Annotated in this window: 211 protein-coding genes, 4 tRNA genes and 1 riboswitch (1 of these 216 cut by a window edge); of the genes, 132 read left to right on the top strand and 83 right to left on the bottom strand. The window is 72.5% G+C overall.

The window, feature by feature from the left end; translation table 11 throughout:
• The 3 genes in view from AB0A74_RS04430 to AB0A74_RS04420 are tightly spaced (at most 18 nt apart) and all read left to right on the top strand, a layout consistent with a single transcriptional unit that may run on beyond the window.
• Window positions 1–442: the 3' portion of a YbaB/EbfC family nucleoid-associated protein gene (locus AB0A74_RS04430; protein ID WP_358247464.1), read on the top strand. The gene continues 11 nt to the left of window position 1, outside the view; the window shows 442 of its 453 coding nt (coding positions 12–453); its start codon lies beyond the left edge, outside the window; the stop codon is at window positions 440–442.
• Between the two features lie 18 nt (window positions 443–460).
• A complete protein-coding gene (locus AB0A74_RS04425; protein WP_358247463.1) occupies window positions 461–769 on the top strand; it encodes a type VII secretion target in 309 nt (102 codons plus the stop codon).
• Complete coding sequence (locus AB0A74_RS04420) at window positions 766–2,385, top strand: WXG100 family type VII secretion target (protein WP_358247462.1); 1,620 nt, start codon at window positions 766–768, stop codon at window positions 2,383–2,385. The genes AB0A74_RS04425 and AB0A74_RS04420 overlap by 4 nt, the downstream gene beginning before the upstream one ends.
• A 66-nt stretch (window positions 2,386–2,451) precedes the next feature.
• Here the strand turns inward: AB0A74_RS04420 and AB0A74_RS04415 are convergent, their stop codons facing one another.
• Window positions 2,452–3,885 (bottom strand): glycerol-3-phosphate dehydrogenase/oxidase, encoded by a 1,434-nt coding sequence (locus tag AB0A74_RS04415; protein WP_358247461.1) that lies wholly within the window; start codon window positions 3,883–3,885, stop codon window positions 2,452–2,454.
• On the bottom strand, window positions 3,882–4,448 hold the full coding sequence (locus tag AB0A74_RS04410; protein ID WP_358247460.1) for a helix-turn-helix domain-containing protein: 567 nt from the start codon (window positions 4,446–4,448) through the stop codon (window positions 3,882–3,884). Before AB0A74_RS04410 ends, AB0A74_RS04415 begins: the two co-directional genes overlap by 4 nt.
• A 16-nt stretch (window positions 4,449–4,464) precedes the next feature.
• Here AB0A74_RS04410 and AB0A74_RS04405 point away from each other — a divergent pair, with 16 nt between their 5' ends.
• Together AB0A74_RS04405 and AB0A74_RS04400 are read left to right on the top strand one after the other, a co-directional pair.
• Window positions 4,465–6,081 carry an FAD-binding oxidoreductase gene (locus AB0A74_RS04405; RefSeq protein ID WP_358247459.1) on the top strand — a complete coding sequence of 539 codons (1,617 nt, stop codon included), beginning with the start codon at window positions 4,465–4,467 and terminating at the stop codon, window positions 6,079–6,081.
• Window positions 6,078–7,274, top strand: a complete 1,197-nt coding sequence (locus tag AB0A74_RS04400; protein WP_358247458.1) for an amidohydrolase — start codon at window positions 6,078–6,080, stop codon at window positions 7,272–7,274. Before AB0A74_RS04405 ends, AB0A74_RS04400 begins: the two co-directional genes overlap by 4 nt.
• 329 nt (window positions 7,275–7,603) lie before the next feature.
• Here the strand turns inward: AB0A74_RS04400 and AB0A74_RS04395 are convergent, their stop codons facing one another.
• Entirely contained in the window at window positions 7,604–8,617 is a 1,014-nt protein-coding gene (locus tag AB0A74_RS04395; protein WP_358247457.1) for an NADP-dependent oxidoreductase, read from the bottom strand.
• Window positions 8,618–8,655: 38 nt separating this feature from the next.
• Window positions 8,656–9,363 (bottom strand): GNAT family N-acetyltransferase, encoded by a 708-nt coding sequence (locus AB0A74_RS04390; protein WP_358247456.1) that lies wholly within the window; start codon window positions 9,361–9,363, stop codon window positions 8,656–8,658.
• Window positions 9,364–9,397: 34 nt separating this feature from the next.
• Between AB0A74_RS04390 and AB0A74_RS04385 the strand changes: the two genes are divergently transcribed.
• The 3 genes from AB0A74_RS04385 to AB0A74_RS04375 all read left to right on the top strand — a co-directional run bounded on the left by AB0A74_RS04385 (window position 9,398) and on the right by AB0A74_RS04375 (window position 10,997).
• Complete coding sequence (locus AB0A74_RS04385) at window positions 9,398–9,802, top strand: GNAT family N-acetyltransferase (protein WP_358247455.1); 405 nt, start codon at window positions 9,398–9,400, stop codon at window positions 9,800–9,802.
• Between the two features lie 66 nt (window positions 9,803–9,868).
• Entirely contained in the window at window positions 9,869–10,273 is a 405-nt protein-coding gene (locus AB0A74_RS04380) for a hypothetical protein (protein WP_358247454.1), read from the top strand.
• Window positions 10,266–10,997: a hypothetical protein gene (locus tag AB0A74_RS04375; RefSeq protein WP_358247453.1), complete on the top strand. Its 732-nt coding sequence runs from the start codon at window positions 10,266–10,268 to the stop codon at window positions 10,995–10,997. The genes AB0A74_RS04380 and AB0A74_RS04375 overlap by 8 nt, the downstream gene beginning before the upstream one ends.
• Here the strand turns inward: AB0A74_RS04375 and AB0A74_RS04370 are convergent.
• The 5 genes from AB0A74_RS04370 to AB0A74_RS04350 all read right to left on the bottom strand — a co-directional run bounded on the left by AB0A74_RS04370 (window position 10,994) and on the right by AB0A74_RS04350 (window position 15,739).
• Window positions 10,994–11,419 (bottom strand): hypothetical protein, encoded by a 426-nt coding sequence (locus tag AB0A74_RS04370; RefSeq protein ID WP_358247452.1) that lies wholly within the window; start codon window positions 11,417–11,419, stop codon window positions 10,994–10,996. The genes AB0A74_RS04375 and AB0A74_RS04370 overlap by 4 nt on opposite strands.
• On the bottom strand, window positions 11,416–14,181 hold the full coding sequence (locus AB0A74_RS04365) for an FtsK/SpoIIIE domain-containing protein (protein ID WP_358247451.1): 2,766 nt from the start codon (window positions 14,179–14,181) through the stop codon (window positions 11,416–11,418). Before AB0A74_RS04365 ends, AB0A74_RS04370 begins: the two co-directional genes overlap by 4 nt.
• Before the next feature lies 1 nt (window position 14,182).
• Window positions 14,183–14,434: a hypothetical protein gene (locus AB0A74_RS04360; protein ID WP_358247450.1), complete on the bottom strand. Its 252-nt coding sequence runs from the start codon at window positions 14,432–14,434 to the stop codon at window positions 14,183–14,185.
• Window positions 14,435–14,450: 16 nt separating this feature from the next.
• Window positions 14,451–14,711 carry a hypothetical protein gene (locus AB0A74_RS04355; RefSeq protein WP_343932775.1) on the bottom strand — a complete coding sequence of 87 codons (261 nt, stop codon included), beginning with the start codon at window positions 14,709–14,711 and terminating at the stop codon, window positions 14,451–14,453.
• Window positions 14,712–14,845: 134 nt separating this feature from the next.
• Entirely contained in the window at window positions 14,846–15,739 is an 894-nt protein-coding gene (locus tag AB0A74_RS04350; protein WP_358247449.1) for a hypothetical protein, read from the bottom strand.
• Between the two features lie 123 nt (window positions 15,740–15,862).
• Here AB0A74_RS04350 and AB0A74_RS04345 point away from each other — a divergent pair, with 123 nt between their 5' ends.
• Window positions 15,863–16,609, top strand: coding sequence for an SDR family NAD(P)-dependent oxidoreductase (locus AB0A74_RS04345; protein ID WP_358247448.1), 747 nt, complete (start codon window positions 15,863–15,865; stop codon window positions 16,607–16,609).
• Here AB0A74_RS04345 and AB0A74_RS04340 read toward each other — a convergent pair.
• The 4 genes from AB0A74_RS04340 to AB0A74_RS04325 form a co-directional block, all read right to left on the bottom strand.
• Window positions 16,597–17,382, bottom strand: coding sequence for an alpha/beta fold hydrolase (locus AB0A74_RS04340; protein WP_358247447.1), 786 nt, complete (start codon window positions 17,380–17,382; stop codon window positions 16,597–16,599). The two genes, AB0A74_RS04345 and AB0A74_RS04340, sit on opposite strands and share 13 nt — an antisense overlap.
• Window positions 17,383–17,964, bottom strand: coding sequence for a DUF4232 domain-containing protein (locus AB0A74_RS04335; RefSeq protein ID WP_358247446.1), 582 nt, complete (start codon window positions 17,962–17,964; stop codon window positions 17,383–17,385).
• Window positions 17,965–18,055: 91 nt separating this feature from the next.
• Window positions 18,056–19,117: a gamma-glutamylcyclotransferase gene (locus AB0A74_RS04330; RefSeq protein ID WP_358247445.1), complete on the bottom strand. Its 1,062-nt coding sequence runs from the start codon at window positions 19,115–19,117 to the stop codon at window positions 18,056–18,058.
• A 152-nt stretch (window positions 19,118–19,269) separates the two neighbouring features.
• The gene (locus AB0A74_RS04325) at window positions 19,270–19,644 is read right to left on the bottom strand and encodes a helix-turn-helix domain-containing protein (protein ID WP_358247444.1); all 375 of its coding nucleotides are present in this window, start codon (window positions 19,642–19,644) and stop codon (window positions 19,270–19,272) included.
• 95 nt (window positions 19,645–19,739) lie between these two features.
• Here AB0A74_RS04325 and AB0A74_RS04320 point away from each other — a divergent pair, with 95 nt between their 5' ends.
• A complete protein-coding gene (locus AB0A74_RS04320; RefSeq protein ID WP_358247443.1) occupies window positions 19,740–20,555 on the top strand; it encodes an NAD(P)H-binding protein in 816 nt (271 codons plus the stop codon).
• Here the strand turns inward: AB0A74_RS04320 and AB0A74_RS04315 are convergent.
• Window positions 20,552–21,541, bottom strand: a complete 990-nt coding sequence (locus AB0A74_RS04315; RefSeq protein WP_358247442.1) for a LysR family transcriptional regulator — start codon at window positions 21,539–21,541, stop codon at window positions 20,552–20,554. The two genes, AB0A74_RS04320 and AB0A74_RS04315, sit on opposite strands and share 4 nt — an antisense overlap.
• 319 nt (window positions 21,542–21,860) lie before the next feature.
• On the opposite strand from AB0A74_RS04315, the gene AB0A74_RS04310 reads away from it, so the two are divergent.
• Complete coding sequence (locus AB0A74_RS04310) at window positions 21,861–22,286, top strand: nitroreductase family deazaflavin-dependent oxidoreductase (protein WP_358247441.1); 426 nt, start codon at window positions 21,861–21,863, stop codon at window positions 22,284–22,286.
• Here AB0A74_RS04310 and AB0A74_RS04305 read toward each other — a convergent pair.
• On the bottom strand, window positions 22,283–23,098 hold the full coding sequence (locus AB0A74_RS04305) for a PhzF family phenazine biosynthesis isomerase (protein ID WP_358247440.1): 816 nt from the start codon (window positions 23,096–23,098) through the stop codon (window positions 22,283–22,285). The genes AB0A74_RS04310 and AB0A74_RS04305 overlap by 4 nt on opposite strands.
• Window positions 23,099–23,172: 74 nt before the next feature.
• Here AB0A74_RS04305 and AB0A74_RS04300 point away from each other — a divergent pair, with 74 nt between their 5' ends.
• Window positions 23,173–23,988 carry a LysR family transcriptional regulator gene (locus AB0A74_RS04300; protein WP_358247439.1) on the top strand — a complete coding sequence of 272 codons (816 nt, stop codon included), beginning with the start codon at window positions 23,173–23,175 and terminating at the stop codon, window positions 23,986–23,988.
• Window positions 23,989–24,344: 356 nt separating this feature from the next.
• Here AB0A74_RS04300 and AB0A74_RS04295 read toward each other — a convergent pair whose 3' ends face one another.
• From AB0A74_RS04295 to AB0A74_RS04285, 3 genes are all read right to left on the bottom strand, one after another.
• Window positions 24,345–25,712 carry a GTPase domain-containing protein gene (locus AB0A74_RS04295; RefSeq protein ID WP_358247438.1) on the bottom strand — a complete coding sequence of 456 codons (1,368 nt, stop codon included), beginning with the start codon at window positions 25,710–25,712 and terminating at the stop codon, window positions 24,345–24,347.
• Window positions 25,709–27,508: a dynamin family protein gene (locus AB0A74_RS04290; protein ID WP_358247437.1), complete on the bottom strand. Its 1,800-nt coding sequence runs from the start codon at window positions 27,506–27,508 to the stop codon at window positions 25,709–25,711. The genes AB0A74_RS04295 and AB0A74_RS04290 overlap by 4 nt, the downstream gene beginning before the upstream one ends.
• Before the next feature lie 108 nt (window positions 27,509–27,616).
• Window positions 27,617–28,549: an IniB N-terminal domain-containing protein gene (locus AB0A74_RS04285; protein ID WP_358247436.1), complete on the bottom strand. Its 933-nt coding sequence runs from the start codon at window positions 28,547–28,549 to the stop codon at window positions 27,617–27,619.
• 230 nt (window positions 28,550–28,779) lie between these two features.
• Between AB0A74_RS04285 and AB0A74_RS04280 the strand changes: the two genes are divergently transcribed.
• On the top strand, window positions 28,780–30,060 hold the full coding sequence (locus AB0A74_RS04280; protein WP_358247435.1) for an Hsp70 family protein: 1,281 nt from the start codon (window positions 28,780–28,782) through the stop codon (window positions 30,058–30,060).
• A gap of 8 nt (window positions 30,061–30,068) precedes the next feature.
• Window positions 30,069–32,441, top strand: coding sequence for a LuxR C-terminal-related transcriptional regulator (locus tag AB0A74_RS04275; protein WP_358247434.1), 2,373 nt, complete (start codon window positions 30,069–30,071; stop codon window positions 32,439–32,441).
• 90 nt (window positions 32,442–32,531) lie between these two features.
• Here the strand turns inward: AB0A74_RS04275 and AB0A74_RS04270 are convergent, their stop codons facing one another.
• Window positions 32,532–33,473, bottom strand: coding sequence for a VOC family protein (locus AB0A74_RS04270; protein WP_358247433.1), 942 nt, complete (start codon window positions 33,471–33,473; stop codon window positions 32,532–32,534).
• 371 nt (window positions 33,474–33,844) lie between these two features.
• Entirely contained in the window at window positions 33,845–34,354 is a 510-nt protein-coding gene (locus AB0A74_RS04265) for a sigma-70 family RNA polymerase sigma factor (RefSeq protein ID WP_358247432.1), read from the bottom strand.
• 82 nt (window positions 34,355–34,436) lie between these two features.
• Here AB0A74_RS04265 and AB0A74_RS04260 point away from each other — a divergent pair, with 82 nt between their 5' ends.
• Both AB0A74_RS04260 and AB0A74_RS04255 read left to right on the top strand, forming a co-directional pair.
• Entirely contained in the window at window positions 34,437–35,024 is a 588-nt protein-coding gene (locus AB0A74_RS04260; RefSeq protein ID WP_358247431.1) for a TetR/AcrR family transcriptional regulator, read from the top strand.
• Window positions 35,025–35,113: 89 nt separating this feature from the next.
• The gene (locus tag AB0A74_RS04255) at window positions 35,114–36,538 is read left to right on the top strand and encodes a carboxylesterase family protein (RefSeq protein WP_358247430.1); all 1,425 of its coding nucleotides are present in this window, start codon (window positions 35,114–35,116) and stop codon (window positions 36,536–36,538) included.
• Between the two features lie 50 nt (window positions 36,539–36,588).
• Here AB0A74_RS04255 and AB0A74_RS04250 read toward each other — a convergent pair whose 3' ends face one another.
• Complete coding sequence (locus AB0A74_RS04250; RefSeq protein WP_358247429.1) at window positions 36,589–37,080, bottom strand: DUF2165 domain-containing protein; 492 nt, start codon at window positions 37,078–37,080, stop codon at window positions 36,589–36,591.
• Between the two features lie 218 nt (window positions 37,081–37,298).
• The gene (locus AB0A74_RS04245; RefSeq protein ID WP_358247428.1) at window positions 37,299–41,342 is read right to left on the bottom strand and encodes an AAA family ATPase; all 4,044 of its coding nucleotides are present in this window, start codon (window positions 41,340–41,342) and stop codon (window positions 37,299–37,301) included.
• Window positions 41,343–41,642: 300 nt separating this feature from the next.
• On the opposite strand from AB0A74_RS04245, the gene AB0A74_RS04240 reads away from it, so the two are divergent.
• The 3 genes from AB0A74_RS04240 to AB0A74_RS04230 all read left to right on the top strand — a co-directional run bounded on the left by AB0A74_RS04240 (window position 41,643) and on the right by AB0A74_RS04230 (window position 43,887).
• The gene (locus tag AB0A74_RS04240) at window positions 41,643–41,828 is read left to right on the top strand and encodes a hypothetical protein (RefSeq protein ID WP_358247427.1); all 186 of its coding nucleotides are present in this window, start codon (window positions 41,643–41,645) and stop codon (window positions 41,826–41,828) included.
• Between the two features lie 99 nt (window positions 41,829–41,927).
• Window positions 41,928–43,385 (top strand): AlkA N-terminal domain-containing protein, encoded by a 1,458-nt coding sequence (locus AB0A74_RS04235; protein WP_358247524.1) that lies wholly within the window; start codon window positions 41,928–41,930, stop codon window positions 43,383–43,385.
• A gap of 10 nt (window positions 43,386–43,395) precedes the next feature.
• On the top strand, window positions 43,396–43,887 hold the full coding sequence (locus AB0A74_RS04230) for a methylated-DNA--[protein]-cysteine S-methyltransferase (RefSeq protein WP_358247426.1): 492 nt from the start codon (window positions 43,396–43,398) through the stop codon (window positions 43,885–43,887).
• On the opposite strand, the gene AB0A74_RS04225 is transcribed toward AB0A74_RS04230, so the two are convergent.
• On the bottom strand, window positions 43,836–44,564 hold the full coding sequence (locus AB0A74_RS04225; protein WP_358247425.1) for a DUF2306 domain-containing protein: 729 nt from the start codon (window positions 44,562–44,564) through the stop codon (window positions 43,836–43,838). The two genes, AB0A74_RS04230 and AB0A74_RS04225, sit on opposite strands and share 52 nt — an antisense overlap.
• Window positions 44,565–44,693: 129 nt before the next feature.
• Here AB0A74_RS04225 and AB0A74_RS04220 point away from each other — a divergent pair, with 129 nt between their 5' ends.
• Genes AB0A74_RS04220 through AB0A74_RS04205 form a run of 4 tightly spaced genes read left to right on the top strand, consistent with a single transcriptional unit; the run spans window position 44,694 to window position 47,417 of the window.
• On the top strand, window positions 44,694–45,281 hold the full coding sequence (locus tag AB0A74_RS04220; protein ID WP_358247424.1) for a helix-turn-helix domain-containing protein: 588 nt from the start codon (window positions 44,694–44,696) through the stop codon (window positions 45,279–45,281).
• On the top strand, window positions 45,281–45,988 hold the full coding sequence (locus AB0A74_RS04215) for an SRPBCC domain-containing protein (RefSeq protein WP_358247423.1): 708 nt from the start codon (window positions 45,281–45,283) through the stop codon (window positions 45,986–45,988). The genes AB0A74_RS04220 and AB0A74_RS04215 overlap by 1 nt, the downstream gene beginning before the upstream one ends.
• Window positions 45,985–46,611, top strand: a complete 627-nt coding sequence (locus tag AB0A74_RS04210; protein ID WP_358247422.1) for a DUF998 domain-containing protein — start codon at window positions 45,985–45,987, stop codon at window positions 46,609–46,611. The genes AB0A74_RS04215 and AB0A74_RS04210 overlap by 4 nt, the downstream gene beginning before the upstream one ends.
• Before the next feature lie 11 nt (window positions 46,612–46,622).
• Window positions 46,623–47,417, top strand: a complete 795-nt coding sequence (locus AB0A74_RS04205; protein WP_358247421.1) for an alpha/beta hydrolase — start codon at window positions 46,623–46,625, stop codon at window positions 47,415–47,417.
• 64 nt (window positions 47,418–47,481) lie between these two features.
• Here the strand turns inward: AB0A74_RS04205 and AB0A74_RS04200 are convergent, their stop codons facing one another.
• Window positions 47,482–48,315, bottom strand: a complete 834-nt coding sequence (locus AB0A74_RS04200; protein ID WP_358247420.1) for an SAM-dependent methyltransferase — start codon at window positions 48,313–48,315, stop codon at window positions 47,482–47,484.
• Window positions 48,316–48,538: 223 nt separating this feature from the next.
• Between AB0A74_RS04200 and AB0A74_RS04195 the strand changes: the two genes are divergently transcribed.
• The 3 genes from AB0A74_RS04195 to AB0A74_RS04185 all read left to right on the top strand — a co-directional run bounded on the left by AB0A74_RS04195 (window position 48,539) and on the right by AB0A74_RS04185 (window position 50,081).
• Window positions 48,539–49,423, top strand: coding sequence for a helix-turn-helix transcriptional regulator (locus AB0A74_RS04195; RefSeq protein WP_358247419.1), 885 nt, complete (start codon window positions 48,539–48,541; stop codon window positions 49,421–49,423).
• Window positions 49,424–49,558: 135 nt separating this feature from the next.
• Entirely contained in the window at window positions 49,559–49,798 is a 240-nt protein-coding gene (locus AB0A74_RS04190; RefSeq protein WP_337723708.1) for a DUF397 domain-containing protein, read from the top strand.
• Window positions 49,782–50,081, top strand: a complete 300-nt coding sequence (locus AB0A74_RS04185; protein ID WP_358247418.1) for a hypothetical protein — start codon at window positions 49,782–49,784, stop codon at window positions 50,079–50,081. Before AB0A74_RS04190 ends, AB0A74_RS04185 begins: the two co-directional genes overlap by 17 nt.
• Before the next feature lie 196 nt (window positions 50,082–50,277).
• Here the strand turns inward: AB0A74_RS04185 and AB0A74_RS04180 are convergent, their stop codons facing one another.
• Window positions 50,278–50,877 (bottom strand): TetR/AcrR family transcriptional regulator C-terminal domain-containing protein, encoded by a 600-nt coding sequence (locus AB0A74_RS04180; protein WP_358247417.1) that lies wholly within the window; start codon window positions 50,875–50,877, stop codon window positions 50,278–50,280.
• A 74-nt stretch (window positions 50,878–50,951) separates the two neighbouring features.
• Here AB0A74_RS04180 and AB0A74_RS04175 point away from each other — a divergent pair, with 74 nt between their 5' ends.
• On the top strand, window positions 50,952–51,482 hold the full coding sequence (locus tag AB0A74_RS04175; protein WP_358247416.1) for a peroxiredoxin-like family protein: 531 nt from the start codon (window positions 50,952–50,954) through the stop codon (window positions 51,480–51,482).
• Window positions 51,483–51,562: 80 nt separating this feature from the next.
• Here AB0A74_RS04175 and AB0A74_RS04170 read toward each other — a convergent pair whose 3' ends face one another.
• On the bottom strand, window positions 51,563–51,940 hold the full coding sequence (locus tag AB0A74_RS04170) for a hypothetical protein (RefSeq protein ID WP_358247415.1): 378 nt from the start codon (window positions 51,938–51,940) through the stop codon (window positions 51,563–51,565).
• A gap of 339 nt (window positions 51,941–52,279) precedes the next feature.
• Window positions 52,280–54,523, bottom strand: a complete 2,244-nt coding sequence (locus AB0A74_RS04165; protein WP_358247414.1) for a PQQ-dependent sugar dehydrogenase — start codon at window positions 54,521–54,523, stop codon at window positions 52,280–52,282.
• A gap of 229 nt (window positions 54,524–54,752) precedes the next feature.
• Between AB0A74_RS04165 and AB0A74_RS04160 the strand changes: the two genes are divergently transcribed.
• The 5 genes from AB0A74_RS04160 (at window position 54,753) to AB0A74_RS04140 (ending at window position 61,387) form a co-directional block, all read left to right on the top strand.
• Entirely contained in the window at window positions 54,753–55,661 is a 909-nt protein-coding gene (locus AB0A74_RS04160; protein WP_358247413.1) for a helix-turn-helix domain-containing protein, read from the top strand.
• Window positions 55,662–55,783: 122 nt separating this feature from the next.
• Window positions 55,784–56,647 (top strand): carbohydrate-binding protein, encoded by an 864-nt coding sequence (locus tag AB0A74_RS04155; protein ID WP_358247523.1) that lies wholly within the window; start codon window positions 55,784–55,786, stop codon window positions 56,645–56,647.
• Window positions 56,648–56,823: 176 nt separating this feature from the next.
• Window positions 56,824–57,279: a hypothetical protein gene (locus AB0A74_RS04150; protein WP_358247412.1), complete on the top strand. Its 456-nt coding sequence runs from the start codon at window positions 56,824–56,826 to the stop codon at window positions 57,277–57,279.
• A gap of 24 nt (window positions 57,280–57,303) precedes the next feature.
• On the top strand, window positions 57,304–60,204 hold the full coding sequence (locus AB0A74_RS04145) for a BTAD domain-containing putative transcriptional regulator (RefSeq protein WP_358247411.1): 2,901 nt from the start codon (window positions 57,304–57,306) through the stop codon (window positions 60,202–60,204).
• Window positions 60,205–60,235: 31 nt separating this feature from the next.
• Complete coding sequence (locus AB0A74_RS04140; RefSeq protein ID WP_358247410.1) at window positions 60,236–61,387, top strand: FAD-dependent monooxygenase; 1,152 nt, start codon at window positions 60,236–60,238, stop codon at window positions 61,385–61,387.
• A gap of 12 nt (window positions 61,388–61,399) precedes the next feature.
• Here AB0A74_RS04140 and AB0A74_RS04135 read toward each other — a convergent pair whose 3' ends face one another.
• The 19 genes from AB0A74_RS04135 to AB0A74_RS04045 form a co-directional block, all read right to left on the bottom strand.
• The gene (locus AB0A74_RS04135; RefSeq protein WP_358247409.1) at window positions 61,400–61,621 is read right to left on the bottom strand and encodes a hypothetical protein; all 222 of its coding nucleotides are present in this window, start codon (window positions 61,619–61,621) and stop codon (window positions 61,400–61,402) included.
• Window positions 61,622–61,650: 29 nt separating this feature from the next.
• Window positions 61,651–64,020 carry a caspase family protein gene (locus tag AB0A74_RS04130; RefSeq protein ID WP_358247408.1) on the bottom strand — a complete coding sequence of 790 codons (2,370 nt, stop codon included), beginning with the start codon at window positions 64,018–64,020 and terminating at the stop codon, window positions 61,651–61,653.
• 19 nt (window positions 64,021–64,039) lie between these two features.
• Window positions 64,040–67,054, bottom strand: coding sequence for an AAA family ATPase (locus tag AB0A74_RS04125; protein WP_358247407.1), 3,015 nt, complete (start codon window positions 67,052–67,054; stop codon window positions 64,040–64,042).
• A gap of 1 nt (window position 67,055) precedes the next feature.
• A complete protein-coding gene (locus AB0A74_RS04120; protein ID WP_358247406.1) occupies window positions 67,056–68,462 on the bottom strand; it encodes a hypothetical protein in 1,407 nt (468 codons plus the stop codon).
• A 25-nt stretch (window positions 68,463–68,487) separates the two neighbouring features.
• Window positions 68,488–71,268, bottom strand: a complete 2,781-nt coding sequence (locus AB0A74_RS04115) for a CHAT domain-containing protein (protein ID WP_358247405.1) — start codon at window positions 71,266–71,268, stop codon at window positions 68,488–68,490.
• Window positions 71,269–71,314: 46 nt separating this feature from the next.
• Window positions 71,315–72,187 carry a hypothetical protein gene (locus AB0A74_RS04110; protein WP_358247404.1) on the bottom strand — a complete coding sequence of 291 codons (873 nt, stop codon included), beginning with the start codon at window positions 72,185–72,187 and terminating at the stop codon, window positions 71,315–71,317.
• A 125-nt stretch (window positions 72,188–72,312) separates the two neighbouring features.
• Window positions 72,313–72,975: a 4Fe-4S single cluster domain-containing protein gene (locus AB0A74_RS04105; protein ID WP_358247403.1), complete on the bottom strand. Its 663-nt coding sequence runs from the start codon at window positions 72,973–72,975 to the stop codon at window positions 72,313–72,315.
• The gene (locus AB0A74_RS04100) at window positions 72,972–74,093 is read right to left on the bottom strand and encodes a hypothetical protein (RefSeq protein WP_358247402.1); all 1,122 of its coding nucleotides are present in this window, start codon (window positions 74,091–74,093) and stop codon (window positions 72,972–72,974) included. The genes AB0A74_RS04105 and AB0A74_RS04100 overlap by 4 nt, the downstream gene beginning before the upstream one ends.
• Window positions 74,090–74,653 carry an FHA domain-containing protein gene (locus AB0A74_RS04095; RefSeq protein ID WP_358247401.1) on the bottom strand — a complete coding sequence of 188 codons (564 nt, stop codon included), beginning with the start codon at window positions 74,651–74,653 and terminating at the stop codon, window positions 74,090–74,092. The genes AB0A74_RS04100 and AB0A74_RS04095 overlap by 4 nt, the downstream gene beginning before the upstream one ends.
• Window positions 74,650–76,677, bottom strand: coding sequence for an AAA family ATPase (locus tag AB0A74_RS04090; RefSeq protein ID WP_358247400.1), 2,028 nt, complete (start codon window positions 76,675–76,677; stop codon window positions 74,650–74,652). Before AB0A74_RS04090 ends, AB0A74_RS04095 begins: the two co-directional genes overlap by 4 nt.
• A complete protein-coding gene (locus AB0A74_RS04085) occupies window positions 76,674–77,972 on the bottom strand; it encodes a hypothetical protein (RefSeq protein WP_358247399.1) in 1,299 nt (432 codons plus the stop codon). The genes AB0A74_RS04090 and AB0A74_RS04085 overlap by 4 nt, the downstream gene beginning before the upstream one ends.
• A gap of 121 nt (window positions 77,973–78,093) precedes the next feature.
• Window positions 78,094–80,298 carry a serine/threonine-protein kinase gene (locus AB0A74_RS04080; protein ID WP_358247398.1) on the bottom strand — a complete coding sequence of 735 codons (2,205 nt, stop codon included), beginning with the start codon at window positions 80,296–80,298 and terminating at the stop codon, window positions 78,094–78,096.
• A gap of 13 nt (window positions 80,299–80,311) precedes the next feature.
• Window positions 80,312–81,484, bottom strand: a complete 1,173-nt coding sequence (locus AB0A74_RS04075) for an OmpA family protein (protein WP_358247397.1) — start codon at window positions 81,482–81,484, stop codon at window positions 80,312–80,314.
• Window positions 81,481–82,275 carry a hypothetical protein gene (locus AB0A74_RS04070; protein ID WP_358247396.1) on the bottom strand — a complete coding sequence of 265 codons (795 nt, stop codon included), beginning with the start codon at window positions 82,273–82,275 and terminating at the stop codon, window positions 81,481–81,483. The genes AB0A74_RS04075 and AB0A74_RS04070 overlap by 4 nt, the downstream gene beginning before the upstream one ends.
• Complete coding sequence (locus AB0A74_RS04065) at window positions 82,272–82,709, bottom strand: hypothetical protein (protein WP_358247395.1); 438 nt, start codon at window positions 82,707–82,709, stop codon at window positions 82,272–82,274. Before AB0A74_RS04065 ends, AB0A74_RS04070 begins: the two co-directional genes overlap by 4 nt.
• Window positions 82,706–83,551, bottom strand: a complete 846-nt coding sequence (locus AB0A74_RS04060; RefSeq protein WP_358247394.1) for a hypothetical protein — start codon at window positions 83,549–83,551, stop codon at window positions 82,706–82,708. Before AB0A74_RS04060 ends, AB0A74_RS04065 begins: the two co-directional genes overlap by 4 nt.
• Window positions 83,548–84,372 (bottom strand): hypothetical protein, encoded by an 825-nt coding sequence (locus AB0A74_RS04055; RefSeq protein WP_358247393.1) that lies wholly within the window; start codon window positions 84,370–84,372, stop codon window positions 83,548–83,550. Before AB0A74_RS04055 ends, AB0A74_RS04060 begins: the two co-directional genes overlap by 4 nt.
• Window positions 84,373–84,423: 51 nt before the next feature.
• On the bottom strand, window positions 84,424–87,906 hold the full coding sequence (locus AB0A74_RS04050) for a CHAT domain-containing protein (protein WP_358247392.1): 3,483 nt from the start codon (window positions 87,904–87,906) through the stop codon (window positions 84,424–84,426).
• Complete coding sequence (locus AB0A74_RS04045) at window positions 87,899–88,891, bottom strand: hypothetical protein (protein WP_358247391.1); 993 nt, start codon at window positions 88,889–88,891, stop codon at window positions 87,899–87,901. The genes AB0A74_RS04050 and AB0A74_RS04045 overlap by 8 nt, the downstream gene beginning before the upstream one ends.
• 84 nt (window positions 88,892–88,975) lie before the next feature.
• On the opposite strand from AB0A74_RS04045, the gene AB0A74_RS04040 reads away from it, so the two are divergent.
• Entirely contained in the window at window positions 88,976–90,988 is a 2,013-nt protein-coding gene (locus tag AB0A74_RS04040) for a hypothetical protein (protein WP_358247390.1), read from the top strand.
• 335 nt (window positions 90,989–91,323) lie between these two features.
• On the top strand, window positions 91,324–91,920 hold the full coding sequence (locus AB0A74_RS04035; protein WP_358247389.1) for a hypothetical protein: 597 nt from the start codon (window positions 91,324–91,326) through the stop codon (window positions 91,918–91,920).
• A gap of 25 nt (window positions 91,921–91,945) precedes the next feature.
• Here the strand turns inward: AB0A74_RS04035 and AB0A74_RS04030 are convergent, their stop codons facing one another.
• A complete protein-coding gene (locus AB0A74_RS04030) occupies window positions 91,946–92,611 on the bottom strand; it encodes a DUF4097 family beta strand repeat-containing protein (RefSeq protein ID WP_358247388.1) in 666 nt (221 codons plus the stop codon).
• A gap of 239 nt (window positions 92,612–92,850) precedes the next feature.
• Between AB0A74_RS04030 and AB0A74_RS04025 the strand changes: the two genes are divergently transcribed.
• The 3 genes from AB0A74_RS04025 (at window position 92,851) to AB0A74_RS04015 (ending at window position 96,646) form a co-directional block, all read left to right on the top strand.
• Window positions 92,851–93,609, top strand: a complete 759-nt coding sequence (locus AB0A74_RS04025; RefSeq protein ID WP_358247387.1) for a helix-turn-helix domain-containing protein — start codon at window positions 92,851–92,853, stop codon at window positions 93,607–93,609.
• A gap of 1,044 nt (window positions 93,610–94,653) precedes the next feature.
• On the top strand, window positions 94,654–96,075 hold the full coding sequence (locus AB0A74_RS04020) for a PIN domain-containing protein (protein WP_358247386.1): 1,422 nt from the start codon (window positions 94,654–94,656) through the stop codon (window positions 96,073–96,075).
• Window positions 96,059–96,646 (top strand): HD domain-containing protein, encoded by a 588-nt coding sequence (locus AB0A74_RS04015; RefSeq protein ID WP_358247385.1) that lies wholly within the window; start codon window positions 96,059–96,061, stop codon window positions 96,644–96,646. Before AB0A74_RS04020 ends, AB0A74_RS04015 begins: the two co-directional genes overlap by 17 nt.
• On the opposite strand, the gene AB0A74_RS04010 is transcribed toward AB0A74_RS04015, so the two are convergent.
• A complete protein-coding gene (locus AB0A74_RS04010) occupies window positions 96,639–97,109 on the bottom strand; it encodes an NUDIX domain-containing protein (RefSeq protein WP_358247384.1) in 471 nt (156 codons plus the stop codon). The genes AB0A74_RS04015 and AB0A74_RS04010 overlap by 8 nt on opposite strands.
• Window positions 97,110–97,121: 12 nt before the next feature.
• Window positions 97,122–97,865, bottom strand: a complete 744-nt coding sequence (locus tag AB0A74_RS04005) for a DUF5919 domain-containing protein (protein ID WP_358247383.1) — start codon at window positions 97,863–97,865, stop codon at window positions 97,122–97,124.
• Window positions 97,866–98,027: 162 nt separating this feature from the next.
• Between AB0A74_RS04005 and AB0A74_RS04000 the strand changes: the two genes are divergently transcribed.
• The 8 genes from AB0A74_RS04000 (at window position 98,028) to AB0A74_RS03965 (ending at window position 104,143) form a co-directional block, all read left to right on the top strand.
• Window positions 98,028–98,480 carry a hypothetical protein gene (locus tag AB0A74_RS04000; protein ID WP_358247382.1) on the top strand — a complete coding sequence of 151 codons (453 nt, stop codon included), beginning with the start codon at window positions 98,028–98,030 and terminating at the stop codon, window positions 98,478–98,480.
• Between the two features lie 16 nt (window positions 98,481–98,496).
• A complete protein-coding gene (locus AB0A74_RS03995; RefSeq protein ID WP_358247381.1) occupies window positions 98,497–98,688 on the top strand; it encodes a hypothetical protein in 192 nt (63 codons plus the stop codon).
• Complete coding sequence (locus tag AB0A74_RS03990; protein WP_358247380.1) at window positions 98,685–98,951, top strand: hypothetical protein; 267 nt, start codon at window positions 98,685–98,687, stop codon at window positions 98,949–98,951. The genes AB0A74_RS03995 and AB0A74_RS03990 overlap by 4 nt, the downstream gene beginning before the upstream one ends.
• Entirely contained in the window at window positions 98,929–99,177 is a 249-nt protein-coding gene (locus AB0A74_RS03985) for an AMED_5909 family protein (RefSeq protein WP_358247379.1), read from the top strand. Before AB0A74_RS03990 ends, AB0A74_RS03985 begins: the two co-directional genes overlap by 23 nt.
• A gap of 377 nt (window positions 99,178–99,554) precedes the next feature.
• Window positions 99,555–100,958, top strand: coding sequence for an FtsK/SpoIIIE domain-containing protein (locus tag AB0A74_RS03980; RefSeq protein ID WP_358247522.1), 1,404 nt, complete (start codon window positions 99,555–99,557; stop codon window positions 100,956–100,958).
• Window positions 100,955–102,559 (top strand): replication initiator, encoded by a 1,605-nt coding sequence (locus AB0A74_RS03975; RefSeq protein ID WP_358247378.1) that lies wholly within the window; start codon window positions 100,955–100,957, stop codon window positions 102,557–102,559. Before AB0A74_RS03980 ends, AB0A74_RS03975 begins: the two co-directional genes overlap by 4 nt.
• Window positions 102,560–102,572: 13 nt before the next feature.
• Window positions 102,573–102,779: a helix-turn-helix domain-containing protein gene (locus tag AB0A74_RS03970; protein WP_358247377.1), complete on the top strand. Its 207-nt coding sequence runs from the start codon at window positions 102,573–102,575 to the stop codon at window positions 102,777–102,779.
• On the top strand, window positions 102,776–104,143 hold the full coding sequence (locus AB0A74_RS03965; protein ID WP_358247376.1) for an integrase: 1,368 nt from the start codon (window positions 102,776–102,778) through the stop codon (window positions 104,141–104,143). Before AB0A74_RS03970 ends, AB0A74_RS03965 begins: the two co-directional genes overlap by 4 nt.
• A gap of 189 nt (window positions 104,144–104,332) precedes the next feature.
• On the opposite strand, the gene AB0A74_RS03960 is transcribed toward AB0A74_RS03965, so the two are convergent.
• Window positions 104,333–104,405: transfer RNA gene (locus AB0A74_RS03960), tRNA-Arg, on the bottom strand.
• 212 nt (window positions 104,406–104,617) lie between these two features.
• On the opposite strand from AB0A74_RS03960, the gene AB0A74_RS03955 reads away from it, so the two are divergent.
• Window positions 104,618–105,517, top strand: a complete 900-nt coding sequence (locus tag AB0A74_RS03955; RefSeq protein ID WP_358247375.1) for a hypothetical protein — start codon at window positions 104,618–104,620, stop codon at window positions 105,515–105,517.
• A 19-nt stretch (window positions 105,518–105,536) separates the two neighbouring features.
• Window positions 105,537–106,283 carry an FkbM family methyltransferase gene (locus AB0A74_RS03950; RefSeq protein WP_358247374.1) on the top strand — a complete coding sequence of 249 codons (747 nt, stop codon included), beginning with the start codon at window positions 105,537–105,539 and terminating at the stop codon, window positions 106,281–106,283.
• A 54-nt stretch (window positions 106,284–106,337) separates the two neighbouring features.
• Here the strand turns inward: AB0A74_RS03950 and AB0A74_RS03945 are convergent, their stop codons facing one another.
• On the bottom strand, window positions 106,338–109,517 hold the full coding sequence (locus AB0A74_RS03945) for a penicillin acylase family protein (RefSeq protein ID WP_358247373.1): 3,180 nt from the start codon (window positions 109,515–109,517) through the stop codon (window positions 106,338–106,340).
• Between the two features lie 149 nt (window positions 109,518–109,666).
• Here AB0A74_RS03945 and AB0A74_RS03940 point away from each other — a divergent pair, with 149 nt between their 5' ends.
• Window positions 109,667–110,287 (top strand): peptidoglycan recognition family protein, encoded by a 621-nt coding sequence (locus AB0A74_RS03940; protein ID WP_358247372.1) that lies wholly within the window; start codon window positions 109,667–109,669, stop codon window positions 110,285–110,287.
• Window positions 110,288–110,428: 141 nt separating this feature from the next.
• Window positions 110,429–111,076 carry a response regulator transcription factor gene (locus tag AB0A74_RS03935; protein ID WP_309114946.1) on the top strand — a complete coding sequence of 216 codons (648 nt, stop codon included), beginning with the start codon at window positions 110,429–110,431 and terminating at the stop codon, window positions 111,074–111,076.
• Window positions 111,077–111,161: 85 nt separating this feature from the next.
• Here the strand turns inward: AB0A74_RS03935 and AB0A74_RS03930 are convergent, their stop codons facing one another.
• A complete protein-coding gene (locus AB0A74_RS03930; RefSeq protein WP_358247371.1) occupies window positions 111,162–112,622 on the bottom strand; it encodes a GGDEF domain-containing protein in 1,461 nt (486 codons plus the stop codon).
• A gap of 100 nt (window positions 112,623–112,722) precedes the next feature.
• Window positions 112,723–113,355: a 5,6-dimethylbenzimidazole synthase gene (gene bluB, locus AB0A74_RS03925; RefSeq protein WP_358247370.1), complete on the bottom strand. Its 633-nt coding sequence runs from the start codon at window positions 113,353–113,355 to the stop codon at window positions 112,723–112,725.
• A 406-nt stretch (window positions 113,356–113,761) separates the two neighbouring features.
• On the opposite strand from bluB, the gene AB0A74_RS03920 reads away from it, so the two are divergent.
• Complete coding sequence (locus AB0A74_RS03920) at window positions 113,762–114,085, top strand: hypothetical protein (RefSeq protein WP_343932693.1); 324 nt, start codon at window positions 113,762–113,764, stop codon at window positions 114,083–114,085.
• Here the strand turns inward: AB0A74_RS03920 and rpsR are convergent.
• From rpsR to rpmB, 4 genes are read right to left on the bottom strand one after another with little or no spacing between them, the layout of a single operon-like run.
• Window positions 114,033–114,266 (bottom strand): 30S ribosomal protein S18, encoded by a 234-nt coding sequence (gene rpsR, locus AB0A74_RS03915; protein WP_309114942.1) that lies wholly within the window; start codon window positions 114,264–114,266, stop codon window positions 114,033–114,035. The genes AB0A74_RS03920 and rpsR overlap by 53 nt on opposite strands.
• 12 nt (window positions 114,267–114,278) lie before the next feature.
• Window positions 114,279–114,575, bottom strand: a complete 297-nt coding sequence (gene rpsN, locus AB0A74_RS03910) for a 30S ribosomal protein S14 (protein ID WP_358247369.1) — start codon at window positions 114,573–114,575, stop codon at window positions 114,279–114,281.
• Window positions 114,575–114,742 carry a 50S ribosomal protein L33 gene (gene rpmG, locus AB0A74_RS03905; protein WP_033439124.1) on the bottom strand — a complete coding sequence of 56 codons (168 nt, stop codon included), beginning with the start codon at window positions 114,740–114,742 and terminating at the stop codon, window positions 114,575–114,577. Before rpmG ends, rpsN begins: the two co-directional genes overlap by 1 nt.
• The gene (rpmB, locus tag AB0A74_RS03900) at window positions 114,742–114,981 is read right to left on the bottom strand and encodes a 50S ribosomal protein L28 (protein ID WP_343932690.1); all 240 of its coding nucleotides are present in this window, start codon (window positions 114,979–114,981) and stop codon (window positions 114,742–114,744) included. The genes rpmG and rpmB overlap by 1 nt, the downstream gene beginning before the upstream one ends.
• 49 nt (window positions 114,982–115,030) lie before the next feature.
• On the opposite strand from rpmB, the gene AB0A74_RS03895 reads away from it, so the two are divergent.
• From AB0A74_RS03895 to rpmF, 3 genes are read left to right on the top strand one after another with little or no spacing between them, the layout of a single operon-like run.
• A complete protein-coding gene (locus AB0A74_RS03895) occupies window positions 115,031–116,005 on the top strand; it encodes a GTP-binding protein (protein ID WP_358247367.1) in 975 nt (324 codons plus the stop codon).
• A complete protein-coding gene (locus tag AB0A74_RS03890) occupies window positions 116,002–116,253 on the top strand; it encodes a type B 50S ribosomal protein L31 (protein WP_343932688.1) in 252 nt (83 codons plus the stop codon). The genes AB0A74_RS03895 and AB0A74_RS03890 overlap by 4 nt, the downstream gene beginning before the upstream one ends.
• Window positions 116,253–116,414: a 50S ribosomal protein L32 gene (gene rpmF / locus AB0A74_RS03885; RefSeq protein WP_121223277.1), complete on the top strand. Its 162-nt coding sequence runs from the start codon at window positions 116,253–116,255 to the stop codon at window positions 116,412–116,414. The genes AB0A74_RS03890 and rpmF overlap by 1 nt, the downstream gene beginning before the upstream one ends.
• Here rpmF and AB0A74_RS03880 read toward each other — a convergent pair.
• Entirely contained in the window at window positions 116,393–117,058 is a 666-nt protein-coding gene (locus tag AB0A74_RS03880; RefSeq protein ID WP_358247366.1) for a histidine phosphatase family protein, read from the bottom strand. The genes rpmF and AB0A74_RS03880 overlap by 22 nt on opposite strands.
• Window positions 117,059–117,113: 55 nt before the next feature.
• Here AB0A74_RS03880 and AB0A74_RS03875 point away from each other — a divergent pair, with 55 nt between their 5' ends.
• From AB0A74_RS03875 to AB0A74_RS03850, 6 genes are all read left to right on the top strand, one after another.
• Window positions 117,114–117,434 carry an EthD family reductase gene (locus AB0A74_RS03875; RefSeq protein WP_358247365.1) on the top strand — a complete coding sequence of 107 codons (321 nt, stop codon included), beginning with the start codon at window positions 117,114–117,116 and terminating at the stop codon, window positions 117,432–117,434.
• Window positions 117,431–118,255, top strand: a complete 825-nt coding sequence (locus AB0A74_RS03870) for a 3-hydroxyacyl-CoA dehydrogenase family protein (RefSeq protein ID WP_358247364.1) — start codon at window positions 117,431–117,433, stop codon at window positions 118,253–118,255. Before AB0A74_RS03875 ends, AB0A74_RS03870 begins: the two co-directional genes overlap by 4 nt.
• Window positions 118,256–118,265: 10 nt before the next feature.
• A complete protein-coding gene (locus AB0A74_RS03865; RefSeq protein WP_358247363.1) occupies window positions 118,266–119,405 on the top strand; it encodes a GNAT family N-acetyltransferase in 1,140 nt (379 codons plus the stop codon).
• Between the two features lie 47 nt (window positions 119,406–119,452).
• Complete coding sequence (locus tag AB0A74_RS03860; protein WP_358247362.1) at window positions 119,453–120,064, top strand: trimeric intracellular cation channel family protein; 612 nt, start codon at window positions 119,453–119,455, stop codon at window positions 120,062–120,064.
• Between the two features lie 180 nt (window positions 120,065–120,244).
• Window positions 120,245–120,934, top strand: a complete 690-nt coding sequence (locus tag AB0A74_RS03855; RefSeq protein WP_358247361.1) for a response regulator transcription factor — start codon at window positions 120,245–120,247, stop codon at window positions 120,932–120,934.
• Window positions 120,931–122,310 carry a HAMP domain-containing sensor histidine kinase gene (locus AB0A74_RS03850; protein WP_358247360.1) on the top strand — a complete coding sequence of 460 codons (1,380 nt, stop codon included), beginning with the start codon at window positions 120,931–120,933 and terminating at the stop codon, window positions 122,308–122,310. Before AB0A74_RS03855 ends, AB0A74_RS03850 begins: the two co-directional genes overlap by 4 nt.
• Here the strand turns inward: AB0A74_RS03850 and AB0A74_RS03845 are convergent.
• Window positions 122,282–123,274: a WYL domain-containing protein gene (locus tag AB0A74_RS03845; protein WP_358247359.1), complete on the bottom strand. Its 993-nt coding sequence runs from the start codon at window positions 123,272–123,274 to the stop codon at window positions 122,282–122,284. The genes AB0A74_RS03850 and AB0A74_RS03845 overlap by 29 nt on opposite strands.
• A 90-nt stretch (window positions 123,275–123,364) precedes the next feature.
• Between AB0A74_RS03845 and AB0A74_RS03840 the strand changes: the two genes are divergently transcribed.
• Complete coding sequence (locus tag AB0A74_RS03840) at window positions 123,365–123,760, top strand: RidA family protein (protein ID WP_358247521.1); 396 nt, start codon at window positions 123,365–123,367, stop codon at window positions 123,758–123,760.
• Window positions 123,761–123,794: 34 nt separating this feature from the next.
• On the opposite strand, the gene AB0A74_RS03835 is transcribed toward AB0A74_RS03840, so the two are convergent.
• The 4 genes from AB0A74_RS03835 to AB0A74_RS03820 are packed head-to-tail and all read right to left on the bottom strand — an operon-like array spanning window position 123,795 to window position 128,255.
• On the bottom strand, window positions 123,795–125,120 hold the full coding sequence (locus AB0A74_RS03835; RefSeq protein WP_358247358.1) for a glycoside hydrolase family 36 protein: 1,326 nt from the start codon (window positions 125,118–125,120) through the stop codon (window positions 123,795–123,797).
• Window positions 125,121–125,122: 2 nt separating this feature from the next.
• On the bottom strand, window positions 125,123–125,980 hold the full coding sequence (locus AB0A74_RS03830; RefSeq protein ID WP_358247357.1) for a carbohydrate ABC transporter permease: 858 nt from the start codon (window positions 125,978–125,980) through the stop codon (window positions 125,123–125,125).
• The gene (locus AB0A74_RS03825; RefSeq protein WP_358247356.1) at window positions 125,977–126,954 is read right to left on the bottom strand and encodes a sugar ABC transporter permease; all 978 of its coding nucleotides are present in this window, start codon (window positions 126,952–126,954) and stop codon (window positions 125,977–125,979) included. The genes AB0A74_RS03830 and AB0A74_RS03825 overlap by 4 nt, the downstream gene beginning before the upstream one ends.
• Window positions 126,955–126,959: 5 nt before the next feature.
• On the bottom strand, window positions 126,960–128,255 hold the full coding sequence (locus AB0A74_RS03820) for an ABC transporter substrate-binding protein (RefSeq protein ID WP_358247355.1): 1,296 nt from the start codon (window positions 128,253–128,255) through the stop codon (window positions 126,960–126,962).
• Window positions 128,256–128,506: 251 nt separating this feature from the next.
• Between AB0A74_RS03820 and AB0A74_RS03815 the strand changes: the two genes are divergently transcribed.
• From AB0A74_RS03815 to AB0A74_RS03780, 8 genes are all read left to right on the top strand, one after another.
• On the top strand, window positions 128,507–130,501 hold the full coding sequence (locus AB0A74_RS03815) for a beta-galactosidase (RefSeq protein WP_358247354.1): 1,995 nt from the start codon (window positions 128,507–128,509) through the stop codon (window positions 130,499–130,501).
• 1 nt (window position 130,502) lies between these two features.
• Complete coding sequence (locus AB0A74_RS03810) at window positions 130,503–131,303, top strand: DeoR/GlpR family DNA-binding transcription regulator (RefSeq protein WP_343932673.1); 801 nt, start codon at window positions 130,503–130,505, stop codon at window positions 131,301–131,303.
• Entirely contained in the window at window positions 131,300–132,379 is a 1,080-nt protein-coding gene (gene galT, locus AB0A74_RS03805) for a galactose-1-phosphate uridylyltransferase (protein WP_358247353.1), read from the top strand. The genes AB0A74_RS03810 and galT overlap by 4 nt, the downstream gene beginning before the upstream one ends.
• 499 nt (window positions 132,380–132,878) lie before the next feature.
• Window positions 132,879–134,096 (top strand): trypsin-like peptidase domain-containing protein, encoded by a 1,218-nt coding sequence (locus tag AB0A74_RS03800; RefSeq protein ID WP_358247520.1) that lies wholly within the window; start codon window positions 132,879–132,881, stop codon window positions 134,094–134,096.
• A gap of 479 nt (window positions 134,097–134,575) precedes the next feature.
• Window positions 134,576–135,268, top strand: a complete 693-nt coding sequence (locus tag AB0A74_RS03795) for a response regulator transcription factor (RefSeq protein ID WP_358247352.1) — start codon at window positions 134,576–134,578, stop codon at window positions 135,266–135,268.
• Complete coding sequence (locus AB0A74_RS03790) at window positions 135,269–136,270, top strand: HAMP domain-containing sensor histidine kinase (RefSeq protein ID WP_358247351.1); 1,002 nt, start codon at window positions 135,269–135,271, stop codon at window positions 136,268–136,270.
• A 49-nt stretch (window positions 136,271–136,319) separates the two neighbouring features.
• Window positions 136,320–136,820 carry a molybdenum cofactor biosynthesis protein B gene (locus tag AB0A74_RS03785; RefSeq protein ID WP_121223263.1) on the top strand — a complete coding sequence of 167 codons (501 nt, stop codon included), beginning with the start codon at window positions 136,320–136,322 and terminating at the stop codon, window positions 136,818–136,820.
• Entirely contained in the window at window positions 136,817–137,029 is a 213-nt protein-coding gene (locus AB0A74_RS03780) for a hypothetical protein (RefSeq protein ID WP_358247527.1), read from the top strand. Before AB0A74_RS03785 ends, AB0A74_RS03780 begins: the two co-directional genes overlap by 4 nt.
• Before the next feature lie 270 nt (window positions 137,030–137,299).
• Here the strand turns inward: AB0A74_RS03780 and mscL are convergent, their stop codons facing one another.
• The 6 genes from mscL to AB0A74_RS03750 form a co-directional block, all read right to left on the bottom strand.
• Complete coding sequence (mscL, locus tag AB0A74_RS03775; RefSeq protein WP_358247350.1) at window positions 137,300–137,701, bottom strand: large-conductance mechanosensitive channel protein MscL; 402 nt, start codon at window positions 137,699–137,701, stop codon at window positions 137,300–137,302.
• Between the two features lie 97 nt (window positions 137,702–137,798).
• Entirely contained in the window at window positions 137,799–138,980 is a 1,182-nt protein-coding gene (locus AB0A74_RS03770) for an RNA polymerase subunit sigma-70 (RefSeq protein WP_358247349.1), read from the bottom strand.
• Window positions 138,981–138,982: 2 nt separating this feature from the next.
• Window positions 138,983–139,402, bottom strand: a complete 420-nt coding sequence (locus AB0A74_RS03765; RefSeq protein WP_358247348.1) for a VOC family protein — start codon at window positions 139,400–139,402, stop codon at window positions 138,983–138,985.
• Between the two features lie 108 nt (window positions 139,403–139,510).
• Window positions 139,511–140,014, bottom strand: a complete 504-nt coding sequence (locus tag AB0A74_RS03760; protein ID WP_358247347.1) for an SAF domain-containing protein — start codon at window positions 140,012–140,014, stop codon at window positions 139,511–139,513.
• A 163-nt stretch (window positions 140,015–140,177) separates the two neighbouring features.
• Window positions 140,178–140,456 (bottom strand): FmdB family zinc ribbon protein, encoded by a 279-nt coding sequence (locus tag AB0A74_RS03755; RefSeq protein WP_358247346.1) that lies wholly within the window; start codon window positions 140,454–140,456, stop codon window positions 140,178–140,180.
• A gap of 102 nt (window positions 140,457–140,558) precedes the next feature.
• The gene (locus AB0A74_RS03750) at window positions 140,559–141,122 is read right to left on the bottom strand and encodes a 5-formyltetrahydrofolate cyclo-ligase (protein WP_358247345.1); all 564 of its coding nucleotides are present in this window, start codon (window positions 141,120–141,122) and stop codon (window positions 140,559–140,561) included.
• 38 nt (window positions 141,123–141,160) lie between these two features.
• Here AB0A74_RS03750 and AB0A74_RS03745 point away from each other — a divergent pair, with 38 nt between their 5' ends.
• The 9 genes from AB0A74_RS03745 to AB0A74_RS03705 all read left to right on the top strand — a co-directional run bounded on the left by AB0A74_RS03745 (window position 141,161) and on the right by AB0A74_RS03705 (window position 152,292).
• Window positions 141,161–142,042 carry a UTP--glucose-1-phosphate uridylyltransferase gene (locus tag AB0A74_RS03745; protein WP_358247344.1) on the top strand — a complete coding sequence of 294 codons (882 nt, stop codon included), beginning with the start codon at window positions 141,161–141,163 and terminating at the stop codon, window positions 142,040–142,042.
• A 14-nt stretch (window positions 142,043–142,056) separates the two neighbouring features.
• A complete protein-coding gene (gene glp, locus AB0A74_RS03740; RefSeq protein ID WP_358247343.1) occupies window positions 142,057–143,280 on the top strand; it encodes a gephyrin-like molybdotransferase Glp in 1,224 nt (407 codons plus the stop codon).
• Window positions 143,281–143,294: 14 nt separating this feature from the next.
• A complete protein-coding gene (locus AB0A74_RS03735; RefSeq protein WP_358247342.1) occupies window positions 143,295–143,957 on the top strand; it encodes a GNAT family protein in 663 nt (220 codons plus the stop codon).
• Between the two features lie 152 nt (window positions 143,958–144,109).
• Entirely contained in the window at window positions 144,110–144,775 is a 666-nt protein-coding gene (gene glpR / locus AB0A74_RS03730) for a gephyrin-like molybdotransferase receptor GlpR (protein ID WP_358247341.1), read from the top strand.
• Window positions 144,776–144,847: 72 nt separating this feature from the next.
• Window positions 144,848–144,920, top strand: a tRNA-Ala gene (locus tag AB0A74_RS03725).
• Between the two features lie 158 nt (window positions 144,921–145,078).
• Window positions 145,079–146,992, top strand: coding sequence for a hypothetical protein (locus AB0A74_RS03720; RefSeq protein WP_358247340.1), 1,914 nt, complete (start codon window positions 145,079–145,081; stop codon window positions 146,990–146,992).
• Between the two features lie 54 nt (window positions 146,993–147,046).
• A complete protein-coding gene (locus AB0A74_RS03715) occupies window positions 147,047–147,853 on the top strand; it encodes a PIG-L family deacetylase (RefSeq protein WP_358247339.1) in 807 nt (268 codons plus the stop codon).
• A 22-nt stretch (window positions 147,854–147,875) separates the two neighbouring features.
• On the top strand, window positions 147,876–150,845 hold the full coding sequence (locus AB0A74_RS03710) for a UvrD-helicase domain-containing protein (protein ID WP_358247338.1): 2,970 nt from the start codon (window positions 147,876–147,878) through the stop codon (window positions 150,843–150,845).
• 142 nt (window positions 150,846–150,987) lie between these two features.
• Entirely contained in the window at window positions 150,988–152,292 is a 1,305-nt protein-coding gene (locus AB0A74_RS03705) for a carbohydrate-binding protein (RefSeq protein ID WP_358247337.1), read from the top strand.
• Between the two features lie 185 nt (window positions 152,293–152,477).
• On the opposite strand, the gene AB0A74_RS03700 is transcribed toward AB0A74_RS03705, so the two are convergent.
• Window positions 152,478–153,185 (bottom strand): SDR family oxidoreductase, encoded by a 708-nt coding sequence (locus tag AB0A74_RS03700; RefSeq protein ID WP_358247336.1) that lies wholly within the window; start codon window positions 153,183–153,185, stop codon window positions 152,478–152,480.
• A 64-nt stretch (window positions 153,186–153,249) separates the two neighbouring features.
• Between AB0A74_RS03700 and AB0A74_RS03695 the strand changes: the two genes are divergently transcribed.
• Entirely contained in the window at window positions 153,250–153,810 is a 561-nt protein-coding gene (locus tag AB0A74_RS03695) for a TetR/AcrR family transcriptional regulator (protein ID WP_358247335.1), read from the top strand.
• A gap of 16 nt (window positions 153,811–153,826) precedes the next feature.
• Window positions 153,827–155,773 carry a protein kinase gene (locus tag AB0A74_RS03690; RefSeq protein ID WP_358247334.1) on the top strand — a complete coding sequence of 649 codons (1,947 nt, stop codon included), beginning with the start codon at window positions 153,827–153,829 and terminating at the stop codon, window positions 155,771–155,773.
• On the opposite strand, the gene AB0A74_RS03685 is transcribed toward AB0A74_RS03690, so the two are convergent.
• Both AB0A74_RS03685 and AB0A74_RS03680 read right to left on the bottom strand, forming a co-directional pair.
• Entirely contained in the window at window positions 155,706–156,842 is a 1,137-nt protein-coding gene (locus tag AB0A74_RS03685; RefSeq protein ID WP_358247333.1) for an amino acid permease, read from the bottom strand. The genes AB0A74_RS03690 and AB0A74_RS03685 overlap by 68 nt on opposite strands.
• Window positions 156,839–157,231 carry a DUF2000 domain-containing protein gene (locus AB0A74_RS03680; RefSeq protein WP_358247332.1) on the bottom strand — a complete coding sequence of 131 codons (393 nt, stop codon included), beginning with the start codon at window positions 157,229–157,231 and terminating at the stop codon, window positions 156,839–156,841. The genes AB0A74_RS03685 and AB0A74_RS03680 overlap by 4 nt, the downstream gene beginning before the upstream one ends.
• Before the next feature lie 110 nt (window positions 157,232–157,341).
• Between AB0A74_RS03680 and AB0A74_RS03675 the strand changes: the two genes are divergently transcribed.
• Both AB0A74_RS03675 and AB0A74_RS03670 read left to right on the top strand, forming a co-directional pair.
• Window positions 157,342–157,800 (top strand): Lrp/AsnC family transcriptional regulator, encoded by a 459-nt coding sequence (locus tag AB0A74_RS03675; protein ID WP_358247331.1) that lies wholly within the window; start codon window positions 157,342–157,344, stop codon window positions 157,798–157,800.
• 49 nt (window positions 157,801–157,849) lie between these two features.
• A complete protein-coding gene (locus AB0A74_RS03670; protein ID WP_358247330.1) occupies window positions 157,850–159,301 on the top strand; it encodes a hypothetical protein in 1,452 nt (483 codons plus the stop codon).
• Window positions 159,302–159,347: 46 nt separating this feature from the next.
• Here the strand turns inward: AB0A74_RS03670 and AB0A74_RS03665 are convergent, their stop codons facing one another.
• Window positions 159,348–160,919, bottom strand: coding sequence for a phospholipid carrier-dependent glycosyltransferase (locus AB0A74_RS03665; protein WP_358247329.1), 1,572 nt, complete (start codon window positions 160,917–160,919; stop codon window positions 159,348–159,350).
• Between the two features lie 24 nt (window positions 160,920–160,943).
• Here AB0A74_RS03665 and rsmI point away from each other — a divergent pair, with 24 nt between their 5' ends.
• The 8 genes from rsmI (at window position 160,944) to AB0A74_RS03625 (ending at window position 170,501) form a co-directional block, all read left to right on the top strand.
• Window positions 160,944–161,789 (top strand): 16S rRNA (cytidine(1402)-2'-O)-methyltransferase, encoded by an 846-nt coding sequence (gene rsmI / locus AB0A74_RS03660; RefSeq protein WP_358247328.1) that lies wholly within the window; start codon window positions 160,944–160,946, stop codon window positions 161,787–161,789.
• Window positions 161,790–161,934: 145 nt separating this feature from the next.
• Window positions 161,935–163,728, top strand: coding sequence for a methionine--tRNA ligase (metG, locus tag AB0A74_RS03655; protein ID WP_358247327.1), 1,794 nt, complete (start codon window positions 161,935–161,937; stop codon window positions 163,726–163,728).
• Window positions 163,725–164,564 carry a TatD family hydrolase gene (locus tag AB0A74_RS03650; RefSeq protein ID WP_358247326.1) on the top strand — a complete coding sequence of 280 codons (840 nt, stop codon included), beginning with the start codon at window positions 163,725–163,727 and terminating at the stop codon, window positions 164,562–164,564. The genes metG and AB0A74_RS03650 overlap by 4 nt, the downstream gene beginning before the upstream one ends.
• Before the next feature lie 278 nt (window positions 164,565–164,842).
• The gene (locus AB0A74_RS03645) at window positions 164,843–166,270 is read left to right on the top strand and encodes a transglycosylase family protein (RefSeq protein WP_358247325.1); all 1,428 of its coding nucleotides are present in this window, start codon (window positions 164,843–164,845) and stop codon (window positions 166,268–166,270) included.
• A gap of 9 nt (window positions 166,271–166,279) precedes the next feature.
• Window positions 166,280–167,158 (top strand): 16S rRNA (adenine(1518)-N(6)/adenine(1519)-N(6))-dimethyltransferase RsmA, encoded by an 879-nt coding sequence (gene rsmA / locus AB0A74_RS03640; protein WP_358247324.1) that lies wholly within the window; start codon window positions 166,280–166,282, stop codon window positions 167,156–167,158.
• An 86-nt stretch (window positions 167,159–167,244) separates the two neighbouring features.
• A riboswitch (SAM riboswitch) is annotated at window positions 167,245–167,335 on the top strand.
• Window positions 167,336–167,548: 213 nt separating this feature from the next.
• On the top strand, window positions 167,549–168,559 hold the full coding sequence (locus tag AB0A74_RS03635; protein WP_358247323.1) for an ATP-binding cassette domain-containing protein: 1,011 nt from the start codon (window positions 167,549–167,551) through the stop codon (window positions 168,557–168,559).
• Window positions 168,556–169,242, top strand: a complete 687-nt coding sequence (locus AB0A74_RS03630) for a methionine ABC transporter permease (RefSeq protein WP_358247322.1) — start codon at window positions 168,556–168,558, stop codon at window positions 169,240–169,242. The genes AB0A74_RS03635 and AB0A74_RS03630 overlap by 4 nt, the downstream gene beginning before the upstream one ends.
• A 443-nt stretch (window positions 169,243–169,685) precedes the next feature.
• A complete protein-coding gene (locus tag AB0A74_RS03625; protein WP_358247321.1) occupies window positions 169,686–170,501 on the top strand; it encodes a MetQ/NlpA family ABC transporter substrate-binding protein in 816 nt (271 codons plus the stop codon).
• Here the strand turns inward: AB0A74_RS03625 and AB0A74_RS03620 are convergent.
• A complete protein-coding gene (locus AB0A74_RS03620) occupies window positions 170,464–171,243 on the bottom strand; it encodes a DUF4184 family protein (RefSeq protein ID WP_358247320.1) in 780 nt (259 codons plus the stop codon). The two genes, AB0A74_RS03625 and AB0A74_RS03620, sit on opposite strands and share 38 nt — an antisense overlap.
• A 37-nt stretch (window positions 171,244–171,280) precedes the next feature.
• On the opposite strand from AB0A74_RS03620, the gene AB0A74_RS03615 reads away from it, so the two are divergent.
• Window positions 171,281–172,246 (top strand): 4-(cytidine 5'-diphospho)-2-C-methyl-D-erythritol kinase, encoded by a 966-nt coding sequence (locus AB0A74_RS03615; protein WP_358247319.1) that lies wholly within the window; start codon window positions 171,281–171,283, stop codon window positions 172,244–172,246.
• Between the two features lie 19 nt (window positions 172,247–172,265).
• Entirely contained in the window at window positions 172,266–174,032 is a 1,767-nt protein-coding gene (locus AB0A74_RS03610) for an ABC-F family ATP-binding cassette domain-containing protein (RefSeq protein WP_358247318.1), read from the top strand.
• A gap of 2 nt (window positions 174,033–174,034) precedes the next feature.
• Here AB0A74_RS03610 and AB0A74_RS03605 read toward each other — a convergent pair whose 3' ends face one another.
• The 3 genes from AB0A74_RS03605 to AB0A74_RS03595 form a co-directional block, all read right to left on the bottom strand.
• Window positions 174,035–174,799 carry a CPBP family intramembrane glutamic endopeptidase gene (locus AB0A74_RS03605; RefSeq protein WP_358247317.1) on the bottom strand — a complete coding sequence of 255 codons (765 nt, stop codon included), beginning with the start codon at window positions 174,797–174,799 and terminating at the stop codon, window positions 174,035–174,037.
• An 80-nt stretch (window positions 174,800–174,879) separates the two neighbouring features.
• The gene (locus tag AB0A74_RS03600) at window positions 174,880–175,476 is read right to left on the bottom strand and encodes a TetR/AcrR family transcriptional regulator (protein ID WP_121223234.1); all 597 of its coding nucleotides are present in this window, start codon (window positions 175,474–175,476) and stop codon (window positions 174,880–174,882) included.
• Window positions 175,477–175,580: 104 nt separating this feature from the next.
• Window positions 175,581–176,540, bottom strand: a complete 960-nt coding sequence (locus AB0A74_RS03595) for an acyl-CoA desaturase (RefSeq protein WP_358247316.1) — start codon at window positions 176,538–176,540, stop codon at window positions 175,581–175,583.
• A gap of 165 nt (window positions 176,541–176,705) precedes the next feature.
• On the opposite strand from AB0A74_RS03595, the gene AB0A74_RS03590 reads away from it, so the two are divergent.
• The 8 genes from AB0A74_RS03590 to pth all read left to right on the top strand — a co-directional run bounded on the left by AB0A74_RS03590 (window position 176,706) and on the right by pth (window position 184,669).
• Window positions 176,706–177,854 (top strand): alpha/beta fold hydrolase, encoded by a 1,149-nt coding sequence (locus tag AB0A74_RS03590; RefSeq protein ID WP_358247315.1) that lies wholly within the window; start codon window positions 176,706–176,708, stop codon window positions 177,852–177,854.
• 125 nt (window positions 177,855–177,979) lie between these two features.
• Window positions 177,980–178,050: transfer RNA gene (locus AB0A74_RS03585), tRNA-Gln, on the top strand.
• 96 nt (window positions 178,051–178,146) lie between these two features.
• Entirely contained in the window at window positions 178,147–179,793 is a 1,647-nt protein-coding gene (locus AB0A74_RS03580; RefSeq protein ID WP_358247314.1) for a GGDEF domain-containing protein, read from the top strand.
• Window positions 179,794–180,184: 391 nt separating this feature from the next.
• Window positions 180,185–181,666 (top strand): bifunctional UDP-N-acetylglucosamine diphosphorylase/glucosamine-1-phosphate N-acetyltransferase GlmU, encoded by a 1,482-nt coding sequence (gene glmU, locus AB0A74_RS03575; protein WP_358247313.1) that lies wholly within the window; start codon window positions 180,185–180,187, stop codon window positions 181,664–181,666.
• A 14-nt stretch (window positions 181,667–181,680) separates the two neighbouring features.
• A complete protein-coding gene (locus AB0A74_RS03570; RefSeq protein ID WP_358247519.1) occupies window positions 181,681–182,652 on the top strand; it encodes a ribose-phosphate diphosphokinase in 972 nt (323 codons plus the stop codon).
• A gap of 278 nt (window positions 182,653–182,930) precedes the next feature.
• Window positions 182,931–183,536 (top strand): 50S ribosomal protein L25/general stress protein Ctc, encoded by a 606-nt coding sequence (locus tag AB0A74_RS03565; RefSeq protein ID WP_358247312.1) that lies wholly within the window; start codon window positions 182,931–182,933, stop codon window positions 183,534–183,536.
• 58 nt (window positions 183,537–183,594) lie between these two features.
• Entirely contained in the window at window positions 183,595–184,110 is a 516-nt protein-coding gene (locus tag AB0A74_RS03560; protein WP_358247311.1) for a DivIVA domain-containing protein, read from the top strand.
• A complete protein-coding gene (pth, locus tag AB0A74_RS03555) occupies window positions 184,100–184,669 on the top strand; it encodes an aminoacyl-tRNA hydrolase (RefSeq protein ID WP_358247310.1) in 570 nt (189 codons plus the stop codon). Before AB0A74_RS03560 ends, pth begins: the two co-directional genes overlap by 11 nt.
• 186 nt (window positions 184,670–184,855) lie before the next feature.
• On the opposite strand, the gene AB0A74_RS03550 is transcribed toward pth, so the two are convergent.
• Window positions 184,856–186,496 carry a fatty acyl-AMP ligase gene (locus AB0A74_RS03550; protein ID WP_358247309.1) on the bottom strand — a complete coding sequence of 547 codons (1,641 nt, stop codon included), beginning with the start codon at window positions 186,494–186,496 and terminating at the stop codon, window positions 184,856–184,858.
• 108 nt (window positions 186,497–186,604) lie between these two features.
• Here AB0A74_RS03550 and AB0A74_RS03545 point away from each other — a divergent pair, with 108 nt between their 5' ends.
• From AB0A74_RS03545 to AB0A74_RS03535, 3 genes are all read left to right on the top strand, one after another.
• Entirely contained in the window at window positions 186,605–187,822 is a 1,218-nt protein-coding gene (locus tag AB0A74_RS03545; protein ID WP_358247308.1) for a DivIVA domain-containing protein, read from the top strand.
• Between the two features lie 67 nt (window positions 187,823–187,889).
• Window positions 187,890–188,303: an SRPBCC family protein gene (locus tag AB0A74_RS03540; protein WP_358247307.1), complete on the top strand. Its 414-nt coding sequence runs from the start codon at window positions 187,890–187,892 to the stop codon at window positions 188,301–188,303.
• Entirely contained in the window at window positions 188,300–188,755 is a 456-nt protein-coding gene (locus AB0A74_RS03535; protein ID WP_358247306.1) for a MarR family winged helix-turn-helix transcriptional regulator, read from the top strand. Before AB0A74_RS03540 ends, AB0A74_RS03535 begins: the two co-directional genes overlap by 4 nt.
• Here AB0A74_RS03535 and AB0A74_RS03530 read toward each other — a convergent pair.
• Window positions 188,736–189,830 (bottom strand): PQQ-dependent sugar dehydrogenase, encoded by a 1,095-nt coding sequence (locus AB0A74_RS03530; RefSeq protein ID WP_358247305.1) that lies wholly within the window; start codon window positions 189,828–189,830, stop codon window positions 188,736–188,738. The two genes, AB0A74_RS03535 and AB0A74_RS03530, sit on opposite strands and share 20 nt — an antisense overlap.
• Before the next feature lie 35 nt (window positions 189,831–189,865).
• A complete protein-coding gene (locus AB0A74_RS03525) occupies window positions 189,866–190,384 on the bottom strand; it encodes a DUF4291 domain-containing protein (protein WP_358247304.1) in 519 nt (172 codons plus the stop codon).
• 191 nt (window positions 190,385–190,575) lie between these two features.
• Here AB0A74_RS03525 and mfd point away from each other — a divergent pair, with 191 nt between their 5' ends.
• From mfd to AB0A74_RS03495, 6 genes are all read left to right on the top strand, one after another.
• A complete protein-coding gene (gene mfd, locus AB0A74_RS03520) occupies window positions 190,576–194,139 on the top strand; it encodes a transcription-repair coupling factor (protein WP_358247303.1) in 3,564 nt (1,187 codons plus the stop codon).
• Window positions 194,140–194,152: 13 nt separating this feature from the next.
• Window positions 194,153–195,085 (top strand): SurA N-terminal domain-containing protein, encoded by a 933-nt coding sequence (locus AB0A74_RS03515; protein WP_358247302.1) that lies wholly within the window; start codon window positions 194,153–194,155, stop codon window positions 195,083–195,085.
• A complete protein-coding gene (locus tag AB0A74_RS03510) occupies window positions 195,082–196,002 on the top strand; it encodes a MazG family protein (protein WP_358247301.1) in 921 nt (306 codons plus the stop codon). Before AB0A74_RS03515 ends, AB0A74_RS03510 begins: the two co-directional genes overlap by 4 nt.
• Window positions 196,003–196,145: 143 nt before the next feature.
• Entirely contained in the window at window positions 196,146–199,322 is a 3,177-nt protein-coding gene (locus AB0A74_RS03505; protein WP_358247300.1) for a PDZ domain-containing protein, read from the top strand.
• Window positions 199,323–199,422: 100 nt separating this feature from the next.
• The gene (locus AB0A74_RS03500; protein WP_358247299.1) at window positions 199,423–200,004 is read left to right on the top strand and encodes a hypothetical protein; all 582 of its coding nucleotides are present in this window, start codon (window positions 199,423–199,425) and stop codon (window positions 200,002–200,004) included.
• 57 nt (window positions 200,005–200,061) lie between these two features.
• The gene (locus tag AB0A74_RS03495; protein ID WP_358247298.1) at window positions 200,062–200,907 is read left to right on the top strand and encodes a lytic murein transglycosylase; all 846 of its coding nucleotides are present in this window, start codon (window positions 200,062–200,064) and stop codon (window positions 200,905–200,907) included.
• 179 nt (window positions 200,908–201,086) lie between these two features.
• Here AB0A74_RS03495 and AB0A74_RS03490 read toward each other — a convergent pair whose 3' ends face one another.
• Both AB0A74_RS03490 and AB0A74_RS03485 read right to left on the bottom strand, forming a co-directional pair.
• A complete protein-coding gene (locus AB0A74_RS03490) occupies window positions 201,087–201,464 on the bottom strand; it encodes a tetratricopeptide repeat protein (protein ID WP_358247297.1) in 378 nt (125 codons plus the stop codon).
• Between the two features lie 65 nt (window positions 201,465–201,529).
• Window positions 201,530–202,234: an alpha/beta hydrolase gene (locus AB0A74_RS03485; protein WP_358247296.1), complete on the bottom strand. Its 705-nt coding sequence runs from the start codon at window positions 202,232–202,234 to the stop codon at window positions 201,530–201,532.
• Between the two features lie 14 nt (window positions 202,235–202,248).
• On the opposite strand from AB0A74_RS03485, the gene AB0A74_RS03480 reads away from it, so the two are divergent.
• The 11 genes from AB0A74_RS03480 (at window position 202,249) to AB0A74_RS03430 (ending at window position 214,268) form a co-directional block, all read left to right on the top strand.
• Window positions 202,249–203,517 (top strand): cytochrome P450, encoded by a 1,269-nt coding sequence (locus AB0A74_RS03480; RefSeq protein WP_358247295.1) that lies wholly within the window; start codon window positions 202,249–202,251, stop codon window positions 203,515–203,517.
• A 9-nt stretch (window positions 203,518–203,526) separates the two neighbouring features.
• Window positions 203,527–204,813: a phosphopyruvate hydratase gene (eno, locus tag AB0A74_RS03475; RefSeq protein ID WP_343932619.1), complete on the top strand. Its 1,287-nt coding sequence runs from the start codon at window positions 203,527–203,529 to the stop codon at window positions 204,811–204,813.
• Window positions 204,813–205,541: a septum formation initiator family protein gene (locus tag AB0A74_RS03470; RefSeq protein WP_358247294.1), complete on the top strand. Its 729-nt coding sequence runs from the start codon at window positions 204,813–204,815 to the stop codon at window positions 205,539–205,541. Before eno ends, AB0A74_RS03470 begins: the two co-directional genes overlap by 1 nt.
• Window positions 205,538–206,029: a DUF501 domain-containing protein gene (locus AB0A74_RS03465; protein WP_358247293.1), complete on the top strand. Its 492-nt coding sequence runs from the start codon at window positions 205,538–205,540 to the stop codon at window positions 206,027–206,029. The genes AB0A74_RS03470 and AB0A74_RS03465 overlap by 4 nt, the downstream gene beginning before the upstream one ends.
• Before the next feature lie 112 nt (window positions 206,030–206,141).
• Window positions 206,142–207,521: a lytic murein transglycosylase gene (locus AB0A74_RS03460; RefSeq protein ID WP_358247292.1), complete on the top strand. Its 1,380-nt coding sequence runs from the start codon at window positions 206,142–206,144 to the stop codon at window positions 207,519–207,521.
• A 68-nt stretch (window positions 207,522–207,589) separates the two neighbouring features.
• Window positions 207,590–208,540, top strand: coding sequence for a Ppx/GppA phosphatase family protein (locus AB0A74_RS03455; RefSeq protein WP_358247291.1), 951 nt, complete (start codon window positions 207,590–207,592; stop codon window positions 208,538–208,540).
• 256 nt (window positions 208,541–208,796) lie between these two features.
• Window positions 208,797–210,380 (top strand): ABC transporter substrate-binding protein, encoded by a 1,584-nt coding sequence (locus tag AB0A74_RS03450; protein ID WP_358247290.1) that lies wholly within the window; start codon window positions 208,797–208,799, stop codon window positions 210,378–210,380.
• Between the two features lie 97 nt (window positions 210,381–210,477).
• Window positions 210,478–211,401, top strand: a complete 924-nt coding sequence (locus AB0A74_RS03445) for an ABC transporter permease (RefSeq protein WP_358247289.1) — start codon at window positions 210,478–210,480, stop codon at window positions 211,399–211,401.
• The gene (locus AB0A74_RS03440) at window positions 211,394–212,293 is read left to right on the top strand and encodes an ABC transporter permease (protein WP_358247288.1); all 900 of its coding nucleotides are present in this window, start codon (window positions 211,394–211,396) and stop codon (window positions 212,291–212,293) included. Before AB0A74_RS03445 ends, AB0A74_RS03440 begins: the two co-directional genes overlap by 8 nt.
• A 9-nt stretch (window positions 212,294–212,302) precedes the next feature.
• Window positions 212,303–213,283: an ABC transporter ATP-binding protein gene (locus AB0A74_RS03435; protein WP_358247287.1), complete on the top strand. Its 981-nt coding sequence runs from the start codon at window positions 212,303–212,305 to the stop codon at window positions 213,281–213,283.
• Window positions 213,276–214,268 carry a dipeptide ABC transporter ATP-binding protein gene (locus AB0A74_RS03430; protein WP_358247286.1) on the top strand — a complete coding sequence of 331 codons (993 nt, stop codon included), beginning with the start codon at window positions 213,276–213,278 and terminating at the stop codon, window positions 214,266–214,268. The genes AB0A74_RS03435 and AB0A74_RS03430 overlap by 8 nt, the downstream gene beginning before the upstream one ends.
• Window positions 214,269–214,556: 288 nt before the next feature.
• Here the strand turns inward: AB0A74_RS03430 and AB0A74_RS03425 are convergent, their stop codons facing one another.
• Window positions 214,557–216,047 carry a peptidase S10 gene (locus AB0A74_RS03425; RefSeq protein ID WP_358247285.1) on the bottom strand — a complete coding sequence of 497 codons (1,491 nt, stop codon included), beginning with the start codon at window positions 216,045–216,047 and terminating at the stop codon, window positions 214,557–214,559.
• Window positions 216,048–216,077: 30 nt separating this feature from the next.
• Between AB0A74_RS03425 and AB0A74_RS03420 the strand changes: the two genes are divergently transcribed.
• The 13 genes from AB0A74_RS03420 (at window position 216,078) to AB0A74_RS03360 (ending at window position 226,927) form a co-directional block, all read left to right on the top strand.
• Window positions 216,078–216,791 (top strand): uracil-DNA glycosylase, encoded by a 714-nt coding sequence (locus AB0A74_RS03420; protein WP_358247284.1) that lies wholly within the window; start codon window positions 216,078–216,080, stop codon window positions 216,789–216,791.
• A gap of 51 nt (window positions 216,792–216,842) precedes the next feature.
• Window positions 216,843–217,943 (top strand): type IV toxin-antitoxin system AbiEi family antitoxin, encoded by a 1,101-nt coding sequence (locus tag AB0A74_RS03415; RefSeq protein WP_358247283.1) that lies wholly within the window; start codon window positions 216,843–216,845, stop codon window positions 217,941–217,943.
• Window positions 217,940–218,779, top strand: a complete 840-nt coding sequence (locus AB0A74_RS03410) for a hypothetical protein (protein ID WP_358247282.1) — start codon at window positions 217,940–217,942, stop codon at window positions 218,777–218,779. The genes AB0A74_RS03415 and AB0A74_RS03410 overlap by 4 nt, the downstream gene beginning before the upstream one ends.
• A 40-nt stretch (window positions 218,780–218,819) precedes the next feature.
• Window positions 218,820–219,485 carry a DUF4129 domain-containing protein gene (locus AB0A74_RS03405; RefSeq protein ID WP_358247281.1) on the top strand — a complete coding sequence of 222 codons (666 nt, stop codon included), beginning with the start codon at window positions 218,820–218,822 and terminating at the stop codon, window positions 219,483–219,485.
• Complete coding sequence (locus AB0A74_RS03400) at window positions 219,482–219,991, top strand: hypothetical protein (protein ID WP_358247280.1); 510 nt, start codon at window positions 219,482–219,484, stop codon at window positions 219,989–219,991. The genes AB0A74_RS03405 and AB0A74_RS03400 overlap by 4 nt, the downstream gene beginning before the upstream one ends.
• Entirely contained in the window at window positions 219,988–220,947 is a 960-nt protein-coding gene (locus AB0A74_RS03395; RefSeq protein ID WP_358247279.1) for a MoxR family ATPase, read from the top strand. The genes AB0A74_RS03400 and AB0A74_RS03395 overlap by 4 nt, the downstream gene beginning before the upstream one ends.
• Window positions 220,944–222,266 carry a DUF58 domain-containing protein gene (locus AB0A74_RS03390; protein ID WP_358247278.1) on the top strand — a complete coding sequence of 441 codons (1,323 nt, stop codon included), beginning with the start codon at window positions 220,944–220,946 and terminating at the stop codon, window positions 222,264–222,266. Before AB0A74_RS03395 ends, AB0A74_RS03390 begins: the two co-directional genes overlap by 4 nt.
• The gene (locus tag AB0A74_RS03385; protein WP_358247277.1) at window positions 222,263–222,778 is read left to right on the top strand and encodes a hypothetical protein; all 516 of its coding nucleotides are present in this window, start codon (window positions 222,263–222,265) and stop codon (window positions 222,776–222,778) included. Before AB0A74_RS03390 ends, AB0A74_RS03385 begins: the two co-directional genes overlap by 4 nt.
• A gap of 182 nt (window positions 222,779–222,960) precedes the next feature.
• Window positions 222,961–224,286: an NAD(P)/FAD-dependent oxidoreductase gene (locus AB0A74_RS03380; protein WP_358247276.1), complete on the top strand. Its 1,326-nt coding sequence runs from the start codon at window positions 222,961–222,963 to the stop codon at window positions 224,284–224,286.
• A 185-nt stretch (window positions 224,287–224,471) separates the two neighbouring features.
• The gene (locus tag AB0A74_RS03375; RefSeq protein WP_015098199.1) at window positions 224,472–224,594 is read left to right on the top strand and encodes a hypothetical protein; all 123 of its coding nucleotides are present in this window, start codon (window positions 224,472–224,474) and stop codon (window positions 224,592–224,594) included.
• A gap of 60 nt (window positions 224,595–224,654) precedes the next feature.
• Complete coding sequence (locus tag AB0A74_RS03370; RefSeq protein WP_358247275.1) at window positions 224,655–225,716, top strand: hypothetical protein; 1,062 nt, start codon at window positions 224,655–224,657, stop codon at window positions 225,714–225,716.
• A complete protein-coding gene (locus AB0A74_RS03365) occupies window positions 225,697–226,767 on the top strand; it encodes a SagB family peptide dehydrogenase (RefSeq protein WP_358247274.1) in 1,071 nt (356 codons plus the stop codon). The genes AB0A74_RS03370 and AB0A74_RS03365 overlap by 20 nt, the downstream gene beginning before the upstream one ends.
• 87 nt (window positions 226,768–226,854) lie before the next feature.
• A tRNA-Leu gene (locus AB0A74_RS03360) sits at window positions 226,855–226,927 on the top strand.
• Window positions 226,928–227,338: the final 411 nt, after the last annotated feature.

Genomic DNA, 227,338 nt, shown 5'->3' with positions numbered 1-227,338 from the left:
CGAGCCGGACCAGTGGCTCGCGCAGTACGGGCAGAAGATCGAGCAGGCCAAGCAGAACGCCGAGCAGGCCAAGGCGCAGCTCGGTGACGTCGGCGGCAGCGCGACCTCCCCGGACGGCCTGGTCACGGTCAGCGTCAACGCCTCCGGCGCGCTGACCAACCTGATCCTGCGCCCCGGCCTGCGCGGCGAGGACCCGGAGCGCATCTCGGGCGCGATCATGACCGCCGTCGCCCAGGCGCAGCGCAACGCCGCCGGCCAGGTCGTGCAGATCATGACCGAGTTCGTCGGCGACAGCCCGGCGCTCGACTTCGTCAAGGCGAACATGCCCAACGGCTATTCGGGTGACGGCACGGACGAGGCGGAACCGGAGTCCGAGCTGGAGCGTCGAGACACCAGGCCCGATGACGAGTACTTCACCAACCCACCCGACGTGATGGCCTGAGCCAGGGGGTAGAGGACCATGTTCGTGTCGTTCCAGGTGAGCCCGGAGGACATCCGGGCCCACGCCGGCACGGTCGACCAGCTCGCACAGCGGATGCTCGCGGCCACCAAGAGCGCCGACCCGTCGCTGTCGACCGACGCCTTCGGCGTCTTCGGTTCGTTCCTGGCCTCCTTCCTGCTCCAGTCGGCGGGCCAGTCGCAGGACATCTTCGGCCAGGCCACCGAGACGATCGTCGACATGTGCCAGGGCCTGCGCGAGGTCGCCGACCTCTACGAGAACGTCGACCTCGACAACGCCTTCGGGTTCAACGGAAAGGCACGCGGATGAGCACCCAGGCAGCGACGACGCAGGGCCGCGACCCGTCCCACCTGATCGGCGACGTGCAGGGCACCGTCGCGGCGGTCGAGCGCGGCGACTGGGTGCAGGCCGGGCTGGGCATGGCCAACACCGCGATGAGCATCGTCGGCATGGCCTCCAACCCGCTGTCGGGCTTCCTGTCCGCGGGCTTCAGCTGGGCCATCCAGCACGTGGACTTCCTGCGCGAGCCGTTCGACGCGCTGCTGGGCAACCCGCAGGCGATCCAGAAGATGGCCGGCGACTGGGCGTCCGCGGCCAAGCAGATCGAGGGCATCGTCGCCGACTACCGGCGCACGGCCGTCGAGGAGACCCGCGGCTGGCAGGGCCGCTCGGCCGACGGCTACCGCGCGGCGGCCAAGAAGCACGCCTCCGGCCTGGAGACGCTGAGCAAGGCCGCGCACGGCATCTCCAACGCCGCCAAGGGCGCGGGCGAGCTGGTGGCGCAGGTCCGCAAGACCATCATGGACCTGATCAGCAAAGCCGTGTCGGACATGGTCATGAAGATCATCCAGTGGCTGTCGGTGTCCTGGCTGACCTTCGGCGCGTCCATCGCGGCGGCGATCGCGGACATCATCCAGATGGCGTGCAACTACGCCAAGAAGCTCGCCGACTTCCTGCAGAAGCTCGGCAACTCGCTCAAGAAGCTGATCGACCTGATCAAGCAGGTCGTGCAGATCATCAACACCGCCAAGCAGATCCTGCAGGCGATCACCGCGATGACCCACTCCAACAAGGGTGGCGGCGCGGGCGGCGGTGCGGGCTCGCGCCCGTCCTCGGGCGGCCTGGGGCTGACCGAGGACCAGCTCAACGAGATGGACCGCGGCGCCAACGACCGCTACACCTCCGGCAGCGGTGGCGGCGGCACCCACACCAGCGGCGCGGTCGGCGGTGGCGGCCCGCAGGTGAGCCGGCCGCCGACGCTGGGCGGCGGCCCGGCCGACGGCGGCTGGGGCGGTGGCTCCGGCGGTTCCGGCGGCTACACCCCGGGCGGGAACGGCACGGTCAGCAGGCCCCCGCAGGTCGGTGGCGGCGGCAGCGGCGGCGCGAACTCCGGCGGCCACTGGGAGCCGGGCCGGTGGGTCCCGGCGGCGTCGGGCCCGCGGGTCACGCCGCCCGCGGTGCCCCACGGGGGCCCGGTGCGGGACACGACCTACGCGACCAACACCTCGACGCCTTACGTGCCTTCGGCTCGGCCGTTCTCGACGCCCGACCTGCCCACCTCCTCCGGTGGTGGCGGTGGTGGCGGCGGCTTCGGCGGTGGTGGTGGCGGCATCCCCGGTGGCTTCGGCGGCGGCGGCATGGGCGCTTCCGGTGGCGGCGGCGCCGGTCAGACGCTGCAGGCCGGCGGCGCTTCCGGTGTCCTGCCCCAGGGTTCGCCCGCGGCGGGCGGCGCCGGCGCGATGGGCGGCGCGCCCGGTGGCGGCAAGGGCGGCATGGGCGGCGGCATGATGGGCGGCATGATGCCCCCGATGGCGCCGCAGGGCGGCCAGGGCGACGGCAAGGACCACCAGCGCAAGGTGCGCCTGGAGGGCGAGCCGCTGATCGACGAGCCGCCGAAGGCCGCGAAGCCGATCATCGGCGAATGACCGGCTGACCCCGGTCACTCGGACCGGAAGGGGGACCTCCTGGGCGGGAGGTCCCCCTTCCGCTTGTCACGACAGGGCGGCGAGTTCCTCGGCGACCTCCCGCCGCACGACGGGTTCCCGTCGCGCGCGGTCGGCCGGCACGAGCCCGGCGCGGGTGCGGCGGTCCAGCACGTCGTCCGCGTCCAGCGCGCCCTCGTGGCGCACCGCCCAGGCGACTTCGCCGACCTCGGCGACCTCCCGGGCCTCCGCGCCGTACCGGGCCACCAGGTGCGCCGGGCCGTCCGCCCGGCCCGCGCCGACCAGCGGCAGCGACTTCGTGCGGCACGGGGCGGTGGTCAGGCCGGTCGCGGTCACCGCGTCCGCCGCCATCCGCCGGTACGTGGTGAGCTTGCCGCCGACCACCGTGGTGATGCCGTCGGCGGTCAGCACCGCGTGCCGGCGGGACAGGTCCGCGCTGGGGCCGCCGCCGGTGTCCAGCAAGGGCCGCAGACCGGCGAACGCGCCCAGCACGTCGGCCCTGGTGAGCGTCCGCCGCAGGACCGACGACGCCATGCCGAGCAGGAAGTCCACATCGGACTCCGGAACGGTCGGCACGTCCGGCACGGGCCCGTCCACCGGTTCGTCGGTCAGGCCCACGTAGACGCGGCCGTCCTGCTGGGGCAGGACCAGGCCGAAGCGGTTGCGGGTGCCGGGGACCGGCACGGTCAGGGCGGTCCGCGTGAGGCCGACGGTGTCGGCGGCCAGGACCAGGTGCGAACCGCGTGACGGGCGCAGCTCGACGTCCACCAGGTTGCCCGCCCACACACCGGTCGCGTTGACGATCGCCCTCGCGCGGATGGTCAGCGCCTCGCCGGTCAGGGTGTCCGTGACGTGCGCGGTTCCGGTGTCCAGGCGGGTGACCTTGGCCTTGGTGATGACGCGTGCGCCGTGGCCGGCGGCCGTGCGGGCCAGGGCGACCACCAGGCGGGCGTCGTCCACCAGTTGGCCGTCGTAGGCGAGCAGGCCGCCGCGCAGGCCGACCGGGTCTAGGCCCGGCACCAGCGCCAGCGCCTCCGCGGCGGGGACGTGCCTCGGGCGGGGGAGGACCCGGCTGGGAGTGCGGGCCAGGCGGCGCAGGACGTCGCCCGCCTGGAGGCCGGCCATGACCACCGGGTCGGTGGACTTGCCGTGCAGGGGGACCAGTTGCGGCAGCGGGCGGACCAGGTGGGGCGCGGTGCGGGTCATGAGGACGCCCCGCTCCACCGCGCTCTCGTAGGCCAGGCCGACCTCGCCCTGGGCCAGGTAGCGCAGGCCGCCGTGCACGAGCTTGCTGGACCACCGGGAGGTGCCGAACGCCAGGTCGTGGGCCTCGACCAGGCACACGTCGAGGCCGCGGGACGCGGCGTCCAGGGCGACGCCGGCACCGGTGACGCCACCGCCGACCACGAGCAGGTCCACGGTCTTCTCGGCCACCTCGGTGAGGTCGCGGCGGCGGCGGGCGGCGTTGAGCGAGGTGTTCACGACAGGGCCGCGTTCAGGAAGGTGGCCAGTTCGGCCAGCAGGGCGTCGAAGTCCAGGTCGGTGGTGGCCGGGCGGACCGACAGCACCATCGACTGGGTGGTGAGCAGCACCAGGCGGGCCTGGGCGTGCGGGTCGCCGGGGCGGATCGAGCCGTCGGCGTGGCCGGCCTCGACCTCGCCGAGCAGGAACGCCTCGATCAAGCGTTGCGTGCTGCCCAGGCGCTGCACGAGGTAGGGCAGCATCAGCTCGGCGTCCAGGTCCAGGACGCGGCGCATCAGCGGGTCGGCGGCCAGCAGGCGGATGCCCGCGATGGCCCGGCCGACCAGGCGCTCCCGCGCGGTGCCGCCCGGGTCCTCGATGCGCGCCAGCAGGGCGGTGAACTCCCTGGTCATCAGGGCGCGCACCAGCGTGCGGACGTCCGGGAACCGGCGGTAGAGGGTCATCCGGCTCACGCCGGCGCGCTTGGCGATGTCCGTCAGCGTGGTGCGGCGGACACCGACCTCGACCACGCAGTCGCGGGCCGCGTCGAGGAGTGCGTCATCACTGTGACGTTGGGACGTCATGTGTCACACTGTAGCGGTGACCGAGCGCATCGACCACACCCTCCGGGGCAGGTGGACCCCCTCGACGGCCGAGCTGCCGCCGCACGCACTCAAGCTGCTCCGGCAGCGCACGGGACTCGGCGACGTGCGGACCCCCGCCCGCGCGCCCGAGGTGCCCGGGTCCACCCTCGCGGCGGACGCCCGGGCGGCGCTGGACGCCGTCGTCGGGCCCGGCTTCGTGCGGGTCGATCGCGACTCCCGGCTGGGCCGCGCCGGCGGCCTGTCCTACCTGGACCTCCTGCGGCAGCGCGGGGACGGCGACCTGGCCGTGCCCGACGCCGTGGTGCTGCCCGCGACCCCGGAGCAGGTGACCGAGGTGCTGCGCGTGTGCGCCGAGCACGACGTGGCCGTGGTGCCGTTCGGCGGCGGCACGTCCGTGGTCGGCGGCGTGGCGGCGGTGCGCGGGGACAAGGCGTCGGTGATCGCGTTGGACCTGGTGCGCCTGGACAAGCTCGTGTCCGTGGACCCGGTGTCGCGCATCGCGGTGCTCCAGGCCGGCCTGCCCGCGCCCGAGGCCGAACGCCTGCTCGCGCCGCACGGCTTCACCATCGGGCACGTGCCGCAGTCCTACGAGCGGGCCACCATCGGCGGGTTCGCCGCGACCCGGTCCGCCGGGCAGGCGTCGTCGGGTTACGGCCGGTTCGAGGACATGGTCGAGGGCGTGCGGCTGGCCACGCCGGTCGGGGAGTGGCGGCTGGGCGCGGCGCCCGCGTCGGCCGCCGGACCCGACCTCAAGCAGCTCGTGATCGGCAGCGAGGGCGCGTTCGGCGTGCTCACCGAGGTGTCCGTGCGGGTCCGGCCGCGGCCGGTGGTCGAGCGCTACGAGGGTTTCGTGGTGGACGGCTGGGAGCGCGGCGCGTCGGCGGTGCGACGGCTCGCGCAGCGCCGGGTGCTCGCCGACGTGACCCGGCTGTCCGATGTGGACGAGACCGAGGTGTCGCTGTCGCTGGCCGGCGGCTGGAAGACCGCGGCGTTGAAGGGCTACCTGCGCGGGCGCGGGCTCAAGGAGCCGTGCCTGCTGGTCCTGGGCTGGCACGGGGCGTCCGAGGCGGAGGTCAAGCGGCGTCGCCGGGAGACGGTGCGCGGGCTGCGGGCGGTGTCGCTGGGCAAGCTGCTCGGCGAGGCGTGGCGGCACGGCCGGTTCAACGGGCCGCGCCAACGCGACGCGTTGATGGAGGTCGGGGTGTGCGTCGAGACGTTGGAGACGGCGACGCACTGGTCCCGGGTCTCGCAGTTGCGGGAGTCGGTGCGCGAGGCGCTGCGGGACGCGTTGGGCGAGTGCATCGTGATGTGCCACATCTCGCACGCCTACGAGACCGGCGCGTCCCTGTACTTCACCGTCCTCGCCGCGCGGGACGCCGACGACCCGGTCGGGCAGTGGCAGGTGGCCAAGGCCGCGGCGGGCGAGGCGATCAGCGGCGTCGGCACGATCAGCCACCACCACGCGGTGGGCACCGACCACGCCCCGTACCTGGAGGCGGAGATCGGGGCGCTGGGCGTGGCGGTGCTGGCGTCCGTCAAGCGGACACTGGATCCCACGGGCGTGCTCAACCCTGGCAAGCTCATCCCCGGCGGGATAGTTTCGGGTGGGTGACCGGTGACCTGCTGATCCGTTCCGTGCGGCCGTGGCCCAACAGCCTTGACGTGCCCGCGGTCGACGTTCTCTGCTCAAGTGGACTGATCGAGGCGTTCGGGCCGGGGCTGGCCGCCCCGCCGGGCGTGCCCGAGGTGGACGGTGGCGGCGGCGTCCTGCTGCCCGCCTTCACCGACGCCCACGCCCACCTCGACTCCACGCGCCTCGGCCTGCCGTTCCGCCCGCACAGCGCGGGCGGCGGCCTGGCCGACCTGATCGAGAACGACCGCCGGAACTGGCGCACCGCCGAGCGGTCGGTGTCCGAACGGGCCACCCACACCCTGGGCCGGACCATCGCCGGCGGCGCGACGGTGGTGCGCAGCCACGCCCAGGTGGACGTCGACTCGGGGTTGGCCAAGCTGGAGGGCGTCCTGGCGGCTCGGGAGGCGCACGCTTCACGGGCTTTCGTGGAGGTGGTGGCGTTTCCGCAGTGCGGCATCCTGCGGGAGAAGGGCACCGCGGAGTTGCTGGACGCGGCGTTGCGGGCGGGTGCCGACCTGGTCGGCGGCTTGGACCCGGCGGGGTACGACCGTGATCCGGTGAAGCACCTGGACGTCGTGTTCGGGTTGGCGGAGAAGCACCAGCGGGGGGTGGACGTGCACCTGCACGACGCCGGGTCGTTGGGCGCGTTCCAGATCGAGTTGATCTGCGAGCGGGTGGCGGCGTTGGACATGCGCGGGAAGGTGACGATCAGCCACGCTTTTGCGCTGTCCACTGTGGATGGTGAGCGGCAGCGCGAGTTGGTGGACCTGTTGGCGGAGCATGACGTTGCGGTGACGACCGTGGCTCCGGGTGTGCGCGATCCCCTGCCGTTGCGGCAGTTGCGGTGGTCGGGCGTGCGGGTGGGGTTGGGTCAGGACGGCATCCGCGACTACTGGTCCCCCTATGGCAACGGCGACATGCTCGACCGGACGTGGCAACTGGCTTACCGCAACGGGTTCCGGCCTGATGCTTTGATCGAGATGTGCGTGGACATCGCCACTCGGGGTGGGGCGGCGGTCGTGGGTCGGACGTTGGGGTTGGTGGAGGGTGCGCCGGCTGATCTTGTCGTGGTGCCTGGGGATACGGTTACGGCGGCGGTTATGGATCGTGCGCCGCGGACTCTTGTGGTGCATGCGGGGCGGGTTGTGGCGGCGGAAGGTCAGCTCGTCTGAGCTCCTGCCTTGGTGATCGCGCTTCGCGCTTTCAAGATCAAAAGCGGCGCTCGCCGCGCGGCAGGCCCCCGGAGGGGAAGGGCGTCGGTCTCCCTCCGCACGGCCTGCCGGAGGCAACCACAGATCGCCGGGGTCGTTCAAAAAACTTTCGCTCGTTCCTCGCGAAACTTTTTCAGGCCGACCCCGGCGATCTGTGGTTGGGCTGCGCCCAGGCCGTACGGAGGGAGACCGAGGCCCTTCCCGTGGGCTTGCAGCGCGGCGAAAAGCGGTTCGCGCTGCGCGCGGGAGTGGTGCGGGGGTGGGAGTGGTGCGGGGGTGTGGTCCGGGGGTTAGAAGGTGACTAGGGCCTTGCCTAGGTTTTCGCCGCGCAGCATGCCCAGGAAAGCTTCCGGGGCCTTTGCCACGCCGCCCTCGGTGATGGTTTCGTCGTACTTCAGTTCACCCGACGCCACCCAGCCGCCGACCTCGCGCACGAACTGCTCGCGCAGGTGCGCGTGGTCCGCCACCAGGTAGCCGCGCAGCGTCAGCCGCTTCCCCACCGCCAGGAACAGGTTGCGCGGGCCCGGCTGGGGCTCGGTGTCGTTGTAGACCGAGATCGCCCCGCACAGCGCGGCCCGGCCGTAGAGGTTGAACGCGTCCAGCGCCGCCTCCAGGTGGTCACCGCCGACGTTGTCGAAGTACACGTCGATGCCGTCCGGCGCGGCCTTGGCCAGTTGTTCGCGGATCGGGCCGTTGCGGTAGTTGAAGGCCGCGTCGAAGCCCAGTTCCTCGACCAGGTACTCCACCTTCGCGTCGGTGCCGGCGCTGCCGACGACCCGGCTCGCGCCCTTCAGGCGGGCGATCTGGCCGGCCACCTGGCCGACCGCCCCGGCCGCGCCGGACACGAAGACGACGTCGCCCTCCTTGAACGCCGCGACGTCCACCAGGCCCGCGTACGCCGTCATGCCCGGCATCCCCAGCACACCCAGGTACGCCCCGAGCGGAGCGGCGGTCGGGTCCACCTTGGTGGCGTGCGCGGCGTCCAGCAGGGCGTACTCGCGCCACCCCAGGCCGTGCAGCACGGTGTCGCCCACCGCGAAGCCCTCGGCGTTGGAGGCGACGACCTCGCCGACCGCGCCGCCGTCCAGCGGTTTGCCCAGCTCGAACGGCGGGACGTAGCTCTTGGCGTCGTTCATCCGACCCCGCATGTACGGGTCCACACTCATCACGGCGTTGCGGACCAGGAGTTGGCCGTCGCCGGGGGTGGGGACCTCCACCTCGGCCAGTTCGAAGTTCTCCGGCGTCGGGAAGCCCTTCGGGCGGGACGCCAAGCGGATCTCCTGCGCGGTGCTGGGCACGATCATGACCGGTGCAACCGCGGGGGGACGCCCGCGTGTTCCCGTCAGGCCGGGTCTTTGAGCGCCGTCACTGCCCGGTAGGTGAAGCCCAGGCGGTGGTAGACCCTGATCGCGGGCGCGTTGGCGGCGTCCACCATCAGGGCGCACTCGCCGTGGTCGGCCAGCAGGGTGCCCGCGACGAACGCGCAGATCCGCGTGGACAGGCCCAGGCCCCGGTGGTCGGGGTGGGTGGCCACGCCCGCGAGGAAGCCGATGCCCGGCGCGGACCACGCGTCCGCCGCCACCGCGACCAGCGTCGCGCCGTCGTGGATGCCCGCCCACCGGCGCGGTCCGGGCTCGTGCGGCCACACGTACGAGTTCGGGCTGGCCTTGCGCAGCAGCGCCTCGACGTCGTCCCACTCGTCCTCGCGCAGCCAGCGGACGCCGCCGGGCGGGGCGAGCGTGCCGGTGCGTTCCATCCAGCCGAAGGTGGCCTTCGCCGGGAACCGGGGCAGCGCGGCGGCGGTCTCCGCGGTCACCAGGGCGGCCCGGCCGGGGCGGTGGTGGGCGTCGAGGAGGGCCGCGACGTCGTCGGCGGGGCCGGCGAGCACGAGCCGGTCGTGCCGGTTCAGGCCGGGGGCGTGGACGGCCACCGCGCCACCGTGCGCCCAGGCCGCACCGCCGCGGCCGGGGAGCAGGCCCTGGGCGGCCCACCGGACGAGCGGGTCCGGGTTCGCCGCCGCGACCTCGTCCGGGGTGTGCAAAACACGCATGACCGCATCATGGTCGAGCACTACCCTCGCCCGCATGCAGATCCGGCGGGTGACCTCCCACGACGACGTGATGGCCGCCGCACACCTCTTCGACGACCCGCCAAAGGCCGACGCGACCAGGGCGTTCCTGGCGGACGACCGCCACCACCTGCTCATCGCGTACGTGGGCGACGAGCCCGCGGGCTTCGTGTCCGGCGTGGAGACCACCCACCCGGACAAGGGCACCGAGATGTTCCTGTACGAGCTGGGCGTGGACGAGGACTTCCAGCGCCGGGGCATCGGCACGGCCCTGGTCGAGGCGCTGTTGGCACTGGCGAGGCAACGCGGCTGCTACGGCGCGTTCACCGCCACCGAACCCGACAACACCGCGGCCCTGGCCACCTACGCCCGCACCCGCGCCGACACCGCGGCCACGGTGTCGCTGAGCTGGACCTTCTAGCAAGTCCCGGTTGACCGCTCGACCCGCGCCTGCGACCGTCGTCCGTCAGACGTCTTGGTGGTGGGCATGGGTCCGTGGGCTTGGGCGGCGGTGGCGTTGGTGGCGTCGTGCTTCGCCGTGCCCGTGTACCTCGGCGCGCCCTACCTGCCCACCCTGAGCCGCCACCGCGAAGAGCTGCTCGACCGCTCGGGGGTCAAGCGCGGCCAGACCGTCGTCGAACCGGGGTGCGGTGACGGCCGGTTCCTGCGCGCCGCGGCGGCGCGGGGCGTCCGCGGCATCGGTTACGAGGTCAACCCCGTGTTGTGGGCGGTGTCCAAAGTCGTGCTGTGGTCCCGGCGGGACCTCGTGTCGGTCCGGTTCGGCGACTACCGCCGCCACCCGTTGCCCGTGCCCGACCGGACGGCGTGCCGCAGCCTCCCGTACGCCCACCTCTACTGCTTCGGCGCCGAGCGGGGGCACGGACATGCGTGAGCGACTGCGGCGGCTGCTCAGGGGGCTGTTGATCGGCTCGGTCATCGGCGGGTTGGTGTGGGTGACGGGCGGCGACAACTTCGTCTCCGGGTTCGTGGCCGGCCTGTTCGTGGAGGAGTTCATGCAACTCTCGACGTGGTTGCAGGAAGGGCTGGTCGGGTTCGCCGCCCGGTGGCGTGCGGCGGACGCCCAGGTGGTCCGGGCGCGCGAGGAGGCGTGGGAGAAGGAGATCGAGAACTACCCCGGGCGGGTCACGAAGCTCGTCGCGGCCATGTTCATCGTCCTGCCCACCGTGGCCGCCTCGGTGGTCGACGTGCTCGTGACGATGACCCGGAAGCCGGTCGGGTGGATGGCCGGCCGGGTGCGGAGCGCCCGGGTCGTGGCGCGTCGGGTGGTCACCGCGGTGCTGGGGCTGTTGCCGCTCGGATTGCTGCTCGGGTTGCTCGTCGCCGTGTGGGTCTTCGCCGTGCGGGTGTCCGAGGGCGTCGCGGAGCGGTTCGGCGACGGCGACGGCGCGCTGCTGCCGTTCCTGACCACCCTGTCGTTCGTGGTGGCCGCGGTGTCGGTGCTGATGCTGGTGGTGGGCGGGCTGCGGTACGTGGTGTCCGCCGGCGACCAGGGCAGCGTCACCAGCGCCAAGAACACGATCCTCTACGCCGTGCTCGGCATCACGGCGGCGGTGTTCGCGTTCTTCGCGCTGGAGGTGGTGGCGGTCCTGGCCTAGGAGCCCTTGCGGAACAGCGTGCGCTTCTGGAGGGAGTCCTCCAGGCGTTGGTGGGCCAGTTCCATCATGCCGTTGTAGTGCTCCTGCGGGCGCGGGGGGACGGACTCGTCCGGGTTGGGCAGGGGCTTCATGGTCAGCCAGCGCTCGTCCCACAGCGCGTCCAGCGCCGCCTCCCACAGCAGGGTCACGCCGACGCGGGTCAGCATCTCCTGCTCCACGGCCTCCGCCATGCGGTCCTGGGACGCCACGAGCCGGTCCAGCGCCTCCTTCACCCGCTGGTGGTCCACCTCGCGCATGCGCTGCACCGACTCGTCCGCCAGCGCCACGATCTCCCTGTACCGCTCGACCGCGGAGACCGCCTCCACCTCCGGCACGACGTCCCCACTGCGTTGCGCGGGCACGACAGAGGCGTGGCTGATCATGATTCCTCCCCGGTGTCGAACGGAATGACCACCTGCGGTCGGGAGTGCTCGAAGCGGTCGAAGAACAGGCAGCGGTGCGGTCGCGGGGACCACGACATGACCTGCTCCGGACCGAACGAGATCAACTCCTTGCCCTGCACGTCGAACGCGAGCCACGCGCCGATGTCGTCGTACTGGCCCGGCGGCAGGCTGTTCTTCAGCCGCTGCACGCCCCGCCACCACCCGAGCAGGTGGGTGCGGTTCTCCGGGCCGTGCTTGAGCACGGTGCGCAGACTGTCCACTCCGGACGTTCGAGTGGTGGGATCCTTGTTCTCCAGCAGGGTGTGCGCGGCGTCCACCGCGTACACCACCAGGTAGTGGGGCGGCAGCGGCGCACCGGTCTCGCCGGTCACCGACGCCGTGAGGCGGGCCGCGGTCGAGTCCAGCAGCGCCCGGATGCCCTCCAGGCCGAACAGGTCGGCCGAGTGGCCCGCGTTCTGCAGCTGCTTGCACAGCTTCTCCGCGTACGGCCACGCGTCCTCGGCCAGGCACGCCAGGCTGAACTGCGCCTCGCCGGGCTCCCGCTGGCGGGCCAACGACAGCGCCGCGCCGCCGAGCACGCCCGCCGCGTCCTCGGGCAGCGAGCCGATGACCGCGATGTTGCGCCCGGGGGTGCGCGGGAACCGCACCTTCGCCGCACTGCCCGCCACGTCGATCACCTGGCCGAGCAGCACGGTCGGGTTCGCGTCGCCGGTGCGCAGCGACTGGAAGTCCGGCAGCGACTGCAACGCGGGCACCTTGCTGCCGTCGAACAGGATCGGCTCGTCCAGCTCCGGCGGGCGGCGGCGGTGCAGTTCGGCCTGCAGCACGTCGAACGTGCCCTTGCTCGTGGTGTCCGGGATGCGCGCGATCTCGTTGCCGGGCCGGACCCCGGACTCGTGGTTGACCACGGCGTGCCAGCGCGGCAGCTCCACGGCGGCGTCGTTGGCGGGCTCGGCCAGCACCCGGCGCGCCTTGGGCAGCGCGATCCGCACGGTGAACTGCTCGAAGATCGCCGACTTGCCCCAGAACCCCTCGATGCCGGACACGTCCTGGCTGGACAGCACCAGGTGGATGCCCTGCGACCGGCCGCGCCGCGCGACGTCCTCCAGCAGCTGGGTGGCTTGCGCGGTGACGTTGTCGCGCTCGCCGAACAGGTACTGGAACTCGTCGATCACCGCGACGATCCGCGGCCACCGGCCCTCCGGGTCCTCCTCGCGCAGCTGCTCCAGCTTGGTGACCTCGTGCTGCTTGGCCGCGTCGGCCCGCCTGCGCATCTCGTCGGCCAGGAACTTCAGCAGCGCCACGCCGAACTCGCGGTCGGTGTTGACGTTCACGCCGACCAGCCGCGCGTGCGGCAGCCACGTCGGGTCCTTGCGGCCCGGCGCGAACTGCGCGAACGACACGCCCTCCTTGAAGTCCAGGAGGTACAGCTCCAGCTCGTCCGGGTGGTAGCGGGCGGCGAGGCTGCCGAGCATCGCGTAGAGGAAGTTGGTCTTGCCCGACCCGCTCGGCCCGCCGATCAGGGCGTGCGGCGAGGTGTCGCCCAGCGCCACGTGCACCGGCTCGCCCTCGTGGTAGCCGACCGGGGCGACCACCCCGGACGCGGAGCTCTCCTGCCAGAACCGCTCGGGCAGCAGGTCCTGGAACGTGCTCAGCCGCATCCGGCGCTCTTCGCGCTTGTCCGCGATGGCCGCGCACGCGCGGGGCACGGCGGTGCGGGAGCACGGCGGGTCCAGCGTGACCACGACGTTCTTGCCGGTCATCGTGCAGGTGGCGGTCTGGTCGGGGTGGATGGTCACGGTCTCGATCGGCGAGTTCACCGTCACCGGGATGTCCACGATGATCAGCTGCACGCCGCACGCCAACCCGTTGCGCGCCACCCGTTGCAGCTGTTGCTGGTGCTCCTCCTTGAGCACCTGGCGGTTGCCGAACAGCACGGCCACCCGCCACGGCTCGGTGCGCCGCCCGCCGACCGACCGCACCGACTGGTGGCCCTCGACCAGCACGCCGGTGTGCACGCGGCGGATGTGGTCGGACAGCTCGTCCAGCAGCTCCTGCGGGCGGGCCGGGTCGTGCACGGTGAGCAGGCCCGCGCGGGTCAGCGGGTACAGGCCGGGCAGCGAGCCGGTGAGCTGGTTGACGTCCCACACGTGGATGTGCACCAGGCCCGGCTGGAAGTGGCTGACCAGGCGCAGCAACAGGTTCTCCACCAGCGCGTCCGCCGCGGACCGGCTGTCCGGCGTGGAGGCCACGTGCAGGTGCGAGTGGTCCAGCAGCGGCACCGCCACCGGGAACGACCGCGGTTCGGGCGCGCCGCGCACCACGCCGGTGCCGATGCGCCACAGCTCGGGCACGCCCTCGCTGCCGTCGGCCGTGCCGGGCGTGCCCAGCCAGGACTCCGGCGGCCACGACGCCGGTCCGGGCGCGACCGCGTTGACCAGCGCGGTCAACTGGTCGGGCCCGCGCTCGGACCACTCCCGGAACGCGTTCACCCGGTCGATCAGCGCCTGCGCCAGTTGCTGCTCGAAGGCCTTGTTCTCCAACGCCTTCGCCAGCACCGGGTCGGCCAGCGCGCGGTCGACGCCCTCGCCGCGCAGCATCACCTCGAACATGTCCCGGGCGCGCTCGTCCACCAGTTGCCGCAGCTCGCGCGAGGCGTTGCCCAGCGCGGCGGCGACCGCGTCCCGGAACTCCTCGAAGGAGCCCTCGACCTTCCGCCGCCGCTCGTCGCGCCTGCTCACGTCACAGCTCCACGGCCAGGCGCTGGACCAGGTCCAGGCTGCGGACGATGAGGTCCAGCTCGTCGGCGAACTTCTCCCGCGCCTTGGCGAACCCGGCGGGCACCAGCGGTTCCGGGTGGTTCGCGCCCGCCTCGGTGAGGATGTCCATCGCCTCGTCCAACGCGCTCTGCGCCTCGCGGACACTGCGATAGGCGTCACGCAGCAGCTCGCAGCTCTGTTCGAGCGCGAGCCGCACCTCGGCGACCGACGTCACGTCACGGCCCGCACGCTCAGAGCCGGGAGTTGATGTTCTCGGCCTGCGAGATGCCGGCGGCCAGGAACTTCTGCAGGTCGGTGACGCCGCTGACGACCTCCGCGAACTGGCTGTTGGCCTGCTCGACGTCGGCCTGGGCGCTGCCCTGGGTGGCGGTGCTCAGCAGTGCCTGCGCGTCCTCGGCCAGGTCGGCGGCCTGTTGCAGGGCTTGGGCGCTCTGCCCCGCCTTGTCGACGGCCTGGGCGATCGCGGCGCGGACCTCTTCGATGCTGGCCATGTCGGTCCCGACCCCTCCCACAACGCTGGAGTTCCTATAGTTGAAAGTAGTACCGAAAGTTTCACGATTCACAAGCAAGATCGGCTGACCGGGTGGCATCGGAAACCCACTCGATCGGATTAGCGTTGTTGATCTCAGTCGGGCGCCGTCCACACGAATGCCGAGGCCGGTGTCGCGGACAGTTCCATCGCCGTGATCCCACTGCTCGGGACGGGTGCCGCTGACCAGCGCGTTACCGCCGACTCGCCCGACCACTCCACGGGCGTCCACCCCGTTCGGCCCAGCGACGAGACCGCGTCCAGTAGCGCGACCGTGGGCGAATCGACACTCGACCCGAGATCGACGTGCACGCTGAGTACGTGCCCATGTGGAGCCACTCGGGTGATCTTGCCACTCCGCACGACCCGACTCGCTACCGCCCGCGCCTGCCATTCGGCCCCGGCCGACCGGTCGGCGGCGACATCGACCCGCAACAGCAGCCGGGTACCCCCGCCAACCGGCGGTTCAACATCGGCAACCGGCGCATCGACCCCGTTTTTCGCGGTTTCGGCGGTTCTCGCGGATTGCTCGGTTTCCGCTTGCCCGGGTTCTGGTCGCCCGGGTTCGGGTTGCTCCGGTTCTGGTTGCTCCGGTTCTGGGCGGCGTTGCGGGTCCCCGCCGGCCCAGGCCTCGATCAGCAGCCGTTCCGCGCCCGGCACGAGCCCGTCGAGCAGGGGCTGGTCCTCCAGCACGGTCCACGCGGTGGGCGGCTCGCACGCGACGCGCGGCGTGGGGAAGTCGTCCCCGAGCGAGCGCACGAACGTCCGCACCGCCCGGGCGAGCGCGCCGGCGACGTTCTGCGTGGCCCGCTCGCCGCTGACCAGCGACACCGTCACCGACCAGCACCCGGGCTCCTCGTCGGAGCAGTCCCCGGCGCCGACGACCCGCCCGCCGACCCGCCGCAGCAGCCCGGCGCAGGCGGTCCGCGCCTGCCGCTCGTCATCGGCCGCGACCACCACGGTGATCAGCAGCTCCAGGTCTTCGCCCACCATCGCAGCACGAATTGTCCACGAACCGCGCGGACGCCCGCACGCCGCCCGTTCGGCCGCACCCACCGAAGTGCCGATGGCCGAACTTGACCTGGAGCGCGCTCCAGCCGATTTGCTATGGGCATGACGAACAACCTTCAGGGCAAGGTCGCGTTGGTGACGGGGGCGTCCTCCGGGATCGGCGAGGCGACGGCGGTCGCGCTCGGGCGGGCCGGGGCGTCCGTGGTCATCGCCGCGCGGCGGGTGGAGCGGTTGGCCGCGGTGGAGGCGCGGTTGGCCGAGGAGGGGGTCAAGGTGCTGGCCCTGGAGCTGGACGTGACCGACGAGGCCGCCTGCCGGGCCGCCGTCGAGCGGGCCGTCGAGGTGTTCGGCGGCCTGGACGTGCTGGTCAACAACGCCGGCGTCATGCTGCTCGGCAACGTCCTGGGCGCGGACACCGAGGACTGGCGGCGGATGGTGTCGACAAATCTCCTCGGCGTCATGTACCTCACCCACGCCGCCCTGCCGCACCTGGTCGAGCGCCGGGGATCGATCGTCCAGATCTCCTCGACCGCCGGCCGGGGCGCGCGCCCGACCGCCGCCGTCTACGCGGCCACCAAGTTCGGCCTCAACGCGTTCAGCGAGTCGCTGCGCCAGGAGGTCGCCGGGGACGGCGTCCGCGTCGTCGTGGTCGAGCCGGGCGTGGTGGAGACCGAGCTGCGCGAGCACATCACCGACGCGAACGCCAAGAACGCGCTGGAGGACCGGATCACCGGCATGCGCCAGCTCCAGGCCGACGACATCGCCGCAGCCGTCCGCTACGCCGTCACCCAGCCCGAGCACGTGTCGGTGAACGAGATCCTGGTGCGCCCCACCGATCAGCTCTGGTGAAGCACCCGCTGGACGAACGCGACCACGTCGTCCAGCACCTCGTCGCGGTTGGTCTCGTTGAACAGCTCGTGCCGGGCTCCGGGGTAGATGCGCTCCTCGAACAGCAGGCCCCGCACGCGGTCGGTGCCGGTGCGGGTGTCGGCCAGGGGCACCAGCTCGTCGTCGTCGCCGTGCAGCCACAGCGTCGGCAGGTGCTCCAGGGTGGGGCCGTAGTTCACCTCGTCCAGCCCGCGTTCCACGGCCTCCAGCGTGGCCCGCTTGAACGGACCGTGCCAGACCAGGGGGTCGGCGGCGTACTGCTTGCCGACCTCCGGGTCGCGCGACAGCAGGTCCGGGTCCACCGGCGTGTCCGGGACCTCGGGCAGGGACAGCACGTCCACGCCCTGCCAGGTGCCCAGCAGCGGCGCGGACAACACCAAGGCGGCCAACGGGTTCGCCTGCGCGTACCGGGTCGCGACGAGACCGCCCAGGCCGTGTCCGATCAGGACGGTCGGCAGGTCGGACGCGGCCGAGCTGACCGCCGCGCCCACGTCGGCCACCAGCCCGTCGAAGTCGGTGACCAGCACCGGCTCGCCCTCGGACCCGCCGTGCCCGACGTGGTCGGCGGCGACGACCAGCGCGCCCGCGGCGACGAGTCTGTCGGCCACGTGCCCGTACCGCCCGCCGTGCTCGCCGTGGCCGTGCACCAGCACGGCGAGCCACGAGGCGTCGAGGTTGGGCCAGGTCCGGACCGCGAGCTCCCCGGCGTGGCCGGGGACGTTGGACTCGATCACCTATGCAGCGTAGAACGCGCTGATCTCGATCTTCCCACCGCCGCACACCGGCCCCAGGCCCCACGCCACGCTCATCGGCTGCGTCTCGTCGGGCGGGATGGCGGCGGCAGCGGACGCCTCGGGCTGGCACGGCTTGTCCACCGGTTCGTCACCGGAGGGCACGACGTTCCAGTGCAGGTTGGCCGCGGCGCTCGCGCCGGGGCGCAACGCCACCGGTGACGGCCCGGGGTCCTGCGTGCGCTGGAGGTCGGTGGGCACCGGCCGGCCGCTCGCGTCCTGGAGTTGGAAGCCGCTGTAGCCGTTGAGCGTGCACACCGCCTGGCCGGTGTTGGTGACGACGAACCTGCCGTACCGGTTGCCCGCGCCCGCGTCGGTCGGCTCCACCTTGCCGCTCAGCGTCGCGGCGGAGCACCGGGCGACCGCGGGGGTGGCCGCGGTCGTCGGGGACGTCGGCGGGACGGGCGCGGCGGAGCTGGTCGAGGACGGGGTGAGGGGCAGGGACTGCTGGTCGGCCGCCTGCTGCGGGCTGCCGCACGCGGCCAGCGCCACCAGGGCGCCGCAGCCCACGAGGAGTCGCCTCATGTCCACCTCCTGGTCGTGGTCCTACCAGGAGGACGTACCCGGCCGCCGGACGGTTGGGTGCGGTGGGGAAAGATTCACCGGATCGGGCGCATCACGGACGGTTCTCGACCCAGCCGTGCGGCAGGACCGGCATGCCGTCCACGGCGGAGGTCCACAGGTAGGTCCAGCACACCCGGCCGTCGGGCATGGTGACCCGGACGCGGCGGTACTCGTCGCCCTCGTACTCGTCCAGCACCGGCAGCGCGTCCTCGGGGTTCTCCAGGCGCAGCAGGTGCCCCGGGACGCCGGGGCCGTCGCCCGGTCGCAGCGCCGGGTAGCCCGCGCCGGTGTCGTGCAGGCTGCCGGGCAGCCGCGCGGGCTCGGGGTCGCCGGTCACGAACGGCTCCACCAGGCGCCACGCGCTCATGCCGGGCTGGAGGGTGCCGTAGACGAACAGCCGGTCCGGCCAGTCGTCCGGGCTGGGGTCGCCGTGCACCGGGGTCACGTCGAGGCCGTCGCCGTCCGCCGGCCGTCCGCCCATGGTCCACGCCCTCCGCTGGTCCACGTCCGCGCAGCGCACCGGACGCCCGTTGACGAGCAGCGGCATCCGCCGCTTGCCGGCGCCGGTGTAGGCGAGCACGGAGTCCACCACGGCGCCGTCGAACAGGGTGACGCGCCCGGTGTGCACGCGCACCAGCCGGTAGCGCAGGCCCCGGCCCTCGCAGCGGTCCAGCACGCGCAGCTGGTCGGCGGTGGCGAGCCACACCGCGTGCTCCTCCTCGACGCCGGGCGCGGCGGCCAGGGTCGCGGGGCGCTGCCCGTCGCGGGCGCGCAGCCCGGCCGCCCACACGGCGGCGAACCCCTCGCAGCGGGCTCGGAGCACGACCGCCGGGCCGGTCAGTCCGAGTTCTTCGCGCAGCCACGTCACCTTCGCCGGGTTGGCGTTGGAGCCGTAGGCCAGCACCGGCATCCGGCCCGCCAACGGCGGTTCGCCGTGGTCGGCGAGCCACTCGTCGAGGTCCCGGCCGTCCGGCGCGACCCGCCAGCCGGAGTCGGCGCCGGGGTCCGGTGTGACCGGCCACCCCGCGCCGTCGACGTGCACGAAACAGTGTCCCGGCCGAGCGCCCGGGTAGGGCTCGGCCGGGTGGCTATCGTCCGTGAAGGGCTGCGTCATGACCCCATTCTGGCAAAGCTCACATGGAATTCACGTCGTGTTGGGTTTTCGCTGGCAGAAAACACCCGATGTATCACGGCCGTTCGAGTGAATCTGCTGGCGTTCTCTGTCGTACTTGTCGCGATTCAGATCCGAGGTCTGAACGTGATCGGTCACACGTTCTCGGCGCGTCGGGCGTCGTAGGCGTCCTGCGCGGCCAAGAGGTGCGGCAAGTTGTCCTCGATCCACGTGAACAGACCCCTGATCCGTTCCGCCGCTTGAGTACCCAGCGGGGTGAGCGAGTAGTCGACGTGCGGTGGGATGACCGGGTGAACCTCCCGGTGCACCAGCCCGTCGCGCTCCAGCGCCTGGAGGGTCTGGGCGAGCATCTTCTCGCTCACGCCCGCGACCTCGCGGCGCAGTTCGCTGAACCGCTTGGTCCCGTCGAGCAGCTTGCCCATCACGAGGCTTCCCCACTGCCCGGTCGCGTGGTTCGCGATCACCCGCGAGGGGCAGTTGCGGTCATACACGTCACCTTCGATCGCCACTCCAGTGACTCTACCTGCACGCTTCCTGTCTGGTAAGTACCCCACTTGAAGGTGGGTACTTACGAATAGTTAGCGTCACTCCTAGCGTTGCCGGCATGACCACGTTGATCACCGGCGCGACCGGCCACCTCGGTTCCCTGATCGTCCAGCACGCCCTCGACCGGCTCCCCGCGGCCGACCTGGCCGTGTCCGTCCGCAACCCCGACCGGGCCGACCTGCCCGTGGAGGTCCGCCACGGCGACTTCGCCCGCCCGGACACCCTGGCGTCGGCGTTCGCGGGCGTGGACAAGCTGTTGGTGGTCTCCGCCGACGGCCCGGACGAGGTCCGCATCGGCCTGCACCGCAACGCCGTGGCGGCGGCGGTGGACGCGGGCGTGCGGCACATCGTCTACACGTCGGTCACCGACGCCGACACGTCCCCGCTCGGCCTGGCGAAGGTGCACAAGGCGACCGAGGACCTGATCCGCGGGACCGGGCTGACCTTCACCTTCCTGCGCAACGGCATGTACCACGAGAACTACACCGGCACGCTCGGCCACGGCCCCGTCGTCACGGCGGCCGGCGACGGGCGCATCGCCAGCGCGTCGCGCGACGACCTCGCCCTGGCGGCGGCCGTCGTGCTGGCCACCGAGGGCCACGAGAACGCCGTGTACGAGCTGACCGGGCCGCGCGCCTGGAGCTTCGACGAGCTGGCCGCCCTCGCCGGCACCGTCCACCAGCGGGTGAGCCAGGCGGAGCGGGTCGCTGGCCTGGAGGGCTTCGGGTTGCCGCCGTTCGTGGCCGAACTGCTGGCCGACATCGAGGTCGGCATCGCCGCGGGCGCGCTGGCCGAGGTCCGCCCGGACCTGGAGAAGCTGATCGGGCGGGCGGCCACGCCCGTCGAGGACGCGGTGCGCGCGGCGCTTTCCTAGTCGCCCGCCACGAGCAGGGCCGCATCGATCTCGGCGTGCGCCCCGGGGTTCTCCTCCCACCACTTCGCGTAGACGGGGTTGCGGGGCAGCACGGCCTTGTAGGCACGGGCGGCGCAGGCGAAGACGTCGTGCGCCCGCCCCGCCGCCGGCCCTTCGCGCCGGGTGGCCAGCATCAGGTCCACCATCAGGGGCGCGCCCTTCAGCGGCCGGATCACGATGCCGTCGCCGCTGCGGCTCTGCGGCAGCGCGAAGGACACCGCGCCGTTGGCGACCAGGCCCCTGGCCGTGGACGCCTCGTTGACGTGGTGGGTGAGCCGGGGCGTGAAACCCGCCTCCGCGCACGCGTTGAACATCTGGAGCCGGTTGCCGACCAGCTCGTCCGGCGGCGTCACCCAGTCCCGGTCGGCCAACTGGCCCAGCTCCACCTCGTCCTGCTGGGCCAACGGGTCCCACTCGGGCAGGGCGACGAACTGGGGTTCGCTGATCAGCCGCCGGATCTCCAGGCCGCGCAGCTCCCGCCGTTCCATGCCCTCGAAGCGGTCCAGCACGCCCAGGTGCACCTGGCCGGAGACGAGCAGCTCCAACAGGTCCGAACCGCCCGGCATGATCTCGGTGCGGACTTCCGAGCACGGGATCGTCCGGCGCAGCTCCTCCACGAAGTGGCCGAAGAAGAGCGTGGGCACGCCGCCTGCGATGAGCGGTCCGGGCGTCCGGTCGCGGGTCCGCTCCTTGGCCAGGCTGACCAGCTGCTCGACCTCGTCCAGCACCAGCCGCGCCGTGCCCACGACCTGTTTGCCCAGGTCCGTGGGCGCGCTGCCGCCCGGTGTGCGGTCGAAGAGCCGACCGCCCACGATGCGTTCCACGGTCCTCAGTTGGGCGCTCATCGCCGGCTGGGTCAGGCCCAGTCTGGTCGCGGCCTTGGTGAGGCTGCCTTCTTCGGCGATCGCGCAGACCGCGCGGAGGTGGCGCAGCTCAAGCTCGGGCATAACGCTCTTCTATCCCCCTTTTGTATGAGCCGCCACCCCTCACTGCCGCCATAGTTGGCGAAGTCCCCGTGAAGTGGAGAGGAAGACATGCGTCGCGCCAGCCAGATCTACTAGGAACAGACGCGAGGAAGCTGTGGCCCTCCCGTCCCGACGAGCGATCCGGACCCCGTTTACGCGGGCGGCGGTCCGGGGGACGCCCGGGAGCCGGTGAGTGGCCGAGGGGGTGCGAGGCGGACGTCCCCACCCCGTTGCGGGCCGCCGGTCGTGACTGCGGAGTAGCGACCGGCGGCCTCGCCGCGTTCTGGGTAGCGTCCCGGGCATGGCAGTAGTGGACAGCCCCGTCGGCTGGGTGAACAAGCACATCCGCGAATACGTCGAATCCGGTGGCGAGAAGGGCCACGAGTGGCGGCCGGGGGTCTACACCCTCCTGCTGACCACGACCGGCCGGAAGTCCGGTCAGCCCCGGCGCACCGCCCTGATCTACCAGCCCTACGGCGACTCCTACGTGGTGGTGGCGTCCTACGGCGGCTCGCCGGACCACCCCGCTTGGTACAAGAACCTGGTCGCGGAACCGACCGTGCGGGTGCGCGTGGGCGACGAGGAGTTCACGGCGACGGCCCGCACGTCCACCGGGGACGAGCGGGCCGAGCTGTGGGCGCTGATGAACGAGGTGTGGCCGGACTACGAGTCCTACCAGCGCAAGACCGACCGCGAGATCCCGGTCGTGGTCCTGGACCGCGCCTAGATCCGCACGGCCGCGCCGGTGACCCGCACCCGCGCGTCGTCGGGCCGGACGTCCACGGTCAGCTCGCTGGGCCGGCCCATGTCCACGCCCTGGTGGATGGTGATCGTGCGCGGCGCGGTCACCATCCCCAGCGTGCGCAGGTAGCCGCCGAACGCGAGCGCCGCCGCGCCCGTGGCCGGGTCCTCCACGACCCCGCCGACCGGGAACGGGTCACGGGCGTCGAACACGTCGTCCTCGCGCTGGAAGACCAGTTGCGCGGTGAGGGCGTCGTTGGCGCGCAGGAGGTCGGCGAGGGCGTCGAAGTCGTAGTCGAGGTCCTTGAGCCGGGCGCGGGTCCCGGCCGCCAGCACCAGGTGGCGTCCGCCGGCGAACGCCCAGTGCGCCGGGTAGCGCGGGTCGAGGTCGGCGGGCGACCACCGCAGGGCCGCCAGCGCCGCGGCGACGTCCTCCTCGGGCGCCGGCGCGGAGGACGTCGGGACGCTGGTGAGGGTCGCGACGCCGTTGCCCGCCTCGATCTCCACCAGCCCGGCCGGGGTGTGGAACCGCAGCGTGCCGGTGGTGCCGAGCGCGACCGCCGTGGCGACCGTGGCGTGCCCGCAGAACGGGACCTCGACCAGCGGGCTGAAGTAGCGGACGTCGAACTCGCCCGCCTCGGCGCGCGGGACGGCGAAGGCGGTCTCCGAGTACCCGACCTCGGCGGCGATCGCGAGCATCGCGTCGGCGGACAGCCCGGTAGCGTCGAGGACGACACCCGCGGGGTTCCCGCCGGCCGGGTCGGTGGTGAAGGCGCTGTAGCGGAGCACGTCGGTCATGACACCAGGGTGCGGCACAGCGGCCATCGAATCCAACGATTCTCACCGATGAGGCCAATCGGTATTGTCGATACATGGACACCCGCCTCCTCCGCACCCTCCTGGTGCTGGCCCGCACCGGCAGCTTCACCGCCACCGCGGCGGAGCTGCACCTGGTGCAGTCCACGGTGACCAGCCAGGTGAAGGCGCTGGAACGGCACCTGGGCGCCCGCCTGTTCGACCGACTCCCGAGCGGCGCCCGCCTGACCGAAGCCGGCCGCAGGGCGGTGGAGCACGCGCGAGAGGTCCTGGTGGCGGAACAACGCCTGCGCGACGCCGTCCGGGGGAGCAGCGAGGTCGAAGGCGATGTGCGGATCGGTGCCCCGGAATCGGTCTGCGCGTACCGCCTGCCACAACGGATAGCCGACGTGGCACTGCGCTGGCCGGGCATCACCGTCCACCTGGCCCCGGTGGGCACCCGCGCCGCCATCGCCGGCGTCCGCACCGGAGCCCTGGACCTGGCCCTGGTGTTGGAGGAAGCGGTCACCGCGCCGGGCTTGAAGGTCAACGCCATCGGCGTGGAACCCATCGAACTGGTGGCCGCACCCGGCGTCCCGGTGGACGAGCGCTACTTCCTGCTGGAGGAAGGCTGCTCCTACACGGACCGCTTCGTGCGCGAACTGGCCGCGACGCCGAACATCACCAGGTTCGGCAGCATCGAAGCCGTGCGCTCGTGCGTGATGGCCGGCCTGGGCTGGTCCGTCCTGCCGCGCGTGGCGGTGGCGGAACAACTCGACGCCGGCACCCTGCACCGAGTCCGAGAACTCCCGGACACCACGCTGTACCTGGTCACCGACCCACGCCGAACCCCGTCAGCCGCCGTCCGCACCGTCGCCGACGCCCTCGCCTGACCCCTACCTGTGATACCCCTCTGAGACGATGGACATCGGGGGCCGGCGGCCGCGCCGCCCTTCGCAACCCGGCCCGACAACCACGCCCAGCCCGTCCCAAATCCGAGGCACTCGGGCGGAAATGTCATACCTCCCTGGGACAATGGAAACCGGGGGCCGGAGGCCGCGCCCAGCACCGCCGACCCGATCGGCCGCCACGCCAAGCGCAGCCAGACTGAGCCCGTCCCGGCCTAGCAGCGCCCGACCAACTCGGCCCGACCAACTCGGCCCGACCAGCCCGCCAGCTCAACCAGCTCGGCCGGCCTGGCTCGAACCGCCGGGGTCCGCCGCGAGCCTCGCCCGGCCGGCGCTCGGCCTCAACCCAGCCCGGCCAGCATGCCCTCGCAGCTGCGCACCACCACGGCCGCCGCCCGCCGCTGCCCGTTGTCCAGCGCGGGGCTCGCCGCCTGCTCGCGCCACCGCCCCAACGTGTCCAGCACGGCGTGCCGCAGCTCCACCTCGCTCGGCTCGTACTCCATCCCCAGCCGCGCCACCGGCGACGTGCCCAGCGCGCCGACCAGCCGCGCCGCCTCGTCGGCCAACCCGGGCAGCTTCACCCGCCCGCCCTGCAACGCCGCCAGCAGCCGCAGTTCCCGGAAGTCGTGCGCCGACGCCAGGACCCGTTCCACCGCCACCGCCAACCCGGCCGCACCGGGCCGCGGCTCGTTGCGCAGCACCACGTCCAGCCCCAGCAAGGCCGACCGCGCCTTCAGCACCTCCGCGCGCTCGCCGAAGTACAGCCCGATCGACTCCCGCAGTTCGCCCAACCCGCTGCGCTGCACCAGCTGCCCGGTCAGTTTCACCTGCGTGTCGAACCCCTGCCGGATCAACGTGGTGGTCAGCCGCACCCCGAAGATCCCGAACCGCTCCACCAACCCGCGCCGCACCGCCGGGTCCAGCCGCACCGGGAAGTCCGCGCCCACGAACCGGTCCGCGGACAGCAGGTAGTCCTCCAACTCCGTGCGCGCCAACGACGCCAGCGTCGCCAGCGCCGCGAACTCCTCCGCCCGCAACGTCCGCGCCGCCACCGCCAGCAGCCCGGCCACCGCGACCACGTTCTGGCACAACGGCCGGACCTGCGCCTCCCGCCGGTACCGCCGCGCGATCTGCTTGGCCGACGACAGCGCGTCGATCCGCCCGCCGCCGATCTCGTCCGCCCGCGCCAGCACCAGCACCGTGTTCACCGGCGCCGACCGCGCCACCGGGTGGTCGTGCGCCGTCTGGAGGTAGCGCAGGTCCGTGCTGTGCATGTGCCTGGTCAGGAACAGCACCGCGTCGGCCTCGCCGTACACCTGCTCGACCGGCGCGTCACCGGGCGTGTCGATCAGCGTCAGGTCCCGCAGCGACCGCGACGGCCACTCCACGGTCACCCGGTCCACGTCGGGCACGTCGATGAACGCCCGCCCGTCCCGCCGCACCACGGGCACCTCGTGCGGACCCACCGTCGCCCGCGCCTGCGCGCCGTCGCGGTACCAGGTGAACGTCCCGGTCGGCACGAACTCCTCGCCGATCACCGCGTTGACCACGGTGGACTTGCCCGTCCGCGGCGCGCCCGCGACCGCCACCCGCACCGGCTCGCCGAACCGCGCCTGGTGCCCGCGCAGCCACGCGACCGCGCGCGGGCTGTCCCGGTACACCGCGAGCGCGTCCTCCAGCAGCGCCCACACCTCGTCGACGAGCGTCACGCGCTGATCCCCAACGGCGGCGTGTGCCCGCCCGCCAGCGCCTGCACCCGTTGGTACAGCTGCACGAGCCGGTCCAGCTCGTGGCGCGCCTCGCGGACCCGGCGCTCGCGTTCGGTGGTGTCGTCCTGCACGGCCCGCCGCGCCCCGCGCGCCGACTCCAGCAGCGTCTCCTGCAACTCCTCGGCCAACGTGCTGAAGTGGTTGCGCAGGCTGCGCTGGATGTGCCGGGCCGCGTCGCGGAAGTCCTTGCTGAACTTGATGAAGAAGTCGTCCACGTGCCGCTGCGCCGCCACCTTCGCCGCGGCCTGCCGCCGCTTCAGCCGCTGGTCGGATTCGTCCAGGATGGACTTCCCGCCGAACAACGCGCCCGCGCCCAACGAGATCGCGTTGATCAGCGGCATCCCGGCCAGGCTGGTGACCAGGCCGAACATCAGCACGCCGCCGTAGGAGCCGCGCAGGCCGGTGAACAGCTTCTGCGCGACGGTGAACCGCTCGATGGTCGGTTTGTCCATCTTGGACACCCGGTCCAGCACGTCGGCCGGGAAGATCGACTCGGGCAGCAGGTCGTCGCGCCGCACGGGGAAGCTGCGGGCGACCTTCTCCGCCACCCACTCGGCGCGGTCCATCAACCAGGTGAAGTTCTGCGTCGCGGCCTCGGTGAGGTTGTCCTCCAGCCACCGCTCGAACTCCTCCCAGCCCAGCGCCGGGTCGGCGGTCTCGAACGTCTTGTCCACCTCGCGCAGGATCCGCCGGGTCCGTTCGCGCAGGTCGTACTCGATGTCGGAGACCAGGTCGGCCATCTCGTCGGACAGCACGGTCTGCCAGCGCGCGGACCGGCGGCGCAGCTCGTCGATGCGGCGCTGCGCCTCGTTCAACGCCGCGATGGTGTGCTGCGTGCTCTTGGATCCGTCGTTGGTCAGCTCCTCGCGCACCGGTGCGACGAGCTGCTTGATCGCGCCCGCCGCGACGACCGCGACGGACCGGCGGGCCAGCACGTCGGCGGCGGCGACGATGTCGCGCTGCACGCATTCCAGCAGCTCCGGGAACCCGGACTCGGCGTTGAGCGCCTTGTCGCCGGTCTTCGCCGCGCGCAGCCGCAGGGCCGCCGACACCGGGATCAGCTTGGCCGCCACGCCCGCGCGCGCCAGGTGGGTGCGGTTGCGCTCCAGCACGCGACGCCACTGCGCGGCGATGTCGATCTTGGTGAGGACCACGGTGACGTTCGGGCAGGACGCCACGACCTGGCGCAGCAGCTCCAGCTCGGACGCGGTCAGCTCGGCTGTGGCGTCGGACACCATCAGCACGGCGTCGGCTTGGAGGAGCGCGGTGAACGTGCTCGCGGTGTGCGCGGGGCGCAGGTCGCCCACCCCCGGTGTGTCGATGAGCACAAGCCCCGACGTGAGCAGGGCGCGGGGGATGCCGACCTCGGCGCGCAGCAGTTCGCCGGTGTGCCCGGCGCTGACCTGGCTGGCGAGCTGGTCGATGGGCACCGGGATGCGTTCGGTGGGGGTGTTCGCGATCGTTCTGACCAGGGCCGCGTTGGGGGTTTCGGCGTGGTGGACGAACGTCGGCACGGTCGTGGTCACGTCGTCGCCGACCGCGCACACCGGGGCGTTGACCAGGGCGTTCACCAGTTGGCTCTTGCCCTGCTTGGGTTCGCCCAGGACGAGCACCCGCAGCTTCGGGTCGAGCTGGCGGGCGCGCTTCTCGCGGAGCCGTTCGGCCAGGTCCGGCCGGTTGTGGGCGGCGCAGGACCGGATCGTGTCGTCGAGCACGTCGAGCCAGGGTGCGGACATCACCCGGAAGAGTGTGCCGTGTTCACCCGGTGAGGTGAAAGAGAGGGCCGGCCCTGTCCACTGGACAGAACCGGCCCCCGGGGTAGTGGATCAGTCTTGACCAGCGACTCAGAACAGCGCGTCGCTGATGTCGCCGCCGCCGATCAGCGGGACGTCGTTCAGACCGACACCCAGCAGCGGCGCGTTGACGGCGCCGACGTGGTTGACGGTGCTGGCGAGGCCGGCGGTGCCGATGAGGCCGTCCGCGGTGTCCTCGACGGTGTCGACCACGCGCTCCGGCGAGGCGTCGCCGTGGGCCAGGCCCGACACGCCGTCGACGTTGAGGGCCTTGGTCAGGTCGCCGGCGTCGAGGTTGCCGACGTTCGTGGTCACGTTGCCGGCGACCTTGCCGGCGAAGCCACCGAAGCTGTCGACGACGCCGTGCAGCGTGTCGACCGCGCCGAACGCGGGGCTGGTCAGGCCTTCCGCGGCCGGCAGCGCACCGGTGACTCCGCCGGCGGTGGCGAGGGCGCCGTCCAGGGAGCCGGTCGCCAGGTCGGTGACCCCACCCGCGGTGGCGAGCGTGCCGTCCAGGGTGCCGGTCACGTCACCCACCGCGGAGAAGTCGCCGGACAGGGACGCGTCGAGCGAGCCCGCCACGTCGCCCACCGGGCCCCAGCCGGAGATGCCGCCGAAGACCTCCAGGCCACTGGCGTCGGCGCTCAGCGCGCCCGCCGCCGCCAGGTTCACGTCGGACGAGCCGGACACGCCCGAGAGGGCCACCTGCTGGGCCACGGCCTGCAGCTGGCCGATGGCGCCCAGGGCGTCCGTCGCGTCCAGCGGCAGCTCGTTGAGCAGCGCGCCGTCGAGAGCGGGCAGGCTCCCGGCGGGCACGTAGTCGAGGACCAGCGGGAGGACCTCCTGCACGTCCAGAGCGCTGATGTCGCTCAGGCCCGCGGCGGCCAGGGCACCCTCGGCGTCGGCCTGGAAGTCGGCCAGCGCGGTCGGGTTGCTCAGCAGGTCGAGGACGAAGTCGTGCAGCGTGTTGGGGCTGGTGCCCATGATCGGATTCTCCTGGCTAGATAGGTCGCGGGGAGGCGTGGACCGGCAGGGGTGGGTCCCGCCATGCCGATCAAGGTATTGACCGGGGGATTCGGAGCCATCGGGGATTACTCCCAGTAGATGCCGCAACCACGATGGGGTGGTTCTCGTTCACTCCCTAGGGGATTAGGGGATGCGCTTGTGACCCGTTGGTAGCCCGTGTACGAACCGTCCAGCGCTACCCCGACCAGGTGAAAGAGGAGGCTGGTGAGTTGCCGTACGTCCTCGGGGTCGACGTGGGCACCACCCGCACCGCCGCCGCCCTGTGCCGCCTCGGCGGCGCCGGACGGGCCGAGCCGGAGGTCGTCGGCCTGGGCGGACCGGGCGGTGGCGTGGCGTCGTCCCTGCAGCTCACGGCCGACGGGACGTTCGCGGTGGGCGAGCCCGGCGACCCCCGGTGGACCGCCACCGGCTTCGCCGCGCGGGTCGGCGACGGCGTGCCGGTCGTCCTGGGCGACGAGCCGTTCACGGCCGAGGAGCTGACCGCGCTCATGGTCAGCTGGGTGGCCGGCCAGGTCGCCGCCCGGGAGGGCGAACGGGCGGAACGGATCGTGCTCAGTCACCCGGTCGGGTGGGGTGTGCACCACAAAGGGCTGATGCACCAGGCCCTGCGGGTCATGGGCCTGGACAACGTGACCCTGCTCGCGGAACCGCTCGCCGCCGCGGCCGGTCACTCGTTCGCGCGCGGCCCGGTCGGGGTGTTCAGCCTGGGCAGCCACGCGTTCGGCGCCGCCGTGGTCCGCCCGTTCGAGGTCGTGGCCTGGGCCGAGAGCCCCGACCAGGACGCCGGCGCGGACTTCGACGACCTCGTCTTCGGGCACGTCCGCACCGAGCTGGGCCGGGCGTTCACCGAGCTGGACCCGCAGGACCCGCGCACCCGCGGCCTCTACGGGCGGCTCCGGCGCGACTGCGAGGCCGCCAAGCGCGTGCTGTCCGGCACGTTCGAGACCGCCATCCCCGTGCACCTGCCGTCCGGACGAGTGGACGTGCCGCTCAGCCGGGCGAAGTTCGACGAGCTGATCCGGTCGTCGGTCGAGCAGGCCGTGTCGGTGTTCGAGCGGGTCGTCCGGGGCACGCCGCTGGAGGCCACCGTGCTGGTCGGCGGCAGCACCCGCATCCCCCTGATCTCGTCCCTGCTCCCCGGACGAGTGGTCTTCGAGGCCGCTCCCGAGACGACCGCCGTCAAGGGCGCCGCGCTCGCCGGGCGGCACATGCTGCTCGGACCCGACGACAACGAACCCATCGAGACGTCCGTGCTGGTCCGGGACGACGACCCGCTGCTGCGCTTCCCCGTGGGCGACATGGACGTCCCCGACACCGACTTCACGGCTCCGCCGCCGCGCCCGCCGATCGACATCACCCCGCTGGACCTGCCCGAACGGCGCTCCGTGAAGCGCGTCGTGCGGGGGCTCGCGGTGACCGGGGGACGACGCCGTTCCCGCGACGCACAACACTCAGAGGACGGCCGTTGAGCCTGCGCATGACTACCGAACGACCGGTGTTGGACGCGGACGCCCGCAGCGTGCTGGACGGGATCGCCGCGGCGCCCGAGGCGGTGCTGCGGCTCGGTGTCCTCGCGCCCGGCGGGTACGGCAAGACCACCGTGCTGCGGGAGATCGAGCGCGCCTACCGGGACGCCGGCGTCGACGCCACGATCGTGGACGACGCCCACCTGTTGGGTGACAGCGAGCTGTTGTCGTTGCGTTCTCTGGTGGAGCAAGGGGACACGCGGATCGTCGTCGCATACCGGCCGTGGCCCCGGTCGCGCGCTTTGGCGGCGTTGGCGGAGTCGTTGGGACGTGTGCGCGCGCCTTTGATGCCGTCAGCGTTCACCCGCGAGCAGGTGAAGGCTGTGCTGCCCGCATCGAGCCGCGCCTTGGTGGACTTCGTGCACCACCAGACGGGTGGCGTGCCGCGCTTCGTGGCACGACTGGCCGGTCTGAACGCGCCGGAGATCACCGCGGAGGTGGTTGCGTCCTTCAGGGCCGACCTCGACTGGCTGGACGCGGACGTGCAGAAGTTCCTGCTCGCCGCCGAAGCCGGTGCCGCGCTGCGGTTGGACCTGCTCAGCGCGTTGCTGGGCAAGGACGTGGACGCGGTCGGCGAGGTGATCGAGGCCGGCCGCGCCACCGGGCTGCTCGCGCCGGACGGGACGTTGCTGCCGGTCGCCCGCGCGGCCGTGGCGGCGCTGAGCCGCACCGACCGGCGGATCGCCGTGCGGCAGAAGCTGGCCGAGCTGCAACTGCGGTCCGGCGGACCCGTGCTCGACCTGGTCAAACCCCTGCTGGGCACCGGGGTCGGCGGTCCGGCCGTGGAAGCGGCGTTCCAGGCGGCGGCCCGCGAGGCGCTGCCCACCGACCCGGCGTTGTCCGCGCGGCTGCTGGCGGCCGTCGGGACGCCGTCCGCCGAGGTCGCGGTGCGGCAGGCGGCGGCGTCGGCGATGGCCGGCGACCTGGACGCGGCGCTGCGGCTGGCCGACCGGGTGATCTCCGGCGGCGACCAGGGGCACCGGGGCGCGGCGGCCGAGGTGGCCGCGATCGCCCTGGCGCACCGGGGGCAGTTGGCGCGCAGCACCGAGCTGCACCGGTGGTCGCCCAGCGCCACGTCCACCGCGTTCGCCGTGGTCGGGCAGGTGGGCACGGGTCGGCTGCCGTCCGGGGCGCTGCCGGTCGCGCCACCGACCATGCTCGACGGTGGTGCTTCCCTGATGGCGCAGGGTGTTGTCGAGTCGGTCACCGGGAGCGCGACGGCGGCACTGTCCACTTTGGTGCGCGCGGCGGCGTTGCTGGAACCCGCTGGGCGGGCCGTGCTGCTGCCGGACACGCCCGCCGCGCTGGCCGCGTTGGTGGCGATGCAGAGCGGTGAGCTGTCGGTCGCGGAGTCCGTCCTGGAACGCGCGGTGGCGACGTCCCTCGGCGGTGTGCTGATGGACGTGCGGCACCGGTTGCTGCGGGCGTGGATCGCGATGGTGCAGGGGAACCTGGCGCAGGCCAGGGAGGCGTTGGTGCTCCTGCGCAAGGTCGGGCGTCCGTTGGAGCCGCGCGACTGGATCTTCGCCGTGGCGCTGGAGATCGGCGTGGCGCGGCGCAACAGCGACCTGGCGGCGTTGAAGCGGACGTGGGACCAGGCGTGCGAGGCCGTGCTGCGACACCCCGTGGACCTCTACACGTTCCTGCCGCTGGGCGAGTTCGCCGCAGCGGCGGCCCGGCTGCGCGACCAGCACCGCTTGGCGCCGCACCTGACCGCGGCACGGACTCTGTTGCGGCAGTTGGGAGATCCGCCGCTGTGGGCCGTTCCGCTGCACTGGGCGGGGTTGCACGCGGCGATCATCGCGGAGGAGACGTCGGTGGCCGAGGAGCACGCCGCCGCGTTGGCGTCCTTCCGCGACCGGAGCCGTTACGGGGCTTTGGTTTCCGCCGCCGCCGAGAGCTGGCTGGACGTGCTGGCGGGCAAGGTCGATCCGGACCAGGCGGAGTCGGCCGCGCGCGGGTTGCACGCGGCGGGGCAGTGGTGGGACGCGGCGCGGCTGGCCGGTCAGGCGGCGATAAGGACGTCCGACCGGCAGGCGATGGTGCGGTTGCTGGACTGCGCGCGGTTGTTGCAGGGGCGGCCTGTCGGCGCGGCGCGCAAGCCCGCCGAGCCGGTGGCCGAGGCCGTGGACGCGGGCAAGCTCAGCGACCGGGAGCGCGAGGTCGCCGAGCTGGTGGTCGGCGGGTTGACGTACAAGCAGGTCGGGGACCGGCTGTTCATCTCGGCGAAGACCGTCGAACACCACATGGCCCGCATGCGGCAGCGGTTGGGCTGCACGAGCCGGGCGGAGCTGCTGGACCAGCTCCGCCAGATCCTCGGCTAGCCCGAATCACTCGAAAGTGATCTTGCCATGTTCGAACACCTGTTCGAACATGGACCCATGACTCGATCACTGCCTTCGCCGCTCGCTTCCTCACTGTTGCCACAGCCAGAACTCGATCCCCTGGTCATCCGTGCATTCGGCGGCCAGTCCGTAGGGCTGCGCCTCGGGCTCGCGCGTGGTGCCACCGTGCTCGCGCACCCGTTCCAGCGCGGCTTCCAGGTCGTCCACGGCGTACATGAGCTTCCACCCGGTCCACCCCTGGCCGCCCCAGAGCCCCGACATCGGCAGCCCCGCGCCCTCGATCCCCCAGCCGCGCTCGACGCGTCCGGGCGGGAAGGTCCACCCGAGCACGGCCCCGTAGAACCGCTTGGCGGCTTCGTCGTCGGGCACCACCAACGTGTGGTAGCCGACGTGCCCGTGGGGCAGCCTCTCCCCACCGCTCGGGGTCTGGCCGCCCTGCGCGCCACCGCTCTGCGTGCCACCGCCCTGTGCGTCACCGCTCGGCCCTGCCCCGGCCCGGGCAGCCACCATCCACCGGTACCCGAAGGGGTCGAGGATGGTCCCGCTGTACCCGTGCCCGGTGTCGGCGGCCGGCCGCAACACCTCGGCACCCCGTTCCCGGGCGCGCTCGACCACGCCGTCCACGTCGTCCACCCGCACCTGGTGCATCGGACGCACCCCCGTGTGGGAGGGTGCGATGTGGTGGTACTCGGGCGATTCGTCGGCCAGCATCAACACCGAGCCGCCGATGGCGATCTCGGCGTGCCCGACCGACCCGTCCGGCATCACGATCGGCTCACCCCGCCGCTCCGCGCCGAACACGTCGACGTAGAACTCGATCGCGGCCCGGGAGTCCCGGAACGCGAGGTAGGGCGTCACAGCGGAGTACTCGGTCCGCACCGCTTCGGTCGTGCTCATGTCCTCTCCCAACAGAACCATTCGTTCCAGCCGCTCACGCAGGCGCTCCGCGAACCCGGCGTCCGGCTCGACGGGCCGCTGCGGCAGGTAGAGGGCGTCGAACGGATCACTCATCACAACCCCCGACCAACCACCCGAACCCGACCCCGACACCCACCGACTGCCCACGGCGCGAACTGGCCGCCGACTTCGCGCGCTGCCGGCCGTTCGCCGACCCCTCACGCCGGCCGGCTGCCGCTCGACCACGCTGCCCACCGGTCGCCGAGTCTCCGCGCTGCCGGCCACTCGCCGACTCCCCACGCCGGCCGGCTGCCGCTCGGCCACGCCGCCCACCGGTCGCGGAGTTCCCGCACCGCCCGCCGCTCGCCGATCCCCCACGCCGGCCGGCCACCGCTCGGCCACGCCGCCCGCCGGTCGTGGAGTTCCCGCACCGCCCGCCGGCCACCGCCGTCCACACCGCGCCGGCCGCCTGGCCGGGCCGCAACTCACTCATGGCGGCCCCCCGGGTAGGCCCGGCGGAACGCGGCCCGAGCGCGCACCAGCAGCGCCTCGGTCGCGTGGACGGTGCGCCCGATCAGCTCGGCCACCTCGGGGACGGGCAGGCCGTCGACGTACCGCAGCGTCAACACGCACCGGTGCGTCCGGCTCAACCCGGCCAGGGTGTCGCGGGCCTGGATGGCGTCTATGTGCTCGTCCCACGGGTCCTCGACGTCCGGCTCGGTGTGCGCGAGGCGCAGTCCGCGCTCCTCGCGCTCCCGTCGCCGCCAGTGGTCGACCAGCTTGTGCCGGGCGATCCCGATGAGCCAAGCCGGGCTCACCGGGCCACCGGTGCGTGCCGACTGCACCGCCGCCAGGAACGTCTCCGACGTCAGCTCCTCCGCCTGCGCCCTGTTGCCGCACCGCGCCAGCAGGTACCCGTACACCTGCGGCAGCGCTGCGTCGTAGACGTCCAGCAGCGCGAACGCCGGGTCCGGACGGGCTTGCGGATCGCTCACACCCCCATCGTCGGTCGGGAGGCCGGAACTCCGACGGGGTGTGTCGGGTGAACTTCTTGCTCGTCCGTGCTAACTTTTGCTCGTGCGAGCAAAATCGGTGACGGAGCAGGCGAGGCGGGCGCAGATCGTCGGTGCGGCGATCGAGACGGTCGCCGAGCTGGGCTACGCGGCCACGTCGTTCAAGCAGATCGCGACGCGCGCCGGTCTGAGCAGCACCGGGCTGATCTCGTACCACTTCAAGGGCAAGCAGGAGTTGGTCGACGAGGTCTACGCCGAGGTACTGCGGCGGTACGCGGACTTCGTCATGGGCTTCCTGGACCGCTCGGACACGGTCGCCGGCGAGCTGCGGGCGTTCCTCGTGGCGAACCTGCGTTTCATGCGGGCCCACCGGTCGCACACGGTCGCGTTGATGCAGGTCCGACCGCACGTCTCGGTACGGGGCCGGGACGAGGACCACCGGCGCATGGCCGACCTGCTGCGGGAGGGGCAGCGGGCCGGGGAGTTCCGGGAGTTCGACGCGGACACGATGGCGATCTTCGTCCTGGCCCTGCGCAACGGGGTGCTGGCCAGGGCGGCCGAGGACGAGGCGCTGGACCTCGACCTCTGCGAGCGCGAACTGCTCACGCTGGTGGAACGCGCGACCACACAGGCGCACCAGCCCTCGGGTTGAGCTGCGCGAGACACGTTGGGGGAGACATGCGTCGGGGGACGTTGGCACTGACCGCGGTATTACTACTGGCCGCATGCGGGGGGAGCACCGTGCAACGACAGGACACAGCCACCACGGACGCGGGCGACGTACGGGGCGTGGTCAAGTCCGACCACGTCCTGTTCCAGGGCATCCCGTACGCCGCGCCGCCGAAGGGCGACCTCCGCTGGAGCGCGCCCGCACCCGTCGCCCGGTGGAACGGCGTGCGCGACGCGACCAAGCCGGGCAACCCGTGCCCGCAGGTCGGGTCGTCCTACTCGGACACCAGGTCCACCGACGAGGACTGCCTGTTCCTCAACGTCGCCACACCGACCGGCGGGGTGGAGTCGAAGCCGGTCGTGGTGTGGATCCACGGCGACGGCGCCGTGGGTGCGGGCCACCTCTACGACGGGTCGCGGCTGGCCGTGCGCGGCGACGTCGTCGTGGTGACGATCAACTACCGGATGGGCGTGTTCGGCGGCTTCGGGCTGCCCGGCCTGGCCGGCTCCGGCACCTTCGGCCTCCAGGACCAGCGGGCCGCGCTGGACTGGGTGCGCCGCAACGCGCGGGCGTTCGGCGGTGACCCGGGGAACGTCACGGTTTTCGGCGTGTCCTACGGCGCGACAGCGGTGGCGGCGCACCTGGTGTCGCCCGAGTCGCACGGCCTGTTCGACAAGGCGATCATGCACAGCGGGTTCGCGCTGATGGACCTGCCCGCCGAGGCCTGGTACCCCGGCTTGGACGCCCTGCCGTGGTTGGGCTGGCGCGACCGACGCGAGGTGGAGGCCCTGGGTCAGGCCACCGCCGCCGAACTGGGCTGCGCCGACCTGGCCTGCCTGCGCTCACTGCCGGCCGAGAGGCTCCTGGACCACCCGCACGTGATGAACATCTTCCAACCGATGGGCGTGGACGACCTGCCACCGGACCTCCTGGCCCGGGGCGAGTTCGCCCGCGTGCCGGTCCTCTCCGGCTCCACCAAGGACGAGCACCGAGGCATCGTGGACCTCTTCCGCGGCGAAGTCTCCGCGGAGGACTACACGACCCTGCTGACCAAGTCCTTCGGCGACCACGCCCGAGCCGTCGAGGCCGAGTACCCGCTGTCCGCCTTCGCGAGTCCGACCGAAGCCTGGTCCCGGGTCCTGACCGACCGCGTGTGGGCAAGGGCGACATGGCGCCAGAACCGCCTGCTGTCGGCCCACACCCGCACCTACGCCTTCGAGTTCGCCGACCCGACCGCGACCCCGCACGGCGCGACGCACCACTCGGACATCGACTACCTGTTCCCGAGCACGACGCCGAACGCGCTGGCGGACGACATGATCCGCTACTGGACCACCTTCGCCCGCACCGGAGACCCGAACACCGAAGGCCTGCCCACCTGGCCCGAGTTCGGCAACAACAACCACGTCCAGTCCCTGGCCCCCGACAACATCGGCCCCACGGACTTCGCGACAACCCACCGCCTCCCCTTCTGGGAAACGACCGCCACCCGCTGACGGCCGGTTCGGGGGCCGCCGCCACCCCGGCGGCGACCCCCGACCACCGGTCAGTCCTTTGTGGACGAATGAAGCAGGATCAACCCGACCGCCGCGACGACGAAGTTCTGGAACGCCGCCGTCAACCCGTTCCAGTCCTTCGACTGCCACATCAGGAACCACTCGCCCCCGATGACGATGAACCCACCGCCGAACAGCAACACCTGCATGACCCACCCGAGCGACGACAGCCGCCGAGCCGCGACCGTCCGCCGCCGCAACCAGGCCACGAACCCGGCCAACAGGACCACCGCGGTGACGGCCTCCCAGAGGATGATCAGGACGTAGGCGATGGTGACGACGGTCTGGTTGGTGATCGCGCGGTACATCGTGTTCGGCGATTGGAAGGTCGTGTCCATCGCGAACACGTGCTCGACGAACGCGCGGTTGGTGCCGTAGTCGGTGACGTTCCCCAAGACCACGAGACCCATGTAGACACCGGTGATCGCAACAAGCACCGCGACCGCCGCCTGCGGGCTCCCCACCCGACCAAGTAGACGCATGCTTCGCAACCTAGTGACAACCACTGCGAAGTCCATGCCAATGCTTGTCACAACCTACGGCCAACCCCGCACCCACACCCACACCGCCGCCGCCGCACCGCTGCTGCTGCTGCCCGCCGCCCGCCCGCCCGCCGGCGCCGCCGCCCGCCCGCTGGCTGCCGCCCGCTGGCCGCTGTCGTCTGCCGTCGCCCCGCCGTCCACCGCACCCGGCGTCGTGGTCAGGTGCAGGGGGGTTGGTAGTCGAGTTGCGGGAGGTGTTTGCGCCATTGGTCTTCTGGGAGGACGCCCTTTGTCTTCGCGCAGATCCGGTTGATCGCGTCGTTCGGCTCCAGGTCCCACACGCGGACCGTGGTGTCCAGGCTCGTCGAGGCTATGTAGTTGCCCCGTGGTGCGAAGCGGACGTCGTGCAGGCCGGCGTCGTGGCCGGTCAGGGACTGGCCGATCGGGGTGGGCAGGAGTCGGTCCGTCACGTTCCAGAGCTTGATGGTCCGGTCGTCGCCGCCGGCCGCCAGGGTCTTGCCGTCGGGGCTGAAGGTCACCGCCACCACCGCCTCCACGTGGCCGGTCAGGGGGTCGCCCAGCGGTTTGGCCTTGGCGGGGGTGGTCAGGTCCCACAGGCGGATGGTCTTGTCGTCGCTGGCGGTCGCCAGGGTCTTGCCGTCGGGGCTCAGGGCACCGGCGCGGATCGCGCCGGTGTGGCTGGTCATGGGTTGGCCCAGGGGCTGGGCGGCGCCGGGATCGGAGACGTTCCACAGGCGGACGGTCTGGTCGGCGCTCACCGTCACCAGCGTCTTCCCGTCCGGGGTGAAGGCTGCCCAGTGGACGTAGCCGATGTGGCCGACCAACGGCTTGCCCGCCTGGCGGGGGTTCTTGGGGTCGCTGACGTCCCAGAGCTGGACCGACTCGTCGTCCGACCCGGTGACCAGCACCTTTCCGTCCGGGCGGAAGGCCACCGGGGCCGTGTAGCGGGTGTTGAGGGTCATCGGCGCGGCCAGCGGGGTGATCGTGCGGGGGTCGGTCAGGTCCCACAGGCGGACGGCCTTGTCGCTCACCGACGCCAAGGTCGTGCCGTCGTCGCTCAGGGCCAGGCCCCACACGCCCGCCTCGTCGGGGGTGGTCGTGGACACGGCGCTGCGGGGGGCCTGCGGGTCGGTCAGGTCCCACACCCGGATGGTGCGGTCGCGGCTGCCGGTGACCATGCGCTTGCCGTCCGGGGTGAAGACCGGGCCCACCGTCCGGGACGCGTGGCCCACCAGCACGGTCCGGGGCAGGGACCACAGGCGGACGGCGCTGTCCTGGCTGCCCGTGGCGAGCGTGTAGCCGTCGGGGCTGAACGCGACCGCGTACACCGTGCCGTTCCGACCGGTCAGGGGGTGCCCCACGGCCAACGGGTGGGCGGGGTCGGTGACGTTCCACAGGCGGGCGGTGCCGTCGGCCGACCCGGACGCCAGGACACGCCCGTCCCGGTGCCACGCCACGGACCAGACCGGGCCGGTGTGGTCGGTCACCGGGCGGCCCAGGGCGAGCGGTGACGACGGGGTGGTCACGTCCCAGAGGCGGATGGTCTTGTCGTCGCTGCCGGTCGCGAGGGTGCGGCCGTCGGGGGAGAACGCCAGGGAGCGGACGATGCCGTCGTAGCCGGTCAGCGGGGAGCCGATCGGCGTGGGGGCGTCGCGGTCGGAGACGTCCCAGAGCACCACCGTGCGGTCGTCGCCGCCGGCGGCCAGCAGCTTCCCGTCGGGGGAGAACGCCACCGAGCGGACCTGGCCGGTGTGGTGGCCCAACGGCTCGCCCAGGCGTCGCGGCGCGGCCGGGTCGGTGACGTCCCACAGGCGGGCGGTGTGGTCTTCGTTGGCCGTGACCAGGGTGCGGCTGTCGGGGGAGAACGCGACCAGGTAGACCGTGCCGTTGTCGCCGTCCAAGGGCTGGCCCAGGGCACGCGGGCGGCTGGTGTCGGTGACGTCCCACAGGCGCACGGTGCCGTCGTCGCTGGCGGTGGCGAGGGTCTTGCCGTCGGGGCTGAACACCGCCGAGCTGACCCAGCTCTTGTGCGCGCGCAGCGGTGTCCCGAGGGGCTTCGGGTTGTCGCGGTCGCGCAGGTCCCACAGGCGGACCGTGTTGTCGTAGGACGCGGTGGCCAGGGTGTTGCCGTCGCGCGAGAACGACGTCAGGTACACCGCGCCCTGGTGCCCGGCGAGCTGCGTGGCCAGCGGCAACCCCTGGGTGGACAGGACGCGGGTGTAGACCTCGCGGTCCTCCGGCCGCATCCGGTGGGCGACCAGGTCCAACTGGGCCGACAGCGACGGGTCGGTCTCCAGCAGCCGGTCCGCCTCGGCCACGACCTGGCGGAACACGGCGTCGTCGCGCTGCCGCACGGCCAGCACGGCGGCGGTGATCGCGATGATCGCCAGCACGACGACCACCGACACCGCGCTGCGCCTGCCCCACAGGGCACGCCTGCGGTACTGCGTCGACACGGCCAGGAAGTCCTGCGCCACCCCGGTCAGCCCACCGGGGCCGGCGGCGTCGGCCCAGTGCCGCGCGGTCTCCAGCCGGGCGCCCCGGTAGAGCAGGGACGCGTCGCGGTCCTGGTGCGCCCAGCTCGCCGCGTCCTCCTCCAGCCGCTGGCGCAGCAGCTGGCCCTCGCGGTCCTGGTCGATCCAGCTGCGCAGCCGGGGCCACGCCTGGAGCAGCGCTTCGTGGGTGATCTCGACGGAACCGGCGTCCAGGGTGACCAGGCGAGCCCGGGCCAGGACTTCCAGGGCCTCCTCGCCGGCGGCGCGGTTCGGGGCCTGCTCGACCAGCTCGTGCCGGGTGGACCGGCGTCGGGTGTCCTGCGTGTCCTCGCCGACCCGGACCAGGCGCAGCAGCAGCGGACGGGCCGCCGCCTGCGCTTCCGGCGCGAGGTCGGCCCAGGCCCGTTCGGCGGTCGCCGCGACCGCGCCCTGGATGCCGCCCGCCGCCCGGTAGCCGGAGATCGTCAGCTTGCCCGCCGTGCGGCGCTGCCACGTCGCCAGCAGGGCGTGCGAGAGCAGCGGCAACGCCCCCGCGTCGTACGCGCCCTGCGACGCCCGCCCCGGCGCGCGCCCGCTGCGCACGCCCAGGTCGCGCAGCATCAGCTCGATCAGGCCCGGTTCGAGCTGGAGCCCGGCGGCCTTGGCCGGCCGGGACACCGCTTCGCGCAGCTCGGCGGAGGTCATCGGCCCCAGCACCATCTGCCGGTCCTGCAGCGCGTCGGCCAGCTCCGGGTAGGCCAGGCAGCGGCCGTAGAAATCGGCCCGCACGCCCAGCACGACCAGCGCGGGCGCGTCGCCGCCGGGGATCGCCGGCGTGCACGCCGCGTGCAGCGCCTGCACGAACAGCTGCACCAGCCCCTCGTCGGGGCACAGCGTGAAGGCCTCCTCGAACTGGTCCACCACGACGACCACCCGGTCACCGCCGTGGTTGGCCGCGTGGGCAGCGAACGCGTCCCGGATGCGCCCCGCGAACCGCAGCACCCCGATCATCGACTGGCCGACGAACGTCTCCGCCGGGTGCTCCGGCAGGTCCGCCGCGACCGCCGGGTCGAGGACGTCGGCGAGTTCCGGGACGTGCCCGACGAGTTCTTTCACCGGGTCGGCGCCGGGCGTCAGGACGATCGACGGCCATTTCTCCGAACCGGGCACCGCCAACGCGCCGTCACGAATGGACGGAATCACGCCCGCGCGCACCAACGACGATTTGCCGGCACCCGAGGCGCCGACCAACATGACAATTCCTCCGGTGTCCACCGCGGCACCCAATCGCGATACCAGGGCGGCGGTGCTGCGTTCCCGGCCGAAAAACCACGAAGAATCCTCGGGTTGGAATGCCGCGAGTCCGCGGTAAGGGCACACGCCGATCTCGTCGGAGCTCGGCGGGTCCTCGTCCTCGGGCGACGCGGCGGGGCTCGCCAGCGCCTCCTCCCACAGCGCGCGCCACGCCTCCAGGTCGTACAGGCCCGGCACCGTCGGCTTCGGCCGGGCCTTGCGCGCCTCGCCGATGAGCACTTCGAGCACTACCGAGAGTGCCGGGAACCGGGCGGGCACGTTGCGCCCGCGCCGCCAGTCGCTGACCCGCTGCGCGGTGGCCCGGACGGGGCGACCCCGGTCGTCGGTGCGCCGGGCGCGGCTGACCGACTCGGTCACCCGCTTCAGGGGTGGGTCGCCCGCCGCGGCGTAGAGCAGCGCGAACCGCTCCGCGAAAACGGCACGGGGACCCGCCCCCTGACCAGAACCAGCCATCCGCGGCGGACCTCCTCGTCGGGTTGCGCGAGTTCCGGACCGGAAAACCGGCTGAGAGCGCGTGAACAGGTCGTTTGTGGACCGGTGCGACACCGGGCAGTCCACCCTAACGACTTGCGCTGCCAAGCTGCGGCGTGACGTTGTCGCTGACGTCGCCAGGTTGTGCGAAGGGACCGGTCGAAGTGGTTTCGCAGGCAACTAACGCGAGTGGCAGAACGTTCGTCGCTGAGGAGTCCTGGGGGTCTTCTCAGCGGGGTGCACAGAACCGGCCGGGCCGGTGGAACGGCGCGGCGACCTGCCATGCCGACCGGGACTGAGCCGCGGAGGACCGGCCCCGCGCCGGTCACCGACCGTGACGACCGGGGTCGCCCCGGCGAGTCACGGGTGTGCCCGATCCTCCGGACCGTGCTCGACGCGCACGACCGGGAGCGGGCCGAGGTGAACCTGGTCGCGCTGGCCAGGCTCGCGGCTCCCCTGCACGCCTGAGGCCGGCGGTCGCACAACGGCGTGCGGCGGCGGCCAGGCGTTGTCTTCATGTCGCTTTTCCGCCAGCCATCGGCCTGGCGTTGACCGATGCTGGATGCCGTGCACCAAGACGCCGAACGTTGTGTTCGAGCCGTGCAGTCCAAGGACGCGCGGTTCGACGGGTGGTTCTTCACCGCGGTGCTCACCACGCGGATCTATTGCCGGCCGAGTTGTCCGGTGGTGCCGCCGAAGGTCGAGAACATGCGGTTCTACCCGAGCGCGGCGGCGGCCCAACAAGCGGGATTCCGCGCGTGCAAGAGGTGCCGTCCGGACGCGAGTCCGGGGTCGCCGCTGTGGAACCACCGCGCGGACTCCGTCGCCAAGGCCATGCGCCTGATCGCCGACGGCGTGGTGGACCGCGAGGGCGTCCCCGGACTGGCCGCGCGGCTCGGGTACAGCGTCCGGCAGGTGGAGCGGCAGCTGCTCGCCGAGCTCGGCGCGGGACCGCTCGCGCTGGCCCGGGCGCAGCGCGCGCAGACCGCCCGCCTGCTGATCGAGACGACCGGGCTGCCGATGGCGGACGTGGCGCTGGCCGCCGGGTTCGCCAGCGTCCGGGCGTTCAACGAGACCGTGCGCGCGGTGTTCGCCATGTCGCCCACCGACCTGCGGATGCGGCGGTCCGCGCCGTCCGCCGCGCCCGGGACGCTGTCGTTGCGGCTGCCGTTCCGCGCGCCGCTGTGCCCGGACAACCTGTTCGGGCACCTGGCCGCCACCGCCGTGCCGGGGGTGGAGGAGTGGCGCGACGGCGCTTACCGGCGGACCATGCGCACCCCGCACGGGCACGCGGTCGTGTCGCTGCGGCCCGAACCGGACCACGTGGCGTGCCAGTTGGCGCTGACCGACCTGCGGGACCTGTCGCTCGCGATCGCCCGGTGCCGCCGCATGCTCGACCTCGACGCCGACCCGGTCGCCGTCGACGAGCTGCTGGGCGGCGACCCGGTGCTCCAGCCGCTGGTCGCCAAGGACCCGGGCCGGCGGGTGCCGGGGACCGTGGACGCCGCCGAGTTCGCGGTGCGCGCGGTGCTGGGCCAACAGGTCTCCACCGCCGCCGCCCGCACGCACGCCGCGCGGGTGGTGGCCGCCGCGGGCACCCCGGTCGAGGACCACGGCCTGACCCACCTGTTCCCGACGCCCGAGCAGCTCGCCGAGCTGGACCCGGCCGTGCTGGCCATGCCGCAGGCGCGCAAGACCGCGTTCGCCGCGCTGGTGCGGGCGCTGGCGTCCGGCGCGCTGGACCTGGGCGTCGGCGCGGACTGGGCGAAGGCGCGCGCGGACCTGCTGGCCCTGCCGGGGTTCGGCCCGTGGACCGTCGAGGTCATCGCGATGCGGGCGCTGGGCGACCCGGACGCGTTCATCCCGGGCGACCTGGGCGTGCGGCTGGCCGCGCGGCACCTCGGGCTGCCCGACACCCCCGGCGCGCTGGTCGAGCGCGCACGAGCGTGGCGCCCCTGGCGGGCCTACGCCGTCCAACACCTCTGGGCGACCGGTGACCACGAGGTCAACCGGCTGCCCGCGTGAAAGGACCCCCATGACCCACACCACGGTCGACAGCCCCGTCGGCCCGTTGACGCTCGTGGCCACGGACGGCGTGCTGTCCGGGCTCTACATGACCGACCAGCGGTACCGGCCCGAAGACGAGTCGTTCGGGCCGGTGGACGCCGCGCCGTTCGCGGACGTGGTCGCGCAGCTGGAGGAGTACTTCGCGGGCACGCGCACGACGTTCGAGCTGGAGCTGGACCTGCTGGGGACGCCGTTCCAGCGGACCGTGTGGCGGGCGCTGTGCTCGATCCCGTACGGGGAGACGGTGTCCTACGGCGAGCTGGCCGCCGCGGTGGGGCGGCCGACCGCGGCGCGGGCCGTCGGCATGGCCAACGGCCGCAACCCGGTCGGGATCATCGTGCCGTGCCACCGGGTGGTCGGCTCGACCGGCGACCTGACCGGGTACGGCGGCGGCATCGACCGCAAGCGTCAGCTGCTGGCGTTCGAGACCACGACCCTGGCCTCCTCCACCGGCCGCTGAACGCGGCGCTGCTTGCGCGTCACGTCGCGCTCCAGCCACCACTCGACGAACAGGAAGGGCAGCACCCAGCCCATCCACGCGGAGATGGCGGAGGTCGCCTGCATCAGGGCGACCTCGCTGCCGCCGAACGCCGTGTCCTTGAACGACGGCAGGATGATGATCATCGCGACCGCCCACAGCCGGTTGGTGATGATGGAGAACGTCAGGGTGGCGCTGCGCAGCATCCACCGCCGGTGCTCGACGTAGCGCTTCTGGCGGGCCCGCCGGTAGGCGGTGATGGTGAAGCCGAGCCACAGCGTGCCCATGAGGACGTTGCCCAGCGCGTTGACCGGCCCGAACGGGCTCACCGCGCCGATCACGACCGCCAGCACCCCGCCGGGCAGGACGCCCGCGAAGACGTAGGCCCGGCCGGCGTACCGGTGCCACTTCGGGTGGCGCTGCCGGAACCACGGCCAGATCTGCAGGACGGCGGTCAGGATCGCGATGCTCGCGAGGACCACGTGCCCGACGAGGGCCGGGTAGTACCAGTCGTAGCCCGGGTCGGGCACGCGCGACCGGGCGCGGTCGCCGGTGAGGTAGGGCGGCAGCGAGAACGCGACGAACAGCAGGACCAGGAACCCGAGCGGCACCACCCACGGCCGCCGCCACCACGTCTTCTTCCCCTGTGTGTGCACCATGAGCCCGACTCTGGCCGCGGACGCTGACGAGCCGCGCACCGAACGCTGACGAGCGGCGGACGACCCGGGTCAGCCACCGACAACTCAAGTTGTCTTGACAACTGCGCTTGTCGGTGCGAAGGTTCTCCCATGCTTGAAGTGGCGGTGATCGAGGACCCGGCTACGGCCGAGGTGACGTTGGACCCGGTGCGGGTGCGACTGCTGGCCGAGCTGGTCGAGCCCGGCTCGGCGACCACGCTGGCGGCCAAGGTGGGGCTGCCCCGGCAGAAGGTCAACTACCACCTGCGCACGCTCGAACAGCACGGCCTGGTCGAGCTGGCCGAGGAGCGCCGCAAGGGCAACATGACCGAGCGGGTGATGCGGGCGACCGCCGCCTCCTACGTGATCTCCCCGGTCGCGCTCGCCGCCGTGCAGCCCGACCCCGAGCGGTCGCCGGACCGGTTGTCCGCGCGGTGGCTGCTGGCGGTCGCGGCGCGGCTGGTCAAGGACGTCGGGAAACTCCTCACCGGCGCGACCCAGGCCGGCAAGAAGGTCGCCACGTTCGCCATCGACGGCGAGGTCCGGTTCGCCTCCGCGCGGGACCGCGCGGCCTTCGCCGAGGAGCTCGCGACCGCCGTCGCCGGCCTGGTCGCCAAGTACCACGACGAGACGGCCGAGGGCGGGCGCCCGCACCGCGTCGTCGTCGCCGTCCACCCCAGCATCCCCAGGGAGTCCTGATGGGCCACGCGTTCGAAGAGGTCAACGAGGTCGAGCTGGCCGGTGTCACGCCGGACCAGGTGTGGGACGCCATCGCGACCGGTCCGGGCATCGACTCGTGGTTCATGGGCCGCAACGAGGTCGAGCCGGGCGCGGCGATCCGCGGCGCGTTCGGCGGCTACGAGCCGGCGCACCCGATCACCGGCTGGGAGCCCGGCAAGCACCTCGCCTACGGCGGCGAACCCGCGCCCGACGGCCGCAAGCTCGCCTACGAGTTCCTGATCGAGGGCCGCGACCACGGCAGCACCGTGCTGCGCATGGTGGTCAGCGGCTTCCTGCCCGGCGACGACTGGCACGACGAGTTCGAGGCGATGACCGCCGGCGGCGCGATGTTCTGGCGCACCCTGGTCGAGTACCTCACGCACTTCGCGGGCCGGACCGCCAGGCCGGTCACCGTGTGGGGCCCCGAGGTCCGCGACTGGCCGGCGCTGTGGGCCCGCCTGCACGCCGAGCTCGGCGGCGCGCGCCCCGGCGACGAGGTGGACGTGGACGGCACGCGGGGCGTCGTCTACTTCGCCAACGCCCAGACCATCGGCATCCGCACGCCGGACGCGATCTACCGCTTCTTCCAGGGCATCACCGGCCACCTGATCGCCATGCACCACGTCTTCGCCGACGACCACCGCGACGAGCGCGCGTGGTCCGCCTGGATGGGAACCCTGGCATGACCACGCTCACCAAGACCCACGACACCACGAAGCTCCTGCTCGGCTGCGGCGCGATCGCCGGACCGCTCTACCTGGTCACGGGTTTCGCGCAGGCCTTCACGCGAGAGGGCTTCGACCTGACCAGGCACCCCATGAGCTTCCTCTCGCTCGGCGAGGGCGGCTGGGTGCAGATCGCCAACTTCGTCCTCAGTGGACTGTTGTTCCTCGCTTTCGCCTTCGGTGTCGGGCGAGCGCTCAAGGGGCAGCGCGCCGGGACGTGGGGTCCGATCCTGTTCGGGATCTTCGCCGTCGGCATGATCGGCGGTGGTGTGTTCGTGGCCGACCCGGCGTTCGGGTACCCGGCCGGTGCGCCCGCCGGCCAGCCGGAAACCCTGTCCTGGCACGGGGTCCTGCACGGCGTGGCCTTCTTCGCGGCCTTCCCGGCGCTGATCGCGTCGTGCTTCGTCTTCGCCCGCAGTTTCACCGGCTCCTGGTCGTGGCTGTGCATCGCGGCCGGTGTGGTGTCGATCGCGCCCTTGGCGTTCATGGGCACCGAATACGCGACCGCCGTCCTGTACGTGGTCGCCGTCGTCAGTTGGTTGTGGGTGTCCGCGGTCGCCCTCAAGCTCCGCGCAGAGATCTGAAGGTGAAGGAAATGGGTTGCGTCACGTCTCAGGACGGCACTCGCATCGCTTACAGCACAACGGGTTCCGGCCCGGCGCTGATCATTGTGGACGGCGCGCTGTGCCACCGCGCGTTCGGCCCTGCCACCCAGCTCGCCCAGGCCCTGGCGCCGCACTTCACCGTCTACACCTACGACCGCCGCGGGCGGGGCGAGAGCGGGAACACCGCGCCCTACGACGTGGCCCGCGAGGTCGAGGACATCGCGGCGCTGGTCGAACAGGCCGGCGGGAAGGCGCACCTGTTCGGCATGTCGTCCGGCGGCACGCTCGTCGCCGAGGCCGTGCACCGGGGTGTTCCCGTCGCGCGGTACGCGATCTACGAGTCCCCGATGGTGGTGGACGGCACGCACGCCCCGATGCCCGCCGACCTGCCGGACCGGGTGCGGCGCGCGGTGGCGGAGGACCGGCGGTCCGACGCGGTGAAGATGTTCATGGACTACGTGGGCACGCCGAAGGTCGTCACGACGATCATGCGCGTCACGCCGCCGTGGAAGAAGCTCAAGGCCGTCGCCCACACCCTGCCGCACGACTTCGCGCTGGTGGGCGAGCTCCAGCGCGGCGAGAAGCCGCCGGCCGACCGGTGGTCCGGCGCGCAGGCCCCCGGCCTGGTCATCGCGGGCGGCAAGAGCCCCGAGTACATGCGCAACTCCCAGGCGGTGCTCGCCGAGACCCTGCCCGCCGCCGAGCTGACCGTGCTCCCCGGGCAGACCCACATGGTCAAGGCGAAGGTCACCGCACCGGTGCTGGTGGACTTCTTCGGCCGCTGAAGGCGAAGGGAGCGCCGTGTCGCACGCAGCGACACGGCGCTTTCGAGCCCCCTCTGACGTGCTTCTACGACTTGCGGGCCACCGCGCCCGCGATGCAGTACGACACCGCGTCCAGCTCCTTCAAACGCGGGCCGTCCGGCCACCAGTCGGCGCAGATCACCAGACCCGGGTCCACCAGCTCCAGGCCGTTGAACATGCCGAGCAGCTCGTCGCGGGTGGCGAAGCGGCCGGAACCCATGGGGGAGTGCAGGAACGTCTCCTCCATGCGGCGGGCGATCGCCGAGTGCTCCTCGGTCTGCGGGTCCAGGAAGTGGCTGATCGCCACGTACGAACCGGTCGGCAGCGCCTCGATGTACTCGGCCATGATCTCGGCCGGCGTGGGCGACTCGCCGTTGTAGTGGTGCAGGGTGCCCAGCTGGAACAGGGCCAGGGGCTGGTCGAAGTCGATGTGGCGGCGCACGACCTCGTCGTTGAGGATCTCCTGCGGCTTGAAGATGTTCGCCGCGGAGAAGTGGGTCTGGTCGTTCTCCTCCAGCAGCGCCCGGCCGTGGGCCAGCACCACCGGGTCGTTGTCCACGTACACGACCCGGGCGTCGGGTTGGATCCGTTGCGCCACTTGGTGTGTGTTCTCCGCGGTGGGCAGGCCGGAGCCGCAGTCGAGGAACTGCGTGACGCCGGTCTGGCTCGCGATGAACCGGGTGACCCGGATCAGGAACGAGCGGTTGTCCACGGCCAGCGTCTTCGCCTCGGGGGCCACGCGCTCGACCCGGCGCAACACTTCCCGGTCGATCTCGTAGTTGTCCTTGCCGTCGAGGAAGGCGTCGTAGACCCTGGCGATGCTGGCCTTGCTGGTGTCGATGTAGGTGGGGATGGCGGTGTCCGAAGACGTGCCCGGCATTGGTGACCTCGCATGAGTGGTTCGAGGGGGCGGCGGTTGTGCACCGCGTCACAGTCCGACGAGCGTAGAAGTATGCGCCCTTTGCGGGAGTGAGCGGTGTGCGGCGGACGGGGGAAGATCGTGGGTGTACGTTCGGTGACGATGCGAGTTGACCCCTGTCGGACGCAACCGCTGTTCGGGTGGCGGGGGTTCGCACGACAGGGCGCGGTCGGGAGGATCAGGTATGCGCACCGGTGACTCCGAGAACTCGGCGGCCGAGCGGGAGAGCGGTCCCACCGCCCTGCGGATCGTGCTCGGCTCGCAGCTGCGGCGGCTGCGCGAGGCCGCCGAGATCACGCGGGCCGACGCGGGCTACGCGATCCGCGGCTCCGAGTCGAAGATCAGCCGGATGGAGCTGGGCCGGGTCGGGCTGAAGGAGCGCGACGTCGCCGACCTGCTGACCATGTACGGGATGACCGACGAGGACGCGCGGGACAAGTTCCTCGCGATGGTCCGCCGGTCCAACGAGCCCGGCTGGTGGCACCGCTACAACGACCTGATGCCCGACTGGTTCCAGGACTACGTGGGCCTGGAGGAGGCGGCGACCCGCATCCTGACCTACGAGACGCACTTCGTCCCGGGCCTGCTGCAGACCGAGGCCTACGCGATGGCGATCGCCAGCAACGGCCGTCCCGACCTGGCCGGACCCGAGGTCAGACGGCGGGTCGCCCTGCGCATGCAGCGGCAGAAGATCATGTTCCGGCCGAGCGCGCCGCGGCTGTGGGCGATCATCGACGAATCCGTGTTGCATCGCCCGATCGGAGGCCGCGATGTCCTGCTCGCTCAGATCGAGCATTTGCTCTCCGTGACCAAGGACTCGCCCATCACTCTTCAGATTGTTCCCTTTCCGTTGAGCGGTTACGCAGCGGAAGGACCATTCACGATGCTCCGTTTCGGTGAGCCGGATCTGCCGGACATCGTCTACCTCGAACACCTCTCCGGTGCCCTCTACCTGGACAAACAGGAAGAACTGGAGCTCTACAGCCGTCGTTTCGACCGCCTGACGGTGGACGCGGAGACGCCGGACCGAAGCCGACAGATGCTCATGAAGTTCCGAGCGGCCCTGTAGCGACTCCTCCGTCCGGGCGAGATTCGGCCTCTGCATCTGCACGTGCATTTACCCGTGCTTCACGCAGTGCTACGGTCCGTGCACAGTCAAATGCACGTGCAGATGCACTCCGTCGTCGTTGGGTAGGTGGTGTCGATGGCCGGCAAGGCTCACAACGGCATGTCCGCTGCGGCTTTGCGGGACGTGACCTGGCGGAAGAGCGCACGCAGCGGCCAGTACGGCAACTGCGTCGAAGTAGCGGTGCTGGACGGCGGCGACGTCGCGGTCCGCAACTCCCGGTTCCCGGACGGTCCCGCGTTGGTCTACACCAGGGCGGAGATGGCGGCCTTCGTGGCCGGTGCCAGGGACGGGGAGTTCGATGACCTCGTCGACTGACGCGCGCACCACGCTCCAACTGCGTCAGCTCATCGCGCGCGGGTTCCAGTTCCTGCACCCGCGCGACGCGCGCGGTGAGCTGGCCGCCGTGGTCGGTGTCCGCGCGCACGACGCCGTCATCGACGTCGTCCGGTTGCACACGGAGGACGACGCGGTGGCCATGCGGATGCCGGCGGACGAGGTGAACGTCCTGGCGCCGTCCCGGTTCTCCTGGCGCAGGCGCGGTCCGGCGACGAGCGTGCTGGAGGAGCTGCTCGAACTGCCCGACGACCGCATCGCCTGAGGTCAAGCTCCCCGTTCGCGCCGAACGGGACAGGGGCGGGCACGTGGCCCCTCCACGACGAACCTGACCTGGAGACGCAGCGGGAACCGGCTCCGCGCCCTTGTCGGTTCCGTGACGCTCGAAGCGGAACTCCGTGTTCGTCACGGTCTGACGCGGAGGTCGGCGCCCACTCGGCCTCCGCGTCAACCTGAACGCCTCAGCGGGACGCCAGTCCCCGCAACACGACCTCCAGCCCGCGCGCGAACCCGTCGTCCACTTCGGACGCCGCCCGCGCGGTCTCGGCCAGCAGCGGGAACTCCGACTTCCCGGCCAGCGCGGCGGTCCCCGGCCCGGACAGCGGCCCCAGGTGCTCCAGTTGCACCGCGCCGATGAGGTAGCCGAGCAGGCACCGCAGGGCCACCACCCGCCGCGGCCCTTCGAACCCGTTGGCGGCCAACACCCCCAGCACCGACTCCGACCACCGGCTGAGCGCGGGCGAGCGGTGCCGGTGGGTCATCGTCAGGACGACCGCGTTCGGGTGCGCTGCGACCGCCTGCCGCACGCGTCCCACCAACGCGGTGATCTGGTCGAGCCACGGCGCTTCCGGCGGCTCGACGTCCACTGTGGACAGGATGAGGTCGACGACGAGCGCTTCCAGCTCGGTCTTCTCCCGCACGTACCGGTAGAGGGACATCGTGCCCATGCCCAGCTCCTGCGCGACCGCGCGCATGGACAGGGCGGGCAGCCCGTCGCGGTCCACCACGGCGAGCGCGGCGGCGGCGAGGGCTTCCGGGGTGAGCGACTTCGGTCGTGGCATGGCGCTTGACAGCGTACGGCATACGCTCATAACGTCGTAGGCGTACACCACACGCTTATCCGAGGGGGACGACCGTGATCACGACCCGCGAGTGGGAGGCCGTGCTGGGCGGCCCGGTCCGGGTGCCCGACCCGAACCGCCTGGTGCACCTGCAGTTCCGCCGGTTCGCCGGCTGTCCCGTGTGCAACCTGCACCTGCGGACGATCGTCACCCGGCACGACGAGATCGAGGCCCGCGGCATCGCCGAGGTGGTCGTCTTCCACTCGCCCGCGGACGAGCTCCGGCGGCACGTGGCGGACTTCCCGTTCGCGGTGGTCGCCGACCCGGACAAGCGCCTCTACGTGGAGTTCGGCGTGGAGGCGGCCCCGCGGTCCGTGCTGGACCCGCGGGCGTGGGGCGCGATCGTCCGCGGGCTCGTCCGCGACCTGGGGCCCTTCCTGCGCGGCCGGCGACCGCTGCCCACGGGGTCGGGCGGGCGGTTGGGGCTGCCCGCCGACTTCCTCATCGCGCCGGACGGCCGGGTCGTCGCGGAGAAGCGGGGTGTCCACGCGTACGACCAGTGGACGGTGGACGAACTGCTCGTCGCCGCGGACCGGTTCGCCTAGGCGGGTTGTCCACAGGCTTGTCCACACCTGTGGATCGGTCGAACACGCGTTCGAACGGCCCGGCGCCCCGGGCCGGTCGGTCAGGCGCTGACCTTCAGGCTGTAGCCCGCGAAGCCCGACTGGCAGTAGTAGGAGTCCCACACCCCGCCGGACGTGCCGTTGTCGCCGGCGAACTTGCAGTTCGCGAGCGTGTCGAAGGTGTTGATGTAGACGTCGCTGAACGAGCCGCCGGTCGCGTCCACCAGCACGCTGTAGCCGGCCACCCCGTTGCGGCACTCGTAGCCCGAGAAGACGCCGCCGGCCACGCCGTTGTCCCCGCTGAACGTGCAGTGCGCGTTCGTCCCCGTGTAGAGGTACACCGAGCTGCTCGGGGCCGCCTGGGCCGCACCCGCGGTGAGCGCGAGAGCGGCCGCGGCACCGGCCGCCGCCGTGGTGAGAACGCGCGCGAAATTCTTCATGTCGATTGCTCCAGAATGTCGGATTCGACTACCCCCGGTGCCATGTCCCGGCACCTCGACCGACGTTAACAGCCGATTACTAAATGCGCTCTCAGCATTTTTCTCGACTGTGAAAACCTCACTTCGGTAGCAGGTCAGGGCTGGTGCAACCCGGCTGGTGGGGCCCGTTGGCGCGATGCGGTGGTGAGCTGGGACACACCGGTCGGTAACAGAATTGGGCGGGTCTCGGTGGAGTATTCGGAAACGGCGTTCGACCGCATCTCCTACAGCTGCTCGCAGTACCGCTCACCCGCGACCGCGAGGGCCGCGGGTGAGGGTCCTTCGCTTTCTCGAAGCGTCCTACAACCACACCCGGAACCGGGCGTGGAGCGTCGTCGGCGACGCGGGCGCGGTGGTGTTGTGCGTCCGCGCGCCGCCGTCCGACCAGCTCCACCACCGGTAGACCAGGTGCAGCTCGCCCAGGATCTGCGGCGAGGGCGCGCTGATCGAGTTGACCGACCCGACGATCACCGTGCGGGTGAACGGCGTCCGCTGGGTCCGGCTGCCGACCGTCAGCTCCGCGTTCGACGGCGTCGAGGTGAAGCTCAGCACCACCGTGACCGGGTCGAGCCGGACCTTCCGGGCGGCCGACCGGCCGGCGGAGTCGGTCGCGGTCAGGGTCAGCTCCAGGTGCGACGGGTACTCGTGGTCGGGCGCGACGAACGCGCCGGACGCCCCGGTGGTCTCCTGCACCACGTGCTCGTGGCACGTGCCGGCGGTCGCGCAGTGCTGGATGCTCAGCTTCCACCGCAGGCTCCCGCCGGACAGGGTCCCGTCCTGCGGGTCGGTGGCGCGGCCGGCGAAGGCGACCGTGTCGCCGACGGCCCACCGGAGCAGCGAGGTCGGCGCGTCGATGGTCGGCACGGGGTCCTGGCCGTCGACGGTCACGGTGACCGCGGCGGTGGCGGACGCCCCGGCGGGGTCGGTGACCCTGAGCCCCACGACGGTGGTCCCGTGGAAGACGTGCGTCGGCGCGGCGGCGGTCGAGTCGTCGTACGCGCCGTCGCCGTCGAGGTCCCACGCGTGGGTCAGCGGGTCGCCGTCCGGGTCGCTGGACGCGCGCCCGTCGAGCTGGACCGACAGCGGCGCGAGCCCGCTGGACGGAGTGGCGCGGGCGACCGCGGCGGGCGCGCGGTTCCCGCCGGACGGGTGGCTCACCCGGCGCACCTGGCCCGCGCCCAGCGCCACGTAGAACAGGTCGCCGCCGGGGCCGGTCAGCAATTGCACCGGCACGTCCACGCCGGTCACGAAGGGCACGACCTTCGCCGGGTCGGGGACGCCGTTCGTCGTCTTCATCGCCCACACGCAGCCGCGCGAGCTGTCGGCGAAGAACAGCGCCCCGTCGTACTCGGCGGGGTAGTTCCCGTCGCCCTCGAAGGCGATGCCGCCGATGGACGACCCGCCGGTCGGGCACCGGTCGCCCGGCACGACCTCCGCCGAGTGGTGGTAGGCGTGGTGCGGTGGGGTGTGGCCGCCGCCGGCGTAGAGCGACTCGCACAGCGCCAGGTCGGCGCTGTCGTAACCGGGTTGCCGCGCGGCGCCCTCGAAGCACGGCCAGCCGAAGTTCTCCACGACCGGGTCGTCGGGGTCGGCGATGCGGTTGACCTCCTCCCAGTCGCCCCAGCCGACGTCGCCGACCCAGATCTCCTCGGTGCCGGGCCGGAAGGCGAAGCGGAACTGGTTGCGCAGGCCGTGCGCGATGGTCCGGCGCGCGTTGGCGTCGGGGTGGGCGGCCAGGGGGTTGCCGGGCAGGGCCGCGCCGGTGTCGGGGTCGACGCGGACGATCGCGCCGGAGAGGGTCACCGGTTCGCCGGCGGGCCGGCGCGGGGACTGCGAGCGCAGCGCGCCGCCGCGCGCGGTCGGCGCCGTGAGGTCGGCGCCGGCCGGGCCGGGCGGGTCGGCGCACGGGTTGCCGACCTGGCCGTGGTCGGCGAAGGAGAAGCTCGCGCCGTCACCGCCGCCGACGTAGAGCGCGCCGTCCGGGCCGAACGCGACGGTGCCGATCGAGTGGCTCGGGTACTGCTGGCACCAGTCGGTGAGCAGCGGTTCTTCGGCGACGGAGACGCCGGAGGGGCCCTTGGTCAGACGGGAGACGCGGCCGGTGACTACGCAGCCGCGCTCCATCGGGCCGGGCGGGGTCGGGCAGGCGTCGCCCCAGCGCGGCGCGGCGCCACCGGGTTCGGCGTCGTGGGTGTAGGCCACGTAGACGTACGGGCGGGCCGGGTACGCGGGGTCCACGGCCAGGCCGAGCAGGCCCCGGTCCCAGAAGTCCTGGGTCTGCGCGCGGAGGTCGGCGAAGACGGTGGCGGTCGGGTCGGCGAGCGAGTCGAACACCTTGACCAGGCCGCTCTTCTCGGCGACGAACACGGTGCCGTCGGGGGCGAACGCGGCGGCGGTCGGGGCGGTGAGGCCGCCGATCGCGAGGGTGTCGGTGAAGCCGTCGGGCACGGCGGCGCGGGCGGGTGGCCCGACGGCGACCAGGCAGGCGGCGCCGAGGGTCGGGACGAGGGCGGCGGCGGTGCGTCTGAGGCGGAGTGCGGACATGGGCGGCGGACCCTTCGTAACTCGTACGAGTGAGGCTCGGAAGGGTCACACGTCCCATGATCGACCACTTGGAGTTGGGCGCGTGTCGCCCGTTCACCCGGTCGGTCACCCTCGTTCGGAGCAGTTCCGCAGGGTCGCCGGCCGTGTCATGGTGAACGGTGATTGGTCTGGACCTTCGTCCCTCCCTGTCACCGGGGCCGGGTCCACCCCCTGCGAGAGGAATCGCCACATGCGCGGCACGACCGTGTTACCCGGGACGCCCTGCCAGGTCCAGAACGGCGGTGAGCTGCCCATGCACCGGCTGGAGGTGCCGGTGCTCAACGCCCTGCCGTTCGCCATCGGCACGTTCGACGCCATCGGCCCGATGTCGCGGGCGACGTTCCCGCACCGCCACACCTTCCACGAGATCGTCTACGTCACCGGCGGCACCGGGACGCACGTGGTGGACCTGGCGCGGTGGGAGCTCCGGCCGCCCCACCTGTGCGTCATCGCCCCCGGCCAGGTGCACCACTGGGACGCCCGGGACCTGTCCGGCCACGTCGTCCTGTTCACCGACGACTTCCTGCTCGACCACCCCGGCGACCGCGAGTTGCTGCGCCGGCTGTCCGAACGCCCCTGGCTGACCCTCGACGGGCCCACCCACGCCCGGATGGGCCGGCTGATCGCCGAGATGGACGAGGAGTACCGGGCCGGCGCGCGCGGCGTCGAGTCCGTGCTGCGGGCGTTGCTGCACGTCCTGGTGGTGCGGGGGGCCCGGCTGCCGCAGACCGCGTCCGCCGTGCCGCCCGCCCGGCCCGGCGCCGTCGCCGAGGAGTTCGCCCGCCTCGCCGCGCGGCCCGACCTCGGGCTGTGGTCGGTGAGCGCCTACGCCGAGCGGATCGGCGTCACCCCCGGCTACCTGACCGAGGCGGTCAAGGCCGCGACCGGCCGCACGCCCTCGCAACTGGTGCGCGAGGCCCGCGCCGGCGAGGCCAAGCGGCTGCTCGCCCGGACGGACCTGACCGTGCGGCAGATCGCCGGACGCGTCGGGTTCGGCGACCCGGCCTACTTCTGCCGCTTCTTCCGGCGCGAGACCGGCGTGAGCCCGGGCGACTTCCGCCGGCGCGGCGACGTCCGGGCGGTGCGGCGTTCACAGTGATGGCCGCCCGCGAGATACACCACGACCAACAGGTCCAGTCCATCGTCGCCCACCACCGCGCCTCCATAGGTTCGAGATGAATTCCCGAGCCATCCCCACGAGGAGCAGGCATGGACACGCCTATGGACGGCGACCGCCCCACCGAGGGCGCCCTCCAGGACGAGACCGGATCCCGCCACGTCAGCCGCCGACCCGTGCTGCGCGCGGCCATCGCCGCGGGCGTCGCGGTGCCCGCCGCGCTGATGGGCGTGCCCGCGCTGGCCCGCACCGTCCCGAGCACCGGCGGCACGCTGGAGCTGACCCCGGAGTGCGACGACGGCGACGACCCGACCCCGCCGCAGACCGAGGGCCCGTACTTCAAGCCCAACTCGCCGCGCCGCACGTCGCTGGTCGACGCCGGCACCGTCGGCACGCGCCTGACCGTCAGCGGGTACGTCTTCGGCCTGGCGTGCGTCCCGATCGCCAACGCCCTGCTGGACTTCTGGCAGTGCGACAACAACGGCGTCTACGACAACACGGGCTTCCGCTTCCGCGGCCACCAGTTCACCGGCCCGGACGGCAAGTTCACGTTGCAGACCATCGTCCCGGGCCTGTACCCGGGGCGCACGCGGCACATCCACGTGAAGGTGCAGAACCCCGGCGGTCGGATCCTGACCACGCAGCTCTACTTCCCGAACGAGCCGCGCAACAACACGGACACGATCTTCGACCCGCGCCTGCTGATGACGGTGCGCAACGTCGGCACCGGCCGCGAGGGCCTGTACGACTTCGTGCTCAACGTGCCGCAGAACCCGACCACCTCGCCCACGGGCCCGACGACGACCACCACCACCCAGCCGGGCGGCACGACGTGGACGGTCGGCACCACGTACACGACGGGGGCGCGCGTCACCTACGGCGGGACGGGCTACGTGTGCCTGCAAACCCACACCGCCCAACCGGGCTGGGAACCACCGACCACGCCCGCCCTCTGGCGCGCCGGCTGAGTCCCCGAGAATTGCGGACGAGCCCGGGCCGAAGGCCCCTGGACACCCCAGGGGCCTTCGGTGTATCCGCAGATCCTCCATAATGGACTGTTCGGGTGCCGATCGCCTTGACCCGTAACGGATGCTCCTTTTCTCCGATGCTCAGCGCATACGTCAGTCGGAGTGCAGGAGTCGTCATGGTGGAGAGAGCATTAGGCCGGTACCGCGTTGCCACGGGCGTGTTCGGCGTCCTGTTGTTGGTCACCACGGCGTGCGGCGCGAGCGCCAAGCCCGGCGCGCCCGACCTGGTGACCGCCACGACCACGCCGACCACCACGTCGACCACGACGAGCACCACGACCACCACGACGACGACCACCACGACCACGACCACGACAGTCGCGCCGCCCCCGCCGCCCGCACCCCAGCCGCAGGTCACGCAGCCGCCGGCGCCCAAGCCGACCACCCAGGCCCCGCCGCCTCCCGCGCAGGGGTGCGACCCGAACTACAGCGGCTGCGTGCCCATCGCGAGCGACGTGGACTGCGCCGGCGGCAGCGGCAACGGTCCCGCCTACGTGCGCGGACCGGTCCGGGTCATCGGTGACGACATCTACGACCTCGACCGCGACGGTGACGGCATCGCGTGCGAGTGACACCCCGGTGGGCAGAATCGGCGCATGCGGTTCGGGATCCTGGGGCCACTGGAAGTGTGGACGGACGCCGGTGAGGTGGTCGTGGTCGGTGGGCCGAAGACTCGGGCCCTGCTGACCGCGCTCCTGCTCGACGTCGGACGCGTGGTGGACTTCCCCGGCGAGAGCGCCAACGCCGTGCAGGCCCGGGTGTCGCGGTTGCGGCGCGGGCTGCCGGACGGGCTGATCGGGTTCACCGGTGGCGGGTACCGGATCGTGGTCGAGCCCGACGACGTGGACGTGCACCGGTTCGAGCGGCTCGCCGCGGCAGGGCGGCGGTTGCTCGGGGCCGGTGCGCCGGAGCGGGCCGCGGGGGTGTTGCGGGAGGCGCTCGGGTTGTGGCGCGGGCCGGCGTTGGTGGACCTGCCGGGCGCGCGGGCGTGGGTCGCGCGGCTGGAGGAGGCCCGGCTCGCCGCGACCGAGGACCTCGTCGAGGCCGAACTGGCGACCTCGGGCACGTCGGTCGGGCGGCTGCGCGAGCTGGTGGACGCGCACCCGTTCCGCGAGCGGTCGCGGGGCCAGCTCATGCGGGCCCTGCACGACGACGGGCGCACCGCCGACGCCCTGGCCGAGTTCGACCGCGCCCGCCGGCTGCTGCGCGACGAACTGGGCGTGGACCCGTCCGACGAGCTGTCCGCCGTGCACCTGGCGCTGCTGCGCGCCGAACGGCCGCCCCGCCGCGGGCTCGCCGCCCAGCTCACCCGGATCGTCGGCCGGGACGACGAGCTGGCGCGGCTGGCCGTCCCCGCCCGCCTCGCCACCGTCACCGGTCCCGGCGGCATCGGCAAGACGCGGCTCGCCGTCGAGGCGGCCGGGCGGTGGGCGCGGGACGTGTGCTTCGTCGACCTGTCGCCCCTGACCGACGGCACGCGGGTGCCGCACGCGGTCCTCGGCGCGCTCGGCGTGCGGGAGCCCGGGTTCGCCCGGACCGACCCGGTGGACCGGCTGCTCGCCGAGCTGCGCGACCAGGACACCGTGCTGCTGCTGGACAACTGCGAGCAGGTGCTGGACGCCGTCGCCGACCTGGTCCGGCGGCTGCTCGCGGCGTGCCCCCGGCTGGCCGTGCTGGCCACCAGCCGCGAGCCGCTCGGGTTGACCGGTGAGCTGCTGGTGCCGCTGGAGCCGTTGCCCGAGGGACCGGCGGTGGCGTTGTTCGCCGAGCGGGCCGCCGCCGTGCGGCCGGGGTTCGCGGCCGGGCCGGAGGTCGCGCGGGTGTGCCGGCTGCTGGACGGGCTGCCGCTGGCGATCGAGCTGGCGGCGGTGCGGCTGCGCCAGTTCGACGTCGCGGAGCTGGCCGCCCAGCTGGCGAACCGGGAGCACTTCCGGCTGCTGTCGCGGGGCGACCGGACGGCGGCGGAGCGGCACCGGACGCTGCGCGCGGTCGTCGACTGGAGCTGGCACCTGCTGCGCCCGGACGAGCAGGCCCTGGCGCGGCGGTTCGCCGTGTTCACCGGTGGCGCGACGGCGGACGCGGTGGCGGCGGTGTGCGGGTCGGCCGACGCCCTGGCCGACCTGGTGGACCGGTCGCTGCTGCGGGTCCGGGCCGGCCGCTACCGGATGCTCGACACGATCCTGTTGTATTGCGGGGAACAACTGACCGAGTCGCACGAAGAACCGGAGCTGCGGCACGCGCACGCCCTCCACTTCCTCGACCTGGTCCAGCGGGCCGACCCGGACCTGCGGCGCGCGGGGCAGCTGGACCGGCTGGCCGAGCTGTCCGCCGAGCACGACAACCTGGTGGCCGCCCTGCGCTGGTCCGCCCGCCACGACCGGCCGACGGCGATGCGCCTGGTGACCGCGGCGGCGGCGTACTGGTGGCTGAGCGGGCGGCGCGACGAGGTCGCCGAGGTCGCGGCGACGCTGCTGGACGACGTCCCGGACGGGCTGGAGGAGGAGTACGTCAGCTGCGTGGCGCACGCCGGCTCCCAGGCGACCGAGGAGCACCGCGCGCGGGCGACCGAGGTGCTGCGCTCCCTCGACCGGCCGTTGCGGCACCCGTTCGGCGCGGCGGTGTGGGCGATGACCCGCGGCCCCGGCCCGCGCCTGCCCACGCTGCTGCTGCACGACGACCCGTGGAACACCGCCCTGGAACGGTTGGGCGAGGCGCTGGTCGAGCTGCTCGACGGGCGCCCGGCGGCCGGCGAGCGGTCCCTGGCCGACGTGCTGGCGCGCTTCCGGCGGCTGGGCGAGCGCTGGGGCGCCGCGCAGGCGTTGGACTGGCTGGCGTTCGCGGCCGGCCGGCGGGGCGAGTGGGCGCGGGCGCACGAGCTGTGGCGGGAGGCGTTGGAGCTGCTGGCCGCGTTGGGCGCGCGGCTGGAGTCCGCGGACGTGCTCGGCCGGCGCGCCGAGTGCCTGGTGCGGCAGGGGGAGTGGGCGGCGGCCGAGGCCGACTACCGGCGGGCGGCGGAGCTGAGCGCCCGGCCGGACGCGCCGGCGGTGGACCTCGGGCTGGCCCGGCTGGCACGGCTGCGGGGCGACGTCGCCGAGGCTCGTCGCCTGGTGGACCGGGCCGTGGCGGCGGTGGCCGCGGGTGACCCGGCGGCGGTGCTGCTGCGCTCCGACATCACCACGGAGGCCGCGCGGCTGGCCGAGCCGGACGAAGCGCCGCGGCTGCACCGGAAGGCGTTGGACAGCGTCACCGCGAGCGGGGTCGCCGACGCCGTCGAAGGACTGGCCGGCGCGGTGGACGACGGCGAGCGGGCGGCGTTCCTGCTGGGCACGGCGGTCGCGCTGCGCGGTGTGGCGGTGGTCGGGGACCCGGACGTGGCGCGGGCCGTCGAACGGGCGCGCGCCGCCGTCGGGCCGGACGCCTTCGCCGAGGCGTACGCGCGGGGCGCGGGGCAGTCCCGGGAGCAGGCGCTGACGGCGCTGTCAGCGGACCGGCGGTGACCTGTCAGCGCCCGCCAGCACGCTGACCACCATGAAGAACGTGCTCATCTCCGGCGCCGGCATCGCGGGCCCAGCCCTCGCCCACTGGCTCGCCCTGGCCGGCTGCGCCGTCACCGTCGTGGAACGCGCCCCCGCGCCCCGACCCGGCGGCCAAGCCGTCGACTTCAAGGGCGCGACCCACCTCAAGGTGTTGTCCCGCATGGGAATCCTCGACGACGTCCGCCGCCGCCAGACCGGCGGGACCGACCAGACGATCATCGACGCCGAGGGTCGCGCCCTGGCCACGATCCCCCGCGAGTTCACCGGCGGCACGGTCGAGATCCTCCGCGGCGACCTGGCCGCCCTGCTGCACGGCCACACCGCCGACCGCGCCGAGTACGTCTTCGGCGACACCGCCACGTCCCTGACCCAGACCGACGACGGCGTCCACGTGACGTTCCGCCACGCCGCCCCGCGCACGTTCGACCTGGTGGTGGGCGCGGACGGCATCCACTCGACGGTCCGGCGACTGGCCTTCGGGCCGGAGGCGGAGTTCGTCGACTTCCTCGGCCACCACTACGCCCTGGCCGACATCGACCTGGACACCGAGCCGGTGATGTTCAACGAACCCGGCCGCATGGTGGCGGTCGGCGGCCCGAAGTCCCCGGCGTTCTTCGTGTTCGCCTCGCCTGAACTCGACTTCGACCGCTACGACGTCGAGCAGCAACGGCGGATCGTCGCCGACGCCTACCGGGGCGGCGGCTGGCGCGTCCCCGAGCTGGTCGAACGCCTGCCGCACGCCCGGAACCTGTACCTGGACAGCATCAGCCGCGTCCACGTGCCGACGTACTCGACCGGTCGCGTGGTGCTGCTCGGCGACTCGGCGTGCGGCAACACGTTGGGCGGCTTCGGCAGCGGCCTGGCCGTGGTCGGCGCGTACGTGCTGGCGGGCGAGCTGGTCGCGGCGCGCGGCGACCACACGCGGGCGTTCGCGCGGTACGAGTCCCTCATGCGGGGTTACGCGAAGGTGGCGGCGAAGGCCAACGCGGGACCGTTCCTGGCCCCGCCCACGCGTCGGCGGATCGCCCTGCGCAACGCGGTGTTCCGGTCGCGGGTGCTGGTGAAGCTGCTGCTGAAGTCCACGGACTGGTTCGCCACGGACATCGACCTGCCGGACTACGCCTTCACCGGCACCCGCTCGTGACCGGGCGGCGGGTCAGCCGGAGATCTCGGTGGGACGGGCGCCGGAGTCGTCGTCCACCACCGCGGTCAGGGCCAGTTTGCCGTTGAAGAACACGGTCACCGGGCGGCCCTCGGCCAGCAACGGCAGCCGGACCACGGTCCCGTCCGTCATCGCCTGCTCGATGTCGGACACCACCCGGGCCGCGTCGGCGTCGGCCAGCCCCCACGACTGGTCGCCGATGATCACTCGCTTCATCCCGCTCTCCCCTTTCACTCCCGGACCCTCTACCCCACCCTGGCGGACGGCTCGACCACCGCGCAGCGGAATGAGAAGTCCTGTGCCCGGACGGAGGAATCGCCCGCGGTGCGGCTCAGTCCGAAGTGCTCCGCCGCGGTCAGCGTCGTCCGGTACAGGCCGATGGCCTCGCCCAGCTCCCGGCGCAGGACCGCGTCGGCGGTGTCGACGAGGTCGGCGACACCGCCCCGCCACCGCAACCGGTCCGCCAGGTCGAGGCTCCCGGCCGGGGACACCCAGACCGCGATGTCCAAGGCGGACCGGGCGGTGCCCTTGAAGGCGCAGGCCGACAACGGCAGGCGTTCGCCGTCCTTGATGTCGGTGAACGTCTCGGTGTGCACGTGGAACCGGCCGTCGGTGACGACCAGGGCGTCCAGGCGCACGGCGGACCGGCGGAAGCGGCGGTTGTGGTGGACCACCAGGTCCGACAGGCGCACCGACACCTCCGACGACCGGGCGGACCTGGTCCACGGCGGCGTCGCCGGGCGGTCGTCCACCTGGAACACGGCCGTCTCCGGCGCGGGCGCGGGCGTCGGGACCAGGTCGAAGTCGATGGTGTGCACGGCGAAGCGCACCGGGCGGGCGGCCTCCGGCGCGGTCTCCCGCACGCCCGCCGTGCCGAGCTGCCCGAGGTGGCGCTCCAAGCGGGACAGACCGCCGCCGCGCACCCCCGACTGCTCCAGCACCCCGGTGTCCGTGGGTTCGGCGCTGACCAGCACCACGATGGTCTCCGGCCGGGGCTCCCCGGCGGGCACCGACGGCGGCCAGCTCACCGCGAGACCCGCCAGCGCGCCGGTGTAGTCGTTGCCGCCGAACGTGTACGACCGGCCCGCGTCCAGCCGCACCCCGCTGGGCGCGGACGGGTTGAGCACCGAGATCTTCTGGGACACCCCGATGTCCAGCAGCGACACGTACACGGTCTGGGCGCCCTCGTTGCGCACCTCCACGCAGATCGACTCGCCGGAGTGCACCACCGCGCCGGACCGGGGCAGCGGCACCGCCTCCCCGTCCACCACCCGGGCGAACCCGATGGACACCGGTGTCGGCAGCGCCAGCCACGGCTCCTCGGTCAGGCACCGCAACGCCCTCGCCTGCGCCACCCGCTTGAGGTTGGCCACCACGGCGTCCACGCCCTGCGGGACGTGCAGGGGCCCGAACGCGTCGTGGACCACCAGGCCGCCCGCCTCCGCCTCGACCCGGACCTCCGCGTCCTCGACCGCCCGCACGATCGGGACCGGCTCCACCAAGCGCGCCACCGCGGACAGGCGCGGGTCGGCACCGGCGATCCGCACCGGCAGCGCGGGCAGCGCGGCGCGCACCAGGTGCGCCCGAGCGCCCAACGGCACCGCCTTGCCGCTGGACAGCACGCCGTACGCGGCCTGGGCGTCGATCTTCTCCACCAGCACGTCGCCGAGCTTGCGGTCGTCGTCGGCCTCGGGGGAGTCGTCGGGCATCACCACGAACTCGTCCCCGGGCCGCACCCCGAACAGCGGCGCGCCCGCGATCCGGACCCGGTCGCGCACCGGGCTCACCGGGAACGTGGCCACCGGGTCGGCCTCGGCGGTGTCGAACACGACCCGGCGCGCCGGGCCCTCGGCCTCCGGCCGCTGCGCGGGCCACGCGGCGAGGACCCGCTGCCGCACCCGGTCCACGACGGTCGCCCACGACACCGCCAGGCCGCTGTCCCGCAGCTCGGCCAGCGACCGGGTGAGCGCGTCGGTGAGGTAGCCCATCCGCACGCCGTCGGCGTTGGCCGCCTCGCCGGCCAGCTGCTCCGGGCCGCACGCCGCGATCCGCACGGCGTGCGGGTTGCCGGTCGGCTCCCACAGGTCCACCGGGAGGCCCTCGCGGCGCAACGTGTCCAGGTGCGCGCGGATGAGCCTGGCAGGGACCGGGCGGGACCGGGCCTTCACGACCGGGTCGCGGTCGCGGGACATGTGGGAGGCGTGGCAGCAGTCCAGCACCACGGTGACGTTGCGGGTCCGCTCGGTCAGCCGCGCCAGCAGCACGGACAGCTCCACCGCGGTGATGCCGCGGAAGTCCTCCTCGGTGGAGGCGGCGAAGTCCGTGGGCTCGATCAGCTGGAGCACGCGGTGGCCGGGCGTGCCCCAGCCGCGGTCCGGGTCGGGGGAGTAGGCGCCGTGGCCGCTGTAGTAGACGACCACCGCGTCGTCCGGGCGGGCCTGGGCGATGAGCCGCTCGTAGGCGTCCAGGATGCCCGCGCGGCTCGCGTTCTCCCGTTCGCACCGGGTGCTCTGGAAGCCCCAGGGGGCCAGGGCGTCCGCCATCGCGGCGACGTCGTTGGCGACGCCGGTCAGGCCACCGGTCTGCGCGCCGATGAGCAGGGCCTTGCGGGCCATGGGGTCCTCCAGGGTTGAGCTAGCGGAGCAGTCCGGCGTCGCGCGCCTTCGCCAGGGCGGAGACCTTGTTGTCCACGCCGAGCTTGCGGTAGGCGTTGGACAGGTGGGTGCCGACGGTCTCCTTGGTGATCGACAGCCGGGTCCCGATCTGCCGGTTGGTGAGGCCGCCCGCGAGTTCGCGCAGGACCTCCAGTTCCCGCGTGGTGAGGTGGAACGGGACCCCGTCGCGGGGCTCGACGCGGCGGGACAGCCGGTGCGAGCGGGCGAGCCGGGTGACGGCGTCCAGCAGCGGCGCGGCGCCCAGCCGTTCGGCGATGCCGGCGGCCTCCGCGGCGGCGGCCGACGCGGCCTCGCGGTCACCGTCGCGGGCGGCGGCGGCCGCCAGCCGGGACAACGCGTAGGCCACCGGGTAGGGCCGGTCGAGGGCCCGCCACGCCCGCGCGACGGCGTCCCACTCGGCGGCGGTGTCGGCGCCGGCGGCCCGGTGGTGCTCGGCGTCGCCCTGCGCGGCCAGCACGGCGGACTCGGCGTCGTCCGCGCCGCGACCCGCCGCCCGCGCCCACTCGACCAGGTCGGGGGCCGGGGTGGCGTGGTCGGCGGCGACCCGCAGGCCGAACGCGCACAGTTGCAGCACCAGCAGGTGGTCCTCGGCGTCGGCGATGGCCTTCACGCCGTGCCGCACGGTGTCCAGCGCGGCCTCCGGGTCGCCGCGGTGGGCGGCGAGCTCGGCCAGGCACCGGTAGAGCGGGCTGAGGAAGCGCGGCTGCGCGCTGGGCTGGGTGCGGACGCTCTCCAGCAGGTGCTCGGCGTCGTCCAGGCGGCCGGTGGCCAGGTCGATCTCGGCCTTGGTGAGCCGCTGGAACGTGGTCTCGCGCGCCGGGTAGTACCGCAGCACCTCGGTGATCAGCACGTCCGCCTCGGCCCACCGGCCCAGCAGGAACAGCGTGGCGCAGGCGTTGTTGGCCAGCAGCCCGGCCTGCCGCGCGCCCAGCAGGCCCAGTTCGCGGCTCTTGTCCAGGCCCCGCTGGAAGACCTCGACGGCCTCGGCGACCCGGCCCGCGCGCTCCAGGCACACGCCCAGGTTGCCGTAGGCGCGCAGCATGTCCTCCAGGTGGTCCACCTCGGTGGCCACGCGCAGCGCCTCGCGCAGGTCGGCGATGCCCTCGGCGTGCTTGCCGAGCAGGGTGAGGGCCAGGCCGGAGCTGTTGCGGGCCCGGCCGATCTCGGCGGTCGCGCCGGCGGCCCGCGCCTCGTCCTCGGCCGCGCGGGCCAGGGCGAGCGCCCCGGTGTAGTCGCCGCGCTTGATGCCCACCGTGGACAGGGCGGCGCTCGCGCGGGCGCCGGCGGCGCTGGGCGGCACGGTGTCGAGCAGCGCGCGGGCGGCGCGGTAGGCGGCCACGGCGTCGTCGTCGAACCCGGCCTCCCACCGGTAGCTGCCCAGCCGTTCGTGCAGCTCGCCCAGCAGCGCGGGGTCGGCGGTCCCGGCGCGGGCCACGGCCTCCTCCGCCCACGCCACGGCCTGGCGGAGGTGCCCGGCCCAGCGGGCGGCGTCGGCGGCGGCGGTCAGCACCCGGACCCGCGCCGCGTCGTCGGTCCCGGGCACGCGCGACCACAGGTCCAGGGCGGACCGGTACTGGACCTCCGCCTCCGGGAACGCCCGCACCCGCACCGCGAGGTCGCCCGCCCCGATCGCCGCCCACAGCGCCTCGGGCACCCGGTCCGCCGCGGTCCAGTGGTGGGCCAGCTCGGGCAGCACGTGCGGGTTGCCGTCGACCTCCTCGGCCAGCGCCTCGGCGAGCACCGCGTGCAGCCGCCGCCGTTCGCGCGGCCGGACCGTCTCGTAGGCGGTCTCGCGCAGCAGCGCGTGCTGGAAGCTGTAGGACTCGTCCACCCGGTCCTCGACCAGCACCCGGTGGGCCAGGCACTCGGTGAGCGCGGCGTCCAGCGCGGGCTCGGCCAGCCCGGCGACGCGGGCCAGCAGCGCGTCGGACACCCGCCGCCCGGCCACCGCCGCGACCCGCACGACGGTCGCCGCGTCGGGGCCGAGCTGGGCGAGGCGGGCGAGCATGAGGTCGCCGATCGAGTCGGGGACGCGCGGGTCGGGCCCGGCGGCGACGAGCTGCTCGGTGAAGTACGGGTTGCCCTCGGACAGCGCGAAGTACCGGTCGGCGCGCTCGGGGCTGACGTCGGCGCCGGTCAGCGCGGCGACGAACGCGCGCAGCTCGCGGGTGGTGAAGGGGGCGAGGCTGATCCGGTGCGTGCGGCGGGTGAACTCGGGTTCGGCGAGGCGGGCGCGCAGCGGGTGGCCGAGCCGCAGCCCGGACCGGTAGCTGCACAGCAGCATCAGCCGCTGGTCGGTCGCGGTGAGGGCGAGGTAGGCGATGAGGTCGAGGGTCGCGGTGTCGGCCCAGTGCACGTCCTCGAAGACCAGCACGAGCGGCTGGTGCTCCCCGATGTGGTCCAACAACCGCGACACCGCGCCGAACACGCGGGTCTGCGCGCCGAGAGCGGGCGGGCCTTGGGTGAGCGGGGCGTGGTGGGGCAGGGCGTGGGCGGGCGTGGCGTGGGCGGGCGTGGCGTGGGCGGGCGGGGCGTGGTGGGGCGTGGCGTGGGCGGGAGTGGCGTGGTGGGGCGTGGCGTGGTGGGGCGCGGCGTGGGGTGGCGGCGTGGGGTGAGGGGGCGGCGTGGTGTGGGTCGGGGTGCCGGTGAAGTCCGCGATGAGGCCGGACAGCTCCGCCCACGCCGGGCCCGCCAGCCGGCGGGCCTCCGCCTCGCCGTGCTGCCGCACCAGCCGCCGCAACGCCTCGATCAGCGGCCCGTACGGGATCGCCCCGCCGGCCAGCTCCAGGCACCCGCCGGACAGCACCTCCGCGCCCGCCGCCCGCGCCGCCGCCGAGAACTCCGCCACCAGCCGGGTCTTGCCGACCCCGGCCTCGCCGTCCAGCACGACCACCGCCGGCCGGTGCTCGGCGACCTGCGCCAGGAGCCCGGTCAGCACCGCCATCTCGGTGTCGCGCCCGATGAACGACGCCATGTCACGACCGGGCCGCGGCCTTGAGCGGGCCCGGCCACGGGTAGTCCGCCGACAGCCGCTCGACCGCCCGCCCGGCCTCCGCCACCGCCCACGCCGCCCGGCACACGCACCGCAGCGCGTGCAGGTCCGCCCACTGGTCCGGGTCGGTCACCCCACCGCCGGCCAGCACCGCGTCGAACCGCCCCGCGAACCCCGCCGCCACCGCGTCCAGCACTCCGCCCAACGGCTCGTCCACGGCGAGGAACGCGCCCAACGACCGCAGCACCACCGGCAGCGCGGGGTGGTCCACCGGCGACCTGCGGGCGGCGGTCAGCAACGCGTCCGCGCCGGCCCGCCGGTCGTCGCCGCCGGGGTCCAGCCGGTGCCGCAGGTGCAGCGTGACGGCCACCAGGAACCAGTCCACCACGTCGGCGTCCTCGTCCTCGTCCACCACCGTCCCCGCCATCGCGACGGCCTCGTCCACCACGGCCACCGCCGGCGGGTCCGCGACCAGCAACCGCGCCGCCGACTCCCACACCGGCTCGGCCAACCCCAGCCGCTTGCGCAGCGACCCGCGCAGGTCCACCGGCTCGGGCTCCGGCTCGACCGGCACCGCCGTCGCCGGCGCGTCGTCCACCTCGCCGTGCACGACCGCCACCGGGTGGTCCATCGGGTCCATGTTGACCAGTTGGCCCGCGTTGGCGAAGTTGAACACGTCGGTGAACTTGAACGGCCCGTAGCCCGGCTTCTCCCCGGACGCGTACCGCTGCTGCATCTCCTGCAGCTTCGCCATGGCGGCCATCATGTTCTGGAAGTTGAACCCGCCCGGCGACCCGCCCAGGATCGCCCGCACGGCCTCGCTCATCTCCAGCGACATCTGCGCCATGTCGCGGAAGTCGTCGCTGATGAACGGCCCGTCCACGACCGCCCGGAAGCACTCGACCGCGCGGTCCACCTCGGGGACCTCGCTCTGGTTGGCCGTGGCGGTCAACATGCTGATCGTCGACTGGCCCAGCGCGACCCGGGACATGGCCCGCGTCAGGTACTGCTGGCCCAGCATCATCCGCGCGCCGGCCGCGGAGGCGGGCGGGACGCGGTCGGACTCCAGCGCCGCGGACAGGTGCTCGATCGACGCGGAGAGGTCCTTGTCGTCGGTCATGTAGGTGTTGCGGGCGCTGAGCGCGAAACCCAGCAACAGCACCACGTTCACCCGCAACGGGTCGCTCTCGCCGACGTGGCGCAGCACCTCCTCGAACGCGTCGACCGCGCCGTTGAGGTCGGCCAGGGCGGTCGGCGCGGACGGGCCCAGCTGCGAGAACCGCTGCAGCAGCGCCTGTCCCAGGCGGCTGAGCGGCTCGACGCGCGCGGTCCCGGTCAGGCCACCCGCTTCGGCGCGCAGCCGCGCGATGACGTCGTCCACCGAGGACATCCGGTCTCCCCCTCCCGACAGGTCTTCACTGACCACCATGCACGAACCCGGCCCACGCGACGACGTGCGCGTGGTCGTGGCCCGCGGTCACCGACCGCAGCCGCTCGGGCATCCCCGGCGGCGGCTCCCGGTCGGGCCGCAGCATCCACATCTGCGCCGCGCGCAACGCCTCCCACGGCGCCATCCGGTCCTGGCGCAGGTGGTGGTGGAACACGTACATCAGCGCCGAGGTCGCCTTGTCCGGGATGGCCCAGTGCGTGGACAGCACGGTCCGCACCCCGCCCGCGAGGAACGCGGTGCCCAGGCTGTAGGCCTCGTCGTAGCCGTGGATGGACCGGCCCGTGTGGCAGGCGGCCATGACCACCAGGCCGATGCGGCGCTCCGGCACGGCCCGCAGCACGCGCACGATCTCGTCGGTGCCCAGCTCGCCGGGCGTGCCACCGGGCTCGTCGGGCGCGAGCAGCAGCGCGGCGGTCACCTTGCCGTCCTTGGTGGTGTAGGAGCCGTGGCAGGCCAGGTGCAGCGTGCCGCCCGCGTGCGGCGCGGTGTCGGCGAGCCACTCCCGGACCTCCGCGGCGGTGCCCCGGCCGGACGGGCTGGTCGAGCCGTCCGGCCGCCGCCCGACGTACCGCGCGCTGCGGTAGAACGCCTGCCGCACCGCGTGGGCCTCCTCGCGGGCGGCGTGCAGGGGGACGGCCGCGCCCTCGGTGTCCGGGTCGCCCACGACCAGGCCGGTCGAGCCGGGCTTCACCGGCCGCCGGGCGGCGTTGTCGCAGAACAGCCGGGCGGAGACGGCCTGCGAGAACGCGGCCAGCTCCACGGCGTACGTGCCGTCGGGCCGCCGCGCGGCCTGCCAGGGGACGCGCGCGAGGTCGCCCATCGGGATCAGCACGATCCGCGGCACCCGCCCGGCGGCGGTCCGCGCGAAGTACCGCTCCAGCAACGGCCCCATCGCCGCGCGCCACGCCCACCCGCACAACGCGTCGACGCTGTCGCCGAACGACGGCCCGCCCTCGGCCGCGATCTCCCGCGCGAGCCCCTCGACGGTCCCGGGCTCGGTCTCGGTCCCGGTCTCCAGGGTCGGCATCGAGCGGTTCGGTTCGCCCGCGCGGGACCGGTGGGCCAGGGCCGTCAGGTAGCGCTCGATGTCCGCGTCGCCCTCGACCACCAGGTGCTGCAACGCCATGTACGCCGGCGGCCCCTCGCGCGGCGCGATCACCGCCGCCCCGGGCGCGATGCCGCTGCCCGGCACCAGGTACACCAGCGCGTCCGCCCCGGAGTCCGCCAGCGCGCGCCGGATGTCGGCCAGGCTGGGCGGGTCGAGCAGGTTGCGGGTGGCGCCGGCGTCCACCAGCGCGGCCACCACCTCGCGCCGCAACCCCTCGGAGTCCCGGCCCTCGTGCGCCCACCGGTTCGCCAGGTCGGCCCGACCCGCCGCGACCAGCTTCTCGCGCACGTCCCGCAGCTCCACCTCGGCGAACAGCATCAGGCCGCGGCAGGTGTCCAACGCGCGCAGGGCGTCGGCGATGTTGTTGGCGCGCAGACAGGTCCGGGCCAGCTCGACCGCGTCGTGCACGGCGTCCTTGATGGCCAGCCGGGCGTCCGCCGGGTCGGGCTCCAACAGCGCCCGCCACGCGTAGCTGCGTTGCGCCGCCAGCCCGAACTCGCCCGACGCCGCCAGGTCGCCCAGCCGCTGCCGGATGTTCGCGAGCAACCCGTTGGCCATCGACCACTGCCGGTGCCGCGGCCCGCCGAACAGCTCCAGCGCCCGGGTCAGGAGCTCCTCGGCCTCGTCCAGCCCGTCGGTGGTGCCCGCGACCTCCGACCGCCGGTACAGCGCCACGGCCAGCCCCGTCAGCGCGAACTCGTACTGCGCGTGGTCGCGGCCCATCGCCAGCGCCGCGCGGTACTGGTCCACGGCCGCGTCCACGCGGGCCAGGTCGGTCTCCTCGCCGCCCCGCATCAGCGCGGACGCCGCGAGCAGCCGGGCCTTGACCCGCTCGGCGAGCGGGGCGTCGTCGTCGGCCAGCGACCGCGCGATGTCGTCGGCGGTGGCCACCGGGTCGTCGCCGGCGGGCGCCTGGCCCCGCAACGACGACATCAGCACGTCCAGCTCGGCGGACGTCTGCGCGAGCACCTCGTGGATCCCGGTGTCGGCGGGCAGGTCGGCGCCGACGCGCTGCATCTCGCGGAACGCCGCCATGACCTCGTCCAGGTCGCCGGACTGCTGGGCCGTCATGGCCCGTTGGGCGACCTCCATGAACGAGCGCATGCCGCGCACGCCCGGGTCGTCGCCGAGCTTGTCGAACTGGGGCCCCAGCGAGTCGAGCATCTGCGCCATGGCCCGCGCGTCGCCCTCGTGCCCGGCGGCCACCGTGCCGATGACCCGCTTGGCCGACTCCACCAGCAACTTGACCCTGGGCACGTCCCACATGGCCTCGGCCAGCTCGGCGAGTTCCCGTTCGGCGGCGGGCAGGTCGATCGGTGTGCCGTGGACGGCGGAGTGCATGTAGTGCTGGGCACGGACAGACGCGCGCACCTGCGGCCACACCACCAGCGTCGCCGGCACGTGCTCCACCAGTTCCAGGAGGTCGTTGAGGTGACCGCCCACCTGAGCCGGGGCCGCGCCGCCGCCCTTGGTGAGCGCGAGGAGCGCGGTGACCGCGAGCCGGCTGCGTTCCGGGTGGTCCGCGGGCAGCGTCGCCAGGTCGGCGACCAGCGTCACCACCTCCGCCGGCCCGACGCCGCCGGCCGCCGCCCGGTCCACGGTCGCCCGGCACCGCGCGAGGACGTCCTCGATCCCCATCCAGCCCCTCCTCGTCACGCCGTCCCGCCCCTTTCTGACGGACGGCTCAGCCGCGGGTTCCCAGCACCGCGAGGACCCGTTCGACGGCGGGCCCGGACGGCGCCGCGTCGGGGCCGAAGACCGCGGTCACCACGTCCACCACCGCGCGCCGCGGGTTCTCGCCGCGGGCGAGGCGGTCCTCGATGGAGTCCACGGCGAGCCCCGCCAACTCCACCAGCAGCCCGTCGGTCTCCGCGACCACCGGCAGGGGGACCTCGCCGGGCGGCAACGGCAGCGCGGCGTGCGGCTTGCGCCCCAGCGGACGCTCCACGTAGGCCTCGAACCAGGCCGGCCGGGCGCGCATCGCGCCCAGCACGGTGTCCAGGTCGCGCAGCACCGCCCGGTGCTCGGCCTCCCACCCGTCGCCGGCCGCGCGGCGCTCCGCCCAGCGCTCGGTGGGCCACACCCGCGGCCCGGCGGCCGCGTCGTTGCCGACGAACTCCAGCACCTCCACGGCCAACGCGGTCAGCGCCGGGTCCTCGCCCAGCCGGGCGGCCAGCCACCGGGGCACCCGGGGCCGCTGCAACGCGCCGCGCTCGCCCCGCCGGCGGCGGTAGCCGTTGACGGTCGCGAGCGTGAGCCGCCGGCTCACCCAGCCCTCCAGGTTGTGGACGGGGACGCGGGCGTTGCGGAACACGTCCTCGATCACCGCGTCCATGTCGTCGTGGAACCGGTCCAGGCAGGCGTCCTCCAGCCGGGACACCGCGACCGCGCACGACCGGTGGCCGCGGTTGAGCTCCAGCCGGCGGGTCAACTGGTGGAACACCACCGGCTGCACGACCTCGTAGGTGGCGGCCCGCAGCCGCCGCCGCGCCTCCCCGGTCACGGTGCCCGCAAAAGCGGCCAACTCGCCGCTGCGGGCCATTTCCCGAACGTCCATCGCGCCACCCCCGTGCACATCGGAATTGGATGTGCCCGAAGCTATGAGCGCGCATGGGATAAAGCCTATGAACCGACTCGGATCTCATTGGTAGTAACTAGGAAAAATGACCTGAACCGGCCGTCTCAACCGCTTTGACCCGGTGATCTCAACCGCCAGGTGGCACTCTCGACCGGCAGCCCGCTCGCCCGCAACCCGCGCTCCAACGCGGCCAAACCGCCTTGTCGGGGCGTCCCGATCAGCCAGATCCCGCTGCCGTCGGCCCGCACCTGGATCGGCGCGCGCTCGGGCTCGTGGTCCACGTGTTCCGCGTACCGGCGGCGGCCCAGGTCCGTCAGCGGGACCATCCGCTGGTTCGCCGACCCGCGCCAGATCAACGCCGTCGGCCGGGTGATGTCGAAACGCCCGGTCACCAGCACGTCGGCGAATTCGACCGCGTTCCGGCGCCGCTCGTCGAGTTCCGATTCCTCGTACCCGGTGTAGACGAGGATGTCCGCGGCGCCGCGTTCGGCGTGCACCCCGGCGAGGAACTCGCGCAGGGCGTCGGGCTGTTGCAGCGGTTCCCCGCCGCTCACCGTCAGGCCGTCCGCGCCCCGCCCGGCCGCCTCCCGCCACAGCGCGACCAGGTCCGCGACCGGGACGTCCACGCCACCGCCCGGACTCCACGTGTCCTGCGACATGCACCCCTTGCACGCCAGCGAACACCCCTGCACCCACACGCCCAGCCGCGTCCCCGGACCCAACGCCGTGACGGGGAAGTGCGTCCGGCTGACCCGCAGCACGCTCACGGCGCACCCGCCGGGCGCAGGCCGCGCCGGTGCTGCACGGCGTCGGTGAAGGCCGGGTCCCCGACCGCCTGCGCCAACGCCGCGAAGTACGCCTCCTCCGCCGCCGCGTACGCCGCCCGCACGGCCTGGACCAGCGCCTCCGGCCCTCCGTCCTCGACGTGCTCGGGGTTGAGCCGGTCCACCAGCGCCCGCCGCGCGGCCTCCGCCCGGTCGCGCCGCCGCCGGTGCCGGGCGTAGGCCTCCTGGAACGGGTGCCGCCGGGACAGGCCGAGCATGAACGCCATCGCCCCGGCCACCACCAGCCCGCCGACGAACATCAGCACCAACGTGGTGGACGTGAGGTTCAGCGGCGCCAACCGCTCCCGGTTCAGCTCCAGCACGCCACCGCACAGCACGCCCAGCACCCCCACCACCAACGCCCAGAACACGCCGGTCACCAGCACGACGGCGGTCAGCCGCCGCTCGGTGCCGGTGGCCTGCCGCGCCCGCACCAGCAGCGCGGCGACGTGCGGCGCGGCCACCAGGAACACCGCCATCGACCCGCACACCGCCCAGATCGCGCCGGTCTCCACGCGGCCCGCCAGGAAGTGCCGGAACACCAGGTAGTGCACCGGGACCTGCGCGACCACCAGCCCGAGCAGGACCACCAGCCGCCACACCGGGGGCAGCGCGACGGTCTCGCCCTCCCACACCGGGTCGTCGTCGGCGACGTCCTCCGCCGGGGTCTCGCCGGCGCTCACCCGCCGGGCGGCGTCGGCGGCGAGCCGGTCCATCTGGGACCGCGCGGCCACCATCAACCGGTTCGCCTCGTCGGCCCGCGCCCGCAGGTGCGACGTCCGCTCGCGGGCCAGGGCGTGCCGCTCCAGCGCCGAGTGCACGGCCGCGTCGCACAGCCGCCGCAGGCCCTTCACGTACTCGGGGTCGAACGCCTCCGACGGCCCGTCGTCGGGACCGCCGAACGACCAGCCGTCCCGGACGTGCCGCCGCGCGTCGGCGGCGCCCTGGGCCTCGGCCTGGGCGATCAGCAGGGCGGCGGGCGTGCGGGGTTCCACGACCGGCCGGGGGAGTTCCGGGTCGACCGGCGTGCGGGCCCGCAGCCACGTGGACAGGACGCTCACCGCGGTCCTCCCGTCGTGCGGTCGTACAGGGTGACCGCGCCCTCGGCGTGCCGCGCCAGCCGGACGGTGTCGCCGGACAACAGCGTCCGGCCGACCGACTCGGGCAGTTCGACGCCGTTGAGGAACGTCCCGTTGGGCGTGGGCAGCGGCTCGATCCACGCCCGCCCGTCGGGGTCCACGCCGACCACGGCGTGCCGGCGCGACACGTTGGGGAACCCGCGGAACGCCCGCCCGTGCGGGCCGAGCCGCCCCAGCTCGGCGCGCTCGCCCGGGTCCAGCTCCACCTCGCCGTCGCGGAACCGGACGTGCAGCGCGGGCGGGGTCAGCGCGCGGCGGCAGTCCGGGCGCAGGCACGACCGGTTGTCCGGGTGCGGCGAGGGCGTCCCGCAGTGCCAGCACGCGTCCAGCGACCACGGCTCGCGCGGCTCGGCCCCGGCCGGGGCCGCGACGACCGGCTCGGGCTCGTCCGCGACCACCACCAGCGGCCGGATGTGCACCCGGCACAGCGTTTCCGCGTCCTCGAACACCTCGTCCGGGTCGACCGGGCACCGCTTGGTCACGGCGCACCGACCCGGGCGGACAGCTCCGGTCCCCGGTCCCCGGTGCGCAGCCCGGTGACCTCGACCCGCGCGCCGGGCTGGACGTCCTGGTCGAACAGCACCCGCGCCAGCGGGTTGACCAGGTTGCTCTCCAGCAGGTTGCCGATGCCGCGGCCCCCGTTCTCCGGGTCGGCGGTGCACGCGGCGGCCAGCTGCGCGCGGGCGGCGTCGGTGAACTCCAGCCGCAGCCCCAGTTCCGAGTGGACGCGGGCGGCGATGTTGTCCAGCTGCGCGGCGAAGATCCCGGCGGCGGTCTCCGGGCCGATGAAGTCGAACACCACGATGTTGTCGCCGAACCGGTTGAGCAGCTCGGGCCGGGCCAGCCTGGTGGTGAAGTGGTCGCGGATGGCCGCCTTGACCGTCGCCTCCAGCCGCGCGTACGGCATGCCGGGGTCCACGATCCGCCGCCGCGCGCCGGTCTCCGGGTCGGTGACGATGATGCCCAGGTTGGACGTGAAGATCAGGACGCACTCGGAGAAGTGCGTGGTGACGCCCTGCCCGTCGGTGAGCCGGCCGTCCTCCAGGATCTGCAGGAACTTGTCCAGCACCAGCGGGTGCGCCTTCTCGATCTCGTCGAACAGCACCACCTGGAACGGCCGGCGGCGCACCGCGCCGGTCAGCTCGCCGCCCGCCTCGAACCCGACGTACCCGGGCGGCGCGCCGATGAGCCGGTCGGCGGCCTGCTCGGCGGCGAACTCGCTCATGTCGAACCGCAGGTAGGCCCCGGCGTCGCCGAACAGCACCTCGGCGACCTGCTTGGCCAGTTCGGTCTTGCCGACGCCGGTGGGCCCGGCGAAGAACAGCACGCCACGCGGCCGGGACCCGGGCGTGCTCGCCTGCGCGCCGGACAGGCCCAGCGCGGCGCGCTTGAGGATGTCCAGGGTCTTGGCCACCGCCCGCTCCTGGCCCTTGATCCGGGTGGCGATCACGGCCTCGCCCTTGGTGATCTGCGCCCGGACGCTGCCGCGCCGCCACAGGTTGTCGTCCACGCCGAGCTTGTAGACGCGGGTGGCGTCGGCGATCCGGTCCAGGCCCAGCCCGCGGTCGCGGGCCAGGCGGGCGATGCGCAGCATGGACTCCAGGGTCAGGCCGTCGGTGCGGTTGGCGAACTCCTCGGCCGGGTCCACCCGGGTCGGCCCGTCCACCGCGGCCGGCGGGAAGACGGGGACCAGGAGCCGGGCCATGTCCAGCCGGTTGTCCAGGGTGGGCAGGCCGACGGCGACCGTGCGCACCGGCTCGACGCCCGCGGTGAGCCAGGCGGGCAGGTCGCGTTCGCCCTCGACCAGCCAGAGCACCGGGTTGTGCAGCTCCGCCGGGCGGTCGCCGTCGAACGACAGCGGCTGGGCGGTGAGGGCGAGCTTCTGGCAGTACAGGAAGAAGCCCAGCTCGTTCGGGTCGAGCTGGCCGGGCACGCGGGTCAGCCGCGAGGCGTGGTCGACGACCACGGCGACCCGGGCGGCGGGCCTGGTGGCCGGGGGCCGGCGCGCCCAGGCCCCCTCGCCCTCCGGCTGGTGCGCGCCGCCGCTTTCCGCCGCCGGCCGGAACGTGCGGGAGCCGTCGCTCTCCGCCGGCCGGTGCGTGCGCGAGCCGTCGCTCTCCGCCGGCGGCTGCTCGGGCACGCCGACCGCCTTGGCGAGGTGGACGCGCAGGCGGTCCAGCGACGGCCGCCGCCCGACCACGCCGCCGCCCAGGACCCGTTCGACGGCCTGGCGCGCGGCGGGTTCGTCGGGGAACACGCCGACGCCGTCCACCTGGTCGTAGGTGATCAGCGCCTCGAACCCCAAGGGGCGCAACGCCCGCCACAGCAGGGGCAGCAGCGTGACGATCTCCGGGTGCCCGCCGGGCGGGGTCACCAGGAACTGGTCGCGCAGGTTGCCGTGCAGGACGTACTGGGCGTGCACGGCGAGCGTCCCGGCGACCTCGTTGACGAACGCGGGGAACTCGGGCAGGAAGCGGCCGGAGCGCGGGGCGGTGTCCCGGGTCATCGCCGCTCCCGCCGCTGGGCGGTCGTGGCCGTGCCGGACCGGTCGTCGGCCGCCGCGCGGACCTCCGGCGCGGCCGTGCGGTCCACCGCGGCCCGGGCCTCGGGCATCAGCGCGGCCACGGCCGCCAGGTCGTCGGCGAAGGTGTCGCAGCGCTCCAGGTCGGTGATCCGGGCGTCGTCGCCGCCGGCGGCGACCTCGCGGACGACCCGACCGTGGACGGTGGCGTGCGCGTCCACCCACACGTCGGCGGTGTGCTCGCCGGACCAGTCCGCGCGGGCCAGCCGCAGGCCGCCCGCGTCGAAGGTGTCCTCGACCCGGTAGCCCAGGTCGGTGAGGTGGTGCTTGACCAGTTCGCACACGAAGAACCGCTGGGCGGTCTCCTCGGCCCACTCCAGCAGCCGCGCGGCCTCGGCGCGCAGCCGCGCGGTCAGGTCGTGCGTCCCGGCGACGACCGCGCGCAACCGGTCGGCGGTCTCGGCGAGGTCGGGCGGCGGCTGGGCGCCGGCCAACGCCTCGGTCAGCGGGCCGTCCTCCAGCACCTGCACCCAGCTCGCGGCCAGCCGGCGGCGGGCGGCGCGCGGGTTGATCTCGGCGGTGATCCGGCGGCGCAGCGCGGCCAGGTAGACGTGCTTCTCCTCGGGGTGCGCGGTGACCAGGGCGGCGGCGGTCAGCGCGGCGGTCCGTTCGTCGGTGGTCGCGTCCGGGTCGAGCAGGGCCAGGACCCGTTCCACCTCGCCGGGGGAGACCGGTTCGGGTGCGGCGGCGACGGCCGTGGCGTACCGGCGGCGCACCGCTTCGCGGTGGCTCGCGAGCGCGTCGGCCATCGTCGTGTCCACTGTGGACTTGCCGATCGCGAGCGCGGGCGCGGGGACCTGCGCGTCCAGCGCTTCCTGGGCGCGGGCCAGGTCCACTTGGGCCTGGCGGACCCAGCGGGCCAGCTCGGCGGGGTCGCGACCGGCGGTCAGCGTGAGCGGGGCGGGGACGGCGACGGTCGCGCCGGCGGTCGCGGCCCGGTCGCGCAGCAGGCGGATGCGGGCGTTGACGGCCACGACGTCGGCGGCGGCCACCTCCCAGCGGCGGGCGTCGGCCGCCGCGGCCTCCAGCCCCGCGACCTCCGCCTCCAGCCGCGCGCCGTGCTCGCCGAGGGCGCGCACCGACCCCTCGATGGCGGCGTTGGCGGCCCGCGCCAGCAGCACGGCCCCCGCGCCCACCGCCACCGCGCCGGCCACCACGACCGCCCCCGCCGCCACGACGGGCAACGCGACCGGCGCGAGGACGATCCCACCTGAACTCATCGCTTCCTCCCTCGCCGACTACTGACGGACCAACCCGCGCCCGCCCGGGCGCGCCTTCGCCCGAGCCGCACCCCGGCACCGAGCCGCACCCCGGTGCCGAGCCGCACCCCGGCACCGCGGCTCACCCCGGCACCGCGGCGATCTCGCGCTCCCGCCGGTCCTGCGCCCGCCACGCCAGGTGCCGCCCGACCGCCCACGCCACCGTCACCGCCGCCACCGCGCACGGCACCACCACCGGGGACACCACGGTCACCACGCCCAGCCCCACCAGGCACGCCAACACCACCGGCACCGCGACCCGCCGCGCGAGCAGGTTCCGCGCCACCCGCCCCAGCACGATCGCCCCGGCGCCCGGCAACGAGTACGCCGGGTGGAACCGGCCGCCCGCGGACCACGCCAGCAGCGACTCCGCCGTCAGCACCACCGCCAACGCCGCCACCACCGCGAACCACGCGTCGAACACCTGCGCGTCGGTCGCCACCCCGGCCGCGTCGCTCAGCCCGACCAGCGCGAACAACGCCACCGCGACCACCGCCACGCCGGTCACCGCGTACCCGAGCGCCTGCGGCCGGTTCTGCCGCCGCGACCACTCCCGCTGCCGCTCGGTGCGCCGCAGCCACGCCTCGTGCGCCCGGCGGGCCCGCTCCTCGGCCTCGACCCGCGCCGCCTCCCGCGTCGCGTGCGGGACGAGCGCGAACGCGAGCCACTGGTACTCGGTGCGCGCCACCAGGTCGGAGAACCAGGGCAGTCGCAGCGCCCGGTCCTGCTCGTCCAACGTCCGGCGCAGCTCCAACCGGTGCGCGCCGGTCGCGGTGGCGGCCAACAACGCCAACGACAGCGCGTGAGCCCGGTCCTGGCGCAAGATCCGCTGCGCCTCCTCGCGCGCGCCCGGGTCCGGCAACGACGCCGCCAACGTCCGCAGCCGGCCCTCCTCGCGGCGCCACCGCTCCCGCACGCCGGTCAACCCGTCGCCGCCGCCCGCGCCCGAGCCCGGCCGCCCGGTGGCCAGCAGCGGCAGCAGGTCCGCCCGCCACAGGTCGGTCACCACCTCGCCCGCCGCGCCCACGCCCCGCACGCCCTCGTCGGCCAGCTCGGGCAGCCGCGCCGGGGTGATGTTCCAGCCCCGGTACCACGGCGGGTGGGCCGGGTCGACGGCGCGCAACTCGTGCAGCAGCTTGACGTCCCGGGTCTCCCGGCGGCTCGCCCGCCGGCGCGGCGGCAACCCCGGGAACCGCTCCAGCCACCGGTGCAGCCGGCGCAGCGGCCCGGGGTCCTCGTCGAACAGCCACGCCCGCGCGGCGCCCCAGTTCTCGGTCATGGTGGCGGCCAGCAGGTCCCGCGCCCGGTACTCCGCGCCCAGGAACACGTACGGCTCGGTGGCCTCCTCCTCGCCCACCGCGGGCAGCGCCGCGACCGGCGGCGACCCGCCGCGCAGCCACTCGCCGACCTGCTCGGCGCCCCACCGGTCCTCCGGCGCCATCGCCAGCAGGCCCGAGCACAGCAGCCGCACCCGCTCGTCCGGCACGTCCACCCGGATCGGCCGGGTGCCGATGCGCGACCGCAGCAGCGGCACGTCGTCGATGCCCTCGAACAGCCGTCGCCCGGTCGCCAGTTCCAGCACGGTGACGCCCAGGGACCACCAGTCGAACGCGGGCAGGACCCGCCCGCCGCTGATGAACTCCGGCGGCACGTACGGCACGGTGCCGACCTCGTTGGTCGCCGTGAACGCCTCGCCGTCGGGCAGGTGGCGGCTGATGCCCAGGTCGGCGATCACCACCTCCAACGGGCCCAGCGCGCGGACCAGCAGGTTGGCGGGCTTGACGTCCCGGTGCACCACGCCCGCCCGGTGCAGCGCGTCGAGGCCCTCGGCGAGCTGCCGCACCACCTCGACCAGCACCGCGCCGTCCACACCGGACGGTTGCCGCCGCCGCCACTCGGCCAGCGTGCCGCCGGCGAGGTGCTCCATGACCTCGTACCAGCGGCCCTCCTCCTCGCCGACCTCGTGCACCGCCACGACGTGCCGGCTCGGGCGGGCGTGCACCAGCAGGTCCACGACCCGGTCGTCCAGCCGCCAGCCGGGCCGGTGCGCCTTGAGCACCACCTGCTCGTCGGTGTCGCGGACCCGGACCAGGTAGACGTCGCCCTGCCGCCCGGACCCGGTGAGGTCACGCACCACCTCGAACCGCTCGGCCAACCGGGCGGGCAGCACGCGCGCCCACCCGGTGCCGATGGGCGTGCGGCCCGGGTCGAGGACGGTGTCGGGCTCGTCGTCGTGCCGCACCCGGCCGGGGTCGAGCGCGGTGGGCAGGTCGGCGGGCGCGGTCACGCGGCGGTCCGGGTCACCGCGGGCAGCTCAGCTCGACCACGACCGACCGGTTGCGCGCCGCCGCCGCCGGGATCAGCACGCCGTCCGGCCCGAGGTCGTTCTCGTGGTACGGCCCGGAGTTGCCGTCGCCGCGGGTCGCGATCCGGTCGGCCGGCACGCCCAGCCGCACCAGGATCGACTTCACCGCCTCGGCCCGCCGCGTGGACAGCTCGACGTGGCCCGCCGCCGGTCCGCCGCCCGCGGTGTTGCCGACCAGCGTCACCCGCTGCGCCCCGCCCGCGACCACCCCGGCCAGCGCCTGGAGGGTCCGGTCGGCGGCGGCCGGGTCGCGCAGGTCGGCCGTGTCCGGCACGAACCCGACCGACCCGCTGTCCTCCAGCTTGGTCGTGCCGCACGGGACGGGCTTGGGCTCCTCGGGCAACGCCACCACGGTCACCGGCACGGTGGTCGGGAACGCGTCGCGACGCGACGCGACGGCCAGTCCGTCCGCGCACGCCGCGCCGGCCTTCTTCACCACCGCCTCCCACAGCCTGCCGACCCGTCCGCGCAGGTCCTCGTTCAGCGCGGGCTGCGGGTCGGCCGTGCCGCCGAGGCCGACCAGCAGCACCGACCGCCCGGTCAGCGCGGGCAGCAGCCGCTGCGCGGCGAGGAAGTCGGCCACCTCGCCGGGGTTGGCGCCCCACATGCCCGCTTCGCGGAACGACACCGCGCCGGCCGTGGCCAGCCCGGAGTCCACCAGGACCAGCGTCCCGCCCTCCGGCGTCACCCGCGCCGCCTCGGACAGCGCGCCCAGCACGTCGGCCTCCGCCTGCTTGGGCTCCAGCTGCTCGACGAAGGTCTTGACCCGGCCGACCAGCTCCGCGACCTGCTTCTCGCGCTGGGTCTCGTTCTTGCCGGTGATCCGGACGTCCGCGGCGAGCGCCACCGTGGGCTGCCCGTCCACCCGCACGACCTGGACCTTGCGGTCGTTGCGGGCGGCCGTCCGCACCAGGCCCTCCACCTCGCCGGGCAGCGTCGGCCGCGGGCTGCCCATGCGCGCGCCGACGACGAGCGTCAACGCCTGCCCGCCGTCGGCCGGGCAGCCGCCGTCGGGCAGCCTCGGGGCGGGCGTCTCGGTGGCCGAGCACGCGGCGAGCGCGGCCAGGGTCAGGCACCCGGCCAGCGCACGGGTGAGGCGGTGGGTCATCGCGGGTCCTCTCCCCGGTCGGGCGCCGGGAGCTGCGGCGGTCCGGCCTTCTCCAGCAGGGCGAACCTGGTCTCGTCCTTCAACTTCTCGACCGCCGCGCGGCAGCGCGCCTCCAGCGCGGCCCAATCGGCCTCCCGTTTCCGCCGGGCGCGCTCGACGGCCTCGGCCAGCTCGGTGGCCGCGGTCAGCCGGGACTCGATCCGGGCCTGCTTGGCGGCGGCCTTGGACCGCCGCGACAACGCCCGCGCGTACTGGCGGGCGGCCGGGTTGTGCCGCAGGTACCCGGCGACGCCGGACACCAGCCCGGTGGCGACGTACAGGCTGAGGAACAACATCGCGGACAGGTGCCGCTCCTGCGCGTCGGCGTCCACGTCCGCGACGGACTCCCGGCCGTCGATCACGATCGGGATCGAGGAGGCGACGTCCGCGCCCGCGTAGTTCCACCGGAACACGAACGCCGCCAGGCCCAGCGCCACCCAGCCCACCAGGCACAGCGACGCGGTCGTGCGCGCGCCCACCACGTGCCGGGTCGCGACGGCCTGCCGGGCCTGCTGGCCGACCGTGTGGGACAGGGCCAGGCACACCACGGTGAACCCGACGACCATGACCCAGAGGAACACTTCCTCCTCGTCCACGGCCGCCATCAGCACCTGGTGGAAGGTCACGACGTCCACGCCGGCGGCGGCGAGCAGGACGAAGTAGTACAGCCCGGCGGTCCACGGCGGGCCGACGATCTGCGACGGGTCGCCGTGGATGACCGGCCGGCGCCGGACCACGCCCGGTGTCGTCATCGGTCCCCCTTCCTGCGCCGGAGGCGGGGTTCGGGTTGGTAGTAGGGGGAATCCGGGTCGCTGACCCGCTCCAGCGCGTGCGACACCGCGCCCTCCAGGTCGTCCAGCACACCGGACTGGTCGTCGTGGTGGACCTGGTAGAGCGCGCGCACCTCGGCGACGCGGGCGGCGAGCAGGTCGAGTTCGGTGGCCACGGTCTCGTGGTGCACCCCGACCTTCGCCAGCCAGTCCGCGAGGTGGCTGTCCACGTAGGACTCCAGGAGGCGGCCGGCCTGCCAGGCGGTGGCGGGGGTGACCCGGGCGAGCATCTCGTCCAGCCGGGTGCGCACGGGGGTGAGGTCCAGCTCGGGTTCGGGGGCGCCGCGCAGCCGCGGCAGGCGGGCGCGGACCTTGCGCAGGGCGAGGGACGCCCGCAGCATGTGCAGCGACTTCATGCGGTGTCCTCGGTGCGCTCGGTGTCGGTGTGCCGGGTGTGCTGGGTGCGGGCGTGCGTGGCCGGTCGGCTGCGGGGGTGGTCGCGGCTGGGCAGCCGCTCCAGGCGCTGGGCGACGCGGTGCAGGTCCACCGGGCCGCGCCCCAGCTCGGCGGGGTCGCCGTCGGGCGGGTCGGTCACCCAGGAGGGCAGGGCCTGCGCGGCGAACCGCAGCATCGGCGCGAGGTGCGTGCCCTCGGGGTGCACCAGGACGACGTTCTCCCAGTAGGTCGTGACCCGGACGGCGCAGCGCGCGCCCTCCCGCCGGGCGAGGTCGCGGGTGCGGACGAACTCGGTCCGGATCTGCTCCTTGACCGCGGCGATCCGGCTGGTGACGGCGTTGACGGCGGCGAACTGGGCGGCCTCGTCGCCGCGGGCCGCCGCGATGCGCCGGTTGCGCATGTCGTCGCGCCGGCTCAGGAGGACGGCCCGGTTCTCCGGCAGCAGCTCGGCGTGGTTGCGGGGCCGCAGCTCGGCTTCGTCCAGCTCGGCCTCGGCGGCGGCGAGGGCGGCGGTGCCGCGGTCCAGCCCGACGACGGCCGCGTCCAGCTCCTCGCGCAACCGGGCCAGCGCGGCGCGGTCCGCGGCGGTGCGGGCCTCGAACCGGAGCTTCTCCTGCTCCATGCGGCCGACGGACTGCCAGATCAGGTTCTCCGGGTGCTGCGCGGTGACCATGCCGCCGCCGGCGGTCGCCTCGACGAGGTCCCCGAACGCCGGCTGCCGCCGCCGCCCGTCCCGCCGCCCCCGCCACCGGTCCACGAACCGCTCCCGCCGCCGGTAGGGCAGCTCTTCGACGTCGCTCACGCCCCCTCCTCCCCGCCGGCCGGCGCCACGCGGCCGGTGCCGTCGGCCGGTGTCGCGCGGTCGGTGATCACCCGGGGGACGCCGCGGTGGGCCGCGACCGCCGCCCGGTGCCGCAGCGCGAGCCGGGCCAGCGCGTTCACCTGCGCCCTCAGGTCCGGCGCGTCGGCCTGCCCCGGCACGCCGTCCTCCGGCACCGGCAGCTCCACCCGCGTCAGCGCCCGCAGCGCGGCGAGCGCGTCCCCCTGCTCACCGGCGGCCCGGACCTGTCCCTCGGCGCGGTCGAACGCCACGCGCAATCGCTCCCGGCACTCCCGCTCCGCGTCGTCGCCGAGCCGGTCGGCCTGCGCGAGCACGAGCCGGGCCCGCCCGATCCGCCGCTCGGCCGTCCGCCGCGCCCGCGCGCACAGGTCGGCGGGCTCGGGGTGGTCGGCGACGCGCGGCGCCCGGCCGGGCACCCGCCACGCGCTGTCGTCCACCGGTTCGTCCTTGCGCCCCAACGCGTGCGGCGCGGTGACGGCCTCGGCCGACACGAGCAGCGCCGCGTCCTCCGGCCGGTTGGCCAGCCGGTCCACGTCCGCGCCCGGCGTCCGCCCGAGCACCGCCGCGCCCTCGTCCTGGCGCAGCAGCACGTCCACGACGTCCCGGGCGAGCCGGCACAACCGGGTGGGCCGGTCGCCCAGCGCGCACATGCGGGCCACGGCGTCGCGCACCAGCGCCGCGTGCGCCCGCCTGCGCCGGGCCGCGACCGGCCAGGTCCACGCGGTGACCACCAGCGCGGCGGCCAGCGCCCCCGCGAGCGCCCACAGCACGTTCCCCACCACGCCCGTACTTGACGGACGGCCGGTGCTTCCTGTCCACAATGGACTCACATGTCACCGCCCGAAGTGGGCGAGCGCGGCCCAGTTGTCGATGTCGGCCGGGTCGGTCGGGACCAGGTCCCACAGGTGCGCGGGCAGGTGCGTCCGGTCGAACCGCGGGTCCAGCACGCGCAGTTGCGCGGCCCGCAGGGCGGTGCCGGGGGAGCCGTGCCAGTGCTGGTGGACCAGGTGCACGAGGTGGGCGGTCGGCGCGGGCCACCGGGTGGCCAGCACGGACCGGGCCCCGAGCGTCAGGAACACCGACGGCAGCGTCCGGGCGTCGTCGTGGGACCCGTCGGTGGCCGTGTGGCCGGCCAGGGTGACCAGGTCGGCGTCGACCGGTTCGGTGAGCGGCAGCGGCGCGCCGTCGTGCAGGGTGACGCGGGACCGGTGCGGCGCCTCGACGTCCGACACCGCGCGGCACCCCAGGTGCAGCACGGAGAGCCCGTCGGCCAGTGCCGCGCGGACCTCCGCCGGCGTGCCCGCGCCGTCGTCGGACACCCGCCACGGCCGGGGCGGCTGCCCGTGCCCGCCGAGGAACCGGCCGTCCGGGTGGAACGTGTCCCGCAGTCCTTCCGCGACCACCGCGGCCGGCGCGTCGTCCCGGTTCGGGTTGCCGACGAACACCGTCCCCGAGCCGGCGGGCCGTGCGGCGGCCAACGCCAGCACCCGGCCGGACGGCGCCAAGGACACGTCCACGTCCTCGACGAGGTACCGCCGCCGCCCGTCGACCTCGCGCCACGCGGCCACCCACGGCACCAACCCCAGCGGTCCCACCGGCACGAGCACCAGCCGCTCCGCGCCGGCCGCCTCGACCAGTTCCGCGCCGGCGGCCCGCCACGCCCACGCGCAGACGTCGGTCAGCGAGGCCCGCCAGGCCCGCACGGTCGTCGGCGTGGGGTTGGCGTACCGGGCGTCGCGGGTGGCCGCGAACCGGGCGAGCGGACCGGTCGTCAACTCCGGCAGCGCGACCACCCGGACCGGCCCGTCCACCGGCACCACCACCGCCACCCCGCGGTGCGCCGCGCACTCCGGCACCAGGTACACGAGCACACCCGCAGCCGCCGCCCGCAACGCCGCCCGCACGTCGTCCGGCCCGGTGACGACCGCGTCGTCCCGCCCGCCACCGGCCGCCAGGGCCAGCGCCCGCCGCCCTTCGAGCACCCGCACCAGGTCGTCGGGCGCGTCGTCGTCCAGGCACCAGGCGGTCAGGTGCTCCGCGACCACCGCCGACCCGTCCGCCCCCGGCTCGGAACCCGCGCCGCCCGCCGAACCCGCGCCGTCCGTGCCGAACCGCTCGGCGACCCGTCCGGCCTCGGCGACCAGGGCTTCCGCCGCCGTCCGCCGGCTCGCCGCCCGGTCGCCCTCCCGGTCGCGCAACCGCAGCCGTGACCCCAGGTCGGCCGCCGCGCCCAGCCCGCCCTCGTCGCGCCAGGCCGCCTCCAGCTCGGCGATCGAGGCGTCCAGCGCGGCCGGATCGGTCGGCACCACGGCGGACAGCCGCGCCTTGGTCATCCCGCGCACCATCTGCGCCGCGAACTCCATGACCGCGTTCGGTCGCACCCCCGCGGCGGCCCGTTCGACGGCTTCGTACGCCCACAGCGCCTGCCGCGGGTCGCCGGCGTCCAGCGCCGCGCGCCAGTCGGTGGCCGTCCCGAACAGCCGGGCGACCTCGCCGTCCTCGGTGTCGCCGAGCCGGGGCAGCGACGCGTCGGCGAAGCCCTGCGGCCCGGCGACGCGGGTCAGCGTCCGCAGGATCTGCTCCATCGTGTCCCGCTGCTCCGACGGCGGCAGCGCGTCGACCTGCCACACCAGCGCGGTGAGGTCGCCGACCAGCTCCCGCGGGTCCCGGCCGGCCGCGACCCGCTCGTAGGTCCGGCGCAGGTACGCGGTCATCGCCTGCTCCGCCGCGGCCTCGGGCGTCGGCGGGTCGGCCGGGTCCGACTTCGGCAGCATCGTGTCCACCAGGCTGTCGAAGTCGCCCGCGAGTCCGCCGGACCCGCCGATGAACGCGTGCCGCATCATGCCGATCAGGCTCGACAACGCCTCCACGACCCCGTGGTCCGCCGCCGGGACCGCCGCCTTGACCTCGTCCAGCAGGTCGATCTGCGCCTCGACGGCCGCCCGCAGCGCGTCGGTGTCGCCGACCGGCAGGAACTCGGCCATCCACTGCGTCCGCACCACGACCGTCCGCAACGCCAGCCGCGCGCGGGCTCGCGGGCTCACGTCGGCGGGCGCGGCGCGCACGGCGGTCTCGGCGTCGGCGAGCATGGCGCGGACGTCGTCGCGTTGCAGCACCGCGCCGATGCCGAACTCGCGGGCCGCGAGCTCGACGGCTTCCAGCCGCCGGGTCCGGACGTCCAGCACGTCGTCGGTGTCCGGTTCGGGGTGCGCCAGGGCGCGCGTGCACCAGTCGATGGCGTCCCACAGGTGGTGCTTACCGTCCAGCGGCACCAGGAACTCGTGCGCCTCGGCGATGGCGCCGGCGACCGTCCAGTCCTCGGGCACGCTGCCCAGCACGTCGATGCCGGCCTTGATGTCGTCGGCGTCGCCCGTGACGCCGCCGCGGTAGCACAGCAGGAAGCCGTAGTCGCGGGCGTGCCGGTCCTCCAGGCCGACGTCGGCGTCCACGGCGGTGTACTCGGCGATGGCCTCGTCGCGGTCGGCGTCGTCCTTGTCCTCGGTGTTCCAGTAGCGGGCGGACTTCAGCGCGGCGACGGCGACCCGCGCCCACGGCGATCGGTCCGGGTCGTCGGCGACCAGCGTCCGCGCCTCGACGGCCGCCGTCAGCGCCTCCTCCAGCGCGTCGAGCGACCGGGTCAGCAGGAAGCGCTCCTCGTGCACGGCGATGAGCGACTCCAGCGCGTCCACGCGCTCCACGACGTCCTCGACCCCGGGCAGCGCGGCGGCCATCCCGGTCACCACGTGGTCGAGGTCGGCGGGGTCGAGGGTGCGCACGTAGGCCCAGCGGTGGGCGTGCGCGCGTTCGAGCAGGAAGTGCACGCGGTCGGTGTCGCCGGGGTCCAGCGCGTCCAGGACGTCGGTCAGCCGGCGGACCTCCTCGGGGGACAGGTCGTCCTCGCGCGCGGCGGCGGCCAGCCGGGTCGCGGTCAGCGCGGCGGTCTCGGTGGCGGCCCACCCGGCCAGGTCGCCGGTCGCGGTCGTCGCGGCGGCGGTCAGGTGGACCAGGGCCGCGTCCAGCCGGGCGGTCGAGTCGGTCTCCTCGGCCAGGAAGCTCAGCGCGTCGCCGGCGCGGTAGTGCCAGTGCGGGGCCTCGGGGTGGTCGGGGAGGCGGTCGAGGGCGAACTCCAGCAGCAGCACGCCCAGCTCGGCGGCCTCGGGCGTGGCGCCGCCCTCGGTGAACCGGTCGAGGTGGGCGCACCCGGTCGAGCCGGCCTCGGCGGGGTCCACGCGGTCGGCGTGCACCTCGATCGCGCCGGCCAGGTACAGCGCGCGCTCGTGCGGCGCCTCGTCCGCCGCGGGGTCCCGGTCAGCCACGACGGCCTCCGGCGACGACGACCTCGCGGGCCCGGGACAGCACGTCGTCCAGGCGGTCCGGGTCGGCCAGCAGGGCGGCGGCCCGCTCCGGCGGCAGCAGCCCCCGGTCGGCCAGGACGCGCACGGCGGTCCGGACGGTGCGGGGCTGGTCGGCGGGCGCGACGGCCGCGACCCGGCCCACGACGGTGGCGACCACGGCCGCGTCGGGGTCCGGCTCGGCGTCGGTGACCGCGTCGAACGCGCGGGCCGCGTCCGGGTCGGCGACGGCGGCCCAGGCGGCGTCGTCGGACAGGCTGCGGGCGGCGGCGTCCGGCCGGCGGCCCAGCGGCCGTTCGATGTACGCGTCGTACCAGGTCACGTACTCGGGGGCGGTCCGGGTGCCGACGTTGACCCGGGTCCCGGCGCTGCACACCTGCTTGACGGTGCGCAGGATGTTCGGCATGCGTTCGAGGTAGTACGGCACCGGCTCGCCGAACTCGGCGGCACAGCGCTCGGCGAGCCTGCGCAGGAGGTACCCGTGGCCGGGCAGGGGCGCGGAGTACCCCGCCTCGTCGGCCAGGTGGCCGAGCACGGCGCGGTGCTCCTCGTCGGGTAAGGCGCGGCCGAAGCGGTTGCGCCGGACCTGCTTGGGCTTGACCTGCGCACCGCGGTCCGCCCGGTAGGCGCGGAACACGTCGATGACCCGCTTGCGGACGTGCGCGCGGACGGCTCCCGCCGGGTTGGTGCGGTCCGTCCCGTGCTCCGTCAGGAACACCGAGACGATGTGCAGGACGTCGGCCACCAGGTCGCGGCAGACGCAGTCGCCGGACAGCACGAACCCGGACGCCGGCGCGGCGTGCCCGAACCGCAGGCCGGGCATGGCGAGCCCGAGGTCGCAGTGGGCGACCAGGTGGCTGCGGTGGAGGGCGGCCCTGGACCCGCGCAGCTCGGCCAGGGCGGCGGTGACGACTTCGGGCGAGAGGGGTGAGGTCTGCCGCAGACTCATAGGTAGTTTTCTACTCTTACATAAGATCTTATGTGAGTGGGATATGGAACCGTGATGTAGTCGGCACTGGAGTTGGAGGGACGGATGGCGTTGCTGCCCGCGGTCGTGCCCCTGGTGGTCGAGAAGCGGTCGGAGCTGGTGCCCGCGCGGCTGGCCCGGAAGGTGGCCCCGCTGTTCGGCGTGCCGTCCGAGCAGAACCCGTTCCGGCCGCTGACCTGGGTCTGCGACTTCACCACGATCACCGCGTCGGAGATCGCCCGCGGCGCGCCGCTGCCCACCCGGGCGGCCCAGGCCGAGCTGCGCGAGCGGGAGCACGACGGCGAGTGGGTCGTGCACGACCGGGCGGTGGTGCCGACGTCGGGCCGGGCGCTGCCCAACGAGATCGTCCCGGCGACGGTCAACCGGTTCGGGCCGGACACCAAGGCGGCCGTCGTGCTGACCGCGACCAACGTCCTGCTCGCGCCGGTCACCGAGGCCATCACGACCGCCCTGCCGCTGCTGCGCGCGGGCGACGGCGGCGAGCTGCCGACCGTGCAGTGGATCGCGGCGTGGGCGGCCACCGCCGTGGAGGTCTACCGGTCGCAGCCGGCCCTGGTGGTCGCGGCGATCAAGGCGCGGGCGATCCAGCGGGAGTCGCTCAGCGCGCCGCTGTTCCCGTGGGCCGACCGCCTGGCGTCCCGGCCGAAGGCGCGCTGCGAGATCGGCGCCGTGCCGCCCGGGACCGGCGATCCGGTGACCCGGCCGCGCGACCTGGACTTCCTCGACGGCGTCGCGGTGGCCCGGCTGAACGCGACCGGCGCCCTGCCCTCCGCCGAGGGTCGCGAGAGCGCGGGCGGCGCGGGTGTCGGCGACCGGTTGGTGGAGCTGCTGATCAGCCTCATGGTGGACATGGGCGCGCCGGACAGCGCCGGGTACGTGTGGGTGAGCGAGCGCGAGCCGGGCCAGGCGGTGGTCGAGGCGATGGTGCCGTCGTCCGGCCTGGTGCGGGAGCTGGTCGAGACGTGGGCGCACGGACCGGGCCTGCTGGCGCGGGCCGACGAGTTCGCCGACGCCCTGGCCGACGCGATGGCCCGTCCGGTCCGCCTGCCCTCGCCCGCTCACGTGGCCGTGCTGCCCGTCCTGGCGCGAAGAGCGGTCGTGTTGGCGGCCATGGGGATCGTGCGGCAGATGGGTCTGCTCGCGCCGTCGTCGTGGGTCACCGGACCGGAGTTCGCCGCCCTGCTCGACGAGGTGGAGGGGCTCCTGTCGACGGTCGATCCCGAGGACCCGCTGGTCCCGGAGACCCGCTTGCGCCTGGCCGTCCAGCGGGCGGGGGTGCGGCGGCACGCCGGCACCGCCGACGAGTCCACCGCGACCGCGCTCCGGGAAGCGGCCGACGCGTGCCTGGCGTCCGGGGCGCTCGACCGCGGCACCCTCGCCGACGTGCTGGCGGTGACGTGCATGGAGCTGAACATGTTGCGCGCCTTCACCTCCGCCGAGCCGACCGACCCGTTGCGCCGGTACTGGGCGGCGTTCGCGGAGGCCATCGAGGTGGACCTGTTCGCCCCGGACGCGGACCACAGCGCCATCAGCTTCCCGCTGCACAACTACGCCGCCTTCCTGGGCGGCAACAAGGATTCCGAGCCGGACCTGCGGGCGGCGCTGCACCTGTTCACCCACTCGGTGATCCCGGGGCGGACGCGGTTGTTCAACCGGGACCGCGACTTCCGGCCGTTGGCGCGCAGCCTGTACCTGGCCGCGGACGCCGCCGCCGCGTTGGCGCGGTTGGTGCCGGCCGAGGCGGAGGAGTGGGCCGGGCAGGCGTTCTCGTGGGTCCGGCAGGTCATGGCCGACCCGCGCTTCACCCCCGGCCGCCTGCACCCCCGCCTGGACGACTGCCTGTTCGCCCTGCGGGCCGCCCCCGTGCTCCTGCTGGCGGTGGAGACCGGCGTGGCGCCCGACCGCGAGCCGGTGCTCTCGCACGCCGACGAGCTGATCCGCCTGGTGGAACGCTGGCTGAAGGAGACCACCGACGGCAGGGAGTCGGCGTACCACCCCGCGGTCGCCACCCTGAGATCCCGCCTGACCACCCTGCTCACCCCCTCACCCGGTACCTGACGGACCCGCTCGCTCCACTTCCGGGCCGCCATACCGGGGTGGAGGTGATCGGCGATGAACGGTGGCGGCAACGGCGACGACAGCAAGTGACGGCCCCGACTCCGGCGGGCGTGGGTTCCCCGCGCCCGCCGGACGGTCCGCCGGCACTGCTCCGGTCCGACCATGTCCGGTGGATCGGATGCCGGGACGACGACGTTTCACCGACCCCACAAATGGAGCAAGTGCACCTTGCTCACTTATCCGGTTTTCTCCGCCGCAATCCTGCGGAATGCGGGATCGAATGTGCTCGTGCGGTGGTCCGGCCGGCAGGATTCGCCGACATGGTCGCGGTAGAGGTGAGCGAGTCTTCCATCCGGGCCCTGGCCGACCCGGCGTCGTTCGAGGCGGGCGTGGGGTTGGTCGAGGGGGTCGAGCACCTGGCCGTGGAGGGCACGGCCGTGCGGGCGACCGTGGGGGACGCCCGGATCGACCTGGCGGTGACCCGTTCCGGCTTGACCGGCCGGTGCACCTGCCCAGGGGGAGCCGCGGCCACCTTCTGCGCCCACCGCGTGGCCACCGCCCTGCGCTGGCTCCGGGAGTCGGCCCCCGAACCGCCGCCGGACCCGTTGCGCACTTACCTCTTGGCGCAGGACAAGAACTGGCTGGTGGACCAGTTGATGGCCGCGATGAGCACCGAGGGCCTCCGCGACCGGCTGCGGCGCGCCGTCGAGGCGGACCCGGAAGAGGCCTACTTCGCCCACATCCACCACACGCTGGACGACGTGGAGGACCTGATCGACAGCGGTTTCGCGGAAACCGCGCTCGCCCTGTCCGAGTACGCCGTGGACCTCCTGGAGAACTCGACCGACCACGTGGACGACCCGGAGGACGAGCTGTCCGAGGCGGTCGCCCACGCGGAGGAGGTCTGGCAGGCCGCACGTTCCGCCCACTGAACCGGCGACAACGCCGGCCGGGGGGTCACAGGCTGCGCGCGGTGATGTCGCCGTACGAGGTGGTCGCGCGGATGGTCAACGCCGCCGCGCCGCCGCTGTTGGTGAGGGCGTTGTGGATGCGGCCGTAGGAGGTGCCGGCGTCCAGGGCGGCGGAGACCCCGGCGGCGGCGTCCACCGTCACGTCGCCGGCCCGGGTGGTGAGGTCGAGCGTGCCGCGGACGGCCTCGGTGATCCGGATGTCGCCCTTGCCGGTGCTGATCTCGGCCGGACCGGTGAGGCGGCCGACGGTGACGTCACCGGCGTGCGTGGCGAGCCGGAGGCCGGCGGCTTCGTCCAGCTTGACCGACCCGTGCGAGCCTTCGAAGGCGACCTCCCCGAGCCGCCCGACACCGCGGACGTCGGCACTGGCGGCCTTGGCCTCGACCCGGGAGCCCGCGGGCAGCTGGACGGTGACCTCGATGTACCCGGAGGCCCCGAAGAGCTGGTTCTTGGCCTCGGCGGTGATCCGGAGGACGCCGTCGCCGTACTCGACGACGGTCTGCTCGGCGACCTTGACGTCACGGCTCTTGGCGGGGTCGGCCGGCCGGACCTCGACGGTGGTGTCGTCCCGGTCGGCGGCGATGAACCGGACCTGACCGGCGGGGATGTCGAGGAGGGCGGAGATGGGGGCGGGGGTGGCGAAGGTCTGCATCGTTCTCACTCCTGGCGTTTCGACCGGCTGTTTCTGACACCGCAAACGCTACGTTGCGTTCGCACCTCCCAACAACACCACCTTTGCGTTCTATCGCTATTTTCGCAGCTCAGCGGCTTAGAATCATTGCAACAATCCTGCCATCGAACGCAACACGCATCGCCTCAACGTTGCAATGAGTGGCGAACGAACGCTATGGTGGGGTAGTCAGAGGACACTCGTGAGGCCCGGAGGCTCGGATGCCAGGAGGACGGCTCACCCAACGGGAGCGCCAGCAGATCGCGCTGGGCTTGGCCGACGGCTTGGCCTACGCGGAGATCGCGCGCGGCCTCGACCGTCCGACCTCGACCATCACCCGAGAGGTGATGCGCAACGGCGGCCCCACCGCCTACCGCGCGGACCTGGCCCACCACGCCACGGAACGCCGAGCCCGCCGCCGCAAGCAGGCGTCCCCGAGGGGTCCGCGCCAGGTGCCCCTGGAGCACGGCCGCGACCCGGAGGCGATGCGCGAGTACGAGGACCTGTTCACCACGGTCCTGATCCAGACCGGCACGCCGAAGATGATGGCCAGGGTCATGACCTGCCTCTACATGACCGACGCCGGCAGCCTGACCGCCGCGGACCTGGTGCAGCGCCTGCAGGTCAGCCCGGCGTCCATCTCCAAGGCCATCGCCTTCCTGGAAGAGCAAGGCTTGGTGAGGAGAGAACGCGACGACCGCCGCCGAGAACGCTACGTGGTGGACGACGACGTCTGGTACCAATCCATGATCGCCAGCGCCCAAGCCACAACGCGCCTGGCGGAAACAGCCCGCCAAGGCGTCAACGTCCTGGGCCACACCACCCCAGCCGGCACGCGCCTGCAAAACATCGCCCGCTTCGTGGACTTCGTCTCGGAAAGCATCACGAGGGCCGCGGAACAAGCCAGAGCCATCCTCCACACCACCCCACCCACCACAGAGGACCAATCCCCACCCCCCGCCACTCCCGAGAAGGCGTAACCACCGCCGTGTCCGACTGCGGAATCGAGGGATACCGCCCAGCTTGGGGCAACGGCCTCGCTGACGCCCTGACGTCCTGATGCACGCGGCACGCATGCGTGCCCTGATCGCTCGGCGGCTCACCGACACGTGGCTGGTCTGGGACTTGGAAGATGACGAGTGGTGGGCTGACTGCCCGGTCCTGCTCGACTTCGAAGGCGAGCAGATCGAATCAACCACCAGAAGCTCGACGACCTCTCGATCACCTGGAACTCGGCAGACCCCGCCAAGCCGGTCATCTGGCCCACATCCGACAACTTCCAACTCGCCTGGCGGAACACCGCTCGTCGCGACCGCCTGTGCGTGTTCAACGCGCTCGATGAGAACGGTCTGGCGGTCGGTGCCCTGAGGCACGAGTGGAAGCCCATCTCGCTCACCACATGAGGCTGCTGGCTGTTTCGCAGTGGTTCCGCGAAGGGGGCAGACTCCGGCCGACGAGGACTGACGGAAAAGATCAAGCCCCGAGCGCGTTTCCGCTGCTCAGGGCTTGATTCACCCGGCGAAAGGTGAGTGCCCCCGGCAGGATTCGAACCTGCGACACACGGTTTAGGAAGGCCCGTGGCGCACACGGTGTCCCGTACCTTGTGACCAGCGCAGACCATCCTTCAGCCGTCACCGCTCCGCACTGTCAGTCCGCGAGGAGTCCGCAGTCCGCGCCAGGCCGCTTCCGGCGACCTCAGCCCGGCCGGCTGACATGATCCGTTGGCAAGGCGGCGAAGCCGTCGCGGCAGCCGATCGCCGTGCCCAGCCCACGCTAGCCGGGTAACCGCGCGATCGTCCCGACCGGTTGACCTCCGAGCCGCTTCGGCATCCAGCTCGCCACCCTCACGCGCCGCCTCCGGACCACGTGCACCGACTCCGCGCACGGCCGACGGGCGGAGCGAAGCGGGAGCCCGGCGTGCCGTGATGCGGGGAGTCGGTGCCAACGTGAGGGACCGCCCAGCCGCGCGCTGCCACAGGCGGCGCGCCTTGATTCCGTAGAGCCAGATTCGGCAGAATCCGTCCATGAGAGACGCGTTCTACGGGCACTATCCACTGAGCGAGGGAGAGCTTGGTCAACTCTGGCTCAACGCGACGATTGTCCTCGACACCAACGCCTTGTTGAATCTATACCGCTATTCACCCAAGGCTCGTATGGAGTTTCTGGAGGCGTTGACAAATGTAGCCGATCGTTTATGGCTACCACATCAAGTAGGCATGGAGTTCCACGCGAATCGAGTTGCGAGGATTTCGGAGCAACTAGCGGTAGATGATGCCATTTTGGCTGCACTCGACGACGTGGAGAAGGTTGCTAAAGGTAAGCTAGGCCAGTTCAATAAGAACGCTTTTGTAACGATAGACGATCTGGTTGATCGCATAGTCCACGCTGTCGAGCGCGGTCGTGAACACATCCGAGGTGCGAAAGCTGAGCGTAGCGACTCCTACGGCATAACGCTTCGGTCAGACCCAATCCTCGATCAATTGGCGACTATTTTTCAGAGCAATGTCGGCGAAGGGTATGCGTCATCCGAGATGGCGGAGATAAGGAAGGTTTGCGATCAGCGATACGCCCTTGATGTTCCTCCCGGGTACAAAGATCGCGCGAAGGAAGGTGACCGCAAGTATGGAGACTACCTAATCTGGCGGCAAATGCTTGACTATGCCAAAACGAGTGGCAACGGAATTGTGTTCGTGACGGACGACAATAAGGAGGACTGGTGGTGGATAGTCAAGGGGGACACTGTGGGCCGACAGATACTCGGACCGCGTCCGGAGTTGCGTGAGGAGTTCCGAATTGCAACTGGCCAACTGTTCTACATGTATTCGCCGGAGGAGTTTCTGAAGAACATTTACTCAATAACGAAGACTGACGTTTCTACTGACGTGGTTGCAGAGGTTGGGCAGGCTAGTCGCGACGCTGAAGAATCCATGGAAGGTGCTGCCTCGAGTGAGGAAGATTTTTACGAAATCGCGCAAATTGAGTCACTGAGGACTGTAGTCCGAGACGAGATCAGAAATGCCTCGCGTCGAATCGATGAGTTGTCGGCGATGATTGATCTACCTAAGCGTAAGAGGCTCGACGCCGCTAGGTTGGCGGAGGAGCTTGACTCGACTTCTGTCATGAGGTCTGCGCTGGCAGCGCAGCTCCGGAATTCTCGTGAACGGCTGCATAAGCATGGAGCGGGCGGCGGGAAGGCCGCTGAGGATCTTGCCGAGATGCGACGTATCGAGAGGGTCCTGCACTCGGTCGAGCAGCGCCGATCTGAGTTGCTAGAAGGCGCTCGATCGACGACTATGGAAGTGGAGAGCCTAGATGGCATGTCGTTTGAGTCGGTTCGGCACGATCTCGAGTCTGAGCGCCAACGACTCGCAAGTCTAGATCGAGATTACGTGGCTCTTGACCGTGCTCTTGATAAGGCGAGGAGGCGTCTTGGCCAAATGGAATGACGAGACGTCATTTTTCAAGGCCTCGGGTAATCCCTTTGGCCTGGTTGACGCTGTATTGCTTGACCAGCCGGATCGACGTGCTCATACCTCAGGTGTCGCTCGACGCGCCAAGGTCTTCGGTCGCATTTGCTCAGAATTGGACAGGGTGGAGTTGTATCAGGCTGCAGTGTTGCATGACGTTGGATACGGTGTTGCAGTCAAGGATACCGGTATGCATGCGATCGATGGCGCGCGCTTCCTGAAGAAGGCTGGCTTTTCGTCGCGAGTTTGCGCGCTAGTTGCCCATCACTCGTTCGCAGCGCTTGAGGCTGAGCTTCGAGGTCTGTCTGAGGAACTTGGTGAATGGAGCGACGAGCGAACGTCGGTCAGGGACGCATTGTGGTGGGCGGACATGACTACAGGGCCAAGCGGCGAAGCTATGGAAGTGCACGACCGGATGCGGGAGATTGAAAATAGGTATGGAAGTGGCAGCCTAATTGCAAATTTCATAAGGGAGGCTGGGCCTGAGTTGATCGGTGCTGTCGAGCGGACTGAAGCGCTATTAGTCGCCGCCAATCTCAAGGTCACGTGAAGTAAGGTTCGGTTCGCTCGCTCAAGCCATGTTCGATGCGGAGGCGGATCGAAGGATGGATGTCAAGCGTCGGTAGGTGGACGGCTTCTATCCACTGGACTTCTTTGGACTCGTTGCTTGTGCGCAGCTCGCCCCCGATGGGTTGAGCGCGGAAGCAGATAGAGAACTCCTGGCGGACCTCGCCGTCGTCGTAGGCGATGACGTGGTTGGGGTTGGAGTAGAGGCCGACCAGACCGGTAACTTGCACGTGGATGCCGGTTTCTTCCTCGACCTCGCGGACGACTGCTTGGGTGAGGGTTTCGCCTACGTCTTGGCCGCCGCCGGGGATGGCGTACTTGTCGTTGTCGGTGCGGCGGATCATGAGGAGGCGGCCGGTGGGGTCCTGGACGATGGCGCTCACAGCTACCCGGATGCTGTTGGGCTTCGGAGCGTTCGGGTCGTTGAGGTAGTCGGTCCGGCTCATGGTTCGACCTTGTCAGAAGGTGGCGCGCTTCGCCCCGGCCCAGACGGTCTCCAGGCTCTCGGAGTACGTCTCGAACAGGTCGCCGGCGGACAAGCGGCGCAGGTGGAGCGCTGGGGCGTGAGCACCGGGGAAGCCGTAGACGTGGGTGTTGACGATCATCTCGTCGTCGAAGCGGAACACCGAGTTGTAGAGGGTCGTCTTGTGTAGGCGGACCTCGATGCCGGGGACGTCGGCCAGCGGGCGGACGAACGCCAGGGCGTTGCGGATGCGGGCGGCGACGGTTCCCTTGCCTAGCTGCTCCTCCTCGCTGCGGCGGGCTGCCTCGCGGGCGGTTGGGTCGCCGAAGAGGAGGCGGACGCGGGTGCCGTTCTCGGCCTTGGTGCGTAGCTCCTTGGCGAAGGTCGGGCGTTCGACCAGGAACAGGGCCGCTAGGGACAGGACCTCGATGTGCTCGGTGGCGTCGTTGAGGAGGCGGTCCCAGAGGTCCGCGGGGATGTTGTTGCGGTGGGGGTAGACCTTGACGACCTCGGATTCGGCGATCTCGGCCTTGCGTTCGGTGGCGACGGCGTCGGGCCAGAGGTAGTTCTCGGTCTCGCGGACCATCGACGCGATGGTGTGGCGGTGGCGCGGGTAGGGGATGCGGCCCTTGGTGATCCATCGCTCGACGGTCTTGGGGTCCACGCCGGTTGCGCGGGCGACGTGGTCTAGGTCCAGCCCGTTGCGGAGGAGGGCTTCGCGGAGGCGTTCGTTGGCCATGTGGACCCCTGTGTGGAGACGAGTAGGGACGTCTTCAAGGTAGCGCAGACGTCCTTAGAAGTCCTGCTATGCGGTGCTTGCGTCCCGCTGATTTGCGGAGAGTGGTCGTTGTCGAGATGCCGGCAGACGGTCCGGCCGACGCCGTTGAAGAGGAGTACGACGGTGGCGATCACGGGTGGGAGCAGGCTCCCCACGACGCATGACTTCGTCTTCCCGCGTGGTGCGCTGGTGATGGGTGTTGAGCCGGTGCTGAAGTTCCAGTCCGCCGAGGAGCGGGCGAAGGGGTTGCCGCTTCAGCAGGAGACGGACAAGGAGACCGGGCTGTTGGTGTGGTCGGTCCTCGTGATCGACCAGGCTGCGGAGCGCAAGGCCGATGCGGTGGTGACGGTCAAGATCGCTGCACCTCACCAGCCGGTTCCGCCCGAGGCGATTCCGGGGACGGACGTGCGGCCGGTGGTGTTCGAAGGGCTGACGGTGACGCCCTGGATCGACGACAAGGCGCGCCGGGGCAGCCACGGGGGTGAGCGGCACCGGTGCCGGGCCAAGCTCGGGTACAGCCTGCGGGCGTCGAGCATGAAGCCGGTCGTTGCCAAGAGCACGTCCAAGGCCGCGTGACCGCGTGGTGGCGGACATGGTGCGGCTGCACGTGACGGCTGACCTGCCGATTCGGCCGGTACCGCTGAAGTACGCGGACCGGGTGGAGATCCGCTTCGGTAAGGCGTTCCCGGCCGTGCTGGTCATCGACTTGGCGGCCTTGGGGCGGTTGCGGCTCGCGTTGGACCAGGCGGCGGCTGCGCTGGCTGAGGGTGGTGACCAGGGATGAGCGTGAACATGGTCGCTACGCCGGGGCACGCGGCGGCGGCTTGCCTGGTGATGGCGAACGGGCTGCCGACGCTAGGGGTCTACCTCGACCCGGTGAACCTGACGGTGCAGGTTCCGCCGTTCCCCGGTGGGCGAGAAGCCCTGGCGCGGTTCTGCCGGGAGCTGTCCCGCGAGGCGTGGAAGGTGGCCGATCGGTTGGAGTTGGCTGGTGGGCGTCACGCGCTGGCGGAGGGGGCGGGTGATGGCACAGCGGAAGAAGCCTGACGCCTGGGAGGTGGCACGGGCGGCGCGGACGCTGAAGGAAGCGCATGAGGCGTTGGGGAAGCTGATGCCTAACCCAGACGCGGCGCTGTCGCGGTGGCGGGTCTTCTACCTGCGGTCGGCGGAGGTCTATCGGCAGGTTGCCGAGATCGACCGGGGGCACCACCACGAGGCGTTGTACTGGGCAAAGCGTGAGCGTGAGAAAGGGGAAGCGCTCGCGGCTGAGTGACGTCCTCTAGTCCTGTTTAGACAGGGCGCGTGATCTTGCTAGGTCACGTGGCAATGCCGCACGTCTTGTTGCGGCGCAATGATTTCGTGAGGCGCAGGAGCGGACACCGGCTACCAACCTTGCCGCTCCTGCGTTGTCCACGCCGACTCGGAGTGAACAGCGATGACGGTAAAGCATGGGCGCAAGCGTGCGCCAGAGTGGGTCACCCGGACGCGCTGTGCGAAGTGCAAGAGGTTCGCGCGGTTGCTGGTGGGGCAGACGGAGTGCAACCGCTGTTGCGGGGCGCTGGAGCTGGACTTCGGCGGCGTCCGATGAACGGCGGGAAGTGGGTTGATCCGGCTCCGTTCGAGGGTGTTCGGCCTCGGGTGCCGTGGTGGATGTTGTTGCCGGGCAGGGTGAAGTGGCTCGCAGGTGTCCTGGCGCTGGTGTGGCTGGCCGTTGTGTTGGTCGTGCGCCTGGTGCTCGCTGTCGTCCGGTATCCGGTGGCCACGTTGGTGCCGGGAGTGGCGGCCTGGTGCTGGTTGCGGTTCGGGCTCTCGCCGCTGGTGCTGGCGTTGTTGTCGTTGGTCTGTGCCTTGACGGTCTGGTACGGGCTGGCGCGGGAGTCGTTCTTGCGGCACTGCTGGTACCGGCTGCTAACGGAGTGGCGGCGGGCGACGGTGTACGTGCCTCGGTGGCGCACGGTGGTGCGGCTGGCTGAGCTGTCCAAGGAGGGCCGGGGTCGTGAGCACCGCCCCCGGTTGCGGCGGGTGCGGTCGGAGGGCTGGCGGGACCGGGTTCGAGTGCGGATGATTCCGGCCCAGTCGCCGGAAGCGTGGGAGCTGCGGCGCGAGGGGTTGGCGCACTCGTTCGGTGCTCGGTCGTGTCGGGTGCGGGTGCTGCGTCCGAGGGTCGTTGAGTTGGACTTCGTGCACCGTGACCCGCTGCTGCGGCCGTTGACGGTCCCGGCCTTGGTGGACTCGGCGGAGGTGGACCTGCGGCGGGTGACGGTCGGCCGGACGGAGAACGGCAAGCCCTGGCGGCTGCGGTTGCTCGGGTCGCAGGTGCTCGTGGTCGGTGTGCCGGGTGCGGGTAAGGGGTCGGTGTTGTGGTCGCTGGTGTGGCAGCTCGCGCCGGCGGTTCGGGCGGGCCTGGTGCGCCTGGTGGGCATCGACCCGAAGGGCGGGATGGAGCTGGGCCAGTGCCCGGACGCTTTCGACCGGGTCGTCTACGACAACGGCCCGGAGGCGGTGGCGCTGCTGGAGGAGATCGCCGCTGAGGTCAAGGAGCGGGCCACGCGGTACCGGGGCATCCGGCGGCTGTGGGCTCGGTCCACGGGTGAGCCGTTCACGGTGCTGGTGGTGGACGAGCTGGCGGACCTGATCGCCTACCAGCCCGACAAGCAGCTCCGGGAGCGGGCGGCGCGAGCTATCCAGACGATCACCTCCCAGGGCCGCGCACCGGGGTACGCGGTCGTGGGCCTGGTGCAGGACCCGCGCAAGGAGGTCGTGAGCTTCCGGCACCTGTTCACCACGCGGGTGGCGCTGCGGTTGGACGAGCCGCAACAGGTGGACATGGTCCTCGGGGACGGTGTTCGGCAGCGCGGGGCGGCGGCGCACGAGATCAGCGAGAACACGCCTGGCGTGGCGTGGGTGAAGGTGGATGGGCAGCGGGAGCCGGATCGGGCTCGGGCCTTCCACGTCACGGACGCGGACTTGGTCGAGCTGGGTGTTTTCCTCGCCCCGGCCACCGTGCACGAATTCCCGACTCGGCCGGACGGCGCGGGGGAGGCGGCGGCATGAGCGAGTACCTGACTCGTGCCGACCGGATGAAGCAGCCGGCGGCGCTGGATGTGGCTCGGGCGGTGGCTGAGGAGCACGGCGTGTGTGTCCGGCCGTTGGCCAAGGAGCGCGTTGACCTGGACACCGGGCGGGTGGACATCGTGCCCGTGGCGTGTGGCTCGACCGTGGCCAGCGTGTGTCCCACGTGTGCGGAGAAGAACCGGCGGCTGCGGATGGCGCAGTGCCGGGAGGGCTGGCACCTGACGGAGGAGCCGGACTTCACGTCGGATGCTCCGAGCGAGGATCAGCGGGCGTTGGCGGCTTACCGGGCGGACTTGGTCAAGGCGTACCGCCAGGCCGTTGAGGAGGAGGACGAGGTCGGGGCGGAGGAGGTTCGGGAGGAGGTCGCCGGGGTTGATGCTGAGCTGCGGCTGATGGGAGTCCGCGGGAAGCTTCCGGCGCTGGATGCTCGGCCTCGGGCTGTTCGGAAGCGGTCTACTCGGCGGCGGCAGGATGCGCCGAACCTGCCTCGGCGGCCGGTGCAGAAGCGCACGGTCGGGCGGGTGTTCGGGGGCAAGTACCAGCCCTCGACCTTCCTCACGCTGACGCTCGACAGCTACGGCAAGGTGCGCAGTGACGGCACGCCGGTTGACCCGAAGACCTACGACTACCGGCGGGCGGCTCGGGACGCGGTGCACTTCGCCGCGCTGCTGGACCGGTTCGTGCAGAACCTGCGGCGGTGTGTCGGGTGGGATGTGCAGTATTTCTCCACCGTTGAACCCCAGCGTCGGCTGGCGCCGCACTGGCACGCGGCGATCCGAGGGTCCATCTCACGGGCGGAGCTGCGGGCGGTCGCTGAGGCCACGTACCACCAGGTGTGGTGGCCCAGCCATGACGAGATGAAGTACGGCGGTGACCGGCTGCCGGTGTGGGATGCGCGGGTCAAGGGGTTCGTGGACCCGACCACGCGGGAGGCATTGCCTACCTGGGAGCAGGCGTTGGACCAGGTGGACGCGCCCGCGCACGTTGCGCGGTTCGGGGTGCAGGTGCACTCCAAGGGCATCCTCGGCGGGACGGAAGAGGCTGGCCGGCACATCGGGTATCTGACGAAGTACCTGACCAAGAGCATCGGCGAGTGCTTCGACGCCCAGACGGCCCGCCAGGAGGAGCACGCCGAGAGGCTGTGTGCGGAACTGGCTGTCACGCCCTGCTCGCCGCAGTGCCCGGTGTGGCTGCTCTACGGGGTCCAGCCGCGTGGGGCTCGGGTCTCGATGGAGCCGGGGAAGTGCAAGGGCAAGGCGCACAAGCGGTCCACGCTCGGCGTCGCGGGGCGGCGGGTGTTGGTGTCGCGGAAGTGGTCGGGCAAGTCGCTCGCGGACCACAAGCACGACCGCAAGGAATTCGTTCGGCAACTGCTCGCCGACGTGGGGATCACCGGCGACGACCAGCCCAAGAGGGTCGTCTGGAACAACGTGCAGCCCGGTGACCCGAACGTGCCCCCAAGGCCACACCTGCTGTTGCGGGCGGTCGCGGAGAGGCGTCGATGGAAGGCCGAATACACGGCGGCACTGCTCGCCTCGGCCAGTCCTCCAAACCATTCGGCAACTCCGCAAGCTGCGTAAATAGGGGGATGGGATGAACGGCAAGGGGCGTGAGCTGGGGCAGCTGATGACCGTTCCGGAGATGTTGGAGGCCCTGGGCGGGGTCTCGCGGGACACGTTCTACAAGTGGCGGCAGACGGGGAAGGGGCCGCGCTGCTTCTCGCTTCCGAACGGGGAGCTGCGGTGCCGGCGGGTGGACTTCGTGGTCTGGCTGGAGTCGTTGTACGGGGCGGCGGCATGAGTACCACGTTCAAGGTCAAGTTCTGGGAGATCAAGAAGCGGGCTGGGCGTAAGCGGCCGTGGGCGGTCCGGTGGCTGACGGACAAGAAGGAGCACTCGGAGTGGTACGCCAACAAGCCGTTGGCCACTGGGCGACTGTCCGAGCTGATGCAGGCGGTCCGGGATGGTCAGCCGTTCGATGTGGAGACAGGGCTTCCCGTCTCGGAGCTTCGACGGCGAAACTCGTTGTCGTTCCTGGAGTTCTCACAGTCCTACATGGATCTGAAGTGGCCAGACGCTGCCGCTACGACTCGAGGTAGCACCGTGGAAGCGCTGGCGACTGCGGCTGCTGCGTTCGTCAAGGACGGCGTCGGGCGTCCTGCGGTCACCGAGCTGCGGGGCGTGCTGTCGCGGAACCTGCTGCCTCCGACGACTCGTGATCTTGAGCTGTCGGGGGAGGAGCGGGAGGTCGTTGACTGGCTCGTGCGGAACTCGCGGCCGTTGTTCGAGGTGACGGACGCTGTCCTGCTGCGGGGACTGCTGGATGCACTGGCAGCCAAGTTGGACGGGAAGGCCGCTGCGGCCACGGTCTACCAGCGGAAACGGGCAGTGCTGTTCAACCTGCTGTCCTACGCGGTCGAGCGCGAGTTGATCCCGGACAACCCGCTGACCAGGGTGAAGCGGAAGGCCGCGAAGGTGGTCGAGCAGGTTGACCCGCGAGTGGTGGCCAACCCCGGTCAGGTGGCTCGGCTGCTGACGGCGGTGACCTACGTCGGGCGGCGGAACCTCGATCGTGGTGCGCACCTGGCGGCGTTCTTCGCCACCGGCTACTACGCGGCTGCTCGGCCCGCTGAGGGCCTGGCGCTCCGAGAGGATGACTGCGCCCTGCCGGAGGAGGGGCGGGGCCTCCTGATGCTCGGTGAATCGCGGCCGGCGGCTGGGAAGCGGTGGACGGACTCCGGAGAGGTTCACGACCGGCGTGGGCTGAAGCACCGGGGGAGGAAGGAGGTGCGGCCGGTTCCGATCCCACCGGTTCTCGTCCGCATCCTGCGTGATCACCTCGACCGGTATGGGGTCGGGCCGGACGGGCGGCTGTTCCGGTCACTGGGTGGCGGGGTGGTGTCGTCGTCCACCTACTACCGGGTGTGGGAGGAGGCCCGTCAGTACGCGCTGACGCCTACTCAGGTGGCGTCTCCGCTGGCAGCACGGCCGTACGACCTGAGGCACGCCGCAGTGTCGCTCTGGCTGAACGGAGGCGTCCCGGCTACCGAAGTCGCGGAGCGTGCCGGTCACTCGGTGGACGTGCTCCTGAAGGTCTACGCGAAGTGCATCGATGGGCAGCGGGAGACCGTGAACAAGACCATCGAAGGTCTGTTCGAAGCGTGACGCGCGACTCAGGCGGAAGGCCCTCGGGGACCACCTCGGGGGCCTTCGCCGTGTTCAAGATCAGTCCGTGGTGAGTCCGTGGACGGCGGCAAACAGGGGCAGATTCCCGCTGACGGCGACTGACGGAAAAGATCAAGCCCCAAGCGCGTTGCCGCTGCTCAGGGCTTGATTCACCCGGCGAAAGGTGAGTGCCCCCGGCAGGATTCGAACCTGCGACACACGGTTTAGGAAACCGATGCTCTATCCCCTGAGCTACGAGGGCGCACGGGGCAGCGTACCGGGTCGTCACCACCGGGGTCGGAGGTGGGGCGTCACCCGGGTGGACACGTGGGTCGGGTGAGTGTGCACCGCGGGTGACCGGGGCCGAAGGGGTGTGGTGGGCTGTTGGGGGGAAGTGGGGGTGGGTGGCTTCTCCTTCCGGGGTTGGTCGGGTAGTCAGGGGGCGGTTGTGGTGGCTCGTGGGAGTGGACGCTGATGAGTGGTAGACCTTGGCCCGACTTCCGGCCCGGGCCCCTCGGGGCCGTGGGGGCCTGGTGGCGGCGGCGGCAGGAGCGGCGGGGGGAGGACTTCACGTTCGTCCCGCCTTCCTCCTCGCACCAGCACGTCTTCGAGACGCCGTTGCCCAGTGCCGTCTACGGGTTGGACTTCCGGGCGAAGTTCACCGTGCACTGGCGCCTCGACCTGACCACCGGGGCCCGGCACAACTCGCCGCGCAGCGCCGCGATCAACGACATCGTCAAGCGCGCCCGGCAGATCACCGAGCGCGCCATGCTGGTGCACCACGCCCCCCTCCAGTTCCAGCTCGGGGACGAACTCGCCGCCGAACGGCAGGTCGAGGGCACGCACGTCTGGGCCCGCGCCGAAGGCGTCGAGCTGACCGTGGACGAAGGCGACCTCGAATCCGCGCGCAAGCACATCGAGCTGCTGCGCTCGACCACGGTCCGCCAAGCCGAGCGGGACGCCGAACGGGCCGAGATCCGGTACCTGCGTGACGAAGTCCTCACCGACCTGTCCACCGCGACCATCTGGTGGCTGCACCGCAACGGCTACCAGGTCGAGCAGGCCGTCGCCCTCTCGCAGCACCTCGGCGAACTGGTCCGGATCGCCGCCCAACGCCGCGACCAGCACTGGGCCGACACCCTCGTCACCAGCTTCGAGACCGCCCTGCCCCGCCTGTCCGACGGCCACCGCACCGAGCTCAAGCAGCACCTCGCCAAGGCCCTGGGCATCTACGGCGGCACGACGGTCGCCGAGGAGTTCGCCGAGCAGGTCGGGCTGCCCCACCACAACACCCCCGAACTGCCCCACCACGACGCCCCCGAACTGCCCCACCACGGCCTGACCCAGAACAACGGGGCCAAACCGCTGCCCTGATTTCTCTACTGTGGTTCCCGTGAACCACAACCTGACCGAGGCGCGCGGCGCGGCGGTGGCGGGCGCGTTGCGCGTGCTCGCCCGTGTCACGCCGTTCGTCGAGCCCGAGCTGATCGGCCTGCGCGACATCGTCAAGCCCGGCGACACGTGCCTCGACATCGGCGCCGCCCTGGGCCTCTACACGGTGTCGCTGTCCCGCCTCGTCGGTCCACAAGGGACAGTCCACAGCGTCGAGCCGCTGGTCTTCGCGCACCCCGCGCTGTCGTACCTGCTGCGCCCGCGCGAGGGCCGCAACATCGTCCGGCACTCGGTGGCGCTGGGCACCCGCGAGGGCAAGGACGTGATGAGCGTCCCGGTGCGCCACGGCCTCCCCGTCACCGGTCGGTCGTTCCTCACCGCGGGCGCGGACGGGCTCGGGTCCAACGCCGAGTTCGCCGAGCACCTGGAGGTCGTCGTCCGCACCGACACCCTCGACCGGTTCGTCGCGGCCAACGGCATTGACCGGCTGGATTTCGTCAAGGCCGACGTGGAAGGCGCCGAACTGCGCGTCCTGCAAGGCGGGACCGAGACCATCGAGAAGTTTCGACCAAAACTTCTCCTGGAGATCGAAGAACGGCACGTGGAACGGTTCGGATACCGCGCGGAGGATGTCGCGGACTGGCTCGCGGAACGCGGCTACCGCATGCGCACCTGGCAGCGCGGCGCCTGGCGACAGGTCCACCGCATCCGCCCTGACCTGCGAAATTACCTGTTCACGGCCCAGTGAAAGGCGGAAGACCCCGGTCCCTGGGGGTGGACCGGGGTCTTCCTGCGGACCGGTCTACGTGCCGTAGACCTCAAGTTCGTACAGTGAGTATCCGTAACCCGTGGCGCGTTGGATACCGGTCATTCGTACGAATCGTGCGGCAGTTGGAGTGAACGACACCACGTCCTGTCCACCGTTTCCCGCACTTGTCGTGAATACCTCGCGCCAGTTGGTGCCATCGGGTGACACGTCGATTCGGTACGACCTGGCGTGCGCCGCCTCCCAGGACAGCACGACCCGCCCGACCACGCGCGAGGAACCCAGGTCCACCCGCAGCCACTGGTCGTCGCTCCAGTCGCTGGCCCACCGCGTGTCCGGCTTGCCGTCGACGGCGTGCGCCGGCGGCGAGTGGTACCAGCCGCGCTCGTAGCTGCTCGCCGCCGCCGAGGACCCCGCGGCCAGGTTGGTCACCGCCGCGCCCCGCCGCGCGGGGAACTGCACGACCTGCTGGTACGTCGGCCGGTTCTGCCAGTGGATCTTGTCGTGGGTGATGCCGCCCATCGCCCGGTGGATGATGGTGTCGGCGCACCACTGGTCGCCCGCCGCGCAGTCGCCGTCCGCGGGGTACACCGCGGCCGCCGGCACCGCCACGGCCTGCGCCAACGAGTCCAGCAGCACCTCCCGGCACGTCGCCAGGACCCCGCCGCCGCAGTACTTCGCGCCCAGCGGACCGGCCACGCCGTCACCCAGCACCGCCCGCAGGTCCTTGTCCACGTAGCTCCACCAGCCGTACTGGAACGCCGAACCCTTGTGCGGCGCGGCCCCGTGCTTGTCCGACGGCGGCTCGTCCACCGAGATCGCCCGGGTGAGCTGCGCGTAGAGCGGTTCACCGAGCCCCGGCTGGAACTCCGCCTTCACCAGCAACGGCCACCACGCGTCCAGGATGCGGATCGCCTCGGCGTGCGCGTAGGTCTTGCTGCCGCGCGCGGTCTCCTTGCGCAGCGACCCGGACCGCTGCCAGTCCCGGAGTTTCGTCACGGCGGACGCCAGCGCCGGGTCGGTGATCGCGGCGGTGTCGAGGACCCGCAGGACGTCCGGCAGCACCTGCTCGGCCCGCAGGTCCGCCACGCCCGCCTCGGCCATCGCCCGGGTCAACGACGTCCGCGTCACCTTGCGCCCGCTCGACAGCAGCGCCTTCACCCGGTCGTCGAGCAGGTCGCCGCGGTGCACGGACCCGTTGCCGTAGCCCGAAGCCGAGTAGTCCAGCGCCTGCTTGTTGTTCCACGAGATGTAGTAGTCCTGGTTGACCGAGTTCGGGTGCTGCGCGAACGGCGTGTAGGCGGCCGTGTTGCGGTCGGGGTCCCAGCCCTCCCACTCGTTGGCCTGCACCGCGTGCACCGGCAGGTGCGGGTCCACGTGGGCCTTGCGCACCGGGTTCGCGCCGGAGTTGAAGTACGCCGTGTCCCGCGCGTCCACGTAGAACCAGTTGAACGCGTACCCGATGTGCTCGGCGGCGCGCTGGAAGTCCTGCGCCGACCGCACCGCGCCCGGGTCGTTGAACTCCTGGAACCCGATGATCGAGTCCACCTCGTGCAGGTACGTCGAGCGCAGCGACGTGTACGCCACGTGCTTGCCGCCGACCTGCGCCCGGCTCTGCACCAGCCCGTACTTCGTGCGGTACATGACCAGCGTGTACGAGCCCGCCGGCGTCGGGTCGGCGACCGTGGACTTCCACGAGTTCTTGCGCTCGATGCGCTCCATGGGCAGGCACTCCGCCCGGAACCGGTAGTGCAGCGACGCCGCCGACGCCGGCCGCCCGTCGGGTTCGCACAGCTCCACGGCGTAGGTGTCGGTGATGTCCTGGCCCGCCGAAGTCGCGCTCCACGAGTAGTCGATGCCGCGCCCGAGCTGCACGTACATGCTCACGCCCGCGAACGACACACCCCGCGCCCGCAGGCCCGGCCCGTTCAGCTCCTGCAGCATCAGCAACTGCGGCGCGAAGTACCCGGTCTGCGGCCCCCACACGGCGATCGGGTTGCCGGTGTCGGTGTGCGCGCCGGACACCGCCAGGGCGTTGGACATGCCCTGCTTCCTGCTCAACAGGTCCTTGGGCAGCACGCCGTCCTTGAAGATGCCCCGCACGGCCTGCAACTCGGCCGGGACCTCCACAGTGGACTGCGCGGAAACGGCCTGGTCGTACACCATCCGCTCCGGCGTCACGACCCCGCCGTCCGGCAGCGCCACGCCCTGCGGTGCGGAAGGCGTTGTGGCGTAGGGGAACCGCTGCCCGTCGTGCAGGGTCAGCACCGACTCCGGGTCGTTCTGCTCGCGGAACGACCGCCAGACCCGGTCGCCCGCGGCCGCGCCGTAACGGTTCTGCGCGGCCAGCTTGACCAGGGCGTTCTGCACCTCGCCACCCCCGCCCGCGCCGAACAGGCCGCCCACCACGGCCGCGATGGCGACCAGGTCGGTCGGCTGGAACGGTCGGATGTCGTTCCAGTTGGTGATGGCGTCGGCGTGCCCGGTCAGGACGTACTCGCCCGGGAAGTACCGGCCGTTGACCGACGCCGTGATGTAGGCGTTGATGCCGGCCACGTAGTCCTTGACGTCCTGCAACGCCTGCTGCCCGCGCGGACCCCGCGCCGCCACCTGGTCGATCTGCCGCTGGAGGTCGGCCTCGGTGTACGGGATCTGGTTGAAGAAGCTCTGCTCCAGCGCCCGGTTGCCCTCGGCGCCGCCGGCGAACCCGGTCAGCTGCCCGCGCCCGAGGTGGCGGAACAGGTCCATCAGCCACAGCCGGTCCTGCGCGGCGGCGTAGCCCGCGCCGAACTCCGTGCCGGACCGGGTGGTGCCGTAGATGTGCGGCATCCCGATGCGCTTGTCGCGGATGATCGTGACGTCCGCGCGCGGCTTGATCGTGCTCGCGACCTGGTCGGCCGGCACGCCGAAGGAGGCGTCGTTGAAGAAGGTGGCGAGCTGGTCGTTGGTCAGGCCGGCGTAGCCGGAGACCAGCGCGTCGTACTTTCCGAGCTGGTCGGCGGAGTGCGCGGGCCGGGTGCCCAGCGCCTTGTGGGCCAGGATCTCGGCGAGGGTGGCGTTGCCGTTCTGGCCGGGCGGTAAGACGTCGTGGCACTGGCCCAGGCAGTAGTCGTCCGGGGCGAACGCGGTGGTGCGAGGCGAGGCCTCGGCGGCGGGGACGGTGACGGCCGTGGCGAGGAGTGCGACCACGGCCAGGGATCGGGCGGCTCTCCGCATGGCGCGAAGCTCCTTCCAGGCAGGGTTCGTGTGACGCACGTTACTCACAAGTAAAGATTCGCGAAAGTGCTTCGCGTTTACCCGTCACTCCATCGAACGGGTGTCGGTCGTTGCCAAGAAGTCCCGACAATGGGAAAACGTTCCACGTGATGCGTCGACGAACCCTGCTCGCCGGCGTCGTCGGCGCCGGCTTCCTGACCGCCACCCCGGCGCACGCGACGCCCGTCCTGCCCATCCGGAGTTGCGCCGACTGGTCGGCCCGGCCACCCGCCGCCGCGCCGACCGTGCTCGCCCAGCGCCCGGTCCGCATCCTCGTCCACCACACCGCCACCGAGAACACCCCCGACGTCAGCCAGGAGCACGCCTACGCCCACGCCCGGTGGATCCAGGACCTGCACATGGACACCAACGGCTGGATCGACTCGGGGCAGCACTTCACCAACAGCCGCGGCGGTTTCCTGATGGAGGGCAGGCACGGCAGCCTGGCCGCGCTGCGGTCCGGCGACCGCGTCGTCGTCGGCGCGCACTGCCCCGGCCAGAACAGCGCGGCCATCGGCATCGAGAACGAGGGCAATTACATGGCGGTCGAGCCGCCGGTCCTGCTGTGGGACTCGCTGGTCTCGTTCTGCGTCCACACGTGTGAGCAGTACGCCATCCCGCCCAGTGAGATCTTCGGCCACCGCGACTACCGCGACACGCTCTGCCCGGGCGACAAGCTCTACGCCCTCCTGCCACGTCTGCGCCAGGAAGTTGCGCGCGTTCTCGGCTGATCTCCGGTATTTCCTGGCAACTGTGAACAGGCTGTTCCGAGGGTCATCCGTGGTGAGATAACGGTGAATTAACGTCAGCTTGCGTGTTCGTGCGCGAGGCTGAGCGAGTACGAACACGAAACGCCAACGCGGGGAGGCGTCGTGATCAAGGTGATGCTGGCCGATGACGAAGACCTCGTCCGGTCCGGCCTTCGCATGATCCTCAACAGCGCAGGCGACATCGAGGTCGTGGCTGAGTGCGACGACGGGCACCTGGTGGCCGACCTGGCCCGCCAGCACCGCCCGCACGTCGTGCTGCTCGACATCCGGATGCGGTCCTCGGACGGCCTGACCGCCCTGCGGCGGTTGCGCTCGATCCCGGACGCGCCCCGGATCGCCATGCTGACCACGTTCGACGTGGACGAGTACGTGTCCGAGGCGCTGCGGTTGGGCGCGTCGGGCTTCCTGCTCAAGGACACCGAACCCGAGCAACTGGTCCGCGCGGTCCGCGACCTGGCCTCGGGCGGCGCGGTCCTGGACCCCGGCGTGGCGGCCAGGGTCCTGGCGGCGGTGGCCGACGGTGAACGGGCCGCCGAGCCCGCGCGCCGCCTGCTCGCGTCGCTGTCGGAGCGGGAGCGCGAGGTGCTCGTCCTGATCGGGCAGGGCATGTCCAACGCGGAGATCGGCGGGACGCTGCACCTGTCCGAGGCGACCGTGAAGGGGTACGTGTCCTCGGTCCTGGGCAAGATCGGCGCGGTGAACCGGGTGCAGGCCGCTCTGGTCGCGTTCCGGGGCGGGCTGATCGCCTAGCGCTCCTCGAAGAGCCGGTGTTTCTCCGCGGTGTGGGGCCGCGGGGGAGTACCGGCTTTTTGCCGCCGTCGCGCGCCTGCCGACGTCAGGTGCCGCCGACGATCTCGGCGACGCTGGGTTCCACCTCGACCCGGTTGCGCCCGTGGCGCTTGGCCCGGTAGAGCGCCATGTCGGCGGCGGCGAAGAGCTGGTCCAGCTTGGCCGGCCCGGCGGCGACGCCGATGCTGACCGTCGGGCGGCGGGTCGTGCCCAGGACCATCGTCCAGTCGTGGCAGTCCACGGCCGCCCGGATCCGCTCGGCCACCACCGGTCCCACGTCGCGGGCGTTGCTGTCCGTGTCGCCCAGCAGCACCACGAACTCGTCGCCGGCCCACCGGGCGACCAGGTCGTCCGCCCGGCACTCGCGCCTGAGGAGCTGGGCGATCTCCCGGAGGGCCGCGTCCCCGGCGGCGTGGCCGGCGTCGTCGTTCACGCCCTTGAACCAGTCCACGTCGACCAGCACCAGCCAGGGCACCCGGCCCCGGGCGGCGGTCGATTCGAGCAGGCCCGCCGCGGCGCGCTCCAGGCCGAGGCGGTTGGCGAGCCCGGTCAGGGGGTCGCGGGCCGCCGCTTCCTGGGCCGCCACGGCCAGCCGTTGCGCCTGCACCGCCACGCGCCGCTGCTCCAGCGCCTGGGCGAGGCCTTCCTGCAACGTCTCCGTCGCGGTCTTGCTCGCCGCGACCGAGCAGCGCAGGGCCGCGGCCTCGCCCACGTGGTCGTTCATCTGCGCGCAGATGTCGGCCAGGTCCAGGGAGAACCTGAGCAGCAGGGACGCGTCGTTGATCGCCTCGGCCGCCGCCACCGCCCGGCTGGCCAGGGTGCGGGCCTCGACCAGGTCGTCCTGGTCGCGGCGCACGACCGCGAGGACCCAGTTGGCCACCGCCTGGGACCAGCGGTCGCCCGCCTCGGTGGCTTGGCGCAGGGTCTCCCGGGCCGCCTGCTCGGCCTCGAACAGCTCGCCGACGCCGGCCAGCGACCGGCTGTAGGCCCCGAGGAGGGCGCGGCGCATCTGCTCGTCGGTGGTCAGCTCCAGGCCTTCGCGCAGGTGCTCGCGGGCCTCGGCGAAGATCGCCGGGGCGCGGTCGGGCGGGGAGGAGATGGCGCGGAAGTTCAGCGTGCCGCCCAGGCCCTGGAGGCAGTGGCCGAGCACCTCGGGGACCTCCGCCCGGCGCGCCACCTGCACGGACAGCCGCAGCATGTCCACCGCCGCCCGCCGGTTGCCGATGCCCTCCAGCAGGTAGGCCAGGGCGTGCATGGCCTGCGCGGCGGCGGGGTTGTCGGCGTTCTCGCCGTCCAGGTCGGTCCAGCCCTCGGCGGCCAGCTCCAGGGCCAGCGGGATGCGGCCCAGCCGCCACGCCAGCTTCGCCCGGTTGACCAGCACGGCCGAGCGCGTCCACCGGTCGGCGCCCGGCGGGATGCGGCTGACGACCTGGTCGAACAGCGTGTTGGCCTCCGGCAGGCGGCCAGCGTTCAACAACGCCTTGACCTCAAGGTCCAGCTGTGGCACCGCTACCAGCGGATCTCGCTGCTCCACCCGTGTCGACACTCCATTCCGGCTCGGTGGGCGGGTACGCGGGACCGCCCACCAGCGGTACGGCTTAGACAGGCTACCGGGACGGACGCCGTGTGTACCGCTCCTGGTGCAGGACGTCGTCCAGCGGCAGCCGGTTCCGCCACCCGTGGCGCTCCAGGTCGGGGGTGTCGGGCAGGCACGCGACCGGGCCGACGCACAGCCACGCGACCGGGCGGACGGTGGCCGGGATGTCCAGCAGGCGGCGCAGCTCGTCCTCGCGGTAGAAGCTCACCCAGCCCACGCCCAGCCCCTCGGCGGTCGCGGCGAGCCACAGGTTCTGGATGGCCAGGCACACCGAGTACAGCCCGGCGTCGGCGATGGCGTGCCGGCCCAGGACGGCGGGCGACCCGCGCTCGGGGTCGTAGGTGACGACGATGCCGAGGGTGGACTCCATGATCCCCTCGACCTTGATCCGCGCGAACGTCTCGGCCCGCTCGCCGTCGAGTTCGGTGGCGAACACGCTGCGCTCGGCCTGGACGTGGTCGCGGAACGCCCGCCGCGTGTCCCGGTCGCGCACGACGATGAAGTCCCACGGCTGCGACAGGCCCACGCTCGGCGCCGCGTGGGCGGCCGTGAGCACCCGGCGCAGCACGTCGTCCGGGATGGGGGCGCCGGTGAACTCGCCCCTGGTGTCCCGGCGGCGGTGCAGTACGTCGTAGAAGCTCATTCGGAGGATCGTGCCTCACGCGATCAGGCGAACCGCACGTTGAGGCGGTGGCGTGCGTCTCACGTGCGTGCCGACGCGGGGTTCGCTGCCGAGCGGCTGCTCGGCCGGCTGTCGTACCCGCGTGCGAAAATGGTGTCGGGGGCCGGAGGCCGCACCCCCACAAAACGTCCGCCGCCGCCGAGCCGCCGCCGCCGAGCCGCCGCCGCCGAGCCGCCGCCTGCCAATCGCCGCCGACGCCGCCTACCGCCGACCCCGCCACCACCGCCGGCTGGACCGCGCAGCCCCGGCCCCGGCCCCGCACCCTGCCGGTTCGCCCCACTCGGTCGGCGGAACCTGTCCACGCGATCAGGTGAACTCCGCCGTCGTGCGGTGGCGGGTGTCTCCATCGCGCGTTGAATGGCGGGTCATGCCGAGGATCGGAAGCGCACCCGGGTCCGCGCTGGGCTTCGCCGGCGGTGTCGTCGCGACCGTCGTCGCGGGCAACTGGCCGCTGCCGGCGCTGGTCGCGCTGGTGGCCGTGGTGGTGGCGGTGTCGTTGGTGACCACGCCGTTGGGCGCGGCGTTGACCGCCCTCCAGTGCTGGGGCCTGTACGGGAGCTTCGTCGTCGGCGCCGAGGGGCACTTCGCGCCCGACTGGCCCGCGTTGGCGGTGCTGGCGGCGGCCGGCACCGCCTCGCTCAGCGGCCTTGCGAGGGGTAGGGCAGCAGTGCCATCTCCCGCGCGTTCTTGATCGCCGTCGCGACCTGGCGCTGTTGCTGCGGCGTCAACCCGGTCACGCGGCGCGAGCGGATCTTGCCGCGGTCGGAGATGAACTTGCGCAGCAGCGCGACGTCCTTCCAGTCGACGGTGGTCACGCCCTCCTTGCGCAGGAGGTTGACCCGCTTCTTGGGCGTGCGTTCGGTCCTGGGCACGTGCGTCCTCCCCTACCAGCTCGACTTGGTGACACCCGGTAGCTCACCTTTGTGCGCCATCTCCCGCAACCGGAGGCGGGACAGCCCGAACGCCCGGAAGTAGGCGCGCGGCCGGCCGTCCACGGTGTCGCGGTTGCGCAGCCGGGTCGGGCTGGCGTCGCGGGGCAGGCGTTGGAGCGCGAGCTGCGCCTCGGCGCGCCGCGCGGGGTCGGTGCGCACGACCTCCTTGAGCTGCGCCCGCCGCTCGGCGTGCCGGGCGACGACCTCGCGGCGCTGCCGGTCGCGGGCGATCTTGGACTTCTTCGCCATCAGCGCTCCTCCTTGAAGTCGACGTGCCGGCGCACCACCGGGTCGAACTTGCGCAGCACCAGCCGGTCCGGGTCGTTGCGGCGGTTCTTGCGGGTGACGTAGGTGTAGCCGGTGCCGGCGGTGGAGCGGAGCTTGATGATGGGCCGGACGTCGGTGCTCTTGGCCATCAGACCTTCTCCCCCCGGGCGCGCAGCTCGGCCACCACGGACTCGATGCCGCGCCGGTCGACGGTCTTGATCCCCTTCGCCGACAGCGTCAGCACGACGAACCGGTTCTCGCTGGGCAGGAAGTACCGGCGGCGCTGGGTGTTGGGCAGCCAGCGGCGGTTCGTGCGCCGGTGCGAGTGGGAGACCTGCTTGCCGTAACCGGGTTTGCGCCCGGTCAACTGGCAGTGGCGGTGGGACACGCGGCACCTCTCTTTGAAACGACAACGGTTTTCATCTACTGTAGCGCAAATGGAAACCGTTGTCGTTCTGGTGGCCGGCGGGCACGGCGTGGCCACGTCCCTGTGGTGCGCCTCGCCGGGCGCCGTGCTCGTCCGGTACGACCTGGCGGGCCTGCGCTCGGGCGTCGTGCGGCGGTGGGTGGACGGGTCGCTGGAAGTCCTGGAGCTGGAGCACGGCTGCGTGTCCTGCACCCTGCGCCACGACCTGCTGCCGCTGCTGGACGCGCTGGGCGGGCACGTGGTCGTGGACCTCGACCCCGCGCTGGAACCGGAGGCGGTCTGCCTGGCGCTGGCCGACCGCCCGGTGCGGGTGGCGGCCGTGGTGACGGCGGTGGACGCGGCGACCTGGTTGGCGGAGGCGACCGGGGACGAGGAGCTGGTGTCCGACGTGCCGGGCGACGAGCGGACGTTGGCGCAGGTCGTGGTGGGCCGGACCGAGTTCGCGGACGTGCTGGTCGTGGTCGGCGAGCCGGACCCCGCGCTGGACGCGGTGCTGGACCGGCTCTCGCCCGGCGTGCCGCGGGTGTCCCTCGCGGACCTGCCCGCCGCCGTGGCCGGGTTGCGGCGGGTGCCCCGGTTCGACCAGGTCACGGGGTCCCTGCTGCGCGGCGCGCCGCTGGACCCGGCCGGGGACGTCGGGGTCGTGCACTTCGTGGCGTCACGGCCGTTCCACCCGATGCGGCTGCACATCGCGCTGGACGTGCTGCTGGACGGCGTCGTGCGCGGTCGGGGCCGGTTGTGGCTGGTGAGCCAGCCGGACGCGCTGCTGTGGCTGGAGTCCGCGGGTGGCGGCCTGCACATGGGCGAGATCGGGCGGCGGACCGGTGGCGTGCAGGAGATCGTCGCCATCACGTGGAAGGCGGCCGAGTTCGAGATCGTGTCGGCCCTGCGCGAGGCGCTGGTGACCGACGAGGAGTGGGCGTTGGCGGACGAACTGGACTTCGTGGACCCGTTCGCCGAGCACGAGATGGAGGAGCTGCAGTGAAGAAGGGCATCCACCCGGACTACCACCCCGTGGTGTTCCAGGACTCGGGCACGGGCAAGGCGTTCCTGACCCGTTCGACGGCCACGTCGTCGCGGACGGTGGAGTGGGAGGACGGCCGCACGTACCCGTTGATCGTCGTGGACGTGACGTCGGACTCGCACCCGTTCTGGACGGGCTCGCAGCGGGTCGTGGACACGGCGGGGCGCGTGGAGAAGTTCAACCGGCGGTACGGGAAGAGGGCGCGCTGATGGCGGTTCCGAAGCGGAAGACCTCGCGGAGCAACACCCGGCACCGGCGTGCCCAGTGGAAGGCGGCGGCGCCCGACCTCGTGCCGGTGAAGACGCTCGACGGGCGGGAGTTGCTGGTGCCCCGGCGACTGGTCGCGGCCTACCGGCGCGGACTCCTCTGACCCCGGAGCTGGGTCTCACCGTCCGGGGAGTCGCGCCACTGCGCGAAGGCGCGGTCCAGGGTCCACCCGCCGTCGTGGGTCAGGACCCGGTGTTCGCAGGTCTCCAGGTTGGACAGGGATTCGAACAGCTCGACGCTCCAGCCGAACAGCCGCCGGCACAGGAGCCGGATCGTCAGGCCGTGCGAGACGATCAGGGCCGTGTCAGGGTGGTCCGGGTGGGCCATGCGCGCCTCCAGGTCCACCAGGAACGCGGCCAGCCGGTCGTCCACGTCCGCGCCGGACTCGCCGTTGGGCAGGCGGAAGAAGAAGTGGCCGAAGGCGTGGCGCTGGTGCTTCAAGACCTCCTGTTGCACGGGGTCCTGGAGGTTGCCCCAGTCCTGTTCGCGCAGGCGGGGTTCGGCGACCACGCGTTCGGCCTGCTCGCCGAGGGCCAGGCCGCGCAGGGTGGCCCGGGTGCGGACGTACGGGCTGACGTAGACGGCCACTGGCGCGCCGGCCAGCAGTTCCTTGATCCTGGGACCGGCCTCCACCGCCTCCCGCTCGCCCCGCGGGGTGAGCGGGAGGGCGTGGTCGGGTATACGGCAGTACGCCAGTTCGTCGACGTTGCCCAGGCTCTGCCCATGGCGCAGCAGGATGATCCGCACCCCGCCATCGTGCCGGTGTTACAGTCCGGCGGCGAAACCGGACGGAAGGTGTCACATGATCAAGTACATCGCGCTGTACCGGAAACCCTCGGACCCCGAGTCCTTCGACGAGGCCTACTTCGCCTCCCACCTGCCGCTGGTGCGCAAGACTCCCGGCCTGCTCAAGGCCGAGGTCGCCAAGGTCGGCCGCGTGTTCGTGCCCGGCTTCCTCGGCGAGCGGGAGCCGCACCTGGTGGCCGAGATGTACTTCGCGTCCGAGCAGGACATGAAGGCCGCGTTCAAGTCGCCCGAGTGGCAGGCCTCCGGGGCCAACCTGACCGAGATCGGCGGGATGGAACTGGTCGCCATGTTCGCGGCGGAGGTCGTCGAAGCATGATCGCGGTGGTGATCGGTGGCGGCACGATGGGCGCGGGGATCGCGCACCTGCTGCTCGCGGGCGGGCACGAGGTGGTGCTCGCCGAGTCGTCCGCGGACCGGGTGGTGACCGCGCGGTCGGCCGTCGCGGCGTCGCTGGCCAAGGCGGCCGACCGGGGCAAGCTGGCGACCTCGCCCGACGAGCTGCTCAAGAACCTGACCGTGGTCGAGCAGTTGGCCGCCGTGCCGGCCGACCTGGTCGTGGAGGCCGTGCCCGAGGACGTCGAGCTGAAGCGGCGCGTGCTGGGCATCGCCGCAAACGCTTGCCCCGACGCGGTCCTGGCCTCCAACACGTCCTCGCTGTCCATCACGGCGCTCGCGCAGGGCCTGCCCGCCGAACGCGTGATCGGCATGCACTTCTTCAACCCGGTGCCCGTGCAGCAACTCGTGGAACTGGTCGTGCACGACGCCGTCGCGCCCTCGACCGTCGAAAGCGCCCGCAAGTGGGCCGAGGAGCTGGGCAAGACGGTCATCGAGGTCCGCGACGCGCCCGGTTTCGCCACCTCGCGCCTCGGCGTGGCCGTCGGCATGGAAGCCATCCGCATGCTGGAGGAGGGCGTCGCCAGCGCGGAGGACATCGACACCGGCATGCGCCTGGGCTACGGCTGGCCGATGGGTCCGCTCAAGCTCACCGACCTGGTCGGGCTGGACGTCCGCCTGGCCATCGCCGAGCACCTGGCCGCCGAGCTGGGACCGCGCTTCGAGCCCCCGGCGCTGCTGCGCGAGAAGGTCGCGCGCGGCGAGCTGGGTCGCAAGACCGGGCAGGGCTTCTTCACCTGGTAAGCAGGACGGTGTGCTGATCCGAGAGCTCACCGGGGCCGACGCCGACGAGGTCCGCCGACTGCGCAAGGTCGCCTTCGGCGCCACGTCCGAGGAGGACCCGGTCCGCCCCGGCCGGCGCGGGCTGCTGGCCGAGGTGGACGGCCGGCCCGCGGCGGTGCTCACGATCACCGGGTTCCACCAGTTCTTCGGCGGCGCGCCGGTGCCCATGGGCGGCATCGGCGGCGTCGCCGTCGACCCGTCGGCGCGCGGCCGGGGCGTGGCGAGCGGACTGCTCGACCGGACCCTGGCCGACCTGCGCGAGCACGGGCAGCCGCTGTCCGTCCTGTACGCGACGGTGCCCGCGCTGTACCGGTCGCGCGGCTGGGAGCGGGCGGGTGTGTTCGAGTGGATCGACTTCCCGATCGACCGCCTGCCCACCGGCCCGGCGGCGGCGACCCGGCCCGCGACCGAGGCCGACCTGGACGCGCTGCACGCCTGCTACGTCGATCTGGCGTCCACGGTGAACGGCCTGGTGGACCGCTCGAAGCCGGGCGTGGACGTGGCCGACGTGCTCACCCTCGACGTGGTCACGGTGGTGCCCGGCCACGACGGCGAGGTGCGCGGCTTCCTCACCGCCGAGCGCAACCGCGAGGGCCTGCGCGTGTTCGACCTGGTCGGCCGGGACCGCGACACCCAGCTCGGGCTGCTGCGCGCGCTGGGGAGCTGGGCGGGCCTGCTGGACCAGGTGTCCCTGCGGGTGACCGACCCGGCCGTCCCGGGCCTGCTCACCAACCAGGCCATCCGGTACACGGTGACCACCTCGGCGTGGCTGCTGCGGGTCGTGGACCTGCCCGCCGCCGTCGCCGCCCGGGGCTGGCCCGCCGCGGCGGCGTTGCGGGACGCGGCCGTGGACCTGGAGGTCGTGGACGACCACGCGCCCTGGCACGCCGGCCGGCAGCGGCTCGTGGTGGAGGACGGCGCGGTCCGGGTCGAGCCGGGCGGCGCCGGCGCGGTGCGGCTGCACGCCCGCGCGCTGGGGCCGTGGTTCAGCGGCATGCAGGACACCCACGCCCTGCGCCGCGCCGGCCTGCTCGACGGCGGCGGCGACGCGGCCCTGCTGGACCGCCTGGCCGGCGCGCCCGGCGTGCCCCGGCTCGCCGACTTCTTCTAGGAGCCTCCGATGTGACCGGACGCGGGGGTGTCGCCTAGCCTCCACCGGTGCTGACCGCGCTGGAGCTGATCGGGATCGCCGCGTTCGCCGCCTCGGGCGCGCTGGCCGCGGTGCGGTCCCGGTTGGACGTGTTCGGGGTCATCGTGCTCGCCCTGACCACCGCGTTGGGCGGCGGGACCATCCGGGACGTGCTGCTGGACGTCACCCCGCCCACCGCCCTGGTGACGTGGCCGTACCTGGCGGTCGCGGGCGGCACGGGACTCGTCGTGTTCCTGTTTCACCCGACGGTGGCGAAACTTCGCCGATCCGTGTTGGTGCTGGACGCCGTGGGCCTGGGCTTGTTCGTCACTTCGGGCACCTCGACGGCCCTCGCGTTGGGCGCTCCTCCCTACGCCGCGTGCCTGGTCGGGATGACCACGGGCATCGGCGGGGGCGCTCTGCGGGACGTGTTGCTGCGCGAGATCCCCCTGGTCCTGCGCCGCGAGATCTACGCCGTGGCCGCCCTGGCCGGCGCGGTGATCGTCGCGCTGGGTGACTACGCGGGCCTCCCGGCGGAGGCAGTGACGATCACCGGATCGGTGGTCATCATGGGGTTGCGCATACTGGCTCTCTGGCGCGGGTGGAACGCCCCGACCGCGCCAAAACTTGACGGTGTTTGATGGCCGCGCCTTCGGCACGGCGGTCAAGTCGCCTGGCGGCCGGTCGTCCGCGGCTGATCCCGTGCCGATCGGAAGAGCGCTGATCGGCACGGGGTCAACCCCGGACGACCGGCGCGACTTGACGGTTAGCTCACATGCCCTTCTCAGGCCGCTCTCAGGACGAGAGGCAAAACTGATCCCATGCGCATCCTCGTTGTCGACGACGACCGGGCCGTGCGTGAGTCGCTCCGCCGCTCACTGCAGTTCAACGGCTACCAGGTGGACCTGGCCGGTGACGGTCAGCAGGCCCTGGAAGCGGTCGTCGCGCAGCGTCCCGATGCGATGGTCCTGGACGTCATGATGCCCAGGCTGGACGGGCTGGAGGTGTGCCGCCGGCTGCGCAGCACCGGTGACGACCTGCCGATCCTCGTCCTCACCGCGCGCGACGCCGTGTCCGACCGGGTGTCCGGCCTCGACGCCGGCGCCGACGACTACCTGCCCAAACCGTTCGCGCTCGAAGAGCTGCTCGCCCGGCTGCGGGCGCTGTTGCGCCGGGCCGCCGCCGACGCCGCCGAACCCGCGGGCACCGTGCTCAGGTTCGGCGACCTCGAACTGGACCCCAACACGCGCGACGTGCGGCGCGGGGACCGGCCGATCAGCCTCACCCGCACCGAGTTCGCCCTCCTGGAGCTGTTCCTCGCCCACCCCAAGCAGGTGCTGACCCGCGGCCGCATCCTGGAGGACGTCTGGGGCTACGACTTCCCCACCTCCGGCAACGCCCTGGAGGTCTACGTCGGCTACCTGCGCCGCAAGACCGAGGCGGACGGCGAGCCCCGCCTCCTGCACACCGTGCGCGGCGTCGGGTACGTGCTGCGGGAGACCCCTCCGTGATCGGTACCGCCAACGGGCGGTTCCAGCGGGTGTCGCTGCGCGCCCGGGTGACCCTGCTGGCGGCGTTCTGCGTGGCGGGCGTGGTGGCCGTGGTGTCGCTGGGCGCGTACATGACCGTCAGCACGAACCTCGACGAGCAGCTGGACGACAACCTGCGCCAACGCGCCCGCGCCGCCGTCACCGCGCCCCGCGTCAACACCGACGTCACCGAGCTGCCCGGCGCGTTCCTCGCGGCGGGCGACGTGCGCATCGGCCTGCTCGGCGTGGACGGCCGCATGCTCTACCCGACCGGCACCATCGCGCCGCCGACCAGCTCCGGCGACCTGGAGGTGGCCAAGGGCACCCGGCTGGAGAACATGTGGGACGACCACCGGACCGGGTTCCGGGTCATCTCCGTGCCCTACGAGGACGGCCGGGCGATGGTGATCGCCCAGTCGATGGCCCCGCTCAACCAGACCCTGGGCAAGCTGTCCGTGGTCCTGTTCGTGATCAGCGGCATCGGCGTGCTCGTGGCGGCGGCGGCCGGCACCGCCGTGGCCCGCACCGGCCTGCGCCCGGTGCAACGCCTGACCGAGGCCACCGAGCGCGTCGCGATGACCGGTGACCTGCGGCCGATCCCGGTGACCGGCGACGACGAGCTGGCCCGCCTCACCCAGCGGTTCAACGCGATGCTGGCCGCGGTGGCGGACTCGCAGGAGCGCCAGCGCCGGCTCGTCGCCGACGCCGGTCACGAGCTGCGCACCCCGCTGACGTCCATGCGCACCAACCTGGAACTGCTGCTGGCCTCCGAACGCCCGGACGCCCCCACCCTCTCCGACCAGGACAAGACCGAGATCCACGCCGACGTCCGCGCCCAGCTCGACGAGCTGACCACCCTCATCGGCGACCTGGTCGAACTGGCCCGCGAGGACGCCCCGCAGGTGGTCCACGAGCCGGTGGACCTGGTGGAGGTTGTGGAGCGCGCCCTGGACCGGGCCCGCCGCCGCGCCGCCTCGGACGTCCACTTCGACGTGCGTCTCCAACCGTGGACGCTCCTGGGCGACTCCAGCGCGCTGGAACGGGCCGTGCTCAACCTCCTGGACAACGCGGTGAAGTTCAGCCCGTCCGGCGGGGTCGTGCGGCTGGAGCTGCGGCAGGTGGGCGACGGCAGCGTGGCGCTGGAGGTGGCCGACTCGGGCCCGGGCATCGCGGACGCCGACCTGCCGCACGTCTTCGAGCGCTTCTACCGCTCGTCGGAGGCCCGCACCCTGCCCGGGTCGGGCCTGGGCCTGGCGATCGTGAAGCAGGCGGCCGAACGGCACGGCGGCGCGGCCTACGCGGGCCGGGCCCCCGAGGGCGGCGCGCTGTTCACCCTGAGACTGCCCGGTCGCCCGTGACGGCGTAGCGGGCGACGATCGCGGCGGCGCGGTCGTGCAGGTAGGCGCGCAACCACTGCGGTTCCAGGGCCTCGGCCTGACCGGAGAGCTGCCACAGCGCCCACTGGGCGTGCCGCCGGTCCTGGAAGGTCACCTCCACCCGCAGCCGGCCGTCCGCCTCGACCTGTTCGGAGAGCACGGCCAACGCGGTGCCCACCAGGTCCTCCCGCCGGGCCGGGTCGAGCCGCACCAGCACGGCGACCTGGTCACCGCCGGTCCGGAACCGCGTGCCGCGCTCCCGCCACGCCCGGTCGAGGTCCACCCGCTCGGGCCGGCGCGCCGGTTCGGGCAGCTCCTCGGCGGCCGACACCCGGGACAGCCGGTAGGTGCGGTCCGCGCCGTCCCGCGTGGCCAGCAGGTAGCCCTGGTCCCGCACGGTGACCAGGCCGATCGGGTCCACCGTGCGCCACCGCGGCGCGTCGCCCGCCGCCGCGTACCGGATGCGCAGCCGGTTCCCGGCCAGCACCGCACGCCGGACCTGCGCCACCACCGCGTCCGGCACCTCGTCGGCGACCACGCGGCGGGACAGCAGGTCGGTCTCGGGGTCGATCAACAGCCGCTCGGCCACGCCGGCGGCGGTGTCCCGGTGGCTCTCGGGCAGCGCGTCGACCACCTTGAGCACGGCCGACGCCAGCGCCGAGCCGAGCCCGAACACCTGCGCGCCCCGGCGGGACCCGGCGACCAGCAGGGCGAGCGCCTCGTCGTGGTTGAGCCCGGTGAGCCGCGTCTGGAACCCCGGCAGCAACGCGAACCCGCCGTTGCGCCCGCGCTCGGCGTACACCGGGACGCCCGCGGCGGACAGCGCCTCGATGTCGCGCAGCACGGTCCGGGTGGACACCTCCAGCTCCCGGGCCAGCGTCGTCGCGGACAGCCGGCCGCGCTGGCGCAGCAGCAGCACCAGCGACACCAGGCGGTCCGCACGCACGGGAAAACCCTAACCAATACCCGACACAGGGTGTCGTGATTCGTTGCGAGGCTTGGCGCAGTCGATGAACCGAATGGAGATGTCGTGGCAGTGCAGCGAACGGCGGTCAACCCGTGGGACTGGTCGGTGGCGATGGGGTTCAACCAGGGCGAGGTCGTCACCGGCCAGACCCGCACCCTGTACTGCTCCGGGCAGACCGCGATGAACGCCGAGGGGAAGCCCGAGCACGCCGGTGACCTGGCGGCGCAGCTCGCGCTGAGCCTGGACAACCTGGAGGCGGTGCTCGCCGAGGCGGGCATGTCCCTGGCGAACCTGGTCCGGCTCAACGTCTACACCACCGACGTGGACCTGCTCTTCCAGCACTACGGCGTGCTGGCGGCCCGCTTGGGCGCGGCGCGGGTGGCCCCGACCACCACGATGCTCGGCGTGACGCGGCTGGCGGTCCCCGACCTGGTGGTCGAACTGGAGGGGACCGCCGTCGCGTGACGGGCCCGGGGAGCGGGTCCCGCCCGCTCCCCGGCTAGCTCTCCACGAACCGCTCGGGCACCGGCTCGGCCAACACCCGCCGGGTCGTGTCGAGCCCCCAGGCGTCCAGGCGGTCCAGCCCGTCCGACGACCCGCGCAGCCCGCCGTACGCCGACACGTGCCCGGCCCACTCCTCCCGCCGCTCGACCTCGGGCCGCGCGATCAGGCAGTCCGGGTCGTTGACCCAGAACCGCCCGTGCTGGAACGCCCGCGACACCCCGTTGAGCACCGCGCCGCGCTGCGACGGCTGGGCGACGTCGCCGTTGCCCGGCTCGTACTCGGGCGCGATGTCCGGGCTGACCCGCATCGCGTCCACCAACCCGATCGACGGCAACTGCGGCGCGCCGCACCCAAGCAGGTACGCGTCCCCGATGGCCGACCGGACCAGCTCGACACCGCGCCGGTAGGCCTCGATCGGCGACACGTCCTCGTGCCGGCGACCCGGCAGCGCGGCGGCGTACAGGAAGTCGATCTTGTGGAACGAGACGCCCCACGACCGGAACGCCGTGAACACCTCCCGCAGGTGCTCGATCGCCCCGGGATGCGTGGTGTCCAACGCGTACAACGGCTGGTTCCAGTTCCGCCCGGCCGACACGAACGACCCGTCACCCGCCCGCACCAGCCACTCCGGGTGCTCCGCGAAGAGCCGCGACCGCCGCCCGACCAGGAACGGCGCGGTCCAGATCCCGGCCCGCCGCCCGGTCCCGGTGATCCGCTCGAAGACGGCGGGAACATCGGCGAACCGCCCGGACGGCGCCAGCCAGTCGCCGATCTCCGCCTGGTACCCGTCGTCCACCTGCACCACGTCCACCGGCAGGTCCAGCGCGTCCAGCAACGCCAGGTTCCGGTCCACGTCGGACTCCGTCACCTCGGTGAAGTACTGGTACCACGAGCACCAGATCGTCGGCGCGGGCCGCGGAGCGCCCAACCCCAACGCCTTGACCACGTCGTCGGCCCACCGCGCGAACGCCCGCGGCACCGACGCGGCCTCCACCCGCACCTCCACCGGCCCGTCCGCGTACACGACCACGCGCTGGTCCACGTAGGTGGCCTTGATCGACGGCACCGCCTCGGTGGGCGACGCGGCGGCCACCACGGTCACCGGAGCGCCGTCGCCCGGGTCCACCGCCAGCAGCCCCTCGCCCCAGAACCCGGCCGGGAACGACTCGGCCCGGTAGTTGCCGATGCGGTGCTCCGGCGCGACCCAGCGGTGCGGCGCCTGGGTCAGGGAGTACCCGGTGGACGGGGACCACGACTGCCACCCCTGCTCGTGCACCCGCGCGCACCGGGGGTCCACCGGGATCTCGGCGACGATCCTCATGCCTACCCCTTCGTCGATCCGAGCGTGAGACCACCGATGAACTGCCGTTGCAGCACGAAGAACACCACCAGCGTCGGCAGGGCGACCAGCAGCGACCCGGCCGCCACCAGGTTGTTGTCGGTGAAGAACGTGCCCTTGAGGTTCTGCAGCGCCGAGGTGATGGGCATCTTGTCGCCGGTCTGGATCAGCACCAGCGCCCACAGGAAGTCGTTGTAGATCCAGGTGAACTCCAGCGTCGCCAACGCGGCCAGCGCGGGCCGGCACAGCGGCAGGACGACCTGCCAGTACTGCCGGAACACCCCGGCGCCGTCCACGCGGGCCGCCTCGCCCAGCTCGTGCGGGATCGTCTTCATGTAGTTGCTCAGCACGAACACGCAGAACCCGGACTGGAACGCCACGTGGATCAGCACCAGCCCGACCTGCGAGTCCAGCAGCAGCCCGGAGTCCGAGAGCCACTCCGGCACCTCGACCAGCAGGTACAGCCGGTACAGCGGGGTCACGACCACCTGTTGCGGCAACAGGTTGCCCGCCGTGAACAGCATCAGCAGCGCGATGTTGAACCTGAAGCTGAACCGCGAGACCCCGTACGCCACCATCGAGCTGAGCAGCAGCACGAACACCAGCGCGGGCACGGTGATCAGCAGCGTGTTGAGGTAGTAGTGCGGCAGGTCGGCCTGGGTCCAGGCGTCGCCGAAGTTGTCCAGCGTCAGGCTTTCCGCCCACGAGAAGTACCCGTTGCGGTTCGTGTCGTCGTAGGTGCGCAGCGACGCGTACAGCGCCCACAACAGCGGGGCGAGCGTCACCAGGCAGGTCAGCGCGAGGAAGACGTGCAGGGCCACCCGGCCGGGTCGGATCGTCACGCCCGCTCCTCCTTCCGGAACACCTGGAACAGGTAGGTGACGATGAACCCGAGCGAGATCAGCAGCAGGACCACCGCGAGCGCGGACCCCCACCCGATCCGGCTGGACTCGCCGATGATGTTGTCGGTCACCAGCACGGACAGCAGCTCCAACCCGTTGCGGCCCTTGTTGACCACGTAGACGATGTCGAACGCGCGCAGCGCCTCGATCACCGTCACCACCAGCACCACGATGTTCACCGGCTTGAGCACCGGGAACGTGACGCGGGTGAAGGTCTGGAACGCGTTCGCGCCGTCCAGCGCGGCGGCCTCCTTCAACGCCGGGTCCACCGACTTCAGCCCGGCCAGGTACAGCAGCATGATGTACCCGGTGTGCCGCCAGGCCGCGGCCACCAGCACCGCGTACAGGTTGATGTCCGGGTCGCCCAGCCAGTTGGTCGGGTTGTCGTCGGCGGTGCCCAGCAGGTTGTTCAGCAGTCCCTGCTCGGGCTGGTAGACGAGCTGCCAGATGAACCCGACCAGCGCCAGCGACAGCACCATCGGCAGGTACAGCGCGCTCTGGTAGAGCCGTCCGAAGCGGAGTTCCCGGTCCAGCAGCACCGCGAGGAACAGACCCGCGACGGTCGGCAGCACGAGCAGGAACGCCAACCAGATCAGGTTGTGCCGCAACGCGGGCCAGAACCGCGGGTACCGGGTGAAGATGTCGACGTAGTTCTGGAAGCCGATCCACTGGATGTCCTCGAACCCGCCGATGCCGTCCCACGAGCTGAACGACAGCGCGACGGACCCGAGCGCCGGCACCCACACGAACAGGACGTGCACCAGCGAGGGGATGCCGAGCATGAGTCCGAGGGCGAGCTTGTCCCCGGGCGGCAGCGCGGTCGCGCGCCTGGTCCGGCGGTGCGGCGGGGGAGAGGTCGCCGCCGCGCCGCCGGGGTCTGTGTGGTCGGGAGCCTGGTCCTGCACCGCGGTCACGCCGTTCACCCCGTGAAGATCGTCTTCGCCTGGTCGGCCATGCCCTTGAGGATCGAGTCGATGTCGTTCGGGTTCTGGATGAACGAGTTCAGCCCGTTGGTGGCCGCGTCGCTGGCGAAGCGCGGGTCGGTGTCGCGGTCGAGGAACTGCGTGATGTGCTTGGCTTCCTCGATGACCTGCGCGGCCTTCTTCTGCAGCGCGTTGTAGCCGGCCGTGTCGGCGTTGCCCGACGTGGCGATCGAGGTCGGGTCGGACTTGAGGTAGGCCAGCTGCGCGGCGGGCGAGGCCAGGTACTCCAGGAGCTTCTTCGCGCCGGCCTCGTTGGCGGGCTTGCGGGCCATCATGTACCCGTCGATGGGCGCCTCGACGGTGTCCCGGCCGTGGGCGGGGTTGATCTCGGGGAACGGGAAGAAGTCGAGGTCGTCGAGGTCGGGGCCCTTGAACTGCTGGGCGACGAACGAGCCGAGCAGGAACATGCCGGCCTTGCCCTGCCCGAGCGCCTGCGCGGCCTCCTGCCACTCGCGGCCCAGGGCGTTCTCCTGGTGGAACGGCAGCAGCCGCTTCCAGGTGTCGAACACCTCCTTGACCTTCGGGCTCTGCCAGTCCTCCTTGCCGGCCATGAGATCGACGTGGAACCGGTAGCCGTTGATGCGGAAGTTGAGCTGGTCGAACGTGCCCATGCCGGGCCAGCCCTGCTTCTGCGCGAACGCGATGGGCACGAGGCCCTCGGACTTCATCTTCGTGGCCAGCGCGACCATCTGGTCCAGCGTCCCGGGCACCTCGTACCCGCGCTGCTGCCAGACGCTCTTGCGGTAGAAGATGCCCCACGGGTACTGGGTGAACGGGATCAGGTACTGCTTGCCGTCCGACCCGGTGGAGGCCTCCTTCAGCGCGCCGGCGTAGCCGCCGCCGACCTTGCCCCACACGTCGGACAGGTCGCCGGTGAGGCCCTTGCCGGCGAAGAACCGCATCCGGTAGCCGGCGAACCACGCGAGCACGTCGTCCGGGCGGCCCTGCAGGTAGTTGTTGATCTGCTCCTGGTACTGCTCGTGCTGCTTGGTGTTGATGGCGACCTTGAGACCGGACTCCTTCTCGAAGCCCTGGAGCGCGGCGGTGATGGCGTCCTTCGGGACCTGGTCGGAGAGGTTGTTGCCGAACGACACGGTGTCGGTCGCGCCGCCGCCGTCCGAGCCGCCGCACGCGGCCAGGCCCGGGACGGCGGCGAGGCCCGCGCCCGCGATGAGCGCCTTCAGGAGGGCCCGGCGGCCCATGAGCGGGTGGGGGGTCTCAAACCTTGCCATCTTCGCTCCTTCGGGTGACACACGCCTACACGACCGAACACACGATTCAACAAAGTTGCGCACAATGTGGTCTGCGGCACACCGCCTGTCAAGCCCCGTTACAGAGCCGTTAACCCGCCTGTGCTGCGGATAGTCACGCTGAGCAGGGCGAAACGGCCAACCCGGTGATCGTCTACCGCCGAACAGACCTAAACGATCGCTTCTGTTCGCTTGTGTTGACGTTGTCGTGGTCCGTCGGTCAGGCTTGCCGCATGACCGATTGGCCGGTGGGGATGCCGGGGCTCGCCTGGGGCGCGGACTACAACCCCGAGCAGTGGCCCGAGCACGTGTGGGCCGAGGACGTGCGCCTCATGCGCGAGGCGGGCGTGAACCTGGTCAGCGTCGGCATCTTCTCGTGGGCGCTGCTGGAGCCCGCGGACGGCCGCTACGAGTTCGCCTGGCTGGACCGGGTGCTGGACCTGCTGCACGACGGCGGCGTCCGGGTGGACCTGGCGACCGCCACCGCGTCCCCGCCGCCGTGGCTGACCACCGCGCACCCGGAGATGCTGCCCGAACGCGCCGACGGCGTCCGGCTCTCCCACGGCTCGCGCCAGGAGTACTGCCCCAGCTCACCGGTGTACCGGCGCAAGGCCGTGGCGCTGGCCCGCGCCCTGGCCGAGCGCTACCGCGACCACCCGGCGCTCGCGGCGTGGCACGTCGGCAACGAGTACGGCTGCCACGTGTCCCGCTGCTACTGCGACCGCTGCGCGACCGCGTTCCGCGAGTGGCTCAAGGCCCGGCACGGTTCTTTGGACGCGCTCAACGAGGCGTGGGCGACGGCGTTCTGGAGCCAGCACCACACCGACTGGGACCAGGTCGTGCCCCCGCGCGCCACGCCGACCTACGGCAACCCCGGCCACCTGCTGGACTTCGACCGGTTCTCCTCCGACGCCCTGCTGGAGCTGTTCAAAGCCGAGCGGGACGTGCTGCGCGAGGTGACCCCGGGCGTGCCCGTCACCACGAACTTCATGGTCGGCTGGACGTTCTCCGCGCTGGACTACTGGGCGTGGGCGCGCGAGGTCGACTTCGTCTCCAACGACCACTACACCGCCGCCGAGGACGCCGAGCGGCACGTCGAGCTGGCGTTCGCCGCGGACCTGACCCGCGGGCTCGCGGCCGGGCGGCCATGGCTGCTGATGGAGCACTCGACGTCCGCGGTGAACTGGCAGCCGCGCAACATCGCCAAGCAGCCCGGTGAGCTGCGCCGCAACTCCTTCGCCCACCTGGCCCGCGGCGCGGACGGCACGCTGTTCTTCCAGTGGCGGCAGTCCCGCGCCGGCGCGGAACGCTACCACTCGGCGATGGTCCCGCACGCCGGCGCCGAGACCAAGGTGTTCCGCGAGGTGTGCCGGGTCGGCTCGGAGTACCAGGAGATCCGCGAGCTGATCGGGTCCACTGTGGACGCGCAGGTCGCGTTCGTCCACGACTGGCAGTCGCAGTGGGCCGTGGAGCAGCCGGCGCATCCGAACTCGGACTTCTCCTACCACGGGAACGCCCTCGCGCTGTACCGGGCGTTCTGGCGGGCCGGTGTGACGGTGGACTTCCTGCCGCCTGACGGCGACTTCTCGGGGTACCCCCTGGTCGTGGTGCCCGCGCTGTACGCCCTGGACTCCGCCGAGCCGTTCGAGCGGTACGTCGAGAACGGCGGCCGGCTGCTGGTCACCTACCTGTCCGGCATCACCGACACCCGCGGCCACGTCCACCTGGGCGGCTACCCGGGCGCGTTCCGGGAGCTGCTGGGCGTGCGCACCGAGGAGTTCTTCCCGCTGGGCCGGGGCGAGACGGCGACCCTGGACGACGGCGGCCCGGTGGCGCTGTGGACCGAGCTGCTGCACCTGGACGGCGCCAAGGCGGTCGCCTCCTACGCGGACGGGCCCCTGCCCGGCGTGCCCGCCGTGACCCGCGCCGAGCGCGGCGACGGCGCGGCCTGGTACCTGGCCTGCGGGCTGTCCGGGGAGGGCCTGGCCAAGCTGGTGGACGCCGTGCTGTTCGACGCCGGCGTGCCGCGCGGTCCGGAGGGCGTCGAGGTGGTGCGTCGCCGGGGTGCGCGCGCCGGTTCGCCCGTATCGTGGCTGGTCGCGATCAACCACGGGGGCGGCGACGTCGAGCTGCCCGCGGCGGGGGTGGAGCTGCTGTCCGGCACGCGCGTGACCGGCTCGCTCACCGTGCCCGCCGGAGGAGTGGTTGTCCTCAGGGAAGAGGTGTGACGTGCTGGCGCGGCAACGACAAGCGGTGATCCTGGAAGAGGTCAAGCGGACCGGCGCGGTGCGGGTGAGCGACCTCGTGGTGCGGCTGGGCGTCTCGGACATGACGGTCCGCCGCGACCTGGACGTGCTGGCCGCGCGCGGACTGGTGGAGAAGGTCTACGGCGGGGCGACCTCCGTGGTCGGGCGCAGCACCGACGAGCCCGGGTTCGAGGCCAAGTCGGTGCGGCAGCTGCCGGAGAAGGAGGCGATCGCCGCCGAGGCCGCGACCCTGGTCCGCCCCGGCACCGCGATCGGCCTGTCCGCGGGCACCACCACGTGGACGCTGGCCCGGTTCCTGGACGACATCCCGGACCTGACCGTGGTCACCAACTCCATCCGGGTCGCCGACGTGCTCCAGCAGAGCGGGCGCACCGACCGGACCGTCGTGCTGACCGGCGGCGTGCGGACCCCGTCGGACGCGCTGGTCGGCCCGGTCGCCGTGCAGGCGCTGCGGTCCCTGCACCTGGACGTGGTGTTCCTCGGCGTGCACGGCATGGCCGAGCGGTCCGGGTTCACCACCCCGAACCTCAACGAGAGCGAGACCGACCGCGCCCTGGTGGACGCGGCCGGCCGGGTCGTGGTGGTGGCCGACCACACCAAGTGGGGCACGGTCGGCATCTCCACCATCGCCGCGCTGGACGAGGCGGACGTGCTGGTGACCGACGAAGGACTGCCCGAGGCCGCGCGGGGCGTGCTCGGCGAGCAGGTGGGTGAGCTGGTCCTGGCGCACGTGCCGGGACGGGGAGAGGAAGAGTTCGCGTGAAGCGCACGGCGGGGAAACTTGCCGATGGTCGGGAGATCATCTACTTCGACGACAGCCCGGACGCGCCGCCGCGCGTGGCGGTGGACACCCGGGACCTCCCGCGGACGCGACCGCTGTCCGAGGTGCGTCGCGATCCCCTGACCGGCGAGTGGGTGGCGATGGCCGCCCACCGCCAGACCCGGACCTACAAGCCACCCGCCGACCTGTGCCCGTTGTGCCCCTCGACGCCGGACATGCCGACCGAGGTCCCCGAGGCCGACTACGACGTGGTCGTGTTCGAGAACCGGTTCCCGTCCTTCGCGCCGGACGTGCCCGCCCTTCCGTCCACTGTGGACGGCATGCCGATGGTGGCCCGGGCCGCCGGGCGCGGCCGGTGCGAGGTGGTGTGCTTCACCTCCGACCACACGACGTCGTTCGGCTCGCTGCCGGTGTCGCGGGTGCGCACCGTGGTGGACGCGTGGGCCGACCGCACGACCGCGTTGAACGCGGTTCCGGGGGTCGAGCAGGTCTTCCCGTTCGAGAACCGCGGCGAGGAGATCGGCGTCACCCTGCACCACCCGCACGGCCAGATCTACGGCTACCCGTTCGTGACCCCCAGGACCGAGCGCATGCTGGCCGTCGCCGCCGACCACCTGTCCGCCCACGGCACCCACCTGATGGGTGACGTGCTGGCCGCCGAACGCGCCGCCGGCACCCGGGTCGTGGGGTCGTCCGAACACTGGACGGCCTACGTGCCCGCCGCCGCCCGCTGGCCGGTCGAGGTGCACGTCGTGCCCCACCGCCGGGTCCCCGACCTGCCGGCGTTGACCGCCGCGGAACGCGACGACTTCGCGCACCTCTACCTGTCGGTGCTGCACCAGCTGGACGCCCTCTACCAGCGGCCCCTGCCCTACATCGCGGCGTGGCACCAGGCCCCGGCGCGCGTCGGCCGCGACCTGGCGTGGCTGCACCTGGAGGTCTTCTCCGTGCTGCGCACCGCCGACAAGCTGAAGTACCTGGCCGGCAGCGAGTCCGGCATGGGCGTCTGGGTGAACGACGCGACGCCGGAGCAGATCGCCGAGCGCCTGCGCGGGTGAAGTTCCGCCCTGAGGACTCACAACTGATGCCCAGGTCCGTTTAAGGCTCCTCTCAGGCGCACACCCCAGAGTGGTGGGCATGACCGAGAACGAGCCGCAGCAGCCGCGGAGCCCGTGGGCTTCCAGCGGCCCCGGTCGTGAAGACGCCGGTGACCGGCAGCAGGGTGCCGGGACGCCGGAGGACGGCGGCCCCGGAGCTGGGCAGGGCAGCTCCGTGCCGTCGAGCGAGACCGGTGCGGGCGGTGCTGTGCAGGGCAGCACCGCCGCGCCGGACCACGGCGGTGCGGGCGCTGTGCAGGGCAGCGCCACGCCGTCGGACACCGGTGACGCGGGTGCTTCGCAGGGGAGCACCCCGCCACCGCCCACCGGTGCCGCGGGTGCCCCTTTCGGGAGCACCCCGCCATCGGACGCCGGAACGCCGAGCGCCTCTTACGAGCGCGCCGCGTCCCCGGTTCCCGGGTTCCCGGTCATCGGGGGCCCGCTCGGCTCGCCGGGCGCTGTGCAGGGCAGCGCCGGGCAGCCGTCCACCGGCTGGGGGAGTGCCCAGCCGGGAGCACCCGGCGGGCCAGGCGTTCAGCAGGGGACGCCTGGTCAGCCGGGGCCCTACTACGCACCGCCCGGAGCCGTCGTCACCCAGGCGCCGCCACCGCGGAACCGGGGCCGCGGGAAGGTGGTCGCCGGTGTCACCGCGCTGGTCCTCGCCGTCGGGGGCGTGGCCGGCGGGGTCGGCGGCTACATCGGCTACCAGGCGGCGGACAGCTCCGGACCGGTGACCAACGCGCTGAACGCCCCGCCGCCCGCGCAGCAGACCGGCAGCGCACCCGCCGGTTCGATCGAGCAGGTGGCGCAGAAGGTGCTGCCGACGGTCGTGCAGGTGCAGGTCAGCGGCGGCGCCGGTTCGGGGATCGTGGTCAGCTCGGACGGCTTGGTGTTGACCAACAACCACGTGGTCGAGTCGGCGGCCGCCGGCGGGGCCATCCGGGTCCAGTTCCAGGACGGCAAGCGGGCGGCGGCCAAGATCGTCGGCCGGGACCCGACGTCCGACCTGGCGGTGCTGAAGGCGGACGGCGTGTCCGGCCTGCCGACCGCCGAACTGGGCAGCTCGGGCGACCTGCGCATCGGCCAGGACGTGGTCGCGGTCGGTTCGCCGTTCGACCTGAACGGCACGGTGACGTCGGGCATCGTCAGCTCCCTGAACCGCCCGGTGCGGGCCGGTGGCGAAGACGGCAGCCAGGCCACGGTGCTCAACGCCATCCAGACGGACGCGGCCATCAACCCGGGCAACTCCGGCGGCCCGCTGGTCGACATGCAGGGCCGGGTCGTGGGCGTGAACTCCGCGATCTACTCGCCCAACCGGCAGGGTTCGCAGGCGGGTTCGGTCGGCATCGGCTTCGCGATCCCGATCGACCAGGCCAAGCGGACGGCCAAGGAGCTGAGCGAGACCGGCAAGGCCACCCAGACGGTGCTGGGCGTGCAGGTGACCGACAACCAGGAGGGCGGCGCCCTGGTCCGCGAGGTCACGGCGGGCGGCGCGGCCGAGCAGGCGGGCCTGAAGCCGGGCGACGTGATCACCCGCCTGGGAGACCGCCCCATCGACTCGTCGGACGCCCTGGTCGCAGCGGTCCGCTCCCGCGCCCCGGGCGAGAAGGTGCAGCTCACGGTGGGCAGCCGAACCGTCGAGGTGACGCTGGGCAGCCAACCGGTGGAAACCAGGTAACGCCTGGTCCGAAGACTCCGGCTCACGTGCCCCGAGCCGGACGAAGGCCGCATACCGGCAGGTTCCCCTCACCTGCCGGGATGCGGTCTTTCAGCGTGTCCGGGGAATCACCCGATCGGGGACATACAGGATTCGAGCCGTTCGGCGCTCTCGCGCGTCCCGTAAACAAGGAGCGCGGGACAACGGCAGGCCCCCAGGCCCAGGCGGACCCCCGTGCGGAGGCCGGGCTGGGTGCGGTGGCCGGCCGAGCCGGGCTGGCTGGGCGCGGCGGTCGGGCGGGATGCGGCGGTCGGGCGGGGTGCGGCGGTCGGGCGGGGTGCGGCGGTCGGGCGGGGTGCGGCGGTCGGGCGGGGTGCGGCGGGTGGGGTGGCCGGCTGTGCGGGTCGGTCGGCCTGCGGCGTGCGGCGGGTGTCTTACGGGGCGGTGACGGTGTTCGTCGTGGCGGGGCTGCCGGGGTGGGCGGGTCGTACCTTGTGGGGGTGGGTGAGGTTGGGCGGGTTCTGGTTGTCGATGACGACGTGACCGTGCGGGATGTCGTTCGGCGGTACCTTGAGTTGGCCGGGCACCAGGTCGAGTTGGTCGGCGACGGCGAGCAGGCGTTGCGGCGGATCGCCGAGCGGGAGCCCGATCTCGTCGTGCTCGACCTGATGTTGCCCGGGATCGACGGGCTTGAGGTGTGCCGGCGGCTTCGCGGGCGCAGTGCGGTTCCGGTGGTCATGTTGACCGCGTTGGGGCAGGAGGAGGACCGCATCGCCGGGCTCACGCTCGGCGCGGACGACTACGTGACCAAGCCGTTCAGCCCTCGCGAACTGGCGTTGCGGGTGACCTCGGTGCTGCGGCGGTCGCGGGTGGCGGCGAGTGTGCCGCCGTCGGTGCTGGTCGACGGGGACCTGCGGGTGGACGTCGGCGCGCACACCGCGTGGCGGGACGGTGTCGAGTTGGCGTTGACCACGCGCGAGTTCGACCTGCTCGTGTTCTTCCTGACCCACCCCGGCACGGCGTTCTCGCGCGCCGAGCTGCTGGCGCGCGTGTGGGGGTGGGAGTTCGGCGACCAGTCCACCGTGACCGTCCACGTGCGACGGCTGCGCGAGAAGGTCGAAACCGACGCGGCCCGGCCGGTGCGCATCGCCACCGTGTGGGGCGTCGGGTACCGGTGGGACAGGAGCGCCTGAATGCTCGTCGAGATCTCGCACATCCTCCCCTACGCGGTGCTGTTCTCGTTGCCGCTGGCGGTGTTGGGGGCGCTGCTGTTGCGGCGGTTCGTGCGCGGGTCGTTGACCGCGGCCCTGACGGTGCTGGCGATCGTGCCGGTGGTCGCGACGATCGGCGGCGTCCTCGCGGTCTCCGGGTTCATGTTCACGTCCATGCTGGTCACGACCGTGCTGGTGTGCGTGCTGGTGGCGCTGGTGACGGTGCCGGCGGCGGTGGTGCTGGGGCGGTCCGTCGCGCGGCGCAGCGTGTGGGAGCGGGAGGCGCGGGCTCGGGAGCGGGCGGCGGAGGCGTCGCGGCGCGAGTTGGTCGCGTGGATCAGCCACGACCTGCGCACGCCGTTGGCCGGCATCCGGGCGATGGCGGAGGCGTTGGCGGACGGCGTCGTGACGCAGCCCGCCGAGGTCGCCGACTACGCGGGGCGGATCTCCGCCGAGGCGCGGCAGCTGTCCGGGATGGTGGACGACCTGTTCGAGCTGTCCCGGATCACCGCGGGCGCGCTGCGGTTGACGTTGTCCGAAGTGCCCTTGGCGGACGTGGTGAGCGACGTCGTGGCGGCGGAACGGGCCGTCGCGGCGCGCAAGGGCGTGGAGCTGCGGGCGGACGCCGTGACCTGGCCGGTCGTGCTCGGCTCGGACCCCGAGCTGGCGCGAGTGGTGCGCAACCTGCTGGCCAACGCGATCCGCCACACCCCGCCGGACGGGACGGTCGCCGTCCAGGTGGACGTCGAGGGTTCGGAGGCGTTGCTGCGCGTGGACGACGCGTGCGGCGGCATCCCGGAGGCGGACCTGCCGCGGGTGTTCGAGGTGGCGTTCCGCGGCACGCCCAGCCGCCAGCCGGTGGGCGGCGGGTTGGGCCTGGCCATCGCGCGCGGCCTGGTCGAGGCGCACCGGGGCACCATCGACGCCCGCAACCACGGCGCGGGCTGCCGGTTCGAAGTCCGCCTGCCGTTGCGCACCGCGTGACGCCGTGTCCGCGGAACCGCTTCGCCCGTCACTGGGTACGGTGATCCGCATGGAACGCAGCGCTCAGCGCCTGGGACGTGCCCTGGTCGTGATCGTGGACGACCGGGTAGCGCACGGTGAGCACGAGGACAGCACGGGGCCGCTGGTCACCGAGCTGCTGGAGGAAGCGGGATTCATCGTCGACGGCACCGTCGCGGTGGAGGGCGAGGTCGTGGGCATCCGCGCCGCGCTGAACACGGCCGTCATCGGTGGCGTCGACCTGGTCGTCACCGTGGGCGGCACCGGCGTGTCGCCGCGCGACGTCACACCCGACGCGACGCAGGGCGTGCTGGACCGGCCGATCGCGGGCATCGCGGAGGCCCTGCGGGCGTCCGGCCTGGCGGCGGGCGCGGTGGACGCGGGCATCTCGCGCGGCCTGGTGGGGATCTCGGGCAGCACCCTGGTCGTGAACCTGGCGGGTTCGCGGTCGGCGGTGCGCGACGGCATGGCGACCCTGTCGGCCCTGGTGCCGTACGTGATCGAGCAGCTTTCGGGTCTGGACGAGGCGTGACCGAGCCGGCCGACGACGCACCCGCCCCGGCGGCGGAGGCAGGAGCGGAAGCAGCCTCGGCTGCGACTGCGGCTGCCGCCGAGGCGGCGCGTCGTCGCCGGCTGGCGGAGGTCTTCGGCGACGTGCTGCCGGAGTCCCCCGACGAACCGACCCCCGCCGCCCGCGACGAGCAGTGGTACCGGGAGAACCGCCCACCGCACCACGAGTAGGCCGCGGAACCGGCCGCCTGCCCGCGCCGCCACTCGGCCGGGTTGCCGCGTGTGGCGGGCGGTGCCGCTGGTGGTGGCCCGGCTGCCGGGTTGGCGCGGCGGTGCCGCGGGGCCCGGTTGGCGCGGCGGTGCCGCTTGGCGGCTGCCGGGATGGCGCGGCGGTGCCGCTCGGCGGCTGCCGGGGTGGTGCAGCGGTGCCGCTCGGCGGGTTTCGGGGGCCGAGCGGCGGCTGGGTGGTGCCTCTCGGGTGCGCGGTGGGGGCGGCTCCCGTCAGTTCTGGTTCTGGCGTTGCTGTGCGGCCAGGAGGTCGCGGATCTCCTTCAGGAGTTCCACGTCCGTCGGCTCCGACGGGCCCGGCTCCTCGCCGCGCTTGCGGCGTTCCTTCAGCTTGTTCATCGGCATCACGAAGATGAAGTAGACGACCGCCGCCACGATCACGAAGTTGATCGCCGCGGTGATGATCGCGCCGAAGTCGATGATCGTCTTGTCGCTGCTGCCGAGCTGGACCGCCAGGCCGTTGACGTTGTTGCCGCCGAACAGCGCGACGATCGGGTTGATCAGGTTGTTCGTGAACGCCGTGACGATCGCGCCGAACGCCGCGCCGATGACGACGGCGACCGCGAGGTCGACCACGTTGCCGCGCATGAGGAAGTCTTTGAAGCCTTTGATCACGACCGGCTCCTCCATTCGGGGGGACACTTGGGGGCTAGCGGAGGGTAACCGGTTGCCCTCCTCCCCGTGACGCAGCGGGTACGTGTGTCGGACGGTGTCAGTCGGTGGGGGTGAGGGTCGGGGGCAGGCCGAGCAGGTCGAACAGGGCCGTGCCGAAGGTCGTGATCTCGGCGATGCGGTCGCCCTCGACGCGCAGGACGTCGAGCTTGAACGCGCGGAACAGGGTGTCGCCCGGGCGGCGCAGGTAGCTCGCCGCCGCCGGCATGCGGTTCGTGCTCGTCGGGAGCAGTCGCCAGTCACCCTCGCGGTCCGGGCCCAGGGCCCGTTCGAGCAGGGGCGCGATGGCGGCCAGGCCGTCGAAGCACAGCGGCAGCGGCGGCATGGTGACGCGCAGGTCCTCCGCCGCGATCGCCACCGCGGCGACGGCGTCGCAGCGTTCGTGCGCGTCGATGAACCGTTCGAGCAGCTCCCGTTCCGCCGGCCCCGGCTCGTGCGCCGACCAGTCGTTGCGGTGCGACGGCAGGTGCTGCCGCATCGTGGCGCGGGCGCGCTGGAGGGCGCTGTTGGTCGCGGCGACGCTCAGGTCCAGCAGGTCGGCGGTTTCCTTCGCCGACATGTCGAGCACCTCCTTGGCCAGCAGCGCGGCCCGTTGGCGCGGCGGCAGCACCTGGAGCGCGGCGAGGAAGGCCAGCTCGACCGTCTCCCTCGCCACCGCCACCACGTCCGGCTCGTCGTGCGCGGGGGCGAGCAGGGTGTCCGGGTACGGGGTCAGCCAGCTCACCTCCTGTTGGGCCGTCACCGGTCGGCGCGCCTTGGACCGGATCGCGTCGAGGCACGTCGTCGTCGCGATCCGGTACAGCCACGCCCGCACGTTGCCGCCGTCGAACGTGTCCCGGCCCTTCCACGCCCGCAGCAGCGTCTCCTGCACCGCGTCCTCGGCCTCGTCGTAGGAGGCGAGCATGCGGTAGCAGTGGACGTGCAGCTCCCGGCGGTGTCGCCGAAACGCCTCGTCGAGGTCGAGGTCGGGGTCGGGGTCGGCGGTGGGGTCGGCCGCTGGGGAGGAGCGGCCGGCCGGGTTGGGGTCGGGTGCCGGTGCCGGGTGTGGGCCGGCAGCCGGGGTGGGACCGGCGGCGGCCGGGGTGGGTGTCGGGTGTGGGCCGGTGGCCGGGGTGGGACCGGTCGCCTGGGGTGGGTCGGGGGCGAGGCCGGCGGCCGGGGTGGGATCGGCGGCGGCCGGGGTGGGTGTCGGGTCCGGGGTGGGGCTGGGGTGGGTGGGCATGGTCAGCGGACGGGCTTGGCGACCTGTTGGACGGCCCACGAGTTGCCGTCCGGGTCCTCGAAGAAGATGAAGCTGTTGTAGTCCGCCGACTGCGGGTCCGGGCCCGGTGTCATCGCCCCGTTCTCGAAGTGCTGGACGCCCGAGTGCTTGACCCCGGCCGCGTCCAACTGTGTCGCGGCGGCCTCGATGTCGGTGACCACCAGGTGGTTGCCCTTCAGCGAGCCCGGCTCCATGCCGCCGCCCAGGCCCTTGCCGAACACGATCGAGCAGCCCGACCCCGGCGGTGTCACCTGGACGACCCGGAACGCGTCGCCCGCGCTGTGGTCGGTGTCGACGGTGAAGCCCAGCTTCCCGGCGTAGAACTCCTTCGCCCGGTCCACGTCGGTCACGGGGACGATGACGACTTCCAGCTTCCAGTCCACGGTGCGCTCCTCCAGTCGGTGCGTGTGTTCTACATGCTGTGGAACGTCGGCACGCCCGAACACTCATCGGTCCGGCGATGAACTTTTCGGGCAGGGTGTCGGCGCAGGTCAGCGCAGGGTGAGGGCCACCGGTTGGGCCAGCGACTCGGACGCCACCCGGGTCGCCGCCGCCCGGTCGAGGTTCAGCACGGCCACCTCGCCGTCGCGCACCGCCACCACCGACGCCGACTCCGCCAGCACCCGGTCCTGGGCCACCACGTCGACCCGCGCCCCGGTTGTCAGCAGGCCGGCCACCGCCGGGTCGCCCAGCCGCACGGCCACCGACGCCGTGTCCGGGTTCGCCGCCGACAGCCGCAGGTCGGTCAGCGGCTCGCCGGCCCGCGCCGGCGACACCAGCGCCCGCCCGACGGCGCGCTCCACCGACACCGCTCCCCCTGGGGACAACTCTGGGGGTATTCGGTGGACAACCACATCACCGGGGGTCAACGGCACCCCCGCCGCCAGGTCGCGGGCCGCCACCGCGACCTCCACCCCGGCCGGGGTGGGCCACCCCGCCACACCGACCGCCACCAGCAGGAACAGGGCCGCCAAGATCTTCCGCGTCAGGTTCATGGGTTCGACGGTAGGGAAGGTTCAGGGGGCGGAAAAGCACGAACCCCCGAGCTGTGGACAACTCGGGGGCTGTGGACAACTTGGGGATACCGCGGACCGCCGAACCGGGCCGCGGCGAGGGAACGAGCGGACTTACGACGCCGCGGCGGAGGAACGAGCGGGCTTACGAAGCTGCGGCGGCCGGTGCCGAGGAGGACGACGAGGCCGCCGGCTTCGACTCGCTCTTCGACGACGAGTCGGAAGAGGAGGAAGAGGACGGGGAAGACGTCCGGTTGTCGGTCCGGTAGAAGCCGCTGCCCTTGAACACGACGCCCACGGCGCCGTAGAGCTTGCGCAGCTTGCCCTTGCACTCCGGGCACTCGGTCAGCGCCGAGTCGGAGAAGGACTGCACCGCTTCGAACCGGTGGTCGCACTCGGTGCATGCGTACTGGTAGGTCGGCACTGGTCGCCCCTCCACGGGTCCTGGTTGGCACTCAGACCGCCAGAGTGCCAACAACGATGATGCGCCGGCCGGCATATCCCGCGCAAACATCACAGGTCAACGTCACAGGGGCAGCTTGACCAAGCCCGCCGGCGTCAGCACCGCGTCCATCAGCACGTCGTGCGGCTCGGCGGGCAGCGAGGGCACGAACTCCGACTCCCGCACGACCGCCACCTTCGGCCCCCGGGCCAGCGGCAACGACCGGTCGTAGTGCCCGCCGCCGCGCCCCAGCCGGACCCCGCGGTGGTCCACCGCCAACGCCGGGACCAGCACCAACGCCGCCGACCCGAGCGCCGAAGGCCCCAACACCGCCCCGGCGGGCTCCCGCAGCCCGTACGGGCCGGGCCGCAACGCCCCGTCGTACTCCGCCCAGTCCAACGGCGCCGCCCCCACCACGACCGGCAGCAGCACCCGGTACCCCGCGTCCCGCAGCACGTCGAGCATCTCGACGGACCCCGGCTCGCCCCCCACCGCCAGGTACGCGCACACCGTCTGACCGGGCAACACGCCAAAAGCCTCCACAGCGGACAAGACGACCGACGTCAACGGCGCGGCCCCGGCCACCCGCCGCGCCGCCAGCAGCCGTGTGCGCTCCGTCGTCTTCCGGTTACGTTCATCGGACGTCATCGTGAACACCCCTGACCACGCCGTTACGCTCGCTGTCCATGAGCGCCTTCCAGACAGCAATCGTGCCCGCGGCGGGACTGGGCACGCGCTTCCTCCCCACCACCAAGGCGGTGCCCAAGGAGTTGCTGCCGGTCGTCGACACCCCCGGGATCGAACTGGTCGCCACCGAGGCGGCGCAAGCGGGGGCGACCAAGCTCGTGATCGTGACCTCACCCGGCAAGGACGCGGTGGCCGAGTACTTCCGGCCGCAGCCCGAGCTGGAGCAGACGCTCGAAGAACGCGGCAAGACCGACCTGGTCGAGAAGGTCCGGCGGGTGTCGAACCTGATCAAGGTCGAGACCGCGATCCAGGACAAGGCCCTGGGCCTCGGCCACGCCGTCGGCTGCGCCGAGGGCAACCTGACCGGCGAGGACGAGGCCGTCGCCGTCCTCCTGCCCGACGACCTCGTGCTGCCCACGGGCGTGCTCAGCCGCATGGCCGAGGCGCGCGAGCGGTTCGGCGGCAGCGTGCTGTGCGCGTTCGACATCCCCAAGGACCAGATCTCCGCGTACGGCGTGTTCGACGTCCGCGACACCGGCGACGACGACGTCAAGCGGGTCGTCGGCATGGTCGAGAAGCCCAAGCCGGAGGACGCCCCGTCCACGTTCGCGGCGGCCGGCCGGTACCTGCTCGACCGCGCGGTCTTCGACGCCCTCAAGCGCATCACCCCCGGCGCGGGCGGCGAGCTGCAGCTCACCGACGCCATCGCCCTGCTGATCAACGAGGGTCACCCGGTGCACGTCGTGGTCCACCGGGGTGGGCGACACGACCTGGGCAATCCGGCCGGTTTCCTCAAAGCTGCGGTTGACTTCGCACTTGAGCACCCGGACTACGGGCCCGAGCTGGGGGAGTGGTTGCGGGAACGCCTCGGCAACTCCTGAACGAGGGTCGGCACATGAGGTCAGTGGAAGAGCAGCTCGCCCGGGTGATCGCCGCCGCCGTGCGGCCCGCCCCGGTGCGCGTGGCGATCTCCGAGTCGCAGGGCCTGCTCTGCGCGGAGGAGGTCGTCGCGGAGCGCGCGTTGCCCGGGTTCGACCAGGCGGCGGTGGACGGCTACGCGGTGCGCAGCGTGGACGTGCAGGCCGCCGGCACCGAACCGGTGGTGTTGCCGGTGGTCGGCGAGATCGCCGCCGGCTCCCGCCAGCCCAGACGGCTGCAGCCGGGCCAGGCGGTCCGGGTCGCGACCGGCGCGCCGCTGCCGACGCTGGCCGACGCCGTCGTGCCCCTCGGGTTCACCGACGGGCACGCGGCGAAGGTGACCGTCCACCGGCCGGTGCCGTCCGCGGCGTTCGTGCGGCGCACCGGCGAGGACGTGCAGACCGGTGACGTCGCCGTGCGCCGCGGCGCGTCCATCGGGGCCGCCCAGGTCGGCCTGCTGGCCGCCGTCGGGCGCAACAAGGTCCTGGTCCACCCCCGGCCGCGGGTGTCGGTGATCTCCGTCGGCGAGGAGCTCGTCGACGTGGACCGCACCCCCGGCCAGGGCCAGGTCTACGACGTCAACTCCTACGCGCTGGCCGCCGCCGCGCGGGACGCGGGCGCCGAGGTCAGCCGGGTCGGCATCATGTCGGTCGACCCGCGCAAGCTGCGCGAAGTGGTCGAAGGGCGGCTGCTGCTGTCCGAGATCGTGGTCATCGCGGGCGGGGTCGGCGGGGTCGTGGGCGACGAGGTCCGCGCCGCGCTGGCCGACCTCGGGGACGTGGACTGCACGCGCGTGGCCATGCACCCCGGTTCGGTGCAGGGCTTCGGCCGGCTCGGGCCGGACGCGGTGCCCACGTTCCTGCTGCCCGCGAACCCGATGAGCGCCCTGGTCGTTTTCGAGGTGCTGGTCCGCCCGCTGATCCGGGCCGCGCTGGGCAAGCGCAACCCGTACCGGCGGGCGGTCGGCGCGCGGCTGCTGTCGCCGCTGACCTCCACGAAGGGGCGGCACGGCTTCCTGCGCGGCCAGTTGCTGCGGGACGCGGACAACGGCGAGTACCTCGTGCAGCCGTTGGGTACCTCCGGTGCGCACCTGCTGGCTTCGCTGGCCGAGGCGAACTGCTTGATCATGGTCGACGAGGACGTGACGGACGTGGCGGCGGGCGAGGAAGTGAAGGTCAGCTTCCTGGCCCAAAAGGGTTGAGCGGACGGAGGGGGATGGGCGCGGGTCTGGCGTGGGAAGGCGGCAGGCATCCCGGCTGGCCCGTGCGGCTCGGTCCGCTGCGGGTCGAGGCCGGTGTCGTCGCGCTGCGCCCGCCCAAGCTGCTCGACGCGTCCGCGTGGTCGCGGATCCGGATGCGCGACCAGGCCCACCTGGAGGAGTGGGAGCCCACCGCGGTCGACGGCTGGCCCGAGCGCAACGCCGCCATGTCCTGGCCCGCGCAGTGGTCGTCGCTCAAGGCCCTGGCCCGGCGCGGCCAGGCGCTGCCGTTCGTGATCACCGTGGACGGCGACCTGGCCGGGCAGATCACCGTGGGCAACATCGTGCGCGGGTCGCTGCGGTCGGCGTGGGTCGGGTACTGGGTCGCCGCCGACCGGGCCCGCGGCGGCGTGGCGACGGCGGCGCTGGCGCTGGTGGTGGACCACTGCTTCGGCGCGGCCGGGCTGCACCGGCTGGAGGCGACCGTGCGGCCGGAGAACAAGGCCAGCCTGCGCGTGCTCGCGAAGGCCGGTTTCCGCGAGGAGGGGCTGTTCCTGCGCTACCTCGACGTGGCCGGTGACTGGCGCGACCACCTGTGCTTCGCGATGACCGCGGAGGAAGCCTCGCCGGAAGGCCTGGTACGCCGATTGGTCGCAGCCGGGTTCGCCCGAACCGCCTGATCAGCGCGCCGAGCGGCTTATTCGGATCACCCGAAAGTGGGTGATAGACCACACTTTGGTACGTACGCCGGTCGGCGAGCCTCCGGCACAGGTGTGACTGTTGTGACTAACGTGGCGTACGAAGTCCGCGCGGGTAGGGGGAGGTGACGGGGGTGCCGAGTTCGCTGATCATCGTGGGACTGGTGGTGGCCTGGCTGGTCGTCCTCGTCCCGATGGTGGCGCGCAAGCGCGCCGACGCGCGGACCAGCATGGAGGAGGAGTACGACGCCATGCCCGACGCCGAGTACGACGAGTACGACGACTACGCCGACGCGGAGGCCGACGAGTTCGAGGAGGTCGCCCACCGGCCCTACCGGCCCGGCCGCGGCGGCTTCGACCCGGAGACCGCGGCGATCGTGGCGCAGGCGAAGTACGCGTTCCGGCGCCGGGTGGTCGGCACGCTGCTGCTGCTCGCCCTGGTCACCGGCGTGGTCGCGGGCGTGCTGTACCCGCTGGTGTGGTGGGGCCACGCGGCGGTCGACCTGACCCTGGTCGGCTACCTGGTGTACCTGCGCCGCCAGGTGCGCATCGAAGAGGACATCCGCGCCCGCCGACTGGCCCGCCTGGCCCAGTCCCGCCGCCGCCCGGCCCCGCGCCCGGCGGTCGTGGAGGAGCGCGAGGAGCAGGTGGAGGAGGAGCACGGCCTGGCCCCGCAGCCGCGCTTCGAGCACCACGTCCGCCCAGGCACGGTCGTGGTGGACGCCGACGACGAGGACCCGGTGTTCGTCGAGCTGGACGGCCCGGAGACGCTGCCGTACCGGCGGGCGGTGGGCGAGTAGAGGGGGGTGGCGAAACCACCCCCCGACGCCTGATATGCTTTCGCCGCACCACCGGGAACGACAACTGAACACGGGGCTGTAGCGCAGTTGGTAGCGCGACTCGTTCGCATCGAGTAGGTCAGGGGTTCGATTCCCCTCAGCTCCACAAACACCGAGGGCGGTACCGGGTGACCGGTGCCGCCCTTCGTTTCGCCCGAGGTCGGGCCACGGGCCGCGCCGATTCCCGGGCACACCACGCTTGACGACTCCCGAGTCCGCAATTCCCCGGAGAACACCGCCGCGCGGCTCGCCAGGATTCGGCGTGTGAGTGACGAAGACAACGTTCCCGAGGAACTCCGCCTGATCCCCGTCGAGAACTCCGTCGAGGGTGGCGCGTTCAAAGGGGTCCAGGCCGGGGTCATCCACGGTGGGGTGCACTTCGGGGTCGGGCGCGAGTCGAAGCTCGCCGTGTTGCGCGCTACCCGGGCGGAACTGGACGACGTGCGCGACCACTTCGTGCCGCCCGGCGGGTTCGGGGACGCCGCCCGGATACTGAAAGCGCAGCGCGTGGTCGTGTTGGCCGGTCCGGGCAGCGGGCGTTCGTACACGGCCCGCAGGCTGCTCGTGGACGTCGACGCGGAAGACGTCGTGGAGATCGGCCGCGAACGGCCGTTGGGCGCCTTCGAGGACCTGGAGGAGGACACCGGGTACGTCTGGGACGCCCGCGAAACCGCCCACACCCACTTCGGCGGGCTGGACTTCGAGCAGACCGCCCGGCTCGTGCGCGCCACGCGGAACTGCCACCTGGTGATCGTGGTGGACAGCGAGAACCAGGTCCCCGACACCGCCGCCGGCCACGTCGCCCGCCTGACCGCGCCGCCCGCCGAGGACGTCGCCCGGGTCGAGATCGCCCGCCGCCGGCTCGACGACCCGGACGCCCCGCTGGTGCTGCTCAAGGACGACCTGGCGGTGGAGCCCGGCGCGCCGCCGGAGAAGGCCGTGCGCGCGGTGGACCTCGCCGTCCGGGTCTGTGCCGGGGAACTGGGGTTGGACGCGGCGCTCGCGGAGTTGCGGGAGGACGTCGAGCAGGCCGTCGAACGGCACCTCGGCGGGCTGTCGGACCTGGAGCTGGCGCTGTCGTTCGCGATCGCCGTGCTGGAGCACCAGCCCTACGACGAGGTGGTGGCCTGCGCGGTCGAACTGGACGAGGCGCTGCGCAAGACGCACGTGCCGGAGGACGAGTTCTGCGCGCACCCACCGTTCTCGACGTCGAAGAACCGGCTGTTGGCCGCGGTGTCGGCCACGACGACCGTGCGCGACCACCCCGTGCACCACGGCCTGCGGGAGGAGACGGTCCACTTCACCCGCCAGGGCTGGGCCGGGGTCGTGCTGCGCCGCCTGTCGCGGGAGTACCCGTTGGCGCAGGACGAGTTGTGGCGGTGGATGTGCTCGCCGTCGGTGACGCGGCGCTTCCGCGAGGCCGTGCAGCGGGCGCTGATCACGATCGTCACGGAGATCCCGGCGCACGAACCGCTGCACCTGCTCGACCGCCTGGCCGGCAGCAGCGCCCTGAACCACCAGACGCTCGCCGCGGCCGTCGCGGCCCGCCTGGACGAGTCCTACGGCGAGCTGGTCTCGCAGACCGTGGACGCCTGGGTGGACGGCACCGCCTACCGGCAGGCCACCGCCGGGTGGTTCAGCCTGGCCCTGTCCGCCGCCCGGCCGCTGGACGAGTCGTTGCGGCGCTTGGAGGTCATCGCGCGCTCGTCGCGCCTGACGCCGCAGAACACCGTGGTGGCCGTGATGTTGTCGTTGCTGGACGACGAGGAGCACCGGGAGCCGGTGCTGGCGACCGTCCTGCGCTGGACCGGTGACCGCAAGCTGGCGCGGGTCGCGCTGCCGCTCGCGATGTGGATCACCGGCTACTACCCGTACTACCGCTCGGAGGAGCTGTTCGCCGCGCACCCCGAGCAGCTCACGACGTTGGCCGTGCGGGCGTTGACCGACCCGGAGACCAGCGACCTGGCGTTCGAGTGCCTGGAGGAGCTGGTCGGCGAGGCCAGGGTGAAACCGGCGTCGGAGAAGCGGTTGCGCGCGCTGACCCGGCACCTCGCGCCCAAGCCGACCTGGTTCGCCCGCACGCGGGCGGTCCGCGCGCTGGTCATGCTGCACCCCGGCAAGCGCGCGGCGCTCAACCGCATCCTGCGGCACGCGCACCGCCTGCAAACCACCGGCTAGCCGGGGTATCCGGCGCGGGTCGGGCGGCTCCTTCCCTTGTAGGGGAGGGATTCCATGACGACCACGGTGAGCTTCGTAGCCCATCCGGACGACGACCTGCTCTTCATGAACCCGGACATCCTGTCCGACGTGCAGGCCGGCCACGACGTGTGGGTGGTGTACCTGACCGCCGGGGACCTGCCGTGCGGCGAAGGGTTTCCGGCCTGCGGCATGGATTACGCGGACATGCGGATCCACGGCGTGCGCGCCGCGTACGCGCGGGCGGCGCACGCGGCCAACCAGTGGACGTTCGAGCCGTTGGGGCTGGCCGGTCACGAGGTCGCCACCAACACGCTCGACGGCACGCGGGTGCGGCTGTTGTTCACGTTCGTCCACGCGGCCGGCGGCAGCGACCAGACCGGGGACCTGGCGCGCATGGTGCTGGACGAGAGCTTCGTGGCGCACCCGATCGACGGGCGCGCCCCGTACACGCGGTCGTCGTTCGTCGCGATGCTGCACGACGTCCTGGCGGTCGCGCGGCCCGACTACGTGCGGACGTTGAGCACCGTCGGGCACCGCGAGACCGATCAGGACCACGTCGACCACGTGGCGGGCGCGATCCTGGCCGCGCTGGCCGATCTCGACGGCGCAGGGCGGACGTGGGTGCGGCGCGACGAGTACGACGCGTACGTGATCCGGCAGCGGCCGGAGAACTGGTGGGGCTACTGGCGGGACGAGAAGACCGCCGTGTGGCACGCGTACCGGCCGCACGACCCGATGCTCGGGCCGGGCATGTGGGACGAGGTGATGGGCCGCCAGTACCGGCAACGCGTGTTCGAGGTCGGCGACCCGTGGACCCCTCCGCCGGACTTCACCGGGTAGCCGTGCCACTACCATCCGCACGGTGCGATTCGTGGCCGATCTCCACATCCACTCCAAGTACTCGCGGGCGTGCAGCCGGGACTGCGACCTCGAACACCTGACCTGGTGGGCCCGCCGCAAGGGGATCACGCTGGTCGGCACCGGCGACTTCACCCACCCCGCCTGGCACGACCACCTGCGCGACGCGCTGGTGCCCGCCGAACCGGGCCTGTTCCGGTTGCGCGACGACCTGGACCGCGAGATCGACCGGACCCTGCCGCCGTCGCTGCGGGCGCGGACCGTGCGGTTCATGCTGTCCGTGGAGATCTCCACGATCTACAAGCGCGACGGCCGCACCCGCAAGGTCCACCACCTGGTCTATCTGCCGGACCTGGAGTCGGCGGCGGGGTTCAACCGGCGGTTGGCGCGCATCGGCAACATCGCCTCGGACGGGCGGCCCATCCTCGGCCTGGACTCGCGGGACCTGCTGGAGATCACGCTGGAGTGCGGCGGCTACCTGGTGCCCGCGCACGTGTGGACGCCGTGGTTCGCCGTGCTGGGCTCGAAATCGGGGTTCGACGCGGTCGCGGACTGCTACGCCGACCTGGCCGACCACGTGTTCGCGGTGGAGACCGGCCTGTCCAGCGACCCGGAGATGAACTGGCGGGTCTCGTCCCTGGACCGCTACCGCCTGGTCAGCAACTCCGACGCCCACTCGCCGCCCGCGCTGGGCCGGGAGGCGACGGTGTTCGACACCGACCTGGACTACCACTCGGTGCGGCGCGCGCTGGAGACCGGCGTCGGGCACGCGGGGTCCATCGAGTTCTTCCCGGAGGAGGGCAAGTACCACGTCGACGGGCACCGGAAGTGCGGTGTGCGGCTGGAACCCGCGGAAACGGCGGCGGTGGGCGGGATCTGCCCGGTGTGCGCGAAGCCGGTGACCGTGGGCGTGCTGAGCCGGGTCGAGGAGCTGGCGGACCGCGCCGCCGGGTTCCGGCCGGACGGGGTCGCGGGGTTCGTGAACCTGGTGCCGCTGCCGGAGATCGTCTCCGAGATCGTCGGGACCGGGCCGAAGAGCAAGAAGGTGCTGGCCGAGGTCGACCGGTTGGTGGCGGCGTTCGGGCCGGAGCTGGTGGTCCTGCAGGACGTTCCCGTGGACGAGTTGGCCGCGCAGTCCCCGTTGGTGGGGGAGGCGGTGGAGCGGCTGCGCCGGGGGCGGGTGGTGCGCGACGCCGGGTACGACGGGGAGTACGGCGTGATCCGGCTGTTCGAGCCGGGGGAGTTGGAGCGGCGCGGTTCCGCGCTGTCGCTGTTCGAGTTCGCGCCCCCGGCCAGGGCGGAGGTGCCCGCGCCGGTCGTGACACCCGCGCCGGCACCCGCTCCACGGGTGGCGGCGGCGCCCGCACCGCCCGACAACGGGCACGGCACGGGGTTGCTGGACAGCCTCGACCCGGATCAGCGGGCGGCGGCCGGGAGTGGTGGCGGGCCGTTGCTCATCATCGCCGGACCCGGCACGGGCAAGACACGCACGCTGACGCACCGGATCGCGCACCTGGTCACCGAGCGCGCGGTGCCCGCGGAAGAGTGCCTGGCCATCACGTTCACCCGACGCGCGGCCGAGGAGATGGCCGAGCGGCTGGAAGCGCTGGGCGTGCGGGTCACCGTGGCCACGTTCCACTCGTTGGGGGTGCGGATCCTGCGCGAGCACCACGCCCGGCTCGGGCTGTCCGCCTCCTTCGGCATCGCGGACCCCGAGCGGCAGGTCGAGGTCGCGCGCTCGGTGTGCGGGGACGACGGGGAGGCTCGGCGGCTGGTCGCCGAGGGGTCCGAGATCTACAAGAAGGCCCTGAGGGCACAGGACCTGGTCGACTTCGACGACCTGGTGGCGCTCCCGCTCGCCCTGCTGGAGGACGATCCCGCGCTGGTCGCCGCCTACCGTGACCGGTACAGGTGGATCTCCGTCGACGAGTACCAGGACGTGGACGAGCGGCAGTACCGGCTGCTCGGGCTGCTCGCCCCGCCCGACGGCAACCTCACCGCGATCGGCGACCCGGACCAGGCGATCTACCGCTTCCGGGGCGCGGACGTCGGGTTCTTCCTGCGGTTCCGGGAGGACTTCCCGGGCGCGCGGGTCGTGCACCTGACGCGCAACTACCGGTCCAGCGCGGCGGTGGTGCGGGGCGCCCTGGAAGTGATCACGCCCTCGACGCTGGTGCCCGGACGGGAACTCCACCCCGTCGGCGACCACGGGGACGCGTTGATCGCCGTGCACCACGCCGCGTCGGAGCAGGCCGAGGCGGCGTTCGTCGCCCGCACGATCGAGCAGGTGCTGGGCGGGGCGTCGTTCCACGCGTTCGACAGCGGGCGGGTGACCTCGGACGGCACGCAGGGGCTCGGGTTCTCCGACTTCGCCGTCCTCTACCGGACCGACCGGCGGTCCAGGGCGCTGGTGGACGCGTTGACGCAGTCCGGGTTGCCGTTCCAGAAGCGGTCCCACGACCGGTTGGCGGACCGGCCCGGCGTGGCGCGGATCGTGCGGGAACTCCCGTTCACCGCCGGTGGGTCCGTTGTGGACCGGGTGCGGGCGGCGGCCGGGGAGGACCACGTCGCGTACGAGTTGCTCAAGCCGTTGGCGGAGGAGTGCGGCACGGACTTCGAGCGGTTCCACACCACGCTGGCGCTCGGCGTCGAGGTGGACACCTGGGACCCGCGTGCGGACCGGATCTCACTGCTCACGCTGCACGCGTCCAAGGGCCTGGAGTTCCCGGTCGTGTTCATCGTCGGGTGCGAGGACGGCGTGCTGCCGCTGCGCCGGCCCGGTCAGGACGACGACACCGACGAGGAACGCCGCCTGCTGTTCGTCGGCATGACCCGCGCGGGGCGCCACCTGTTCCTCAGCCACACCGCGGCCCGACCGCGCTCGCCGTTCCTGGCCGACCTCGGCGAGTTCCGGCGGATCGGCGACGCGCAGCCGAAGCGGCGGCGCGGGGGCACGCAGGTCAGCCTGTTCTGAACAGGTGAGCCATGATCACGAATGGTATGGACCATAACGCGGTGTTATGACAGAACTGGAATATCCGCCGGGCCCCGCGGCCGGCTAGCGTCGACACCACGGCCCCGCATCCAGTGTCACCACCCCTGCAAGGAGACAGCGGATGACTCGACGCATCGCCGCCGCCGTCGCCGTGACGGTCCTGGGCGCTGCCGGTGTCGCAGCGGTCCTGACCAGCAGTGCGACCGCCGGCCCACCACCAGCGGAGAGCGGTGACCTCGTCGCCGCCCTCTCCCGCGACCTCGGCCTGACCCCTGACCAGGCCAAGTCGCGACTCGTCCGCGAAGCCCAGGCGACCCGGACCGACCACGACCTCAAGAACCGCCTCGGCGCGACCTACGCGGGCTCCTGGCTGGACAAGGACGCCACGACGCTGACCGTCGCCGTCACCAACGCGGCCCAGATCCAGGCCGTGAAGGACGCGGGGGCCACGCCCAAGGTCGTCAAGCACAGCCAGATCCAGCTCGACGCGCTCAAGGCCAAGCTCGACGCCAACAAGGACGTCCCCGAAGGCGTCCCCGCCTGGTACGTCGACGTGACCACGAACTCCGTGGTCGTCCTGGCCCGCGACCTCGGCAACGCCAAGGCGTTCGCCAAGGCCAGCGGCCTGGCCGAGGCCGACGTGCGGATCGAGCCGTCGAACGAGGACCCGCGCCCGCTGATCGACGTGATCGGCGGCAACGCCTACTACATGAGCGGCGGCGGGCGCTGCTCGGTCGGGTTCTCGGTCAACGGCGGCTTCGTCACCGCGGGCCACTGCGGCACCACCGGCCAGGGCACCACCCAGCCGACCGGGACGTTCGCCGGGTCCAGCTTCCCCGGCAACGACTACGCGTGGGTCCGCGTCGGCGCGGGCAACACCATGCGCGGCCTGGTGAACCGCTACCCCGGCACCGTGCCGGTGGCCGGTTCGACCGACGCGCCGGTGGGCGCCTCGGTGTGCCGCTCGGGCTCCACCACGCAGTGGCGCTGCGGCACCATCCAGCAGCGCAACACCTCCGTCACCTACCCCCAGGGCACCGTCTCCGGAGTGGTCCGCACCAGCGCCTGCGCCGAACCCGGCGACTCGGGCGGCTCGTGGCTCTCCGGTGACCAGGCCCAGGGCGTCACCTCCGGCGGATCCGGGAACTGTTCGTCCGGCGGCACCACGTACTTCCAGCCGGTGAACGAGATCCTCCAGGCCTACGGCCTCCAGCTGGTCACGAGCGGGGGCACGCCGACGACGTCGACGTCGCCGACCACCACGACCAGCAACCCCGGCCAGACGACCTGGCAACCGGGCGCCACGTACGCGATCGGCTCCCTCGTGACGTACAGCGGCGTCGGGTACCGGTGCTTGCAGGGGCACACAGCCCAAACCGGTTGGGAACCGCCCAACGTGCCCGCCCTGTGGGAGCGCGTGGGCTAGCGGCAAGCCACATGCGCGGGGGAGGGGTCCGGCGCCCGGCGTCGGACCCCCCTTTCCCGCGTAGCCGGGGGCGCGAGGCGACTGCGGAGACGCCTCCCCCCACCGGGACCGCACGGGCGTTTGCGGAGGCGCCCCCGGTCCCACCACCGGGTGGCGGGGCGTTTGCGGAGACGCCCCGCCCCCACTTACAGGTGCGCGCCCCCGGTCGCGTCGATCCACGCCCCGGTCACCCAGCGCGCGTCCTCGGAAGCCACGAACGACACGACGTCCGCGATGTCCCCCGGCTGCCCGACCCGCCCCAACGCCGTCCGAGCCGCCACGCTCGCCTCCGCCACGGGGTCGCCCCGCAGCCACCCGGCGTTGACGTCCGTGTCCACCACTCCCGGCGCGACCGTGTTGACCGTGATCCCGCGCGGCCCCAGGTGCAGTGCCAAGGTCCGCGTGAACGTGTCCAGCGCCCCCTTGGTCATCGAGTACGCGATCCCCTCCGGGAAGGCGATCCGCGTCACCCCCGACGAGATGTTCACGATCCGCCCGCCGTCGCGCAGCACCGGCAGCGCCCGCTGCACCACGAAGAACGGCGCCCGCACGTTCACCCCGAACACCTCGTCGAACTCGTCCGGCGTGACGTCCTCGATCGGCTTGGGCAGCCCGATCCCCGCGTTGTTCACCACGACGTCCAGCTCGGGCAGGTCCGCGAACAGCGCGTCCACCTCGTCCGGCAGCGACGCCCGCACCGCGAACGCCCCGCGGCCCGCCTGCGCCACGACCTCCTTCGCCGCCACCTCGTCCCGTGCGTAGTGCACCGCCACCCGCAGGCCGTCCGCCGCCAGGCGCAGCGCGATCGCCCGCCCGATGCCCCGGCTCGCCCCCGTCACCAGCGCTGTCCTCATGACCCCGCCAATCTGTAGTGACCATTACAGAAAGCCACTGTAGCGGTCGTTATAAAATGGCGGCGTGGCGGGGCGCAGGCGTGGGTTCGACCGGGAGGAAGTGCTCGACCAGGTGACGCGTGCCTTCTGGCGCGCCGGGTACGACGCGACGTCCGTCGCCGACCTCACCAAGCTCACCGGCGTCAACCCGCCGAGCCTCTACGCCGCGTTCGGCGACAAGAAAGCGCTGTTCACCGAGGTCGTCGAGCGGTACGCCCGCACGTACGGCGCGTTCACCACCCGGGCCATCGCCGAGGAGCCCACGGCGCGCCGGGCCGTCGAACGCGTCCTGCGGGAGGCCGCCGTCGAGTACACCGCCGCCGACCGGCCGCGCGGCTGCCTGATCCTCAGCGCCCCCGAACTCGGGCACCTGCGCGAGGCCGCCGTCGCCGCCGTCGAGGACAAGATCCGGCACGACGTCACCACCGGCGAACTGCCGACGAGCACCGACCCGCACGCCCTCGCCGTGTACGTCGCCGCCGTCGTGCGCGGCATGTCCGACCTCGCCCGCGACGGCGCGACGCGCGAAGAACTCCGCCATGTTGCGGAGGCGGCCATGTCGGCGTGGCCCTCACCCGTACCCTGAGAGGCGACGAGAAGGGGTGGTGGAGGGCGTGGAGCTGGCCAAGTCGCTGCTGGACTGGCTGCACGGCTTTACCGGCGTCCCCCTGTGCCCGGGCGACTGGGCGTGGACCACGACCGCGCTCGGCGCGCTGATCGGCGTCCTGCCGACCGTCGCCGCGCTGCTGTCGATCACGATCCGCCGGGTCGTCGGCAACTCCTACGGTCCGGTCACCGGGGCGATGTTCGCCGTGCTGGGCGTGACCAGCACGCTGGTGCTGCCGTGGGTGCTGTTCTCCGGCACCGCACAGGCCCTGCAACGCGGCGCGCTCTACGGCATGAGGTCGCTGGCGGAGTCGCCGTGCATGGCGTTCACCCAGGAGCGCTACCTGGTCGGCGCGCCGTCGATCATCACCGCGATCACCGGCCGGTCCGGGACGGTGTTCCTGATCGCGTCGTGCGTCACCGCCGTGCTCGCGCTGCTGTGCCTGGTGTTCGTGATGATGCAGGCCGGGTCGGCGTTCCGGCTCGGCCCCAACTGGCCGCGCCGGGTGTTCTGGCCGCCCTTCGTGGTGCTCCTGGTGGCCACGTCGGCACTGCCCGTGACGCTGGTGGGGCACCTGTTGCTCGGGTTCTTCCCGATTGCGCTGATCGGCTCACTCGTCGTGCGGATTTTCGGGTTGACTACCGCCATGCTCAACCGCCCCGGCCGCGACCGCGGTACCCCGGCCACGCCCCAGCCGGGCGCGTCGCCGGCGCGCTCCACCCCGCCGCAGCCGGCCGTGTCCGCGCGGCAGAACAACCCCCAGAACAACGCGCAGAACCCGCCGCCGTACCAGCCGGCCGGCAAGCCGCCGCCCTACCAGCCCGCGCACGTGCCGCCGTACCGGCCGGTCCCGCCGTACAACCCGACGCCGCCGGCCCCGAAGCCGGTCCCGCCGCGCCAGTACCCGCCGACGCGGGTCGCCGAGGTGCCGCCCGTGCCGGGCGCGGAGCCGCCGCGCCCGACGCGCGTGGAGCAGCAGCCCGCGCAGCTGGCCGACACGCCGGGCCCGCTGCCGTTCGGCCCGGGCGCGTCCTCGGGCCCGCCGACCCCCGCGCCGACCGCGGACTCGGGCAAGGTGTGGAACCCGGCGGGCGGCCGGTTCCGCCGCGTCCGCCAGCTCGGGCGGGGCGGGTTCGGCACCGTGTGGCTCGCGGTGGACACCCAGCTCGACCGCACGGTCGCGGTGAAGCTCGCGCACGCCCCGGACAACGACACCGAGCAGCGGATGCTGCGCGAGGCGCGGGCGTTGGCGGCGGTGCGGCACCCGAACTGCGTGCGCGTGTTCGACATCGTGCAGGACCCGGACGGCCTGGCCATCGTCATGGAGTACATCGACGGCCAGCCGCTGTCCGACGTCGTCCTGAAGAACGGCCTGCTCCAGGACACCCTCGCCGCCCGCCTGTGGGTGAACATGGCCGACGCGCTGGCCGCCGCCCACGAGCAGGGCGTGCTGCACCGGGACGTGAAGCCGTCGAACGTGATCGTGGACGGCAGCGGCACGGCGCACCTGATCGACTTCGGCATCGCCCGGTCCAAGGGCGACAGCACGCTGACCGCCACCGGCATGATGGTCGGCACCCCGGACTTCCTGGCCCCCGAGACCGCGCGCGGCGAGGCGGCCAGCCCGGCGTCGGACGCCTGGCAGCTCGCCGCCACGGTCAGCTACGCCCTGACCGGCCACCCGCCGCGCGGGTCGCGGGAGAACCCGATCTCGTCGCTGATGGCGGCGGCGCAGGGCGAGCCGTGCGTGAAGCTGCCGCAGCACAGCGCCCACACCCGGTTGCTGACCAACGCGCTGGACGCCGACCCGGCCAAGCGGCCGACGCTGTCGTCCATCCGGGCCGAGCTGGGCTCGTGGCTGTCCCAGGCGGGCGTCAGCAAGGAGGGCCCGGTGACGCGGCTGATCGACCGGCCGGAGCCGCCGACCAGGCCAGTGCGCTGACCGCGGCCGGCACCACCAGCCACCAGCCGGAGAACCCCAGCACCACCAGCGTGAACGCGAGGGCGACGGCGGGCGGGGCCTTGCGCGGCAGCAGCTTGACCGCCGCCGCCATGCCCGCCGCCGTCACCGCCGCCAACGTCGTGGCGGTGACACCCATGAGCGTGGCCAGCTCGACCTCCCACACGGCGGTCGCCACGAGCAGCACCGCGCACCACCCGGCCTGCACGCCCAGGGACCGCTTGAGCCCCATCGCCGTGCCGAGCCGCACCGCGCCGGCCAGGTAGGTGTTGAGCGCGCCGAAGCTCAACAGCACCGCCGCGACCGCCGTCACCACCCGCGCGGACGGCCCGAACGCCCGTTCCAGCAGCACGGCGAGCGGCACGTCCCCCGGCACGGCCACCGTCGTCACCGCCAACCCCAGGTAGAGCACGGCGACCACGGCCAACGTCCGCCGCGTCGCCCGCTTGGGATCGGGGAACTCGCCGGACAGGTGGCTCGCCGCCTCCCAGCCCGCGAAGGCGAAGAACAGCACGGTCGCCGCCGTCCCGACCGCGAGCCAGCCGTGCGGCGCGAACGGCCGGAAGTCGGCGGCGGTGACGTGCGGCGCCCGGAACGCGATGGCGACCGCCACCAGCGCGACCAGCAGGCCGACCAGCAGGACCTGGGCGGTGGCGGAGACCCGGAGCCCGGCGTGGTTCGCGGCGAACGCGGCGACCAGGACGGCCGTCCCCCACACCAGCGGGTGCCCGCCGACCGCGTGCGCCACGTACTGCCCGCCGACCAGCGCGCCACCCAACACCCCGACCGGCACGCCCACCGCGGCGAACCACCAGGCGACGGTCCGCTGGGCGCGCGGCCCGAACGCCCGCCCCACGAACCCGGCGACACCGTGCCCGCCGGGGTGGCGGGTGCCCAGCTCGGCGAACGACATGGCCACGGGGACGCTCAACGCCAGCAGCAGCACCCAGGCGAGGATCGACGCCGGTCCCGCTTCCCGGGTCGCCAACGCGGGCAGCACCAGCACACCGGGCCCGAGCACCGCCCCCAGGTACATCGCGGTGAGCCTCATGACATCAACGGCAACTCGCGGGTCAACCTGGTGATCACCGCGCGCGGCCCGTGCAGGGCGACGGCGACGAACTCGGGGTCGTGCGCGCGGGCGAGGTCTTCGAGGTAGGCGTCGTAGGCGCGGGCGCGGCGGGCGACCTCGGTGAACCCGATCGCCGTGACGCCGTCGGCGGCGTGCAGGGCCTTGATCGTCGCGGCGTCGGCGGTGAGGACGGGGACGGGGTGGCTGGTGATCCCGGGGTGGGTGGTGCCGTCGGCGTCCTCGCCGTCGGCACCGACGGTGCCGGGCAGGCGGGCACCCAGGCTGAGGCCGAGGACGGCGGCGGCGTTGGCGGCGAGGCCGGGCGGGAGGTCGGCGCGGAGGACGAGCACGATCCTGGTTGGCAGCACAGCGGAATTCCGTTCATTCGACCGGTGGATTACCGCCGAAGCTAGCCACCTGTGTCGTGGTGTGGCCTCGCTGCCGAACCCTATTCGGTGGAACCTGGCATGATCACCCCGTGGACGAACTTGATTCGGCGATCATCAGGCATCTCCAGACAGATGCCCGGCTCACGAACCGCGAACTGGCCAGACGACTGGGCGTGGCCCCGTCCACCGCGCTGGAACGGGTCAGGCTGCTGCGCGAACGCGGCGTGATCAAGGGCTACCACGCGGACATCGACCTGGCCGCGCTGAACCGCGGCGTCGAGGCGTTCGTGGCCTGCCGCATCCGCCCGCTGAGCCGAGCGGTGATCGACAACTTCAAGGCGGCCCTGATCGGCCTGCCGGAGGTGCTGGCGACCTACGTCTGCGCGGGCGACGACGACTTCCTCATCCACGTCGCCGTGCAGGACCTGGAACACCTGCACGAGTTCCTGATCGACCGGCTCAGCGAACGCCGCGAGGTCCTCAGCTTCCGCAGCTCGGTGATCTTCGAAAGCACCCGCAACGCCGTCCTCACCGAACTCCCGCGCTGACCGGCTCTCCTGGCGACCGAACGGGTGAAGTGCCATCGGGCGGGTAACGATGGTGCTGCCGCTGTCGAACTATGCGTTGTTTCACCGAATCCGCGCATGCACAGCGAGGTGGTCGATGTCGTCCGAGGAGAACTGGCACGCCGCGAGACTGATTCCCACCTCGGGCATCAATGGCGCGGAAGAACAGGAACGCCGGGCGACCTCGGCTTTGTTGGCGGTGATGTCCGCTGTTCGGGAGTTCGGCCGCGCCCTGACCCAGCCCTTCGGGGCCCCGGCCGCCGCCGTGCAGACCTTCATCGAGGTGCCGTTCGAGATCGAGGGCAAGAAGTTCATCCCGGACGGCCTGATCCGCGTCACGCGCGGACAGCGGACGTGGACGGCGCTGGTCGAGGTCAAGACCGGCACCAACGAGCTGCAGCGCGAGCAGTTGGAGAACTACCTGGACGTCGCCCGAGAGCGGGGGTTCGACGCGCTGATCACCATCTCCAACGAGATCGCCGCGCTGCCCGGGCAACACCCGACCCCGGTGGACCGCCGCAAGGTCAAGAAGGTCGCTCTGCACCACTTGCCCTGGACGCAGGTCCTGTGCGAAGCCGTGATGCAGAAGGAGCACCGCGGCGTGGCCGACCCCGACCAGGCCTGGGTGCTGGGCGAGTTGATCAGGTATCTGGAGCACCCCAGGTCGGGGGCCATGGCTTTCGAGGACATGGGCCAGTCATGGGTGCCGCTGCGGGAGGCGATCCAAGCCGGCACGCTGCGCGCCACCGACCGGACCGCCCCCGAGGTGGCGCTGCGGTTCGACGCGCTGATCCGGTTCGCCTGCCTGCAACTCGGCCGCAAGCTCGGGACCGAGGTGACTCCCGCGCTGCCGCGCAAGGAGGTGGCCGAGCCGCCGTTGCGGGTGTCCAAGCAGGTCAACCAGCTCGTCTCGGAAGGCAGGCTCACGGCGGGCGTCCAGATCCCCGGCACGGTGGGCACGCTCCAGGTGACCGCCGACCTGCGCGCTGGTCAGGTGATCTGCCACGTCGACGTCGACGCACCACGGGAAGGTCGTCCCACCACCCGCGTCAACTGGCTCGTGCGCCAGTTGAAAGACGCACCCGAGACGATTCGCCTGGAAGCGTTCGCCCTCCACGCGCGCGGAGCCGGGGCGTCGGAATTGTTGCGCGTGGTGCGCGCGAACCCCGGCGTCCTGGTGGCGGATCCGAATCGGGAGATCCGTGGTTTCCGTGTCGCCCGCTCGGTACCGGCCGGCAGCAAGCGCGGAATCGGGCGGAATTCGTTCATCGATTCCGTGCTCGACGCGGTGACGGGGTTCTACGAGGACGTCGTGCAGAACCTCAAACCGTGGGCCGCCACACCGCCGCGAATGCGCTCCGAGGAGCAGTTCACGCCACCCGTCGACGTGCCGCCCGCCCTGGTGTCCACCGCGCCCTCGTCGCAGGACGGACCGGAAGTCGCCGTGTCCGTCGGTGACGGACGTTCCCCGGACCCGGCCTGACAACCGCGGGGCGCCGGCGGGAACGTCCTGCCGGCGCCCGCACGCGTCACCGCCAGGACGGCAGCCAGCGCTGGGCCTCCCACATCTCCGGTGTGATCGGGATGCCGTTCAGGATCGGCCACAGCCACACGAAGTTCGCCACCACCAGCCCCACGTACAAGGCCACCGCCAGCAACCCCGTACCGCGCCGTTCCTGGCCCGACGCTGCCCCGCCCAGGACCTCGCCCAGCGCCAGCGCGATGCCCAGCACCAGGAACGGGGCCATCGGCGTCACGTAGAAGAAGTACATCTGCCGGTCCACGTTGACGAACCACGGCAGGAAGCCCGCGCCGTAGCCGACCAGGACCGCCGCGTACCGCCAGTCCAGCTTCGCGATCGACTTCCACAGCGCCCACGCCAGCACGGGGAACGCCAGCCACCACATCGCCGGCGTGCCGATGAGCATGATCGCGCCCACGCACGACGCCGCGCCGCAGCCGGTGACCGCGCCCTCGTAGTAGTAGAGCATCGGGCGCAGGCCCATCGGCCACGTCCACGGCTTGGACTCCCACGGGTGCCGGTTGGTGTCCGACGTGACCAGCTTGGTGTGGAAGTCCAGCACGTTGCTGCTGTAGTACCAGAGCGCGCGCAGCGGGTCGGGGACCCACGAGTCGTCGGGCAGCTTGGCGCCCACCACGTGCCGGTCGATGGCGGTCTCGCTGGCGAACCAGGACCACCACGTCGCCAGGTACGCCAGGATCGGGATCACGAGCAGCGCGAACAGCGACGGCAGCATGTCCCGCACGAACGCGCCCGCCCACGGCCGTTCGACGCCCGCGGCCCGCCGCGCCAGCGCGCTCCACACCACGGACAGCACGCCGAAGAACGCGATGTACCACAGCCCGGACCACTTCACGCCGCACGCGAGCCCCAGCGCGACGCCCGCGCCAAACCGCCACCAGCGGAAACCCAGCGCCGGCCCGAACACCGACCGCGTCGCCCACCCCTCGCGCACCGCGACGGCCAGCCGCGCCCGCACCTGCTCGCGGTCGGCCACCAGGCACGCGAACGCGACCACCACGAAGAACGCCAGGAAGATGTCCAGCATCCCCATCCGGGACTGGACGTGGCTCACGCCGTCCGCGATGAGCAGCACACCGGCGATCGCGCCGATCAGGTCCGACCGCGACATGCGCCGCGCGATCCGCACCACCAGCAGGATGGTCAGCGTCCCGGCCAGCGCGGACGCGAAGCGCCAGCCCACGCCGTCGTAGCCGAACAGCCACTCGCCGATCGCGATGAGCTGCTTGCCCAGCGGCGGGTGGACGATCAGCTCGTAGCCGGGGTTGTCCTCGTACCCGCCGTTCTTCAGCACCTGCGCGCCCTGCGGCACGTAGTGCTTCTCGTCGAAGATCGGGGTCCCCTTGTCGGTGGGGAACCCGAGGTTCCAGAACCGCACCACGCCGCCGAGCAGCGCCACGGCCAGCGTGACCAGCCACCCGCGCAGGGGGCTGCTCAGCGGTCCCGGTTCGAGCTGCTGCGCCCGAGTCGCGCGGTCGTTGCCCGGTGGCGGGCTGGCCGGGGGGACGTCCCCGACGTCGACCACGTCGTCTGCGGACTGCGGTGCGATCAGGCTCACGGGGCCGATCGTAGGGTGAACGGTGTGAGACCTGTATCCGGATCAGGCCGTTTGGTGCTCGCCGCTACTCCGCTCGGCGACGTCCGAGACGCTTCGGCGCGGCTGGTCGACGCCCTGGCCACGGCGGACGTGGTCGCGGCCGAGGACACACGGCGGCTGCGCTCGTTGGCGGCGGCGCTCGACGTCGAGGTCGGCGGGCGGGTGGTGAGCTTCTACGACCAGGTGGAGACCAGCCGCCTGCCCGGCCTGCTGGAGTCGCTGCACGCCGGCAAGACCGTGCTGCTGGTGACCGACGCCGGCATGCCCAGCGTGTCCGACCCGGGCTACCGCCTGGTCGCGGCGTGCGTCGAGGAGGGGCTGGTGGTGACGTGCCTGCCGGGTCCTTCGGCGGTGACCACGGCCCTGGCCGTCTCGGGGCTCCCGTCGGACCGCTTCTGCTTCGAGGGCTTCCCGCCGCGCAAGCAAGGGGAGCGGCAGCGCTGGTTCGCGGCATTGGCTTCGGAACCGCGCACGTGCGTGTTCTTCGAATCACCCCATCGGCTGGCGGCCACCCTGGCGGACGCGGCGTCCGTGCTGGGGGAGGACCGGCGGGCGGCGGTGTGCCGGGAGCTGACGAAGACCTACGAGGAGGTGCGGCGCGGCGGGCTCGGTGAGCTGGCCGAATGGGCGGCCGAGGGCGTGAAGGGCGAGATCACGGTGGTCCTGGGACCGGCTGCCCCGACGGAGGGTCCCTCGATGGAGTCGCTGGTCGCCGAGGTCAAGCAGCGGGTCGCGGACGGCGAGCGGCTCAAGGCGGCGGCGGCCGAGGTGGCGCAGGCGGCGGGCGTGAGCAAGAAGGCCCTGTACGACGCCGTGGTCAGCGGAGGCTGACGGGCGGCTCGGGCGACCGCGAGGCGCCGGCCGGCTCGGCGCCCCGCACCACGCCGCCCGGTCCGAACCGGGCGGCGGGACCGTGTCGCCCTTCGGACGGCGAGCCGCGCGAAACGGAGTGGCGGGGGCTCCGTAGGCTTGGCCCATGAGTGCCTCCGTGTTGACCGCGGTGGCGTGGCCGTATGCCAACGGGCCCCGTCACATCGGTCACGTATCAGGGTTCGGTGTCCCCTCCGACGTGTTCTCGCGCTACATGAGGATGTCGGGGCACCGGGTGCTGATGGTGTCCGGCACGGACGAGCACGGCACCCCCATCTCCGTCCAGGCGGAGAAGGAGGGGCTCACCGAGCGCGAGCTGGCCGACAAGTACAACCGCGTCATCGCCGAGGACCTGCACGGGCTGGGCCTGTCCTACGACCTGTTCACCCGCACCACCACCGGCAACCACTACAAGGTGGTGCAGGACCTCTTCCTCGCCCTCTACAACAACGGGTACGTCATCCCGAAGACGGAGATGGGCGCCATCAGCCCGTCCACCGGCCGGACCCTGCCCGACCGCTACATCGAGGGCACCTGCCCGATCTGCGGGTACGACGGCGCGCGCGGCGACCAGTGCGACAACTGCGGCAACCAGCTCGACCCCATCGACCTGAAGAACCCGCGCAGCCGGATCAACGGCGAGACGCCGAAGTTCGTCGAGACCGAGCACCTGTTCCTGGACCTGCCGCAGTTCGTCGACGCGCTCGGCGGCTGGCTCCGGACGCGCACCGAGTGGCGCCCGAACGTGCTCAAGTTCAGCCAGAACCTGATCAAGGACCTCCGCCCGCGCGCGATCACCCGCGACCTCGACTGGGGCGTGCCGATCCCCCTGGACGGGTGGCGCGACCAGCCGCTCAAGCGGTTCTACGTGTGGTTCGACGCGGTGATCGGGTACTTGAGCGCCAGCGTCGAGTGGGCGCGCCGCAGCGGTGACGACGACGCCTGGAAGGAGTTCTGGACCGGCGACGCCCAGGGCTACTACTTCATGGGCAAGGACAACATCACCTTTCACTCCCTGATGTGGCCCTCGCTCCTGCTCGGCCAGAACGGCCAGGGCGCCAAGGGCGGGCAGCCGGGCGTGTTCGGCGAGCTGAACCTGCCGACCGAGGTCGTCTCCAGCGAGTTCCTCACCATGAGCGGCTCGAAGTTCTCCACCTCGCGCGGCACCGTCATCTACGTGACGGACTTCCTGCGCGAGTTCGGCCCGGACGCGCTGCGCTACTTCATCTCCGTGGCCGGCCCGGAGAACCAGGACACCGACTTCACCTGGGACGAGTTCGTCCGCCGCACCAACTTCGAGCTGGCCAACGAGTGGGGCAACCTGGTCAACCGGTCCATCTCGATGGCGCACAAGAACGTCGGCGCGGTCCCGACCCCGGGCACCCGCACCGACGCCGACGAGGCGCTCCTCCAGCAGTCCAGGGCCGCTTTCGACGTCGTCGGCTCGAACCTGCGGCGGTCGCGGTTCAAGCAGGCCGTGGGCGAGGCGATGAAGGTCGTCGGCGCGGCCAACCGCTACCTGTCCGACCAGGAGCCGTGGAAGCTCAAGGACGACCCGGCGCGCCGCGACACCGTCCTGCACACCGCGCTGCAGGTCGTCCAGGACGCGAACGCGCTGCTCACGCCGTTCCTGCCGCACTCGGCGCAGAAGGTGCACGAGGCGTTGGGCGGCACCGGCGTGTGGTCGGCCCAGCCGTCGATCAACGAGGTCACCGACCTCGACGTGCCCGACCGCAAGTACCCGGTGCTCACCGGTGACTACGCGGCCGAGCAGGCCAAGTGGGAGTCCACGCCGATCGAGGTGGGCCGGCCGCTGGCCAAGCCCGCGCCGCTGTTCGCCAAGCTCGCGCCGGAGCTGGCGGAGACCGGCCCGGAGTGGGCCCCGATCGTCACCTCGTGACCCCGCGCAAGGGCGAGCGGCCACCGGTCCCGGAAGCGCTTCCGGCGCCGGTGGTCGACGCCCACACCCACCTCGACGCCTGCGGCGCGGAAACACCCGAGCAGGTAAGAGGGATGCTCGACCGGGCGAACGCCGCCGGTGTCGACCGGGTGATCACCGTCGCGGACACGGTCGAGTCCGCCCGGTGGGCCGCCGAGGCCGCCACGTGGGACGACCGGGTCTTCGCCGCCGTCGCCCTGCACCCGACCCGCACGTCGGAGTTCACCGACGCCGACCGGTCCGAACTGGAGCGCCTGGCCGCCCGGCCGCGCGTGGTCGCGGTCGGCGAGACCGGCCTGGACTACTACTGGGACTACGCCCCGCCGGCCGCCCAGCACGACGCTTTCCGTTGGCACATCGAGCTTTCCAAGCGCGTCGGCAAGCCGCTGATGATCCACGACCGGGAAGCGCACGACGACATCCTCAAGGTCCTGGACGAGGAGGGCGCGCCGTCCACTGTGGTCTTCCACTGCTTCTCCGGCGACCTCGCGTTCGCGCGGTCCTGTGTGGACCGGGGGTTCGTGCTGTCGTTCGCCGGCACGGTGACCTTCAAGAACGCCCACGCCCTGCGGGAAGCGGCGCGGTGGGTGCCGGCGGACCACCTGTTGGTGGAGACCGACGCGCCGTTCCTGACCCCGCACCCGTTCCGAGGTCGCCCGAACGAGCCCTTCTGCGCCAACTACACGCTCCGCGACCTCGCGACACTGCGTGATCTCGAACCAGCGGAACTAGCGTCAACTGTCACCCGAAACGCCGAGCGGGTCTTCGGGCTCAGTGACTTGGTGCAGTCGCAGTAGTGCTTACGACGATCGGCGGACCACCTTGCTCCCCTGACGGGGTGAGCGAACTCACAACGCCGATCGGGGTGTTTGCACAACCCCCGTACACCCGTTACGGTCCCGTGACCGTGCCCCATGTTCGAAAGTCCCGTGGGGCGCACCCGCAGTCGGGGCGGGTCTACGTAGCCAGAAGCGAGAAGTCGACACGCACGGGAGTTGCCGGAGATCACTAGCTGACCGCCGACACCGAACGTGCGCGGAGCACGGCTTCGCGCCTTCAGGAGGTATGGAACCCCGTGAACTCGTTCAACGAGGACACCGACTGGTTTACGCCCGTGAAATCGACCAGCGTCGATGTCCTGGACAGACCCGAGCCGGACTGGTCCGACTGGGAGACCACGGTCTTCAGCATCACGCCGGACGACGTCCTGGAGGTCCTCGGACCCGACGCGGACGAACTGCTGGCCAACGCGAACGTCGACGTCGACGAGCTGATCAAGCTCATCAACGCCGAGACGACGCTCCTCCCCCCGATCATCATCCCGGACGAGGTCTCCCAGGACCGTGTCGCCGGCGGCCTGGCTGTCGAGAAGCCCAGCGCACCGCCCGCCGCCCTGGTCGAAGCCGCCGGGAAGTGGAAGCGCCGCTTCCTCAAGGCCGCCGTCGCCACCGTCCTGGTGGGCATCTCCGGCGGCGGCGCCACCGCCATCGCGATGGACAAGGCCGTCACCGTCGACGTCGACGGCGAGACGAAGACCGTCCACACCTACGAGTCCACGGTCGGCGAGATCCTCGCCGACGAGGGCATCACGATCGGCGAGCACGACGCGCTCAGCCCGTCCCCCCAGGCGAAGGTCTCCGACGGCGGCAAGATCTCGCTGGACCGCGGTCGCCTGGTCAAGCTCACCGTGGACGGCGAGCAGCGCGAGGGCTGGGTCCGCTCGGTCACCGTGGACGAGGCCCTGGACCAGCTCAAGGTCGACGACGAGGGCGCGTGGCTCTCCCACGACCGCGGCATGGACGTCCCGCTGTCCGGCCTGTCGCTGGAGGTCAAGAGTCTCAAGACGATCACGCTGTACGACGGCGGCAACCAGCCGCAGCAGATCCAGACCACCGCCGTGACGGTGGACGAGCTGCTCAAGACCCAGAACCTCACGCTGGGCCCGGACGACAAGCTGGAGACCGCGGGCGACCTGCGCATCACCAACGGCGCCGAGGTCCACATCTCCCGCACGGGCGTGTCGGTGATCAACGCGACGGAGGCCATCGCGCCGCCCGTCGAGGAGGTCCCGGACGACTCGATGATGAAGGGCCAGAAAGAGGTCCTGGACCCGGGCGAGGCCGGCGAGCAGATCGTCACCTACCGCGTGACGATCAAGAACGGCCAGGAGACCAACCGCGAGAAGCTGGGCGCGAAGGTCGTCAAGGAGGCCAAGCCGAAGAGGGTCAAGGTCGGCACCAAGCTCCCGCCGGACGGCGAGATCTGGGACCGGCTGGCCTACTGCGAGGCCACCGGCAACTGGGCCATCAACACCGGCAACGGCTACTACGGCGGCCTCCAGTTCAACAAGGGCACGTGGGACGCGTACGGCGGCCGGCAGTACGCCGAGTACCCCCACCAGGCCACCCGCGAGCAGCAGATCGCCATCGCGACCAAGCTCCGCGACGCCCGCGGCGGCTACTCGGCGTGGCCCCACTGCCAGCAGAAGCTGGGCCTGCCGTAAGTTTCACCTGTGAGTGACGCTTCATCGTCAGCCGGGCCGGGGAGTGCGCTCCTCGGCCCGGCCGACGTTCGTCGGCTGGCCGCCGAGCTGGACATCCGCCCCACCAAGAAGCTGGGGCAGAACTTCGTCCACGACCCCAACACCGTGCGCAAGATCGTCGCTTCTGCGGACCTGCGGCCCGACGACGTGGTCCTGGAGGTCGGTCCCGGCCTGGGCTCCCTGACGCTGGCGTTGCTGCCCTCGTGTCGCGCCACGGTGGCCGTCGAGATCGACCCGGTCCTGGCCCGGCGACTCCCGCGGACGGCCGCCGAGCGCGCGCCCGAGCCGGCCTCGCGGCTCACGGTGATCGAGGCCGACGCGATGCGCGTCACCGCCGACCAGTTCCCCGAAGAGCCCACGGCCCTGGTGGCGAACCTCCCTTACAACGTGGCAGTGCCGGTGGTGCTGCACCTCTTGGCCGAACTGCCCACCCTCCGCACGGGCCTGGTGATGGTCCAGGCGGAGGTCGCCGACCGCATGGCGGCGGGTCCCGGCAGCAAGGTCTACGGCGTCCCGAGCGTCAAGCTCGCCTGGTACGCCGACGCCCGCCGGGCCGGGCCGGTGTCGCGCCAGGTGTTCTGGCCGGTGCCCAACGTGGACTCCGCGCTGGTCGCGTTCGAGCGCCACGCGCCCCTGTCCACAGTGGACCAGAAAACCGTGTTCTCGTTGGTGGACGCGGCTTTCGCGCAGCGGCGCAAGGTGTTGCGCGGGGCGCTCGCCGGTTGGGCCGGATCGGCCGCCAAGGCCGAGCAACTGCTGGTCAGCGCGGGTGTGGACCCGGGCGCGCGGGGCGAACAACTGGACGTAGGAGATTTCGTCCGGATAGCCGAAGCCGCCTCATCAATCTAGCCGGTGATCTTTCGGCCGAAAGTGTGATTTGACGAACGATCCGCGTCCAGGCTTGCGTTCGGGCAGGTCCGTCGGGTGTACTCGTGCTGCCATCCCGAGCGGCCGAGAGACCTGGCTCCACGACGCCGCAGCAACCACCCCCCATGGGGCAGGTGCTTCAGCCAGGATCGATGGAGGATCACGTGCCCAGGATGCGAATGCTCACTCGACGGCGAGTCGTCGACCACGGCCGCCGCACGGTATCGGGCTGTCGCAGCTACTAGAAGCCTAGGCGCCTCTCAAGTCCTCGCCGCCCTACGCGCCCTACCGCGCTGGGCATCTACCTGAGCTGAGTCCCCGGACGCGCACGCCACGAGCGTGCGCTGCCGCGTGCAGTCGTGGAGCGAAAACGTGATCACTGTCGAGAACCTCACCAAGACCTTCCCCGGGAGTACCGGACAGGTTCGCGCACTGGACGGCGTGAACCTGGACGTCGCCGCGGGCACCGTCCTCGGCGTCGTCGGCCCCAGCGGGGCGGGCAAGTCCACCCTGGCCCGGTGCGTCGCGCTCCTGGAGCGCCCCGACAGCGGCGCGATCCGCGTCGACGGCACCGACCTGGTCTCCCTGGGCGGCACCGCCCTGCGCAACGCCCGTCGCCAGATCGGCGTTGTGCCGCAAGGGGATTCGCTGCTGCGTCAGCGCACCGCCGCGGGCAACGTGGCGCTGCCGCTGGAGTCCGCCGGCGTCCCCGGCCCGCAGCGCCGCACCCGCGTCGCCGAGCTGCTCGACCTGGTCGGCCTGACCGACAAGGCCGGCTCCTACCCCGACCAGCTTTCCGGCGGGCAGCGCCAGCGCATCGCCGTGGCGCGCGCCCTCGCCGCCAGCCCGTCGGTGCTGCTGGCCGACGAACCGACCTCCGCCCTGGACCCCGAGACCACCGGCTCCGTGCTGACCGTGCTGGACCGGGCGCGCGCCGAGCTGGGCGTGACGGTCCTCGTGGTCACCCACGACATGGGCGTGGTCCGCAAGATCTGCGACGACGTCGCGGTGCTGGAGGACGGCCGCGTGGTGGAGCACGGCAAGGTGCTCGACCTGGTCGCCGACGCCGGTTCCCGCACGGCCTCGTCGCTGCTGCCCGCCGTCGACCAGAACCCGGCCGCCGAGAAGGCCTACGACCGCGTGGCGGACGTGGTGCTGGTCGGCTTCGCCGCGGTCGGCGCGCTGCTGCCGGAGGCCACCTCGCGGTTCGGCGTCGAGCTGAACCTGCTCGGCGGCGGCCTGACCCGGCTCGGCGAAACCCCGGTCGCGCGCTTCCGCGTCGGCCTGAACGGAGAACGCGCCGACTCGGCGCTCGAATTCATCGCGGACGCGGGTGGGGCAGTGCGGCGGACCCTGACCGGTCCGCAGGGAGTAGCTGCGTGAGGTCTGCAACACCCTGGTCCACCGTGTTCGACGGCGTCCTGGTCGCCACCGGCCAGACCCTCTACATGGTGGCCGTCTCCACCCTGATCGCTGTGCTGCTCGGCATTCCCGTCGGCATCTGGCTGCAACTCACCGCTCCCGGCGGGTTGCGGCCGAAGCCGGTGGTGCACAACCTGCTCGGCTTCATCGTGGACCTGGGGCGGTCGATGCCGTTCCTGGTCCTGCTGATCCTGCTGATGTCGTTCACCCGCTTGTTGTTGGGCAACACCATCGGACCGACGGCGGCGATCGTGCCGCTCGCGGTGGGCGCGATCCCGTTCGTCGGCCGGCTGGTGCAGAACGTGCTGGCGGAAGTGCACTTCTCGGTGGTGGAGGCCGCGGTCACCACGGGGGCGTCCACGTTCAAGATCGTCCGCTCGGTCCTGATGCGCGAGTCGCTGCCGGCGATGATCAACGCCGTCGGCGTCACCGCCATCGCCATCCTCGGCTACTCCGCCCTGGCGGGCGTGGTCGGCGGTGGAGGTCTCGGCGACGTGGCGGTGCGGATGGGCTACCAGCGCTTCGACGACCGGTACCTGTGGACGACCGTGGCGGTGCTGGCGGTCATCGCGACACTCATCCAGCTGATCTCGAACCGGGTGTCCCGAGCAGTGGACCGCCGCCGGCACGCCTCCACCGTCTGACCCGTCCACGCCGAGCCACTCGCTCATGGCGAGTGCCGGACCCGGGTCCGCGAGCCCGAACCGCCGGACCCGAGCGCCCAAGCCGCCAAGCCCAAGCCCGCGAGCCCGCCGGCCCGAACCCGCCGGCCCGAACCCGCCGGCCCGAACCCGCCGGGCCGAACCCGCCGGCCCGAACCCGCCGGCCGAACCCGCGAGCCGGAGCACCCGCCCCGGCCGAGAGTCGGCGCGCAAGTCCAGCCCGAAGCCGGAGCGCAAGCCCCGGCCCGAGCCGCAAGCCCAGCCCCGACCCGCGTCGGAGCCGGTCGCCGTCGTGCCCGTCACGCCCGTCGCGTCCGCCACGCCCGTCGTGCGCGCCGCGCGCCACGTGCGCCGTGCTCGTCGTCGTTGCCGTTCAACCCCACCACCCGACTGAAATTTTTAGTTGACTGAAGGAAAAATTTCCCATGCGTAGGCGTATCAGTGCCGCCCTCGTCGCCGTGCTGCTGACCGCGGTCGGCTGCGGGAGTGGTCAGACCGGCGGTGCCGCTTCGGATCCGGATGCGGCGCTCAAGGTGGGCGTCAGCCCCGTCCCGCACGCCCAGGTGCTGCGGTACGTCGCGGACAACCTGGCCAAGGACAAGGGCCTCAAGATCGAGGTCGTCGAGTTCACCGACTACGTCCAGCCGAACACCGCGCTGGTCGACGGCTCGCTGGACGCCAACTACTTCCAGACCGTGCCCTACCTGGACACCTTTAAGTCCGAGAGCGGCGCGAAGCTGGAGTGGATCGGGCCCGTCCACATCGAGCCGCTCGGCGTCTACTCCAAGAAGCACAAGAAGCTCGCCGACCTGCCCGACGGCGCGAAGGTGGCCGTCGCCAACGACGCCACCAACGAGGCCCGCGGCCTGCGGCTGCTCCAGGACAACGGCCTGATCAAGATCAAGCCGGGCGCGGAGAAGACCGCGACCATCCGCGACATCGCCGAGAACCCCAAGAACCTGGAGTTCGTGGAGCTGGAGGCGGCGCAGCTACCGCGGTCGCTGGAGGACACCGACGCCTCCGTCGTGAACGGCAACTACGCGATCGACGCCGGCCTCAAGCCCGCCAACGACGCCCTCGCGCTGGAGAAGGCCGAAGGCAACCCCAACGCCAACGGCCTGGTCACCCGCGCCGAGCTCAAGGACGACAAGCGGATCAAGGACCTGCTCGCGCTGCTGCAGTCCCCGCAGGTCAAGGACTACATCAAGCAGACGTTCTCCGGGTCGGTCCTCGCGGTCTGACCCGTTCTCGGGTGCCTGCGCGCTCTCGGCTCCGGCCGAGGGCGCGCAGTGCTCTGTAGGCGCCGAGACCGAGCGCCAGACCGCTCAGCACGGCGATCACCGCGTCGACCAGGTAGTCCTCCGGCTCCGGCCCGTCGATCACCAGGGCCGTGAAGACCAGCGCGAACAGCACCAACCCCCCACGGGCGACAGCCGGACGGGCCGGTGGGGCGCAGTGCGCGGGCACCGGCAGCTCGGGGGCACGGGCCAGGGAACGCCGGCACCACCACACCACGACGACAGCACCGGCCAGACCGCTCAGCCACTGCGCGACCTTGTACGCGCCCAGGCCCGGCACCACGTCGCGCCCCAGCCAGGGCAGGAAGCGCAACGCCCAGCCATCCGAGTGGGTGAAGCCGTCCCACAGGACGTGGGTCAGCGCGCCGACGAACGCCGACAGCGGCAACGCCGGACCGAAGCGCGGCGCGGGCAGGCCGGCCGCCTTCTCCCGCACGCGTCCGGGGAGCAGGGCCATCACCGGTTCGTGCAGGACCACGCGGTAGAGCGCCAGGGCGAGCAGCGCGATCGGCACGTCCACCACGGCGACGCCCCACCAGGTGTGGGTCAGCTCACCACCCCACGGCCGGACCGCCGCGAAGTACGGCAGATCCGGCGCCATCGAGCCGATGACCAGCGCGGAGGGGACCAGGGGACGCCGGGCGAGCGGCACGACCGCGGCCACGTGCGAGACGGTGAACGGCACGAAGCCGATTCTTGGGCACAACCCGTAGGCTCTTTATGTGCTCGCCGTCGTTCCGCCACCGGTCACCGTCCGCGTCCCGGCCAAGGTCAACCTGCACCTGGCCGTCGGGGAGACGCGCGCGGACGGCTACCACGACCTGGTCACGATCTTCCAGGCGCTGTCCCTGACCGACGAGGTGACGGTCGCGGTCGCCGACGACCCCGGGGTCGAGGTGCACGGGGAGGGCGCGGACGCCGTGCCCACCGGTCCGTCCAACCTGGCCTGGCGGGCCGTGCGCGCGCTGGCCGCCCACGTCGGGCGCGACGTGGACGACCCCAAGGTCCGGGTGGTGATCCGCAAGTCCATCCCGGTCGCGGGCGGAATGGCGGGCGGCAGCGCCGACGCCGCCGCCACCCTGGTCGGCCTGGCCGCCCTGTGGCGGCTGGAGATCGGGCGCGACGAGCTGGCGGGCCTGGCCGCGAAGATCGGCGCGGACGTCCCGTTCGCCCTCTACGGCGGCACCGCGCTGGGCACCGACCGGGGCGACCAGATCGTCCCCGTGCTGGCGCGGCACACGTTCCACTGGGTGCTGGCCTTCGACCGGCGCGGCCTGTCCACGCCCGAGGTGTTCGACGAGCTGGACCGGTTGCGCGCCGACGGCGACCCGCCGCGGGTGGGTCCCGCCGAGGCCGTGCTGGAGGGCCTGGCGTCCGGCGACCCGCGGCAGCTCGCGCTGCTGCTGGGCAACGACCTCCAGGCCGCCGCCGTGTCCCTGCGCCCCAACCTGCGCCGCACGCTGCGCGCCGGGGTCAACGCGGGCGCGTTGGCGGGCATGGTGTCCGGCTCGGGTCCGACGTGCGCGTTCCTGTGCACCGACGGCGACTCGGCGGTCCGCGTGGCGGCCGAGCTGGCCGGGGCGGGCGTGTGCCGGACGGTGCGGGTCGCGCAGGGGCCGGTGCCCGGGGCGCGGGTCGTCGGGGCGGAGGAGACCCCGCGGCCGACGCCGCCCGAAGTCCACGCGTAACTAGCTGAAGGTTGTGTTGATGGCCAACTTGGTCAACTTGGAGACCGTCTCCAAGTCGTTCGGTGTGCGTCCGCTGCTGGACTCGGTGTCGCTGGGCGTGGGTGCGGGCGACCGGATCGGCGTCGTCGGGCTCAACGGCGGTGGCAAGACCACGCTGCTGGAGGTGCTCGCCCGCGTCGCCGAACCCGACGACGGGCGGGTCAGCCGGCAGCGCGACGTCCGGATGGCGGTCGTCACGCAGCGCACCGAGCTGCCGCCGGACTCCACCGTCCGCAACGCCGTGATCGACCCGCTGGGGTTCGACGCCGAGCACGAGTGGGCGGCCGACACCCGCGTGCGCAACATCCTGGACGGCCTGGGCATCACCGCGCTGGGGCTGGACTCGGTCGTGGGGACCATGTCCGGTGGCGAGCGGCGGCGGGTGGCGCTGGCCGCGGCGCTGGTGCGCGAGCTGGACCTGGTGGTGCTGGACGAGCCGACCAACCACCTCGACGTCGAGGGCGTGCGCTGGCTGGCCGACCACCTGCTGGCCCGCCGAACGGCGCTGGTGGTCGTGACCCACGACCGGTGGTTCCTGGACACCGTGTGCACCCGGACCTGGGAGGTCGTGGGCGGCCGGGTCGAGCAGTACGAGGGCGGCTACGCGGACTGGATCTTCGCCCGCGCCGAGCGCGCCCGGCTGGCCGACGCGGTGGAGGAGAAGCGCCGCAACCTCGCGCGCAAGGAGCTGGCGTGGCTGCGCCGCGGCGCGCCGGCCCGGACGTCCAAGCCCCGCTACCGGATCGAGGCCGCCGAGGCCCTGATCTCCGACGTGCCGCCGCCCCGGGACAACGTCGAGCTGCTCGCCTTCGCCAAGCGCCGGCTGGGTCGGACGGTGCTGGAGCTGGAGGACACCACGCTGACCGTCGGCGACCGCACGCTGGTGCGGGACCTGACGTGGCGGATCGGACCGGGCGACCGGATCGGCATCGTGGGCGTGAACGGGTCCGGCAAGACGACGTTGCTGCGGGCGCTGGCCGGTGAACGCGACCTCGACGGCGGTCGCCGGATCCAGGGCCAGACGGTCAAGCTCGCCCACCTGTCGCAGGAGCTGCACGACCTGGACGGGTCGATGCGGGTGCTGGAGGCGGTCGAGGAGGTCGCGCGGCGGGTCGTGCTGGGCAAGCAGGAGATGTCGGCGTCCCAGCTGGCCGAGCGGTTCGGGTTCTCGTCGCAGCGGCAGTGGACGCCGGTCGGGGACCTGTCCGGCGGTGAGCGGCGGCGGTTGCAGCTGTGCCGGTTGCTGATGGCCGAGCCGAACGTGCTGCTGCTCGACGAGCCGACCAACGACCTGGACATCGACACGCTGCAACAGCTGGAGGACCTGCTCGACTCGTGGCCCGGGACGCTGGTGGTGATCTCGCACGACCGGTACCTGGTCGAGCGGGTGTGCGACCAGGTGGTGGCGTTGTTCGGCGACGGGCGGCTGACCGACCTGCCCGGCGGGATCGAGGAGTACCTGCGCCGCCGTGACGCCGCGGTCGCGTCGGCCCCGGCGCCGGCCGCGGTGCAGAAGGCCCCGTCGTCGGCGGCCGACCAGCGCGCGGCGCGCAAGGAGCTGGCCCGGTTGGAGCGGCGGTTGGAGCAGCTGCAGAAGAAGGAGGCCGAGCTGCACGCCAAGCTGGCGGAGGCGGCCACCGACCCGGAGCGGCTGATGGCGCTGGACGCCGAGCTGAAGTCGGTGCTGGCCGAGGCCGAGGACGTCGAGGCGCAGTGGCTGGTGGCGGCCGAGGCCGCGGAGGGCTGAGGTCAGGCCTCGACGTGCTCGCGGCGGACCAGGACGAGCACCGTGAGCACGATCAGCGCGAGGAAGCTGATCATGGTCAGCGGGTAGGACTCACCGGGCACGACGCTGCCGGAGATCAGCGAGAAGTCCCAGAGGCCGTGGACGACGGCGGGCAGCAGCAGCCCGCCGCCCACCCGGCGACCGAGGTAGAAGAAGTACCCGGACAGCGCCGCGGCGAAGACCTGGGCGAACGCCCCGACGCCCTCGCTGAACAGGTTCGACGCGTGGACCACGCCGAAGATCACCGTGGTCCACAGCGCGACCTTGCCCTCGCTGAACCCGTTGGCGCGGAACGCGGTCACGCCGACGCCGCGGAACATCAGCTCCTCGCCGAACCCGACGAACAACGCGGAGAGCAGCAACAACGCGGTGAACCCGAGTCCCCGTTCGGCCAGCCCGCCGTAGTTGACCATCAACGCGATGGCGACCAACTGGATCACCGGCACCGCGAGGACCCACCGCCGGACCGGCCGGTCGTCCACCAGCACCGGCCGCCACCAGCGCAGGTACGCGACGACGAGCACGCCGAGCAGCAGCGACGCCCCGACCGGGACGGTGATGGACCGCCACACCTGGTCCGCGGTGGAGGGCGCGGCGTACTTGGCGTCGATGCCGCGGGTGAGCAGCGCGCCCAGGCCCTGGAGCACCACGAGGTAGGCCACCACGACGGCGAGGAAGCCCCAGACCGGCAGCCGCCGGGTGCCGGCCCTGTCGATCCCGTCCGCCACGTCCACTCCGCGCTCCCTCGCCGTGCCGACGGTCCGGGCACAGTGTGGGGCGGAGCGCGCGATCCCGCCGGACGAGCGGGTCAGCGGCGGGTGCGCAGGCGGGGCTTGTGGTCCATGTGGGACAGGCCCTTCCAGGCCAGGTTCACCAGGTGGGCCGCGACCTCGTCCTTCTTCGGCTTGCGGACCTCCAGCCACCACTGGCCGGTCAGCGCCACCATGCCCACCAGCGCCTGGCTGTAGAGCGCGGCCAGCTTGCGGTCGTAGCCCTGGCGGGAGAAGTGCAGGCCCAGGATCGACTCCACCTGCGAGGCGATGTCGTTGAGCAGCGAGGAGAACGTGCCGGTCGAGGACGCCACGGGGGAGTCGCGGACCAGGATGCGGAACCCGTCGGTCGAGCCCTCGATGTAGTCCAGCAGGGCGCACGCCGCCTGTTCGAGCAGTTCCCGGGGGTGGCCGCCGGACAGGGCGTTGACGATGTGGTCCATCAGGTACTGCATCTCGCGGTCCACGACCACCGCGTAGATGCCTTCCTTGCCGCCGAAGTGCTCGTAGACGACCGGCTTGGACACGCCCGCCCGGTGGGCGATCTCCTCGATCGACGTGACCTCGAAGCCCTTCTCGGCGAACAGCGCGCGGGCCACGTCGAGGAGTTGTTCGCGTCGTTCCTTGCCGGTCATCCGCACGCGCGGGACCGGGGTCTCGTCTGCTCGCCGTCGTCCCGCCACTCCGGTCACCCTAAACACCCGCCCCTCACCAACTCGGCGAGGGGCGGGTGAACCAGTCACTTCTTGACGCTGATCCGGGCCAGGCGCTGCTCGGTCGGCCAGCGGACGTCGCGCGCCCAGCCGAACTTCTCGAACAGCCAGATCAGCCGCGCGGACGTGTCGATCTGGCCGCGCTTGACGCCGTGGCGCGCGCAGGTCGGGTCGGCGTGGTGCAGGTTGTGCCACGACTCGCCGAAGGACAGGATCGCCAGCGCCCAGACGTTGGCGGAGCGGTCGCGGGCCGCGAACGGGCGGTCGCCGACCATGTGGCAGATCGAGTTCACCGACCACGTCACGTGGTGCAGGAACGCCACGCGCACCAGGCCCGCCCAGAAGAACGCGGTCAGCGCGCCGGTCCAGGACATCGTGATCAGACCGCCCAGGACCCCCGGCGCGAGCAGGCTGATCGTGGTCCACAGCCAGAAGTACCGATCGACCCACACGAGGTCCTTGTCGGCCAGCAGGTCCGGCGCGAAGCGCTGCGCGTTGGTCTTGTCCCGCTCGAACAGCCAGCCCATGTGGGCGTGCCAGAAGCCCTTGGCCAGGGCGACCGGGCCGGAGCCGAACAGCCACGGCGAGTGCGGGTCGCCCTCGCGGTCGGAGAAGGCGTGGTGGCGGCGGTGGTCGGCGACCCACACGATCACCGGGCCCTGCAGCGCCATGCTGCCCGCGATCGCCAACCCGATCTTCAGCGCCCGGTTGGCCTTGAACGAGCCGTGCGTGAAGTACCGGTGGTAGCCGATGGTCACGCCGAGGCCGGACAGGTAGTAGAACGCCACGAACAGCGCGACGTCCAGCCAGCCCAACCCCCACCCCCAGGCGAACGGCACCGCCGCGATCAGGGCCAGGAACGGCACGACCACGAACACGTAGACACCCAACTGCTCCACGTGACCGCGTCGGCCGTCGATCATCGGCTTGGGGCCTTTGTCTTCCGGACCGCGCGGCGTCTGCCTGCTCTCCAGGGTGCTGGTCATACGTATACCTCGTTGTTTTCGGGGGCACATCCACGGTTACCTACGGAACCGTAACTTACGGAAGCGTAAGTTAGGTCGGGCCGCTCCCGCCACACCCGGGACGAAACTCACGGCGTGTTCTCAGGATCTCGGGCGTGTCGATCACGGCGGGCGCATCATTCGGTGATGGGGACGCCGAACGTTCGCCGCCGACGTCGGCTGCGGCTCGCAGCCGTTCTGCTCGTCGTGCTGTTGTTGCTGGTCAGTGGTGGTTTGGTGGGGGTCGGCTGGTACTACAGCGGCCAGCTGCTGGAGCCGGAGCGGGCGCGGCCCGGCTACCCCGACACCGTCACCGCCGTGGGTGACGGGACCGTCTCGCTGGCGGAGTCGCGCGCCAGCGTGCTGCCGGGCACGTGGGGGCTGGTGTGGCCGGACGGCGCGGCGCGGGTGGGCGAGGTCACCGGGCGCGAGAACGGCACCGTGACGCGGGAGGTCGTGGCCGGGTCGGCGCCGGCGGTCGGGACGAAGGTGCGCGTGGAGACGGCCGTGTGGACCGGCGACCCCCGGTCCGCGCACGGGCTGGACCACCGGGACGTCGCGATCCGCACCGAACTGGGCGACGCGCCCGCCTGGCTGGTGCCCGGCACGTCGCCCACGTGGGTCGTCGCGGTGCACGGCCGGGGCGGTACCCGGGCCGAGGCACTGCGGGTGCTCCCCGCGCTGCACGAAGCCGGGTTACCCGTTCTGGCGGTGACCTACCGCAACGACGTCGGCGCGCCCGCGTCGCCGGACGGCCTGTTCCACCTCGGGGACACCGAGTGGCGGGACGTCGAGGCGGCCGTCCGGTACGCGACCGAGCACGGCGCGCGGGACGTCGTCCTCTACGGCTGGTCCATGGGCGGGGCGATCGTCGGGCAGTTCCTGGGGCGGTCGGGGGAGGCCGACGAGGTGGTCGGGGTCGTGCTCGACGCGCCCGTGACCAGTTGGACCAAGACGCTGGAGCTGCAGTCGCGCAACCGGGGCGTGCCGACGCAGCTGGTGCCGGTCGCCGAGCTGGTCTCGGACTGGCGGGCGGACCTGGAGTTCGAGCGCTTCGACCTGGTGGCCAACCCGCCCGCGCACAAGCCGCGGACGCTGCTGTTCCACGGGGGCGCGGACGGGACCGTGCCGGTGTCGGCGTCGCGGGACCTGGCGGCGGCCTCGCACGCCCTCGGGTGGCCGCTGAAGTACGTCGAGGTGCCCGCCGCGGAGCACACGGCGGCGTGGAACGTGGACCCCGCCGCGTACGAGCGGACCGTCACCGAGTTTGTGGGTTCTCTCACCGAACCCTCCTGACCTGCGGAAACACGGACGGTCATGATCACGTCACCGACAGATTGCGGCCAGTTGAGTGGTCGTGCTGACCTACCGGGACCAGTCGTGACAACATGTGTTCGCGCGGACGAGGGCTCCTCGTCCGTTCCGCCATGGTGTAAAGGCAGCACCTCGGATTTTGGTTCCGATGGTCCAGGTTCGAATCCTGGTGGCGGAGCGATAGCGGCCGAGCCGGGGCGTCCGGCCCGGTGACCCTGCGTCTGCATGGGGGTGTGAGTCGCTGCACGAGGAAGCGGTCGACGAGCAGGGCAACGTGGTGCCGGCGCTCCACGAGATGTCCGACGCGTGGCTGGTCGGCCGCGCGAGCGAGCTTGTCGCCGTGGCCCAGAGCAGCCACCTCTCGGACCAGCTGGAGGCGACGCACGAGGTCGACAAGCTCCTGGCCGAGGCGCAGGCCCGCGGCGAGCCGCGGATCGTCGGCCAGCTGCTGCGCGCGGCGGCGGTGGTCCGGCTGGTCACGCCCGGTCTCGTGGACATGTCCGACTCCATGCTGGACGAGCTGCTCGCCCACACCCGCCGGCACGGCCTGGTCGTGCTGGAGGCCGAGGCGCACGCGCTGCGCGGCCGGCGCTACCTGCTGGGCGGGTTCGAGGACAAGGCGCTGACCGAGGTCGCCAGCGGCCTGGCCATGCTGGACGAGGACCTCGCCCCGGACCCGATGCTGGACAAGCGCACCTGGGACCGGCTGCTGGCCAGCGCGTTGCAGAGCACCGGCCTGGTGCTGACCCAGCTCGGCGTCTACGAGATGGCCGACCAGGTGCTGGCGCGGGCGCACAACGCGATCCGGGACAGCGCCGGGCCGCACCTGATCTACATCCACCTGATGAACCGGGCCCGCATGCTCATCGGCTGGGGCCTGCGGCTGGAGCGGGTGGACAACCTGGAGGAGGCGGCGACCAAGTTCGCCACCGCCTCCGCGATCGCCGAGGCCGTCGAGGGCCCGTTCCGCGAGTCCCTGCACCCCGGGCGGCGCGACCGGGCGGCGTCCGAGCAGGTGCCGATCATCGGCGCGGCGCACGCCCTGGCCAAGCCGGGACCCGAGCACATCGCGCCGCTGTGGCGGTTGCGCGAGCTGTCGATGTACGCGCGCGAGCTGATCATCGTGTCGATCGCGCTGTCCCGCTGCCTGGCGCTGGAGGAGTTGCCGCAACAGGCGCTGCAGGTGCTGGCGGACGCGCGGACGCGGCTGGAGCACGACACGTCCGAGCCGACGCTGATGCTGTGCCTGGTCCGCGAGTACGCGCAACTGTCCGGCCCGCACGGCGAGCACACGACCTCGGCCCTCCAGTCCTACGCGAACGCGCTGGAGGTGGAGCTGTGGCAGATGCAGGAGGCCCGCACCGCCACCCTGGTGACCCGCCGTGACCACGAGCGCCTGACCCGGGCGCACGGGGCGATCGCGCAACAGGCGTTGCAGGACCCGTTGACGGGGTTGCCGAACCGGCGTGCGCTGGACGACCGGTTGGGCGCGTTGATCAGCGCGCAGACCCACCCGATGGCGATCGCGCTGGTGGACCTGGACGGGTTCAAGGTGGTCAACGACAAGCACTCGCACGCCGAGGGCGACGACGTGCTGCGGGTGATCGCGTCGACGCTGCGGCAGGCGCTGCGCGGGGACGACCTGGTGGCGCGGTACGGCGGCGACGAGTTCGTGGTGCTCCTGCCGGGCGCGCCGCTGCACGCCGCCGAGGCCGCGCTGGGCCGGGCGGTGGACGCGGTGGCGGCGTTGCCGGGGGACCTGTCGCGCGGGGTGACGCTGTCGGTGGGCGTGATCTCGGTGCGGCCCCGGGAGTCGGCGCACCAGGCGTTGGCGCGGGCGGACTCGGCCATGTACCTGGCCAAGCGCCGGGGCGGCTGCCAGGTGGCGGCGGTCGAGGGCGAGGCGTCGGCCGAATCCTGACCCCGGCGGTGGTCCGCGCGGGTCGCGGCGGTCGCGGGGCGTGATTGCGGGCACATCGGGTCGGTGGGTGGTGATCGTTCCCGGCCCGTGGTCCAGACCGGGGCGGGTGTCACTCGATCGGTGGGGATTCGGTGGCGGGTGGGGCGTGGATGCCCTGTGGGGCTTGCCATCCGCCGGTCGAGACGGCTCCCGGGCGGGGGTCGGCGGCGGGGGTGGTCCGGTGTTCGCGGCGGTCGGAGGGGGTCTCCGGGGGGTGTCGGGGTGGGGTCCGGGAGGTGACCGCCAGGTTGCCACCGTGGGAGGCGAGGGCCCCTCGGAGGCTTAGTATCAGCACCTGGCGGGAGCCAGGCCTTCCCGCTGGCAGGCACGCACTCAGCTAGGGAGAGCGCTGATGCTAGAGGGTGTTCCCACCCCAGTCAGCACGATCGTCCTCGCAGCGGGTGAAGGCACCCGCATGCGCTCAGCCACCCCCAAGGTGTTGCACCGGATCGCCGGCCGCTCCCTCGTGGAGCACGCGGTCCGCGCCGCCGCCGGGACCGATCCTGACCATCTGGCCGTCGTCGTCGGGCACGGGCGTGCCGCGGTCACCGAACACCTCGACAGCCTGTCGACCGCACTGGACCGCAAGGTCACCGTCGCGGTGCAGGAGCAGCAGAAGGGCACGGGCCACGCGGTCGGCTGCGGCCTGGCCGAGCTGCCCGCCGACCTCACCGGCACGGTCGTCGTCACCTACGGCGACGTCCCGCTGTTGGACGCTCAAACGTTGAACGATCTGCTCGTCGAACACGGCAAGGCCGGCAACGCCGTCACCGTGCTGACCGCGATCGTCCCCAACCCGACCGGTTACGGCCGCATCGTCCGCGACGAGGCCGGCGAGGTCGCCGCGATTGTTGAACAAAAGGACGCGACTCCCGCTCAACAATCCATCAACGAGATCAACTCCGGCGTCTACGCCTTCGACGCCGAGGTGCTGCGCGACGGCCTCTCCCGGCTCTCCACCGACAACGCGCAGGGCGAGCTGTACCTCACGGACGTCCTGTCCATCGCGCGCGGCGACGGCAAGCGGGTCGGCGCGGTCGTCACCGACGACCCCTGGCTGGTGGAAGGCGTCAACGACCGCGTCCAGCTCGCGCGGTTGGGCGCCGAGTTGAACCGCCGGATCGTCGAACAGTGGATGCGGGCCGGCGTCACCGTGATCGACCCCGCCACCACCTGGGTGGACGCGGACGTCCGGATCGGCCGCGACGCCACCATCGAGCCCGGCGTGCAGCTGCGCGCGGGCACCGTGGTCGGCGAGAACGCCGTCGTCGGCCCCGACACCACCCTCAGCGGCTGCTCCATCGGCGCGGGCGCGTCGGTCGTGCGCACCCACGGCTCCGGCGCGCAGATCGGCGCGGGCGCCTCGGTCGGCCCGTTCGCCTACCTCCGCCCCGGCACCAGGCTCGGCGCGGACGGCAAGATCGGCACCTTCGTCGAGGTCAAGAACTCCGACATCGGCACCGGCTCCAAGGTGCCGCACCTGAGCTACATCGGCGACGCCACCATCGGCGAGCACTCCAACATCGGCGCGGCCAGCGTCACCGTCAACTACGACGGCGTCAACAAGCACCGCACCGTCATCGGGTCCCACGCCCGCACCGGCTCGGACAACATGTTCGTCGCCCCCGTCACCGTCGGGGACGGCGCGTACACCGGCGCCGGGACCGTCGTGCGCCGCGATGTGCCCCCGGGCGCGCTGGCGGTCTCCACCGGCCCCCAGCGCAACCTCACCGACTGGGTGCTGAACCGCAGGCCCGGCACCCCCGCCGCTCAAGCGGCACAGGACGCCCTGGCGTCGCAGAATGCCGAGACAACCGCCGAGGAAGGGCGTTGACCGTGAACCCCACCATGCCCGGGACCCCGAAGAAGAACCTGATGCTCTTCGGCGGTCGCGCCTACCCCGAGCTGACCGAGCAGGTGGCCAAGCACCTCAACGTGTCGGTGACCCCGCAGTCCGCCTACGACTTCGCCAACGGCGAGATCTTCGTGCGGTTCGAGGAGTCCGTGCGCGGTTGCGACGCGTTCGTCATCCAGTCCCACTGCGCGCCCATCAACCAGTGGCTGATGGAGCAGCTGATCATGGTGGACGCGCTGAAGCGGGCCTCCGCCAAGCGCATCACGGTGATCATGCCGTTCTACCCGTACGCGCGGCAGGACAAGAAGCACCGCGGCCGGGAGCCGATCTCCGCCCGCCTGGTCGCGGACCTGTTCAAGACCGCCGGCGCCGACCGCCTGGTCGCCGTGGACCTGCACACCGCCCAGATCCAGGGCTTCTTCGACGGCCCGGTGGACCACCTGTGGGCCATGCCGCTGCTGGCCGAGCACATCCGCGACAAGTACGCGGGGCGGGAGCTGACCGTCGTGTCCCCGGACGCCGGCCGCACCAAGCTCGCCGAGAAGTGGGCCGACACCCTGGGCGGCGCGCCGATCGCGTTCATCCACAAGACCCGCGACCCGCTGCGCCCGAACGAGGTCGTGGCCAACCGCGTGGTCGGCCAGGTCAAGGACCGGCTGTGCGTGGTCATCGACGACATGATCGACACCGGCGGCACCATCACCAAGGCCGTCGAGCAGCTGCTGGCCGAGGGCGCGTCCGACGTGGTCATCGCCGCCACCCACCCGGTCCTGTCCGGCCCGGCGGTGGACCGCCTGCGCGACTGCGGCGCGCGCGAGGTCGTGTTCACCGACACCCTGCCGATCCCGGCGGAGAAGCGGTTCGACGCGATGACCGTGCTGCCCATCGCGCCGCTGCTGGCCCGGGTCATCCAGGAGGTCTTCGAGGACGGCTCGGTCACGAGCCTGTTCGACGGCAACGCCTGATCCACCGACGCGACACGCCGGGGCGCCCGCACGGGCACCCCGGCGTGTCCGTCTTCCCGGGGGCGGGGACCCGACCCCCGATTAGGACCAGTCCGGGAACCGGCCTACACTGGTCGGGTTGCCTCGGCGAGGGCGAGCGTCACGCTTGTCGTGATCGACGCGGCGGTTGTGGTGATGCCGCGCGTGTCCACCCTCCGCGCCGCCCGTCGTCGTAGGCCAGCACCCCGCTCCGAGTACCGCCCGACGTTTCAAGGCCAGACCGTTAGGAGAGCCCCACCGTGTCCGAGGTCCGTCTCGCCGCAGAGGAGCGCACCGAGTTCGGCAAGGGCGCCGCCCGCCGCACCCGTCGTGCCGGAAAGATCCCCGCGGTGCTCTACGGCCACGGCTCCGACCCGAAGCACCTGGCCCTGCCGGCGCTCGAGTTCGCCCGTGTCGTCCGCGAGCACGGTCACAACGCAGTTCTGACGCTGGACATCGACTCCACCAGCGAACTCGCGCTGACCAAGACCGTCACCACGCACCCGATCAAGAACTACATCGAGCACGTGGACCTGCTGCTGGTGCAGCGGGGTGAGAAGGTCACCGTCGACGTGCCGATCGTCGTCACCGGTGAGCCCGCCGCCGCCACCCTGGTCACCCAGGACCTGACCACGGTCCAGATCGAGGCCGAGGCGCTGCACATCCCCGAGCAGATCGAGCTGTCGATCGAGGGCGTCGAGGCCGGCACCCAGATCCACGCCTCCGACCTGAAGCTGCCCTCGGGCGCCGGTCTGGTGACCGACCCCGAGGCGCTGGTCCTCGCCGTGAACGCCGCCCCGACCGCCGCCGAGCTCGACGGTGGCGAGGGCGAGGCCGCGGACACCGAGGCCTCCGAAGAGGGCTGAGCCCATCACGTCGGGCTGGTCGAACGGCACGTCACCCCCGCCTCCGGGTGGGGGCGGCGTGCCGTTCGCGTCGCTCAGCCCGGCGCAGGTGCGCTCGACGACCTTCCCCCGCGGCCGGCGGGGCAAGGGCTACGACCCCGCGCAGGTGGACGCGTTCCTGATCCGGATCGCCGACGCCCTGTCCGGGCGCAGGGCCCTGCACCCCGACGAGGTGCGCCGGGTCGTCTTCCACGAGGTGCCCGGCGGGTACGACCAGCGGTCCGTGGACGACTTCCTGACCCGCATGGAGTGGCAGCTGCGGGCCGGACTGGTGCCGCCGACCGGGCTGCGCACGGGCGCCGACCTGCTGGCGGTGAAGATCCCCCGGTCCGCCAACGGCTACGATCGCGGTGAAGTCGACGCGTTCCTCGCGCGCGCCGCCGCCTCCCTGGACGGGCGCGGCCGGATGACCGCCACCGAGGTCCGCCACACCAGGTTCAGCACCACGTCCGGCCTGCGGCGGGGGTACCAGACCCGCGCGGTGGACGCCCTGTTGGACGAGCTTGAGCAGGAGTTGCGGTTCCGTGGCCGATGACATCGCCCTGGTCGTGGGCCTGGGCAACCCCGGGCCCAAGTACGAGGGCAACCGGCACAACGTCGGGTTCATGGTCCTCGACGTGCTCGCCGACCGGATCGGCGGCAGGTTCAAGGCGCACAAGGGCGGCGCCGAGGTCCTGGAGGGCCGGCTCGGCTCGCGCAAGGTCGTCCTGGCCAAGCCGCGCGGCTACATGAACACCTCCGGCGGCCCGGTCGTCGGGACCGCGCGGTTCTACAAGGTGCAGCCGGCGGACATCGTCGTCGTGCACGACGAGCTGGACCTGCCCTTCGCCACGGTCCGGATGAAGCTCGGGGGCGGCGAGAACGGCCACAACGGCCTGCGCTCGATCACGAAGTCCCTGGGCACCAAGGACTACCACCGCGTGCGCTTCGGCGTGGACCGCCCGCCGGGCCGCATGGACCCGGCGGACTACGTCCTGCGCGACTTCTCGCTCGTGGAGCGCAAGGAACTGGCCTTCGAACTGGACCGCGCGGCCGACGCCGTGGAGGCCCTGCTGGAACTGGGCCTGGAAGCGGCCCAGAACAAGTTCCACTAGCCGGCGCGGGTGCGCGCCCGCGCCCGCCGACCGGGGCGGCCGGCGGGTCGAGCGCGGGTCCGGTCGGCGGCGAGCCCAGCGCCGAGCGCGGGCCCGAGCACCGAGCCGAGCGCGATCCGAGCACCTAGCCGAGCGCGGGTCCGAGCACCGAGCCGAGCGCGGGTCCGAGCACCGAGCCGAGCGGGTCTACTTGGCCGGCACCAGACCGGCCGCGGCCGAGCGGCGGAGTTTGCCGGACGGGGTCTTGGGCAGGCTGCCCGGCTTGAGGACCACCACCGCGAAGGGGCGCAGGCCGACCGCGTCCACCACCCGCGCGTTGATCTCCTTGGTCAGGTCCTTGACCGCGTCGTCCTCGCCCGCGTGCTTGGACTCCACCACCACGGCGAAGCGCTCGCGCCGCGTCCCCGCGTCCAGGCGCACGGCGACGGCGTTGCCCGCCCGCACGCCCTCCACGGACGTCGCCGCCCGCTCGATGTCGGTCGGGTAGATGTTGCGCCCACCCATGATGATCACGTCCTTGCGCCGCCCGCACACGACGACCTGGCCGTCCACCACGTACCCCTCGTCGCCGGTGTCCAGCCAGCCCTCGGCGTCCTGCGTCGCCAGCGGCCCGTCCACGGTCAGGTAGCCCGGGGTCACGGCCTCGCCGCGCACCCGCAGCTGCCCCACCTCGCGCTCCCCGCGCACCGCGCCCGACTCGTCCACCACCTGGACCTCCAGGCCCGGCAGCGGCGGCCCGAGCAGCGGGAACGACCGCGCGTCCGGACCCGGCTCCACGGGCGCCGCGCGCCGGTTCGCCTCCAGCTCGTCGGGGTCCACGTGGTCCACCGCCATGCCGGTGAACACGGGCGCGAACGCCACGCCCAGCGTCGTCTCCGCCATGCCGTACGCGCACAGCACGCACTCGGCGGGCATCCCGAACCGCGCCCCCGCGTCGGTGAACGCCTTGACCGCCACCGGGTCGATCGGTTCGGCCCCGTTCAACGCGATCCGCAGCCGCGACAGGTCCCACGTGCCGTCGTCCACGCCGGCCATCCGGCGCGCGGCGATGGCGTAGGCGAAGTTCGGCGCGGCGGTGATGGTGCCCCGGTAGCGGCTGATCAGGTCCGGCCACAGGGTCGGGCGGGCGAGGAAGTCCACCGGGGTGACCTTCACCAGGTCGATGCCGAACAGCATCGGCACGGTCAGGAAGCCGACCATCCCCATGTCGTGGAACAGCGGCAGCCACGACACCATCCGGTCGGTCTCCGGGTCCAGCCGCGCGGCCTCCTCCATGGCCTTCGCGTTGGACCAGAGGTTGCCGTGCGTGATGCGGACGGCCTTCGGGTCGGCCGTGGAGCCGCTGGTGAGCTGGAGCAGGGCGGTCGCGGACTCGTCCACCTCGACCGGCGCGGGCAGCGGGTCGCCGTCCAGCTCGTCGAGCTTGCGGTAGGACACGCCGTTCTCGTCCAGGACGCCCGCCAGCGCGTCGAACGGGCTGCCCAGCAGCACCAGGTTCGCGCCGATCATGGCCAGCACGCGCAGGGTGTCGGCGGCCCACTCGGCCAGGTCGGTGCGCGGCGTCGGCTGGTGCAGCATCGTGGTGCTGCCGCCGGACAGCCACACCGCCTGCACGGCCGGCGCGATCGCCGCCGGGTCGCCCGCGAGGACGGCCACCGCCTCGCCCGGCGCGACCCCGCCCGCGACCAGGGCCCCGGCCATGCGCCGGGCCTCCTCGTGCACCTGCGCCCACGTCCGACGGGTCGGAGCGGTCGGCTCACCCGTCGTCATCCCTCGATCGTTGGCACTCGCAGCGGTTGCCACCATCGTGTCCACGAACCGGCTCATGGGCGCCAGAGTAGAACGATCTCCACCACCGCATTGAGCCAATAGGGCGAAACAACTTCACCTCCCTCCGGCGATACTCCCCGGTACACCGGAGAAGGAGGCACGAGGGTGGGGTTCGAAGCGCGTCCGCACACGGCAACGCGTCCGGTCGCGGCACCGCGTCCGCACGCACCGGCGCACCCGGCGCCCCTGCTGAGCGCGCAGGACCTGCGCCAGGTCGCGTTCCACCGCCCGCCGCCCGGCCGGCCGGGCTACGACGAGCGGCAGGTCGACGACTTCCTCGACCGCATCGAGGCCACCCTGCTCGGCCGCGACGACGTGACCGAGCAGGACGTCCGCCGCATGCGGTTCCGCCCCGCGCAGCCGGGCTACCACGCGGTCGAGGTGGACGCGTTCCTGGAACTGGTCGCCGAGACCCTGAGATCGACCCCGCAGCGCAGACAGGCCGTGGCCCCCGCGCAGGGCGCGCACGCCACGTCCACCGCGATGCGCCCCGCCCCGCGGCTGACCCCGCAGGACGTCCGGGGCGTCCGCTTCCACAAGCCCCGGCCGGGCAACCGCGGCTACCACGAGGGCGAGATCGACGCCTTCCTGGACCGCATCGAGGCCACCCTGGCCGGCCGGGACACCCTGACCGCCATCGAGGTCCAGGACCACCAGTTCTCCTACGCCCCGCCGGGCATGATCGGCTACGACGAGGACGACGTCGACACCTTCCTCGACCTGGTGGTCGTCACCCTCGAACAGGCCCCGCCGCCGCCCGTCCGGCCCCGCCCCCAGGTCGGCGCCCGCCCCCTGACCGCGCGGGACGTGCGGACCGTCGAGTTCGGCAAGCCTCCGCGGGGCCGCCGCGGCTACCACGAGTCCCAGGTGGACAAGTTCCTCGACCGCATCGAGGCCACCCTGCTGGGCAACGACGACCTGACCGCCCGGGAGATCCGCGAGGCGAAGTTCAGCCGCCCGATGTTCGGCCGCCGCGGCTACGACGAGACCGAGGTGGACGCGTTCCTGGCGCGGGTGGAGAAGCAGTTGGGCGACGGCCCGCCCCGGCCCGCCGCGCTGCCGCCCGTCACGTCGTGGAAGCAGCTCCGGATGATCAAGATCCCGACCGCGGGCCCGACCCGGCGCGGCTACCGGACCTCGCAGGTGGACCGGGTGCTGGAGGAGGTCGGGATCGCGCTGGACGGGATGATCGGCGCGTCGTCGGCCGAGGTCGCCAAGACCCGGTTCGCGCTGGCGCTGATGAACGGCCAGGGCTACGACTGCGCGTTCGTCGACGAACTGATCCCGTTGCTGGTCGCCGAACTGCGCCGCCGAGGCCGCTGAAGAACCCGCCCGGGGACCCGTGTCCCCGGGCTTGGCCAAATAGTAAGCGCGCATATAGTATGCGGGCATGGAGAATTTCACGATCGAGCACAGCGTCGAAGGTCCGGCCACGGTGGCGGCCGTGTGGGCGTTGTGGAGCGACGTCGGCCGGTGGGCCGAGTGGGACGCGGACGTCGAGTCGGTGTCGTTGGACGGCGCGTTCGACGTCGGCGGCAAGGGGCGGATGGTGGTGGCCGGGCAGCCGCCGATCGCGTTCGAGCTGACCGAGGTGGTGCCGTTCAAGGGGTTCACCGACGAGACGGCGTTCGGCGGGGCCGTGCTGCGGTTCGAGCACCTGGTGGAGGAGGTGGCCGCCGGGGTGCGGGTGACCCACCGGGTGGTGGTCGAGGGAGGCGCCGCCGAGCGGATCGGGGCCGTCGTCGGCCGCGGGGTGCCGGGCGCGGTCGAGCGGTTGGTGGCGCTGGCATCCTCTTCCGGGTGAGCGCGCAGCCGAAGTCCCGGTGGGGTGGGCCCGGGGAGAGCCCGGGGTTCCTCTTGTGGCGGGTGACGCTCGCCTGGCAGCGGGCCATGCGGACGGCGTTGGCCCCGCACGACCTGACGCACGTGCAGTTCGTGCTGCTCGCGACCCTGTGGTGGCTGGAGGACGGCGAGGGGCGGCCCACCCAGCAGCGGCTCGCCGAGCAGGCCGGCACGGACGCGATGATGACGAGCCAGGTGGTCCGGAAGCTGGCGGAGCGCGGGCTGGTCGGGCGGGACGTGGACCCCGCCGACTCGCGGGCCCGGCGGTTGGCGACCACCGCGGCCGGGCGGGAGGTGCTGACCGGGGCGCTGGCCGACGTGGAGGCCGCCGACGCCGCGTTCTTCGCCGGGCGCGACGACCTGGTGCGCGGCCTGGTCGGCCCCGGGTCGTCTGCTAGCCCCGGGTCACCTTGAGGACCTTGTCGTCGGTCCCGTTCGACGTGGTCACGTAGAGGGCCTTGTCCGGGCCCAGTTCCGCGCCGCGCAGGCGGCCGTGGGTGCCGTCCAGCTCCGCCGGGATGGACACCGAGTGCACGCCGCCCTCGGCCGTGATCGTGAACAGGAGGACCTTCGCGCCCTTCAACGCGGTCACGGCGAGGACGCCGTCCAGGTCGCCCCACTCCGCGCCGTCGAGGAAGACGGCGTCGCAGATCGCCTCCGTGGGGCGGCCGGAGGACCAGACGGCGGGGACGGCGTCGGGGAAGCGGCCCAGGTCGGTCATGGGCACGTCCTCGTCGTACCCGTCCGCGGTGCCGCCCTTGGACGGGTCCCAGCCGTAGTTCGCGCCGGGCTTGAGGACGTTCACCTCGTCGTCCACGTCGGGGCCGTGCTCGGCGGTGAGCACCAGGCCGTCCCGGCGGACGGCGACGCCCTGGACGTTGCGGTGGCCGTAGGTGAGCACGCCGCCCTCGCCGGTCCGGAGGTCCAGCTTGAGCACCTTGCCGCCGAAGCTGCCGCGGTCCTGCGGGATGGCGGCGCGGGCGGTGTCGCCGGTGCCGACGAGCAGGGAGCCGTCCTTGTCCAGCGAGAGGCGGCAGCCCGAGTGGCGCCCGCTGGGGTTGGCGGGGAAGCCGTCGCGCAGGGGGTCCTTCACGCGGCGCGCCTCGGCGCCGTCGAGCTCGAAGGTGACCAGGCGGATGTCGTTGGCCGTGTTGAAGCACGTGGTGAAGCGTTTGGTGGTGGCGAAGTCGGGGTGGACGAGCAGGCCCATCAGCCCGCCTTCACCGCGCGCGACGACGTCCCCCAAGTCGGCCTTGACCTGCGTGGTCTTCCCGTTCTCGACCAGGACCAGCCGGCCGGGGCGTTCGGTGACCAGCATCCGGCCGTCGGGCAGGAACCCGACCTCCCACGGGTGGGTGAGGCCCTGCGCCACGACCTCGACCTTGATCCCCTTGGGCGGGTCGGTGGGCGGCGCGCTGCCACCGGGTGACTCCGCGGTCGAACACCCGGCGAGCAGCAGTGCGGCGACGACTCCGACAACCCGGCGCATGACGCCCAGCATGCCCACTTCCGTGTGAACTCGCCCTACAGCGGGTAAGGGCGTTCACGCGGCAGGCGCGCGGTGGCGGCGTCGAGGTCGCCCGACCGGACGAGGGCGTGGACCTCGTGGGCGAGCGGGGTGACGTCGGTGATGCCGACGATCCACTCGTCCACGTACCGCCGCGAGGCCCGTCCGGCGAGCCCGATCTGGATCGACCGGTGGTCCAACGGCTTGAGGTGCAGGTTCCGCTCGGGGTCCCACTGGACGCGCACGTCCGGCTTGCCCCCTCGCTCACTGGACGGCACGGCCTCCCGCACCGCCTGGTCGAACCCGTCCCGCGTGATCCGCACCGCGAGCACCCGCTCCTGGTCGGGCTTGGTGGCCCAGCCGCAGCGGTACATCATCCAGAGGAAGGACGGCTTGATCCACGTCATCCGGCCGGGTCTGAACGGCGGGACGAAGGTGCCGGCGGCGAGCGCGGCGTCCGCGATGGCGTCGTTGTACGCCTGGTAAACGGTGATGAGCCGATCGTCGTAGTCGGCCCGGACCTCTTTGTACTCCACCCTCCCAGCGTGACCGGCCGGTCAACCGGATTCCACCGCCCGCTCGCGGTGGGCGGCGGGGCGTCCACACCGACGGGTAATCGGCCAGCGGGGTGTCGGTGGGTGCCCGTAGGCTGGTGGACGAGCACCCCTCGCGGCGGCAAGGTCCCGGGCAGGGGTCTGTTCTCGTCTGCCCCCAAGGGAGCCACGCAATGCCCCAGTCCGGCCCGCTGTCCGGCCTGTTGACCGCTGTCCTGTCCGACAAGGCGCTCACCACCCTGGTCGACTCCACCGGCACGCCCGCCCTCGAACTGGAGGGCGCGCCCGCCGCGCGGCCGATGGTGGTGGCCGCCCTGAGCCGCAAGGTGCCGGTGCTCGCCGTCACCGCCACCGGGCGCGAGGCCGACGAGCTGACCCGCGTCCTGTGCGACCTCATCGGGCACGACGCCGTGGCGAACTTCCCCAGCTGGGAGACGCTGCCCCACGAACGCCTCTCGCCGCGCGCGGACACCGTCGGCACCCGGCTGCAGGTCCTGCGCCGGCTCGCGCACCCGGGGGACGCGCCGCTCAAGGTGGTCGTCGCGACCGTCCGCAGCCTCATCCAGCCGATGGCCCCCGGCCTGGGCGACCTCAAGCCCGTCGACCTGGAGGTGGGGGTCGAGCACGACTTCGAGGAGCTGCTCACCGACCTCGCCCAGCTCGCCTACACCCGCGTGGACATGGTCGAGAAGCGCGGCGAGTTCGCGGTGCGCGGCGGCATCCTCGACGTGTTCCCGCCGACCGCCGAGCACCCGCTGCGGGTCGAGTTCTGGGGCGACGAGGTCAGCGAGATCCGGCCCTTCTCGGTGGCCGACCAGCGGTCGCTGCCCGAGACCGTCACGAAGTTCACCGCACCGCCGTGCCGCGAGCTGCTGCTCACCGACCGGGTGCGGGAACGGGCCGCGGAACTGGCCGCCGAGCACCAGGCCGACGCCCAGCTCGCCGAGATGCTCGACAAGATCGCGAGCGGCATCCCGTCGGAGGGCATGGAGGCGCTGATCCCCGCCCTGTGCGAGGGCGAGCTGCAACTGCTCACCGACGTCGTCCCGGACGGCACGCACGTCCTGCTCGCCGACCCGGAGAAGATCCGCGCCCGCGCCCACGACCTCGTCCGCACCGGCCAGGAGTTCCTGGAGGCCTCCTGGATGGCGGCGGCCGGCGGCGGCAAGGCCCCGATCGACCTCGGCGCGTCGGCCTACCGGGGCCTCGCGGAGGTCGCCGACGCCGCCCGCGCCCAGGGCCGGCCGTGGTGGACGCTCAGCCAGCTCACCACCGAGGGCTCCGACGTCGTCCGCCTGGAGTTCAAGCACGTCGAGGCCTACCAGGGCGACGTGGACCGGGCGTTCACCGACCTGCGCGCGCACACCGCGTCCGGCGGCACGGCCGTCCTGGTCGTCCCGGGCGCGGGCACCGCCCAGCGCGCGGTCGAGCAGCTCGCGGACGCCGAGGTCCCGGCGCTGCTGCGCGAGACCCTCGACACCCCGCCCGGGGCCGGCTCGGTGACGGTCGTGCGCGGCGCGCTGGAGGACGGGTTCGCGCTGCCCGAACTGGCGCTGGTCGTGCTCACCGAGACCGACCTGACCGGCGGGCGCGGCGGGACCTCCACCAAGGACATGCGGCGGATGCCGTCGCGCCGCCGCAACGCCGTGGACCCGTTGGCGCTCAGGCCGGGCGACTTCGTCGTGCACGAGCAGCACGGCATCGGCAAGTACGTCGAGATGGTGCAGCGGACCGTGGCCGGCGCGACCCGCGAGTACCTGGTGCTGGAATACGCGTCCTCCAAGCGCGGCCAGCCCGGCGACCGGCTGTTCGTGCCGACCGACCAGCTCGACGAGGTGTCCCGGTACGTCGGCGGCGAGCTGCCCACGCTGAACAAGCTGGGCGGCAGCGACTGGAAGAACACCAAGGCCAAGGCGCGCAAGGCGGTCAAGCAGATCGCGGCCGAGCTGGTGCAGCTCTACGCCGCCCGCCAGGCCGCGCCCGGCCACGCGTTCGCGGCCGACTCCCCGTGGCAGCGGGAGCTGGAGGACGCGTTCCCGTTCACCGAGACCGTCGACCAGATGGCCGCGATCGACGAGGTCAAGGCCGACATGGAGCGCTCGGTCCCGATGGACCGCGTGATCTGCGGCGACGTCGGCTACGGCAAGACCGAGATCGCGGTGCGGGCGGCGTTCAAGGCGGTGCAGGACGGCAAGCAGGTCGTCGTCCTGGTGCCCACCACCCTGCTCGCCCAACAGCACCTCAACACGTTCACCGAGCGCATGCGGGCGTTCCCGGTCACGGTCAAGGGCCTGTCCCGGTTCACCGACCCCGCCGAGGCCGAGCAGACCATCGCGGGCCTGGCCGACGGCGAGGTGGACATCGTCATCGGCACGCACCGGCTGTTGCAGAAGGGCTTGCGCTACAAGGACCTCGGCCTGGTGATCGTGGACGAGGAGCAGCGCTTCGGCGTCGAGCACAAGGAGCACATCAAGGCGCTGCGCACGCACGTCGACGTGCTCACCATGTCCGCCACGCCGATCCCGCGCACCCTGGAGATGTCGCTGGCGGGCATCCGCGAGATGTCCACCATCCTCACCCCGCCCGAGGAACGGCACCCGATCCTGACCTACGTCGGCCCGTACGACGACAAGCAGGTCGGCGCGGCCATCCGGCGCGAGCTGCTGCGCGACGGCCAGGTCTTCTACGTGCACAACCGGGTGTCCTCGATCGAGAAGGCCGCCCGCCGCATCCGCGACCTGGTCCCCGAGGCCCGCGTGGTCACCGCGCACGGCCAGATGAACGAGGACAAGCTGGAGAAGATCATCCAGGGCTTCTGGGAGCGCGAGTACGACGTGCTGGTGTGCACGACGATCGTGGAGACCGGCCTGGACATCTCCAACGCCAACACGCTCATCGTCGAGCGCGGCGACATGCTCGGCCTGTCCCAGCTGCACCAGCTGCGCGGGCGCGTCGGCCGCGGGCGCGAGCGCGGGTACGCCTACTTCCTGTACCCGCCGGAGGCCCCGCTGACCGAGACCGCGCACGACCGGCTGGCGACCATCGCGCAGAACACCGAGCTGGGCGCGGGCATGGCGGTGGCCATGAAGGACCTGGAGATCCGCGGCGCCGGCAACATCCTGGGCGCGGAGCAGTCCGGGCACATCGCGGGCGTCGGCTTCGACCTGTACGTGCGGCTGGTCGGCGAGGCCGTCGAGGCGTTCCGCCGGCACGCGGGCGCCGAGGTCGACGGCGAGGAGGAGCTGGCCGAGGTCCGGGTGGACCTGCCGGTCGACGCGCACATCCCGCACGACTACGTGCCCGGCGAGCGGCTGCGCCTGGAGGCCTACCGCAAGATCGCGGCGGCGGCCGACGAGCCGTCGTTGCGGGCGGTGTGGGACGAGCTGAAGGACCGCTACGGCACCCCGCCGCTGCCGGTCGAGCGGCTGCTCGCGGTGGCCCGGTTCCGGCAGACGTGCCGCCGCCACGGCGTCACCGAGGTCGCGGTGCAGGGGTCCACGATCCGCTTCGCGCCGCTGGAGCTGAAGGACTCGCAGGTGGTGCGCCTGCGCCGGCTGTTCCCGAAGGCGGTCTACAAGCAGGTCACGGGCACGGTGAGCGTGCCTAGGCCGACCGAGGGAGCCGCCGGCGGCCGAATGGGCGCACCCCTGCTCCGCGACCAGGACTTGATCGACTGGTGCGCTCACTTTTTGGAGTCGTTGGCGGGTACACCCGTGAGCGGCGTCACGGGTTCGTGAGAAGGTAGCCGGCGTGAGGACAGTGCAGAGGCGCTTCACCCTGGTCGGCGCGGCCGTCGCACTCCTGGTGGCGGGCTGCGGCACCGGCCCGAGCCAGGTGGGCGCTGCCGCCATCGTCGGCGACTCCGTGATCCCGCTCGAACAGGTCCAGCAGCGGCTGGACGTGATCCGGAAGAAGGAGCCGGACGCCCAGAAGCTCCAAGAGCAGCACAAGTTCGACGAGGTCTCGCGCATCGCGATGAGCAACTACCTGCGGCACGAGTTGCTGACGCGCGCCGCGGACCGCGAGGGCGTCACGGTCACCGAGGACGCGGTGACGCAGGCGCTGGCCGACGCCGGCGGCCCGGACGCCGCCTCCGAGGGCACCGTCTACGACGCCACGACCATCCGCGAGCGGGTCAAGGACCAGTTGCTCGCGGTCGAGTTGGCGCGCAAGCACGTGGACCGGATGGAAGTCACGTTCGACTACTTCTACGCGAAGGACGACACCGACGCGAAGGAGAAGGCGAAGCAGGTCGAGCGCGACCCGGCCAAGATGGCCGAGTTCGTCAAGGCCGCCCCGCAGAGCCCGGAGGGCCAGCAACTGGCCGGCCGCGGCGAGAAGCTGCACTCCGCCGAGGCCCCGAAGTTCGCGGCGACCCCGCTGTTCGGCGTGGACCCCGGCACGGTCGTGGCCTTCGCACCCGAGCAGGGCAACGCGCAGTGGATCGTGGCCTACGTGACCGACTTCAAGGACGACGTCCGCCCGCGCGGCGAGGTGTCGACCGAGCAGTTGGCGCTGCGGACGCTGGAGAGCATCGGCGTGCGCCTGGCCCAGCGCCTGGCGGGCGACCCGGAGATCAAGGTCAACCCGCGCTTCGGCGTGTGGGACCCGTCGGCCATCGCGTGCGCGGCGAACGACCAGACGCTGTCCGGCTACCAGGCGGCGGTACGTTCGAAGTCGTGAGCACCGTCGTCCTGCTGGGTTCCCAGACCGTCCTGCCCGCCGCCGCGCTGCCCGCTCTGCGGGGCGCGGCGGCGGTCTTCGCCGCACCCGACCTCGACGCCGAGGTGTGGGCGGGGTTGGGGGTGACGGCGTGGGCCGAGGTCGGCGGCCCGGTCGTGTACCTGACCGGGTCGTTGGACGACCCCCGCGCCCGGGAGCTGGTCGCCGCGGGCGCCGACGTCGTGCGCGGCCCGGTGGGCACGGGCCTGGTGGACGCGGCCCTGGTCATGGACCGGCTGCGCTCGCCGGGCGGCTGCCCGTGGGACGCGGAGCAGGACCACAAGTCGCTGCGGCAGTACCTGGTCGAGGAGACCTACGAGCTGCTGGAGGCCATCGAGGACGGCGACCGCGCGGCGCTGCGCGAGGAACTGGGCGACGTGCTGCTCCAGGTCCTCTTCCACGCGCGGATCGCGGCGGAGGACGTGGACCCGTTCGGCATCGACGAGGTGGCGGGCGACCTGGTCGCCAAGCTGGTCGGCCGGCACCCGCACGTGTTCGAGGGCCACGACCCGGCGGTGCGCGACGCGCACACCCAGCAACACCGGTGGGAAGAGCTCAAGCAGGTCGAGAAGCAGCGCGAGTCCAGTGTGGACGGTGTGGCGTCCGGGCAGCCGGCGGTGGCGCTGGCGGGCAAGCTCGCGCAGCGGACGGCGCGGGCCGGGTTGCCGGTGGACCTGCTGCCGGAGGGCGACGACACCGGCAGCACGCTGTTCGCGGTGGCGGCGCTGGCCAAGCTCGCGGGCGAGGACCCCGAGACCGAGCTGCGCGCGGTGGCCCGCCGGTTCGAGGCGAAGGTGCGGGCGGCGGAGCAGTCGGCCCGCGCGGCCGGCATCGAGAAGCTGACCGCCGCCGACTGGCGCGCCCACTGGCCGGCCTGACGGTTGCGTGGTCTCCAGCTCGCGCCGGGAGTTCTCAAGATCGGAAGCGCCCTTCCCGGCGCTGCGCGCCCGGGGTGGCGGGTGTGGACCGGTTCAGGCGAACATGATCGCGGTTGTCATGGGGGCGCGCTAACGTCGATCGGGTGAGCGAACAGGCCTACCTCCGCCATCCCCACCTGCACGGCGACCTCGTCACGTTCGTGGCCGAGGACGACGTCTGGCTGGCTCCGCTCGACGGTGGTCGGGCGTTCCGGGTCACCGCCGACCAGGTGCCCGTGAGCAACCCCCGGTTCGACCCGACCGGCACGCGCCTCGCGTGGGCCAGTCGGCGCGACGGCGCGCCCGAGGTGCACCTCGCCCTGGTCACCGGCGGTGAGGCCAGGCGGCTCACGCACTGGGGGTCCTGGACCACCGGGGTGCGCGGGTGGACGCCGCGGGGGGACGTGGTGGCGGTCAGCTCCACCGGGGAGGCCACCTCGGTCCGCAAGTGGGCCTACGCGGTGCCGGTGGACGGCGGGCCGCCCGAGCGGTTGCCCTACGGCTGGGTCGGGGACGTCGCGCACGGGCCCGACGGCGCGGTGGCGATCACGTCCAACTACGGCCACGACCCCGCCTGGTGGAAGCGGTACCGGGGCGGGTCGGCCGGGAAGCTGTGGGTGGACCTCAAGGGGGACGGCGAGTTCACCCGCATCCTCGGCGAGCTGACCTCGACCCTGAGCGCGCCGATGTGGGTGGGCGAGCGGCTGGCGTTCCTGTCCGACCACGACGGGGTCGGCAGCGTGTACTCCTGCCTGCCCGACGGCTCGGACCTGCGCCGGCACACCGAGCAGGAGTTCTACGCGCGGGCCGCGACGACCGACGGGCGGCGGGTCGTCTACCAGAGCGCGGGCGACCTGTGGGTGCTCGACTCGCTGGACGCCGAGCCGCGCAGGGTGGAGATCCTGCTGGGCGGGCCGCGCACGGCCACCCGGCCCCGGCACATCACGCCCCGGCCGGACGACGTGCACCCGGACAGGACCGGTCGGGCCGGCGTGGTCGAGGTGCGCGGGACCGTGCACTGGGTGACCCACCGGGACGGGCCGGTGCGGGCGCTGGCCGAGCAGCCCGGCACGCGCAACCGGTTGCCCCGGGTCGTGGGGGACACCGTCGTCTGGGTGACCGACGCCGACGGCGAGGAAGGGCTGGAGTTCGCGCCGGTCGGCGGCGTCGAACCGGGCAACTCGCCGCGCCGGGTCGCGGTCGGGCGGCTCGGGCGGGTGCTGGAGCTGGCGGTCGCGCCGGACGGGCGCAAGGTCGCCGTGGCCACGCACGACGGGCGGCTGCTGCTGGTGGAGGTGGAGTCGGGCGAGGTGCGCGAGGTCCTCAAGGACGCCAACCCGAACGTCAGCGACCTGGCGTTCTCGCCCGACTCGAACTGGCTGGCCTGGTCGCACCCCGGTCCGCGCCCGCTGCACCACATCCGGATGACCAACACCACCGACCTGTCCGTGGTGGACGTGACCCCGCTGCGGTTCGCCGACTTCTCGCCCGCGTTCACCGAGGACGGCCGCTACCTGGCGTTCCTGTCCATCCGCAGCTTCGACCCGGTGTACGACGCGCACGTGTTCGACCTGTCCTTCCCCACCGGCTGCCGCCCCTACCTGCTGCCGCTGGCGGCCACGACGCCCTCGCCGTTCGACCCGCTGCGGCTGGGCCGGCCGGTCGGCGACGACGACAAGGACGACAAGGACAAGGACCACAAGGACGAGAACCCGATCACCGTCGTGGACCTGGACGGCCTCGCCGACCGGGTGGTGCCGCTGCCGGTCGCGGCGGCCGGGTACTCGTCGCTGACCGCCGCCAAGGGCGGGCTGCTGTGGCTGCGCCGGCCGCTGCGCGGCGTGTTGGGCGACAACCTGCCCACGCCGGCCAGCCGGCCGCCGCGGAAGGTGCTGGAGCGGTTCGACCTGACCAAGGCGCGGGCCGACGTGCTGGTGGACGGCCTGGACTCCTACGCGGTCAGCGGCGACGGGCAGCGGCTGGTCGTCTCCGACGGCGGTGACCTGCGGGTCGTGCCGTCGGACCGGAAGGTGGACTCCGACGACCAGGACTCGGTGGACGTGGACCTGTCCCGCGTCCGGGTCGTGCTGGACCGGGCCGCCGAGTGGCGCCAGGCCTACGCCGAGGCGGGCCGGCTGATGCGCGACCACTTCTGGCGCACCGACATGGGCGGCGTGGACTGGCAGGGCGTGCTGGACCGCTACCGCCCGCTGGTGGACCGGCTGGGCAGCTACTCCGACCTGGTGGACCTGCTGTGGGAGGTGCAGGGCGAGCTGGGCACCTCGCACGCCTACGTCATCCCCTCGGGCGGGTCGAGCGGGCGGCCGGTGGGGCTGCTCGGGGCGGACCTGGAGCGCGACGAGTCCGGCGCGTGGCGGGTGGTCCGGGTGATCCCGGGCGAGACCTCCGACCCGGCGGCCCGGTCGCCGCTGGCCGCGCCCGGCGTGGCGGTGCGGCCGGGGGACGCGATCGTGGCCGTGGACGGCCGGCAGGTCGATCCGCTGACCGGTCCCGCGCCGCTGCTGGTCGGCACGGCGGGCAAGCCGGTGGAGCTGACCGTGCGGCCAGGTGGCGGCGGCGAGCCGCGCCGGGTGGTCGTGGTGCCGCTGGAGGACGACGAGCCGCTGCGCTACCACGCGTGGGTCGCCGACCGGCGGGCGCGCACGCACGAGCTGTCCGACGGGCGGGTCGGGTACCTGCACGTGCCGGACATGATGGGCGCGGGCTGGGCGCAGCTGCACCGCGACCTGCGGGTCGAGCTGATGCGCGAGGCCGTCGTGCTCGACGTGCGGGAGAACGGCGGCGGCCACACCTCGCAGCTGGTCGTGGAGAAGCTCGCCCGCAAGGTCATCGGCTGGTCGGTGGCGCGCGGCTACACCTCGGCGGACAGCTACCCGGCGGACGCGCCGCGCGGGCCGGTGGTGGCCATCGCGGACGAGTTCGCGGGGTCCGACGGCGACATCGTCAACGTCGCGATCAAGCAGCTGGGCATCGGCCCGGTGGTCGGCACCCGCACGTGGGGCGGGGTGATCGGCATCGACATGCGCTACGACCTGGTGGACGGGACCGTGGTGACCCAGCCCCGGTACGCGAGCTGGTTCGAGGGCGCGGGGTGGGGCGTGGAGAACCACGGCGTGGACCCGGACGTCGAGGTGGTGATCACGCCGCAGGACCGGGTGGCCGGGCGCGACCCGCAACTGGACACGGCGGTCCGGTTGGCGCTGGAGGCCCTGGCGACGCGGCCGGCGGCCGTTCCGCCGCAGCTCCCACCCCTCACCTGATCGAGTCCACCCGACCGTGTGGTGCGGCGGTGGTTGCGACCGGTGCCCCCGAACCGATCAATGAGTAGCACGCAAGATCGGGGTCGGGGGTTCGGGTTTCGTGAGTCATCGTGAGTTGCCGCGCAGCGGTCGCGGGTGCGTCTCGGCGGTCGTCCTGGTGCCGCTGGCGGCGCTGGGCGGCGTCCTGGCGCTGGTGTTGACGTTCGGGGTGGAATCGGAGGACCCGGTCGAGCAGGGTCGGCGCACGGACGCGCCGGCCCGGCCGACGCTGGTCAGCCTCCGCACCACCGCGCCCGGCGTGGACGACCCGGCGGCGTTGATCGGGGAGCCGCCGGAGCGCCGGACGGCGGCGCGCAGCCAGGCGGCCACACCGGGGGCGTCGCCGCCGGCCGGCCAGGTGCCGCCGGGACCGGGTGTTCCGGAGGCGCCGGGCGTGCCCGACCTGCCGGGGCTGCCGGACGTGCCGTTCCCGACGCTGCCGTCCGCGTCGTCGTCGGTGGTGGTGGTCCCGACGACGAGCGCCCAGGCGACGTCGTCGGCCACGACCCCGCCGCCCACGTCGGCCCCGCCGACGGCCCAACCCCCGGCGACGAGCACGCCGCCGACGCTGCAGCCGACCACGTCGTCGGCCACCGCGACCACGCCGCAGGTCACCACCGTGACCCCGACGACGACGGCCTGACCTGGGGTTTCACCCTTCCGTGTCGGGTCGGCGGCGGAAACACGTAGCCTGGGGTGCGTGGTCGTCCCGCCGCCCGAGAAAACGACACCGCGCGCCACGGCGCGCGGTCGCGCAGGCAACCTGCTCGGCCGGCTGGCGCTGGTCGTCCTGCTCCTGGTGTTCGTGGCGGGCGGGGCCTGGGCCCTGAGCGTCTTCAACCGGCCGAAGGTCCACGACCTGGCCGACCCGCCGTTCCCGGTCCCGTTCCAGGAGGTGGAGCCGGGGTCGGCCGCGCCCGGCGTGGCCGGCGGGGTGCCGCCCCAGGCCGCGCCGTCCCAGCAGCAGACCGCGTCGGCGGAGCCGCTGACCGCGTGGGCCGTGGCGGTGTCGGAGAAGACCGACATCCCGGCGCGGGCGCTGCGCGCGTACGCGGTGGCGGACCTGATCATGCAGTCCGCGCAGCCGGCGTGCCGGGTGTCGTGGGCGACGCTGGCGGGCATCGGCCGCGTGGAGTCCATCCACGGCACCATCCACGGCGCCCGCCTGGGCGAGGACGGGCGGCCGTCGAAGCCGATCATCGGCATCCCGCTGGACGGCCGGCCGGGCGTGAAGGCGATCAACGACAGCGACGGCGGCACCCTGGACGGCGACACCACGTGGGACCGCGCCGTGGGCCCGATGCAGTTCATCCCGACCACGTGGGCGAAGTACGCGGTCCGGGCGAACGGCGACGGCAACCCGCCGGACCCGCAGAACATCGACGACGCGGCCCTGGCGGCGGCGCGGTACCTGTGCTCGGGCGGCCGTGACCTGGCCACCGGGCAGGGCTGGTGGGCGGCGGTGCTCGCCTACAACCAGTCCGTGGAGTACGGGCAGAAGGTCTTCAGCGGCGCCGACGCCTACGCCCGCGCCAGCCTGGGCTGAAGGTGTGGGACCGCGCCGCCTGCTGTGTTGGATTGCGCCGCCTGCTGTGTTGGATGGCGCCGCCTTCGGCGTCGCGGCGAGGCCGCTTGGGGGTCGGCTCATCGCGTCGTCTTCCGCTCCGATCGGAAAGCGTGATCGGAGCGGAAGGCGGCGCGACAAGCCGACGCGGCCTCGCGGGGTCAGCGGTCGCGTTCGACGGCCAGGCGGGCGCTGACCTCGCCGAGCGCTTCCTGGTACTCCGGGGTCGGGTTCATGGCCGCCGCCATCCGCAGTTGCGCCAGCGCCTCCGGCAGGCGGCTCTGCCGTTGCAGGGTCCGGCCGAGGGCGAAGCGCGCGTAGTAGTCGCTCGGGTCCAGTTCCAGGACCTTGCGGAAGGCTTCCTCGGCCCGCTTCAACTGGGCCGACCCCAGGTACGCCCGCCCGGCCAGGAGCTGCACGCTCGGCTGGTCCGGGGCGGCTTCGAGCACGACGGCCAGCTCGCGCAGCGCCTCCAGCGGGCGGCGGTCCGCGAGCAGCGCCTCGGCTCGGCGGAACGCCTCGAAGGTGCTGTCGGTCATGGTTCGATCAACGCTACCCGCGCTTGCGCCGGTTCTCGACAGCCGACCGGATGACAGGACCTCTGCTACGCCCCGCCCAGCCGCGCCAGGACCGGGTCGAGCGACCCCGGCTGCTCCACGTGGGCGTTGTGACCCACCCCGGCCAGCACCATTCCACCCGGCAGGGCCGCGTGGAGGTCCGCGGCCGGGCACATGTGGTCGTGCTCGCCGGCGGCCAGGGTGACCGGGGCCTTCGCCGCCCCGAGCAAGCCCTCGACGTCCGGCGCGCCCACGCCGAAGGCCGCCAGGTCGAGCACCGGCCGCCAGCCCGGACCGTCGGGGACCACCCCGTGTTCGAGCGGCACGCCGGCGAGCTTGGCCGCCCGCTCGACCGCCTCGGCCCGGGTGTCGAAGACCTTCGGCGGACGTGCGGCGAGACCGGCGGCGCGCTCCAACTCCTCCCCGGTCCAGCGCAGCTTGACGCCCACGCCGGCCACGGCCGAGACCTCTACGCCGAACCACCCGCTGGCCAGGGTCAGCGCCACCACGCCGCCCAGCGAGTGCCCGAGCACCGCGACCGGCCCCGCGGGCACCACGGCCGCGACGGCCGCCGCGAACGAGCCGAACGAGTACCGGTCCAGCGGCGCGGACCGGCCGTGGCCGGGCAGGTCGGGCGCCAGCCACGACCCGGGCCACCGGTCGACCACCCCGCGCCACACCTCGCCGGTCGCGCCCAACCCGTGCAGGAGGACCAGCAGTGGTCCGGAACCGCCGCGCTCCACGTGGATCACGCCAGAATCCTCGCATGGCCAGTGACGTCGAGGTGATCGTCGACCCGGACACCTACACGCGCGGAGTGCCGCACGAGAGCCTCGCCAGGCTGCGGGCGCGGGACGTCGTCCGCGCCGACGACGCCGTGCACGTCTTCCGGCACGCCGACGTGCGCGCGGTGCTCAAGAACCCCGGCGTGTTCTCGTCCTGGCGCGGCGGCACCCAGATCCGCGACCCCGCGACGCCCGAGGACCTCGCCTACGTGCGCCGGATGATGCTGAACACCGACCCGCCCGACCACACGCGCCTGCGCGGCCTGCTCACCAAGGCCTTCACGCCCCGCGCGGTGGCCAACCTGGAGGCCAAGGTCGAGCGGTGGGCGCAGGACCTGGTCGCGCCGCTCGCCGGCGCGGGCGTCCACGACTTCACCAAGGCCATGGCGGACCTGCCGCTGCTCACCCTCGCCGAGGTGTTCGGGGTCCCCCACCAGGACCGCGCGCTGATGTTCGACTGGAGCAACCGGGTCATCGGCTACCAGGACGACGACTACGCCCACAGCAACAGCGACACCACCGGCATGACCGACATGGCGCTCAAAGCCCTCGAACTGCGCCCCGACCCGCAACCCGACCCGCGTTCGCGCGGCGGCATGCCGGACCTCCTCGCCTACGCGCACGCCCTGGGCGAGCTGAAGCGCCGCGAGCCCGGCGACGACGTGATGAGCAACCTCATGCGGCACGACGTGGCCGTGGAGGAGTTCGAGACGCTGTTCTGGCTGTTCTCCGTCGCGGGCAACGAGACGCTCCGCAACGGCATCCCCGGCGGCATGATCGCCCTGATGTCCCACCCCGACCAGTACGAGCTGCTCCGGCGCGACCCGGCGCTGCTGCCGAACGCCGTCGAGGAGGTGTTGCGCTGGTGGACGCCGGTCATGCACTTCCGGCGCACCGCGACCCGGGACACCGAGCTGTCCGGCGTCCCGGTGCGCGAGGGGGACCGGGTCGTCGTCTGGTTCTCCTCCGCCAACCGGGACGAGCGGGTCTTCACAGAACCCCACCGGTTCGCTGTGCGGCGTCGTGACATCGACCACTTGTCGTTCGGCCACGGCCCCCACTTCTGCCTCGGCGCGCACCTCGCGCGGGTGCAGCTACGTGCGTTTTTCGGCGCCGTGCTGCGCCTGCCGGGCGTGCTGGCGCCCGCCGGCGAGCCCCAGCGGCTGCGCTCGAACTTCCAGAACGGGGTCAAACGCCTACCCGTGGGTCACCAACTAGGCTCCTCATCGGTAAAGACATGGTCTGACTAGGGAGCGCACGTGGCGGTCATCGAGCAGGTCGGCGCCCGCGAGATCCTGGACTCGCGAGGCAACCCCACCGTCGAGGTAGAGGTGGCGCTGGACGACGGCACGCTGGAGCGCGCCGCGGTGCCGTCGGGCGCGTCGACCGGTGAGCACGAGGCGGTCGAGCTGCGGGACGGCGACAGCAAGCGGTACCTGGGCAAGGGCGTCGAGAAGGCGGTCACCGCGGTCCTCGACGAGATCGGCCCCGAGCTGGTCGGCATCGAGGCCGTCGAGCAGCGCGTCGTGGACCAGAAGCTGGTCGACCTGGACGGCACGCCGGACAAGTCCCGCCTGGGCGCGAACGCCATCCTCGGCGTGTCGCTCGCGGTGGCGAAGGCGGCGGCGGCGTCCAGCGGCCTGGAGCTGTTCCGCTACGTGGGCGGCCCGAACGCGCACGTCCTGCCGGTGCCGATGCTGAACATCCTCAACGGTGGCGCGCACGCCGACACCGACGTGGACATCCAGGAGTTCATGATCGCCCCGATCGGCGCGGACTCCTTCCGCGAGGCGCTGCGCTGGGGCACCGAGGTCTACCACGCGCTCAAGTCCGTGCTGAAGAGCAAGGGCCTGGGCACCGGCCTGGGCGACGAGGGCGGCTTCGCGCCGAACCTGTCCAGCAACCGCGACGCGCTGGACCTGATCCTCCAGGCGATCGAGAAGGCCGGCTACACCCCGGGCCGCGACATCGCGCTGGCCCTGGACGTGGCCGCCACCGAGTTCTTCGCCGACGGCGCGTACACGTTCGAGAAGAGCAAGCGCAGCGCCGAGCAGATGACCGGCTACTACACCGAGCTGGTCAACTCCTACCCGCTGGTGTCCATCGAGGACCCGCTGTCCGAGGACGACTGGGACGGCTGGATCCAGATGACCGCCGAGCTGGGCGAGAAGGTGCAGCTGGTGGGCGACGACCTGTTCGTCACCAACCCGGAGCGCCTGGAGGAGGGCATCTCCCGCCGCGCCGCGAACGCGCTGCTGGTGAAGGTCAACCAGATCGGCACGCTGTCGGAGACCCTCGACGCGGTGTCGCTGGCCACCTCCTACGGCTACAAGTCGATGATGTCCCACCGGTCCGGCGAGACCGAGGACACCACCATCGCGGACCTCGCGGTGGCGACCGGCGTGGGCCAGATCAAGACCGGCGCGCCCGCCCGCGGCGAGCGGACGGCCAAGTACAACCAGCTCCTGCGGATCGAGGAGGCCCTGGGCGACGCCGCGCGCTACGCCGGCGACCTGGCCTTCCCGCGGTACACGCCGGAGAGCTGATGGCGGACGGGGACCGGGGTTCCCGACGCGGCCGAGGCGCCGCGCCGGGGTCCCGGCCTGACCGGACGACCCGGGGCCGCACCACCCGCGCGTCGGGCGGGACCGGCCGCGGCACCGGCTCGGGCTCGGGCGACCCGGGGAAGAGCGGCACGGCGGGCGGCCGGGCCGGCGCGGTCGGGTCCGGCGGCCGGAACGCGGGCTCGCGCTGGGCCGGCGGGCGCGGCGACGCCGGCGAGGGCGGTCGGCGGCCGAGCAAGGCGGCCCAGGCCCGCGCCGCCGCACAGGCCGCGCGGGCCGCCGCGCGGGCCGCGCGCCCGCAGTCCAAGGCGCGCACCCGCGAGGGCACCGGCGGCGCGTTCGGCATGACCGGCACCCGGCGGGCGGCGCTGCTGGCGATGGTCGTGTGCGCGCTCGCGCTGAGCATCGCGGTGCCCCTGCGGACCTACCTCGCCCAGCGCGAGGAGCTGCGCGAGGTCACCGCGTCGCAGGAGACCCTGCGCGCCGAGGTGGACCGGCTGGAGCAGCGCAAGCACGAGCTGGCCGACCCGGCCCACCTGGAGGCCGAGGCGCGGCGGCGGTTGCACTACGTGCGGCCGGGGGAGACGCCCTACGTGGTGCAGCTGCCCGGCGACGCGGAGCGGAAACTGGAAGAGGAGCGCCCGAAGACGGCGCCGGCGGCGGACAAGGCCTGGTACGAGCAGTTGTGGGATTCGGTGGCGGCACGATGACGGTGAGCGACGAGGACAAGGCGATCGTCGCCGAACAACTGGGGCGCACCCCGCGCGGCATGCGCGCCGTGGCGGCGCGGTGCCCCAGCGGGCACCCGGCGGTCGTGCAGACCAGCCCGCGGCTGCCCGACGGCACGCCGTTCCCGACCCTGTACTACCTGACCTGCCCGCGGCTGAACTCCCTCGTCAGCCGGCTGGAGAGCGCCGGCGTGATGAAGGAGATGACCGACCGGCTGGCGACGGATGAACAGTTGGCGCGGCACTACCAGCGCGCCCACGAGCTGTACTTGGCTGAGCGGGACGCGATCGAACCGCTGGGCACGACGGTCACCGCGGGCGGCATGCCGGGCCGGGTGAAGTGCCTCCACGTGCACGTGGCGCACGCGCTGGCCGCCGGGCCCGGGGTGAACCCCTTCGGCGACGAGGCCCTCGCGCTGCTCGCCGACGAGTGGCCGGGCGGGAATTGCGCGTCAAAGGTGAAAAACTGACCGTAGGGGCAGTTCTCCGGACAGAGAACGGACCCGGGACCGTGACACGGCCGTTTGGATCAGGCACGCTGGTCCCGGGGCCGAAGCGGGAACCGCCGAGGAGTTGGAGTTCGTGGCTGTGCCGAAGCGACGACGGGGACGCAAGCGCCGAGCACTACGTCAGGCCACGCTGACGCCCCGCCAATGGGGTCTGGCGGCGACGGCGACGTGCGCGATGCTCGTGCCCGTGCTGGTGCACAGCACCGCGGGCATCGACTGGGTCAACATCTCCGGCAGCTCGGACATCGAGGCCGTGCCACCGGGCGCGGGTGACGTGCTGGGCAGCCTGAGCGAGTCGGGCGCGCTCGGCGTCAACGGCCGGCTGCCCGAGGCGGACGAGCTCAGCGCCGCGCTGCTGGCCGAGGCCGCCGACCCGTCGGACTTCGGCGACGACCTCAGCCCGTTCGAGGGGCTCGACGGCGAGACCGTCGCGGGTCAACTCGGCATCCCCGGCGTCATGCTCGACGCGTACATGAAGGCCGCGACCAAGCTGTCCGCCACGACGCCCGGCTGCAACCTGCACTGGTCGCTGCTCGCGGGCATCGGGCGCATCGAGTCCGGCCACGCCCGCGGCGGGCGCGTGGACGCCGCCGGCAACACCGTCCACCCGATCCTGGGGCCCGTGCTCAACGGCGGTCCCGGCATGGCGGCCATCCGCGACACCGACGGCGGCCGGTACGACCAGGACACCACGTGGGACCGCGCGGTGGGCCCGATGCAGTTCATCCCGTCCACGTGGGCCGGGTACGCCGCCGACGGCAACGGCGACGGCGAGACCAACCCGAACAACGTCTTCGACGCCACCGTCGGCGCGGGCAACTACCTGTGCGCGGGCGGCGCGAACCTGGCCGACCCGCAGCAGCGGGCGCGCGCGGTGTTCCGCTACAACCACTCCGAGGAGTACGTGCGGACGGTCCTGTACTGGGCCGACGCCTACGCCGACGGCGTGACGCCGCTCCCGGGGTTGACCGGGTCGGACGACGACTACCTGACCAGCCCGGGGAACCCGCAGCCGGGCAGCCCGGGGCAGCCCGGCCGGCCGGGTCAGCCGGGGCAGCCCGGTGACCCGGGGACCACGAACCCGCCGTCGTCGTCGACCAGCCCGACGACGACCACCACGCCGGGGACGTCGCCGACGACGATCACGCTCGTGCCGACCGCCCCGTCGTGCCCGACCACCACGCCGCCGTCGACCACGCCCACCACGACGCCGACCACGACCACCCCGCCCGCGCCGGGCTGCACGACGACCACCACGCCGTCGACCACGACGCCGACGACCACCTCGGACTCCTCGGCGCCGCAGTCCAGCTCGCAGCAGGCCACGTCCGAGCCGACGTCGCCGCAGTCCAGCTCGTCGGTGGAGCAGACCACGCCCGCGGAGACGTCCAGCTCGGTCCGCTCGGAGGACTCGACGCCGCCCTCGGTGACGTCGACCATGCAGCCCACGTGAGCCGGGACGGGAGCGGGCGCGTAGGTTCCTCCCCCGAGTCGTGTTGGTGACTTCGGGAGGCGAACGGCATGGCGCGGGTGGCCGCGATCGACTGCGGGACGAACTCGATCCGCCTGTTGGTGGCGGACGTGACCGTGGCGGACGACGGGTCCCGCCGGCTGCGTGACGTGCACCGCGAGATGCGCGTGGTGCGGCTGGGCGCGGGCGTGGACGCGACGGGCGTCCTGAACCCGGAGGCCTTGGCCCGCACGCGCGCCGCGCTGGTCGACTACACGAACATCCTGCGCCGCAAGGGGACCGAGCGGGTCCGCATGGTCGCGACGTCCGCCACCCGCGACGCCGCGAACCGCGACGACTTCTTCGGCATGACCCGCGAGGTGCTCGGCGTCGAGGCCGAGGTGATCTCCGGCGACGAGGAGGCGCGCCTGTCCTTCACCGGGGCCGTGGCGGACCTGGAGCCGGCGGACGGGCCGTTCCTGGTGGCCGACGTGGGCGGCGGGTCCACGGAGCTGGTGCTGGGCTCGTGGGACGGCGTGCGCGGCGACGTGGAGGCGGCGCGGTCGGTGGACATCGGGTGCGTCCGGCTGACCGAGCGCTGCCTGCCCGACGACCCGCCCACCGAGGCCCAGGTGGAGCAGGCGGTGGCCGTGGCGTCGGAGGTGTTGGCCGAGGCGTTCGCGGCGGTGCCCACGGCGAAGGCGAACACGTGGATCGGCGTGGCGGGGACGGTGACCACGTTGGTGGCGCTGGCGAAGGAGCTGCCGGTCTACGACTCGGAGGAGATCCACCTGGCGCGGCTGTCGATCGACCGGATCCGCGAGGTCACCGCGCGGCTGCTGACGATGACGCACGACGAGCGCGCGGCGCTGGGCCCCATGCACCCGGGGCGGGTGGACGTGATCAACGGTGGTGCGCTGGTGGTGCGGACTCTCGCGGAACACCTCGCGTCGCAAGGGATCACGGAGCTGGTGGCCAGCGAGCACGACATCCTCGACGGCATCGCGTTCTCGCTCACCTGATCGGCTCAGCGACACGATCGGCTCAGGCCGGGCGGCGTGGACCGTCCGGGCGAGCCGATCTTCATACCTCACCACTGCGTCAAATGGGATTGTTCGTGACGAGGTTGTGATCACTTCACCCATGTGGCCTGAGACACAGGACTAATAGCGTCCTCCCACACGCTGCGGAAGCGGTCGACTCTGCTCGGTTACCCCCGAACAGGTGGGAGGACGCATGTCACGTGCACGTTTAGTTCCCGTAGCCCTTGCGGCGGTCATGGTCGCGGCGGGGTGCGGGGCCGCGCAGAACCAGGCCGGCACCAACACCGACGCCGCCATCACGATCTTCAACACCGACCCCGAGAACCCGCTGGTGCCCGGCAACACCACCGAGGCGGGCGGCAGCCGGGTGATCGACGCCCTGTTCACCGGGCTGGTGGAGTACCGCGCCGAGGACGCGCAGCCGGTCAACGCCATGGCCGAGAAGATCGAGACCAAGGACTCCAAGCTGTTCACCGTCACGATCAAGAAGGGTTGGACGTTCCACGACGGCAGCCCGGTCACCGCCAAGAGCTTCGTGGACGCCTGGAACTGGACCGCGTACGGCCCGAACGCCACGCAGGGCGCCAGCTTCTTCTCCCAGATCGAGGGCTACGCCGAGGTCCACCCGAAGGACCCCGACGGCCCGGACGGACCGCAGGAAGCGCCCAAGCCCGCCACCGACAAGCTCTCCGGCCTCAAGGTCGTCGACGAGCACACGTTCACCATCACGCTGTCCGAGGCGTTCTCCGTCTTCCCGGTGACCATCGGGTACGAGGTCTTCGCACCGCTGCCGGAAGCGTTCTTCAAGGACCAGAAGGCCTTCGAGGCCGCGCCGATCGGCAACGGGCCGTTCAAGTTCGCCTCCCGCAACGTCGGCACGGACATCAAGCTCACCCGCTTCGACGACTACAAGGGCGACGACAAGCCGAAGTTCAAGGACCTGACGCTGAAGGTCTACCAGAGCCGCGAGGCGGCCTACGCGGACCTCGTCGCGAACAACCTGGACTTCATGGAGGAGCTGCCGCCCAACGCGCTGGCGGGCCAGAAGTACGAGACCGACCTGGGCGACCGGGTGGTGCAGCGCGAGACGCTGAACATGCAGACCATCGCGTTCCCCTTCTACCTCAAGCCCTACGACAACGTGGACCTGCGGCGCGCGATCTCCATGGCGATCAACCGCGAGGAGATCACCCAGCGGATCTTCGAGGGCACGCGCAAGCCCGCCGACGGCTGGGTGCACCCGCTGATGAAGGGCTACCAGAAGGGCCAGTGCGGCGAGTACTGCACGTTCAACCCGCAGAAGGCCAAGGAGTCCTTCGCGAAGTCCGGCTACACCGGTGAGATCGTGCTGCTGTCCAACACCGACGGCGGCCACCAGGAGTGGGCCGAGGCGGTCGCCAACAGCATCAAGAACACGCTCGGCGTGCAGGCGCGGTTCGTGCCGTCCACCAGCTTCGGCGAGTTCCGGCAGAAGGTGAACGCGCACGAGATGACCGGCATGTACCGGGCGGGCTGGATCGCGGACTACCCGTCGATCGAGAACTGGCTGACCCCCTTGTACCGCACGGGATCCTCGTCCAACGACGGCCTCTACACCAACCCGGCGTTCGACGCGAAGCTGGCCGAGGCGGACAAGGCGCCCAGCGAGGACCAGGCGATCAAGCTGTACCTGGAGGCCGAGCGGATCATGGCGCCGGACATGCCGGTGATCCCGCTGTGGACGCAGAACACCATCGCCGGCAAGTCGAACCGGCTCAAGGTGGCCAACCTGCACCCGTTCCGCAAGCTCGACCTGGACAGCGTGGAAGTCGTCGGCTGACGTCTCCCGAGCGGGGCCGGCTCGCGGGAGCGGGCCGGCCCTTCCGCCGCGAAGACCCGCCCCCACCGGGCGGGTCGGAACTCGAAGGGCTCGTGACATGGGCCGCTATGTGTTGCGTCGACTCCTCCAGATGATCCCGGTCTTCATCGGGACCACCTTCCTGATCTACGCGCTGGTGTGGGCCGTCCCGGGTGATCCGTTCGAGGGCAAGTGCGGTGAGCGGGACTGCCCGGAGTCCTACGTCTCCGCCATGCGCGACAAGTTCAACCTCGACGACCCGCTCGTCGTGCAGTACGCCAAGTACCTGGGCAACCTGCTGCAGGGCGACTTCGGGCTCACCTCGGCGGGCCTGAGCGTCGGCGACCGGATCGCCGCCACGTTCCCGGTCACGTTGAAGCTCGCGCTGGTCGCGCTGGTCATCGAGGCCGTCATCGGCATCACCGCCGGCGTGGTGAGCGGCCTGCGCAACCGGGGGTTCCTGGACAGCCTGGTCCTGGTGTCCACGCTGTTCCTGATCTCCATCCCCGTGTTCGTCACCGGGTACGTGGTGCAACTGGTGTTCGGGCTCCAGCTCGGGCTGATCTCGCCCACGGTCACCTCGCCCACGATCGGCAACCTGGTCGTGCCCGGGTTCGTGCTCGCCTCGCTGTCGATGGCCTACGTGGCCCGGCTCTCCCGCGCCGGCATCGCCGAGAACAAGCGCGCCGACTACGTGCGGACCGCGCTGGCCAAGGGGTTGCCGCAGAAGCGGGTGGTGGGCGTGCACATGCTGCGCAACTCGTTGATCCCCGTGATCACCTTCCTGGGCACCGACCTGGGCGCGTTCCTCGGCGGCGCGATCGTCACCGAGGGCATCTTCAACGTGACCGGCGTGGGCGGCCTGGTGTTCCGCTCGATCCTGACCAAGGACGGCGCGATGGTCACCGGCGTCGTGACCGTCCTGGTCCTGGTGTACCTGCTGATGACCCTGCTGGTCGACCTCCTGTACGCGGTGCTGGACCCGAGGATCCGTTATGACTGACCAGATGGCGGTGCTCGCGGCGGACCGGCCGCGCGGGCTGTTCGGCGACGCCTGGCACGAGTTGCGGCGCAGGCCGCTGTTCTGGGTGTCGGTGTCGATGATCCTGCTGGTGGTGCTGATGGCGGCGGCGCCGTCGCTGTTCACCTCCGGCGACCCCGGGCTGGCGCAGCTCTCGCGCAGCCGCCAGGCGCCGTCCGCCGAGGCCTGGTTCGGGTACGACAACCAGGGCTACGACGTCTACACGCGGGTCATCCACGGCGCGCGGGCGTCGATCGTGGTGGGCGTGCTGTCCACGGTCGGCGTGGTGCTGGCCGGCGCGACGATCGGCATCCTGGCCGGGTTCTACGGCGGGTGGCTGGACGCGGTGGTGTCGCGGGTCGCGGACATCTTCGTGGGCGTGCCGTTCGTGCTCGGCGCGATCGTCATCCTGACCACGCTCAACGCGGGCGGGGACGCCGGTCCGGCGCGGATCGTGGCGCAGGTGGTGCTGTCGATCGCGGTGCTGTCGTGGCCGGTGGCGATGCGGATCATGCGGTCCACGGCGATCGCGGCCAAGCAACAGGACTACGTGAAGGCGGCGCGGGCGCTGGGCGCGCGGCCCCGGCGGATCATCGGCAAGCACATGCTGCCCAACTGCGTCGCGCCGGTCCTGGTGTACTCGACGATCGCGCTCGGCGCGTTCATCGGGGCCGAGGCGACGCTGTCCTACCTGGGCATCGGGCTGCGGCAGCCGGTGGTGTCGTGGGGCGTGATGATCAACAGCGCCAAGGACTACCTGCGCGTCGCGCCGCACGCCCTGCTGTTCCCGGCGGGGTTCCTGACCGCGACCGTGCTCGCGTTCGTGATGCTGGGCGACGCCGTGCGCGAAGCCCTCGACCCGAAGCTGCGCTAGGAGGCGCTCGTGACGGCTTTGCTGGAGGTCGAGGACCTGCACGTCGAGTTCCGCACGCGGGACGGCGTGGCGCGGGTCCTCAACGGTGTCGGCTACCACGTGGACGCCGGGGAAACGCTTGCGGTGCTCGGGGAGTCGGGGTCGGGCAAGTCGGTCACCGCGCAGGCGGTGATGGGCATCCTCGACACGCCACCGGCGTTCGTGACGGGCGGGTCGGTGCGGTTCCACGGCGAGGACTTGCTGAAGGCGTCGGAAGAGCGGCGGCGGGAGGTGCGGGCCGAGGGGATCGCGATGATCTTCCAGGACGCGCTGTCCGCGCTGAACCCGGTGTTCACGGTCGGGTTCCAGATCGAGGAGCAGTTGCGGCTGCGGCGCGGCATGAGCCGGGCCGACGCGCGGGCGCGGGCGGTCGAGCTGCTGGACCTGGTGCGGATCCCCCACGCGCGGCAACGGGTTCGGGAGTACCCGCACCAGTTCTCGGGTGGCATGCGGCAGCGCGCGATGATCGCGATGTCGTTGGCGCTGGACCCGGAGGTGCTGATCGCGGACGAGCCCACGACCGCGCTGGACGTCACCGTGCAGGCCCAGATCATGGACCTGCTGGCGGAGATCCAGCGCGAGCGGCGCATGGGGTTGATCCTGATCACGCACGACCTGGGCGTGGTCGCGGAGGTCGCGGACCGGATCGTCGTCATGTACGCGGGGCGGATCGTGGAGCACGCCGACGCGCTGTCGCTGTTCCGGTCGCCCGGCCACCCGTACACGGCGGCGTTGATGCGGTCGTTGCCGCGGATCGATGCCAAGGGGACGGCGTTGGAGACCATCAAGGGTCTGCCGCCGAGCCTGTTGCGGATCCCGTCGGGGTGTCCGTTCCACCCGCGGTGTCCGCGGGCCGAGGACGTGTGTTCCTCGGAGGTGCCCGGCCAGGTTCGGTTGGGGCTGGGGCGGGCGAGCGCGTGCCACTTCGCGGAGGAGGTCGTCCGTGGCTGAGCTGCTGGAGGTCCGGGGTCTGGTCAAGCACTTCCCGGTGAAGCGCGGTGTGCTGTTCAAGCAGACCATCGGGTGGGTTCGGGCGGTGGACGGCGTGTCGTTCACGCTGCGGGCGGGCGAGACGCTCGGGGTGGTCGGCGAGTCCGGGTGCGGGAAGTCGACGCTGGCCCAGGTGCTGATGTTGTTGGAGCCGCCGACGTCGGGGGAGGCGTTCTTCGAGGGCCGGCCGATGTTCTCCTTGCGGGGCGCGGAGTTGAAGCGGCTGCGGCGGGACATGCAGATCGTGTTGCAGGACCCGTACACGTCGTTGAACCCGCGGATGACCGTGGGCGACATCGTGGGCGAGCCGTTCGAGATCCACTCGGAGGTCGCGCCGAAGGGGTCGTGGGCGGGGCGGGTGCGGGAGTTGCTGGACGTGGTCGGGTTGAACCCCGAGCACATCAACCGGTACCCGCACCAGTTCTCCGGCGGGCAGCGGCAGCGGATCGGCATCGCGCGGGCGCTGGCGCTGCGGCCGCGGGTGATCGTGTGCGACGAGCCGGTGTCGGCGTTGGACGTCTCGATCCAGGCGCAGGTGATGAACCTGTTGGGGGAGCTGCAATCGGAGTTCGGGCTGGCTTACGTGTTCATCGCGCACGACCTGTCGGTGGTGCGGCACCTGTCGGACCGGGTGGCGGTGATGTACCTCGGGAAGATCGTGGAGATCGGGACCGAGGAGGAGATCTACAACCACCCGACGCACCCGTACACGCAGGCGTTGTTGTCGGCTGTGCCGGTGGCGGATCCGGCTTTGCGGGGGCGGCGGGACGTGATCCGGTTGACGGGGGATGTTCCCTCGCCGATCGATCCGCCGTCCGGGTGTCGGTTTCGGACTCGGTGTTGGAAGGCTCAGGACGTGTGTGCGGTGGAGGAGCCTGCTTTGGTTGATCGGGGTGGGCACTTGAGTGCCTGTCACTTCGCTGAGGAGCGCTCTGTGGTGCCCTGAGGCGCGGGCTCGCGAAAGCGAAAGCGAAGCGAAAGCGAAAGCGAAGCGAAAGATCAAGAGCGAAGAGCTAAAAGCGGCGCTCGCCGCGCGGCAGGCCCCCGGGGGTGGAAGGGCGTCGGTTCGTTCCCCGTACGGCCTGCCGGAGGCAACCACCCTTCTCCCTTCTTGGCAACCGGAAAAGCTGGTTGCCAAGAAGGGAGAAGCGCGGTTGGGCTGCGCCCAGGCCGTACGGGGAACGAACCGAGGCCCTTCCTGTGGCTTGGCAGCCCGTGGCGCGTGGGCTCCGGGTTAGCGGTTGGAGGCTGACTGCACGAAGGTGGCCAGGTCCTTGGACTGCTGGATTCGGCTGGGCTCGTGGACGTACATCATGTGGCCCGCCGGGTAGTAGGCGTGTTCGATGTTGTCCAGGAGTTCCTTCGGCACCTTCAGGTGGGCCACCACGTGCTCTGCCGCGTAGTACGGGGTCGCGCCGTCGTAGTGGCCGTACGCGATGTGGACCTTCAGGGCCGGGTTGGCGCGCATGGCCGAGGCCAGTTTGTCCGCCACCGTCACGTGCCGGGCCTCGAATTCCTTGAACGACCACGGGTGGACCGTGCGGGAGATGATCTCGTACGGCAGGTCGTTCTCGTAGCCCAGGTCCGCGCGCAGGTAGTGGTTCAGCGCCGCCGTGTACGGGCCCAGGATGGCCGAGTAGGACGGGTCCTCGCTGAACTGCTCGCGGCCGTAGTCGTTGTCCGGGCCGGAGAAGCGGGAGTCCAGGCGGCCCACGACGCGGCGTTGCGGGCGCAGGAGTTCGGTGAAGAAGCGGACGTGTTCCAGGCGGAGGTCCACGCGGTCCACGTAGTCCTCGGACAGGCCCGTGAGGGTGGCCAGCTTGGTGACCGCGGCGGCGCGTTCCTCGTCGGTCAGGCGGTGGCCCCTCGCCAGGGCCCACGGGTAGTCCCGGGACGCGAAGTCCTCCGCTTCGGCCAGCACCTCGTCGAGCGGGCGGTCGCCGTGCAGGCCGTGGTAGTGGGCGATGGCCGCGTAGGTCGGCAGGAACAGCGTGTGGGGCAGGTCGTTGCCCTCGCTGAAGTCCAGGGTGGCGAAGTCCAGGACCGACGAGATCAGCATGAGGCCGTTGAGGTACATGCCGTAGCGGGTCTGGAGGTGCTCGGCCAGCGCCGCCGCGCGGGTGGTGCCGTAGGACTCGCCGGCCAGGAACTTCGGGGACAGCCAGCGGCCGTGGCGGGAGGTCCACAGGCGGATCACCTCGCCGACCGACTCCACGTCGCCCTGGAAGCCGTGGAACTCGCCCGGCTTCTCGCCCTTGACCGCCCGTGAGTAGCCGGTGGACACCGGGTCGATGAACACCAGGTCGCTGTGCGCGAGCAGGGTCTCGGGGTTGTCGACCAGCTCGTACGGCGGGGGCGCCAGTTCGCCCACGTCGCCGGACACCACGCGGCGCGGGCCCAGCAGGCCCAGGTGCAGCCACACGCTGGAGGAGCCCGGTCCGCCGTTGAACGCGAACGTCACGGGGCGCTTGGCCGGGTCCGCGCCGTCGAGCGTGTAGGCGGTGAGGAAGACCTCGGCCTTCGCGACGTGCCCGTCGAACTTGCCGTCGGTCAGCACCTCCTGGCGCAGCACCACCCGGCCGGTGGTCGCGGTGTAGTTCAACTTGCGCCGCTTGACGGTGGTGCTGTGCTGGGTGGTGACGAGGTCGTCGGTCGGGGTGTCCTTCCCCGCGTCGCCGTTCCCCGTCACCGGGGTCTTGCCGTCCTCGGTGTCCTTGTCGGTCATGGTCGAACTCTACGGTTGGGGCACGGGTCGATGCGCAGCCTTTCCGAGCTGGACCGCCGGGTGAGCACGTGCCGCGCGTGCCCCCGGCTGGTGGCGTGGCGCGAGGAGGTGGCGCGGGTCAAGCGGGCCGCGTTCGCCGGCGAGGAGTACTGGGCGCGGCCGGTGCCCGGGTTCGGTCCGCCGGACGCGCGGTTGGCGCTGGTCGGCCTGGCCCCGGCGGCGCACGGCGGCAACCGGACCGGGCGGATGTTCACCGGCGACCCGTCCGGCGACTTCCTGTACGCGGCCCTGCACGCGGTGGGGCTGGCGTCGCAGCCGACGTCCGTGCGCCGCGGCGACGGCCTGGAGCTGCACGGCACCCGCATCACGGCCCCGGTGAAGTGCGCGCCCCCGGAGAACAAGCCGACCGCGCGGGAGCGCGACAACTGCCGGCCGTGGCTGATCTCCGAGCTGGAACTCCTCCGGCCGACCCTGCGCGCGGTGGTGGTGCTGGGCGGCTTCGGCTGGCAGGCGTTGCTGCCGGTCCTGGCGTCGTGCTGGGAGGTCCCCCGACCCCGGCCGGTCTTCGGCCACGGCGTCTCGGTGACGCTGCCGGCCCAGGACGACGGGCCGCCGTTGGAGCTGTTCGGCAGCTACCACGTGAGCCCGCACAACACCTTCACCGGCCGCCTGACCCCGTCGATGCTGGAGGACGTGCTGCGTCGAGCCGCGCGGGCGGCGGGGATCGCAGGATCATCAATTTGAGTGGTTTTTGCCGGTGGACTGGAGGGTGTTCCGCAAACGATACTGTTCCACGTGTCGCGGAACACGACGGAACATGGAACAACCGAGGCGGAGTTGATCACCGCCGCCGCAGAGGCCGTGCGGGCCGTTCTCCCGGCGACCTGGGCGGTCGAGGTCAGGCTCGGGGTCAGCCGGGACATGCGCGAGGCCGACGCGGAACTGGCCGTCCGTGATCCTGATGGGTTCACAGCGACCGTGTTGATCGAGTTCAAGCGGCAGATCGCGCCGAAGGACGTCGCGCGGGTGGCAGCCCAGGTCGCCGCTTTCCGAGGCGGTCGGACGCGAGGTGCGGTGCTGGTGGCGCCGTTCGTGTCACCCACGGTCAGAGCCGAACTGGAGACCCATGGCATCGGCTGGTTCGACGCGACCGGCAACGTCCGGCTCGTCTTGGACCGCCCAGCGGTGTTCATCGACCGCATCGGTGCGAACCGAAGTGGCCTGAGGGAACCGGAAGAACGGAACCTCAAGACCCTTCGAGGTGCGGCGGCGGCGCGGGTCGTGCTGGCCCTCTGCGAGTCGGGGACACCGGTGGGGGTGCGCGAAGTGGCGACCCTGGCGGGCGTGAGCGCGTCGAGCAGTTCGCGGGTGCTCGACCTGCTCGACCGGGAAGCCACGATCCGGCGGAGTTCGGACGGAGCGGTCGTCGCGGTGCGCAGGCGGGCGCTGGTGACCCGGTGGGCCGCCGACTACCAGGTGATGAAGTCCAACGAGGTCATCGCGGCGATCGACCCGCGCGGGATCGACCACGCCTTGGGAGCCCTGCTGGACGTCGATGTGCCGGCCGTGCTCACCGGGTCGGCCGCCGCACGCGCGTACCTGCCCGCGGACGTGGTGCCGGTGTCCCCGTTGGGTTCGCTGAGCGTCTACACCACCGACCCGATCGGCCTGATGGATCGGCTCCGGCTCAAGCGGGTCGAGCGCGGGGCCAACGTGTTCGTGATCCGGCCCTATGACGACGTCGTGCGAGAACGGGCCCGGACGGTGAACGGCCGGCGGTGCGCCCCTCCCGCGCAGGTGGTGGCGGACCTGCTGACCGGATCGGGGCGGTCGGCGGAGGAGGCGGAGCAGTTGATGGGTGCGCTCGCCGCTGTGGAGGAGGGGTGGACGTCATGACGCCACCCGAGTACGTGGCGGCACGAGCGGTCCTGCTGGACGCTTTGCAAGCGCTCGGACCGCACCTCCAAGCCGTGGTGCTGGTGGGCGCACAAGCCGTCTACATCCACAGCGGGAGTGCGGACCTCGCCACCGCGCCGACGACCACGGACGCCGACCTGGTCGTCGCGCCGGGCCTGGTGGCGGACGAACCGCTCATCGCCTCCGCCATGCAGCGCGCCGGGTTCGTGCAAGGCGGGCAGCCGGGGACCTGGCTCGGGCGCGGACAGGTGGCGGTCGATCTGATGGTGCCCGAAGCCCTCAGCACGGGACACGGCCGTCGATCGACCGAAGTGCCGGGCCACGGGCGGTTCTTCCGCCGGACGCAAGGACTGGAGGCGGCGATCGTGGACAACGACAGCCGCCGGATCGCCGCACTGGCCGAGGAGGACACGAGGTCGTTCGACGTGCGGGTCGCGGGCCCGGCGGCGCTGCTCGTCTCGAAGGTGGTCAAGATCAGCGAGCGGCTGACGAACCCCAAGCGGCTCAAGCCGAAGGACGGCTTGGACGTCCTGCGCCTGCTCCGGGTCGCCGACCCCGTCGCTCTCGCGGCGACCCTGGACGGGCTGCTGCTGAACGGACTCTCCGCGGACGCGACCCGGCTCGCCGTCCACGCCCTCCGCGAGCACGGCACGCACCCCGACGGCCCCATCCCGTCGCTGGCCGCGGACGCCGAAGCGGGGTTCGAGGATCCGGACGTGATCAAGGCCTCGACCGTCGCGCTGGTGGAGGAAGTGCTGGAGAGCATGAGGTTCGACGAGTCGCCGGACGGCAGGGCGGCGGGGATCTTGGGGTAAACGGCGGGCGTCGGGGTGGTTCGGCGGGCATTCTCTTGCCATGAGACCCCGGCTCGTCCTCGCGCTCCTCGTGGGGTTGGCGTTGGTCGTCGTGGCCCTGTCCGCGCGGGGCGCGTCGCCGGTCCCGTACGAGGACCGCGGGGGTGGCGAGCAGGCCGCGCCCACGATCACCCAGCCGCCGGCCGGGGACGTGGGTGACGTCGAGCGCGGGTCGGTGGTCGGTGGGTCACTGGTGCTCGTCGTGCTCGTGTTGATCGTGATGACCGTCGTCGTGATCATCGGGCTCCTGAGCGTGTTGCGGCTGCCGAAGGGGCGCAAGCGGCGGGGGGCCGGGGCGGTGGGGGAGACGGCGGACGACGTGTACGTGCGGGTGCCCGAGCTGCTGGTGCGCGGGGCGCGGGAGGCGTTGGAGGACCTCTCCCGGCGGACCGGGGGACCGCCTCGCGACGCCGTCGTGTTCGCCTGGCTGCGGCTCGAAGAAGCGGCGGCGGACAGCGGCGTCGAGCGGCTGCCGCACCAGACGGCCACCGAGTTCACCGGTGGTCTCCTCGCGCGGTTCGCCGTGGACGAAGCGGCCACCGGCGCGTTGCGGCGGGCCTACCAGCGGGCGCGGTTCGGGACGGCCGAGGTCACCGAGGACGACGCCCGGGTCGCGCGGGAGGCGTTGGAGCACATCGTGCGCGACCTCGACGGGAGCCGGGCGTGACGGCCCCCGACCGGATCGGCCCGGACGCCGACCCCGAGCCGATGCGTCCGCTCGCGGGCATGGGCGCGGCCGTGGGCATCGGGGTCGTGGTCGGTGTGGCGACGGCGTTCACGCTCGTCCGCGTCGGCGCGCCGCTGCACTGGGCGGTCGTGGTCGCCGTGCCCGTCCTCGCGCTCGGCGTGCTCGCCGCCCGGCTGCCCCGCGCCACCGACGTCGTCTGGGCCGCGCCGCCCGCCCTGTTCTCCACCGCGACCTCCGGGCACGCGAGCACGTTGGCGAGCCGGCTCGCGGAGGCCGCCGTGGACCACGACCGGTTCACCCTGCGCGTCCAGCCCCGGCTGCGCCGCCTCGTCGAGGCCCGGCTGCGCCAGGCGCACGGCGTGCCCGACCTCGCCGACCCGCGCGCCGCCGCGGTCCTCGGCCCCGAGCTGCACCGCCTGGTCACCGACCCGGCGGCGACCCTGCCCGAGCCCACGAGGCTCGCCGAGCTGTTGGAGGACCTGTGACCTCAGCGACCCGCATCGGCATCGAGGCCAAGGCGGTCCTCGACGCCGTCGGCACCGTCGTCGTCGGCCGGCAGCGCTCGCTGCGGCTGGCGCTGGCGGCGGTCCTGGCGGGCGGGCACGTGCTGCTGGAGGACGTCCCCGGCCTGGGCAAGACCCTGATGGCCCGGTCGCTCGCGCAGGCCCTGCGCCTGGACTTCAAGCGCCTCCAGTGCACGCCGGACCTGCTGCCCGCCGACGTCACCGGCTCCTTCCTCTACGACCCGGGCGAGCGCGACTTCCACTTCCGCGCCGGACCGGTGTTCACCGGCCTGCTGCTGGCCGACGAGATCAACCGCACCCCGCCCAAGACCCAGTCCGCCCTGCTGGAGGCCATGCAGGAACGGCAGGTCACGGTCGAGGGCCGCACGTTCCCGCTGCCCCGCCCGTTCCACGTGCTGGCCACCGCGAACCCGGTCGAGTACGAGGGCACCTACCCGCTGCCCGAGGCCCAGCTCGACCGGTTCCTGCTGCGCCTGGACATCGGCTACCCGCCGCCGGAGGAGGAGGTGGAGGTGCTGCGCCGCCGCCTGGCCCGGCAGCGCGAGGAGGCCGAGGTGGAACCCGTGCTGGACGCCGACCGCCTGCTCGAACTCCAGCGCGGGGTGGAGCGGATCGCCGTGGACGAGGACGTCCTGCGCTACTGCGTGGACCTCGCCGCCGCCACCCGCGCGCACCCGGCCGTCGAGGTCGGGGCGTCCCCGCGCGGCGCGCAGGCGCTGGTGCTGGTCGGGCGGGCGCTGGCGGTGCTGGACGGGCGGGACTTCGTGGTGCCCGAGGACGTCAAGGAGTGCGCGGTCCCGGCGTTGGCGCACCGGCTCACGCTGCGGCCCGAGACGTGGACCTCCGGCGTGACCGGCGTGGAGGTCGTCACCGAGCTGCTGGGCCGCGTCGCCGGACCGGCCAGTAGCCGGTCATGAGCCGCGGGCAGCGCATCAAGGACGCCCTGTCCGGCGGGCGCGGGTCGCACTGGCACCCCACGGACGCCCTGGTGCGCGGCGCGGCCCTCGGGGTCGGGCTGGTCGTCGTCGGCGGGCTGATCCACCGGGTCGAGCTGGTGCTGTTCGGCGCGCCGCTGCTGGTCTCGACGCTGATCGCGCTGGTCGCGAAGGTCGGCGGGAAACCGGTCGTGGCGGTGCGCGGGCTGCCGCGCACCGGCGAGGTCGGCGCGGCGAAGTCGCTGGTCGAGGTGGACGCGGGCAGCGGGGCCGAGGTGGTCGCCATCCGGCTGCCGGCGGGTGGACCCGGGCTCGGCCCGGTGCACCTGCTGCCCGCCGGCACCCGGTCGGTCGAGGTGGTGCTGCGCCGCGACGCCTGGGGCGAGGGCGTGGACCTGCGACCGGACCACCTGGTGGCCGGGCCGGACGGGCTGCTGGTGTTCGGGCCGGTGACCGCCGCCGAACGGGGCCGCGTGATCCTGCCGCCGGTCCACCAGCTGCCCGCCGGGCTGCTGCCGGCGCGAGCGCGCGGCCTGGTCGGCGCGCACCGGGCGCGGCGGCCGGGCGACTCGGTGGAGCTGCGCGACATCCGGGCGTTCCAGCCGGGTGACCGGCTGCGGCGGGTCGACTGGCGGGTGTCGCTGCGGGCCGGCGCGCTGCACGTCCGCGAGCACCACGCGGAGGCGGACGCGGACGTCGTGCTGGCGTTGGACACCCGGTTCGACGTGGACACCGACGTGGGGTCGTGGTCGGTGGCGACGCAGGACGCGACCACCCGGGTCGGCGGCAGCCTGGACCTGGCGGTGCGGGCGGCGGCGTCGCTGGCGGCCGGGTACCTGCGGCAGGGCGACCGGGTGGGCCTGGTGGACCTGGGCCGGCCGCAGCTGTCCGTGCGGCCGGGGGCCGGGCGGCGGCAGTTGCTGCGGCTGCGCAACCAGCTCGTGGTGTGCGCGCGGTCGGCGGGGTGGGCGCAGCGGCCGGTGCTGCGGCGGGAGCAGTTGCCGCACGGCGCGTTGGTGGTCGTGCTGTCGCCGTTCCTGGACGCCGACGTGGTGGAGCTGTCCGTGCACGCGGCGCGGCGCGGTCACGTGGTGCTGGCGGTGGACGTGCTGCCGTCGGGGCTGCGGCCGGACCGGGAGACGCCGTGGGGCGCCGCCGCGTTGCGGGTGTTGGAGTTGGAGCACGAGGTGCGGCTGGAGGCCATGCGCCGGCACGGCGTGGCCGTCGTGACCTGGGACGCCCGTGCGGCGGCGATCTCGGCGGTGCTGCGCGAGGCCGCCCGACCGGGGGTGCGCCGGTGAATCCCGGATCGGTCGATTTGCGGGGCGGTTGGCCCGGATGGGTGTTCCGCGCGGCCGTCGGAGTGGTCGGCTTGATCGCCGCCGGCGTTCTTTACGCCGAAGGAGTGACGCTTACTCCATTGGTGTTGTACGTCGGTTTGACGGGCGTGGCCGCCGCCATTCCCGCGTCGGCCGCCGCCGCGCTGTTGGTCGCCTATCCGCCGGTGGCGTTGGTGGTGCTCGGGGGCGAACCGGTGCGGCCGGCGGTGCTCGTGCTGGTCGCGCTGGTGCATTTGCTGCACCTGCTGTGCGCTTACGCAGCGCTCGTACCCGTTCGGAGCCGCATTCACCCGTCCGCCCTGCGTCCGGCGGCCCTGCGGTTCGTCGCGGTGCAGGCGGGAGTGCTCGGTTTGGCGGGTGTCGTGCTCCTTCTGCCGGGCGGCCGGACGGACGCCGCCGTTGAGGTGATCGGACTGGCGTGCGCGGCCGGTCTGGTGCTCGGCGCGGTCCTCCTGATGCGCCGGCGGAGCTGAGAGAAGCGTCTCGACCACTCAGCGAAAGCTGAGCTTCTGGATCGTTCCTCTCAGCACGTTCACCCCTGGTGGGGACACCGCCGCTGGTCAGCGCGCTGAGTGTCGCTCATCACCCGGCGACTGTGGTCACAACGGGGCCTGACGACCCGTCGGAAACGACCCTCCGGTGCGACCATAGGCGTATGGCTGCTGTGAAGTCGCAACCCACACGGATCGTGATTGTCGGCGGTGGGTACGTCGGCATGTACACCGCGCTGGGATTGCAGAAGAAGCTGCGTTCCGGTGAGGCGTCGGTCACGGTCATCGACCCACAGCCCCACATGACCTACCAGCCGTTCCTCCCGGAGGCGGCGGCCGGCTCGATCGAGCCGCGCCACGTCGTCGTGCCGCTGCGCAAGGTCCTCAAGCGCTGCCACGTCGTCACCGGCCGCGCCACCCGCATCGAGCACGCCCGCAAGGCCGTGACGGTCGAGCTGGCCGACGGCCACGTCGAGGAGTACGAGTACGACGTGCTCGTCTCGGCGCTGGGCGCGATCTCGCGCACCCTGCCCATCCCGGGCCTGCCCGAGGTCGGCATCGGCATGAAGACCATCGGCGAGGCGATCTACCTGCGCAACCACGTGCTGTCGCGGCTGGACCAGGCCGCCAGCACCAACGACCCGGAGCTGCGCAAGCGGTTGCTGAGCTTCGTCGTCATCGGCGGCGGCTTCGCGGGCATCGAGACGCTGGCGGAGCTGGAGGACATGGCCCGCTACGCGCTGCGCTACTACGAGGGCCTGCGCCAGGAGGACATGCACTGGGTCCTGGTCGAGGCGACCAACCGGATCATGCCCGAGGTGAGCGCGAAGCTCGGCGTCTACACGGTGCAGCAGCTGGAGAAGCGCGGCATCAAGTGCTACCTCGACACGCGGGTCAAGTCGATGGAGGACGGCCACGTCGTCCTCGACGACGGCACCGAGTTCGACTCGGACACCATCATCTGGACGGCCGGCATGAAGGCCAACCCGATGCTGCGCAACACCGACCTGCCGCTGGACGCGCGCGGTCGCGTGCAGTGCACGGCCGCGATGCAGGTCGTCGGCCTGCCCGGCGTGTGGGCGGCGGGCGACTGCTCGGCGGTGCCGGACCTGTCGCGCACCGAGGAGGACCCGACCGCGACCTGCGTGCCCAACGCGCAGCACGCGATCCGGCAGTCGAAGCTGCTCGCCAAGAACATCGTCGCCACCCTGCGCGGCAAGAAGCCGAAGGACTACTTCCACAAGTACCTCGGCAGCGTCGCGGGCCTGGGCCTCTACAAGGGTGTCGCGGACGTGTTCGGGCTGCGTTTCAAGGGCGTTGTCGCCTGGTTCATGCACCGCAGCTACCACGTCATGTTCATGCCTACGGTGAACCGCAAGTTCCGCGTGTTCGTGGACTGGACGCAGGCGTTGTTCTCGGGTCGCGAGGTCGTGGCGCTGGGTCAGATCCACGAGCCGAAGGCCGAGTTCGACCGGGCGACGAAGAGCTGAGTGTGGTGCCCACTGCGCCGTTTGGTGGCGGTGGGCAAGCACCCGTCTGGCTCAGCTTCGTAACTTGAGCCCCCAATGGGAGTAATGGGCAGCGCGTCACCTTGACATTGCGTAACGTGAACCCGAGACTACGACTGGTGCGCCACCAAAAGTGTGACGCGCCAGTGGGGAGAGAGGTGACCGCGATGTCGCTTGAGGAGCTGGCCGCACAGCTTCGCCGCGGTGAGATCGAGGACCGTGCGCTGGCGGAGTACGCCGCCGAGTACGCCACCGCCGGAAAGGTTTTTCGCAGCAAGAAAGACGACTGAGTCATGTCCGCTTCCGGGTGGGGGAGCGACCTGGTTCCCCCACCCGAGGCCGTCCGGCCCGTGAAGCCCACCCCACTGCTGCTGCAGGGCCAGGACTACATCTTCCGGTCGCCCGCCAAGAACCTGGACTTCCAGGAGCAGGTGCACCGCCTCGGCATGGTCGACGAGGGCGACGGCAGCCCCGTGCCCTGCGTGCTGGTCCTCGCCCGCGCCGCCGACATGGAGATGAACGCCCTCTCCATCGCGCTCGCCGAACGCGGCATCCGGATGGCCCGCGTCGACGCCGACCGCTGCGTGGACCTCCCCCTCACCGTCTACACCGACGCGCCCCTGCTGGAACTGAACCGCTGGCTGCTGCGGCCCCTGCTGGTGTGGCGCCGGCACTTCGAGCTCTCCGCCCTCCAGGTCGAACCCGGCACGCTGGCCGGCGCCTACGCCGTGGACCAGTGGGGCGCGGTCGCGAACTGGCTGTCCACCCGCGGCGACTGGGCCCACGTCAACCCCGCCCGCGCCACCGCCCACCTGGACCGGCTGACCCAGCTGTCCGACGCGGCGTCCTTCGGCCTGCGCGTCCCGCGCACCGCCGTGACCACCCGACCCGGCCGCACCCGGCCCGGCGGCGGGCGGTGCATCGTCAAGACCACCGGCCGCCACCTGCTCGAACCCCGCCCCGGGATGCAGCACGGCCTGTTCCCGCGCCCGCTGGAGACCAGCCGCTCGGGCGACGTCCCGGAGTCCGCGCCGGTCATCGTGCAGGAGTACGTCCCGTCCGACACCGAGCTGCGCGTGTTCGTCGTCGGTGAGCGCACCCTCGCCTTCCAGGTCGACAAGCTGGACCCCGCGCAGCTGTGGGTCGATCCCGAGGCGGTCCGCGTGACCCCGGTCGACGTGCCGGCGCGCCTGTCCGACCGGCTGCTCGCCTTAGCGCGGCACTGGCGCTTGCAGGTCGCCGCCTTCGACCTCCTGGTCTCCGGTGGCGACCACGTGTTCCTGGAGGTCAACGTCAACTGCGACTGGCGGTGGTTCGAGCACCGCGCGCAGGACGAGCGGGTGTCCGAGGCCGTGCACGAGTGGGTGGCGGCGCGTTTCAAGGAGTTGATGGGTGCGGGTAAAGGTCGCTGAGCACGCGGCGCTGTTCTACCAGGACGGCACCGTGGTGTGGGACGACTACCTCCACCACCGGCAGTTCGCGATCAGCGAGACCGCCGAGCTGCTGTGCCGCAAGTTCACCGAGTTCACCGACGTGGACGAGCTGCTGGCGCCCCTCGGCGAGGCCGACCAGAGCGCGCTGCGCAAGGTGCTGGACGAGCTGGTCGAGGCGGGCGTGCTGGTCGTGGAGGGGTCGCCGCAGCACGAGGCCGAGCGCCGCATGCTGTCCGGCTGGCGCGCGTGGGGCGCGTCGGCGCGGCACTTCCACTTCGCGAGCCGGACCCTGGTGGACGCCCCTTACCAGGCCTCGGACGAGCACGACGCGCTGCTGGACGAGAAGCTGACCCGCGACCCGGCGCCCGCGCCGTTCCGCAGCGTCGGCGGACCGGTGGTGCCGCTGCCGAGGCTGCCGGAGGACCCGTCGTGGGGGTCGCGGGGCTTGATGGACGTCCTGCTGTCCCGGCGCACGTCGCGCGAGTTCGGTCCGGGCCGCGTGCCGCTGGAGCGCGTGGGGGAGCTGCTGGCGGTGCTGGGCGCGCCGTCGCCGGTGCGGTCGCGGATCGGGCGGACGGGGACGGTGTTCAAGACCAGTCCGTCCGGGGGTGGGCGGCACCCGGTCGAGATCTACGCGCACGTGCGCGGCGTGGAGGGCCTGCCGCCGGGGTGGCACCACTACGACGGCCTGGCGCACGCGCTGGAGCCGCTGGGCGTCTGCTGGTCGCCCGCGGAGATGGCGGAGGCGGCGGGCGACCAGGCGTGGGTGGGGGAAGCGCCGTTGGTTCTCGCGTACACCGCGGTGTTGGAACGGACGCGGTGGCGGTATGACACTTCGCGCGCGTACCGAGTGGTTCAAATGGATGTGGGTCACCTGTCGCAAACCGCGTATTTGGTGGCTACGGCAATGGGATTTGGTATCGGCTTCACCGCAGCATTGCGGGATGAACTAGTCGAACAGGCGCTGGGGTGTGACGCTTATCACGAAGTCGTACTCGGGATGAGCGCGGTGGGTCCATTACCCGAATGAGCGCAATAGCGGTTGGCATTGAGCCGTGCGGGGGACTTGTGACGAACCAGCCCCACGAACGCTGCGTAACCGCTTAGGCTCGCCGCTGCCCCCGTAGCCCAAAGGTAGAGGCAGGCTCCTTAAAAGAGTCACAGTACGGGTTCGAATCCCGTCGGGGGCACGACTGCTCCAACCTTCGTTGTCACCCGATCATCGGGTGATCAACTGCGCCGCTCAGAGTTGCCTCCGGGCGCTCTCCGGCCCCGATTGTCGTACCCACGTGCGACGATCGAGACGGGGGCCGGAGGCAACCCTCGCGCCACACACAGGCCACGCACAGACCACGCCAAGGTACGCCGCTCCCGAGCCACCGACCCCGCCGCCGAGCCGCGCACCACCGCCGACCCTGCCGCCGCCCGCCAAGCCTGCCGCCGCGCGCTGCCAGCCATGCCGCCGCACGCTGCCAGCCATGCCGCCGCACGCCGCCGATCCTGCCGCCGCGCGCCGCTCCGGTCACCACCGCCACATCGCCCATAGCGGAAGATGCAACCACGTCGTGGCGGGCGCGGGCGATCAGGCGAACGTGGCCCGG

The organism is Saccharothrix sp. NPDC042600, from assembly GCF_040647305.1.
GTDB classification, from domain to species: domain Bacteria; phylum Actinomycetota; class Actinomycetes; order Mycobacteriales; family Pseudonocardiaceae; genus Actinosynnema; species Actinosynnema mutabilis.
This window is presented reverse-complemented; position numbering and strand designations above follow the sequence as displayed.

What these genes read in the sequence shown, in the direction of transcription:
- AB0A74_RS04425 (WP_358247463.1), top strand. Translation starts at nt 461, where the DNA reads ATGTTCGTGTCGTTCCAGGTGAGCCCGGAGGACATCCGGGCCCACGCC.
- AB0A74_RS04420 (WP_358247462.1), top strand. Translation starts at nt 766, where the DNA reads ATGAGCACCCAGGCAGCGACGACGCAGGGCCGCGACCCGTCCCACCTG.
- AB0A74_RS04410 (WP_358247460.1), bottom strand. Translation starts at nt 4,448, where the DNA reads ATGACGTCCCAACGTCACAGTGATGACGCACTCCTCGACGCGGCCCGC.
- AB0A74_RS04395 (WP_358247457.1), bottom strand. Translation starts at nt 8,617, where the DNA reads ATGATCGTGCCCAGCACCGCGCAGGAGATCCGCTTGGCGTCCCGCCCG.
- AB0A74_RS04390 (WP_358247456.1), bottom strand. Translation starts at nt 9,363, where the DNA reads ATGCGTGTTTTGCACACCCCGGACGAGGTCGCGGCGGCGAACCCGGAC.
- AB0A74_RS04385 (WP_358247455.1), top strand. Translation starts at nt 9,398, where the DNA reads ATGCAGATCCGGCGGGTGACCTCCCACGACGACGTGATGGCCGCCGCA.
- AB0A74_RS04380 (WP_358247454.1), top strand. Translation starts at nt 9,869, where the DNA reads ATGGGTCCGTGGGCTTGGGCGGCGGTGGCGTTGGTGGCGTCGTGCTTC.
- AB0A74_RS04375 (WP_358247453.1), top strand. Translation starts at nt 10,266, where the DNA reads ATGCGTGAGCGACTGCGGCGGCTGCTCAGGGGGCTGTTGATCGGCTCG.
- AB0A74_RS04370 (WP_358247452.1), bottom strand. Translation starts at nt 11,419, where the DNA reads ATGATCAGCCACGCCTCTGTCGTGCCCGCGCAACGCAGTGGGGACGTC.
- AB0A74_RS04355 (WP_343932775.1), bottom strand. Translation starts at nt 14,711, where the DNA reads ATGGCCAGCATCGAAGAGGTCCGCGCCGCGATCGCCCAGGCCGTCGAC.
- AB0A74_RS04345 (WP_358247448.1), top strand. Translation starts at nt 15,863, where the DNA reads ATGACGAACAACCTTCAGGGCAAGGTCGCGTTGGTGACGGGGGCGTCC.
- AB0A74_RS04335 (WP_358247446.1), bottom strand. Translation starts at nt 17,964, where the DNA reads ATGAGGCGACTCCTCGTGGGCTGCGGCGCCCTGGTGGCGCTGGCCGCG.
- AB0A74_RS04330 (WP_358247445.1), bottom strand. Translation starts at nt 19,117, where the DNA reads ATGACGCAGCCCTTCACGGACGATAGCCACCCGGCCGAGCCCTACCCG.
- AB0A74_RS04320 (WP_358247443.1), top strand. Translation starts at nt 19,740, where the DNA reads ATGACCACGTTGATCACCGGCGCGACCGGCCACCTCGGTTCCCTGATC.
- AB0A74_RS04315 (WP_358247442.1), bottom strand. Translation starts at nt 21,541, where the DNA reads ATGCCCGAGCTTGAGCTGCGCCACCTCCGCGCGGTCTGCGCGATCGCC.
- AB0A74_RS04310 (WP_358247441.1), top strand. Translation starts at nt 21,861, where the DNA reads ATGGCAGTAGTGGACAGCCCCGTCGGCTGGGTGAACAAGCACATCCGC.
- AB0A74_RS04305 (WP_358247440.1), bottom strand. Translation starts at nt 23,098, where the DNA reads ATGACCGACGTGCTCCGCTACAGCGCCTTCACCACCGACCCGGCCGGC.
- AB0A74_RS04300 (WP_358247439.1), top strand. Translation starts at nt 23,173, where the DNA reads ATGGACACCCGCCTCCTCCGCACCCTCCTGGTGCTGGCCCGCACCGGC.
- AB0A74_RS04290 (WP_358247437.1), bottom strand. Translation starts at nt 27,508, where the DNA reads ATGTCCGCACCCTGGCTCGACGTGCTCGACGACACGATCCGGTCCTGC.
- AB0A74_RS04285 (WP_358247436.1), bottom strand. Translation starts at nt 28,549, where the DNA reads ATGGGCACCAGCCCCAACACGCTGCACGACTTCGTCCTCGACCTGCTG.
- AB0A74_RS04275 (WP_358247434.1), top strand. Translation starts at nt 30,069, where the DNA reads ATGACTACCGAACGACCGGTGTTGGACGCGGACGCCCGCAGCGTGCTG.
- AB0A74_RS04270 (WP_358247433.1), bottom strand. Translation starts at nt 33,473, where the DNA reads ATGAGTGATCCGTTCGACGCCCTCTACCTGCCGCAGCGGCCCGTCGAG.
- AB0A74_RS04250 (WP_358247429.1), bottom strand. Translation starts at nt 37,080, where the DNA reads ATGCGTCTACTTGGTCGGGTGGGGAGCCCGCAGGCGGCGGTCGCGGTG.
- AB0A74_RS04245 (WP_358247428.1), bottom strand. Translation starts at nt 41,342, where the DNA reads ATGGCTGGTTCTGGTCAGGGGGCGGGTCCCCGTGCCGTTTTCGCGGAG.
- AB0A74_RS04240 (WP_358247427.1), top strand. Translation starts at nt 41,643, where the DNA reads ATGCCGACCGGGACTGAGCCGCGGAGGACCGGCCCCGCGCCGGTCACC.
- AB0A74_RS04230 (WP_358247426.1), top strand. Translation starts at nt 43,396, where the DNA reads ATGACCCACACCACGGTCGACAGCCCCGTCGGCCCGTTGACGCTCGTG.
- AB0A74_RS04225 (WP_358247425.1), bottom strand. Translation starts at nt 44,564, where the DNA reads ATGGTGCACACACAGGGGAAGAAGACGTGGTGGCGGCGGCCGTGGGTG.
- AB0A74_RS04220 (WP_358247424.1), top strand. Translation starts at nt 44,694, where the DNA reads ATGCTTGAAGTGGCGGTGATCGAGGACCCGGCTACGGCCGAGGTGACG.
- AB0A74_RS04215 (WP_358247423.1), top strand. Translation starts at nt 45,281, where the DNA reads ATGGGCCACGCGTTCGAAGAGGTCAACGAGGTCGAGCTGGCCGGTGTC.
- AB0A74_RS04210 (WP_358247422.1), top strand. Translation starts at nt 45,985, where the DNA reads ATGACCACGCTCACCAAGACCCACGACACCACGAAGCTCCTGCTCGGC.
- AB0A74_RS04205 (WP_358247421.1), top strand. Translation starts at nt 46,623, where the DNA reads ATGGGTTGCGTCACGTCTCAGGACGGCACTCGCATCGCTTACAGCACA.
- AB0A74_RS04200 (WP_358247420.1), bottom strand. Translation starts at nt 48,315, where the DNA reads ATGCCGGGCACGTCTTCGGACACCGCCATCCCCACCTACATCGACACC.
- AB0A74_RS04195 (WP_358247419.1), top strand. Translation starts at nt 48,539, where the DNA reads ATGCGCACCGGTGACTCCGAGAACTCGGCGGCCGAGCGGGAGAGCGGT.
- AB0A74_RS04190 (WP_337723708.1), top strand. Translation starts at nt 49,559, where the DNA reads ATGGCCGGCAAGGCTCACAACGGCATGTCCGCTGCGGCTTTGCGGGAC.
- AB0A74_RS04185 (WP_358247418.1), top strand. Translation starts at nt 49,782, where the DNA reads ATGACCTCGTCGACTGACGCGCGCACCACGCTCCAACTGCGTCAGCTC.
- AB0A74_RS04180 (WP_358247417.1), bottom strand. Translation starts at nt 50,877, where the DNA reads ATGCCACGACCGAAGTCGCTCACCCCGGAAGCCCTCGCCGCCGCCGCG.
- AB0A74_RS04170 (WP_358247415.1), bottom strand. Translation starts at nt 51,940, where the DNA reads ATGAAGAATTTCGCGCGCGTTCTCACCACGGCGGCGGCCGGTGCCGCG.
- AB0A74_RS04165 (WP_358247414.1), bottom strand. Translation starts at nt 54,523, where the DNA reads ATGTCCGCACTCCGCCTCAGACGCACCGCCGCCGCCCTCGTCCCGACC.
- AB0A74_RS04160 (WP_358247413.1), top strand. Translation starts at nt 54,753, where the DNA reads ATGCGCGGCACGACCGTGTTACCCGGGACGCCCTGCCAGGTCCAGAAC.
- AB0A74_RS04155 (WP_358247523.1), top strand. Translation starts at nt 55,784, where the DNA reads ATGGACGGCGACCGCCCCACCGAGGGCGCCCTCCAGGACGAGACCGGA.
- AB0A74_RS04150 (WP_358247412.1), top strand. Translation starts at nt 56,824, where the DNA reads ATGGTGGAGAGAGCATTAGGCCGGTACCGCGTTGCCACGGGCGTGTTC.
- AB0A74_RS04145 (WP_358247411.1), top strand. Translation starts at nt 57,304, where the DNA reads ATGCGGTTCGGGATCCTGGGGCCACTGGAAGTGTGGACGGACGCCGGT.
- AB0A74_RS04140 (WP_358247410.1), top strand. Translation starts at nt 60,236, where the DNA reads ATGAAGAACGTGCTCATCTCCGGCGCCGGCATCGCGGGCCCAGCCCTC.
- AB0A74_RS04135 (WP_358247409.1), bottom strand. Translation starts at nt 61,621, where the DNA reads ATGAAGCGAGTGATCATCGGCGACCAGTCGTGGGGGCTGGCCGACGCC.
- AB0A74_RS04130 (WP_358247408.1), bottom strand. Translation starts at nt 64,020, where the DNA reads ATGGCCCGCAAGGCCCTGCTCATCGGCGCGCAGACCGGTGGCCTGACC.
- AB0A74_RS04125 (WP_358247407.1), bottom strand. Translation starts at nt 67,054, where the DNA reads ATGGCGTCGTTCATCGGGCGCGACACCGAGATGGCGGTGCTGACCGGG.
- AB0A74_RS04120 (WP_358247406.1), bottom strand. Translation starts at nt 68,462, where the DNA reads ATGTCCTCGGTGGACGACGTCATCGCGCGGCTGCGCGCCGAAGCGGGT.
- AB0A74_RS04115 (WP_358247405.1), bottom strand. Translation starts at nt 71,268, where the DNA reads ATGGGGATCGAGGACGTCCTCGCGCGGTGCCGGGCGACCGTGGACCGG.
- AB0A74_RS04110 (WP_358247404.1), bottom strand. Translation starts at nt 72,187, where the DNA reads ATGGACGTTCGGGAAATGGCCCGCAGCGGCGAGTTGGCCGCTTTTGCG.
- AB0A74_RS04090 (WP_358247400.1), bottom strand. Translation starts at nt 76,677, where the DNA reads ATGACCCGGGACACCGCCCCGCGCTCCGGCCGCTTCCTGCCCGAGTTC.
- AB0A74_RS04085 (WP_358247399.1), bottom strand. Translation starts at nt 77,972, where the DNA reads ATGAGTTCAGGTGGGATCGTCCTCGCGCCGGTCGCGTTGCCCGTCGTG.
- AB0A74_RS04075 (WP_358247397.1), bottom strand. Translation starts at nt 81,484, where the DNA reads ATGACCCACCGCCTCACCCGTGCGCTGGCCGGGTGCCTGACCCTGGCC.
- AB0A74_RS04070 (WP_358247396.1), bottom strand. Translation starts at nt 82,275, where the DNA reads ATGACGACACCGGGCGTGGTCCGGCGCCGGCCGGTCATCCACGGCGAC.
- AB0A74_RS04065 (WP_358247395.1), bottom strand. Translation starts at nt 82,709, where the DNA reads ATGAAGTCGCTGCACATGCTGCGGGCGTCCCTCGCCCTGCGCAAGGTC.
- AB0A74_RS04045 (WP_358247391.1), bottom strand. Translation starts at nt 88,891, where the DNA reads ATGAGTCTGCGGCAGACCTCACCCCTCTCGCCCGAAGTCGTCACCGCC.
- AB0A74_RS04040 (WP_358247390.1), top strand. Translation starts at nt 88,976, where the DNA reads ATGGCGTTGCTGCCCGCGGTCGTGCCCCTGGTGGTCGAGAAGCGGTCG.
- AB0A74_RS04030 (WP_358247388.1), bottom strand. Translation starts at nt 92,611, where the DNA reads ATGCAGACCTTCGCCACCCCCGCCCCCATCTCCGCCCTCCTCGACATC.
- AB0A74_RS04025 (WP_358247387.1), top strand. Translation starts at nt 92,851, where the DNA reads ATGCCAGGAGGACGGCTCACCCAACGGGAGCGCCAGCAGATCGCGCTG.
- AB0A74_RS04020 (WP_358247386.1), top strand. Translation starts at nt 94,654, where the DNA reads ATGAGAGACGCGTTCTACGGGCACTATCCACTGAGCGAGGGAGAGCTT.
- AB0A74_RS04010 (WP_358247384.1), bottom strand. Translation starts at nt 97,109, where the DNA reads ATGAGCCGGACCGACTACCTCAACGACCCGAACGCTCCGAAGCCCAAC.
- AB0A74_RS04005 (WP_358247383.1), bottom strand. Translation starts at nt 97,865, where the DNA reads ATGGCCAACGAACGCCTCCGCGAAGCCCTCCTCCGCAACGGGCTGGAC.
- AB0A74_RS03995 (WP_358247381.1), top strand. Translation starts at nt 98,497, where the DNA reads ATGGTGCGGCTGCACGTGACGGCTGACCTGCCGATTCGGCCGGTACCG.
- AB0A74_RS03990 (WP_358247380.1), top strand. Translation starts at nt 98,685, where the DNA reads ATGAGCGTGAACATGGTCGCTACGCCGGGGCACGCGGCGGCGGCTTGC.
- AB0A74_RS03985 (WP_358247379.1), top strand. Translation starts at nt 98,929, where the DNA reads ATGGCACAGCGGAAGAAGCCTGACGCCTGGGAGGTGGCACGGGCGGCG.
- AB0A74_RS03980 (WP_358247522.1), top strand. Translation starts at nt 99,555, where the DNA reads ATGTTGTTGCCGGGCAGGGTGAAGTGGCTCGCAGGTGTCCTGGCGCTG.
- AB0A74_RS03975 (WP_358247378.1), top strand. Translation starts at nt 100,955, where the DNA reads ATGAGCGAGTACCTGACTCGTGCCGACCGGATGAAGCAGCCGGCGGCG.
- AB0A74_RS03970 (WP_358247377.1), top strand. Translation starts at nt 102,573, where the DNA reads ATGAACGGCAAGGGGCGTGAGCTGGGGCAGCTGATGACCGTTCCGGAG.
- AB0A74_RS03965 (WP_358247376.1), top strand. Translation starts at nt 102,776, where the DNA reads ATGAGTACCACGTTCAAGGTCAAGTTCTGGGAGATCAAGAAGCGGGCT.
- AB0A74_RS03955 (WP_358247375.1), top strand. Translation starts at nt 104,618, where the DNA reads ATGAGTGGTAGACCTTGGCCCGACTTCCGGCCCGGGCCCCTCGGGGCC.
- AB0A74_RS03945 (WP_358247373.1), bottom strand. Translation starts at nt 109,517, where the DNA reads ATGCGGAGAGCCGCCCGATCCCTGGCCGTGGTCGCACTCCTCGCCACG.
- AB0A74_RS03940 (WP_358247372.1), top strand. Translation starts at nt 109,667, where the DNA reads ATGCGTCGACGAACCCTGCTCGCCGGCGTCGTCGGCGCCGGCTTCCTG.
- bluB (WP_358247370.1), bottom strand. Translation starts at nt 113,355, where the DNA reads ATGAGCTTCTACGACGTACTGCACCGCCGCCGGGACACCAGGGGCGAG.
- AB0A74_RS03920 (WP_343932693.1), top strand. Translation starts at nt 113,762, where the DNA reads ATGCCGAGGATCGGAAGCGCACCCGGGTCCGCGCTGGGCTTCGCCGGC.
- rpsN (WP_358247369.1), bottom strand. Translation starts at nt 114,575, where the DNA reads ATGGCGAAGAAGTCCAAGATCGCCCGCGACCGGCAGCGCCGCGAGGTC.
- rpmG (WP_033439124.1), bottom strand. Translation starts at nt 114,742, where the DNA reads ATGGCCAAGAGCACCGACGTCCGGCCCATCATCAAGCTCCGCTCCACC.
- AB0A74_RS03895 (WP_358247367.1), top strand. Translation starts at nt 115,031, where the DNA reads ATGGAAACCGTTGTCGTTCTGGTGGCCGGCGGGCACGGCGTGGCCACG.
- rpmF (WP_121223277.1), top strand. Translation starts at nt 116,253, where the DNA reads ATGGCGGTTCCGAAGCGGAAGACCTCGCGGAGCAACACCCGGCACCGG.
- AB0A74_RS03875 (WP_358247365.1), top strand. Translation starts at nt 117,114, where the DNA reads ATGATCAAGTACATCGCGCTGTACCGGAAACCCTCGGACCCCGAGTCC.
- AB0A74_RS03870 (WP_358247364.1), top strand. Translation starts at nt 117,431, where the DNA reads ATGATCGCGGTGGTGATCGGTGGCGGCACGATGGGCGCGGGGATCGCG.
- AB0A74_RS03855 (WP_358247361.1), top strand. Translation starts at nt 120,245, where the DNA reads ATGCGCATCCTCGTTGTCGACGACGACCGGGCCGTGCGTGAGTCGCTC.
- AB0A74_RS03835 (WP_358247358.1), bottom strand. Translation starts at nt 125,120, where the DNA reads ATGAGGATCGTCGCCGAGATCCCGGTGGACCCCCGGTGCGCGCGGGTG.
- AB0A74_RS03820 (WP_358247355.1), bottom strand. Translation starts at nt 128,255, where the DNA reads ATGGCAAGGTTTGAGACCCCCCACCCGCTCATGGGCCGCCGGGCCCTC.
- AB0A74_RS03815 (WP_358247354.1), top strand. Translation starts at nt 128,507, where the DNA reads ATGACCGATTGGCCGGTGGGGATGCCGGGGCTCGCCTGGGGCGCGGAC.
- AB0A74_RS03790 (WP_358247351.1), top strand. Translation starts at nt 135,269, where the DNA reads ATGCTCGTCGAGATCTCGCACATCCTCCCCTACGCGGTGCTGTTCTCG.
- AB0A74_RS03785 (WP_121223263.1), top strand. Translation starts at nt 136,320, where the DNA reads ATGGAACGCAGCGCTCAGCGCCTGGGACGTGCCCTGGTCGTGATCGTG.
- AB0A74_RS03770 (WP_358247349.1), bottom strand. Translation starts at nt 138,980, where the DNA reads ATGCCCACCCACCCCAGCCCCACCCCGGACCCGACACCCACCCCGGCC.
- AB0A74_RS03760 (WP_358247347.1), bottom strand. Translation starts at nt 140,014, where the DNA reads ATGAACCTGACGCGGAAGATCTTGGCGGCCCTGTTCCTGCTGGTGGCG.
- AB0A74_RS03750 (WP_358247345.1), bottom strand. Translation starts at nt 141,122, where the DNA reads ATGACGTCCGATGAACGTAACCGGAAGACGACGGAGCGCACACGGCTG.
- AB0A74_RS03745 (WP_358247344.1), top strand. Translation starts at nt 141,161, where the DNA reads ATGAGCGCCTTCCAGACAGCAATCGTGCCCGCGGCGGGACTGGGCACG.
- glp (WP_358247343.1), top strand. Translation starts at nt 142,057, where the DNA reads ATGAGGTCAGTGGAAGAGCAGCTCGCCCGGGTGATCGCCGCCGCCGTG.
- AB0A74_RS03735 (WP_358247342.1), top strand. Translation starts at nt 143,295, where the DNA reads ATGGGCGCGGGTCTGGCGTGGGAAGGCGGCAGGCATCCCGGCTGGCCC.
- AB0A74_RS03715 (WP_358247339.1), top strand. Translation starts at nt 147,047, where the DNA reads ATGACGACCACGGTGAGCTTCGTAGCCCATCCGGACGACGACCTGCTC.
- AB0A74_RS03705 (WP_358247337.1), top strand. Translation starts at nt 150,988, where the DNA reads ATGACTCGACGCATCGCCGCCGCCGTCGCCGTGACGGTCCTGGGCGCT.
- AB0A74_RS03700 (WP_358247336.1), bottom strand. Translation starts at nt 153,185, where the DNA reads ATGAGGACAGCGCTGGTGACGGGGGCGAGCCGGGGCATCGGGCGGGCG.
- AB0A74_RS03685 (WP_358247333.1), bottom strand. Translation starts at nt 156,842, where the DNA reads ATGAGGCTCACCGCGATGTACCTGGGGGCGGTGCTCGGGCCCGGTGTG.
- AB0A74_RS03670 (WP_358247330.1), top strand. Translation starts at nt 157,850, where the DNA reads ATGGTGCTGCCGCTGTCGAACTATGCGTTGTTTCACCGAATCCGCGCA.
- metG (WP_358247327.1), top strand. Translation starts at nt 161,935, where the DNA reads ATGAGTGCCTCCGTGTTGACCGCGGTGGCGTGGCCGTATGCCAACGGG.
- AB0A74_RS03625 (WP_358247321.1), top strand. Translation starts at nt 169,686, where the DNA reads ATGCGTAGGCGTATCAGTGCCGCCCTCGTCGCCGTGCTGCTGACCGCG.
- AB0A74_RS03610 (WP_358247318.1), top strand. Translation starts at nt 172,266, where the DNA reads ATGGCCAACTTGGTCAACTTGGAGACCGTCTCCAAGTCGTTCGGTGTG.
- AB0A74_RS03600 (WP_121223234.1), bottom strand. Translation starts at nt 175,476, where the DNA reads ATGACCGGCAAGGAACGACGCGAACAACTCCTCGACGTGGCCCGCGCG.
- AB0A74_RS03595 (WP_358247316.1), bottom strand. Translation starts at nt 176,540, where the DNA reads ATGACCAGCACCCTGGAGAGCAGGCAGACGCCGCGCGGTCCGGAAGAC.
- AB0A74_RS03590 (WP_358247315.1), top strand. Translation starts at nt 176,706, where the DNA reads ATGGGGACGCCGAACGTTCGCCGCCGACGTCGGCTGCGGCTCGCAGCC.
- glmU (WP_358247313.1), top strand. Translation starts at nt 180,185, where the DNA reads ATGCTAGAGGGTGTTCCCACCCCAGTCAGCACGATCGTCCTCGCAGCG.
- AB0A74_RS03570 (WP_358247519.1), top strand. Translation starts at nt 181,681, where the DNA reads ATGCCCGGGACCCCGAAGAAGAACCTGATGCTCTTCGGCGGTCGCGCC.
- AB0A74_RS03550 (WP_358247309.1), bottom strand. Translation starts at nt 186,496, where the DNA reads ATGAGCCGGTTCGTGGACACGATGGTGGCAACCGCTGCGAGTGCCAAC.
- AB0A74_RS03540 (WP_358247307.1), top strand. Translation starts at nt 187,890, where the DNA reads ATGGAGAATTTCACGATCGAGCACAGCGTCGAAGGTCCGGCCACGGTG.
- AB0A74_RS03530 (WP_358247305.1), bottom strand. Translation starts at nt 189,830, where the DNA reads ATGCGCCGGGTTGTCGGAGTCGTCGCCGCACTGCTGCTCGCCGGGTGT.
- mfd (WP_358247303.1), top strand. Translation starts at nt 190,576, where the DNA reads ATGCCCCAGTCCGGCCCGCTGTCCGGCCTGTTGACCGCTGTCCTGTCC.
- AB0A74_RS03490 (WP_358247297.1), bottom strand. Translation starts at nt 201,464, where the DNA reads ATGACCGACAGCACCTTCGAGGCGTTCCGCCGAGCCGAGGCGCTGCTC.
- AB0A74_RS03480 (WP_358247295.1), top strand. Translation starts at nt 202,249, where the DNA reads ATGGCCAGTGACGTCGAGGTGATCGTCGACCCGGACACCTACACGCGC.
- AB0A74_RS03470 (WP_358247294.1), top strand. Translation starts at nt 204,813, where the DNA reads ATGGCGGACGGGGACCGGGGTTCCCGACGCGGCCGAGGCGCCGCGCCG.
- AB0A74_RS03465 (WP_358247293.1), top strand. Translation starts at nt 205,538, where the DNA reads ATGACGGTGAGCGACGAGGACAAGGCGATCGTCGCCGAACAACTGGGG.
- AB0A74_RS03455 (WP_358247291.1), top strand. Translation starts at nt 207,590, where the DNA reads ATGGCGCGGGTGGCCGCGATCGACTGCGGGACGAACTCGATCCGCCTG.
- AB0A74_RS03450 (WP_358247290.1), top strand. Translation starts at nt 208,797, where the DNA reads ATGGTCGCGGCGGGGTGCGGGGCCGCGCAGAACCAGGCCGGCACCAAC.
- AB0A74_RS03445 (WP_358247289.1), top strand. Translation starts at nt 210,478, where the DNA reads ATGGGCCGCTATGTGTTGCGTCGACTCCTCCAGATGATCCCGGTCTTC.
- AB0A74_RS03440 (WP_358247288.1), top strand. Translation starts at nt 211,394, where the DNA reads ATGACTGACCAGATGGCGGTGCTCGCGGCGGACCGGCCGCGCGGGCTG.
- AB0A74_RS03425 (WP_358247285.1), bottom strand. Translation starts at nt 216,047, where the DNA reads ATGACCGACAAGGACACCGAGGACGGCAAGACCCCGGTGACGGGGAAC.
- AB0A74_RS03420 (WP_358247284.1), top strand. Translation starts at nt 216,078, where the DNA reads ATGCGCAGCCTTTCCGAGCTGGACCGCCGGGTGAGCACGTGCCGCGCG.
- AB0A74_RS03410 (WP_358247282.1), top strand. Translation starts at nt 217,940, where the DNA reads ATGACGCCACCCGAGTACGTGGCGGCACGAGCGGTCCTGCTGGACGCT.
- AB0A74_RS03405 (WP_358247281.1), top strand. Translation starts at nt 218,820, where the DNA reads ATGAGACCCCGGCTCGTCCTCGCGCTCCTCGTGGGGTTGGCGTTGGTC.
- AB0A74_RS03390 (WP_358247278.1), top strand. Translation starts at nt 220,944, where the DNA reads ATGAGCCGCGGGCAGCGCATCAAGGACGCCCTGTCCGGCGGGCGCGGG.
- AB0A74_RS03380 (WP_358247276.1), top strand. Translation starts at nt 222,961, where the DNA reads ATGGCTGCTGTGAAGTCGCAACCCACACGGATCGTGATTGTCGGCGGT.
- AB0A74_RS03375 (WP_015098199.1), top strand. Translation starts at nt 224,472, where the DNA reads ATGTCGCTTGAGGAGCTGGCCGCACAGCTTCGCCGCGGTGAGATCGAG.